At 71.8% G+C, this 225,490-nt stretch carries 203 protein-coding genes, 2 tRNA genes, 1 pseudogene and 1 riboswitch (1 of these 207 cut by a window edge); of the genes and pseudogenes, 83 read left to right on the top strand and 123 right to left on the bottom strand.

All coding sequences use genetic code 11. The features are described from left to right. The 5 genes in view from AB0G52_RS08015 to AB0G52_RS07995 are tightly spaced (at most 15 nt apart) and all read right to left on the bottom strand, a layout consistent with a single transcriptional unit that may run on beyond the window. On the bottom strand, nt 1-280 hold the beginning of the coding sequence (locus AB0G52_RS08015) for a styrene monooxygenase/indole monooxygenase family protein (protein WP_132888834.1). Its footprint begins 977 nt before the window's first position; only the first 280 of its 1,257 coding nucleotides appear in the window; its start codon is at nt 278-280; the stop codon falls past the left edge of the window. Nucleotides 281-295: 15 nt separating this feature from the next. Further along, nucleotides 296-931: an ATP/GTP-binding protein gene (locus tag AB0G52_RS08010; RefSeq protein WP_132888833.1), complete on the bottom strand. Its 636-nt coding sequence runs from the start codon at nt 929-931 to the stop codon at nt 296-298. Continuing rightward, a complete protein-coding gene (locus tag AB0G52_RS08005) occupies nt 912-1,334 on the bottom strand; it encodes a DUF742 domain-containing protein (RefSeq protein ID WP_132888832.1) in 423 nt (140 codons plus the stop codon). Before AB0G52_RS08005 ends, AB0G52_RS08010 begins: the two co-directional genes overlap by 20 nt. Then, the gene (locus AB0G52_RS08000) at nt 1,331-1,834 is read right to left on the bottom strand and encodes a roadblock/LC7 domain-containing protein (RefSeq protein WP_132888831.1); all 504 of its coding nucleotides are present in this window, start codon (nt 1,832-1,834) and stop codon (nt 1,331-1,333) included. Before AB0G52_RS08000 ends, AB0G52_RS08005 begins: the two co-directional genes overlap by 4 nt. Continuing rightward, on the bottom strand, nt 1,831-5,208 hold the full coding sequence (locus AB0G52_RS07995) for a nitrate- and nitrite sensing domain-containing protein (RefSeq protein WP_361334740.1): 3,378 nt from the start codon (nt 5,206-5,208) through the stop codon (nt 1,831-1,833). Before AB0G52_RS07995 ends, AB0G52_RS08000 begins: the two co-directional genes overlap by 4 nt. Before the next feature lie 407 nt (nt 5,209-5,615). Here AB0G52_RS07995 and AB0G52_RS07990 point away from each other — a divergent pair, with 407 nt between their 5' ends. Next, nucleotides 5,616-6,404 (top strand): hypothetical protein, encoded by a 789-nt coding sequence (locus AB0G52_RS07990; protein ID WP_361334737.1) that lies wholly within the window; start codon nt 5,616-5,618, stop codon nt 6,402-6,404. Nucleotides 6,405-6,428: 24 nt separating this feature from the next. Here AB0G52_RS07990 and AB0G52_RS07985 read toward each other — a convergent pair whose 3' ends face one another. Beyond that, the gene (locus AB0G52_RS07985) at nt 6,429-6,845 is read right to left on the bottom strand and encodes a MarR family transcriptional regulator (protein ID WP_361335126.1); all 417 of its coding nucleotides are present in this window, start codon (nt 6,843-6,845) and stop codon (nt 6,429-6,431) included. 355 nt (nt 6,846-7,200) lie between these two features. Here AB0G52_RS07985 and AB0G52_RS07980 point away from each other — a divergent pair, with 355 nt between their 5' ends. Further along, complete coding sequence (locus AB0G52_RS07980) at nt 7,201-8,007, top strand: lysozyme (RefSeq protein ID WP_361334734.1); 807 nt, start codon at nt 7,201-7,203, stop codon at nt 8,005-8,007. A 70-nt stretch (nt 8,008-8,077) separates the two neighbouring features. On the opposite strand, the gene lon is transcribed toward AB0G52_RS07980, so the two are convergent. Next, nucleotides 8,078-10,498, bottom strand: a complete 2,421-nt coding sequence (lon, locus tag AB0G52_RS07975) for an endopeptidase La (protein WP_361334731.1) — start codon at nt 10,496-10,498, stop codon at nt 8,078-8,080. Between the two features lie 172 nt (nt 10,499-10,670). Between lon and AB0G52_RS07970 the strand changes: the two genes are divergently transcribed. Beyond that, nucleotides 10,671-11,474, top strand: coding sequence for a GNAT family N-acetyltransferase (locus AB0G52_RS07970; RefSeq protein ID WP_361334729.1), 804 nt, complete (start codon nt 10,671-10,673; stop codon nt 11,472-11,474). Nucleotides 11,475-11,486: 12 nt separating this feature from the next. Here the strand turns inward: AB0G52_RS07970 and AB0G52_RS07965 are convergent, their stop codons facing one another. Next, nucleotides 11,487-12,284, bottom strand: a complete 798-nt coding sequence (locus AB0G52_RS07965) for a rhomboid-like protein (protein WP_361334726.1) — start codon at nt 12,282-12,284, stop codon at nt 11,487-11,489. A 254-nt stretch (nt 12,285-12,538) separates the two neighbouring features. Between AB0G52_RS07965 and AB0G52_RS07960 the strand changes: the two genes are divergently transcribed. From AB0G52_RS07960 to AB0G52_RS07945, 4 genes are all read left to right on the top strand, one after another. Beyond that, nucleotides 12,539-13,228 carry a spermidine synthase gene (locus AB0G52_RS07960; RefSeq protein ID WP_132888825.1) on the top strand — a complete coding sequence of 230 codons (690 nt, stop codon included), beginning with the start codon at nt 12,539-12,541 and terminating at the stop codon, nt 13,226-13,228. Nucleotides 13,229-13,338: 110 nt separating this feature from the next. After that, nucleotides 13,339-14,079, top strand: a complete 741-nt coding sequence (locus tag AB0G52_RS07955; RefSeq protein WP_132888824.1) for a response regulator transcription factor — start codon at nt 13,339-13,341, stop codon at nt 14,077-14,079. After that, on the top strand, nt 14,076-15,194 hold the full coding sequence (locus tag AB0G52_RS07950) for a HAMP domain-containing sensor histidine kinase (protein WP_207921716.1): 1,119 nt from the start codon (nt 14,076-14,078) through the stop codon (nt 15,192-15,194). The genes AB0G52_RS07955 and AB0G52_RS07950 overlap by 4 nt, the downstream gene beginning before the upstream one ends. 284 nt (nt 15,195-15,478) lie before the next feature. Beyond that, a complete protein-coding gene (locus AB0G52_RS07945) occupies nt 15,479-19,306 on the top strand; it encodes a multifunctional oxoglutarate decarboxylase/oxoglutarate dehydrogenase thiamine pyrophosphate-binding subunit/dihydrolipoyllysine-residue succinyltransferase subunit (protein ID WP_132888823.1) in 3,828 nt (1,275 codons plus the stop codon). Between the two features lie 102 nt (nt 19,307-19,408). Here AB0G52_RS07945 and fxsT read toward each other — a convergent pair whose 3' ends face one another. The 8 genes and pseudogenes from fxsT to AB0G52_RS07905 all read right to left on the bottom strand — a co-directional run. Further along, entirely contained in the window at nt 19,409-22,411 is a 3,003-nt protein-coding gene (gene fxsT / locus AB0G52_RS07940; protein ID WP_361334721.1) for an FxSxx-COOH system tetratricopeptide repeat protein, read from the bottom strand. Nucleotides 22,412-22,538: 127 nt separating this feature from the next. Next, nucleotides 22,539-23,660, bottom strand: a complete 1,122-nt coding sequence (locus tag AB0G52_RS07935) for an HEXXH motif-containing putative peptide modification protein (RefSeq protein WP_361334719.1) — start codon at nt 23,658-23,660, stop codon at nt 22,539-22,541. Nucleotides 23,661-24,292: 632 nt separating this feature from the next. Continuing rightward, complete coding sequence (locus AB0G52_RS07930; protein ID WP_361334716.1) at nt 24,293-25,447, bottom strand: FxsB family cyclophane-forming radical SAM/SPASM peptide maturase; 1,155 nt, start codon at nt 25,445-25,447, stop codon at nt 24,293-24,295. Between the two features lie 186 nt (nt 25,448-25,633). Then, nucleotides 25,634-25,813, bottom strand: coding sequence for an FxSxx-COOH cyclophane-containing RiPP peptide (gene fxsA / locus AB0G52_RS07925; RefSeq protein WP_132888820.1), 180 nt, complete (start codon nt 25,811-25,813; stop codon nt 25,634-25,636). A gap of 29 nt (nt 25,814-25,842) precedes the next feature. Then, the gene (locus AB0G52_RS07920) at nt 25,843-29,424 is read right to left on the bottom strand and encodes an SAV_2336 N-terminal domain-related protein (RefSeq protein WP_361334713.1); all 3,582 of its coding nucleotides are present in this window, start codon (nt 29,422-29,424) and stop codon (nt 25,843-25,845) included. A 7-nt stretch (nt 29,425-29,431) separates the two neighbouring features. Beyond that, the gene (locus AB0G52_RS07915) at nt 29,432-30,454 is read right to left on the bottom strand and encodes a MoxR family ATPase (RefSeq protein WP_132888818.1); all 1,023 of its coding nucleotides are present in this window, start codon (nt 30,452-30,454) and stop codon (nt 29,432-29,434) included. A gap of 112 nt (nt 30,455-30,566) precedes the next feature. Further along, on the bottom strand, nt 30,567-32,957 hold the full coding sequence (locus tag AB0G52_RS07910; RefSeq protein ID WP_361334710.1) for a trypsin-like peptidase domain-containing protein: 2,391 nt from the start codon (nt 32,955-32,957) through the stop codon (nt 30,567-30,569). A gap of 287 nt (nt 32,958-33,244) precedes the next feature. Then, nucleotides 33,245-33,736: pseudogene (locus tag AB0G52_RS07905) on the bottom strand (CU044_2847 family protein); the annotation flags it as partial. A 233-nt stretch (nt 33,737-33,969) separates the two neighbouring features. On the opposite strand from AB0G52_RS07905, the gene AB0G52_RS07900 reads away from it, so the two are divergent. Further along, entirely contained in the window at nt 33,970-34,149 is a 180-nt protein-coding gene (locus tag AB0G52_RS07900; RefSeq protein WP_023586593.1) for a DUF6104 family protein, read from the top strand. Nucleotides 34,150-34,198: 49 nt separating this feature from the next. Here AB0G52_RS07900 and AB0G52_RS07895 read toward each other — a convergent pair whose 3' ends face one another. Continuing rightward, entirely contained in the window at nt 34,199-34,366 is a 168-nt protein-coding gene (locus AB0G52_RS07895) for a hypothetical protein (protein ID WP_165939354.1), read from the bottom strand. 218 nt (nt 34,367-34,584) lie between these two features. Here AB0G52_RS07895 and AB0G52_RS07890 point away from each other — a divergent pair, with 218 nt between their 5' ends. After that, on the top strand, nt 34,585-35,520 hold the full coding sequence (locus AB0G52_RS07890) for a DUF4097 family beta strand repeat-containing protein (RefSeq protein ID WP_361334707.1): 936 nt from the start codon (nt 34,585-34,587) through the stop codon (nt 35,518-35,520). A 1-nt stretch (nt 35,521) separates the two neighbouring features. After that, the gene (locus tag AB0G52_RS07885; protein ID WP_361334704.1) at nt 35,522-36,595 is read left to right on the top strand and encodes a helix-turn-helix transcriptional regulator; all 1,074 of its coding nucleotides are present in this window, start codon (nt 35,522-35,524) and stop codon (nt 36,593-36,595) included. A gap of 24 nt (nt 36,596-36,619) precedes the next feature. Here AB0G52_RS07885 and AB0G52_RS07880 read toward each other — a convergent pair whose 3' ends face one another. Beyond that, entirely contained in the window at nt 36,620-37,585 is a 966-nt protein-coding gene (locus AB0G52_RS07880) for a zinc-binding dehydrogenase (RefSeq protein ID WP_132888815.1), read from the bottom strand. A 215-nt stretch (nt 37,586-37,800) separates the two neighbouring features. Then, nucleotides 37,801-39,024, bottom strand: a complete 1,224-nt coding sequence (locus AB0G52_RS07875; protein ID WP_132888814.1) for an NADP-dependent malic enzyme — start codon at nt 39,022-39,024, stop codon at nt 37,801-37,803. 583 nt (nt 39,025-39,607) lie between these two features. Between AB0G52_RS07875 and AB0G52_RS07870 the strand changes: the two genes are divergently transcribed. From AB0G52_RS07870 to AB0G52_RS07860, 3 genes are read left to right on the top strand one after another with little or no spacing between them, the layout of a single operon-like run. Continuing rightward, nucleotides 39,608-40,573, top strand: a complete 966-nt coding sequence (locus tag AB0G52_RS07870; RefSeq protein WP_132888813.1) for an ABC transporter substrate-binding protein — start codon at nt 39,608-39,610, stop codon at nt 40,571-40,573. A gap of 51 nt (nt 40,574-40,624) precedes the next feature. Continuing rightward, a complete protein-coding gene (locus tag AB0G52_RS07865) occupies nt 40,625-41,554 on the top strand; it encodes an amino acid ABC transporter permease (RefSeq protein WP_132888812.1) in 930 nt (309 codons plus the stop codon). Then, nucleotides 41,551-42,351 carry an amino acid ABC transporter ATP-binding protein gene (locus AB0G52_RS07860; protein ID WP_132888811.1) on the top strand — a complete coding sequence of 267 codons (801 nt, stop codon included), beginning with the start codon at nt 41,551-41,553 and terminating at the stop codon, nt 42,349-42,351. Before AB0G52_RS07865 ends, AB0G52_RS07860 begins: the two co-directional genes overlap by 4 nt. Nucleotides 42,352-42,412: 61 nt before the next feature. Here the strand turns inward: AB0G52_RS07860 and AB0G52_RS07855 are convergent, their stop codons facing one another. Next, nucleotides 42,413-43,174 carry a class I SAM-dependent methyltransferase gene (locus AB0G52_RS07855; RefSeq protein ID WP_132888810.1) on the bottom strand — a complete coding sequence of 254 codons (762 nt, stop codon included), beginning with the start codon at nt 43,172-43,174 and terminating at the stop codon, nt 42,413-42,415. A 100-nt stretch (nt 43,175-43,274) separates the two neighbouring features. Between AB0G52_RS07855 and AB0G52_RS07850 the strand changes: the two genes are divergently transcribed. Then, on the top strand, nt 43,275-43,919 hold the full coding sequence (locus AB0G52_RS07850) for a CGNR zinc finger domain-containing protein (RefSeq protein WP_132888809.1): 645 nt from the start codon (nt 43,275-43,277) through the stop codon (nt 43,917-43,919). On the opposite strand, the gene sodX is transcribed toward AB0G52_RS07850, so the two are convergent. Then, a complete protein-coding gene (sodX, locus tag AB0G52_RS07845) occupies nt 43,811-44,257 on the bottom strand; it encodes a nickel-type superoxide dismutase maturation protease (protein ID WP_132888980.1) in 447 nt (148 codons plus the stop codon). The genes AB0G52_RS07850 and sodX overlap by 109 nt on opposite strands. Before the next feature lie 145 nt (nt 44,258-44,402). On the opposite strand from sodX, the gene sodN reads away from it, so the two are divergent. Continuing rightward, complete coding sequence (gene sodN, locus AB0G52_RS07840; protein WP_132888808.1) at nt 44,403-44,798, top strand: superoxide dismutase, Ni; 396 nt, start codon at nt 44,403-44,405, stop codon at nt 44,796-44,798. A 117-nt stretch (nt 44,799-44,915) separates the two neighbouring features. Here the strand turns inward: sodN and AB0G52_RS07835 are convergent, their stop codons facing one another. From AB0G52_RS07835 to AB0G52_RS07820, 4 genes are all read right to left on the bottom strand, one after another. Next, nucleotides 44,916-45,404 (bottom strand): GNAT family N-acetyltransferase, encoded by a 489-nt coding sequence (locus AB0G52_RS07835; RefSeq protein WP_132888807.1) that lies wholly within the window; start codon nt 45,402-45,404, stop codon nt 44,916-44,918. A 112-nt stretch (nt 45,405-45,516) separates the two neighbouring features. Next, complete coding sequence (gene ppk2, locus AB0G52_RS07830) at nt 45,517-46,431, bottom strand: polyphosphate kinase 2 (protein WP_132888806.1); 915 nt, start codon at nt 46,429-46,431, stop codon at nt 45,517-45,519. A 35-nt stretch (nt 46,432-46,466) separates the two neighbouring features. Continuing rightward, nucleotides 46,467-46,697, bottom strand: coding sequence for a hypothetical protein (locus AB0G52_RS07825; protein ID WP_132888805.1), 231 nt, complete (start codon nt 46,695-46,697; stop codon nt 46,467-46,469). Between the two features lie 14 nt (nt 46,698-46,711). Beyond that, nucleotides 46,712-47,866: an inorganic phosphate transporter gene (locus AB0G52_RS07820; protein ID WP_361334695.1), complete on the bottom strand. Its 1,155-nt coding sequence runs from the start codon at nt 47,864-47,866 to the stop codon at nt 46,712-46,714. A 144-nt stretch (nt 47,867-48,010) separates the two neighbouring features. Here AB0G52_RS07820 and AB0G52_RS07815 point away from each other — a divergent pair, with 144 nt between their 5' ends. The 6 genes from AB0G52_RS07815 to AB0G52_RS07790 all read left to right on the top strand — a co-directional run bounded on the left by AB0G52_RS07815 (nt 48,011) and on the right by AB0G52_RS07790 (nt 51,935). Next, nucleotides 48,011-48,409 carry a helix-turn-helix transcriptional regulator gene (locus AB0G52_RS07815; protein ID WP_358981473.1) on the top strand — a complete coding sequence of 133 codons (399 nt, stop codon included), beginning with the start codon at nt 48,011-48,013 and terminating at the stop codon, nt 48,407-48,409. Between the two features lie 105 nt (nt 48,410-48,514). Beyond that, nucleotides 48,515-48,883 (top strand): hypothetical protein, encoded by a 369-nt coding sequence (locus tag AB0G52_RS07810; RefSeq protein WP_132888802.1) that lies wholly within the window; start codon nt 48,515-48,517, stop codon nt 48,881-48,883. Nucleotide 48,884: 1 nt separating this feature from the next. Continuing rightward, the gene (locus AB0G52_RS07805) at nt 48,885-50,219 is read left to right on the top strand and encodes a tetratricopeptide repeat protein (RefSeq protein ID WP_361334691.1); all 1,335 of its coding nucleotides are present in this window, start codon (nt 48,885-48,887) and stop codon (nt 50,217-50,219) included. Beyond that, nucleotides 50,197-50,679 (top strand): Clp protease N-terminal domain-containing protein, encoded by a 483-nt coding sequence (locus tag AB0G52_RS07800; protein WP_361334688.1) that lies wholly within the window; start codon nt 50,197-50,199, stop codon nt 50,677-50,679. The genes AB0G52_RS07805 and AB0G52_RS07800 overlap by 23 nt, the downstream gene beginning before the upstream one ends. 37 nt (nt 50,680-50,716) lie before the next feature. Beyond that, nucleotides 50,717-51,133: a VOC family protein gene (locus AB0G52_RS07795; RefSeq protein WP_132888799.1), complete on the top strand. Its 417-nt coding sequence runs from the start codon at nt 50,717-50,719 to the stop codon at nt 51,131-51,133. A gap of 19 nt (nt 51,134-51,152) precedes the next feature. Then, complete coding sequence (locus tag AB0G52_RS07790) at nt 51,153-51,935, top strand: VOC family protein (RefSeq protein WP_361334685.1); 783 nt, start codon at nt 51,153-51,155, stop codon at nt 51,933-51,935. Here the strand turns inward: AB0G52_RS07790 and AB0G52_RS07785 are convergent. The 4 genes from AB0G52_RS07785 to AB0G52_RS07770 all read right to left on the bottom strand — a co-directional run bounded on the left by AB0G52_RS07785 (nt 51,901) and on the right by AB0G52_RS07770 (nt 55,304). Continuing rightward, on the bottom strand, nt 51,901-52,233 hold the full coding sequence (locus tag AB0G52_RS07785) for a DUF952 domain-containing protein (RefSeq protein ID WP_361334682.1): 333 nt from the start codon (nt 52,231-52,233) through the stop codon (nt 51,901-51,903). The genes AB0G52_RS07790 and AB0G52_RS07785 overlap by 35 nt on opposite strands. Nucleotides 52,234-52,257: 24 nt before the next feature. Then, nucleotides 52,258-52,518: a hypothetical protein gene (locus AB0G52_RS07780; RefSeq protein WP_361334679.1), complete on the bottom strand. Its 261-nt coding sequence runs from the start codon at nt 52,516-52,518 to the stop codon at nt 52,258-52,260. 165 nt (nt 52,519-52,683) lie between these two features. Next, nucleotides 52,684-53,784 (bottom strand): family 2 encapsulin nanocompartment cargo protein polyprenyl transferase, encoded by a 1,101-nt coding sequence (locus AB0G52_RS07775; RefSeq protein WP_361334676.1) that lies wholly within the window; start codon nt 53,782-53,784, stop codon nt 52,684-52,686. Nucleotides 53,785-53,897: 113 nt separating this feature from the next. Continuing rightward, nucleotides 53,898-55,304 (bottom strand): family 2B encapsulin nanocompartment shell protein, encoded by a 1,407-nt coding sequence (locus AB0G52_RS07770; protein WP_132888794.1) that lies wholly within the window; start codon nt 55,302-55,304, stop codon nt 53,898-53,900. A gap of 296 nt (nt 55,305-55,600) precedes the next feature. Between AB0G52_RS07770 and AB0G52_RS07765 the strand changes: the two genes are divergently transcribed. Continuing rightward, nucleotides 55,601-56,191, top strand: coding sequence for a peptidoglycan recognition family protein (locus AB0G52_RS07765; RefSeq protein WP_361334672.1), 591 nt, complete (start codon nt 55,601-55,603; stop codon nt 56,189-56,191). Nucleotides 56,192-56,268: 77 nt separating this feature from the next. Continuing rightward, complete coding sequence (locus tag AB0G52_RS07760; RefSeq protein ID WP_132888792.1) at nt 56,269-57,150, top strand: pyridoxal-phosphate dependent enzyme; 882 nt, start codon at nt 56,269-56,271, stop codon at nt 57,148-57,150. Nucleotides 57,151-57,185: 35 nt separating this feature from the next. Here AB0G52_RS07760 and AB0G52_RS07755 read toward each other — a convergent pair whose 3' ends face one another. Beyond that, on the bottom strand, nt 57,186-58,781 hold the full coding sequence (locus AB0G52_RS07755) for a Na+/H+ antiporter (protein WP_132888791.1): 1,596 nt from the start codon (nt 58,779-58,781) through the stop codon (nt 57,186-57,188). Nucleotides 58,782-58,842: 61 nt separating this feature from the next. On the opposite strand from AB0G52_RS07755, the gene AB0G52_RS07750 reads away from it, so the two are divergent. From AB0G52_RS07750 to AB0G52_RS07740, 3 genes are all read left to right on the top strand, one after another. Beyond that, the gene (locus tag AB0G52_RS07750; RefSeq protein ID WP_132888790.1) at nt 58,843-59,103 is read left to right on the top strand and encodes a UBP-type zinc finger domain-containing protein; all 261 of its coding nucleotides are present in this window, start codon (nt 58,843-58,845) and stop codon (nt 59,101-59,103) included. 272 nt (nt 59,104-59,375) lie between these two features. Continuing rightward, nucleotides 59,376-59,789, top strand: coding sequence for an anti-sigma regulatory factor (locus AB0G52_RS07745; RefSeq protein WP_004925829.1), 414 nt, complete (start codon nt 59,376-59,378; stop codon nt 59,787-59,789). Continuing rightward, nucleotides 59,786-60,880 carry an RNA polymerase sigma factor SigF gene (locus AB0G52_RS07740; RefSeq protein ID WP_132888789.1) on the top strand — a complete coding sequence of 365 codons (1,095 nt, stop codon included), beginning with the start codon at nt 59,786-59,788 and terminating at the stop codon, nt 60,878-60,880. The genes AB0G52_RS07745 and AB0G52_RS07740 overlap by 4 nt, the downstream gene beginning before the upstream one ends. Before the next feature lie 26 nt (nt 60,881-60,906). Here AB0G52_RS07740 and AB0G52_RS07735 read toward each other — a convergent pair whose 3' ends face one another. Further along, entirely contained in the window at nt 60,907-61,347 is a 441-nt protein-coding gene (locus AB0G52_RS07735; protein WP_132888788.1) for a hypothetical protein, read from the bottom strand. A 118-nt stretch (nt 61,348-61,465) separates the two neighbouring features. On the opposite strand from AB0G52_RS07735, the gene AB0G52_RS07730 reads away from it, so the two are divergent. After that, a complete protein-coding gene (locus tag AB0G52_RS07730) occupies nt 61,466-62,434 on the top strand; it encodes a diacylglycerol kinase family protein (RefSeq protein ID WP_132888787.1) in 969 nt (322 codons plus the stop codon). Between the two features lie 321 nt (nt 62,435-62,755). Continuing rightward, nucleotides 62,756-63,013 (top strand): WhiB family transcriptional regulator, encoded by a 258-nt coding sequence (locus tag AB0G52_RS07725; RefSeq protein ID WP_006142322.1) that lies wholly within the window; start codon nt 62,756-62,758, stop codon nt 63,011-63,013. 166 nt (nt 63,014-63,179) lie between these two features. On the opposite strand, the gene AB0G52_RS07720 is transcribed toward AB0G52_RS07725, so the two are convergent. After that, nucleotides 63,180-64,655: a histidine kinase N-terminal domain-containing protein gene (locus AB0G52_RS07720; RefSeq protein ID WP_132888786.1), complete on the bottom strand. Its 1,476-nt coding sequence runs from the start codon at nt 64,653-64,655 to the stop codon at nt 63,180-63,182. 504 nt (nt 64,656-65,159) lie between these two features. On the opposite strand from AB0G52_RS07720, the gene nagB reads away from it, so the two are divergent. Beyond that, nucleotides 65,160-65,945 (top strand): glucosamine-6-phosphate deaminase, encoded by a 786-nt coding sequence (gene nagB, locus AB0G52_RS07715; protein WP_361334665.1) that lies wholly within the window; start codon nt 65,160-65,162, stop codon nt 65,943-65,945. 79 nt (nt 65,946-66,024) lie between these two features. On the opposite strand, the gene AB0G52_RS07710 is transcribed toward nagB, so the two are convergent. The 4 genes from AB0G52_RS07710 to AB0G52_RS07695 form a co-directional block, all read right to left on the bottom strand. After that, nucleotides 66,025-67,527: a glycoside hydrolase family 3 protein gene (locus AB0G52_RS07710; RefSeq protein ID WP_132888784.1), complete on the bottom strand. Its 1,503-nt coding sequence runs from the start codon at nt 67,525-67,527 to the stop codon at nt 66,025-66,027. A 9-nt stretch (nt 67,528-67,536) separates the two neighbouring features. After that, entirely contained in the window at nt 67,537-68,376 is an 840-nt protein-coding gene (locus AB0G52_RS07705) for a carbohydrate ABC transporter permease (RefSeq protein WP_361334662.1), read from the bottom strand. Continuing rightward, complete coding sequence (locus AB0G52_RS07700) at nt 68,373-69,359, bottom strand: sugar ABC transporter permease (RefSeq protein WP_132888782.1); 987 nt, start codon at nt 69,357-69,359, stop codon at nt 68,373-68,375. The genes AB0G52_RS07705 and AB0G52_RS07700 overlap by 4 nt, the downstream gene beginning before the upstream one ends. Before the next feature lie 178 nt (nt 69,360-69,537). Beyond that, entirely contained in the window at nt 69,538-70,824 is a 1,287-nt protein-coding gene (locus tag AB0G52_RS07695) for an extracellular solute-binding protein (RefSeq protein WP_132888781.1), read from the bottom strand. A gap of 358 nt (nt 70,825-71,182) precedes the next feature. Between AB0G52_RS07695 and AB0G52_RS07690 the strand changes: the two genes are divergently transcribed. From AB0G52_RS07690 to AB0G52_RS07665, 6 genes are all read left to right on the top strand, one after another. Then, a complete protein-coding gene (locus tag AB0G52_RS07690; protein ID WP_132888780.1) occupies nt 71,183-71,947 on the top strand; it encodes a GntR family transcriptional regulator in 765 nt (254 codons plus the stop codon). A gap of 150 nt (nt 71,948-72,097) precedes the next feature. Then, on the top strand, nt 72,098-72,367 hold the full coding sequence (locus AB0G52_RS07685; protein ID WP_132888779.1) for a DUF3311 domain-containing protein: 270 nt from the start codon (nt 72,098-72,100) through the stop codon (nt 72,365-72,367). After that, on the top strand, nt 72,364-73,992 hold the full coding sequence (mctP, locus tag AB0G52_RS07680) for a monocarboxylate uptake permease MctP (protein WP_132888778.1): 1,629 nt from the start codon (nt 72,364-72,366) through the stop codon (nt 73,990-73,992). The genes AB0G52_RS07685 and mctP overlap by 4 nt, the downstream gene beginning before the upstream one ends. 76 nt (nt 73,993-74,068) lie before the next feature. Then, nucleotides 74,069-74,575 carry a GNAT family N-acetyltransferase gene (locus AB0G52_RS07675; protein WP_132888777.1) on the top strand — a complete coding sequence of 169 codons (507 nt, stop codon included), beginning with the start codon at nt 74,069-74,071 and terminating at the stop codon, nt 74,573-74,575. Between the two features lie 77 nt (nt 74,576-74,652). Continuing rightward, nucleotides 74,653-74,731, top strand: a riboswitch (cobalamin riboswitch). A gap of 148 nt (nt 74,732-74,879) precedes the next feature. Further along, nucleotides 74,880-77,243, top strand: coding sequence for a ribonucleoside-diphosphate reductase subunit alpha (locus tag AB0G52_RS07670; RefSeq protein ID WP_132888776.1), 2,364 nt, complete (start codon nt 74,880-74,882; stop codon nt 77,241-77,243). Beyond that, the gene (locus tag AB0G52_RS07665; protein WP_132888775.1) at nt 77,243-78,250 is read left to right on the top strand and encodes a ribonucleotide-diphosphate reductase subunit beta; all 1,008 of its coding nucleotides are present in this window, start codon (nt 77,243-77,245) and stop codon (nt 78,248-78,250) included. The genes AB0G52_RS07670 and AB0G52_RS07665 overlap by 1 nt, the downstream gene beginning before the upstream one ends. Here AB0G52_RS07665 and AB0G52_RS07660 read toward each other — a convergent pair. Continuing rightward, a complete protein-coding gene (locus AB0G52_RS07660) occupies nt 78,163-78,405 on the bottom strand; it encodes a hypothetical protein (RefSeq protein ID WP_207921714.1) in 243 nt (80 codons plus the stop codon). The genes AB0G52_RS07665 and AB0G52_RS07660 overlap by 88 nt on opposite strands. A 93-nt stretch (nt 78,406-78,498) precedes the next feature. Here AB0G52_RS07660 and AB0G52_RS07655 point away from each other — a divergent pair, with 93 nt between their 5' ends. Further along, on the top strand, nt 78,499-79,467 hold the full coding sequence (locus AB0G52_RS07655; RefSeq protein ID WP_132888773.1) for a helix-turn-helix domain-containing protein: 969 nt from the start codon (nt 78,499-78,501) through the stop codon (nt 79,465-79,467). Nucleotides 79,468-79,523: 56 nt separating this feature from the next. Here AB0G52_RS07655 and AB0G52_RS07650 read toward each other — a convergent pair whose 3' ends face one another. The 10 genes from AB0G52_RS07650 to AB0G52_RS07605 form a co-directional block, all read right to left on the bottom strand. Next, the gene (locus AB0G52_RS07650) at nt 79,524-80,903 is read right to left on the bottom strand and encodes a cytochrome P450 (RefSeq protein ID WP_132888772.1); all 1,380 of its coding nucleotides are present in this window, start codon (nt 80,901-80,903) and stop codon (nt 79,524-79,526) included. Then, the gene (gene cyc1, locus AB0G52_RS07645; RefSeq protein WP_361335122.1) at nt 80,900-81,985 is read right to left on the bottom strand and encodes an epi-isozizaene synthase; all 1,086 of its coding nucleotides are present in this window, start codon (nt 81,983-81,985) and stop codon (nt 80,900-80,902) included. Before cyc1 ends, AB0G52_RS07650 begins: the two co-directional genes overlap by 4 nt. A 293-nt stretch (nt 81,986-82,278) precedes the next feature. Next, a complete protein-coding gene (def, locus tag AB0G52_RS07640) occupies nt 82,279-82,929 on the bottom strand; it encodes a peptide deformylase (protein ID WP_132888770.1) in 651 nt (216 codons plus the stop codon). 126 nt (nt 82,930-83,055) lie between these two features. After that, a complete protein-coding gene (locus AB0G52_RS07635; RefSeq protein ID WP_361335119.1) occupies nt 83,056-84,036 on the bottom strand; it encodes a hypothetical protein in 981 nt (326 codons plus the stop codon). A 114-nt stretch (nt 84,037-84,150) separates the two neighbouring features. Further along, nucleotides 84,151-85,356, bottom strand: coding sequence for an HD domain-containing protein (locus AB0G52_RS07630; RefSeq protein WP_361334656.1), 1,206 nt, complete (start codon nt 85,354-85,356; stop codon nt 84,151-84,153). A 167-nt stretch (nt 85,357-85,523) separates the two neighbouring features. Further along, complete coding sequence (locus AB0G52_RS07625; RefSeq protein ID WP_361334653.1) at nt 85,524-86,759, bottom strand: HD-GYP domain-containing protein; 1,236 nt, start codon at nt 86,757-86,759, stop codon at nt 85,524-85,526. 120 nt (nt 86,760-86,879) lie between these two features. Then, complete coding sequence (rsrA, locus tag AB0G52_RS07620) at nt 86,880-87,191, bottom strand: mycothiol system anti-sigma-R factor (protein ID WP_132888768.1); 312 nt, start codon at nt 87,189-87,191, stop codon at nt 86,880-86,882. Then, the gene (gene sigR / locus AB0G52_RS07615) at nt 87,188-87,871 is read right to left on the bottom strand and encodes an RNA polymerase sigma factor SigR (RefSeq protein WP_207921727.1); all 684 of its coding nucleotides are present in this window, start codon (nt 87,869-87,871) and stop codon (nt 87,188-87,190) included. Before sigR ends, rsrA begins: the two co-directional genes overlap by 4 nt. A 256-nt stretch (nt 87,872-88,127) precedes the next feature. Next, a complete protein-coding gene (locus AB0G52_RS07610) occupies nt 88,128-88,760 on the bottom strand; it encodes an alpha/beta family hydrolase (RefSeq protein WP_132888766.1) in 633 nt (210 codons plus the stop codon). Nucleotides 88,761-88,784: 24 nt separating this feature from the next. After that, on the bottom strand, nt 88,785-89,600 hold the full coding sequence (locus AB0G52_RS07605) for an SOS response-associated peptidase (protein ID WP_361334649.1): 816 nt from the start codon (nt 89,598-89,600) through the stop codon (nt 88,785-88,787). Nucleotides 89,601-89,651: 51 nt separating this feature from the next. On the opposite strand from AB0G52_RS07605, the gene AB0G52_RS07600 reads away from it, so the two are divergent. The 4 genes from AB0G52_RS07600 (at nt 89,652) to AB0G52_RS07585 (ending at nt 93,186) form a co-directional block, all read left to right on the top strand. Further along, nucleotides 89,652-90,374 (top strand): M50 family metallopeptidase, encoded by a 723-nt coding sequence (locus tag AB0G52_RS07600; RefSeq protein WP_132888764.1) that lies wholly within the window; start codon nt 89,652-89,654, stop codon nt 90,372-90,374. Between the two features lie 60 nt (nt 90,375-90,434). After that, nucleotides 90,435-91,763 (top strand): 3-phosphoshikimate 1-carboxyvinyltransferase, encoded by a 1,329-nt coding sequence (gene aroA / locus AB0G52_RS07595; protein WP_132888763.1) that lies wholly within the window; start codon nt 90,435-90,437, stop codon nt 91,761-91,763. Between the two features lie 12 nt (nt 91,764-91,775). After that, entirely contained in the window at nt 91,776-92,786 is a 1,011-nt protein-coding gene (gene rsgA / locus AB0G52_RS07590) for a ribosome small subunit-dependent GTPase A (protein ID WP_132888762.1), read from the top strand. Between the two features lie 76 nt (nt 92,787-92,862). Continuing rightward, on the top strand, nt 92,863-93,186 hold the full coding sequence (locus AB0G52_RS07585; RefSeq protein WP_132888761.1) for a multidrug efflux SMR transporter: 324 nt from the start codon (nt 92,863-92,865) through the stop codon (nt 93,184-93,186). Nucleotides 93,187-93,210: 24 nt separating this feature from the next. Here the strand turns inward: AB0G52_RS07585 and AB0G52_RS07580 are convergent, their stop codons facing one another. Further along, nucleotides 93,211-93,816 carry a helix-turn-helix domain-containing protein gene (locus tag AB0G52_RS07580; protein WP_132888760.1) on the bottom strand — a complete coding sequence of 202 codons (606 nt, stop codon included), beginning with the start codon at nt 93,814-93,816 and terminating at the stop codon, nt 93,211-93,213. 241 nt (nt 93,817-94,057) lie between these two features. Between AB0G52_RS07580 and hisN the strand changes: the two genes are divergently transcribed. From hisN to AB0G52_RS07565, 3 genes are all read left to right on the top strand, one after another. Then, nucleotides 94,058-94,858: a histidinol-phosphatase gene (gene hisN / locus AB0G52_RS07575; protein ID WP_132888759.1), complete on the top strand. Its 801-nt coding sequence runs from the start codon at nt 94,058-94,060 to the stop codon at nt 94,856-94,858. 200 nt (nt 94,859-95,058) lie between these two features. Further along, nucleotides 95,059-95,451, top strand: coding sequence for a CBS domain-containing protein (locus AB0G52_RS07570; RefSeq protein ID WP_361334642.1), 393 nt, complete (start codon nt 95,059-95,061; stop codon nt 95,449-95,451). Between the two features lie 106 nt (nt 95,452-95,557). Further along, complete coding sequence (locus tag AB0G52_RS07565) at nt 95,558-95,977, top strand: Fur family transcriptional regulator (RefSeq protein WP_132888757.1); 420 nt, start codon at nt 95,558-95,560, stop codon at nt 95,975-95,977. Nucleotides 95,978-96,113: 136 nt separating this feature from the next. Here AB0G52_RS07565 and AB0G52_RS07560 read toward each other — a convergent pair. The 4 genes from AB0G52_RS07560 to AB0G52_RS07545 form a co-directional block, all read right to left on the bottom strand. Further along, nucleotides 96,114-96,187, bottom strand: a tRNA-Met gene (locus AB0G52_RS07560). Nucleotides 96,188-96,271: 84 nt separating this feature from the next. Further along, nucleotides 96,272-98,113: a tetratricopeptide repeat protein gene (locus AB0G52_RS07555; RefSeq protein ID WP_207921713.1), complete on the bottom strand. Its 1,842-nt coding sequence runs from the start codon at nt 98,111-98,113 to the stop codon at nt 96,272-96,274. Nucleotides 98,114-98,327: 214 nt separating this feature from the next. After that, nucleotides 98,328-98,401 (bottom strand) — tRNA-Met (locus AB0G52_RS07550). 41 nt (nt 98,402-98,442) lie between these two features. Next, the gene (locus tag AB0G52_RS07545) at nt 98,443-101,403 is read right to left on the bottom strand and encodes a UPF0182 family protein (RefSeq protein ID WP_361335115.1); all 2,961 of its coding nucleotides are present in this window, start codon (nt 101,401-101,403) and stop codon (nt 98,443-98,445) included. A 174-nt stretch (nt 101,404-101,577) separates the two neighbouring features. Here AB0G52_RS07545 and AB0G52_RS07540 point away from each other — a divergent pair, with 174 nt between their 5' ends. Next, complete coding sequence (locus AB0G52_RS07540) at nt 101,578-102,120, top strand: PPA1309 family protein (RefSeq protein WP_361334637.1); 543 nt, start codon at nt 101,578-101,580, stop codon at nt 102,118-102,120. Nucleotides 102,121-102,183: 63 nt separating this feature from the next. On the opposite strand, the gene AB0G52_RS07535 is transcribed toward AB0G52_RS07540, so the two are convergent. The 4 genes from AB0G52_RS07535 to AB0G52_RS07520 all read right to left on the bottom strand — a co-directional run bounded on the left by AB0G52_RS07535 (nt 102,184) and on the right by AB0G52_RS07520 (nt 105,357). After that, nucleotides 102,184-103,281, bottom strand: a complete 1,098-nt coding sequence (locus tag AB0G52_RS07535) for a PDZ domain-containing protein (RefSeq protein WP_207921711.1) — start codon at nt 103,279-103,281, stop codon at nt 102,184-102,186. A 71-nt stretch (nt 103,282-103,352) separates the two neighbouring features. Further along, nucleotides 103,353-103,517: a hypothetical protein gene (locus AB0G52_RS07530; RefSeq protein ID WP_165939349.1), complete on the bottom strand. Its 165-nt coding sequence runs from the start codon at nt 103,515-103,517 to the stop codon at nt 103,353-103,355. 116 nt (nt 103,518-103,633) lie between these two features. Next, nucleotides 103,634-104,095: a molybdenum cofactor biosynthesis protein MoaE gene (locus tag AB0G52_RS07525; protein WP_132888754.1), complete on the bottom strand. Its 462-nt coding sequence runs from the start codon at nt 104,093-104,095 to the stop codon at nt 103,634-103,636. 149 nt (nt 104,096-104,244) lie between these two features. Then, nucleotides 104,245-105,357, bottom strand: coding sequence for an SDR family oxidoreductase (locus AB0G52_RS07520; protein WP_132888753.1), 1,113 nt, complete (start codon nt 105,355-105,357; stop codon nt 104,245-104,247). Nucleotides 105,358-105,549: 192 nt separating this feature from the next. Here AB0G52_RS07520 and AB0G52_RS07515 point away from each other — a divergent pair, with 192 nt between their 5' ends. Next, on the top strand, nt 105,550-106,977 hold the full coding sequence (locus AB0G52_RS07515) for a zinc-dependent metalloprotease (RefSeq protein WP_132888752.1): 1,428 nt from the start codon (nt 105,550-105,552) through the stop codon (nt 106,975-106,977). Continuing rightward, the gene (locus tag AB0G52_RS07510; RefSeq protein WP_132888751.1) at nt 106,974-107,495 is read left to right on the top strand and encodes an NUDIX domain-containing protein; all 522 of its coding nucleotides are present in this window, start codon (nt 106,974-106,976) and stop codon (nt 107,493-107,495) included. The genes AB0G52_RS07515 and AB0G52_RS07510 overlap by 4 nt, the downstream gene beginning before the upstream one ends. 73 nt (nt 107,496-107,568) lie before the next feature. Here the strand turns inward: AB0G52_RS07510 and AB0G52_RS07505 are convergent, their stop codons facing one another. The 4 genes from AB0G52_RS07505 to AB0G52_RS07490 all read right to left on the bottom strand — a co-directional run bounded on the left by AB0G52_RS07505 (nt 107,569) and on the right by AB0G52_RS07490 (nt 111,402). Beyond that, entirely contained in the window at nt 107,569-108,324 is a 756-nt protein-coding gene (locus AB0G52_RS07505) for an AIM24 family protein (protein WP_132888750.1), read from the bottom strand. A 17-nt stretch (nt 108,325-108,341) separates the two neighbouring features. Then, entirely contained in the window at nt 108,342-109,022 is a 681-nt protein-coding gene (locus AB0G52_RS07500; RefSeq protein ID WP_132888749.1) for an AIM24 family protein, read from the bottom strand. A gap of 11 nt (nt 109,023-109,033) precedes the next feature. Then, nucleotides 109,034-110,671: a TerD family protein gene (locus AB0G52_RS07495; protein ID WP_132888748.1), complete on the bottom strand. Its 1,638-nt coding sequence runs from the start codon at nt 110,669-110,671 to the stop codon at nt 109,034-109,036. Nucleotides 110,672-110,805: 134 nt separating this feature from the next. Then, a complete protein-coding gene (locus tag AB0G52_RS07490) occupies nt 110,806-111,402 on the bottom strand; it encodes a M48 family metallopeptidase (RefSeq protein ID WP_132888747.1) in 597 nt (198 codons plus the stop codon). Nucleotides 111,403-111,639: 237 nt separating this feature from the next. Between AB0G52_RS07490 and AB0G52_RS07485 the strand changes: the two genes are divergently transcribed. Next, a complete protein-coding gene (locus AB0G52_RS07485) occupies nt 111,640-112,845 on the top strand; it encodes a TOMM precursor leader peptide-binding protein (protein ID WP_132888746.1) in 1,206 nt (401 codons plus the stop codon). Next, nucleotides 112,838-114,202 (top strand): AarF/ABC1/UbiB kinase family protein, encoded by a 1,365-nt coding sequence (locus AB0G52_RS07480; protein ID WP_132888745.1) that lies wholly within the window; start codon nt 112,838-112,840, stop codon nt 114,200-114,202. The genes AB0G52_RS07485 and AB0G52_RS07480 overlap by 8 nt, the downstream gene beginning before the upstream one ends. 37 nt (nt 114,203-114,239) lie before the next feature. Here the strand turns inward: AB0G52_RS07480 and AB0G52_RS07475 are convergent, their stop codons facing one another. The 5 genes from AB0G52_RS07475 to AB0G52_RS07455 all read right to left on the bottom strand — a co-directional run bounded on the left by AB0G52_RS07475 (nt 114,240) and on the right by AB0G52_RS07455 (nt 118,143). Beyond that, nucleotides 114,240-114,455, bottom strand: a complete 216-nt coding sequence (locus tag AB0G52_RS07475) for a hypothetical protein (protein WP_132888744.1) — start codon at nt 114,453-114,455, stop codon at nt 114,240-114,242. Nucleotides 114,456-114,601: 146 nt separating this feature from the next. Next, nucleotides 114,602-114,928: a hypothetical protein gene (locus AB0G52_RS07470; protein ID WP_132888743.1), complete on the bottom strand. Its 327-nt coding sequence runs from the start codon at nt 114,926-114,928 to the stop codon at nt 114,602-114,604. Continuing rightward, nucleotides 114,925-115,293, bottom strand: coding sequence for a WhiB family transcriptional regulator (locus AB0G52_RS07465; protein ID WP_010984500.1), 369 nt, complete (start codon nt 115,291-115,293; stop codon nt 114,925-114,927). The genes AB0G52_RS07470 and AB0G52_RS07465 overlap by 4 nt, the downstream gene beginning before the upstream one ends. A gap of 170 nt (nt 115,294-115,463) precedes the next feature. Continuing rightward, the gene (locus AB0G52_RS07460) at nt 115,464-115,784 is read right to left on the bottom strand and encodes a hypothetical protein (protein ID WP_132888742.1); all 321 of its coding nucleotides are present in this window, start codon (nt 115,782-115,784) and stop codon (nt 115,464-115,466) included. A gap of 163 nt (nt 115,785-115,947) precedes the next feature. Continuing rightward, a complete protein-coding gene (locus AB0G52_RS07455) occupies nt 115,948-118,143 on the bottom strand; it encodes an ATP-dependent DNA helicase UvrD2 (protein WP_361334626.1) in 2,196 nt (731 codons plus the stop codon). Between the two features lie 212 nt (nt 118,144-118,355). Between AB0G52_RS07455 and AB0G52_RS07450 the strand changes: the two genes are divergently transcribed. Next, nucleotides 118,356-118,598, top strand: coding sequence for a mycoredoxin (locus tag AB0G52_RS07450; RefSeq protein WP_046730473.1), 243 nt, complete (start codon nt 118,356-118,358; stop codon nt 118,596-118,598). A gap of 50 nt (nt 118,599-118,648) precedes the next feature. Here the strand turns inward: AB0G52_RS07450 and AB0G52_RS07445 are convergent, their stop codons facing one another. The 6 genes from AB0G52_RS07445 to AB0G52_RS07420 all read right to left on the bottom strand — a co-directional run bounded on the left by AB0G52_RS07445 (nt 118,649) and on the right by AB0G52_RS07420 (nt 129,584). Then, the gene (locus AB0G52_RS07445; RefSeq protein WP_132888740.1) at nt 118,649-119,266 is read right to left on the bottom strand and encodes a class I SAM-dependent methyltransferase; all 618 of its coding nucleotides are present in this window, start codon (nt 119,264-119,266) and stop codon (nt 118,649-118,651) included. A 13-nt stretch (nt 119,267-119,279) separates the two neighbouring features. Then, nucleotides 119,280-120,224 (bottom strand): NAD(+) diphosphatase, encoded by a 945-nt coding sequence (gene nudC / locus AB0G52_RS07440; RefSeq protein ID WP_132888739.1) that lies wholly within the window; start codon nt 120,222-120,224, stop codon nt 119,280-119,282. A 150-nt stretch (nt 120,225-120,374) separates the two neighbouring features. Beyond that, nucleotides 120,375-121,778: a dipeptidase gene (locus AB0G52_RS07435; protein WP_361334622.1), complete on the bottom strand. Its 1,404-nt coding sequence runs from the start codon at nt 121,776-121,778 to the stop codon at nt 120,375-120,377. Nucleotides 121,779-121,788: 10 nt separating this feature from the next. Continuing rightward, a complete protein-coding gene (locus AB0G52_RS07430) occupies nt 121,789-125,394 on the bottom strand; it encodes an ATP-dependent DNA helicase (protein ID WP_361334619.1) in 3,606 nt (1,201 codons plus the stop codon). A 45-nt stretch (nt 125,395-125,439) separates the two neighbouring features. Further along, entirely contained in the window at nt 125,440-128,922 is a 3,483-nt protein-coding gene (locus AB0G52_RS07425) for an ATP-dependent DNA helicase (protein WP_132888736.1), read from the bottom strand. 275 nt (nt 128,923-129,197) lie between these two features. Next, nucleotides 129,198-129,584, bottom strand: a complete 387-nt coding sequence (locus tag AB0G52_RS07420) for an MGMT family protein (protein ID WP_165939348.1) — start codon at nt 129,582-129,584, stop codon at nt 129,198-129,200. Between the two features lie 161 nt (nt 129,585-129,745). Between AB0G52_RS07420 and AB0G52_RS07415 the strand changes: the two genes are divergently transcribed. The 3 genes from AB0G52_RS07415 (at nt 129,746) to AB0G52_RS07405 (ending at nt 135,819) form a co-directional block, all read left to right on the top strand. Then, complete coding sequence (locus AB0G52_RS07415) at nt 129,746-132,484, top strand: lysylphosphatidylglycerol synthase transmembrane domain-containing protein (RefSeq protein WP_132888734.1); 2,739 nt, start codon at nt 129,746-129,748, stop codon at nt 132,482-132,484. A 91-nt stretch (nt 132,485-132,575) separates the two neighbouring features. Beyond that, entirely contained in the window at nt 132,576-134,120 is a 1,545-nt protein-coding gene (locus tag AB0G52_RS07410; RefSeq protein WP_132888733.1) for an alpha/beta hydrolase, read from the top strand. A gap of 160 nt (nt 134,121-134,280) precedes the next feature. Then, complete coding sequence (locus tag AB0G52_RS07405) at nt 134,281-135,819, top strand: alpha/beta hydrolase (RefSeq protein WP_361334614.1); 1,539 nt, start codon at nt 134,281-134,283, stop codon at nt 135,817-135,819. Nucleotides 135,820-135,881: 62 nt separating this feature from the next. Here AB0G52_RS07405 and moeZ read toward each other — a convergent pair whose 3' ends face one another. From moeZ to AB0G52_RS07345, 12 genes are all read right to left on the bottom strand, one after another. Continuing rightward, a complete protein-coding gene (gene moeZ / locus AB0G52_RS07400; protein ID WP_132888731.1) occupies nt 135,882-137,060 on the bottom strand; it encodes an adenylyltransferase/sulfurtransferase MoeZ in 1,179 nt (392 codons plus the stop codon). Between the two features lie 63 nt (nt 137,061-137,123). Continuing rightward, entirely contained in the window at nt 137,124-137,873 is a 750-nt protein-coding gene (locus AB0G52_RS07395) for a spherulation-specific family 4 protein (protein WP_132888730.1), read from the bottom strand. After that, nucleotides 137,861-138,820 (bottom strand): NAD-dependent epimerase/dehydratase family protein, encoded by a 960-nt coding sequence (locus AB0G52_RS07390; protein ID WP_132888729.1) that lies wholly within the window; start codon nt 138,818-138,820, stop codon nt 137,861-137,863. The genes AB0G52_RS07395 and AB0G52_RS07390 overlap by 13 nt, the downstream gene beginning before the upstream one ends. A gap of 169 nt (nt 138,821-138,989) precedes the next feature. Further along, a complete protein-coding gene (locus tag AB0G52_RS07385) occupies nt 138,990-140,318 on the bottom strand; it encodes a hypothetical protein (RefSeq protein WP_361334610.1) in 1,329 nt (442 codons plus the stop codon). Continuing rightward, nucleotides 140,315-142,084 carry a DUF3492 domain-containing protein gene (locus AB0G52_RS07380; protein ID WP_361334607.1) on the bottom strand — a complete coding sequence of 590 codons (1,770 nt, stop codon included), beginning with the start codon at nt 142,082-142,084 and terminating at the stop codon, nt 140,315-140,317. Before AB0G52_RS07380 ends, AB0G52_RS07385 begins: the two co-directional genes overlap by 4 nt. 228 nt (nt 142,085-142,312) lie before the next feature. Then, nucleotides 142,313-143,905 (bottom strand): ABC transporter ATP-binding protein, encoded by a 1,593-nt coding sequence (locus AB0G52_RS07375; protein WP_361334604.1) that lies wholly within the window; start codon nt 143,903-143,905, stop codon nt 142,313-142,315. Continuing rightward, entirely contained in the window at nt 143,902-144,900 is a 999-nt protein-coding gene (locus AB0G52_RS07370; RefSeq protein WP_132888726.1) for an ABC transporter permease, read from the bottom strand. The genes AB0G52_RS07375 and AB0G52_RS07370 overlap by 4 nt, the downstream gene beginning before the upstream one ends. Beyond that, entirely contained in the window at nt 144,897-145,943 is a 1,047-nt protein-coding gene (locus AB0G52_RS07365) for an ABC transporter permease (protein WP_361334601.1), read from the bottom strand. Before AB0G52_RS07365 ends, AB0G52_RS07370 begins: the two co-directional genes overlap by 4 nt. Nucleotides 145,944-145,947: 4 nt before the next feature. Continuing rightward, a complete protein-coding gene (locus tag AB0G52_RS07360; RefSeq protein ID WP_361334598.1) occupies nt 145,948-147,666 on the bottom strand; it encodes an ABC transporter substrate-binding protein in 1,719 nt (572 codons plus the stop codon). A 166-nt stretch (nt 147,667-147,832) separates the two neighbouring features. Then, on the bottom strand, nt 147,833-147,925 hold the full coding sequence (locus tag AB0G52_RS07355) for an Ms4533A family Cys-rich leader peptide (protein ID WP_338059060.1): 93 nt from the start codon (nt 147,923-147,925) through the stop codon (nt 147,833-147,835). 56 nt (nt 147,926-147,981) lie between these two features. After that, a complete protein-coding gene (locus tag AB0G52_RS07350; RefSeq protein WP_361335112.1) occupies nt 147,982-149,130 on the bottom strand; it encodes a DUF3152 domain-containing protein in 1,149 nt (382 codons plus the stop codon). 115 nt (nt 149,131-149,245) lie between these two features. Continuing rightward, a complete protein-coding gene (locus AB0G52_RS07345; protein WP_361334595.1) occupies nt 149,246-150,238 on the bottom strand; it encodes an alpha/beta hydrolase in 993 nt (330 codons plus the stop codon). Between the two features lie 220 nt (nt 150,239-150,458). Between AB0G52_RS07345 and AB0G52_RS07340 the strand changes: the two genes are divergently transcribed. From AB0G52_RS07340 to AB0G52_RS07325, 4 genes are all read left to right on the top strand, one after another. Next, entirely contained in the window at nt 150,459-150,683 is a 225-nt protein-coding gene (locus AB0G52_RS07340; RefSeq protein ID WP_132888722.1) for a hypothetical protein, read from the top strand. 179 nt (nt 150,684-150,862) lie between these two features. After that, complete coding sequence (locus tag AB0G52_RS07335; protein WP_132888721.1) at nt 150,863-151,507, top strand: TetR/AcrR family transcriptional regulator; 645 nt, start codon at nt 150,863-150,865, stop codon at nt 151,505-151,507. Between the two features lie 162 nt (nt 151,508-151,669). After that, a complete protein-coding gene (locus AB0G52_RS07330) occupies nt 151,670-151,897 on the top strand; it encodes a DUF3107 domain-containing protein (RefSeq protein ID WP_207921709.1) in 228 nt (75 codons plus the stop codon). 174 nt (nt 151,898-152,071) lie between these two features. Continuing rightward, a complete protein-coding gene (locus tag AB0G52_RS07325) occupies nt 152,072-152,344 on the top strand; it encodes a hypothetical protein (protein WP_361334590.1) in 273 nt (90 codons plus the stop codon). A 53-nt stretch (nt 152,345-152,397) separates the two neighbouring features. Here the strand turns inward: AB0G52_RS07325 and AB0G52_RS07320 are convergent, their stop codons facing one another. Continuing rightward, nucleotides 152,398-153,144, bottom strand: coding sequence for a ferritin-like fold-containing protein (locus tag AB0G52_RS07320; RefSeq protein WP_132888718.1), 747 nt, complete (start codon nt 153,142-153,144; stop codon nt 152,398-152,400). A gap of 574 nt (nt 153,145-153,718) precedes the next feature. Between AB0G52_RS07320 and AB0G52_RS07315 the strand changes: the two genes are divergently transcribed. Together AB0G52_RS07315 and AB0G52_RS07310 are read left to right on the top strand one after the other, a co-directional pair. Further along, on the top strand, nt 153,719-156,136 hold the full coding sequence (locus AB0G52_RS07315) for a DEAD/DEAH box helicase (protein WP_361334587.1): 2,418 nt from the start codon (nt 153,719-153,721) through the stop codon (nt 156,134-156,136). A 233-nt stretch (nt 156,137-156,369) separates the two neighbouring features. Then, the gene (locus AB0G52_RS07310; protein ID WP_361334584.1) at nt 156,370-157,236 is read left to right on the top strand and encodes an alpha/beta hydrolase; all 867 of its coding nucleotides are present in this window, start codon (nt 156,370-156,372) and stop codon (nt 157,234-157,236) included. Between the two features lie 57 nt (nt 157,237-157,293). Here the strand turns inward: AB0G52_RS07310 and AB0G52_RS07305 are convergent, their stop codons facing one another. After that, nucleotides 157,294-158,196 (bottom strand): NYN domain-containing protein, encoded by a 903-nt coding sequence (locus AB0G52_RS07305; RefSeq protein WP_361335109.1) that lies wholly within the window; start codon nt 158,194-158,196, stop codon nt 157,294-157,296. Nucleotides 158,197-158,356: 160 nt separating this feature from the next. Here AB0G52_RS07305 and AB0G52_RS07300 point away from each other — a divergent pair, with 160 nt between their 5' ends. Then, nucleotides 158,357-158,509, top strand: coding sequence for a hypothetical protein (locus AB0G52_RS07300; protein WP_165939347.1), 153 nt, complete (start codon nt 158,357-158,359; stop codon nt 158,507-158,509). Between the two features lie 136 nt (nt 158,510-158,645). Here the strand turns inward: AB0G52_RS07300 and AB0G52_RS07295 are convergent, their stop codons facing one another. The 3 genes from AB0G52_RS07295 to AB0G52_RS07285 form a co-directional block, all read right to left on the bottom strand. After that, nucleotides 158,646-159,251: a MarC family protein gene (locus AB0G52_RS07295; RefSeq protein ID WP_132888715.1), complete on the bottom strand. Its 606-nt coding sequence runs from the start codon at nt 159,249-159,251 to the stop codon at nt 158,646-158,648. A gap of 91 nt (nt 159,252-159,342) precedes the next feature. Continuing rightward, nucleotides 159,343-160,200: a PHP domain-containing protein gene (locus AB0G52_RS07290; protein ID WP_361334580.1), complete on the bottom strand. Its 858-nt coding sequence runs from the start codon at nt 160,198-160,200 to the stop codon at nt 159,343-159,345. Nucleotides 160,201-160,355: 155 nt separating this feature from the next. Then, nucleotides 160,356-160,997 carry a DUF6758 family protein gene (locus tag AB0G52_RS07285; RefSeq protein WP_132888713.1) on the bottom strand — a complete coding sequence of 214 codons (642 nt, stop codon included), beginning with the start codon at nt 160,995-160,997 and terminating at the stop codon, nt 160,356-160,358. Between the two features lie 158 nt (nt 160,998-161,155). Between AB0G52_RS07285 and AB0G52_RS07280 the strand changes: the two genes are divergently transcribed. Further along, complete coding sequence (locus AB0G52_RS07280) at nt 161,156-162,382, top strand: MFS transporter (protein ID WP_132888712.1); 1,227 nt, start codon at nt 161,156-161,158, stop codon at nt 162,380-162,382. 55 nt (nt 162,383-162,437) lie between these two features. On the opposite strand, the gene AB0G52_RS07275 is transcribed toward AB0G52_RS07280, so the two are convergent. Further along, nucleotides 162,438-163,034 (bottom strand): suppressor of fused domain protein, encoded by a 597-nt coding sequence (locus AB0G52_RS07275; RefSeq protein ID WP_132888711.1) that lies wholly within the window; start codon nt 163,032-163,034, stop codon nt 162,438-162,440. A gap of 488 nt (nt 163,035-163,522) precedes the next feature. On the opposite strand from AB0G52_RS07275, the gene AB0G52_RS07270 reads away from it, so the two are divergent. Together AB0G52_RS07270 and AB0G52_RS07265 are read left to right on the top strand one after the other, a co-directional pair. After that, complete coding sequence (locus AB0G52_RS07270) at nt 163,523-164,653, top strand: magnesium and cobalt transport protein CorA (protein WP_132888710.1); 1,131 nt, start codon at nt 163,523-163,525, stop codon at nt 164,651-164,653. A 10-nt stretch (nt 164,654-164,663) separates the two neighbouring features. Next, nucleotides 164,664-165,185, top strand: coding sequence for a hypothetical protein (locus tag AB0G52_RS07265; RefSeq protein ID WP_361334575.1), 522 nt, complete (start codon nt 164,664-164,666; stop codon nt 165,183-165,185). A gap of 84 nt (nt 165,186-165,269) precedes the next feature. Here the strand turns inward: AB0G52_RS07265 and AB0G52_RS07260 are convergent, their stop codons facing one another. Next, nucleotides 165,270-165,995: a hypothetical protein gene (locus AB0G52_RS07260; RefSeq protein WP_361334572.1), complete on the bottom strand. Its 726-nt coding sequence runs from the start codon at nt 165,993-165,995 to the stop codon at nt 165,270-165,272. A 199-nt stretch (nt 165,996-166,194) separates the two neighbouring features. On the opposite strand from AB0G52_RS07260, the gene AB0G52_RS07255 reads away from it, so the two are divergent. Genes AB0G52_RS07255 through AB0G52_RS07245 form a run of 3 tightly spaced genes read left to right on the top strand, consistent with a single transcriptional unit; the run spans nt 166,195 to nt 169,283 of the window. Beyond that, nucleotides 166,195-167,517, top strand: a complete 1,323-nt coding sequence (locus tag AB0G52_RS07255) for a CBS domain-containing protein (protein WP_132888708.1) — start codon at nt 166,195-166,197, stop codon at nt 167,515-167,517. Beyond that, entirely contained in the window at nt 167,501-168,106 is a 606-nt protein-coding gene (locus tag AB0G52_RS07250; RefSeq protein ID WP_361334568.1) for a DUF1003 domain-containing protein, read from the top strand. The genes AB0G52_RS07255 and AB0G52_RS07250 overlap by 17 nt, the downstream gene beginning before the upstream one ends. Nucleotides 168,107-168,149: 43 nt before the next feature. Then, a complete protein-coding gene (locus tag AB0G52_RS07245) occupies nt 168,150-169,283 on the top strand; it encodes an Mrp/NBP35 family ATP-binding protein (protein WP_132888706.1) in 1,134 nt (377 codons plus the stop codon). 134 nt (nt 169,284-169,417) lie between these two features. On the opposite strand, the gene AB0G52_RS07240 is transcribed toward AB0G52_RS07245, so the two are convergent. The 4 genes from AB0G52_RS07240 to sigE all read right to left on the bottom strand — a co-directional run bounded on the left by AB0G52_RS07240 (nt 169,418) and on the right by sigE (nt 172,633). Continuing rightward, nucleotides 169,418-170,089, bottom strand: a complete 672-nt coding sequence (locus AB0G52_RS07240) for a hypothetical protein (protein WP_361334564.1) — start codon at nt 170,087-170,089, stop codon at nt 169,418-169,420. A gap of 226 nt (nt 170,090-170,315) precedes the next feature. Beyond that, nucleotides 170,316-170,762, bottom strand: coding sequence for a sec-independent translocase (locus AB0G52_RS07235; RefSeq protein ID WP_361334562.1), 447 nt, complete (start codon nt 170,760-170,762; stop codon nt 170,316-170,318). A 204-nt stretch (nt 170,763-170,966) separates the two neighbouring features. After that, nucleotides 170,967-171,920 (bottom strand): zf-HC2 domain-containing protein, encoded by a 954-nt coding sequence (locus AB0G52_RS07230; protein WP_361334559.1) that lies wholly within the window; start codon nt 171,918-171,920, stop codon nt 170,967-170,969. Next, a complete protein-coding gene (sigE, locus tag AB0G52_RS07225) occupies nt 171,917-172,633 on the bottom strand; it encodes an RNA polymerase sigma factor SigE (RefSeq protein WP_132888702.1) in 717 nt (238 codons plus the stop codon). Before sigE ends, AB0G52_RS07230 begins: the two co-directional genes overlap by 4 nt. A 235-nt stretch (nt 172,634-172,868) precedes the next feature. On the opposite strand from sigE, the gene AB0G52_RS07220 reads away from it, so the two are divergent. After that, nucleotides 172,869-173,567 carry an O-methyltransferase gene (locus AB0G52_RS07220; RefSeq protein ID WP_132888701.1) on the top strand — a complete coding sequence of 233 codons (699 nt, stop codon included), beginning with the start codon at nt 172,869-172,871 and terminating at the stop codon, nt 173,565-173,567. An 80-nt stretch (nt 173,568-173,647) separates the two neighbouring features. On the opposite strand, the gene AB0G52_RS07215 is transcribed toward AB0G52_RS07220, so the two are convergent. Continuing rightward, nucleotides 173,648-173,815: a DUF3117 domain-containing protein gene (locus AB0G52_RS07215; RefSeq protein ID WP_069751535.1), complete on the bottom strand. Its 168-nt coding sequence runs from the start codon at nt 173,813-173,815 to the stop codon at nt 173,648-173,650. 380 nt (nt 173,816-174,195) lie between these two features. Between AB0G52_RS07215 and AB0G52_RS07210 the strand changes: the two genes are divergently transcribed. Further along, on the top strand, nt 174,196-174,999 hold the full coding sequence (locus tag AB0G52_RS07210) for an enoyl-CoA hydratase-related protein (RefSeq protein WP_132888700.1): 804 nt from the start codon (nt 174,196-174,198) through the stop codon (nt 174,997-174,999). A gap of 87 nt (nt 175,000-175,086) precedes the next feature. On the opposite strand, the gene AB0G52_RS07205 is transcribed toward AB0G52_RS07210, so the two are convergent. Beyond that, a complete protein-coding gene (locus AB0G52_RS07205; protein ID WP_132888699.1) occupies nt 175,087-175,674 on the bottom strand; it encodes a DNA-3-methyladenine glycosylase I in 588 nt (195 codons plus the stop codon). Then, nucleotides 175,671-176,033, bottom strand: coding sequence for a DivIVA domain-containing protein (locus tag AB0G52_RS07200; RefSeq protein ID WP_132888698.1), 363 nt, complete (start codon nt 176,031-176,033; stop codon nt 175,671-175,673). The genes AB0G52_RS07205 and AB0G52_RS07200 overlap by 4 nt, the downstream gene beginning before the upstream one ends. Before the next feature lie 140 nt (nt 176,034-176,173). On the opposite strand from AB0G52_RS07200, the gene folP reads away from it, so the two are divergent. Continuing rightward, nucleotides 176,174-177,034: a dihydropteroate synthase gene (gene folP / locus AB0G52_RS07195; RefSeq protein WP_132888697.1), complete on the top strand. Its 861-nt coding sequence runs from the start codon at nt 176,174-176,176 to the stop codon at nt 177,032-177,034. A gap of 343 nt (nt 177,035-177,377) precedes the next feature. Here the strand turns inward: folP and AB0G52_RS07190 are convergent, their stop codons facing one another. Next, nucleotides 177,378-178,136: a TIGR00730 family Rossman fold protein gene (locus AB0G52_RS07190; RefSeq protein WP_132888696.1), complete on the bottom strand. Its 759-nt coding sequence runs from the start codon at nt 178,134-178,136 to the stop codon at nt 177,378-177,380. Between the two features lie 122 nt (nt 178,137-178,258). Then, on the bottom strand, nt 178,259-179,338 hold the full coding sequence (gene dapE / locus AB0G52_RS07185) for a succinyl-diaminopimelate desuccinylase (RefSeq protein ID WP_361334553.1): 1,080 nt from the start codon (nt 179,336-179,338) through the stop codon (nt 178,259-178,261). 92 nt (nt 179,339-179,430) lie between these two features. On the opposite strand from dapE, the gene AB0G52_RS07180 reads away from it, so the two are divergent. Continuing rightward, a complete protein-coding gene (locus tag AB0G52_RS07180) occupies nt 179,431-180,429 on the top strand; it encodes a heavy metal transporter (protein ID WP_207921707.1) in 999 nt (332 codons plus the stop codon). 271 nt (nt 180,430-180,700) lie between these two features. Further along, nucleotides 180,701-181,123 (top strand): ATP-binding protein, encoded by a 423-nt coding sequence (locus AB0G52_RS07175; RefSeq protein WP_132888694.1) that lies wholly within the window; start codon nt 180,701-180,703, stop codon nt 181,121-181,123. A 66-nt stretch (nt 181,124-181,189) separates the two neighbouring features. Here the strand turns inward: AB0G52_RS07175 and AB0G52_RS07170 are convergent, their stop codons facing one another. Together AB0G52_RS07170 and fdxA are read right to left on the bottom strand one after the other, a co-directional pair. Next, a complete protein-coding gene (locus AB0G52_RS07170) occupies nt 181,190-182,284 on the bottom strand; it encodes a bifunctional succinyldiaminopimelate transaminase/glutamate-prephenate aminotransferase (protein ID WP_132888693.1) in 1,095 nt (364 codons plus the stop codon). A 118-nt stretch (nt 182,285-182,402) separates the two neighbouring features. Next, nucleotides 182,403-182,729, bottom strand: a complete 327-nt coding sequence (gene fdxA / locus AB0G52_RS07165) for a ferredoxin (RefSeq protein WP_046730523.1) — start codon at nt 182,727-182,729, stop codon at nt 182,403-182,405. A gap of 140 nt (nt 182,730-182,869) precedes the next feature. Between fdxA and AB0G52_RS07160 the strand changes: the two genes are divergently transcribed. Together AB0G52_RS07160 and AB0G52_RS07155 are read left to right on the top strand one after the other, a co-directional pair. Then, complete coding sequence (locus tag AB0G52_RS07160; protein WP_361334548.1) at nt 182,870-183,895, top strand: GNAT family N-acetyltransferase; 1,026 nt, start codon at nt 182,870-182,872, stop codon at nt 183,893-183,895. Nucleotides 183,896-183,953: 58 nt separating this feature from the next. After that, nucleotides 183,954-184,811, top strand: coding sequence for a transglutaminase-like domain-containing protein (locus AB0G52_RS07155; protein ID WP_132888691.1), 858 nt, complete (start codon nt 183,954-183,956; stop codon nt 184,809-184,811). Nucleotides 184,812-184,846: 35 nt separating this feature from the next. Here the strand turns inward: AB0G52_RS07155 and AB0G52_RS07150 are convergent, their stop codons facing one another. The 8 genes from AB0G52_RS07150 to AB0G52_RS07115 all read right to left on the bottom strand — a co-directional run bounded on the left by AB0G52_RS07150 (nt 184,847) and on the right by AB0G52_RS07115 (nt 192,679). Next, nucleotides 184,847-185,461, bottom strand: coding sequence for a response regulator transcription factor (locus AB0G52_RS07150; RefSeq protein ID WP_132888690.1), 615 nt, complete (start codon nt 185,459-185,461; stop codon nt 184,847-184,849). Next, nucleotides 185,458-186,657: a histidine kinase gene (locus tag AB0G52_RS07145; RefSeq protein WP_132888971.1), complete on the bottom strand. Its 1,200-nt coding sequence runs from the start codon at nt 186,655-186,657 to the stop codon at nt 185,458-185,460. Before AB0G52_RS07145 ends, AB0G52_RS07150 begins: the two co-directional genes overlap by 4 nt. Nucleotides 186,658-186,662: 5 nt before the next feature. Continuing rightward, on the bottom strand, nt 186,663-187,403 hold the full coding sequence (locus AB0G52_RS07140) for an ABC transporter permease (RefSeq protein ID WP_132888689.1): 741 nt from the start codon (nt 187,401-187,403) through the stop codon (nt 186,663-186,665). Next, nucleotides 187,400-188,341, bottom strand: a complete 942-nt coding sequence (locus AB0G52_RS07135; RefSeq protein ID WP_132888688.1) for an ABC transporter ATP-binding protein — start codon at nt 188,339-188,341, stop codon at nt 187,400-187,402. The genes AB0G52_RS07140 and AB0G52_RS07135 overlap by 4 nt, the downstream gene beginning before the upstream one ends. Nucleotides 188,342-188,481: 140 nt before the next feature. Then, nucleotides 188,482-190,824: a hypothetical protein gene (locus tag AB0G52_RS07130; RefSeq protein WP_361334543.1), complete on the bottom strand. Its 2,343-nt coding sequence runs from the start codon at nt 190,822-190,824 to the stop codon at nt 188,482-188,484. A 156-nt stretch (nt 190,825-190,980) separates the two neighbouring features. Then, nucleotides 190,981-191,397, bottom strand: a complete 417-nt coding sequence (locus AB0G52_RS07125; protein ID WP_358986896.1) for a DUF6113 family protein — start codon at nt 191,395-191,397, stop codon at nt 190,981-190,983. Beyond that, on the bottom strand, nt 191,394-192,272 hold the full coding sequence (gene mshB / locus AB0G52_RS07120) for an N-acetyl-1-D-myo-inositol-2-amino-2-deoxy-alpha-D-glucopyranoside deacetylase (RefSeq protein WP_361334540.1): 879 nt from the start codon (nt 192,270-192,272) through the stop codon (nt 191,394-191,396). Before mshB ends, AB0G52_RS07125 begins: the two co-directional genes overlap by 4 nt. Nucleotides 192,273-192,484: 212 nt before the next feature. Further along, nucleotides 192,485-192,679, bottom strand: a complete 195-nt coding sequence (locus AB0G52_RS07115) for a hypothetical protein (RefSeq protein ID WP_046733847.1) — start codon at nt 192,677-192,679, stop codon at nt 192,485-192,487. Between the two features lie 190 nt (nt 192,680-192,869). Between AB0G52_RS07115 and AB0G52_RS07110 the strand changes: the two genes are divergently transcribed. Beyond that, nucleotides 192,870-194,996, top strand: a complete 2,127-nt coding sequence (locus AB0G52_RS07110; RefSeq protein WP_132888683.1) for a prolyl oligopeptidase family serine peptidase — start codon at nt 192,870-192,872, stop codon at nt 194,994-194,996. A gap of 149 nt (nt 194,997-195,145) precedes the next feature. Here the strand turns inward: AB0G52_RS07110 and AB0G52_RS07105 are convergent, their stop codons facing one another. Genes AB0G52_RS07105 through AB0G52_RS07085 form a run of 5 tightly spaced genes read right to left on the bottom strand, consistent with a single transcriptional unit; the run spans nt 195,146 to nt 200,696 of the window. After that, complete coding sequence (locus AB0G52_RS07105; RefSeq protein WP_132888682.1) at nt 195,146-196,195, bottom strand: dipeptide ABC transporter ATP-binding protein; 1,050 nt, start codon at nt 196,193-196,195, stop codon at nt 195,146-195,148. Further along, on the bottom strand, nt 196,188-197,162 hold the full coding sequence (locus AB0G52_RS07100; RefSeq protein ID WP_132888970.1) for an ABC transporter ATP-binding protein: 975 nt from the start codon (nt 197,160-197,162) through the stop codon (nt 196,188-196,190). Before AB0G52_RS07100 ends, AB0G52_RS07105 begins: the two co-directional genes overlap by 8 nt. 8 nt (nt 197,163-197,170) lie before the next feature. Next, the gene (locus AB0G52_RS07095; RefSeq protein WP_132888681.1) at nt 197,171-198,151 is read right to left on the bottom strand and encodes an ABC transporter permease; all 981 of its coding nucleotides are present in this window, start codon (nt 198,149-198,151) and stop codon (nt 197,171-197,173) included. Next, nucleotides 198,144-199,067 (bottom strand): ABC transporter permease, encoded by a 924-nt coding sequence (locus tag AB0G52_RS07090; RefSeq protein WP_132888680.1) that lies wholly within the window; start codon nt 199,065-199,067, stop codon nt 198,144-198,146. Before AB0G52_RS07090 ends, AB0G52_RS07095 begins: the two co-directional genes overlap by 8 nt. Before the next feature lie 6 nt (nt 199,068-199,073). Next, nucleotides 199,074-200,696 (bottom strand): ABC transporter substrate-binding protein, encoded by a 1,623-nt coding sequence (locus tag AB0G52_RS07085; protein ID WP_361334533.1) that lies wholly within the window; start codon nt 200,694-200,696, stop codon nt 199,074-199,076. A 247-nt stretch (nt 200,697-200,943) separates the two neighbouring features. Between AB0G52_RS07085 and AB0G52_RS07080 the strand changes: the two genes are divergently transcribed. From AB0G52_RS07080 to AB0G52_RS07060, 5 genes are read left to right on the top strand one after another with little or no spacing between them, the layout of a single operon-like run. Further along, complete coding sequence (locus tag AB0G52_RS07080; RefSeq protein ID WP_361334530.1) at nt 200,944-202,815, top strand: peptide ABC transporter substrate-binding protein; 1,872 nt, start codon at nt 200,944-200,946, stop codon at nt 202,813-202,815. Nucleotides 202,816-202,818: 3 nt separating this feature from the next. After that, nucleotides 202,819-203,895: an ABC transporter permease gene (locus AB0G52_RS07075; protein WP_132888677.1), complete on the top strand. Its 1,077-nt coding sequence runs from the start codon at nt 202,819-202,821 to the stop codon at nt 203,893-203,895. Next, a complete protein-coding gene (locus AB0G52_RS07070) occupies nt 203,892-204,806 on the top strand; it encodes an ABC transporter permease (RefSeq protein WP_361334525.1) in 915 nt (304 codons plus the stop codon). Before AB0G52_RS07075 ends, AB0G52_RS07070 begins: the two co-directional genes overlap by 4 nt. Continuing rightward, entirely contained in the window at nt 204,803-205,801 is a 999-nt protein-coding gene (locus tag AB0G52_RS07065) for an ABC transporter ATP-binding protein (protein ID WP_132888675.1), read from the top strand. The genes AB0G52_RS07070 and AB0G52_RS07065 overlap by 4 nt, the downstream gene beginning before the upstream one ends. Next, a complete protein-coding gene (locus AB0G52_RS07060; RefSeq protein ID WP_132888674.1) occupies nt 205,798-206,796 on the top strand; it encodes an ABC transporter ATP-binding protein in 999 nt (332 codons plus the stop codon). The genes AB0G52_RS07065 and AB0G52_RS07060 overlap by 4 nt, the downstream gene beginning before the upstream one ends. Nucleotides 206,797-206,901: 105 nt before the next feature. Here AB0G52_RS07060 and AB0G52_RS07055 read toward each other — a convergent pair whose 3' ends face one another. The 7 genes from AB0G52_RS07055 to AB0G52_RS07025 all read right to left on the bottom strand — a co-directional run bounded on the left by AB0G52_RS07055 (nt 206,902) and on the right by AB0G52_RS07025 (nt 217,596). After that, entirely contained in the window at nt 206,902-208,050 is a 1,149-nt protein-coding gene (locus AB0G52_RS07055; RefSeq protein WP_132888673.1) for a dipeptide ABC transporter ATP-binding protein, read from the bottom strand. Then, a complete protein-coding gene (locus tag AB0G52_RS07050) occupies nt 208,043-209,104 on the bottom strand; it encodes an ABC transporter ATP-binding protein (RefSeq protein WP_132888672.1) in 1,062 nt (353 codons plus the stop codon). The genes AB0G52_RS07055 and AB0G52_RS07050 overlap by 8 nt, the downstream gene beginning before the upstream one ends. An 11-nt stretch (nt 209,105-209,115) precedes the next feature. Further along, nucleotides 209,116-210,054 carry an ABC transporter permease gene (locus AB0G52_RS07045; protein ID WP_361334519.1) on the bottom strand — a complete coding sequence of 313 codons (939 nt, stop codon included), beginning with the start codon at nt 210,052-210,054 and terminating at the stop codon, nt 209,116-209,118. Further along, nucleotides 210,047-210,973: an ABC transporter permease gene (locus AB0G52_RS07040; protein ID WP_132888670.1), complete on the bottom strand. Its 927-nt coding sequence runs from the start codon at nt 210,971-210,973 to the stop codon at nt 210,047-210,049. The genes AB0G52_RS07045 and AB0G52_RS07040 overlap by 8 nt, the downstream gene beginning before the upstream one ends. Before the next feature lie 149 nt (nt 210,974-211,122). After that, nucleotides 211,123-212,745 carry an ABC transporter substrate-binding protein gene (locus AB0G52_RS07035; protein WP_132888669.1) on the bottom strand — a complete coding sequence of 541 codons (1,623 nt, stop codon included), beginning with the start codon at nt 212,743-212,745 and terminating at the stop codon, nt 211,123-211,125. A 525-nt stretch (nt 212,746-213,270) separates the two neighbouring features. Continuing rightward, complete coding sequence (typA, locus tag AB0G52_RS07030; protein WP_132888969.1) at nt 213,271-215,178, bottom strand: translational GTPase TypA; 1,908 nt, start codon at nt 215,176-215,178, stop codon at nt 213,271-213,273. Between the two features lie 162 nt (nt 215,179-215,340). Further along, complete coding sequence (locus AB0G52_RS07025; protein ID WP_361334515.1) at nt 215,341-217,596, bottom strand: ABC transporter family substrate-binding protein; 2,256 nt, start codon at nt 217,594-217,596, stop codon at nt 215,341-215,343. A gap of 336 nt (nt 217,597-217,932) precedes the next feature. Between AB0G52_RS07025 and AB0G52_RS07020 the strand changes: the two genes are divergently transcribed. Genes AB0G52_RS07020 through AB0G52_RS07005 form a run of 4 tightly spaced genes read left to right on the top strand, consistent with a single transcriptional unit; the run spans nt 217,933 to nt 221,813 of the window. Beyond that, nucleotides 217,933-218,223, top strand: coding sequence for a hypothetical protein (locus AB0G52_RS07020; RefSeq protein WP_132888667.1), 291 nt, complete (start codon nt 217,933-217,935; stop codon nt 218,221-218,223). Nucleotides 218,224-218,271: 48 nt separating this feature from the next. After that, the gene (locus tag AB0G52_RS07015) at nt 218,272-219,093 is read left to right on the top strand and encodes a hypothetical protein (RefSeq protein ID WP_132888666.1); all 822 of its coding nucleotides are present in this window, start codon (nt 218,272-218,274) and stop codon (nt 219,091-219,093) included. Between the two features lie 15 nt (nt 219,094-219,108). Then, nucleotides 219,109-221,040, top strand: coding sequence for a fumarate reductase/succinate dehydrogenase flavoprotein subunit (locus tag AB0G52_RS07010; RefSeq protein WP_361334512.1), 1,932 nt, complete (start codon nt 219,109-219,111; stop codon nt 221,038-221,040). Continuing rightward, on the top strand, nt 221,037-221,813 hold the full coding sequence (locus tag AB0G52_RS07005) for a succinate dehydrogenase/fumarate reductase iron-sulfur subunit (protein ID WP_132888664.1): 777 nt from the start codon (nt 221,037-221,039) through the stop codon (nt 221,811-221,813). The genes AB0G52_RS07010 and AB0G52_RS07005 overlap by 4 nt, the downstream gene beginning before the upstream one ends. Here the strand turns inward: AB0G52_RS07005 and AB0G52_RS07000 are convergent. Continuing rightward, nucleotides 221,788-222,777, bottom strand: coding sequence for a phosphotransferase (locus AB0G52_RS07000; RefSeq protein WP_361334509.1), 990 nt, complete (start codon nt 222,775-222,777; stop codon nt 221,788-221,790). The genes AB0G52_RS07005 and AB0G52_RS07000 overlap by 26 nt on opposite strands. Then, on the bottom strand, nt 222,774-223,916 hold the full coding sequence (locus tag AB0G52_RS06995) for a glycosyl hydrolase family 18 protein (RefSeq protein WP_361334506.1): 1,143 nt from the start codon (nt 223,914-223,916) through the stop codon (nt 222,774-222,776). Before AB0G52_RS06995 ends, AB0G52_RS07000 begins: the two co-directional genes overlap by 4 nt. An 82-nt stretch (nt 223,917-223,998) precedes the next feature. Here AB0G52_RS06995 and AB0G52_RS06990 point away from each other — a divergent pair. Beyond that, nucleotides 223,999-225,490: hypothetical protein (locus AB0G52_RS06990; protein ID WP_361335152.1), on the top strand; the 1,492-nt coding region annotated here is incomplete at its 3' end.

The raw sequence follows: 225,490 nt of genomic DNA, 5'->3' as shown, positions 1-225,490 counted from the left end.
TCGCGCGGGCCGCGGGACCCTCGCCCCAGGAGCCGGGGGCCGCGACCGAGACGCCGAGTCCTTCGATCTTCGGGGCCTGGGACTCCCAGAAGTTCAGCTGGAGATCGCGTTCGTGCTGCAGTGCCGTGTGGAACATGCACTGCGTCGACATGACCCGGCCGGAACGGATCTCGTCCGAGGTCCGGTTCGACATCAGGGTGACCTCGTAGCCGTGCGACTGGAGGCCGAGGGCGAGCTGGAGACCGGACTGACCGGCCCCCACGACGAGTATCTTCCGCATACGGGGACCGTTCTCCTACTCGGGGGTTTCGTCCAGCGCGTGGGCGACCAGGGACAACAGGGTCTCGATCACCGGGACACGACGGCGGGCATCCATGATCATTACAGGTATGCGCGGCGGAATCGTCAATGCCTCGCGCACGTCCTCGGGTTCGAAGCGCTCGCTGCCGTCGAAGTGGTTGACCGCGACGACGTACGGCAGCCCGCAGCTCTCGAAGTAGTCGAGCGCCGGGAAGCAGTCCTTCAGCCGCCGGGTGTCCGCGAGGACGACGGCACCGATCGCGCCCCGCACCAGGTCGTCCCACATGAACCAGAACCGCTGCTGGCCCGGCGTGCCGAACAGGTAGAGCACCAGGTCGTCGTCGAGCGTGATGCGGCCGAAGTCCATGGCCACGGTGGTGGTGAGCTTGCCGGGCGTGGCGGTGAGGTCGTCGGTCTCCTCGCTCGCCTCGGTCATCAGCGCCTCGGTCTGCAGGGGCGTGATCTCCGAGACGGCGGTGACCAGCGTGGTCTTGCCGACGCCGAAACCGCCCGCCACGACTATCTTCGTCGCGATCGGGGCCCGGCTGCGGTCCGTCTGCCACGACCGCACGTGCTCCTCCCCGTCGAGGAGCGGGTTGACGCCGGCGGCGTCAGAGACGGCGTAGTCCACTCAGCACCCTTTCCAGCAGAGCGCGGTCCGGGCGGCCGACGCCGTGACCGGTTCCGGTTCCGTACACACGGATCTTTCCCTGGTCCGCGAGGTCACTGAGCAGGACCCGGACCACGCCGAGCGGCATCTTCAGCAGCGCGGCGATCTCGGCCACCGTACGCATACGGCGGCACAGCTCGACGATGGCCTGCAGCTCCGGCATCACCCGGGTGTTGAGGGAGCCATTCGTCAGTTCCTTGCGCTCCTCCGGGGCCTCCAGGGCCGCCACGAACGTCTCCACGAGGAGGACGTGGCCGAAGCGGGTACGGCCGCCGGTGAGCGAGTAGGGGCGGACGCGGGCGGGTTTGCGGTCGCCGCCGCGGACCGGGAGGTGCTGCCTGTGGTTCTTCGGCGCGCTGCTCATCGGCCGCTCCTCGGCGCGTCGTTCTCCAGTGATTTCCGTAGCTCGCTGCGGAGCTCGGGGGTCAGGACGTGACCGGCGCGGCCGACGAACAGGGCCATGTGATAGGCGACGACGCTCATGTCGCACTCCGCGCTGCCGTGCACGCCGAGCAGCGAGCCGTCGCTGATGGACATCACGAAGAGGCTGCCCTCGTCCATCGCGACCATCGTGTGCTTGACCGGGCCGAAGTCCATCAGCTTCGCGGCGCCGACGGTGAGGCTGCCGATGCCGGAGACGATGGTGGCGAGGTCGGCGGCGGAGCCGCGCGGGCCGGTGCGCCTCTCGCTCTGCGCCTCGCGGGCCGCCTCGTTCCGGCTGGTGTCCGAGGAGAGCAGGAGGAGGCCGTCCGAGGAGACCACGGCGACCGACTGGATACCTGGCACCTCCTCGACGAGGTTGCTCAGCAGCCAGTGCAGGTTGCGTGCCTCACTGCTCAGTCCGAAGGTACTGGGCGCGGTCAACTGCTTGCCTCCTCGACTGTGCCCCCCGTGGCTTCTTCGGATACGGCTGTCGCGCGTCCGGCCGGTGCGTTGCTCGGCACCTGGTTCTGGCCGGTCTGTTCGGCGATCTCCGCCTCGACGTCGCGCCGCCCCGCGTCGGCGCCGCGGCGGAAGCCGCCGAGCCTGCGGCGGAGGGCCTCGGCGTCCACGCCGGTGCCGCGCTGGCGGGGCGGCGGAGCGGGCGCGGTGATCTTGGGGGTGCGCTTGGGGAGGCCCTTGCTGGTGACGGGGTCCTCGGCGTCGGCGAGGGCGTCACCGCCGTCGCCGGGTGCGGGCAGCGGGCGGGCGTGTTCCTCGGATCCCCCGAAGGCGCTCCCACCCGTGCGGGTGCCGTCGCCGGACCCGGGCGTCCCCGGCGGCACGCGCTCACCGTCACCGGCCGCGGTCGACGGCCGACTCCGGACCTCCGCGTCCGCGGGATGCGCCCGCCCCTCACTCCCGGCCCCCCAGGGCAGCCCCGCCGACGGCACGGCGCGCCCCTGTTCCCCGGCCGGCCCGGACCCGGAGTGCTCCCCCGGAGGAACGGCCCCGGCCCGGCCTCCGGACGCGGCGGCCCCCGACTGCTCCCCCACACGCCCCCAGGCCTCGGCGGCAGGGGGCTGCTCCCCGGCTTCGGTCAGCCCGGGACGGGCCGCGGGAGGGTATGCATGGGGCTGGTCGTCGGGCACGCCGATCCGGGACTGCTCTCCCACGGACACGCCTCGCGACCGGCCCCAGGCCTCGGCGGCCCGGGGCCCACCCTCGACGGGCCCGGAGCGGTCCGCCGGAGGGAAGACGTCGGACTGGTCGCCGGACACGTCGGGGCGGGGCTGCTCCGCCGCCGACGCGCCTCGCGGCCGCTCCTCGGATGCATCGACCCGCGGCCGCTCCCCGGCCGGGGCAGACCCGAAGGCGTCCCCCGGAGGAACGGCGCCGGACCGGTCGCCGGGTGCGGCGGGGCGTGGCTGTTCACCGGCGGACACGGTCTCCGGCTGGTCGGCGGGGGTGGTGGGGCGGGGTTCGGGCTCCGTCGGTGCGAGGTCCGGGAGGAGGAGTTCCATCGTCGTCTCGGCGGGCGTCTCCGGCGGCGCCGCCTGCTCGTGCCCGGGGTCCTCGTCGGCCTCGTGGGCGGCCACCGCGTGCTCCGCCAGCGTCACCAGCGGGTCGCCCGACGTGGCGCGGCCGTGCAGGACGTTGGAGTTGGCCTCCGCGTCCGCGCCGGGCAGCGAGAAGGTGCCGGTCGCGGTGGCCGCGGAGGCCGGGGCCACCGCCGCGGGGGGCGCCGCCAGCAGGGACTGGGGCAGGACGACGACCGCCGCCACCCCGCCCTGCTTCTGCTCGCGCAGCTGCACGCGGACGCCGTGCCGGTGGGCCAGCCGGGCCACCACGTAGAGGCCGAGGCCGAGACCGTCCTCGCCCTCCTGGTCGTACGGCGACTCCGGGTCGAACTCGGCGAGGCGGCTGTTGAGGCGGACCATGCGGTCGGCCGCCATGCCGATCCCCTCGTCCTGCACGGAGAGCATGACCTCGCCGCTCTCCAGCAGCCAGCCGGAGATCTCCACGGGGACGTCGGGCGGGGAGGACGCGGTGGCGTTCTCCATCAGCTCGGCGAGGAGGTGGGAGAGGTCGTCGGCGGCGAAACCGGCCACGTGCGCGTGGGGCGGCAGCGCGGCGATACGGACCCGCTCGTAGCGCTCGATCTCGCTGACCGCCGCCCGGACGACGTCGACCAGGGGGATCGACCCGGCGTGCTGCTGGACGTGCTCGGTACCGGCGAGGACCAGGAGGTTCTCACTGTGGCGGCGCATCACGGTGGCGAAGTGGTCGAGCTTGAAGAGGGTCGCCAGGCGGTCCGGGTCGTGCTCGCGCTCCTCCAGGCCCTCGATGACGGCGAGCTGGCGTTCGACCAGGCCGAGGGTGCGCAGCGCGAGGTTGACGAAGGTGCCGCCGATGCTGGTGCGCAGCCGCTCCAGCTGGGCGGCGGAGTCGGCCAGTTCGGCGCGCAGCTCCTCGCGGGCGTCGGCCATCTTCTGGCGCTGGCCGACCAGGTGCTTGCGGTCGGTCTCCAGGGTGGCGATGCGCTCGTAGAGCTCGACGCTGTGCGCGTGCAGGGCGTTGACGGAGCGGACGACCTGGGCGAACTCGTCGTTGCGGCCGGTGAACCGCACCGGTTCCTGGGTGCGCGGGTCCTCCGCCTCGGCGAGCCGCGCCGAGCCGCGGCGCAGCACGGACAGCGGGCGGGTGAGGCTGCGGGCCATGGCCGTGGCGATGCCGACGGCCACCAGCATCAGGGCGCCGACCACCGCGACGCGGATCTCCAGCGCGGTGACGTCGTCGTCGCGGAGCTTCGCGAGGTCCTTGGTGCGGTGGTCGTAGAGGGCGGACTCCACGCCCCGCATCAGCTCGACCCGCGCGGACAGCGCCGCGTCGAGCTTCTTGGAGCTGGTGGCGAGGTCGGCGTCGGAGAGGGTCGGCTGGTCGGTGAGGGCGGCCAGGTACCTGTCGGCGGCGTTGACGTCGTTTCCGGTGACCGTGGAGTCGTAGGACTCGATCGCCGCCGCGGGCGCGGTGTCGTGGAAGTCGGCGAGGGCCGCGTCCGCGCGCAGCCTGGCCTGCTGGGCGGCGGCGGAGAGGGCGTCGCGCTGCTTCTGGTCGGCTGCGGAGGTGGTGGTGCTGGTGACCGGCAGCCCGGTGAGCGGGCTGATCGTGGTCCGGGTGCTGCTCGGGATGCTGAGGGCGGCCAGGAGCAGGCCGCGGGCGGCGGCGGACTGCTGGACGGCGGTGTCGAGCTCGGCGTACGCGTGGGCGCCGGAGCCGGCCCTGGCCGGCGTCTGCTCGGCCAGTTGCTCGGCGAGCCGGTGCAGCTCGGCGATCGTCCGCGAGTACGCGTCGTGCGCCTGCAGGGCGGTGCTCTTCCCGGTGAGCGCGGCGCGTCGGACGGCGGCGATGCCGTCGAGGTCGGTGCGCAGCCAGCCGGGGGTGTCGGTGTCCGCGCGCAGGTCCTCGACCTGGCGGTCGACGCGGGCGCTGCGGTCCTCGGAGGGCGCCTTGGACTTGGCGCGGCCCGCCGCGATGTAGGTGGTGACCTCGTCGCGCTCGTCGGCGAGGGAGTTGGCGAGCGCCAGCGCGTCCTGGGTGCGGCCGGCGAGGGTCACCAGTTCCTGGGAGTCGCTCAGCTGCCCGGAGGCGGTCAGCAGCGCGGGCGCGCCCGCTCCGGCGATGGCGGCGGCCACCACGGCCACGGCCACGATCAGCCGGGTCCGGACGTGCTTGCGGCGGCCGGAGCCGACGGGGACGACGGCGCCCGCTTCGGAGGCCGTCTTCTTGCCTGTGCGCCGAGGCCGCGTCTTCTGCACCGGTGCTCGCATTCCTGAACTCGTGTACCCAAGGGGCCGGGTGGCACCCCGTCATCATCCCGGCATTTCGGTGCCAAGTGGTGCGTGCTCTTGCTCATGTGCACCGATATGTCGGTCCCCGACCCTCCCAGCGCCGGTGGGCGGGGGTCTCGCATCATTCGACCCGCCACCCGAAGGAGTGAACATCGGAGGGGAGTTGGCGGGCAAGTTCCGGTGGACTGTGCGGGGGCCTTTTCCGGCTGGCCGGTTGGACGCGGAGGGCAGGCTTTGGCAGTATTCGCCGACACGCCTTCCCGGAGTGCGCCATTCCAGCCCAAAACAGGCGGCTGACCTGCGAGAGCGTGCCGTTTCCCGGGTTGTTGCCAGCCTCTCGTGAAGCCTGTGAAGGGGTCGTGCAGACTGGCTGAATGCGTACTGAGGTGATGTCGGAACCCGGCTCCGCGGACCGCCCCAACGAGGACTTCGCCGGGGTCTGCCTTCCTGCCTCCGGACAGGGGGGTTGCGCGATCGTCCTGGACGGTGTCACGCCGCCGCGGGACGGCACCGGGTGTCTGCATTCGGTCCCCTGGTTCACGGCGCGACTGGGCGGGGCGCTGACCGAACTGACCGTTTCGCGAAGAGATCTGACGTTGCGGGAGATCCTCGGCGAGGCGATCCGCCGTACGGCCGCCGGGCACGAGGCCACCTGTGACCTTTCTCACCCGCGTACGCCCCAGGCGACGGCCGTCGTGACCCGGTGGTCCGAGGACGCCGTCGAGTACCTCGTCCTGTCCGACTCCGCGCTGCTCCTGCGCTCCCCCGGCGGGGCGCTCACCCCGGTCCTGGACGACCGCCTGGACCGGGTCCCCCGCGCCTTCCTCGCCTCGGCCGCGATCGTCGACGCCAGGGTCCGCAACAAGGAGGGCGGCTTCTTCACGGCCGCCGCCGACCCGGCGGTGGCCGCCCGCGCGGTCACCGGGACCGTGCCGCGCTCCGAGGTGGCCGCCCTGGTCGCGCTCACGGACGGGGCGACCCGCTGGACCGAGACGTTCCGCGAGGGCGACTGGACGGCCCTGTTCGACCTCGTGCGCAAGGAGGGCGCGCGGGCCCTGGTGGAGCGGGTGCGCGAGCTGGAGGCGGCCGACCGGGAGGAACGGGTGTTCCTGGGGCGGAGCAAGACGCACGACGACGCGACGGTGGTCTACGTCGAGCTGTGAGGTCCGCCCGGCGGGGAGTGCCGGCTACTTCTCCATGACGCCGTTCAACTCGTGCAGCAGACGGGCCAGTTCGGCGACCTCGGAGCGCTGCCAGTGGGCGAGCTGGCGGACGTAGCGGCCGCGGCGTGCCTCGCGGACGCGGCCGACCCGGCGCCGGCCCTCCTCGGTGAGGGCGACCAGCCAGGCCCGTCCGTCGGCCGGATCGGGTTCCCTGGCGATCAGGCCGAGCTCCTCCAGGGCGCGCAGCTGACGGGACATGGTGGCCTTGCCGACGCCGATGTAGGCGGCGAGTTCGGTGGCGCGCCGGCCGCCGGTCTCGTCGAGCCGGACCAGCAGCCCGTAGGCGGCGGACTCCAGGTCGGGGTGGACCTCCCGGGCCATCTCGCCCTGGCTGGCGCGGGCGCGCCGCAGCAGCACCGTCAACTCGCGCTCCAGGGCCAGGAACTCCTGGTCCGCGCCGGCCGGCGGCGTCGGCGCCGGCCCGGTGGCAGGGCGGCGCCCCTCGCCCTTGTCGTCCTCGTGCACGTCAGCACCCCTGATCGGTCTCGCATCACTGAAAGCATCACGGAAAGTCCGGGTCACACCCTGTCGTCGCCCCGCTCACCAAGTATTTCGCAGGCGTATACCAGCGGCAGCCTCCGGACCCCCTCTTCCGCCGCCCCGCCGGAACCGGCGGGGGCGCGCGGACGCCGGTGGTCGACCCGTGTGACCTCGGCTCGTGGTCCCTCGTGTCGCACCGGTCGTACCGGTCGGCTCTGGCATACCTGGGATCCCCCTCACCCCACGGAGGCACGGCATGCCCCAGCTCAGACCCGCCCCCGCCCTGCTCACCACGCTCGCCGCCCTGCTGTGCGCGGCGCTCTCCCCCGCCCCCGTCCACGCCGACCCGGCCGTGCCCGCCCGCGGCTCGGCCTACATGGGCACGGGCGTGCTGGCCCACGACGGCCAGAACGGCACGCCCCGAACCGGCCTGGCCACCCAGACCGAGGGTGTCGACGTCGCCAGCTACCAGGGCGACGTCGCCTGGTCGACGCTGCTGGGCAGCGGGGTCCGATGGGCGTACAGCAAGGCGACGGAAGGCACGTACTACACGAACCCGTCCTTCGCCCAGCAGTACAACGGCTCCTACGACGTCGGCATGATCCGCGGCGCCTACCACTTCGCGACCCCGGACACCACGGGCGGCGCCGCCCAGGCCGACTACTTCGTCGACCACGGCGGCGGCTGGTCGAAGGACGGCCGGACCCTGCCCGGCGTCCTCGACATCGAGTGGAACCCGTACGGCGACGCCTGCTACGGCAAGTCCGCGAGCGGGATGGTCGGCTGGATCACCGACTTCCTGAACCGGTACAAGGCGCGCACGGGCCGCAACGCCGTCATCTACACGGCGACGAGCTGGTGGTCCGACTGCACCGGCAACTACGCCGGGTTCGCCGCCGCCAACCCGCTCTGGGTCGCCCGGTACGCCTCCGAGGTGGGCACGCTGCCGGCGGGCTGGTCGTCGTACACGATGTGGCAGTACACGTCGACCGGTCCGACGGTCGGGGACCACGACAAGTTCAACGGGACCCTGGACAGCGTGGTCGCGCTCGCCAACGGCTGACCCTCCCGGAGCGGGCGAGGGCCCGGGCCCCGTTCGGGGACCCGGGCCCTGCCGTGCCCGGCAGCGTCCGTCACGCCGCTGCCGGTACCTCCGGCGTCGCCCCGCTGGTGGCGGGCGCGAGCGCCAGTTCCAGGACCTGCCGGACGTCGGTCACGGCGTGGACGTCGAGCTTGTCCAGCACCTCGGCCGGGACGTCGTCCAGGTCGGCCTCGTTGCGCTTCGGGATGATGACGGTCGTCACCCCGGCGCGGTGCGCGGCGAGCAGCTTCTGCTTCACGCCGCCGATGGGCAGCACCCGGCCGGTCAGCGAGACCTCACCGGTCATCGCCACGTCCGTGCGGACCAGCCGCCCGGAGAGCAGCGACGCCAGCGCCGTGGTCATCGTGACGCCCGCGCTCGGGCCGTCCTTGGGGACGGCGCCCGCCGGGAAGTGGATGTGCACCCCCCGGTCCTTCAGGTCGCCGACCGGCAGCTCCAGTTCGGCGCCGTGCGAGCGCAGGAAGGACAGGGCGATCTGCGCGCTCTCCTTCATCACGTCGCCCAGCTGGCCGGTGAGGGTCAGGCCCGCCGCGCCGGTCTCCGGGTCGGCCAGCGAGGCCTCCACGAAGAGGACGTCGCCGCCCGCTCCGGTGACCGCGAGACCGGTGGCCACACCGGGGACCGCGGTCCGCCGCTCGGCCGGGTCCTGGGCGGACTCGGGCACGTGGTGCGGCCGGCCGATCAGGGCGCGCAGGTCCGCGTCCGTGATCGTGAACGGCAGCTCCCGGTCGCCCAGTTCGTGCTGGGCCGCGACCTTGCGCAGCAGCCGGGCGATCGACCGCTCCAGGGTGCGCACGCCCGCCTCCCGCGTGTACTCGCCGGCGAGCTTGCGCAGCGCGCTCTCGGCCAGGGTCACCTCGTCCGCGTCGAGCCCCGCCCGCTCCAGCTGGCGCGGCAGCAGGTGGTCACGGGCGATGACGACCTTCTCGTCCTCGGTGTAGCCGTCCAGGCGGACCAGCTCCATACGGTCGAGCAGGGCCTCCGGGATGGCCTCCAGGACGTTGGCGGTGGCCAGGAAGACCACGTCGGACAGGTCGAGTTCGACCTCCAGGTAGTGGTCGCGGAAGGTGTGGTTCTGCGCCGGGTCGAGGACCTCCAGCAGCGCCGCCGCCGGGTCGCCCCGGAAGTCGGAGCCGACCTTGTCGATCTCGTCGAGCAGGACGACCGGGTTCATCGAACCGGCCTCCTTGATCGCCCGCACGATCCGGCCGGGCAGGGCGCCGACGTACGTCCGCCGGTGACCGCGGATCTCGGCCTCGTCCCGCACACCGCCGAGGGCGACGCGGACGAACTTGCGGCCCATGGCGTGCGCGACCGATTCACCGAGCGAGGTCTTGCCGACGCCGGGCGGGCCCACGAGCGCCAGCACGGCACCGCCGCGGCGGCCGCCGATGACCCCGAGCCCCCGGTCGGTGCGGCGCTTGCGCACCGCCAGGTACTCGGTGATCCGCTCCTTCACGTCCTCCAGACCGGCGTGCTCGGCGTCCAGGACCGCCTTGGCGCCCTGGATGTCGTACGCGTCCTCGGTCCGTTCGTTCCACGGCAGTTCGAGGACGGTGTCCAGCCAGGTGCGGATCCACGACCCCTCGGGGGACTGGTCGCTGGACCGCTCCAGCTTGTCGACCTCCTTGAGGGCGGCCTCGCGGACCTTCTCCGGGAGGTCGGCGGCCTCCACGCGGGCGCGGTAGTCGTCGGACTCCTCGCCCTCCTTGGCGGAGTCGCCGTTCAGCTCGCGCAGCTCCTTGCGGACGGCCTCCAGCTGACGGCGCAGCAGGAACTCGCGCTGCTGCTTGTCGACGCCCTCCTGGACGTCCTTGGCGATGGTCTCGGCCACCTCCTGCTCGGCCAGGTGGTCGCGCAGCTGCTGGGTGGCGAGCTTGAGCCGGGCGACGGCGTCGACCGTCTCCAGCAGTTCGATCTTCTGCTCGGTGGTCAGGAAGGGCGAGTAACCGGAGTTGTCGGCGAGCGCGGAGACGTCGTCGATGGCCTGCACCCGGTCCACGACCTGCCAGGCGCCGCGCTTGCGCAGCCAGGCGGTGGCGAGGGCCTTGTACTCCTTGACCAGTTCGGTGACGTGACCGGGCACCGGGTCCGGGACGTTCTCGTCGACGCGGGTGCCCTCCACCCACAGGGCGGCACCCGGGCCGGTGGTGCCGGCGCCGATGCGGACCCGGTGGCGGCCGCGGATCAGCGCGCCCGGGTCACCGTCGGCGAGCCGGCCGACCTGCTCCACGGTGCCGAGCACGCCGGTGCCCGGGTAGGAGCCGTCGATCCGCGGCACCAGCAGCACCCTGGGCTTGCCGGGTTCGGTACGGGCGGCGGCCTGCGCCGCTTCCACGGCGGCACGGACATCGGGGTCCTTGAGGTCCAGCGGGACCACCATCCCGGGCAGCACGACTTCGCCGTCGAGCGGCAGCACAGGGAGGGTGAGTGATGCGGACGTCGAAGCCATGATCTCCCCTTCGGCAGTGAACTTGAGCTATGGAGACTCAATGCTCGGGCACCGAGAAATGTTCCCGTGCATATGTTCGCTCTGGGCGATCACGTGATGACCTGGCCGGAGCCGGTCGCGCGGCCGGAAAAACAGTTGATCGGCACGGGCGCATTCCCCGTACGGTCGGCCGGTGACGGACACCGACAGCACGGCGGACCTGCTCGCCGCCTACGACCTCCAGATGCGCGCCGTCCGGCCCACCCCGGCGCCGGGCGTCACGTACGCACACGACGGCCCGGTGCTCCGGGTGGTGGGCCGGCCCCGGGGCTTCGTGACCGGCCCCCGCGACTGGGGCGGACTGCCCGGCCCGGAGCTGGACGCGCTGATCGCCCGGCAGCGGGACTTCTTCGCGGCGCGCGGGGAGTCGGTGGAGTGGAAGGTGTACGGCTACGACACCCCGGCCGACCTCACGGACCGGCTGCGGGCGGCGGGCTTCGTGCCCGAGCCCACGGAGACGGTGGTGATCGCGCCGGCCGGGGAACCGGCCGTGGCGTCCTCCGTGCCGCCCGCCGGGGTGACGCTCCGCCCGGTCACCGACGACGCGGACCTGGACCGGGTCGCCGCCCTGGAGACGCGGGTGTGGGACCAGGACCTGGCCTGGGTCGCCGACCATCTGAGGGGCCTGCTGGCGGCGGACCCCGACGGCACGGAGATCTACGTCGCCGAGGCGGCCGGGGAGATCGTCTCGGCGGCCTGGGTCACCTTCCGGCCGGACACCGATTTCGCCATGCTGCAGGGCGGCTCGACGCTGGCCCACTGGCGCGGCAAGGGCGTCTACCGCGCCCTGGTGTCCCTGCGGGCGGCCCGGGCGACGGCCAGGGGGGCGGCCCACGTCCTGGTGGAGGCGTCGCCGGACAGCGCCCCGATCCTGGCCCGCCTGGGCTTCAGAGCCGTGACGACCACGACCCCCTACGTCTGGACTCCGGCCCGCTGAAGCGCCCGCGGCTCAGACCGGTACGGCACCGGTGCTCGTTCCCTCCCGCTGCCAGCGCCGTACCGTCGGCCACAGTGCCGTGCCGACGGCCAGCGCCAGCAGGTGGCCCCAGTTGGTCATCGGGTCCTCGAAGTCGATCAGGTCGGACAGCAGGGTGGCGGCGACCAGGGCGAGCAGCGGCCAGCGCAGCCAGGGAACGAGCAGACCGCAGAGCGCGCCGAGGCTCGCGGCGACGCCGAAGCTGATGCCGTAGTCGAGGCGGTGCAGCGAGGTCTCGGGGAGGTGGCCCACCAGCACCGCGAGGCCGACCGGCACCTCGGTGCCGAGGGTGGCCAGCACGTGGCCGGTGAGGAAGACGAGGATCGCGCGGGCGCCCCCGATCCGCCGTTCCAGCGCGGTCAGCGCGAGCACGAAGGCGAGGGCGTACGGCGACAGCAGCCCGCCCGCGATCCACAGCGCGCTCGCCAGCAGGACGAAGACCGGGGTGCGCAGCAGATGCGCCACGTCGGTGCTGGAGTCCTGGTAGATCGCGTGCATCGGACCGGAGCCGACGTGACTCGCGAACAGCGAGGTGAGGGCGAGGATCGCCGTGTAGCCGAAGGTGACGGGCGTGCCGGTGGGGGTGGGCAGCAGGCGCACCGGGACGGCGGCGGGCCGCGACGCCGGCGGCAGCACCTCCGCGGCCGGTCCGCGCTGCCGTGGCACACCGTCCAGCAGAACGGCGACCTCGGGGCCCGGCAGCGGTTCGGGCGAGGCGGCCGGAAGGGGCTCGTGCGGGGGCGTCGACGCGGCCCACGCGGTCCGTTCCACGGTGAGGGGCTCCTTCCGTTTCACCCCACCCTTCGCCGTCCCGCGAGCCGCTGTCTATGACCGAGGCCACGCGGCGAACGATTCTCAGGATTTTCTGAAGAACCATGAGGGGCCAGGAGGAACCCTACGAGCCGCATCCGGCCTCCGGCGGGCGCGAAGCGCCGTGCCGCCCCTCGAACGAGTGACCCCCGTGCGACCGACCGGCACCCGTAATTCGCATGGCCGCAAAGCCCTGTTGGGGCAGGATGTCAGTCATGAGCAGCGCAGTCTCCGCGTACGACGGCCGTCCTGTGGTCCTGGACCGGCGCGACGGTCCCTACGGCGAGGTGGTGCTGCGCCGGCACGGCGAGCTGCTGCAGATCATCGCCAACGGCTGCTTCCTGATGGACACCTCCGACGGCCGCTCGGAGCGGCTGCTGGTGGACGCCGCCCGGGCGGCCCTGGACGGGCGGGCGGCGCCGGCGGTGCTGATCGGCGGACTCGGCGTCGGGTTCTCGCTGGCGCACGCCGCGCGGGACCCGTCCTGGGGGCGGATCACCGTGGTGGAGCGGGAGCCCGCGGTCGTCGACTGGCACCGCGACGGACCGCTGTCCGCGCTCTCCGCGCACGCCTTCGCCGATCCGCGCACGGTGATCGTCGAGGACGATCTGGTGGCGTACGTCAATGAGACATGCGACACGTTCGACGCGCTGTGCCTGGACATCGACAACGGACCCGGCTGGACCGTCGACATGGCCAACGAGAGCCTTTACTCACCGGCCGGACTGGCAAGCTGCGCAAGGGTGTTGAGACCGGGCGGGGTACTCGCCGTCTGGTCGGCGCAGCCGTCGGCGGAATTCGAAGAAACCTTGCGGAATGCCGGGTTCACGCAGGTGCGTACCGAAGAGATCCCGGTTGCCCGGGGCGTTCCGGACGTCGTCCACCTTGCCGTCCGCCCTGGATAGCGAGTGCGCCGCCTGTCCCCGTAATGTGCATCCCTGACGCGGATCATTCAAGCGTCAATCGCAGTCATGGGATCACCCCACTGGTTCCGGAAAGCACACAGGGGCGGGCGATGGAGCAGACACACACCTCCCACAACGGCACGGCGACGGCGACCCAGGGCGCCCAGCGCCGTGTTCTGGTCGTCGAGGACGACCAGACGATCGTCGACGCCATCGCGGCCCGCCTGCGCGCCGAGGGATTCCTCGTGCAAACCGCGGGCGACGGCCCGGCCGCCGTCGACACCGCCGAGGCCTGGCAGCCAGACCTGCTGATCCTCGACATCATGCTGCCCGGCTTCGACGGTCTGGAGGTCTGCCGCCGGGTGCAGGCCGCCCGGCCGGTGCCGGTGCTGATGCTCACCGCGCGGGACGACGAGACCGACATGCTGGTCGGCCTCGGGGTCGGCGCCGACGACTACATGACCAAGCCGTTCTCCATGCGGGAACTGGCGGCGCGCGTGCACGTGCTGCTGCGGCGGGTGGAGCGGGCGGCCATCGCCGCCTCCACGCCCCGCTCCGGCATCCTGCGCCTCGGCGAACTGGAGATCGACCACGCGCAGCGCCGGGTGCGGGTGCGCAGCGAGGACGTGCACCTCACGCCGACCGAGTTCGACCTGCTGGTGTGCCTGGCCAACACCCCGCGCGCGGTGCTCTCCCGTGAGCAGCTGCTCGCCGAGGTGTGGGACTGGGCGGACGCCTCGGGCACCCGTACGGTCGACAGCCACATCAAGGCGCTGCGCCGGAAGATCGGCGCCGAGCGGATCCGCACCGTGCACGGTGTGGGGTACGCGCTGGAGACCCCGACGCCATGAGCGGCGGGCCGGCCGGGCCAAGAGGCCACGGGGGATCAGGAGGTCCCTCGGGCCCCGGGGGACAGCCCTGGGGCGGGGTACGCCCGTTCTCGATCAAGACCAAGCTGGGCGCGCTGGTCGTCGTCTCGGTGCTGATCACCACGGGTCTGTCGATGATCGCGGTGTCCACCAAGACGGAGCTCCGCTTCATCACGGTCTTCTCGATGATCGCCACGCTGCTGATAACGCAGTTCGTGGCGCACTCGCTCACCGCGCCGCTGGACGACATGAACACGGTGGCCCGGTCGATCTCGCAGGGCGACTACACGCGCCGGGTGCGCGAGAACCGGCGGGACGAGCTGGGCGACCTGGCCGAGACGATCAACGTCATGGCCGACGAGCTGGAGGCCCAGGACCGCCAGCGCAAGGAACTGGTCGCGAACGTCTCGCACGAGCTGCGCACGCCCATCGCGGGCCTGCGGGCCGTCCTGGAGAACGTCGTGGACGGGATCGCCGAGCCGGACACCGAGACCATGCGCACGGCCCTCAAGCAGACCGAGCGCCTCGGCCGCCTCGTGGAGACCCTGCTGGACCTCTCCCGCCTCGACAACGGCGTCGTACCGCTGCGGCAGCGCCGCTTCGAGGTGTGGCCGTACCTGTCGGGGGTGCTCAAGGAGGCCAACATGGTCGCCGGGGCGCGCGGGCTGGCCTCGAACTCCGGCAGTCACACCCGTACCGACGTGCACCTGCACCTGGACGTGTCGCCGCCGGAGCTGACCGCGCACGCCGATCCGGAGCGCATCCACCAGGTCGTGGCGAATCTCATCGACAACGCGGTCAAGCACAGCCCGCCGCACGGCCGGGTGACGGTGCGGGCGCGGCGCGGGCCGCAGCCGGAGTCGCTGGAGCTGGAAGTGCTCGACGAGGGCCCCGGCATTCCGCGCTCGGAGTGGCACCGCGTCTTCGAGCGCTTCAACCGGGGCGCCGTCCGGCGGCCGCACGGCCCGGGCAGCGACGGCGGTACGGGGCTGGGGCTCGCGATCGCCCGGTGGGCGGTGGATCTGCACGGCGGCGGCATCCGGGTGGCCGAATCCGAGCGTGGTTGCAGGATCATCGTCACTCTTCCGGGGCTTTGATCCGTCCCAAGTTGACGTAAAGTGCGCACCGGAGTCCCAAGATCCACCTGCGGTCCGCGCGACCGTCGGGAACGCGGTGGCCCCGGCCCGGCGGAGCCATGCCCGGTTGAGCCCGGTCGCAGTGGAACCACGCTTGTTTCCCGCCATTTCAAGCCCTGAAACAAGTTTTCCGGTGTGACTTACGCGACGATGACCTTGCTCAGCCTGACCTTCCCGGCCAGGGAGGCGTAGCCTTTATTCCCGCTGTCCATAACCTTGTGAAGCGGAAGAGGGCGGTTGCCGCCGTGTCGCCACAGTCCCCCAGTAACTCGAGCATCTCGACCGACGCAGACCAAGCGGGCAAGAACCCCGCGGCCGCGTTCGGACCGAACGAGTGGCTCGTCGACGAGATCTATCAGCAGTACCTCCAGGACCCGAATTCGGTAGACCGAGCCTGGTGGGACTTCTTCGCCGACTACAAGCCAGGAGCGCCCGCCGCCCCGGCTCCGGCGGGTACCGCGGCCGCGGGGGCCGCGGGCACCACGACACCGGCGCCGGCCCAGCCGGCGGCTCCGGCCGCCCCGGCGCCCACGCAGCCCGCTCCCGCCGCCCAGGCGCCCGCGCCCGCGGCTCCTGCCGCGCCGGCCGCCCCCGCGGCGCCCAAGGCCGCCGCACCCGCCGCGGCCCCGGCTCCCGCGAAGCCCGCCGCCCCGGCCGCCGCCAAGCCGGCCGCCGCGAAGGCCGCGCCCGCCGCCGCCGCGCCCGAGGGTCCCGAACTGGTCACCCTGCGTGGCCCCGCCGCGGCCGTCGCGAAGAACATGAACGCCTCGCTGGAACTGCCGACGGCCACCTCGGTCCGCGCGGTCCCGGTGAAGCTGCTCTTCGACAACCGGATCGTCATCAACAACCACCTGAAGCGCGCCCGGGGCGGGAAGATCTCCTTCACGCACCTGATCGGCTTCGCGATGGTGCAGGCCATCAAGGCCATGCCGTCGATGAACTGGTCGTTCGGCGAGAAGGACGGCAAGCCGACCCTGGTCAAGCCGGCCCACGTCAACCTGGGCCTCGCCATCGACCTGGTGAAGCCCAACGGCGACCGCCAGCTGGTCGTCGCGGCCATCAAGAAGGCCGAGACGCTGAACTTCTTCGAGTTCTGGCAGGCCTACGAGGACATCGTCCGTCGCGCCCGCGACAACAAGCTGACGATGGACGACTTCACCGGCGTCACGGTCTCCCTGACCAACCCCGGCGGCCTCGGCACCGTCCACTCGGTCCCGCGCCTGATGCCCGGTCAGTCGGTCATCATGGGCGTCGGCTCCATGGACTACCCCGCGGAGTTCCAGGGCACCAGCCAGGACACCCTGAACAAGCTCGGCGTCTCGAAGGTCATGACGCTCACGTCGACCTACGACCACCGGGTCATCCAGGGCGCCGCCTCCGGCGAGTTCCTGCGTCAGGTCGCGAACCTCCTCCTCGGCGAGAACGGCTTCTACGACGACATCTTCGAGGCCCTGCGCATCCCCTACGAGCCGGTCCGCTGGCTGCGGGACATCGACGCCTCGCACGACGACGACGTCACCAAGGCCGCCCGCGTCTTCGAGCTGATCCACTCCTACCGGGTCCGCGGCCACGTCATGGCCGACACCGACCCGCTGGAGTACAAGCAGCGCAAGCACCCCGACCTGGACATCACCGAGCACGGCCTCACCCTGTGGGACCTGGAGCGCGACTTCGCGGTCGGCGGCTTCGCCGGCAAGTCGATGATGAAGCTGCGCGACATCCTCGGTGTGCTGCGCGACTCGTACTGCCGCACCACCGGCATCGAGTTCATGCACATCCAGGACCCGAAGCAGCGCAAGTGGATCCAGGACCGCGTGGAGCGCCCGCACTCCAAGATGGAGCGCGAGGAGCAGCTGCGGATCCTGCGCCGCCTGAACGCGGCCGAGGCGTTCGAGACCTTCCTGCAGACGAAGTACGTCGGCCAGAAGCGCTTCTCCCTGGAGGGCGGCGAGTCGGTCATCCCGCTGCTCGACGCGGTCCTGGACTCGGCCGCCGAGTCCCGCCTCGACGAGGTCGTCATCGGCATGGCCCACCGCGGCCGCCTGAACGTCCTCGCCAACATCGTCGGCAAGTCGTACGCGCAGATCTTCCGCGAGTTCGAGGGCAACCTCGACCCGAAGTCGATGCACGGCTCCGGCGACGTGAAGTACCACCTGGGCGCCCAGGGCACCTTCACCGGCCTGGACGGCGAGCAGATCACGGTCTCGCTGGCCGCGAACCCCTCCCACCTGGAGACGGTCGACCCGGTCATCGAGGGCATCGCCCGCGCCAAGCAGGACATCATCAACAAGGGCGGCACGGACTTCACGGTCCTGCCGGTCGCGCTGCACGGCGACGCGGCCTTCGCGGGCCAGGGCGTGGTGGCCGAGACCCTGAACATGTCGCAGCTGCGCGGCTACCGCACCGGCGGCACGGTCCACATTGTCATCAACAACCAGGTCGGCTTCACCGCGGCCCCGGAGTCCTCGCGCTCCTCCATGTACGCCACCGACGTGGCCCGCATGATCGAGGCCCCGATCTTCCACGTGAACGGCGACGACCCGGAGGCCGTGGTCCGCGTCGCGCGGCTCGCCTTCGAGTTCCGCCAGGCGTTCAACAAGGACGTGGTGATCGACCTCATCTGCTACCGCCGCCGCGGTCACAACGAGTCGGACAACCCGGCCTTCACCCAGCCGCTGATGTACGACCTGATCGACAAGAAGCGCTCGGTGCGCAAGCTCTACACCGAGTCCCTGATCGGTCGCGGCGACATCACCCTGGAAGAGGCCGAGCAGGCCCTCCAGGACTACCAGGGCCAGCTGGAGAAGGTCTTCACGGAGGTCCGCGAGGCCACCTCGCAGCCGACCGCCGTCGACGTCCGCGAGCCGCAGGACGGCTTCCCGGTCGCCGTGCCGACGGCGATCTCCGCGGAGGTCGTGAAGCGGATCGCCGAGTCCCAGGTCAACATCCCGGACCACTTCACCGTCCACCCGCGTCTGCTGCCCCAGCTGCAGCGCCGGGCGGCGATGATCGAGGACGGCACCATCGACTGGGGCATGGGCGAGACCCTGGCCATCGGCTCGCTGCTGATGGAGGGCACCCCGGTGCGCCTGTCCGGCCAGGACTCGCAGCGCGGTACCTTCGGCCAGCGCCACGCGGTCCTGATCGACCGTGAGACGGGTCTCGACTACACCCCGCTGCTCTACCTCTCCGAGGACCAGGCGCGCTACAACGTCTACAACTCGCTGCTCTCCGAGTACGCGGTGATGGGCTTCGAGTACGGCTACTCGCTGGCCCGTCCGGACGCGCTGGTGATGTGGGAGGCGCAGTTCGGCGACTTCACCAACGGCGCGCAGTCGGTCATCGACGAGTACATCTCGGCCGCCGAGCAGAAGTGGGGCCAGACGTCCGGCGTCACCCTGCTGCTCCCGCACGGCTACGAGGGCCAGGGCCCGGACCACTCCTCGGCCCGTATCGAGCGCTTCCTGCAGCTCTGCGCCCAGAACAACATGACGGTCGCGATGCCGACCCTCCCGTCGAACTACTTCCACCTCCTGCGGTGGCAGGTGCACAACCCGCACCACAAGCCGCTGGTCGTCTTCACCCCGAAGTCGATGCTGCGCCTCAAGGCGGCGGCCTCGAAGGCGGAGGAGTTCACGAGCGGGCAGTTCCGCCCGGTCATCGGCGACGCCTCGGCGGACGCGAACGCGGTCCGCAAGGTCGTCTTCTGCACCGGCAAGGTCTACTACGACCTGGAGGCCGAGCGGGAGAAGCGCGGTGTCACGGACACGGCGATCATCCGGCTTGAGCGCCTGTACCCGCTGCCGGGTGCCGAGCTCCAGGCCGAGGTCAACAAGTACCCGAACGCCGAGAAGTACCTGTGGGTCCAGGAGGAGCCGGCGAACCAGGGTGCCTGGCCGTTCATCGCCCTCAACCTGATCGACCACCTGGACCTGGCGGTCGGCGCGGACGTCCCGGCCGGCGAGCGCCTGCGCCGCATCTCCCGCCCGCACAGCTCCTCCCCGGCCGTCGGTTCCGCGAAGCGGCACCAGGCGGAGCAGGAGCAGCTGGTCCGCGAGGTGTTCGAGGCGTGAGCCCCCGGCAGGCGTAGGCCCCCGGCAACGCACCAGAAGGGCCCGGTCCCCGTCACGGGGGCCGGGCCCTTCGGCGTCGCAGACCTGGGCCTTCGGCGGGCGTCAGCTCGCCTGGGGTTCGAAGTCCCAGTACGGGCGGTTGCGGGCGCGGGCGGAGATGGTGTGGACGTGCTGCCTGCCCAGGGTGGCCTCCAGGTCGGACAGCGCCTCCTGCTCGACCTTCTCGGCCTGCTGCCGGGAGCGCAGACCGCGCAGGTCGGCCGCGTGGGCGACGCGGGCGGAGAGCGTGAGGGGGTGGGTGCGGCCGAGGGTCTCGGTGGCCCGGGCGACGGTGGTCCTGCTCAGCTCCGCGGCGGACTCCGTCTCGCCGATGAGGTTGCGCAGCGCGGAGGCGTTGACGGCACAGCCGAGCGTGTACGGGTGGTACTCGCCGACGGCCGCGGTCATGCCGGCCAGCGCCTGCTCGATCAGGACGTGGGCGGCCTCGCGTTCACCGACGTTGCGCAGGACCAGCGCCTGGTTCGCTCGGGCGCCGACGGTGAACGGGTGCCCTTCCGCGAGGAGTTGCTCGTAGCGGGCCAGGATGGACTCACTGGTCTCGCGGGCCAGGTCGATGTCGCCGTGCTCACGGTTGAAACAGCTGTGGCTGACGGCGGCGGACAGCGTGCGCAGGTGGTTCTCGCCGAGTTTGCGCTCGTACCCGTCCAGCACCTGGGTGAGGAGCGCCCCGGCCGAGGCGCGCTCTCCGGTCCGCAACTGGCAGAGCGCCAGGTTGAGCTGGGCCCGCAGCGCGTCCGGACTGCCCAGGCCGCCGACGTGGCTGTACTCGCGGACGGTCCGCAGGTTGTTGGACTCGGCCTCCGCGTAGCGGCCCAGCAGCCTGAGGTCGATGGAGTAGGACACCTCGGAGAACAGGGTCATGAGGTGGCGGCCCGTCAGCACCAGGCGGCGGGTCTCCAGGGTCTGCCGGTCGGCCTCCATGGCCTCCTCGTAGCGGCCCATGAGCCGCAGCGTGTACCCCTTGTTGTTCAGGGCGTTGAGGGTCCGGGAGTCCTGCTCGCCGAGGAGTTCCCGGTAGGCCGGGTACAGCCAGTCGTCCAGTTCGAGGGCCTCCTCGTAACGGGCCAGTTCGCGGAGGTCGGCCCCCAGCCCGTTGGCCGCCCGGAGGTACTCCAGGGACCGCTCGCCGCCCCGGCGCAGGTGCTCCATGGCTTCCCGGTCGATCGCCTCGGTGTCCTCGAAGCGGCCCGCCGACCGCAGCAGGTTGGCGTAGTGGTGTGTGGCCTCCCACACCCGCGTGTCCGACTCGCCGAGCAGCTCGCGCCAGGCGTTCACGGTCCGCCTGCCGAGTTTCCAGCCCGAGGTGTACTCCCCCGCCCACCACATGTACCGCAGGCAGTTGAGAACCAGGTTCTGCACCTTGCGGTCCGTGCTGTTGAGGACGTCGGCGTACTTCAGGTGGGGGACGAGTTCCGCGTACGCCTCCCAGTTGCGGGTGTCGGTCGGACGGCCGGGGTCGGCCTCGGCCAGCGCGCGGCGCACCACGTCGATGAACTCCCGCCGGCTCGCCTCCGGCATGTCCTTGCCGACGATCTGGTGGACCATCCGGTGGAGGTACACCGCTTCACCGGGAGAGGGGATCTCCTCCGAGCCGGCCTCGTGGGACTCCAGCCGGACCACGGAGTACTGCCGCAGCTGGTTGATCGCCTTGTTCCACAGCAGCGGGTCGTCGAACAGCCGGGTGAGCTGCTCCGGGAGGTCTTCGGTGGACATCTCCCGCAACAGGCGCACCGGGATGAAGCCCGGCGCGAAGAAGGTGCACAGGCGCAGCAGGTCGACCGACTCGGGAACGGTCTCGCGGAGCTTGTTCAGCAGTATCGCCCACGCGGTCTGGAAGGCCAGCGGGAAGTCCGCCGACACCTTGACGACGTCGGGGTCGACGCCGTCCTCCAGCAGGGCGATGTAGTCCTCGACGGAGAGGTCCGAGTCGTTGAGCCAGCCCGCCGTCTGGTCCAGCAGCAGGGGCAGGTCCTCCAGGGCCTCGGCGAGCTGGTCGGCCTCCTGCTCGGTCAGCCTCGGCGCGCGGCGCCTGACGAAGGCGACCGACTCGTCACGGTCGTAGACGTTCACCTCCAGCAGCTTGCTGTTGTGCTCGCCCCACTCCGGGTTGCGGGAGGTGATGATCACGTGGCCGGGGCCGGTCGGGACCAGGTCCCAGATCTGCTCGGGCTCGTCGGCGCCGTCCAGGATCAGCAGCCAGCGGGAGTACGGGCTGCCCCGGCGCAGCGCGTCGCGGACCGCGCGCAGGCGTTCGCCGTACTCGTCGCCCGTGGCGAGGCCGAGTTTGGTGGAGAGTTCCGCGAGGACGCGGCGGTAGGTGACCCGGCTCTCCGCGTTGACCCACCACACCACGTCGTACTCGGAGCCGAAGCGGTAGACGTACTCCGCGGCCAGCTGGGTCTTGCCCACCCCCGGCATGCCGTGCAGCGTGATCACGCCCGCGCCCGGTTCGCTGCCCTGGAGGAGGTGGTACGCCTCGTTCAGCACCGGTTCCCGGCCCGTGAAACGCGTGTTGCGGCGCGGCACCCCGCCCCAGACCTCCGGCATCGAGGCCGGGAAGCGCGGGCCGCGGCTGCCCTCCGCCGACGGACGGGCCTCGGTGGGCAGGTCGAGCCGGTCCAGCAGGCGGCGCTCCGCCTCGTCGGCGCCCATGTTGGTGAGGTCGACCGGCGCCAGTACGGCGATGGCGGCGGGCACCTGGGTACTGGTGACGGACACCGCGGCGAACTTGCCGGGGTCCGGCGCGACCACCTCGCGCAGCGCCGCGTTCCACTCCTCGAAGGTCCGCGGGCCGAGCTGGAAGTACCGCTCACTGACCAGGATCAGGACGCGGCCCTCGGCGAGCGAGAGCCCGCGCAGCAGGTCCACCAGGGTCTCCTCGGCCGGGGAGTCCCAGCGCACGTAGACGACCCGGACCCCGCGCCGCTCCAGCCTGTCCCCGATCCACGCCGCCCAGGCCCGGTTGAACCCGGCGAAGCTGATCGTGACGGTCTGCCTCGCGGCCCCCCTCCCGGTCGGCCTGACCGGCGTACGAGTTTCAGACATGCGACGGCCTCCACGCGTAGACATAAAATCCTAGAACCTCGGTGCGGCTCTGGGGAGTCGGGCGACCTCGGAACCGAATACCTCAGCCTGTCGATCTTTGCGCAGCGGAGCCTGAGAAGTCGTCATTTCAGCGCGATTCCCCACGGGGCTGACGCTGTGTCCACAGCGCGCGTACCGCCTTCACGTACGCCTGCGCACGCGCCGTGTGCCCCGAGGGCGCCAAATGCGCGGCGAGCCGTTCGTGGGTGGCGGCCATCTCGTCCACGAACCGCCGGCCCGCCGGCGTCAGGTCGGGCGAGGCGACCAGCGCCGGCAGGGCCGCCCCCACCTGGGCGTGGTAGCGCGCGTACTCCGCCCACGCGGACTCGCTGTGCGCCGGTTCCCCGCCGAGCGCCCGGCGCTGGAAGAAGTCCGCGAGGGCGAGGTGCGAGTAGGCGCCCTGGAAGAGCCCGTCGTACGGCCGCGGGTCCGGGCGCCAGGGGGCGAAGTACCGGGCTTCCGGTCCCGCCCGGTGCAGCTCCACCAGCTCGCTGAGCGCCGCCAGTTTGGTGTGCTGGAACTCGTGGACGAGGGTCGCCGCGAAGGCGGCCGGGGTGGCGGGGAGGCTGCTGAGCAGCGCCCCGAACGCCTCCCGCCGGGTTCCGCTGCAACTGCCCCGGCCCGCCGAGCCCGGTGGCATCTCCAGGGGGACCAGGCACCGCAGCAGGGCCAGCGCCTCGGTCAGGCGTCCCTCGCCGCCCGTGCGCAGGGCGGCGGCCGTGCCGGTCCAGCTCTGCAGCCACCGCTTGCGTTCGGCGTCGTCCGGGGCGGCCGGGCCGCTGAGGGCGTACTGGTCGGGTTCGCGGGGCGGGACGCGGTAGGGGTCGAGGTCGTCCAGGGGGACGGGGGCGGCCCCGGGGACCAGGCCGGGGAGCGCGTACGCCGAGGTCCAGGCGAGGGAGCCGGACCAGGCGCCGCTGCCGTGCTCCAGGAAGACGGGGGTCCGGTCGAGCGTCAGCCGGCCCTGGCCGTACGCCACCCGGACCCGGGGGCCGGCCGTGCGCAGGGCACCCAGCGAGGGCAGCACCAGCAGCCCGTCGCGGGCCGTCAGGTCCGTGGTGAAGCCGATCCCGGCACGGGCCGCGGCGACCGCCGCCACGGCACTGAAGTAGTCTAGGTCGCGCGCGAGTTCACGCCGCCGCTCGTCGACGGGGACCCCGCTGCGCGGATCGAGCGCGGCCAGACACCGCCGGGCCCAGGGCCCGAGCAACGGATGACAGAGCCTGACCCGAGCCACCGAGCCGTGAACCCCGGCCGCCCCGGAAGCCCCCTCCCCTCCCCACAAGCCCGACGCGGCGCCCCCCGCCGGGACACGGGGTGCAACAGCCCTCGCCGACGAACCGGAAGCAGCAGCCCCGGCCGACGAAACACCCCCTAGACCGGCCCCGGCGGCCCCGTTCCGGGCGGACGAACCGGGCGCGGCGACCCATCCCGCGGTCCCGGAAACCCCAGCGCCCGCCGACGCACCGGGCGCAGCACCCCCCACACCGGCCCCGGGAACACCGGCCCCCGCCGACGCACCGGGCGCGGCGGTACCCTTCCGAGCCCCGGGGACGGCGGTTCCCTCCCCAGGTCCGGGGACGGCGGGCCCCGGCGAGGGGCCGGGTGCGGTGGCCGGCGTGGTGCGGTCGGCCTCGGTCAGCAGGGCCCAGTCGGCCCGTAGGCGTGCCTTCGCCGCCGGTGGGCACAGGGCGGGGTCCGCTGCCTGCACCGCGTCCAGTACGGCGCGCAGCAGGAGCAGCCGCCGGGTGTCCTGGTCCCGGATCAGCAGGGCGAGCGTGTCGGCGCCGCCCTCCGTGCGCCCGAGTTCGGCGAGGACCGGTTCCGGGACCTCCGGAAACATCACGGGGTGCCCCCTTCGCGAGAGGCCGGGGCGGGCACCGCGTCCACGGTGAGCCGGCCGGACACGTGTCGGATGAGTCGCTGCAGGTCGGCGCAGTACACGGAGGGGTTGCGGAAGCCGTGTCCGGCCCGGTAGCGGTGGGCGTAGTGCCCGCCGCCGCACACGGTCAGCAGCGGGCAGGCCCGGCAGTCGTCGGCGAGGGCCGCCGCGCCCGTCTGCCGGGCGGCGACCCCCGGGTGGCGTGCCGCGTCGTCGAAGGCGTGCCGGAAGACGTCCAGGCCGGTCCGGGCGGCGCCCTCGTACGCCGACTTCAGCGAGTCGACCTGTTCGATCGACCCGTCGGTCTCCACCACGAGCGCGTCGAAGGGGGCCAGCCCCAGGGACTCGGTCGCCGCGGGCAGGCCGAGCAGCAGGGCGAGGCACTCCTCGAACAGCCGGACCCGGGTCTCCCGGTGCCCCGCGGACCACCAGCGGTCGAAGACGGCGCAGAGCCAGTCGCCGTACCGGACCTCCCCCCAGTGCGGCGGCGGCGCCGACCAGTTGCCGTGCGGCAGGAGCAGGTCCAGGGCGGGCGGCCGGAGTTCGAGGAGGGAGTCGTACGTCTCCACCGGGTCGAGGGTGGGGTCGACGACGGTCAGGACGCCCGCGTACGACGCCGGGAAACGTTCGGCGACCAGGAGGGCCCCGCGGGCCGCGGCGGGCCAGGACGGCCGCCCGGCGTGGTCGACGCGACGCGCGTTGTGCTCGGCGCGGCCGCCGTCGAGGCTGATGCCGATCCGGATGCCGTGCCGGGCCAGGACGGTGAGACGGTCCTCGGTGAGGAGGGTGGCGTTGGTCTGGACGGTGGGCAGGACCACGCAGCCGGCGGGCAGCCGCGTGCGTACGGCCTCGGTGAAGCGGGCGAGGGTACCGGCGCCCGCCAGCAGCGGCTCGCCGCCGTGCAGGACCAGGGAGACCGCGGTCAGACCGTGGGTGCGCGCGTGTTCGGCGATGCGGTCGGCGGTGCGCTCCAGGACGGCGGGCGCGGCGGCCGCAGGGCGGGTGCGCCAGGTGCGGTCCGGGCCCTCGTAGAGGTAGCAGTAGGTGCAGGCCAGGTTGCAGCGGCCGTGCACCTTGACGATGAACTGGCGGAAGGGGTGACCGGTCGTGGACACTCCAGCACCCCCATGCCGTACGCCGTTCCCGCCGTATCAGGCCGCTTTCCCGGTCGGAGACCGGACGCAAACCCGTTGCGATCGAAATCGCCTTTTTCTGATTACATTTGACCGAACGCGACCGACCGGTACTGCGGCAGATGCCTCACAACCAGCGCAAGCAGCGTAATGAGCGCAAGGTCCGCTTCACATCGCGTTGTTGAAGCCCCAGAGCATCTCGCTGGGCCGTGCCGTCCGCTCCCGCAGCGCGTCCAGCACTTCGCGCAGGACCGGATGCTCGACGGTCCTCAGCTCCTCCAGGTCCAGCCCGAGCAGATCCGGCAACGGCTCACCGGCCGCCGGCGACGCCTCGTCCCGTTCACTCATGTCCCCGTTCCCTCCACTCGGTTGCGCGTTCAGTCCAGCTCGGCCAGCCGCTCGGCGGTGTCCCGAGCCGTCGGCGTCCCCGTGGGCAGCGTGCCCTCGGGCAGCCGTGCCCACTCCGCGCGGGCGGCGCGGTAGGCCTCGCGGGCGGCCCGTGGGCGCGCGGCCGCCTCGTAGGACATACCCCGCCAGTGGTGGGCCTGAGCCCCCAGCTCCACCGCTTCCTGACGGCCCCGCTCGGTACGGGCCGCGGCCTCCGCCTCCCGGGCCGACTCGGCGGCGAGCCGGAACGCGTCCACGGCCTCGTCGAGCCGGGCCGGACGGCCGAGGCTGCGGTAGGCCTCGTACTGCGTCTGCCCCAGGTCGAGCCGGCAGCGTGCGGCCAGCAGCGGATCGTCCGCGGCGGCCGCCGCGTGCGCCGCCAGCCCGAAGAGGTGCTCCGCCTCCCGCAGGTCCACGCGGTCGCCGCGCTGCCGGTAGCGCAGGATCAGGGCGCGGCCCAGCAGCAGCAGCCGGTGCCCGGTGTCGCGGTGGCCGGCCGGGGTCTCCCGGCGGCAGTCCCGCAGGACGCGGATCGCCTGGGACAACGGCGCCCACGCCCGGTCGCCGCCCTCCGAGGCCGCCCGCCGCAGCAGGGCCTCGCCCCACTCGGCCAGGACCTGGGAGTAGCCGGGGTCGTCCCGCGGCATGTCCGCCGCCGCGCTCGCGAACGCGTCCGCCGCCTCCCGGAGTTCACGCGGGTCGCCGGTCTCGGCGTGGCGGGCGACCCGGATGCGCCCGGCCCGCAGGTGCAGGGCGGCCCGCTGACCGCGCCTGCGGGTGACCGCGAGGCTCTCGTCGACCCGGTCCTGGGCCTCGTCGAGGGCGCCGCCCGCGCGCAGCAGGGCGTCCACCAGGTCCAGCCGCACCCGGACCCGGTCCGGGGCCCCGGGGGCGGACTCCAGGGCGTCGCGCAGCGAACGGGAGGCCTGTTCGGCGTAGCCGCGGGCCTGTTCGGGGTCGGAGGTGGCGTCGGACAGGCGCAGCAGGACCCGGCCGTGGGCCAGCGGCAGTTCGGGCGGCCGGTGCCTGCGGTCCGGCCAGGCGTCGGCGAACGCCTCCAGCATGCCGACCGCGCCCTGGAGCAGCGCGCTGTCCCCGCCCAGCCGCCACTGCGCCTCCAGCGCGCCGACCCGTTCCAGCGTCAGCCGCAGCGCCTCCTGCTGGTCGAGGTCGGGGGCGCCGCAGGCCACCGCGTACTCCCGGTCGGCGCGGCGCAGCAGGTCGAGGGCGCCGGCCCGGTCGCCGCGGCGCCTGCGGTCGGTGGCGGCGGCCCCCAGCACCCGGGCCAGCACCGCGCGTTCGCGGCGCGCGTGCGGATGCGCCACGGCCCGCTCCGCGGCCTCCTCGGCCTCGCGCAGCAGGTCGGCGCCGCCCTGCACCTCCCACAGCCGCAGGGTGCAGACGGCGTACTGCGCCCACAGCTCCGGGTCCGCCCCCGGCGGTTGCTCGTGCTCGGTGGCGCCGCGCAGCAGCTGCACGGCGTCGATGAGGTCCTGCACCATGCCCTCGGTGTCGAACCGGACGAGCAGCGCGCGGGCCCGGCCGACGGCCTGGTGCGTGGGGCGTTCCCCCGGTCGTAGGGCGGTGTCGCGGCCGCCGAAGAGACGGAACTGCTCGGGCAGCGGCATGAAGCGTTCGAGCACCCGGGCGGCGACCTCCGCGAAGGGCTGCGGAACCAGGGTGGCGTCCCCGTGGTCGCCGTTGCGGGCCGGGTAACCGGTGCCCGGCGGGGGGTACGGGCGCCCGGAGCCGCCGTCGCCGAGCTGGGCGAGGGCGAGGGCCGGGAAGTTGGGGCCGCCCTTGCCGAAGCGCTGCTCGATGTACTCGGAACAGTGCTTGAGGACGAGCAGCGCCTCGTCGCGGCCGAGGGTGGACAGCAGCGCCTCCTGCACCTCGGGCTCCGTCTCGTACCACTGGGTGCCGTCCGGGCCGTGGTCCTCGCGGGCGCGGGTGACCAGGCCGCCGAGCAGCACCTCGGCGAGTTCCGAGGGGCCGGAGTCGGGCAGCATGGTGCGCTGGACGAGCTGCATCACCGGGAGGCAGAGCGGGGCCGCGGCCAGGTAGACGGCGAGGCGGCCGGCGCTCGGGGAGGCCGTCGACCGGAACCTGCTGACCCGCTCGATCGCCGACAGGGCGCGCCCGGGACGGGTCGACGGGGCGGGCGGCTGGTCCGCGCGGACCCAGCCGACGGCGCCCGCCACCGGCCCGGCGCCGATCCCGGCGAGGAGCCTCGCCCACGCCCCGAGCGCCACCGGCTCGGGCGGCAGCACCGGCACGGGTACTGCACCGCGGGGACCGCTCGCGGCGCTCCCGGCCGGGGTGCGCACCCGGAGCGCGGTGGCGCCGCCCAGCGTCTCGCCACGGCTCAGCTCCCCGTAGGTGACCGGGAGCCGGGTGCGGCTCCACATCCGCTGCGGCAGCGGCTGGAGCACGGCGACCGGGGCCTGCCGGGACAGGTGGTGCAGCAGCCGGTGGGCGCGGCCGCTGCGCCACAGCGGGCCGGCGCAGTCGCTGACCAGGACGGTGATACGGCGGCCCGTCGGGTCGCTGAGGCGGTCGGCGGTGTGCAGCGGGGCGGCGTGCGCGTCGGCGCTGCGGCCGAGGGTGGCCTCGCCGTCGGGGCCGGTGTGCAGATGGCTGACCTGGATGTCGGCGAAGGCGCCCAACTGACTGAACACCTGTACCAGTTCGTCGAACATGCGGTCCCAGACCCGCATCGACGGCGAGGCCTCCAGGACCAGTTGGAGGCGGGCGTCCCCCCGGGTCACCGCGCGGTACACGGGCAGGACCAGGCCGCCCGCGCGGGCGCTCTGTTCGGCGGTCCCCGTCTCGTCCAGTTCGGTGCGCAGCGGCGGAGCAGCACTGCGGTAGGCCTGCAACGGCCGCAGGGCGCGCTGGAGTTCGAGTGGCGCGGGCAGTGCGGGCGCCGCCGGCACGCCGACCGGCAGCCCGGTGATCCGCCCGACGGCCGCGCCGCGCGGGACGCCGTGCTGCTGCGGCACCGGGTACAGGGCCGCCCGGCGCTCGGCCCCGCCCTCCCCGACGACGGCCAACGGCGGTCGGACCGGCCGGTCCCCGCCCCCTGCGGACGGCACGTCCCCCGGCGGTGCCTTCGGCGGCACGACGGCCCCCACGGCCGGTCCCGGCCGGGCACCGGAATCCGGCGCACCGTCCGCCGCCCCGGTCCCGGACCGCGCGTACCGGGCCAGCCACAGGGCATCGCTCAGCCCCTCGGCATCCGGATCGAGCCCGACCTCCCGCAACCGCCGCACGAACTCGACCAACGGATCACCGTCGCCCCCAGGGTCACGCCCCGGCTCGACCGGGACCTGCCCCGAGCCGCCCACCCCGCCCTGCCCCGCCCCGGCCGGGACGGCGTCTGGGACGGAGGACGCGCGGTCCTGGGCGAGTGCAGTCCGGCCGGGGGCGGACCCACCACGGCCCGGGTCGGGTGAGTCATGGCCAGGGGCGGGCGGGGCGTGGTCCGGGGTGGGTGGTGCGTGGTTTGTGGCGGGCGGGGCGTGGTCCGGGTCGGGTGGGACGGGGCCGTTTCGCGGTGCTGCGTCCGGCATCAGCGGCTCACCTCGGGCGGTCGAGTCGCTGGATGAGCAGGTCGGCGAGGCGGTCACGGCTGGGCGGGGCGGCCGCGTCGGTGAGATAGATCGCGTTCAGCAGCTGGTCGGTGGCGAGGAGCTCACTGCGGGAACGCTCGAGGAACCGGTTGATCAGGTCGTCGCCCGCGCGTGCCGCCTCGTCGCCGAGGTGGGCGCGGACGAACGTGGCGAGCCGGTTGTGGTCGGGGCGGTCCAGCTGGAGGTGGATGCAGCGGCGCATCAGCGGCGCCGGGAAGTCCCGTTCGCCGTTGCTGGTCAGGACCACGAACGGGAAGGCGCGGCAGCGCACCCGGCCGTCCCGGACCCGCACCTTGGTGCCGTCGGCGGTGAGCACCTCCGCCTCGCCGTCCGGCAGCCGGTCGGCGATCCGCTGGAGCTCGGGTATCTCGAACTCCCCTTCCTCCAGTACGTTCAGGAGGTCGTTGGGCAGGTCGATGTCGCTCTTGTCGAGTTCGTCGATCAGCAGCACGCGAGGCGTGTCGGAGGGGAGCAGGGCGGTGCCCAGCGGGCCGAGGCGGATGTAACTCCCGATCGCCTCGACGGCGCCCGGGGTGCCGCCCGCCGCGCCGTACCCGCCCTGCGCGGCGATCTGGACGTCCTGGAGCCGGGCGATGGCGTCGTAGTGGTAGAGGCCGTCGCGCAGCGCGGAGCGGCTGACGATGGACCAGCGCAGCACGTCCCCCAGGCCCAGTTCGTACGCGACGGAGTGCGCGAGTGTGCTCTTGCCCGCCCCCGGGCTGCCGGTGACGAGCAGTGGACGGCGCAGGTAGAGCGCCGCGTTGATCATCTCCAGTTCCTCGGCGCCGGGCCGGTGCAGCTCGGCCAGGTGCCGGTGCGCACCGAGCCTGCGGTCCCGCGAGCCGTCGCCGCCGTCCGCCGCGTCCCGGCCGGAGAAGTCCCGCCAGGGGGGCGGCGGGGGCAGCCTGTTCATGCCGTCGTGGGGTTCCCCGGCGCCTCGGTAGATGAGCCACTCACTGGATTCGGTCATGTCCGGTCCTCGTCGTCACTCGTCCGTCCCGTACCCACGGCAGCCGTCGAACGTGCTTCACGTTATCGACCCTCAGCACAGCCCGTAAGGGCCTCACACCGGGCGCGCGCGTTCACGGCGCCTCCAGCAGGTCCCCCGCACCGGGCAGGGGGTGGTGCGGATCGTCGTACAGGAGAGCGATGTCCTTGGCCCAGAACGCCTCCGTGAGCCCCTCGCGCACCTGTTTGCGCAGGCCGTGCACCAGGTCGGGCAGCGCCCAGGCGCCGTCCGCGTCGTCGACGGTCATCCGGGCGCCCCGGTGGAACTCCCCGCACACGGAGTCCGTACGGCGGGTCCAGCGCCGCCACAGCACCACCCCGTACCCGGCCCGGACGATCCGGCCGAGGGCGGTGGCGTCGTCCGGATAGCGCAGGTCGCCCTGGCGGCACAGCACCGGGACGGTGCCGGGCGCGAGGGCGCGCAGCACCGCGACCTCCGACACCGGGCGGCGCACCGCGTCGTCGCAGTCGAGTATCTCGGCCCTGGCCCGGGTCACGGCCCGCTCGCCCTCCGGGTGCGCGGGGTGCCAGCGGGCCCGGCGGTCGGCAGCCTCGTCGACGCCGGGGAACCCGGCCCCGTAGCCGTGCGGTGCACCGCCCTGGAGTTCGCCGCCGCCGAGTTCACCGCCGTCGAGTTCGTCACTCCGGAGTTCGCCGCCCTGGAGATCGCCGCCCTGGAGATCGTCGCCCTGGAGATCGTCGCCCTGGAGATCGTCGTACCAGCCGTCCTCGCCGGTCAGTTGGTCGCGGTCCTTGCAGCGGACCACCACCGGCCGCTCGGCGCCGAGCGGCTCCGCGCCCGGCCGCAGCCGCCATTCGTCCACCGGCAGGTCGAGCAGCAGGTGCGGCAGGGCCGCGTGCAGCGGGACGGGCCGGCCGGGTTCGTCACAGCGCCGGAAGGCCTCGGCGAGCGGCCCGGCGACCTGCGCGGCGAGGTCGGCCAGCGGGGCGCCCTGCCCGTCGTCCAGCCGGGTCACCTCGCCGTCCGGCCGGAGCACCGCGACCGACCAGTCGCAACGGTCGCGGTTCCAGGCCAGGTGCTCCACTTCGAGCAGGACGGACTGGTCGAGCCCGATGTCACGGGGATGCGCCCGCCCCTCCCCGGCCATCGGGTCCCCGGCCCGGTGCGTCACCAGCTCGCCGGTCCGGTGCGCCAGGGCCGCCTCGGCCGCCGCCTCCCCGGCCCGGTGGTCGGCGCGGTCGCGGCCCGGGCGTACGCGCTGCCGGTCACCGAGGTGCTGGGCGCGCCTGCGGGCGAGTTCGCTGCGGTAGTCGCTGTCCAGGCGGGTCGCGGCCTGCCTGATCCACTCCCACAGGGCCTGTTCGGCGGCGAGCACGAAGGGCGTGACGGGACGCTCGGCGGTCATCACACGCATCGCGTACTCGGTGACCAGCCGGAGCGCGCCGTCGTGGCGCACGTTCTCGTAGAGCGCGCCGAGGCCGTCGCGCCAGCCGCGCGGTGCGGGCGAGAAGGTCGGCAGCCGGAAGCCGGGCAGCGAGTGGAGGATGTCGAGGAGTCCCCGGGTGCTGTCCGGTGGCGGCAGGTCGGCGAGCCGGCCGAGCAGTTCGACCCGCTCGTGCGGGCTCAGCGTGCGGCCCGGACGGGCGCCGAGTTCGGCCTGGAGGTCGGTCCAGGTGGGGCGCCCCGAGTCGCTGGGCTGCTGCCGGTCGCGGTGGTGGCGGTCGTGGGCGTGGCAGACGGCCTGGTAGAGGTCGTGCTGGTAGGGGTCGTGGTGACGCAGGCCGTGCCGGTACAGGTCGTGCGGCCGGGCGTTCGGCGCCGCCACCGGGAGGGTGCGCAGCCGTTCGATGCCGATCGACGTGCCGCCCGGCCCGTGGTCCGAACGCGACTTGAGCACGCCGACGACCTCGCCGCGCACCGGGTCGATCACGGGACCGCCGGAGACGCCGAGCGGCAGTTCGTTCGCGCCCAGGCGCATCTGGGCGCCCGCCGACCAGCCGCCGATGGTGCCGTGCACGGTCAGGAAGCCGTCCAGGGGCTGCGGGCGGCCCTGGAAGGGGGCCCAGCCGGCGTAGAAGACCCGGCCCTCGGTGTAGTGCGGCATCGGCCGCTCGGAGACGTACACGCACGCGTGGTCCACCGGCTCGCGCAACCGGACCAGGGCCAGGTCGGGGGCGGGCCAGCTGCCCTGGACGGGGCCCTCGACCTGCTCCGGGAGGGTGGCCGCGACCTTGCCGGGTACGGCGCGCGGCTCGTCGTAGGGGCCGGTCTGATAGATCACGGTGACCTCGCCCCCCTCTCCGCCGTGGATCACATGAGCGCAGGTCAGCACCCAGTTGGGTGCGACGAAGAAGCCGCTGCCGAGGAACGCCCCCGACTCCTCCGGGGCATACCCGACGCCCGTGCGGTGGATGCGTACGGTGGCCGCCGTGACGAGTTCACGCAGCGCATGGTGGGCCGGATCCCAGCCGCCGGATGCGCCCCCGTCGTACCCGTCCGTCATGCCGCGCCCCCCGGACCGGCCCCTTGGACGCCCCCGTGCACCAAGCCGCCACGGGACGCGCCCGCGCGGGGCCGTGAGCGGCCGCGGGCGACATCACCGCCCCCGCCACCAGGCCCCGCCGTTCCGTCATCGTCCCGCCCGTCGGTTCCTACCGGACCACCCCAGGCCCGCATATCCGGCCCCACCGGACCACCACCACCCCGCCCGCCCCGATCCCCCGGACCCGCGCCGGACGCCCCCTCCGGACCGGACGGCCCCCCACCGGGCCGACCCTCCGGACCCACCGAACCACCACCGGGCCGACCCCCCGGACCAGCCGACCCACCACCAGACCCACCCCCCGGACCAGCCGACCCACCACCAGACCCACCCCCCGGACCAGCCGACCCACCACCGGGCCGACCGCCCGGATGCCGACCGCCCGGATCAGGTGGGCCGTCTCCCTTCCAGGTGAGGGTCACGGTGATGGCGGCCTTCGCCTCCCCGTCGGCGAGCAGTCCCACCACCTTCCCGGCCTTCGCGGTCAGCTCGATCCCGAACTCGACGCTCACCTCGTCGGGCCGCACGGCGCGCAGCGGCTCGGCGAGCGACCGCGCGACCCCGTTGACCAGCGCGCCGAGGCTCTCGACACTCGCCTCGACGCGTTCGGTCAGCCCGGTGTCCGTGAACGACAACTCCCCCGACGGCACCTCCAGTTCCGCGGCCCCCGAGATCCGCGCCCACACGGGTGTGCCGTCCGGCAACCGCACCCGCGCGATCCGCGTGACGTCCTGCTCCATACCGCTCCCCCGCTCCCCCGTATCCCCGAGCCCCGTGTGCTCCCTACGCCGTACCGTTCGTGGTTTCCCGCCCTCTCCGCACGGGAAGACACCGCCGTTCCCATCCCACGGGGAAAGAGTCCTTCCCCCGGAAGGGGAGCCCTACCCTTCGCCGACGGCACGCCTTCGCCCTCCGCCTAGGCTGATAGGTGCCCATCACCGGGCATCCACACAGGCATGCAGGAGAGCGACCCATGTACTTCACCGACCGAGGCATCGAGGAACTGGAGAAGCGGCGCGGCGAGGAAGAGGTCACCTTCGAGTGGCTCGCGGAACAACTCCGCACGTTCGTCGACCTGAATCCCGATTTCGAGGTCCCGGTGGAACGCCTGGCGACCTGGCTGGCCCGCCTGGACGACGAGGACGAGGAGTAGGACGGGGGCAGGGCGAGGAGCAGGACGAGGGTGAAGCGCCCCGGGCCGGTCAGTCCCGGGGCAGCAACGTCTCGTACGACAGCTCCAGCACCCCGTGCACCACCAGCACCACCCCCGCCGCGATCCACGGCACATTGCGCCGCCGGGCACCCCAGATGACGGTCGGCAGCCCCACGCACACCTCACCCCACGCCACGCCGGACCGGTCCATCGGCATGCCCTCACGCTAAGCGTTTCGTCCCCACTTCGCCCGTTGTGTCACCTACGCCTTCGCGCCCGCCGTCAACTCCGCGGCCGGCCCCTCCTGCGAAAGAGCGCCTTGACTTCGCACGGCCACGATATATCGTGTTTCTGGAAGACGCGATATGGCGCGAACTGCCAGCCGGCACCCGCGTCCACATCCAGCCGCATGCCCGGCCGAGGGAGGTCCGCACCATGTCCGAGTGGTCCGTCGCTGAACCCAGGAAGCTCACCTTCGACACCCCCGTGAGCGATCTGCATGTCCGCGTCGTCAACGGAACGGTCAACGTCGTGGGCGCGGACGAGGGTTCCGCCCGACTGGAGATCTCCGAGATCGAGGGACCGCCCCTGATCGTCACGCACCAGGACGGCACGCTGACCGTGGCCTACGAGGACCTGCCCTGGAAGGGCTTCCTCAAGTGGCTCGACCGCAAGGGCTGGCGCCGCCGCGCCGTCGTCTCGCTGACCGTCCCGGCGGACACCCACGTGGAGGTGGGCGTGGTCGGAGCCGCCGCGGTCGTCTCGGGGATCAGCGGCACCTCGGTGGTGAAGGGCGTCACCGGCGACACCACCCTGGTCGGCCTCTCCGGCGAGGTCCGCGCGGACACCGTCTCCGGCAATCTGGAGGCCCAGGCGGTCACCGGCGACCTGCGGTTCAACTCCGTCTCCGGCGACCTGACCGTGGTCGAGGGGTCCGGCTCCGCCGTACGCGCCGAGTCGGTGAGCGGCTCCATGATCATCGACCTGGATCCGGACGGCCCCACCGACGTCAGACTGACCAGCGTCTCCGGCGAGATCGCCATCCGGCTGCCGCACCCGGCCGACGCCGAGGTGGAGGCCAACACCGCGAGCGGCACGATCTCCAACGCCTTCGACGGACTGCGCGTGCACGGCCAGTGGGGCGCCCACAAGATCACCGGCCGCCTCGGCGCGGGCAACGGCAAGCTCCGCGCCACCACGGTCTCCGGCTCCATCGCCCTGCTGCGCCGGCCGCCCAAGGAGGACGAGGACGAGAAGTCGGCCTGGGAGGCCACGCCCCCCACGGAACCGACCCCGGCCGCCCCCTCCGCCCCGGCCGGCGGCACGACTGACGGCACGACTGACGGTACGACCGACAAGAAGGTGCTCTGACATGCCCCCCGTCTTCGCCCACGGCCGCCTCCGCCTCTACCTGCTCAAGCTGCTGGACGAGGCTCCGCGCCACGGCTACGAGGTGATCCGGCTGCTGGAGGAGCGCTTCCAGGGCCTGTACGCCCCGTCGGCCGGCACCGTGTACCCCCGCCTGGCCAAGCTGGAGGCGGAGGGCCTGGTCACCCACACCACCGAGGGCGGCCGCAAGGTCTACGCCATCACGGACGCCGGCCGTGCGGAACTGGCGGACCGGAGCGGCGAGTTGGCCGACCTGGAGCTCGAGATCCGCGAGTCGGTGGCCGAGTTGGCCGCCGAGATAAGGGCCGATGTGCGCGGCGCTGCCGGTGACCTGCGCCGCGAGGTGCGCGCGGCCGCCTCCGAGGCCCGGCGCGGCAGCGGCGGCACGAGCGCCGGTGAGTCCACCGACCTGGGGGACAAGGAGTCGTGGCGGGCCGCGAAGGAGGAGATGCGCCGCGTCAAGCAGGAGTGGAAGGAGCAGGCCCGCCGCGCGAAGGACGAGAGCCGCCGGGCCCGTGACGAGGCCCAGCGGGCCCGCCGGCAGGCCCAGGAGGCCCAGACGCACGCCCGCGCCCAGGCCCAGGAGGAGATGCAGCGCATCGCCCGCAGAGTGCAGGAGCACGTCCAGGACCACTTCGCGCGCGGTGACTGGCCGACGGGCGTCCGCGAGGGACTGAGCGAACTCGTCAAGGAGTTCGGGGAGTTCGGGAAGGACTACGGCAAGGGGTTCGGCAAGGACTTCGGTTTCGGCCGCCCCGAGCAGGAGGCGGGGACGGGACCGGACCTGCGCAAGCCGGCCCAGGCACCGTCGCCGGAGTACTCGGACACACCGGAGGACTTCCCCGCGGAGTACGTCCCGTCGTGGGCGCACGGCGACGAGACCGACACCGGTGACCCGGCCCGTGACCTCGACCGGCTCCTGGACCGCTTCCGCGACGACATCCGGGACGCGGCCCGCGACCACGGCGTCACCCCCGAACAGCTCCGCGACGCCCGCGGCCAGCTGTCGACGGCGGCGGCACGCATCGGGGCGCTGCTGCGCACCCCGAAGCGCTGACGGAGGAGCCGGTGCGGCCGCCGTTCACTGGTTCGTGAGGACGATCTTCCCGAACACGTCGCCGGAGGCCAGCCGCTCGAAGCCCTCACGGGCACGGTCGAGCGGCAGCAGTTCGTCGATGACGGGGCGCACACCGGTGGTGGCGCAGAAGGCCAGCAGGTCCTCCAGTTCGTCCTTGGTGCCCATGGTCGAGCCGACGACCTTCAGTTCCAGGAAGAAGATCCGGGTCAGCTCGGCGTGCGAGGGGCGGTCGCCGCTGGTGGCGCCGGAGATGACGAGGGTGCCACCGGGGCGCAGCGACTTCACCGAGTGGGACCAGGTGGCGGCGCCGACGGTCTCGATGACGGCGTCCACCCGCTGCGGCAGCCGGGCGCCCGGCTCCACCGCCTCGACGGCACCGAGCTCCAGGGCCCGCTTACGCTTGGCCTCGTCGCGGCTGGTGGCGAAGACCCGCAGTCCGGCGGCCCTGCCGAGGACGATGGCGGCCGTGGCGACCCCACCGCCGGCGCCCTGCACCAGCACGGAGTCGCCGGGCCGTACGCCGGCGTTGGTGAAGAGCATCCGGTACGCCGTCAGCCAGGCGGTCGGCAGGCACGCGGCCTCCGCGAAGGACAGCTCCCTGGGCTTGGGCAGAATGTTCCAGGTGGGCACGGCGACCTGTTCGGCGAAGGTGCCCTGGTAGCGCTCGGTGAGGATGGACCGGGGCTCGTTCGGGCCGACCCCGTGACCGCTCTGCCCGATCACGGAGTGCAGGACGACCTCGTTGCCGTCCTGGTCGACGCCCGCGGCGTCGCACCCGAGGATCATCGGCAGCCGGTCCTCCGGGAGGCCGACGCCGCGCAGGGACCAGAGGTCGTGGTGGTTGAGGGAGGCGGCCCGCACATCGACGGTACTCCAGCCGGGCCGGGCGGTCGGGGCGGGACGGTCCCCCAACTCGAGGCCGGAGAGCGGCTGGTCGCGGTCGATTCGGGCGGCGTAGACGGCGAACATAGGCCCGACGATAGGTTCCCGGCGCCGGGCGCGAAACCGGGGGCCGCTGTGACACATCCCCTCTTGCACTCCGGCCGGGGCGCTGGGAACCGCGCGCTCGGCGCCCACCCACCGGGGCGGCGGCCACCGGCACAGCGGTCACCTCGTGAACACCCGATCGGGTGGGCGGGTGGGCAGAAGAACGGCCTCGCCCGGGCAGAGCGAGGCCATTCAGGTCAGCGGCGCGCGACCCCCTCGGCCCGCGCGGCGGCCGCCACCGCCGCGGTCACCGCGGGTGCGACGCGCTCGTCGAAGGGAGACGGAATGACGTAGTCGGCGGCCAGATCGTCGCCGACCACCGCCGCCAGCGCCTCCGCCGCCGCGATCTTCATCCCCTCGGTGATCCGGGAGGCCCGCACCTGGAGGGCACCGGCGAAGATCCCGGGGAACGCCAGCACGTTGTTGATCTGGTTCGGGAAGTCCGACCGTCCGGTGGCCACGACCGCCGCGTACTTGTGGGCGACGTCGGGGTGGACCTCGGGGTTCGGGTTGGCCATGGCGAAGACGAAGGAGCCCTCCGCCATGGAGGCGACGGCCTCCTCGGAGACCGTGCCGCCGGAGACGCCGATGAAGACGTCCGCGCCGGCCAGCGCGTCCTCGAGGGTGCCCTTGAGCCCGGCCTTGTTGGTGAACCCGGCGACCTGGCGCTTGACGTCGGTGAGGTCGTCGCGGTCGGCCGAGATGATGCCCTTGCGGTCGGCGAGGGCGACGTCGCCGATACCGGCCTCGACCAGCATCTTGGCGATGGCGACCCCGGCCGCGCCGGCGCCCGAGATCACCGCCCGCAGCTGCCCGATCTCCCGCCGGCTGAGCCGGGCCGCGTTCCGCAGCGCCGCCAGCGTGACCACGGCGGTGCCGTGCTGGTCGTCGTGGAAGACCGGGATGTCCAGCCGCTCCTGGAGCCTGCGCTCGATCTCGAAGCACCGCGGTGCCGAGATGTCCTCCAGGTTGACTCCGCCGAAGGAGGGGGCCAGCCGGACGACGGTCTCCACGATCTCGTCGACGCCCGTGCAGTCGAGGGCGATCGGGACCGCGTCCACGCCGCCGAACTGCTTGAAGAGGATCGCCTTGCCCTCCATCACGGGAAGGGAGGCCTCGGGACCGATGTCCCCGAGGCCGAGCACGGCCGTGCCGTCGGTGACGACGGCGACGACGGACGACTTCCAGGTGTAGTCGTTGACCAGCTCGGGCTGTTCCGCGATCGCGGTGCACACGCGCGCGACTCCGGGCGTGTACGCGAGGGAAAGGTCGTCCTTGTCACGGAGCGGCACGGTGGCCTGCACAGCCATCTTGCCGCCGCGGTGCAGCGCGAACGCCGGATCGAAGGAATCGAGGGGCTCAGCCCCGCCGTCCTGGTCCGTCGTGCTGTCGCTGCGAGGATTGACGATCTCCGCTGCCACTTGTCTTACCCCTTAGGTATGCATGGTTTGAGGGTCGGCCACTCCCGGTGAGGGGGTGGGCGGGCACCGCGCAGAGCCCGATCACTGATACGTACGAGGTGGCACGTACGAGCACCTGCGCGACGGGCGCGCCGCACACGCGCCCTGAGCCCCGGATGAGGGGTGTAATGACCCTTCTTACCGGACGGGCGGCACCCGCGACGAGTCGAATAGGTGCAAGGTCACATCACGGATGTCGTAGACAGTCGACAGATGAGCGGCCGGAAGGCCGCGAGATGGCGCCCGACCACAGCGTGAGATGAACCGGAGATGAACCGAAGATCTTCCGGTCGGAGCGTCGAAATCCCGCAGATGCGCGAGGGCGAGGGCCGCAGAGATGCAGCCTGACGCGGTTCGGGGTTCACCCGTTATCCGATTTTGACATCGTCGCACACCTGCATGGAGCAATCCCAATGGCAGGATGCCGTAAACCCACGAGGTCGCGACACCCGAAGGTGTGTGTTTCCGTCGACCCATCGGCTTATCGACATATCAGACACATCGGTATATCGGCTTGTTCAAACCACCGCCGGAGGAACCCACCATGACCGCACGCTCCACCCGTCGTACCACCGTCGCGCGCTCCAGGACCGCAGCGTTCGGTGCGATCGCGGTCGCAGGCACTCTGTTGCTCACCGGCTGCGGCGACCACACGGACAAGGGCAGCGACAACGGCTCGTCCTCCTCGGCGGGCTCCTCGGCTCCGCTCGCGGGCAAGCTGCCCGCGGACATCCGCAAGGCCGGTGTGATCAAGGTCGGCTCCGACATCGCCTACCCGCCGGTCGAGTACATGCAGAACGGCAAGGCCGTCGGTGTCGATCCGGACATCGCGGACGCGCTCGGCAAGCAGCTGGGCGTGCAGTTCCAGTTCCAGAACGGCAAGTTCGACCAGCTCATCGTGGGTCTCCAGGCCAAGCGCTTCAACGTGATCATGTCCGCGATGAACGACACCAAGGACCGCCAGAACGGCATCGACTCCGACAACGGCAAGAAGGTCGGCAACGGCGTCGACTTCGTCGACTACTTCACCGCCGGTACCTCGATCCTGGTCCAGAAGGGCAACCCGAAGGGCATCAAGTCCCTCGACGACCTGTGCGGCAAGGTGGTGGCCCTGCAGAAGGGCACCACGTCCGAGGGCATCGCCAAGGCGCAGAGCACGAAGTGTACGAAGGACGGCAAGAAGGCCATCGACCTGCAGACCTTCGACACCGACCCGGAGGCGCTGCTCCGCCTGAAGCAGGGCGCCTCCGTCGCCGACCTGAACGACTTCCCGGTCGCCGCCTACAACGCCAAGACCTCCGGCGGCGGCAAGGACTTCGAGGTCGTCGGCGACCAGATCGAGGCCGGCCCGTACGGCATCGCGGTCAGCAAGGAGAACACCCAGCTGCGCGACGCGCTGCAGGCCGCGGTGAACGCCATCATCAAGAACGGCGACTACCAGAAGATCCTCGCCAAGTGGAACGTCACCCAGGGCGCGGTCACCGAGGGCAAGGTCAACGGCGGCTCCTGAACGGCCTCGGGCACGACTGAGGGCCGACAAGGTCTATGAAGGGCTGTCACTGTGACTGACACGGTCGACAAGACTCCGGCGCCCTCGGTGCCGCCGGAGCAGATCAAGGCGATCCCGGTACGCCACTACGGCCGCTGGGTGGCCGCCGCGGTGGTCATCGCCATCCTGGTGCTGGTCGGCGTCGCGTTCTCCAACGCGAACATCAACTACGGCATCGTCCCGGACTACCTCACCGACGGGACGATCCTGTCGGGCGCCTGGCACACCCTGTACATCTCGGTGCTCGCCATGGTGCTCGGCCTGGTCCTGGGCGTGATCCTGGCGATCATGCGGATGTCGTCGAACCCGGTCACCAGCACGGTGGCCTGGTTCTACGTCTGGTTCTTCCGGGGCACGCCGGTCCTGGTCCAGCTGCTGCTCTGGTACAATATCGCACTCGTGTTCCCCATCCTGAACCTGGGGTTCTACAAGAACGAGATGAACCAGGTCATGACGCCGTTCCTGGCGGCGCTGCTGGGCCTCGGCCTGAACGAGGCCGCGTACATGTCGGAGATCGTCCGGGCCGGCATCCAGTCCGTCGACGAGGGCCAGACGGAGGCCTCGCACGCCCTGGGCATGACCCGCGGGCAGACGCTGCGCCGGGTGATCCTGCCGCAGGCCATGCGGGTGATCGTGCCGCCGACCGGCAACGAGTTCATCAACATGCTGAAGACCTCGTCGCTGGCGTACGTGGTCCAGTTCAACGAGCTGATCAAACGGGCCACGGACATCTCCAGCACCTCGCTGGCGGTGGTCGAGATGTACTTCGTGGCGTCCATCTGGTACCTGATGCTGACCACGGTCTTCAGCATCGTGCAGTACTACATCGAGCGCCGTTACGCCCGCGGCTCCTCGCGCAGTCTCCCGCCGACCCCGTTGCAGCGCCTGCGGAGGAACCTGTCCCAGTGGACTTCGCTGCGTCGCCCGGAGGTGGCCCGATGAGCTCTCTCGCCAAGGACATCACCCCGCCGAGCAGCGGCGCCCCGATGGTGAAGGCGGAGGGGGTGCACAAGTCGTTCGGGCTCGCGCACATCCTCAAGGGCATCGACCTGGAGGTGCTGCCGCGTGAAGTGTTCTGCCTGATCGGCCCGTCCGGTTCCGGCAAGAGCACGTTCCTGCGGTGCATCAACCATCTGGAGAAGATCAGCGCCGGCCGGCTGTACGTCGACGGCCAGCTGGTGGGCTACCGCCAGCACGGCGACAAGCTCTACGAGCTGAAGGAGAAGGAGGTCGCGGCGCAGCGGCGGGAGATCGGCATGGTCTTCCAGCGCTTCAACCTCTTCCCGCACATGACGGCCCTGGAGAACGTCATGGAGGCGCCGGTCCAGGTCAAGGGCGAGACCAAGGCCGTGGCCCGGGAACGCGCCCAGCGCCTGCTCGACCGGGTCGGCCTCGGCGACCGCACCGGGCACTACCCGGCGCAGCTCTCCGGCGGCCAGCAGCAGCGGGTCGCGATCGCCCGCGCGCTCGCCATGCAGCCGAAGCTGATGTTGTTCGACGAGCCGACCTCGGCGCTCGACCCGGAGCTGGTCGGCGAGGTCCTGGACGTGATGCGGGACCTGGCCGAGGACGGCATGACGATGATCGTCGTCACCCACGAGATGGGCTTCGCCCGCGAGGTGGGCGACAGCCTGGTCTTCATGGACGACGGTGTGGTGGTCGAGTCGGGCCACCCGCGCGACGTCCTGACCAACCCCCAGCACGACCGGACGAAGTCTTTCCTGTCGAAGGTGCTGTAGCGGTACGACGCCGAAGGGGCGGTACGGGATCCCGTACCGCCCCTTCGGCTCGCCGCCGCCGCTACTTGAGGGCCAGCAGCAGCGTGTCCGAGGGCGAGCACCACACCGGCCTGGCCTCCGCGAACCCCTTCTCGCGCAGCACGCGCGCGTGCCACTGCGCCGAGGGCGTGTCGCCTTCGGCGTGCTCGCCGTAGATCTCGAACCGCCGTGCGGTCGGCCCGGCCAGTACCGGGTCCTGCGCCGCCAGTTGCCACCACTCGGCCCAGTCCAGTGCCCCCGCCGCCCTGGCCTGTTCCATGCGCAGGTGCCGCCTCGCCCGTTCCGCCGCGTTGATCCGGGGCGTGCTGTCGTCGATCATGTGGTCCGCGTTCATGAAGACACCGCCGTCGCGGACGAGTCCCGCGACCTGACCGTAGAGGGCCGCGAGGGGTTCCGTGTGCAGCCAGTGCAGGGCCGTGGCGGTCAGCACGGCGTCGTACGAGTCGTACGGCAGCCGCGTGACCCACTGCGGGTCCTTGAGGTCGGCGGTGACGAGCGTGACCCGGTCGTCGCCCGCGAAGGTGCCCTCGGCGATGGCCAGCAGGGCCGGGTCGAGGTCGACCCCGGTGCTCACCGCGTCGGGGAGGCGGGCCAGCAGCCGGGCGGTGATGCTGCCGGTGCCGCACGCCAGGTCGAGGACGCGGGGTGCGGTGCCGACGAGCGCCTCGACCATGTCGAGCATGATCCGGAACCGTTCCTCACGGTCCGGCATGTACCACTCCTGCTGCCGGTCCCAGCTGCCCTGCCAGGCTCCCCAGTCGGCCCCGGTTCTGATGTCGCTCATGGCAACCCTCCACCGTCCACGTCCCGTAATACCCTGGAAGCACGACCGGCCATTACCCGACCGCACCACCGACCATAGAGCGCCCTCGTAAGGACTACAAGTGGAACTGGCCTATTACTCGGATTACGCCGTCCGGCTCGTCAACAGTGAGGAGCCGGGCCGGGGCAAGGACGCCCTGACGTCGGTCGAGGCCGTCCGTGACCTCTTCGGCGGCAACCAGCAGCAGGCCGCCCGGCGCGCCACCGACGCCGACCTCACGCGCTTCCGCTCGGTACGGACCCGGCTGCGCGCGATCTTCGAGGCGGCCGACAAGGGCGAGGAGACCCTCGCGGTCGACCTGCTCAACTCACTGCTGCTGGAGTTCCCGGTCAGCCCGCAGATCTCCGGGCACGACCACCGGGACGAGGACGGCCGCCCGCTGTGGCACATGCACCTGGCCGACCATCCCTCGAACGCCACCGCCGGCTACGCGGCGATCGCGGCGATGGGCCTGGCCTTCCACCTCACCGAGTACGGCGTCGACCGCCTCGGCCTGTGCGAGGCGGCGCCGTGCCGCAACGCCTACCTCGACACGTCCACCAACCGCTCCCGGCGCTACTGCTCGGACCGCTGCGCGACCCGCGCCAACGTGGCCGCCTACCGGGCCCGCAAACGCCAGGAGGCGGAACGGCCCGAACGGTCCGACGACAGCACCGGCCTCGCGGCCGAGAGCGCCCAGCGCACCACCGCCAGCGGCGAGCGCTGACCGGGCCGCAGCGGCCGCCAGCGGAACAGCACCCGGCCGAGGATCAACTCCTCCGGCACCGTTCCGTAGTCCGTGCTGTCCCCGCCCGCGTACGCGTTGTCCCCGAGCACCCACCAGCCGCCCTCGCGCAGTTCCACGGCGCGCTTGACGACCAGCAGGTCCTGCTGGAAGGGGTGACGCAGGACGACGACGTCACCGGCCCGTACCCGGGCCCCGTACCGCACCAGGAGCTGGTCCCCCTGGTACAGCGTGGGGACCATCGACGGGCCGGTCACCTCGGCCAGCCCGAAGGGCGCGGCACCCCTCCCCCGCTCGGTCTCCTGCGACAGCTCCGGCATCCCCGGCACCTCCCCGGTCCGTTCCTCCACCAGTCTCAGTCTGACCCTGGACTTTTGTCCTAAGCCCACGGGGGCACTCGCGAAATCACGCTGCCCAGGGAGTAATGTCCCACCTGAGAAGACGATCACGAGGAAGGAATGCTCCATGCTTTCCCGCCTGTTTGCCCCCAAGGTCAAGGTCAGCGCGCACTGCGACCTGCCCTGCGGCGTGTACGACCCGGCCCAGGCCCGCATCGAGGCGGAGTCGGTGAAGGCCGTGCAGGAGAAGATGGCCGCCAACGACGACCCGCACTTCCAGGCACGCGCCACCTTCATCAAGGAACAGCGTGCCGAGCTCGCCAAGCACCACGTCTCGGTGCTGTGGAGCGACTACTTCAAGCCCCCGCACTTCGAGAAGTACCCCGAGCTGCACCAGCTCGTGAACGACACCCTGAAGGCCCTCTCCGCGGCCAAGGCCTCCACGGACCCGGCCACCGGCCAGAAGGCTCTGGACTACATCGCCCAGATCGACAAGATCTTCTGGGAGACCAAGAAGGCCTGACCCCGCGCCTTTTCGGTTGCGAAGGTCTGGTCCTGCCGCACCCGGCCCGTCGGCCCGCCGTCCACGGCGGGCCGGGGGTCCGGGTGCGGTCCTGTCCCCCCGGCCGCGCGGCGCCCGCTACGCGGTGTCCGCGGCGGACGCCAGCGCGCTGAGTCCCTCGCCGGTCAGGCGGCAGATGCGCCACTCGTCCAGGAAGTCCGCGCCGAGGGACTTGTAGAAGCCGATCGCCGGGTCGTTCCAGTCCAGCACCCACCACTCGAAGCGCTCGAAACCGCTGCGCAGGCAGAGCCCGGCGAGGGCGGCGAGCAGGGCCCTGCCGTGGCCTCCGCCGCGCGCGTGCGGTCGTACGTACAGGTCCTCCAGATGCATGCCGCGGGTGCCGGTCCAGGTGGAGAAGCGCGGGAACCACAGGGCGTAGCCCACCACAGCGCCGGTGGTGTCGTCCTCGGCGATCAGCGCGTGGGCCGCGGGGTGGGGGCCGAACAGCGCCTCGCGGAGCTGCTCCTCGGTGGCGCGGGCCTGCTCGGCGGCCCGTTCGTAGTCGGCGAGTTCACGGATCATCGCGCGGATCGCGGCGACGTCGTCCTCGGTGGCGGCACGGATCATGCGGCCGATCCTCGGTGGTCGCACCGGGGCGTGTCCACCGCGTTCCGCCATGCGAAAGGGCCGGCCGGAATCCGGCCGGCCCCCTGCGCTCCGGTGCCCCTGTGTCCCGGTGCTAGTGCATGCCGTCCTGGTCGGGCTGATCGTCCTCGCCGGCCTCCAGGAGGCCGGCCGCCGCACCCACTATCCGGGGGTCGGGGCTGCCGACGACCTCCTCGTCCTTGTCGGCGTAGTCGAAGCGGGCCAGCACGCTGCGCATCGCCTCGACCCGGGCCCGCTTCTTGTCGTTGCTCTTGACCACGGTCCAGGGCGCGTACTCCGTGTCCGTCTCACGGAACATGGCCACCTTGGCGGCCGTGTAGTCGTCCCAGCGGTCCAGTGAGGCCAGGTCCATCGGGCTGAGCTTCCACTGCCGAACCGGGTCGACCTGGCGGATGGTGAAACGGGTCCGCTGCTCGCCCTGCGAGACCGAGAACCAGAACTTCACCAGGTCCACCCCGTCGTCCACCAGCATCCGCTCGAACAGCGGCGCCTGGCGCATGAAGCGCCGGTACTGGTCGTCGGAGCAGAAGCCCATGACCCGCTCGACACCGGCCCGGTTGTACCAGGAGCGGTCGAACATCACGATCTCGCCGGCGGTGGGGAGGTGTTCGACGTAGCGCTGGAAGTACCACTGGCCGCTCTCGCGTTCCGTGGGCTTCTCCAGGGCAACCACGCGCGCACCACGGGGGTTCAGGTGCTCCGTGAAGCGCTTGATGGTGCCGCCCTTGCCGGCCGCGTCCCGGCCCTCGAAGACGATGACGATCCGGCGCCCCGTCTCCTTGATCCAGCTCTGCAGCTTCAGCAGCTCGATCTGCTGCAGCCGCTTGTGCCACTCGTACTCCTTGCGCTCCATGCGCTGCGCGTACGGGTAGTTCTCCCGCCAGGTGTCGATCGGGGATCCGTCCGGGCGGATGAGTACGGGGTCGTCCGGGTCGCTGTAGTCGACCTTCAGGTCGGCCAGGTCGGACAGCAGGTCCGGCGTCGTCATCCAGTCCTCCTCAGCGGTTTCGGGACGATGGGGGGTCAGTGGAACTGCGGCACGATCAGGTAGATGCCGTACGCCACCACCGCCGCGCAGGCGAGGAAGCACAGCCCTGCCTGGGCGGCGCCCGCGGTGCTGGTGCCGCCCTGTTCCCGGGCCCCTTCGTAGCGGGCGAGGCCGAGGACACCGAGGGCGAAAACAACCACTACCGCGAATGTAACTCCGATGCTCACCGCGGTGACCTGGCCGAGTGCGGTCCAGTCGATACTCATGGGAACTCCCTGACTCAGGCGGCGGTGCCGACCTTGGACGGCGGCGCGGTGCGGAGGGCGACCTCGTGTCCGTCGTTGACGTTCTTGGCGTCGATCGGGTTGCGGCGCGACAGCATGACGATGCCCGCCGCGAGCGCCGCGCCGACCAGTGCGACCACGACCGTGCCGAAGTTGCCGCCGTGCTTGACCGCGAGCGCGGAGATGCCGCCGACCAGTGCGGCGCAGGGCAGCGTGATCACCCAGGCGGCCACCATGCGGCCCGCGACGCCCCAGCGGACCTCCGCCAGCCGCCGGCCGAGGCCCGCGCCGAGGATGGAGCCGGAGGCGACCTGGGTGGTGGACAGGGCGAAGCCCATGTGGGCGGAGGTCAGGATGACGGCCGTGGAGGCGGTCTCCGCCGCGAAGCCCTGCGGGGACTGGATCTCGGTCAGGCCCTTGCCCATGGTGCGGATGATGCGCCAGCCGCCGATGTAGGTGCCCAGACCGATGGCGAGACCGGCGGTGGCGATCACCCAGACCGGCGGTCCCGCGCCGTCCGGCAGCGCGCCCACGGAGATCAGGGTCAGGGTGATGATGCCCATGGTCTTCTGGGCGTCGTTGGTGCCGTGCGCGAGCGAGACCAGGGAGGCCGAACCGATCTGCCCGAGCCGGAAGCCCTTGGTCACGGAGCCCGCGCGGCCGCGGGCGGTGAGTTTGTAGGCGCAGTACGTCGCGATCAGCGCGGCGGCACCGGCCACGACGGGGGAGGCGAAGGCAGGGATGATGATCTTCTCGACCACCTTGTCGAAGTTCACGGCCCCCGTGCCGGCGCCGACCGCCACCGCGCCGATCAGGCCGCCGAACAGGGCGTGCGAGGAACTGGACGGCAGCCCCAGCAGCCAGGTCAGCAGATTCCACAGGATCGCGCCCACCAGTCCCGCGAAGACCATGGCGGGAGTCACCTTGGCGTCGTTCACGATGCCGCCGGAGATCGTCTTCGCGACCTCCGTCGACAGGAACGCTCCGACCAGGTTCAGCGCACCGCTGATCAGAACCGCGGTCTTCGGCTTGAGCGCGCCGGTCGCGATGGACGTGGCCATCGCGTTCGCCGTGTCGTGGAACCCGTTGGTGAAGTCGAACGCAAGAGCGGTGACGATCACGACCGCTACGAGGAACGTGATGTGGTCCATTTCTATATGCAAACAAGCCATGACCAATTGCGCGAGAACTGGAGGGAAACGATCGTCCAAGAACACATTCGGTCCGTGTGGAGGGTGTGCGTGCCATGCTGAGGCGACGGCGGCGACGGCTTCGAACGACCGGAGGCGGGTGCGATGACCCTGGAAGACCTGCGGCGGCTGCGCCGGGCGCGCGACCGCATGGACCGCGAGTTCGCCGAGCCGCTCGACATGGCCGAACTGGCCCGCACCGCCGTCATGTCGCCCGGACACTTCCAGCGCAGCTTCCGCAAGGCCTTCGGCGAGACGCCGTACAGCTACCTCATGACCCGCCGGGTCGAGCGGGCCAAGGCGCTGCTGCGCCGCGGCGACCTGACCGTGACGGAGGTGTGCATGGCGGTCGGCTGCACGTCCCTCGGGTCCTTCAGCTCGCGCTTCACCGAACTGGTCGGGGAGACGCCGAGCGCGTACCGGGCGCGGGACCACGAGGAGAGCACGGTGATCCCGTCCTGCGTTGCCCGTACGTTCACCCGTCCGCGCCGCCGGCCGTACTGATCGCGGTCCGTCCACAGGCCCGGTCGGGGCCCGCTCCCCCGCCGTACACTGGCGGTCGTCGTCAACTCTGTTGCCCGTCAAGGTCGTAGAGCACCCGGGGGAACCGTGGCAACCGCACTGATCTCCGTCCTGAGTCCCGATCCGGTGCCGGACGCCGAGTCCCTGACCGACTGGCTCAGGGGCGAGCCGGCGCTGGCCGGCCGGGTCCGGCCGACCGGGGGCGCCCCGGCCGAGGGGCACCTGGGCGTCCCCCTGGACACGGTGTCCGTGCTGCTGGGCGCGGGCGGCCCGCTGACCGTGCTCGCCTCCTGCCTGCGGGCCTGGATCACCCAGCCGCGCCGCAGCGACGTGAAGCTGGCCATCAGGCGCGAGGACGGCCCCGCGATCGAGATCGACGCCCGGCGCGTCGACAGCGGGGAACTGGCGGAGCTGCTGCGGCAGGTCCTGGACGGCCAGCAGGATCCGCGGGCATGACATGCGGCTTCCCGACCGCCGGCGGTCCCGGATCGTCCTGATCGGCGCGAGCCGTTACTCCGACCCGGCCCTGCCCGATCTGCCGGCCGTGGCCAGGACCGTCACCGACCTCCGCGACCTGCTCACCGACCCCGACCGGGGGCTCGTCCCCGACAGCAACTGCACGGTGCTGCTCGACGAGGGCGACCTGCGTACGGTCGGCGACCGGCTGCGCTCGGCCGTCGCCGGGGCCGAGGACCTGCTGCTGGTCTTCTATGCCGGTCACGGCCTGGTCGCGGGCCGCCGCCACACCCTGTACCTGGCACTCTCCGACAGCCGCTGGGCGGCCCCCGAGTTCAACTCCCTGGAGTACGACAAACTCCGCGACGCCGTCCTCGACTCCCCCGCCGCCGCCAAGGTCGTCGTCCTCGACTGCTGCTTCTCCGGCCGGGCCCTCGGCGACTCGCTCGCCGGGAGCGGCGGGGCCGCGCCGGTCGAGGGGCTGGAGGTGGCCGGCACCTACGTCCTCACCTCCGCCCAGCGCGACCAGGTCGCCCTCGCCCTCCCCGACGAGGAACACACGGCGTTCTCCGGGCGGTTGATACGACTGCTGCGCGAGGGGGTCCCCGGCGGACCCGAGCTGCTCACGGTCGACGACCTCTACCGCCGGCTGCGGGCCGTCATGTCCGCCGAGGGCCTGCCCACCCCGCTCAACCGGAGCGCCGGCACCGCGCACTCCCTGGCCCTCGGCGTGAACCGCGCGTTCGCCGCGACCGCGGGCCCCGAGCTGCGCGGACGGCACGCGCGCGCCGTCGAGCAGGGCAAGGCCGGGGACTGGGCGGGGGCGGCCGGGCAGCTCCGGAGCACCGTCGAGGAACAGACCCGGATCCTGGGCGCCGAGCACCCCGACACCCTGCGCGGCCGTCAGTCCCACGCGCACAGCCTGGGCGGCGCGGGCAGCCCGGCCGAGGCGGCCGAGCTGCTGCGCGGGCTCCTCACCGACCAGCTGCGCCTGCTCGGCCCGGACCACGAGGACACCCTGCGCACCCGCCAGTTCCTCGCCGTCAACCTCGGCGAGGCGGGGCACCGCGAACAGGCGGCGGAGCTGCTCCGGGCACTGCTCGCCGACCGGGGACGGGTCCTCGGCCCGGACCATCCGCACACCCTGCGCACCCGGCATCTCCTGGCCCGCAACCTGTCGTTGAGCGGTGCCCGCGAGGAGGCCCGGGCGCTGCTCCGGGAGGTCGTCTCGGTACGGGAGCGGGTGCTGGGGGCGGACCATCCGCACACCCGCAGGGCGCGGACCGACCTGGCGGACCTGGCGGAGGTGGACGGTGGGGTACGAGAGGTTCGGTGAACGGGCACGGGACGTCGTCGGCACCGCGGCCGACCGGGCACGGCGGCTGCGGCACTGGTACGTGGAACCGGGGCACGTCCTGCTGGCGCTGCTCGACACCGACGAGCCGGAGGCCGTACGGGTGCTGGGCGCGGCAGCCGAGGACCTGCGCGCCGGGGTGATCGACGCCCTCGGCAGGGGCACCGTGGAGCCGGGCGACCATCTGCCGCTGAGCGGCGGGACCGGCGCCCTGCTGGCGGGGGCGTCGCAGGAGGCCGACCGGCTGGGCCATCGGACCGTGGAGCCCTTCCACCTCCTGCTCGCCCTGCTGTCCACCGCGGACACCGTGATCATGGACGTCCTCGCGGCCCACCGGACCGCTCCCCGGCACGTCCCGCGGCCGGCTCCCGACGCCGGGGCCACCGGCGATCCACCGGCCCCGGGCCCCGCCCACGACCCCTACGTGTGGGCCATGAGCTGATCCGGCGCCCTGTCCGGGGGGCGCCTAGCCTGACCCCATGAACGTAAAACTCGCGCAGTGTTTCATCGCCGTCGACGACCACGACAAGGCGCTGGCCTTCTACCGTGACGTCCTCGGCCTGGAGGTCCACAACGACGTGGAGTTCGAGGGGATGCGGTGGGTGACCGTCGGCTCGCCGCAGCAGCCGGGCGTGGAGATCGTGCTGGAGCCGCCCGGCGCCAACCCCGACGCCTCCCCCGCCGACCGGCAGGCCATGGCCGAACTGCTCGCCAAGGGCATGCTGCGCGGGGTGATCTTCTCCACCAGCGACTGCGACGCGCTCTACGAGCGGGTGCGGGAGTACGGCGGTGACGTGATCCAGGAGCCGACGGACCAGCACTGGGGGGTACGGGACTGCGCGTTCCGCGACCCGGCGGGCAACCTGCTGCGCTTCACGGAGCGCCGCGAGAAGTAGGGCCTCTACGATCCCGCCCATGACCATCCGCTGGATCTACGCCTTCGTCGACCGCCCCGCCGAGCGCCTCGCCGCCGCCCAGGCCTTCTGGACGGCGGTCACGGACACGCGGCTGTCGGCGCCGCGCGGCGGTGACGACGAGTTCACCACCCTGTTGCCGGCCACCGGCGCGGACGCCTGCGTCAAGGTCCAGCAGGTGGCCACCGGTCCCGGCGGTGTCCACCTGGACCTCTGCTCGCAGGACGTGCCGAATCTGGTGCGCCGGGCCCTGGACCTCGGCGCCGAGCAGGTCGCCGAGCACGAGGGGTGGGCCGTGCTGCGGTCGCCCGCCGGGCAGTTGTGGTGCGCGGTGCCCTGGCACGGCGAGTCGGTACGGCCACCGGTGGTGGCGGGGAGCCGGCTCGACCAGGTCAGCCTGGACATCCCGCCGTCCTGGTACGAGACCGAGGCCGCGTTCTGGGCGGAGCTGACCGGCTGGGAGTCGCTGACCGGCTCGCTGCCGGAGTTCCGGGTGCTCAGGCCGCCGGCCGGGCTGCCGTTGCGGATCCTGCTCCAGCGGCTGGACGCCGAACAGCCCGCCGCCGCCCACCTCGACCTGGCCTGCGCCGACATCACGGCGACCCGGGCCCGGCACGAGGAACTCGGGGCCGTGCACGTGGCCGACGGGCGGCACTGGACGGTGCTGCGGGACCCGGCGGGCGGTGTCTACTGCCTGACCGGTCGCGACCCCGAGACCGGCGGACTGCCGACTGTCGCGTCCAGGGCCGTCACGCCCACGGGCGCACCTCCACCACGGCCGTGACCGGAATCGGACCGTAGACGTGCGGGAACTCCTCGCCGCCCGGTTTCACCGCCTCCCACCGCACCGGGACGCCGACCCGCGCCGGGTCCACGGCCAGCACCACCAGCTCGTCCGGGCCGTCGTAGGAGCCGTACAGGAAGGCCGCCACCCGCGGGAGCTGGTCCTCGGTGGAGCAGTGGATGAAGCCCTCCTCCTGGAGGGTGCGGCCGCGGGTGGAGATCTCGAAGGTGCCCCGCGCGCGGGCCTCCTCCCACAGCGAGCGTTCGGTGATGTGCAGGATGTTGGGCAGTCCGGTCATGCGCTCACGCTACGGTGCCGGCCCTCACGGCGCGGACTCCGGTGGGGCGGACTCCGGGGGTGAGGAGGGGGGTGGTGAGGAGGGCGGACGCCGGGACCGGGACGGCGGGTGCTGCGAAGGGGACCGCTCCCGCGCGCGGGGCGTGCCCGCGTATGCGGCGCATTCGGGATTGCGGCAGGCCCCGGGACCCCAGACCGGCACCCACGCGCCCAGCGTCTTGTGCCGCCGCACGACACTCTCCACGGCCTGCCCGCAGACGGGACAGACCTGCTCCCGGCCGTCCATGTGCCCAGCGTAGGCGGGGGCCGGGTAGGGCGCTCGGCGGTCGGCGGTCGGTGCGCACATCGGCGGGCCCCGCACACCGTGGGGATGTGCGGGACCCGTCGGACCGGAGTCCCCGGGTGTCCGCGCGGGGTCAGGAGCCGCACGGTCCCGGGGACTCCGGGGTCTTCATCTGCTGCGCCGGGTCACGAACTCGGCGAGCGCGAGCAGGCCGCCGGCCGGCTCGGGGTCGGGCACGGCACGCGCGAGTTCCTGCATCGCGCGGGCCATCCGGTCGGCCGCCTCGGCCTGCGCCCAGTCCCGGCCGCCCGCCCGCTCCACGGCCCGTGCGATCCGCGTGATCTCGTCCGCGTCCGTCCGCGCGTGCGGTGCCGCGTACAGCTCGGCGAGTTCACCGGCGGCCGGACCGCCGGAGGTGAGGGCCGCGACGACCGGCAGGGACTTCTTGCGGGCCGCCAGGTCGGCACCGGCCGGCTTGCCGGTGCGCTGTGGATCACCCCATATCCCGATGATGTCGTCGATCAGCTGGAAGGCGAGGCCGGCCTGGCGGCCGAACCCGTCCAGCGCGTTGACCTCCGCCTCTCCCGCCCCCGCGTACAGCGCGCCCACGGCGCAGGCGCAGCCGAGCAGCGCCCCGGTCTTGGCCTCGGCCATGCCGAGCACCTCTTCGAGGGTGACCTCGTCGGGTGCCCGGTGCTCCATCGCGGTGTCCGCGTGCTGTCCGGCGCACAGTTCGAGCACGCACTGCGCGAGACGGGCGGCGGCCGCTCCGGACGCCGGGTGCGGATCCTGCGCGAGCAGCCTCAGGGCCACGGCGTGGAGGGCGTCCCCGGCGAGGATCGCGTCGGTGTCGCCGAACACGGTCCAGACGGTGGGCCGGTGCCTGCGGGAGGTGTCCCGGTCCATGACGTCGTCGTGCAGCAGCGTGAAGTTGTGCACCAGCTCCACGGCGGCCGCCGCCCCGACGGCGGCCTCGCGCGCCCGCGGGCCGCCGAGCGCTTCGGCGGCGGCGAGGACCAGCGCGGGCCGGATGGCCTTGCCCGCGTTGCCCGTGGCCGGGGTGCCGTCCACGTGCTCCCAGCCGAAGTGGTAGCGCGCGATCCGCCGCATCGGGACGGGCAACGAGTCGACGGCAGCCCGCAGTTCGGGGTCGACCGACGCCCTGGCGCGCTCCATTATGGCCGCCGCCTCGGCCCCGTCGAGCGCCTCGGGTCCGGTCGGCGGAACCGCTGTGGGACCCTGCTGCCTTTCCGTCACGGACTCGGGCATGGCCTCCCTCTCACGGGGTGCGCGTACGGTGGCGTCCTCGCCCCGGCTCGGCGCGTACCCCGAGGGTGTACCCGCCCCGGAGGGCGGGGACACGGCCGCCACGTGCGGAAACGTCACCTCCACCGGCCGATCTCGACGTTCTCCAGCACACCGAGGGCGTCCGGGACCAGGACCGCCGCCGAGTAGTAGGCGGTGACCAGGTAGTTGATGATGGCCTGCTCGTTGATGCCCATGAAGCGGACGGACAGGCTCGGCTCGATCTCGTCGGGGATCCCGGACTGCCGCAGCCCGATGACGCCCTGCTCCGACTCGCCCGTACGCATGGCGATGATCGAGGTGGTCCGGGTCTCGGTGACCGGGATCTTGTTGCACGGGTAGATCGGGACCCCGCGCCAGGTCGGGATGCGGTTGCCGCCGATGTCGACGGTCTCCGGGACCAGTCCGCGCTTGTTGAGCTCACGCCCGAAGGCCGAGATGGCACGCGGGTGGGCGAGGAAGAGCTTGGTGCCCCGGCGGCGGCTGAGCAGTTCGTCCATGTCGTCGGGGCTGGGCACACCGTCGTGGGGCTGCAGCCGCTGGTCGTACTGGCAGTTGCTGAGCAGGCCGAACTCCCGGTTGTTGATGAGCTCGTGCTCCTGGCGCTCCTTCAACGCCTCGACGGTGAGCCGCAACTGGTGCTCGGTCTGGTTCATCGGCTGGTTGTAGAGGTCGGCCACCCGGGTGTGGATGCGCAGCACCGTCTGGGCGATGCTCAGTTCGTACTCCCGCGGCCGGGCCTCGTAGTCGACGAAGGTGTGCGGGATGTCGGGTTCGCCGCTGTGGCCTGCCGCGAGGGCGACCTCCTTCTCGCCGTACTTGTTGGTGCGCTGCTCGGGGATCGTGCGCAGGTGCTGAAGGTGCTCGCGCAGTGAGTCGGCGCGCTCGGCGACCTGCTCGAAGTCCTGCCGGGACAGGATCAGCACGGTGCAGGCCGTGTCCGCGCGGGCGGTGTACTCCCAGATGGCGTCCGGGTCGATCAGCCCCTGCTCGCCGAAGTGAGCGCCGTCGGCGAGGACCCCGAGCACCGCGTCGTCGCCGTAGGGGCCGGTGCCCACCTTCTCCACGCGGCCGTGGGCGAGCAGGTACACCTCGTCCGCCCGGCTGCCGAACGAGGCGATGACCTCGCCCGGGCCGAAGTCCCGCTGCCGGCACCGCTGGGCCAGCTCCCCCAGCACCTCCTGGTCCTCGTACGCCCGCAGGATGGGCAGCTCGCCCAGCTCCGCCGGGATGACCTCGACACGGTCGCCGGTCTTCAGGAAGGTGATACGGCCGTCCCCGACCGTGTAGGTGAGCCGTCGGTTCACCCGGTACGTGCCGCCCTGCACATCGACCCAGGGCAGTGACCGCAGCAGCCAGCGGGAGCTGATCTCCTGCATCTGTGGCGCGGACTTGGTCGTGGTGGCCAGGTTCCGCGCTGCCGCCGTGTCCAGAGACTGCTGCGGCTTGCCCTGATCCGTGCGGACCTCTTCGCCTACCGACATAAGGAAATGCCCTCCCATACCTGCGCGGACGCCGAACTGCCCACGCATCGGTCTCATCGGCCACCCTGCCATCACTGAATGTGCCCGTGCCATTACCCGAAAGAGCGGGAATAGATCATCGGACTACTGGGCACGCCGACGCTTCATCCCGCTGAGCACGCCGTGATATGCCGACTTGTCCGGATCGGCTCGCACGCGATCCGAACAGGTTCGGGGCGACTACCCCGGAAAGCACGCCTTCTGTAGAAATTGTCGGAGTTTCACCGCACACCCCCATGAAGACCCAGGAGGCGGTCGTGGCCCCACCCCTGTCCGCTGATGCTTTCCTCGACGCGTTGCGGGAGGAGGGCGTCAGGGTCGTCGAGGTCGGCGACTGGCGGGAGCACAACCGCAACCACAAGGGCCCCTGGGGTCCCGTCCACGGCGTGATGATCCACCACACGGCGACCGCCGGCGCCGAGCGCACCGTCCGGCTCTGCCGCGACGGCCGTCCCGACCTGCCCGGCCCGCTGTGCCACGGTGTCGTCACCAAGGACGGTGCGGTCCATCTGGTCGGCCACGGCCGCGCCGACCACGCCGGACTCGGCGACGACGAGGTACTGCGCGCCGTGATCGCCGAGAAGGCCCTCCCCCTGGACCGGGAGGCGAACACCGACGGCAACCGGCACTTCTACGGCTTCGAGTGCGAGAACCTCGGCGACGGCGGGGATCCCTGGCCCCCGGCCCAGCTGGAGGCGGTCGAGAAGGTGGCCGCGGCGGTGTGCCGGCGGCACGGGTGGTCGGAGCGGTCGGTGATCGGGCACGCCGAGTGGCAGCCGGGCAAGGTGGATCCGCGTGGCTTCTCGATGGCCTGGCTGCGCGAGCGCGTGCGGGACCGTCTGAAGTGACCGCGCGCGCAGCCCCGCGCCGCGGCCCCCGGCAGCCACCCTGCCGGTCGTCCGGGCGTCCGGGCGACAATGACGACGTGACCAGCGCCGACATACTCAAGCCGCGGCTGCCGTCCCCTCTCCAGGAGGTGGCCGACGACCGTTTCGCCCGGCACGGCGTCCGGCTGCTCCTCAAGCGGGACGACCTGATCCACCCGGACCTGGTCGGCAACAAGTGGCGCAAGCTGGTCCCGAACATCGAGGCGGCGGCCGGCCGGCCGATCGTCACCTTCGGTGGCGCGTACTCCAACCACCTGCGGGCGACGGCCGCCGCGGGCCGCCTGCTCGGCTTCCCGACGGTGGGGGTGGTGCGCGGCGGTGAACTGGCCGACCGGCCCCTGAACCCCTCCCTCGCACGGTGCGCGGCCGACGGTATGCGGCTGCACTTCGTCGACAGGTCGACGTATCGACGGAAGACCGAGCCGGAGGTGCTGGCCGGTCTGCTGCGGGCGGCGGAGGCGGAGACCGCGTACGTCGTACCGGAGGGCGGCAGCAACGCGGCGGCGGTACGAGGCTGCCGTGCCCTCGGCGAGGAGCTGCGCGGGCGGGCCGACGTGGTCGCGGTCGCCTGCGGCACCGGCGGCACGCTGGCCGGGCTGGCCGCGGGCCTCGGCGCCGGGCAGCGGGCGTTGGGCGTGCCGGTGCTCAAGGGCGGTTTCCTCGGCGGGGAGACGGCACGACTGCAGGTGGCGGCGTTCGGGTCGCGGTCGGGTGACTGGTCGCTGGACGAGCGGTTCCACTGCGGGGGGTACGGGCGCACCACACCGGAACTCGACGCCTTCGCGACGGACTTCGAGGCCAGGCACGGGATGCGGGTCGAGCGGCTGTATGTGGCCAAGTTGCTGTTCGGGCTCGCCGCGCTGGCGGCGGAGGGGGCGTTCGCGCGGGGGACGCGGGTGGCGGCGGTCGTCACGGCGTGACCGGCGCCGCCGCCGGGCAGGGCGCCCGCGGCGGCTCAGCCCGCCTCCCGGTAGGCCGCCGCCTCCTCCAGGTCCAGCCGGCGCAGCAGGGTGCGCAGCATCTCGTCGTCGATGTAGCGGTGGTCGCGGAGGCGGACGAACACGTCGCGTTCGGAGCTGATCATCTCGCGGGAGAGGCGGCGGTAGGTGTCGTCGACCGTCTCGCCGGTGACGGGGTTGGTCTGGCCGAGGCGCTCCCAGACGGCGTTGCGGCGGCGCTCCAGGACGATGCGGAGACGGTCGGCGAGCGGCGGCGGGAGCTGGTTGCGGTCGTCGGTGAGCAGTTCGTCGAGGCGGGCCTCAGCCGCGCGGGAGGCCTGCGCCTGGGCGTTGGCCTCGGCGAGGGTCTCGGCCTGCGGGTCGCGGCCGGGGAAGCGCAGCCGGCGGATCAGCGGCGGCAGGGTCAGCCCCTGCACCACCAGGGTGCCGATCACGGTGGTGAAGGTCAGGAAGAGGACCAGGTTGCGGTGCGGGAAGGCACCGCCGCCGTGCACCCTGTCAGGGATCGAGAAGGCGATGGCGAGCGAGACCACTCCGCGCATCCCGGCCCAGGACGTCACCATCGCGCCCTTCCAGGTGGGGTTGGACTCGCGTTCCCTGATCCGCGCGGAGAAGATCCGCGGCAGGAAGGTCGCCGGGTAGCACCAGGCGAAGCGGGCGGCCACGACGACCAGGAAGACGGCCACGGCGTACCAGACGGCCTCGGCGCCCTCGTACTGGCCGAGGCCCCGCAGGACGATCGGGAGTTGCAGGCCGATCAGCGCGAAGACCGCCGATTCCAGGATGAACGCGACCATCTTCCAGACCGCCTCCTCCTGGAGGCGGGTGGCGAAGTCGACTTCCCAGGCGCGGTGTCCGAGGTAGAGGGCGACCACCACGACGGCGAGGACACCGGAGGCGTGCAGCTGCTCCGCGACGCCGTAGGCCACGAACGGGATGAGCAGCGAGAGCGTGTTCTGGAGCAGCGGCTCCTTCAGGCGGGTGCGCAGCCAGTGCAGCGGCGCCATGAGGAGCAGGCCGACGCCGACGCCGCCGACCGCCGCGAGCAGGAACTCCTCGATGCCCCCGGCCCAGGTCGCGCCCGCGCCGACGGCGGCGCCGAGGGCGACCTTGTACGCGGTGATCGCGGTGGCGTCGTTGAGCAGGGACTCGCCCTGGAGGATCGTCGTGATCCGGGACGGGAGCCCCACCCGGCGGGCCACCGCGGTCGCCGCCACCGCGTCCGGCGGGGCCACCACCGCGCCCAGCACCAGCGCCGCGGGCAGCGTCATGCCGGGCACGAGCAGGTACACCGCCCAGCCGACCACGACGGTGGCGAAGAGGACGTATCCGACCGAGAGCAGCGCGACCGGTCTCATCTGGGCCCGCAGGTCGAGGTAGGAGCTGTCGGACGCCGAGGTGTACAGGAGCGGGGGCAGCAGGAGCGGGAGGACGACCTCCGGGTCGAGGGTGTAGTCCGGGACGCCGGGGATGTACGACACCGCCAGACCGACCGCGACCAGGAGCAGCGGTGCGGGCACGGGGGTCCGCCGGGCGGCCGCCGCGATCACGGTGCTCCCCGCCACCAGCAACAGCAGTGGCATCACGTCCATGATCCTCGCCCACCCTCATTTTCCGCGCGGTCACCCGCACGCCCGTCGTAATCTGGCAATCATGAAACAGTGCACGCATGCCGGCGCGCTGCCGCACCCTGAACCCGACCCCCTGAACGAGACCTGTCCCGAGTGTCTCGCGAAGGGCTGGCACCCGGTCCAGCTGCGGATCTGTCTGACCTGTGGCCACGTGGCGTGCTGCGACTCGTCACCGGGAAGACACGCGACGGGACACCACGAGACCTCCGGCCACCCGGTGATGCGGACGTTCGAGCCCGGTGAGGACTGGCGCTGGTGCTTCGTCGACCACGTCCTCGTGTGACACTGCACTACGGCCGCTGAACACGGCCGTGCCGACGGTTCGACGGTTCGGCGCCGGGGTACGTCAACCCGGCGCGCGCTCTTCCCAATTGGGCAAGGCGGACCCCTAGACACGGAGCGTATCCGCAGGTTTACTGTGAGTGACGCCAGGGGTCGGGGTCCCGGGAACAGAAAAGTTCGGAGCGCGGTAGCGTCACCGCTGAACCACGTAGTGCGTTACCCCCGGGGGGCGACCCTCGGCCCCGAGAAGCTTGTACCACCATGGAGGTGAGGGTGTCCCAGATCGCAGGCGAGCCCGCGACCCAGGACTTCGTGGAAGTCCGGCTGCCGGCTGCGGGTGCCTACCTGTCGGTGCTGCGCACGGCCACGGCCGGTCTCGCCGCCCGCTTGGACTTCACCCTGGACGAGATCGAGGACCTGCGCATCGCGGTGGACGAGGCCTGCGCGATCCTGCTCCAGCAGGCCGTTCCCGGCTCGGTGCTCAGCTGTGTCTTCCGCCTCGTCGACGACTCGCTGGAGGTCACGGTCTCCGCCCCGACCACGGACGGGCACGCCCCTTCGCGCGACACTTTCGCCTGGACCGTGCTCTCGGCCCTGGCGGGCAAGGTCTCGTCGGCCGTCGACGAGGACAAGACCGTGTCGATCAGCCTCTACAAACAGCGCGGCGCGGGACCCGGGCCGGCGTGAGGAACGGGGACGGGCCGGTGCGGGACGAAGAGCGCGGCACACGGGGGCTGTCGGCCGGGGGCGAAGGCCCCGAGGCCGCTTCCCGCCGCATGGCTGACGGCATCGACGGCATCCCTGAGCAGGCCAGGCCGCATCCGGAGGACCCCTCCGTGCGGCCCGGTCCGGACGGTGCCGTGCAGAGCGCGCCCCCGGAAGGGCGGAACGGGGTCGCGGCCCCGGACCGGGCCGGGGCGAAGGCTCGCGGAAGGGCGACGGGCGGGACGATGAGCGAGCACGAGCGAAACGCCGACGACGAGGCGCTGGCCGCGGAGGTGGTGCAGGCATCCCCGCACGAACCTCAGGACCGCAGCGGTGCCCGCGCCAAGTTCGTCGAGCTGCGCGCGCTCAAGGAGGGCAGCGCCGAGTACGCGGAGCTGCGCAACCAGCTGGTCCGGATGCACCTGCCGCTCGTGGAGCACCTGGCGCGCCGGTTCCGCAACCGCGGCGAGCCGCTGGACGACCTGACCCAGGTCGCCACCATCGGTCTGATCAAGTCGGTCGACCGGTTCGACCCGGACCGGGGTGTGGAGTTCTCCACGTACGCCACCCCGACCGTGGTCGGCGAGATCAAGCGCCACTTCCGCGACAAGGGCTGGGCGGTCCGGGTACCGCGCCGTCTCCAGGAGCTGCGCCTCGCGCTCACGACCGCCACAGCGGAGCTGTCCCAGCAGCACGGCCGCTCCCCCACGGTCCACGAGCTGGCCGAGAAGCTGGCGATCTCGGAGGAGGAGGTCCTGGAGGGCCTGGAGTCGGCCAACGCCTACTCCACACTCTCCCTGGACGTCCCCGACACCGACGACGAGTCCCCGGCGGTCGCCGACACCCTCGGCGCGGAGGACGAGGCGCTGGAGGGCGTCGAGTACCGGGAGTCGCTCAAGCCCCTCCTGGAAGACCTCCCGCCGCGGGAGAAGCGGATCCTTCTCCTCCGCTTCTTCGGCAACATGACCCAGTCACAGATCGCCCAGGAGGTCGGCATCTCCCAGATGCACGTCTCCCGGCTGCTGGCGCGGACCCTGGCCCAGCTGCGGGAGAAGCTGCTGGTGGAGGAGTAGGCCGCGCCGCCCCCGTGGCGCCCGGTTCAGCTACTGCGCCCGGGTCCCTTGATGCCGAGGGCCTGGGTGGTGGCGGAGTTCACCAGCAGCACCAGGGCGGCCACGGCCACCACGGCCAGGGCGATCCCCACCGGAATCGCCACGCTGTCGGCCTGCAGCAGGTTGTAGGCCACCGGCAGCGCCATGATCTGCGTGATCACCGCCGGGCCCCGGCTCCAGCTTTTGCGCAGCAACAGCCCGCGCGCGGCCAGCAACGGCAGCAGCGCCAGCACGATGACGGTGACACCTCCGGTGACCGCCTGGCCCCGGTCGTCCGGTGATCCGGTTACCCCGAGCACGAGCATCCACACCCCGCCGGCCACCAGCGCGAGCCCTTCGAGCCCTGCCAGCGCAGCGGCGTACGTCAGCCGCCGCGGACGGGGGCCGTCGGTTCCGTCGGCCTTCACGGCCGTAGACGCATCGCTCACCCCAGAAGGGTAGCCCGCGGTCCGGACAGGCCCGAGTGTCGAGGCTCACGCGCCTTTCTCTTACCCGATCCTCAACTCGGTCTGGGCCCGGTACTTTCCAGTAGGTACGCTGCAATCCATGCGTGCACTTCTCGTGGTCAATCCGGCAGCAACCACCACAAGCGCACGTAGGCGCGATGTCCTGATCCACGCGCTGGCGAGCGAGGTGAAGCTGGAGGCGGTCACCACCGAGTACCGCGGTCACGCCCGTGACCTGGCCCGGCAGGCGGCGGACAGCGACGACATCGACCTCGTCGTGGCACTCGGCGGCGACGGCACGGTCAACGAGGTGGTCAACGGCCTGCTGCACGGCGGCCCCGACCCGGACCGGCTGCCCGGTCTCGCCGTGGTTCCCGGCGGCTCCACCAACGTCTTCGCCCGCGCCCTGGGTCTGCCCAACGACCCGGTCGAGGCCACCGGCGACCTGCTGGACGCGCTCCGCGAGAAGCGTGAGCGCCTGGTCGGCCTGGGACTGACCGCCGGCACCCCGGGCACCGAGGACGAGGCGGTCCCGGCCCGCTGGTTCACCTTCAACGCGGGGCTGGGCTTCGACGCCGGCGTGGTCGGCCGGGTCGAGCAGCAGCGCGAACGCGGCAAGAAGTCGACGCACGCGCTGTACGTACGGCAGGTGGTCCGCCAGTTCCTCGGCGAGCAGCACCGCCGGCACGGTCCGATCACGCTGGAGAGGCCCGGGACGGACCCGGTCAGGGATCTGGTCGTGGCGATAGTCTCGAACACCTCGCCCTGGACGTATCTCGGCAATCGCCCGATGTACACGTCACCTAAGGCCTCGTTCGATAAAGGCATCGACGTCCTCGGTCTCACCCGCCTGTCGTCGGCCGCGGCCGTCCGGTATGGCACACAGTTGCTCACTTCGTCCCCCGAGCGCGGACCCCAGGGCAGGCATGCGGTGTCGCTGCACGATCTGGACCAGTTCACCTTGCATTCGAAGGTCCCCCTCCCCCTCCAGATGGACGGCGACCACCTAGGACTGCGTACCAGCGTGACGTTCACAGGCGTACGCCGCGCACTGCGTGTGATTGTGTGAGCGGAACGGGCCAAAGTCCTTTCACTCGAACGTTTAGGCCAGGGTCCACCCCATGGAAGTACGGCTGTGACCCAGTCGACACCGAGGAATCAAAAAAAACTTTCCGGAAGGGGTTGTATCCGCCGCTGAGGTTTGCGAGGCTCTACGTGGCGGTCGGGACGGCCCGCAACACCGGCGTCCACTGATCACCGGAATCCCCCTTCAACTCACAGGACCCCCTGCCAGGGAACCTGGCGGTCGGCCCTTCACTTGTTGAGGGATTCGTGAAAGCGTTCACATTCACAAGCAACGTGCATGTAATACCAAGGAGAGGTAGCAGCCATGGACTGGCGTCACAACGCCGTTTGCCGCGAGGAAGACCCCGAGCTCTTCTTCCCCATCGGCAACACTGGTCCTGCGCTGCTGCAGATCGAGGAAGCCAAGGCCGTCTGCCGTCGCTGTCCTGTGATGGACCAGTGTCTGCAGTGGGCGCTCGAGTCCGGCCAGGACTCCGGCGTCTGGGGTGGTCTCAGCGAGGACGAGCGTCGCGCGATGAAGCGCCGTGCCGCCCGCAACCGGGCCCGTCAGGCCTCCGCCTGACCCTACCCACCCCGCTAGCCTGAGCTTGGCGGCGCGTACAGCGAGTACGCATCTCCCGCCCCCGAGCCGCAGCGCGCAGTACCCCCGATGCGCTCAAGAGCAGCAACGAGCGAACAGCCCCGGATCCACCAGATCCGGGGCTCTTTGCTGTCCACCCCGAACCGGCCTACTTCTGCGCCCGCACCGGCACGTCCAGAATCACACGGGTCCCCCGCTCCGGCGCCGGCACCATGTCGAAGGTGCCGCCCAACTCGCCCTCCACCAGCGTGCGGACGATCTGCAGGCCGAGGTTGCCCGAGCGGTGCGGGTCGAAGCCCTCGGGCAGGCCGACGCCGTCGTCCTGGACGGTGACCAGCAGACGGGCCTCCTTGGTGGTGCCGCCGCGCACCGCCGTCACCTCGACCGTGCCGGTGTCGCCCTCGCGGAAGCCGTGTTCCAGGGCGTTCTGCAGGATTTCGGTGAGAACCATCGACAGCGGGGTGGCGACCTCGGCGTCGAGTATCCCGAAGCGGCCGGTGCGACGGCCGGTGACCTTGCCCGGCGAGATCTCGGCGACCATCGCCAGCACCCGGTCGGCGATCTCGTCGAACTCCACCCGCTCATCCAGGTTCTGAGACAGCGTCTCATGCACGATGGCGATCGAGCCGACCCGCCGCACGGCCTCCTCCAGGGCCTCCCGGCCGCGCTCCGACTCGATGCGCCGGGCCTGGAGGCGCAGCAGGGCGGCGACCGTCTGGAGGTTGTTCTTCACCCGGTGGTGGATCTCCCGGATGGTGGCGTCCTTGGTGATCAGTTCCCGTTCGCGGCGCCGCAGTTCCGTGACGTCCCGGAGCAGCACCAGTGAACCGATGCGGGTGCCCTTGGGCTTGAGGGGGATCGCCCGGAACTGGATCACCCCGTCGTCGGACTCGATCTCGAACTCGCGCGGTGCCCAGCCGCTGGCGACCTTGGCGAGCGCCTCGTCCACCGGCCCCTTGGTCGGGGCGAGTTCGGCCGTGGTCTGGCCCAGGTGGTGGCCGAGCAGGTCGGAGGCGAGGCCGAGGCGGTGGTAGGCGGAGAGCGCGTTCGGGGAGGCGTACTGGACGACCCCGTCCGCGTCCACCCGGATCAGGCCGTCGCCGACGCGCGGGGAGGCGTCCATGTCGACCTGCTGGTTGGCGAAGGGAAACGATCCGGCAGCGATCATCTGCGCCAGGTCCGAGGCGCTCTGGAGGTAGGTCAGCTCCAGGCGGCTCGGGGTGCGCACGGTCAGCAGGTTGGTGTTGCGGGCGATCACCCCGAGCACCCGGCCCTCGCGCCGCACCGGGATGGACTCGACCCGTACGGGGACCTCTTCACGCCACTCCGGATCGCCCTCGCGGACGATGCGCCCCTCGTCCAGGGCGATGTCCAGCATGGGCCGCCGGCCACGCGGGACCAAGTGGCCGACCATGTCGTCCTGGTAGGAGGTGGGGCCGGTGTTGGGGCGCATCTGCGCCACCGAGACGTAACGGGTGCCGTCCCGGGTGGGCACCCAGAGGACCAGGTCGGCGAAGGAGAGGTCGGAGAGCAGCTGCCACTCCGAGACCAGCAGGTGGAGCCACTCGAGGTCGGAGTCGCCGAGGGCGGTGTGCTGGCGGACCAGTTCGTTCATGGAGGGCACGTCTGCGAGCGTACCCGCCGGTCTGTTCGTGGCCTAAAAACACCCGCGGGCCGCGGCGCCTGAGAGGGACCCTCAACCCTCCCGGCACCGCAGCCCGGAGCAGCAACGGCCGTGGGGTGTGCGGTCCCGGTCGGCCGAAGGTGAGGAGCCGGGGCAGTCAGGGCAGAGAGCGCCGGTTCCTCGGTCCGTCCTCCTGTGCGGGGAAGACGGAAGCGGTGTGGCTGTGCGCTGCGACCGCGTCGACGCGCCGCACGTCCAGCCCTCGTACGCAATTGTGGACTAGACCACCCCGTGTGTCCATGCGTTGGAGACTGTTCACAGTTGATCCGACCGCAGCCTAGCCCGCCGGAGTCGGTCGTGGGGACGGATGGCCGGGACAAGTTTTCCCGTGGGCGTCCGACCCGCTGCGACAGGGGCTGGTTCTGTAAGATTAGTCCCATTAGATTGGTCTAAACCACAGAGACGTGGAGACCCCTCAGGACCCTTTCAGAACGGCAGGCCAGCGTGGAAGTTGTCATCGTTCCGGACGCCGCGGCGGGTGGCGAGCTGATCGCCGAGGCCATGGCGCAGTTGCTGCGGCGCAGGCCCGACGCGTTGCTCGGGGTGGCCACCGGCTCGACGCCGCTGCCCGTCTACCAGGCCCTCACGGCGAAGGTGCGGGCCGGTGCGGTCGACACGTCCCGGGCGCGGATAGCCCAGCTCGACGAGTACGTGGGGCTGCCGGCCGATCACCCGGAGTCGTACCGCTCGGTGCTGCGGCGTGAGGTGCTGGAGCCGCTCGGGATCCCGATGGAGGCGTTCCTGGGGCCCGACGGCACCGCCGCGGACGTGCGGGCCGCCTGCGCGGCGTACGACGCGGCGCTGGCGCAGGCCGGCGGGGTGGACCTGCAGCTCCTCGGGATCGGCACCGACGGGCACATCGGGTTCAACGAGCCGTGCTCCTCGCTGGCCTCCCGCACCCGGATCAAGACGCTCACCGAGCAGACCCGCCTCGACAACGCCCGGTTCTTCGACGGGGACGTCGAGCAGGTGCCGCACCACGTGATCACCCAGGGCATCGGGACGATCCTGGAGGCACGGCACCTGGTGCTGCTCGCCGTCGGAGAGGGCAAGGCCGACGCGGTCGCGGCGACCGTGGAGGGGCCGCTGGCCGCGGTGTGTCCCGCGTCGGCGCTGCAGCTGCATCCGCATGCCACCGTCGTGGTCGACGAGGGCGCCGCGTCCAAGCTGAAGCACGCGGACTACTTCCGGTACACCTTTGACAACAAGCCGTCGTGGCAGGGGATCTAGCGGTCGTGCGTCATGTGCGGGGGCGTGGGGGCTGGGCGCGCCACGCGGCGGAGCCGCACATCGATACAGCCCCGCGCCCCTAAAGGGGCGCTATCGCCTCCGCTGCCGCTGTGCCGCAGACTCTTGCCGCTCCGTGGGTGGCTATGTGGAGGGCGCCCCTCGGGGGGGCCTGGGGGACGCCCATCTCCACCACGATCGTGTCCGGGCGGGCGCTGAGCAGGACGTCCAGGGCGCGGCCCATCCACGGGTGGCGGTGTTCGTCGCGGACCACGGCGACGATCCGGCGGTCCCCCGCCGCCGCCAGGGCCTGCTCGCCCGCGTCCTCGCCGGTGAAGGCGCCGGTCTCGGTGCCGGGCAGCAGGCGGGTCAGTTCGGCGGCCACGCCCCAGGGGGTCTCCGTGCCCACCGCGATGTTCGCCACCGGGGCGAAGGAGGCGACGAAGGGGGCCGCGGTCAGCGGGGTGCCGGAGTCGACGCGCGTCACCTGCAGCGCGCGGCGGGCCGCGACGAGGCCGATGTCGGTGAGCGCGGGGTCCGCGGGCGCCGGTTTCGTCGTCGCCGTCCAGTGGGCCAGGGACCGGACCCGCCGCGCCGCGTCGGCCAGGCGTTCCTCGGGCAGTTCCCCGGAGCGGACCGCGGCGACCAGGGCGTCACACAGCCTGCGCACCGTCGCCTCGTCCGAGAGGCCGCCGCCCACGCAGATCGCGTCGGCGCCCGCGGCGATGGCCAGGACGCTGCCGTGTTCGATGCCGTAGGTCGCGGAGATGGCCTGCATCTCCATGCCGTCGGTGACGATCAGGCCCTCGTAGCCGAGTTCGCCGCGCAGCAGGTCGGTGAGGATGGTGCGGGACAGCGTCGCCGGGCGGGCCGGGTCCAGGGCGGGGACCAGGATGTGCGCGCTCATCACGGCACGGGTGCCGGCCGCGATGGCCGCGCGGAACGGGACCAGTTCGCGGGCGTCGAGGACGTCGGCGGTCGCGTCGATGCGGGGCATGGCGTGGTGGGAGTCGACGGCGGTGTCGCCGTGGCCCGGGAAGTGCTTGGTGCAGGCCGCGACCCCGGCCGCCTGGAGGCCGGTGACGTAGGCGGCCGTGTGGCGGGCGACCAGGTCCTGGTCGGCGCCGAAGGAGCGGACGCCGATCACGGGGTTGGCCGGGTCGGAGTTGACGTCGGCGGACGGGGCCCAGTCGAGGTTCACCCCGCAGGCGGCCAGGCGGCGGCCCAGTTCGAGGGCGACCTGGCGGGTCAGCTCCGGGTCGTCGACGGCGCCCAGGGCGTGGTTGCCGGGGAAGGAGGAGCCGGTGTGCACCTCCAGGCGGGTGACGTCACCGGCCTCCTCGTCGATGGCCACCAGGACGTCGTCCCGTTCGGCCCGCAACCGGGCGGTGAGCGCGGTGAGCTGTTCGGCCGACACGATGTTGCGCCCGAACAGGCCCACGGAGGCGAGGCCCTCGCCGAGCCGGCGCAGCAGCCAGTCGGGGGCGGTGGTGCCGGTGAAGCCGGGCTGCAGGACGGTCAGCGCGTCGCGGGTGACGCCGTCCTTCGAGTTGGACGCAGCCGTACCGCTGGCGAAAGTCGTCATCGGATGGGGTTATCCCTTCACGGCGCCCGCGGTGAGGCCCGCGGCCATCTTGCGCTGGACGAGGAGGAAGAGGACGACGATCGGCACGGCCATCATGGTGGAGCCGGCCATCATCGGGGCGTATTCGGTGCCGTGCTTGGTGGTGAAGTTGGCGAGCCAGACGGTCGCGGTCTGGTGCTCCTGGCTGAGCAGCATCAGGGCGTACAGGTACTCGTTCCAGGCCTGGATGAAGGCGTAGACCGAGGTGGCGACCATGCCGGGGGCGAGGAGAGGGAAGACCACGCGGACGAAGGCGCCGGTGCGGGAGCAGCCGTCGACCATGGCGGCCTCCTCCAGCTCCTTCGGGATGTTGACGATGAAGCCGCGCAGGGTCCACACCGTGAACGGCAGGATGAAGGTCAGGTAGGTGATGATCAGGCCGCTGAGCTTGTCGTACTGGTCCAGGTCGTTGAGGAGCAGGAAGACCGGGATGATCATGGCGACCAGCGGGACCATCTGGACCGCGAGGATGCCGACGATCACGACCTTGCGGCCGCGGAAGGCGAACCGGGAGATGGCGAGGGCGGCGAGCAGGCCGATGACCATGCCGATCGCGACGACGGAGAGCGAGACGACGAGGCTGCGGCCCACCGGTCCCCAGAAGTCGGCGATGTCCAGCGCGCGGCGGAAGTTGGCCAGGGTGATGCCGGTGGGCAGCAGGCTCGGGTCCGGGTCGATGGCGTCCTTCGCGGGTTTGAACGCCGTGTTGAGCATCCAGTAGACGGGGAAGCCGGCGGCGACGAAGACGAGGAGGCCGAGGATGTTCCAGCCCCAGCGGGACCCCTTGCGGGGCGTGGCGACGGTGCTCATTCGACCTCTCCGATCTTCAGCATCTGGCGCATGTACACGGCGACGACACCGAGCAGGAGGAGCACGGTGAGCAGGGCGATCGCGGAGCCCTGTCCGTAGTCGTTGACCACGAAGGCGCGGTCGTAGGAATAGGTCGTCAGCAGCTGGAACTCGGGTTCGGGGTGGCCGCCGCGCATCACGAACACCTGCGGGAAGACGCCCATGTCCCAGATGACCGAGAGCGTCGTGAGCATCACGATGATCGGTTTGAGGACGGGCAGGGTGACGTAGCGGAAGACGCCCCAGGCGCCGGCGCCGTCGAGGCGGGCCGCCTCCTCCAGTTCCTTGGGGACCTGGGTGAGGCCGGCGCTCAGCGTGATGACCACGAAGGGCACCGCGCCCCAGACGACCAGCAGCATGATCACGGCCAGTCCCTGGGGACCGCTGGCGAACCAGTTGTGGCCGATCATCTGCACGCCCGGCAGCTTGCTGAGCAGGGCGTTGAGGATGCCGTAGTCCGAGTCGAAGAGCCACTTGAAGAGCGTGGTGGCGACGATGACCGGCATCCCCCAGCTGGCGACGAGCACGATGTTGACCAGGGTCTTCACCCAGCCGGAGACCTTTTGCAGCAGCAGGGCGATGAGCATGCCGACGACCATGGTGAACACCACGCAGCCGACCGCGAAGACGATCGTGCGCAGCACGACCTGCCAGAACTCGGTGTCGCCGAGGACCTCGGAGAAGTTCCCGAAGCCGACCCACTCGGCGGGCTTGAACCCCCACAGCTGGGACTGTCCGAACTCCTGGAAGGAGAGCGTGACCAGCCGGTAGAAGGGGTAGCCGAGGACGAGCGCGAGAATGGCGAGACAGGGCGCCAGCAGCAGCCAGGGGACGGCGGGCCCGCCGGAACGCCGGTTCGCGCCGGGTCTGACCGGGGTACTGGGCGGTGGCGCCTGCCGCCGCTGCGGCACTGTGGCAGGGGTGGTCGTATCAGCCGCACTCATCGCGCGCTCCTCAAGCAGTTTCGAGAGAGGCCCGCAGCAACACGCCCCCAAGGGGCGCGGGGAACTGCGCGACCAGCCACGACGCACCGGCACCGACCCGTCGACCCGTCGCGGCACTTCCTGGTGTCACCTGCCGGGCCGGACCTGGCCCCCCGTCGCCCAGGCCCGGCCGCGTCACCTACTTGGTGTTGATGACCTTGTCGATCGCGGCGTCCGCGGCCTTGGCGGCGGCCTCCACCGACTGCTTGCCGGTCCCGATGTTCTGCAGCATGTTCTGCAGGACCTGGGCCTTCTCGACCTGTCCCCAGCCCGGCGCCATCGGCACGAACCAGTTGGACGCGGCCGCCTCGGCGGGCACCGCGGTCGCCGGGTCGTTCTTCAGCGTCGCGAGGTCGGTCTTGTTGTTGGGCAGGTTGCCCTTGGCCATCAGGCCCTTCTGGCCGGCGGGACCGGTGAACGCGTTGATCCACTCAGCGGCCACGCCCTGGGCCTTGGACTTCACCGGGATGGCGAGGTCGGAGCCGCCCAGGAAGACCGGCATGTTCTTGCCGGACGGGCCGGGCATCACGAAGTTGACGAGGTTGTTCTTCAGCTTGCCGCCGGTCTTGTCGTTCTTCGGGTCGGCAGCGGTGGCGCCCTCCCAGGCCGCGCCGAAGATCATCGCCGACTTGCCCTGGCCGTAGACGATGTACCGGTCGGACTCGTCCTTGGTCTTGTCACCGTGCATGTACTTGTCGATGACGTTCTTGAACTCGCCGAGGCCCTTGAGGGACTCCGGGGAGGAGAGGTTGCCCTTCCACTGGCCGCCGGACTGCACGGCGATGGAGCCGCCCGCGTCGTAGACGAAGGACATGGCCGCGTACCAGTCGCGGGTGGGCTGGTACCAGGCGCTGAACTTGTCGCCCTCCTTCTGCTGGATCTTGTCCAGGTCGGAGGTCAGTTCGGCGTAGGTCTTCGGGGTGGTCTTGACGCCGGCCGAGGCGGCGATGTCCTTGCGCCAGTTGGCGACCCGGCCACCGGCGTAGTAGGGCACGCCGTAGGTCTTGCCGTCGTAGGTCACCGAGGCCTTGAGGCCGTCCAGCCACTGGCCGGAGTTGCTGAACTGGGCGGTGTCGACGGGGGCGAAGGCGCCCTTGACCATGTAGCCGAGCATCTCGGTGTTGCCCATCTCGACCACGTCGGGGGCCTTGTCCGTGGCGAGGACGGCGTCCAGCTTGGTGTTCTTGTCGGGCCAGCCGTAGTACTCGTGCTTGATCTTGATGCCGGGGTGCTTCTTCTGTACGGCGGCGTCGGCGGCCTTCACCAGCTCCGGCCAGTTGTTCTGCGCGTCCACCGTGAGCCAGACGGTCAGTTCCTTGGCGTCCGAGCCCTGGGACTTGTCGTCGCCCTTGTTGTCACTGCCACACGCCGCTACGGAGAAGACCATGCCCGCGATACCCATCGCGGCTATCAGCTTGCGCTTCACGCCACCCTCCTCAGGGATGCCACAAACCCCCCTGCCTCCCCGCGCGAGCGTTGGGCCGGGACCTGGACCAATGGTGTAGACCAGTGCGGGAAGCTTGGCCCAGACCACCAGGCCTGTCAAGGGTGGTCGAATGGGCTCCCACCAGCCGTTATGCGACCTACATATGCAAGAACCTTTAAGTAAGAAGCCTCGAAAATCCGCGGCGCGGACGAGACAATTCCGGTAGACCACTCGGGTGGTGGACTAGACCAGAAGGGCCCGCGACGGTATACAGAGGGGATCACGCAGCGTGCAGGGCGAATCCCGGTACGCTGCCGTGCCACGAGGCGAGCCGCATCAGGAGCCGGGAAGGCGGAGCATGAGCACCGACGTCAGCAGTGCGGAGAACGAGAGCGGGACAGCCGTCCGTACCGCGCGCGTGCCCAAGTACTACCGCCTGAAGAAGCACCTCCTCGACATCACCGAGACCCAGGCACCCGGCACCCCGGTCCCGCCCGAGCGCACCCTGGCCGCCGAGTTCGACACCTCCCGCACCACCGTCCGCCAGGCCCTCCAGGAGCTGGTCGTCGAGGGCCGCCTCGAACGCATCCAGGGCAAGGGCACCTTCGTCGCCAAGCCGAAGGTCTCCCAGGCGCTCCAGCTCACCTCGTACACCGAGGACATGCGCGCCCAGGGTCTGGAACCGACCTCGCAGCTGCTGGACATCGGCTACATCACGGCCGACGACCGGCTGGCCGGCCTGCTCGACATAAGCGCGGGCGGCCGGGTGCTGCGCATCGAGCGGCTGCGCATGGCCAACGGCGAGCCGATGGCGATCGAGACCACGCATCTGAGCGCGAAGCGCTTCCCGGCCCTGCGCCGCTCCCTCGTCAAGTACACGTCCCTGTACACCGCCCTCGCCGAGGTGTACGACGTCCGTCTCGCGGAGGCCGAGGAGACCATCGAGACCTCGCTGGCTACCCCGCGCGAGGCAGGCCTGCTCGGCACGGACGTCGGCCTGCCGATGCTGATGCTCTCCCGGCACTCCCTCGACCGCGAGGGCCAGCCGGTGGAGTGGGTGCGGTCGGTCTACCGCGGCGACCGCTACAAGTTCGTGGCCCGCCTCAAGCGCCCGCAGGACTGACCGGCGCCCCCCCTTCACCGGACCGGCCGCCACGACCCTTCACGGAATCGACATACCCGGAGGCCGGACGGCTACTTCCGCTCCGGTGACGCCGTGACCTAGATTGCCTGCGCATTACACAGGCGAACGGTGAGGGGACGGAGCCGCGGTATGTCGGATGTACCTGAAGTGAGGCAGCCGGTGGTGACACCTGTACGCGTGGTCATCGCCGTCTGTCTCGTCGCGCCCTTCGTGGCGATGCTGTGGGTGGGCTCCTATGCCAGGACAGACCCGACGTTCATCGGGATCCCGTTCTTCTACTGGTACCAGATGCTGTGGGTGCTGATCTCCACCGCGCTCACCATGACCGCGTACCAGCTGTGGCAGCGTGACCAGCGCGCCCGCACGGCCGGCCACACGAGCGGGGGTGCACAGCGGTGAAGGACGGTGTGAACGGCGTCGCGCTCGGCGTCTTCGTCTTCTTCTTCCTGGCCGTCACGGCCATGGGATTCCTGGCCGCGCGCTGGCGCAAGGCCGAGAACGAGCACAGTCTCGACGAATGGGGCCTGGGCGGCCGCTCGTTCGGGACCTGGGTCACCTGGTTCCTGCTGGGCGGCGACCTCTACACGGCGTACACCTTCGTCGCCGTACCCGCGGCGGTCTACGCGGCGGGCGCGGCCGGCTTCTTCGCCGTGCCGTACACGATCCTGGTCTACCCGCTGATCTTCACGTTCCTGCCGCGCCTGTGGTCGGTCTCCCACAAGCACGGGTACGTGACGACCTCGGACTTCGTGCGCGGCCGGTTCGGCTCCAAGGGCCTCTCGCTGGCCGTCGCGCTGACCGGCATCCTGGCGACGATGCCGTACATCGCGCTGCAGCTCGTCGGCATCCAGGCGGTGCTCGACGTGATGGGCGTCGGCGGCAGCGACGGCACCAACTGGTTCGTCAAGGACCTGCCGTTGCTCATCGCCTTCGGTGTGCTGGCGGCCTACACCTACTCCTCCGGCCTGCGCGCCCCCGCGCTCATCGCGTTCGTGAAGGACGGGCTGATCTACCTCGTCATCGCGGTGGCGATCATCTACATCCCGATCAAGCTGGGCGGCTTCGACGACATCTTCGCCAAGGCGGGCCACGCGTTCGCCCAGACCAACCCGGCGACCGGCAAGCCGCGCGGCGTGCTGGCACCGCCGGAGGCGGGCCAGTGGACGTACGCCACGCTGGCGTTGGGCTCCGCGCTCGCCCTGTTCATGTACCCGCACTCGATCACCGCGACGCTCTCCTCCAAGAGCCGTGACGTGATCCGCCGCAACACCACGATCCTGCCGCTGTACTCCCTGATGCTGGGCCTGCTGGCGCTGCTCGGCTTCATGGCCGTCGCGGCCGGCGTCAAGGTCACCAACGGCCAGCTGGCGATCCCGCAGCTGTTCGAGGACATGTTCCCGGACTGGTTCGCGGGCGTGGCCTTCGCGGCGATCGGCATCGGCGCCCTGGTCCCGGCGGCCATCATGTCCATCGCGGCCGCGAACCTGTTCACGCGCAACATCTACCGGGACTTCATCAAGCCGGACGCCACGCCGAAGCAGGAGGCCCAGGTCTCCAAGCTGGTGTCCCTGCTGGTGAAGGTGGGCGCGCTGGTCTTCGTCCTCACCATGGACAAGACGGTCGCCATCAACTTCCAGCTGCTGGGCGGCATCTGGATCCTGCAGACCTTCCCGGCGCTGGTGGGCGGCCTGTTCACCCGCTGGTTCCACCGCTGGGCCCTGCTCGCGGGCTGGGCGGTCGGCATGGTCTACGGCACCGCCGCGGCGTACGGTGTCGCCTCCCCCACCCAGAAGCACTTCGGCGGCTCGGCCAAGGAGATCCCGGGCATCGGCGAGATCGGCTACATCGGCCTCACGGCGTTCGTGCTGAACGTGGTGGTGACGGTGGTCCTGACCTTCGCCCTGCGGGCCCTGAAGGCCCCGGAGGGCATCGACGAGACGAAGGCGGAGGACTACACGGCGGACGCGGGCGACCCGGGCGTGGAGGTCGAACTCCCCCCGGCCGTCGCGGGAAGCGCCCACTAGAGCGCCGCGCGTACAGCCCGCAGCGGGCCGCCGAGGGCACCACCCCGGCGGCCCGCTGTCGTCCATACTCCCCCGCATGGACCTCGTCATCCGGCAAGCGCTACCCACCGAACACGAACCCCTCGGCGACATCACCGCCCGGGCCTATCTCCGGGACGGTCTCCTCGACTACGGCGAGGACGACCCGTACCTGCCCGTGCTGAAGGACGTGGCCGGGCGGGCCGCGGCCGCGGAGGTGCTGGTCGCCGTGCGGGGCGAGCGCCTTCTCGGCGGCGTCACCTTCGTCCCCGGGCCCGGGCCGGTCGCCGACCTCGCCCGCCCCGGCGAGACCGAGATCAGGGCGCTCGCGGTCGCGCACGAAGCCCGCGGCCAGGGCGCCGGCGAGGCCCTCGTCCGCGCCTGCCTGGAGCGGGCGCGGGCCACGGAGGGCTGCACGGCCGTCGTCCTGTCGAGCCAGCGGAGCATGCACACCGCCCACCGGCTCTACGAACGCCTCGGCTTCGTCCGGACACCGGACCGGGACTGGAATCCCGTGCCGCACCTGGACGACGTCACTCTCCTCACCTACGAGTTGACGCTCTGACACCGACGCGACACAACATCTGGGGGTGCCGTGACGACCCGGCACTAGATGTATGCTCATGCTCGCTGTCGCCGCAGGGGAATCCGGTGCGAATCCGGAACTGTCCCGCAACGGTGTACTTGTGCGCATCCGCGCACGAGAGTCAGTCCGAGGACCTGCCGACAGCACGCCCGGCCAACCCGGTCAGGGCGTTTCGACGTCCGGGCCTCGTGGAGTGGGCCAGGGTCTCCGACGCGCGCCCGCGCGCGCTCGCGCTGCCCGCTGCCCTCCGCCAGGCCCCGTGCCGAGCGAGGGAGAGCCCCACGTGACCATCGCGCCAGCCGAACCGGCTTCAGCGACCACGACCGTCCCGGAGACCGACGGTCCCGGAACGGCCCTGCTGCGGATCCTGACCGAGCTGACCGCCGACCTGCCGGACACCGACCCGGGCCGGGTCGCCGCCGCCGCGCTGCGCGGCCGGTCCGCGCGGGCCGACGAGTCGGAGTTGCGCGAGCTGGCCACCGAGGCCGCCGCCGGTCTGATCTCCGAGGATCCCGCCTACTCGCGGCTGGCGGCCCGACTGCTCACCGTCTCCATCCGGGCCGAGGCCGCCTCGCAGGGCGTGACGTCCTTCACCGAGTCCGTCGCGGTGGGGCACCGCGAGGGCCTCATCGCCGACCGCACCGCGGAGTTCGCGCGGCTGCACGCGGCGCGGCTGGACGCGCTGGTGGACCCCGCCGCCGACGACCGCTTCGGGTACTTCGGCCTGCGCACCCTGCACAGCCGCTACCTGCTCCGGCACCCGATCACGCGCAAGGTCATCGAGACCCCCCAGCACTTCATGCTCCGGGTCGCCGCGGGACTGGCTGAGGACAACACCTCCCGCGCCCTGGACGAGGTCGCCGCGCTCTACGGGCTCATGAGCCGCCTCGACTACCTCCCGTCCTCCCCCACCCTCTTCAACTCCGGCACCCGGCACCCCCAGATGTCGTCCTGCTACCTCCTCGACTCCCCCAAGGACGAGCTGGACTCCATCTACGACCGCTACCACCAGGTCGCCCGGCTCTCCAAGCACGCCGGCGGCATCGGGCTGTCGTACTCCCGCATCCGCAGCCGCGGTTCGCTGATCCGCGGCACCAACGGGCACTCCAACGGCATCGTGCCGTTCCTGAAGACCCTGGACGCCTCGGTCGCCGCCGTGAACCAGGGCGGCCGGCGCAAGGGCGCGGCCGCGGTCTACCTGGAGACCTGGCACTCCGACATCGAGGAGTTCCTGGAACTGCGGGACAACACCGGTGAGGACGCCCGCCGTACGCACAACCTCAACCTCGCCCACTGGGTCCCGGACGAGTTCATGCGCCGGGTGAACGCCGACGAGCCGTGGTCCCTGTTCTCCCCCGCCGACGTGCCGGAGCTGGTGGACCTGTGGGGCGCGGAGTTCGACGCCGCCTACCGCAGGGCCGAGGCCGCCGGACTCGCGCAGCGGACCATCCCGGCCCGTGACCTGTACGGCCGGATGATGCGCACCCTCGCGCAGACCGGCAACGGCTGGATGACCTTCAAGGACGCGGCCAACCGCACCGCCAACCAGACGGCGACCCCCGGCCACGTCGTGCACTCCTCCAACCTCTGCACGGAGATCCTGGAGGTCACGGACGACGGCGAGACGGCGGTCTGCAACCTGGGGTCCGTGAACCTCGGGGCGTTCGTCGACCCGGCGACCGGTGACATCGACTGGGAGCGGCTGGACGGGACGGTCCGCACCGCGGTGACCTTCCTGGACCGGGTCGTCGACATCAACTTCTACCCGACCGAGCAGGCGGGCCGGTCCAACGCCCGGTGGCGGCCGGTGGGCCTGGGCGCCATGGGTCTCCAGGACGTCTTCTTCAAGCTGCGGCTGCCCTTCGACTCCCCCGAGGCCAAGGCCCTGTCCACCCGGATCGCCGAGCGGATCATGCTCGCCGCGTACGAGGCCTCCGCCGACCTGGCCGAGCGCAACGGACCGCTGCCCGCCTGGGAGAAGACCCGCACCGCGCGGGGCGTGCTGCACCCCGACCACTACGGCGTCGAGTTCACCTGGCCGGAGCGCTGGGCGGCGCTGCGCGCGCGGATCGCCGAGACCGGGATGCGCAACAGCCTGCTCCTGGCCATCGCGCCCACCGCGACCATCGCCTCGATCGCGGGGGTCTACGAATGCATCGAGCCGCAGGTCTCGAACCTGTTCAAGCGCGAGACGCTGTCCGGTGAGTTCCTCCAGGTCAACTCGTACCTGGTGCGGGAGCTGAAGGACCTGGGTGTCTGGGACGCCCGGACCCGGGAGGCGCTGCGCGAGGCGAACGGCTCGGTGCAGGGCTTCGCCTGGATCCCCGAGGAGGTACGACGCCTGTACCGCACGGCGTGGGAGATCCCGCAGCGCGGCCTGATCGACATGGCCGCCGCCCGCACCCCGTACCTGGACCAGGCCCAGTCCCTGAACCTGTTCCTGGAGACGCCGACCATCGGCAAGCTCTCCTCGATGTACGCGTACGCCTGGAAGTCCGGGCTGAAGACGACGTACTACCTGCGGTCGCGCCCGGCGACCCGGATCGCCCGCGCCGCCCGGGCCGCCGTGCCCGTCCAGCAGGCGGCCCCCGAAGACGCCGTCGCCTGCTCCCTGGAAAACCCCGAGTCCTGCGAGGCCTGCCAGTGATGTCCAGCAAGAACCTTCTCGACCCCGGCTTCGAGCTCACGCTCCGCCCGATGCGCTACCCGGACTTCTACGAGCGCTACCGGGACGCCATCAAGAACACCTGGACGGTGGAGGAGGTCGACCTCCACTCGGACGTCGCCGACCTCGCGAAGCTCAGCCCGTCCGAGCAGCACCTCATCGGCCGGCTGGTCGCCTTCTTCGCGACCGGCGACTCGATCGTGGCGAACAACCTGGTGCTGACGCTGTACAAGCACATCAACTCCCCCGAGGCGCGGCTCTACCTGAGCCGGCAGCTGTTCGAGGAGGCCGTGCACGTCCAGTTCTACCTGACGCTCCTCGACACCTACCTGCCCGATCCGGAGGACCGCGCGGCGGCCTTCGCGGCGGTCGAGAACATCCCCTCGATCCGGGAGAAGGCGGAGTTCTGCTTCCGGTGGATGGACTCGGTGGAGAACCTGGACCGGCTGGAGTCCCAGGCCGACCGCCGGCGCTTCCTGCTCAACCTGATCTGCTTCGCCGCGTGCATCGAGGGCCTGTTCTTCTACGGCGCCTTCGCGTACGTCTACTGGTTCCGCAGCCGGGGCCTGCTGCACGGTCTCGCCACGGGCACCAACTGGGTGTTCCGCGACGAGACGATGCACATGAGCTTCGCGTTCGACGTGGTCGACACGGTCCGCAAGGAGGAGCCGGAGCTCTTCGACGACGAACTGCGGCAGCAGGTCACCGACATGCTGCGGGAGGCCGTCGAGGCGGAGCTGCAGTTCGCGCGTGACCTGTGCGGTGACGGCCTGCCGGGCATGAACACCGACTCGATGCGCCAGTACCTGGAGTGCGTCGCCGACCAGCGCCTCGGCCGCCTCGGCTTCGCCCCGGTGTACGGGTCGGAGAACCCGTTCTCCTTCATGGAGCTGCAGGGCGTTCAGGAGCTGACGAACTTCTTCGAGCGGCGTCCGTCCGCGTACCAGGTGGCGGTGGAGGGCACCGTCGACCTGGACGAGGACTTCTGAGGCCGCCGCGCCCCGCGGTCCTCGTGGGCCTCCCTGATCTGCCGGTCGACGCGCCTGTCGCGCAGGACGCCGAGCACGGACGGGAGGGCCATGAGGACCAGGATGCCGAGGACCAGGAGCATTCCGACGAGACCTTCGATCTGGTTTCCGTTCATGGACACCACTGTCGCGCCGGACACTCCTTACCGTGAGTGGCAGCACTGCCAGGCACCCTCGAATTACTGCCAGCGGCCCGGCACACTGGCAGCATGCTGAGGAACGTGGCGGCGGTGCTCCTGGACGGCGTGCATCCCTTCGAGCTCGGGGTGGTCTGCGAGGTCTTCGGCCTCGACCGCTCCGACGAGGGACTGCCGGTGTACGACTTCGCGGTGGTCTCCGCCGAGGGCCCGGCGCTCGGCACCCATGTCCCCGGTCTCACCGTCAGCACGCCGTACGGCCTGGACCGGCTGGAGGAGGCCGATCTGATCGCGGTCCCGGCCTCCGACACCAACGTCACCCGGGACTACCCGCCCGAGCTGCTCGACGCGCTGCGCCGGGCGGTGGACCGGGGTGCCCGGGTGCTCAGCGTCTGCTCGGGTGTCTTCGTGCTGGGCGCCGCCGGGCTGCTGGACGGGCGCCGGTGCGCCGTGCACTGGCGGCACGCGGAGCTGCTGGGCCGCCGGTATCCGCGCACCCGGGTCGAGCCGGACGTGCTGTACGTCGACGAGGACCCGGTGATCACCTCGGCGGGTACGGCCGCCGGCATCGACGCCTGTCTGCACCTCGTCCGCAAGGAGCAGGGTCCCGAGATCGCCGGGAAGATCGCCCGGCGGATGGTGGTGCCGCCGCACCGGGACGGCGGGCAGGCCCAGTTCATCGAGCGCCCGCTGCCGCAGGGCCCGTGTGACACGGTCGGCGGAGTGCTGGCCTGGATGACGGAGCACCTCGACGAGGAGGTCACCGTCGAACAGCTCGCCGCCCGCGCCCTGATGGCCCCGCGGACCTTCGCCCGCCGCTTCCAGCAGGAGACCGGCACCACGCCGTACCGCTGGATCCTGCGGCAACGGGTGCTGCTGGCACAGGAGTTGCTGGAAGGCACGGACGAGACGATGGACGCCATCGCGGGCCGCACCGGCTTCGGTACCGCGGCCGCGCTGCGCCACCAGTTCGTGAAGTCGCTGGGCACCACTCCGAACGCCTACCGGCGCGCCTTCCGGGGCCCGGAGGCCGCCGCCTGATACCGGCGCCCGCCCGGGGGCGCGCCGGTATCAGGAGCCGGCCGGGAGCCGGCGGGTCACCAGGGCACCGGCGTGAGCAGCAGGCGCTGGGGACGCAGGGTGATGCCCACCCGGGTGGCGTCGTCCGACCCGGGCACCTGTTCGAAGCGGTACTTCGCGCACAACGCCGCCGTGATCAGCGTCAGTTGGGCCATGGAGAAGTGGTCGCTCGGGCACTTGCGGTTGCCGACGCTGAAGGGGCTCATGGCGTACTTCGGCACCTCCTTGGCCCGCTCCGGCAGCCAGCGGTCCGGGTCGAAGTCGAGGTGCGCGGGGTACGAGTGCGCGTCGCGCTGGACGGCGTAGGGGCTGTAGACGATGTCGGCCCCGGCCGGAATGCGATAGCCGCCGAGCTCGGTGTCGGTCGTGGCCCGCCGCGTCAATATCCATACGGCGGGCCGCAAACGCATGGCCTCGACGACGACATTGTTGGTGTGGGTGAGCCGGCGGACATGCGCAAAACCGACCGGTTGACCGCCCGTCACGGATTGCACCTCGGCCCGGACCTTCTCGGCGTGTTCCGGGTGTTCGGCGAGCACCTGGAGCAGCCACATGATCGTGGAGGCGACCGTTTCACTTCCGGGAGTGAGTATCGCGACGACCTGGTCGTGGATCTCCTGTTCCCCGATGGGCTCGCCATTCTCGTCCTTCGCTTCGAGCAGTGCCGTCAGCAAATCGTCCGGCTTTTGACCAGATGCCCGGCGCTCGGTGACGATCTCGTCGACGAGGAGATGCAAATCGGCCAGGGCCCGGTTGAATTCCCGGTTGGCAGGCAGCGGCAACCGGTACAGCGGGCCGAGCGGGACGACCATCCGCCGGTACATACCGCGGAAGACGCTCGCGAGGTCGACGCTGAGGCGCTCGGCGCGCTCGTCCATGTACTCGCCGCGCAGCAGGCAGCGGGCGGCGATGCGGACGGCGACCCGGAACGACTCCGAGGTGCAGTCGACGGTGTCGCCGGGCCGCCAGCGCTCGGTCAGGGCGTGCGCCTCCTCCTCCATGACCGGCCCGTAGTGCGGGATCGCGGAGAGGTTGAACGCGGGCTGGATCGTGCGCCGCTGGCGCCGGTGGCGGGGTCCGTTGGCGGTGGCCACACCCTCCTTGCCGAGGAGTCCCTCCAGGGACTCCCACAGGGGCCCGGCGATGATGAAGTCGGAGCTGAGGGCCAGGGCGCCGGTGAGCGCCGGGGTGGTGACGGCGTACACCTCCTTGGGGCCCAGCCTCAGGCGCACCATGTCGCCGTGCTCGCGCAGCCGGGACATGAAGGCCAGCGGGTCGCGGACCAGCTTCCAGCCGTGTCCGAGCAACGGCACACCGCCGCCGGCCAGGGGCGGTTCACGCAGTTCACTCGCTTCCGGGGCCCCGGGGGTCGCGGGCTTCACGGACTCGACGGTCATTTCTCACCTGCCGCTTCGTTGCTGACGTACGGGGGCGTGGACCGGTCGTCCCAGCTGTCGACCGTGTAACGGCCGGACTCGTGGTGGAACCAGTAGACGGCGCTGAACCAGTTCCGCATATTGGCGACACAGGCCAGGACCGCGGCACCGAGCTCCTTTCCGTGGACGGTGCCGTCGTCGAGCTGTCCGGCGAAACGCAGTGCGTCCCGCTCGGCGGTCAGAAATTCGCGAACGCATTCCTCCACGCGTCGCCTGACTTCTTCGATCGCCTGCTCCAGAGTCATTTCCTCATGGGTGACGAGGCTGATTCCGAGATTGTGCACCTCCGCGCCCGCCATTTCCTTCGGCAGCGAGCAGAGGTCGTTGTACCAGGCGGCGAATTCCTGGCTCAGCAGCGCCGGCCGACGGTATGCCGGGTTTTTGCGCACGGCGTCCGGGAGTTCGAGTCCCGCGCTCGGCTCCAGCAGGTCCGTCCATATCCAGTGGGCGAAGGTGTGGCGCCGTAGCGCGAGGTATTCCTCGACCCCGGGGACGTGACCCGTGGTGCGGTTGCGGAACTCGCGGTCGTAGGCCTCGATCACGTCGTGGAAGTGCCGGGCGAACCGCTCGTTCCAGCTGGTGGACAGAAACGAGTAGAGCCGCGCGACGCTGTCCGCAAACCCGGCGACCAGGGTGTCCGGATGGTGCAGATGGTGCAGTGGGGCGTCGAGGGCCGCGTGCAGCCGGAACCGCAGCCGCCGCCAGTCGTGCGACCGGCCGTGCACCACGTCACGGTCGTGCCGGTCGTCCCAGACGAAGAACCAGGCGCTGTAGTCGCATATCGCCTGGATGACCTCCTCGGACGCGCCCAGGTAGTACCCCGCCATGAGGTCGGTGTAGCAAAGGCCGTCGGCATATTCCTGCACCTTGTCCGCCGGCATCAGCCGTTTTTCCAGCAGCCAGAGGCGGGTCTTCTCCTGGAGCCGCGGCCAATACGGATGCAGTTGCCGGGGAAACTCGGCCTCGATCACCGGGAGGGCGAGTTGGGGTGGAACCGCGACCACCGTCGGCGTCGATGTGGTGCTGCGTGGGAAAGCGTGCACGAACAAACCCCTCTCAGCCGAGCCAGGAGCGCACGCCCCTCCCGCTGTGCCAGGCGTGCGCCGTTGCGTATCCCCGCACTTCCATTCAGCACCACAACTGACCGCTCTGGGAACGGATTTGCTTCACTCACTACCCCCCGGTGCCGAGAATCTCCCCTTGTGTGACTGAATAGGGTTCGCTAGACACGCACAAAGGATCGAAGCTGCCAAGGATGGCCGAGCGAGTCCGACCGGACATGACGAACGCCTGGTCGGAACAGTCCCGACCAGGCGTCACCACCACACCTGCGGTCTCAGTCGTTGGCGACCACGGGGTAGCGTGGCTCGTTCTCGGCCATCTGCCGCAGCGCGTCCTTGCGCTCTCGCTTGGAGAGCCGGTCGATGTACAGGTATCCGTACAGGTGGTCGGTCTCGTGCTGCAAACACCGTGCGAAGTAGCCGGTGCCGCGCACCTTGATCGGGTTGCCCTTCTCGTCCTGCCCGGTGACCTCGGCGTAGTCGGGCCGGGCGAGCGGCGCGTACGCGGTGGGCACCGACAGGCAGCCCTCGTTGCTGTCGTCGAGCCGCCGCTTCTCGGCCGGGAGGTCGACGAGCTTCGGGTTGCACACCACGCCGACGTGCCGGACGCCCTCGTCGTCCTGGCAGTCGTAGACGAAGACCTTCAGGTCGACGCCGATCTGGTTGGCGGCGAGACCCACGCCCTCCGCGGTCCGCTGGCTCGCGAACATGTCGGCGACCAGCTGGTCCAGCTCCTCGCCGAACTCGGTGACGTCCTTGCACTCCTTGTGCAGCACCGGGTTCCCGACGACGGTGATGGGCCGCGAGGTCCCCCGCGCACGCCAGGCGTTCTCGCGCTCCTCGGTCCCCTCGGTGTCGACGACGAACCCGTCGTCGTCCACCGGGAGCACACCCACGTGCTGGTGATCGGTGTCCTGCTGCGCCATGACGGACGTAAGCCTTCCTAGGTAAAACGGGGGTGGTGTAGCTGATACAGGGTACGTGGAGGCGCCCCGTCAGGGGCGCGGGGAACTGCGCGAGCAACCCTCACTCCCCGCAGCGCCCCACGGGCCTCAGCACACCTCTTCCAAATCCCGCCAGTCCCTCGAGTCAGGGCTGTCCGCGACCCACCCGTCCAGCAGCCCCCGCACCAGCGCGGCCGGCGCGGCCACCCCGCACTCCCGCTCCGGCACCCACAACTGCCCGTCCGTCCGGTGCCCCAGCGGCCCGGGGTGCCCCGGCTCGCTGTGGTCGTGGGGATCGAGGTGCACCCCGTCGCCCTCGTCCGACGGCATCCGCGACTCGGAGCACATCCGGCACAGCAGCCGCACGGACGAGGACCAGTCCTCCGCCGCGAACCCGGCGTCCCCCGCCAGTTGCTCCAGCGCGTCCCGGTCGGCCTCCGTCGCCGCCTCCAGCAGCACCACCCACGTCGGCACCGGTGACGGCGCCCACAGCTCGATCTCGTCGAACACGGGGTACGCGTGCCCCGTGGCCGTGGTCCGTTCCCCGTGCGGCACCCCGTCGTGCAGGACGACCTCGCCCCAGCGCCGCCCGGACGAGGGAAGCGGAATGGACTGCACCTCGATCCGGGCGGGGTCCAGTCGCCGTCCCCACACCACCTCGGCCTCCCCTTCCGGGGACAGCCGTACCGCGGCACTGCCCAGGTCCATCCCGGACGGCTCACCGGACGCGGTGGCGCCTCCCGGCACCCGCAGCCCGTACGCCTGCCAGGCCCGCCGCGCCAGCGGCCAGTCCTGCAGCGCGGTCGCCGCGATGCCCACGTTCCACCAGTCCGGCGCCCCCGCCTCGCGGTCCAGCAGCGCCACCGCCCGCAGGCCGGCCGCCCGTGCCTGTTCCCAGTCGTGCCGGAACTTGTGCAGCAGGGCGAGGTTGAACCAGGACTCGGACAGCCAGGGTTCCAGGTCGGCGGCGCGTGTCAGCAGCTCGCCCGCGTCCTCGTACCGGCCGTCGCCGATCAGCGTGAACGCGCGGTCGGTGGCCTGCCGCCAGGAGGCGGAGGGCCGGTGCCGTCCCTTGCCGAAGATCCTCACGATTCCCGCCTGCCAGTTCCAGTTCCGCACAGTGGGCTGGCTTGTGCCCCCGGACATCACCCTCTCCCTCGCATCCAACCACGTACGACGGGAGAGCCGCTCATTACCCATGGGTTACCCAGCCGCGCGCAGGGTCAGACAGTCTCGGGCGAGCACGCGGGCCAGGGCTTCCACGACCTCGGGAGCGTAGTCCCCCGCGGTGGCCAGGCGTAACTCCTCCAGCGCGGTCAGCTGCCCGCCGGGCCCGGAATCCCGGGACTTCTCCTCGTACGCGTTGACGACCCGCACGATCCGCGCCGCGAGCGGCTGCTCCCGGGAGGGGTCGGCCTGCCGCTCCACGACCACGGCGACGGCCGCGGCCACCCCGGTCTGCCGGACGACCGCGCCGCCGAGCAGGGCTATCCGCCGCTGCTCCGCCGCCGGCAGCACGGCGGTGGCCCCGGCCGGGACCGGGTCGACGAGACTCAGCTGACCGATGTCGTGCATCAGGGCCGCGTACTCCAGCACGGTGAGCTCCGCTCGGGACAGCCCCAGGTCCCGCCCGACGGCCTCGCTGAGCGCGGCGACCCGGCGGGCGTGCCCGGCCGGGGTGTACCCAGCGACCTCGGTGGCGCGGGCGAGGGAGGCGATGGTCTGCCGGTAGGTGGCCCGGACGGCCTCGTAGCGGCGCAGGGACAGCTGGGTGAGAACCAGGGGCAGGCAGAAGACGGGCAGCGCCCACAGCCCCACCACCGCCACGGCGAGCGCCATCACGGCGCCGGTGGCGCAGACGGCGGACCCGATGCCGAGCAGGCCGCGCAGTTCGTCCCGCAGCAGCGGGCCGAACGGCCACCCGGTGCGGGAGTGCGCCTGCGCGGCGGCGAGCACGGCGTCGCACAGGGCGGTGAGCACGAGCAGCGCGACCAGCAGCAGGGCGTACACCGGTCCGCCCCACTGCTCCAACCCGCCCCTGGTGTCGAGGGGTTGGAAGCAGACGGCGGCGAAGCCGACGGTGAGGACGCGCCGGGTGAGGTGGTCGGGGGTGGGGCGGCGGCCGCTGGCGATGTGGGGCACGTTGCCGAGCAGGGCGGCCGTGCCCACGACGGCGACGGCCTGGAGGGCGCCGTCGTGGGCGCCGAGCAGCGCGTAGGCGAGCCCGCCGGCCGCCCCGAGGGGGGCCGCCTCCCGTACGTCGGCGCCGGACCGGCGGGCCGTCTCCCCGACGACGACGAGCAGGCCGAAGGCGAGGGCGGCGACACGGTCGTCGAGCCCCTCCCACAGCGTGCCGGCGACACAGCCGAGCCCGAGCGCCAGCGCGGCCGACCGGAAGGACCACAGCACGGCGGCGGACCGGAGCCCCGCCCTGCACACGCACCGCTTCGACCGCCCCCCGGCCCGCCCACGCACCGAACCGACGGCGGCCCGGTCTGCGGCCCGATCACACGGCGAAGTGGCCGGGGGCCGGGCGTGGTGGGGGGTCGGGATGTCGGGGGGTGGGTCGGTGGGGGTCATGGGGTGGGCCGCCCGGCTTCCTGGCGGTCGGTGCTCGGTGGGGTGGGGAGGGGGATCCCGGGCGGGAGCGGGCCGGCGGTCACCGTGGGATGCCAGCCGTCCCTGGCCAGCGCCCGCGTCAGGGCGTCGACCACGCGTGCGTCGAAGTGGCGGCCGGCGCACCGCCGTAACTCCGCCACCGCGACCGGCACCGGCCGGGCCCGGCTGTAGGACCGGGTGGAGGTCATCGCGTCGAACGCGTCGGCCACCGCCACCACCCGCGCGCACTCGGGGATCTGCCCGCCGGCCAGCCCGTAGGGGTAGCCGCTGCCGTCGATGCGCTCGTGGTGGTGCAGGATCGCCGCGCGGGCCTCGCCCAGGAAGGAGATGCCGCGCACCATCTCGTGGCCGTACTCGGGGTGGAGCTCGATGATCCGCCGCTCCTCCGGCGTCAGCGGTCCGTCCTTGCGGAGCAGCCGCGTGGGGACGCCGAGCTTCCCGACGTCGTGCAGGATCCCGGCGAAGCGCAGCACCTCCACCCGCTCCTCCGGCATGCCCAGTTCGCGGGCGATCATCACGGAGGCCTCGCCGACCCGCTCGCTGTGCCCGCGGGTGTACCCGTCCTTGATGTCGACGGCCTGCACGAGCGCGCGGATGGTGGCCTGATGGGCGGCCCGCTCCCGGTCGTACTGGGCGAACACCCACCAGGACACGCACATCGGCAGCAGCACGAGCAGCGCGGCGACCGGGCCGTACGGACTGCGCCACAGCACGGCCATCATCAGCCCGGCCAGCCCGTGCACCCCGATCGGCGCGAGGGAGCGGGAGAACAGGCCGCGCCAGGCCCGGCGGGCGGGAACCCTGTCCGCGAGCGCGCGGAGACCGCCGTCGAGGAGCGCGAGCACCCCGCAGAACGCCAGGACCGCCGCGGCGCACGGCAGCAGCGCGTACGGGAAGTCGCAGCCCGCCACCGTGTCCCCGCCGCCCAGCACCCGGTGCACCAGCCCGGCGGCCCACACGGCGAGCGCCAGTTCGGCGGCCCGCCAGATCCGGCGCAGCGCCTGCGGCCGGTGCGCGGCCGGCGAGAGCAGCGCCCCGGGCAGCGGCACGAGGGCGGCGGCCGGCGGGGGCAGCAGGAAGGCTCCGGCGAGCAGCACGGGGTAGAAGGTCCCGCCGAGCCGCTGTCGTACGAGGCGTTCGCAGGCCGTGTACAGCACGGCCAGCAGGACGACAGCCCAGCAGGGTGTACCCATCACGCCCCTCCCCGACCGTGCCTGCCCAGGCTTCGGAGCCTAGGGCGACGGCCGGAGGGTACGGGAGGTCATGACCGGAGGATTAGCACATTCGGGTGACAAACCACCCGGGGAGAACGCTCAGCTCTCCTGAGGGGTGGCGGGGGCGACCGCCACGTCGCTCTCCGGGACGGTCTGGCCCGAACGGATCAGGTCCAGCCGCCCCAGCACCTTGGCCCGCAGGTCGCTCGGCACGTCGTCATGTCCGCAGCACCGCTTGACCAGCTTCTTCACGGCCTGCTCCAGCCCGTACTTCTCCAGGCAGGGCGAGCACTCGTCGAAGTGCTGCTTGAACTTGACGCGATCGACGTCCGGCATCTCACTGTCGAGGAACTCGTAGAGATGATCGAGTACCTCACTGCAGTCCGTCTCGTGCGGCTCTCCGCAGCTCATGAGCCCGAGCCTTTCGCTTCGTTCGACTCTCCGGCGCCCGCCGGGACGAGCCCGCGCTCACGCGCGTAGTCCTCCAGCATGCCGCGCAGTTGACGGCGGCCCCGGTGCAGCCGGGACATCACCGTACCGATGGGTGTCCCCATGATGTCGGCGATCTCCTTGTACGCAAAGCCCTCGACGTCGGCGAGATAGACGGCGATGCGGAATTCCTCGGGGATCGCCTGCAGCGCTTCCTTCACGTCCGAGTCGGGCAGGTGGTCGAGCGCCTGCGACTCCGCGGAGCGCAAGCCCGTCGACATGTGCGACTCGGCACGGGCGAGCTGCCAGTCCTCGATCTCCTCGGCCGCGGAGCGCTGGGGTTCGCGCTGCTTCTTGCGGTACGAGTTGATGAACGTGTTGGTCAGAATGCGGTACAGCCACGCCTTGAGGTTGGTGCCCTCACGGAACTGGTGGAAGGACGCGTACGCCTTGGCGTAGGTCTCCTGCACCAGGTCCTCGGCGTCGGCCGGGTTGCGCGTCATGCGCAGCGCGGCGGAATACATCTGGTCGAGGAATTCGAGCGCGTCCCGTTCGAAGCGCGCGGTGCGCTCCGCGGTCGACTCCGCGCCCACGCCCCGGCCCTCGGGCAGCTCCGCCTGGCCGTTGTCGGTCCCTGCGTCGGTACCGGTGACCGGACCCACCTCCTCAAGTTCCCGGGCAGGACCAAAACCGATCCCACTCGACTCGGAGGATAGAACACGACCCGTGCCTGCCGCCGCTCGAATAGGAGCGGTCTTGGCCGCGTGCAGCACCGTCCAGTCCAGGTCAGCGCTGCGCTCACGGCGCGGGCAGATGGTCGAACCCATGCGGCGGACTTCCTCTCCTTCGGCATCGGCACTGGTGTCCCAGCACTTCTGTCCGCCACAACAGTGCTCCGTCACGCAACATTCCCGGCCGTCACCCGAGGGCCGGGATCCATGCGGCGACCGCGTCCGTGATGATGGTCACTGCCCTGTCCTGCCCGATGTCCGCCCTCTTGGGCACCGCGAAGCCGTGGTCGGCGCCCGGCACCTCGACCAGTTCGTAGTCCCCCTCGGGGAACTCGGCCGGCTTGCCGAACGGGTCGTTGCCGCCCTGGACGACGAGCGTGGGCACCCCGGCCCCCAGCAGTTCCGCGGCGCGTGACTTCTCCGGCCGGCCTGGCGGGTGCAGCGGGAAGCTCAGGGCGAGGACTCCGGCCGCGCCCAGCTCCGTGGCCGTACGGCAGGCGACCCGGGCGCCCGCGCTGCGGCCGCCGGAGACCACCGGCAGCCCGGGTGCCGCGAGCGCGGGCCACACGCCCCGCCAGCCCGTGTCGAGCGTCTTCGGCGCGGGCGCGACCTTCCGGCCGGCGACCCGCCAGGGCTGCTCGACCAGCGCCACCGTCACGCCGTGCGCCGGGAGCGCGGCGGCGATCGCCCGCAGGTCCCGGGCCTCGATGCCACCGCCGGCCCCGTGGCCGACGGCCAGCACGAGGCGCGCCCGCTCCGCCTCGTACCAGGTGAGGCGGGCGTCCCCCGCCTCCGTAGCGACGATCTTCGATGTGGTCACGGCAGAAAGGCTAGAGGCAGGTGGCTAGAAGAGGGTGCCCTCTTCGGGGCCCGCCAGTTCCTTCAGCAGTTCCGGTCCGTTGTTGCGGACGTTGCTGACGGCCGTGGCGACCGGGTAGGCCCGCATCAGGCCCTCCGGTGGCGGGGCCAGCAGCGGCCGCAGGTCGTCGACGTCGGTGCGCGCCGGGTCGAGCCAGGCGTCCCACCGGTCCGGCGTCAGCATCAGCGGCATCCGGGGGTGGATGTCCGCCAGCGCCCGGGGGCCTTCCGCCGGGGCCACCGCGAGCGGCGCGGTCTCCGCCTCCGTCGTGATCACCGAGCACGTCGCCCACCAGGCCAGCGGATGGTCGTCGGGCAGCGTCCGGTCGCGCCAGAACTCGTACAGGCCCGCCATGGCGAACACGGACCCGTCGGCCGGGAGCACGAAGTACGGCTGCTTGCGCGGCCGCTTCTTCTTCCCCTCGACCTCCAGGTCGCGCTCCTCTTTGGCGGTGACCCACTCGTAGTAGCCGTCGGCGGGCACGATGCAGCGGCGGGCGGCGAAGGCGCGGCGGTACGACGGCTTCTCGTGCACGGTCTCGGCCCGCGCGTTGATCATCCGGGCGGCGCCCTCGGGGGACTTGGCCCAGGACGGCACGAGCCCCCACTTGAGCCTGCGCAGCTGTCGAACCGGGCGGCGGTCGTCGGCGTCTTTCAACGGACGGTCGAGGACGGCGTAGACCTCCTTGGTCGGCGCCACGTTGTAGTCGGGCTCCAGGGTCTCCTCGGGCTCCCACTTCTCGACTTCAAAGATTCCTGCGAGATCCTCGGGCCCACGACTGGATGCATACCGTCCGCACATACGTGCAACACTGCCAGACTTCACCTGCCCGTAGGGAGTAACCACCCGACCATGGAGAGCTCCGCCGCCCTCGCGCTGCCCGACCTCTGGGACCGTCTCACGGGCACCCAGTCCGACCCCGACCTGTGGGTGGTGCTCGCGACACTGGTCGCCGCGCTCGCGGTGGTCGTCCCGCACACCCTGTGGCGGATATCCCGCAACGCCGTCACCATCGCCCACGAGGGCGGGCACGGCCTGGTCGCCCTGCTCACCGGCCGCCAGCTCACCGGCATCAGACTGCACTCCGACACCAGCGGACTCACGCTCAGCCGGGGCAAGCCGCACGGCATCGGCATGATCCTCACGGCGGCCGCGGGCTACACCGCGCCCCCGCTCCTGGGGCTGGGCGGCGCGGCCCTGCTGGGCTCAGGCCGCATCACGCTGCTCCTCTGGGCCGCCACGGCCCTGCTCCTCGTCATGCTGGTGATGATCCGCAACGCCTACGGCGTCCTCACGGTGTTCCTGACCGGCGGCACCTTCCTGCTGGTGTCCTGGCTGGCGGGCCCCCAGGTGCAGGCGGCGTTCGCGTACGCGGTGGTGTGGTTCCTGCTCCTCGGGGGCGTGCGTCCGGCGTTCGAACTCCAGTCGAAGCGCTCCCGGGGCGGGGCGGGCGACTCGGACGCGGACCAGTTGTCCCGCCTCACCCATCTCCCGGCGGCCGTCTGGCTGTTCCTGTTCCACACGGTGTCGCTGTGCTCACTGATCGGCGGCGGCAGGTGGCTGCTGCACCTCTGACCGGCCCGCACGGCGCCGCACCCGAGGGCTCCACGGGCGGCCGCACACTAAAGTGACCCCATGGCCGCAAACCCCACCGCACCAACCGCCCTCTGGCCCGCCCCCCACGCGCGCGGAGCCGTCGACGCGACGGTTCACGTGCCGGGGTCCAAGTCGGTCACCAACCGCGCCCTCGTCCTCGCCGCCCTCGCCTCCGAACCCGGCTGGCTGCGCCGTCCGCTCCGGTCCCGCGACACCCTGCTGATGGCCGGCGCGCTGCGCGCGATGGGCGTCGGCATCGAGGAGGGCGTGGGCCCGGACGGCTCCGGTGAGGCCTGGCGCGTGATCCCCGCGGGGCTGCGCGGCCCCGCCACCGTCGACGTCGGCAACGCGGGCACGGTGATGCGCTTCCTGCCGCCCGTCGCCACCCTCGCCACCGGCGACATCCGCTTCGACGGCGACCCGCGCTCCTACGAGCGTCCCCTGCACGGCGTGATCGACGCCCTGCGCGCCCTCGGCGCCCGGATCGACGACGACGGCCGTGGCGCGCTCCCGCTGACCGTGCACGGCAGCGGCGCCCTGGACGGTGGTCCGGTGTCGGTCGACGCCTCGTCCTCCTCCCAGTTCGTGTCGGCCCTGCTGCTCTCGGGACCGTGTTTCAACCAGGGCGTGGAGGTCCGCCACACCGGTGCGAGCCTGCCCTCCCTCCCCCACATCCGGATGACCGTCGACATGCTGCGCGCGGTCGGCGCCCAGGTGGACACCCCGGAGTCGGGGGGCGAGCCGAACGTCTGGCGGGTCACGCCGGGCGCCCTGCTCGGCCGTGACCTGACCGTCGAGCCGGACCTCTCCAACGCCCAGCCGTTCCTGGCCGCCGCCCTGGTGACGGGCGGCAGGGTGCTGATCCCGGACTGGCCGTCCCGGACGACCCAGCCGGGCGACCGGCTGCGGGAGATCTTCACCGAGATGGGTGGTTCCTGCGAACTGACCGAGTACGGCCTGGAGTTCACCGGCTCGGGCCGGATCCACGGCATCGACGTCGACCTGGGCGACGTCGGCGAGCTCACCCCCGGCATCGCGGCGGTCGCCGCCCTCGCGGACTCGCCGTCCACGCTGCGCGGGGTCGCCCACCTCCGGATGCACGAGACGGACCGGCTGGCGGCACTCACCAAGGAGATCAACGAGCTGGGCGGCGACGTCACCGAGACCGCCGACGGCCTGCACATCCGTCCGCGCCCGCTGCACGGCGGGACCTTCCACACCTACGAGGACCACCGCATGGCCACCGCCGGTGCGATCATCGGCCTGGCCGTGGACGGCGTGGAGATCGAGAACGTGGCGACGACCGCGAAGACCCTGCCGGACTTCCCCGACCTGTGGGCCGGGATGCTCGGGAGCGGTGGGGCGTAGGGGCGTACGACCATGCGCCGCTACGGCAAGCACACCGACGAGGACGACATCCGCTCCCGTCCCAACCGCAAGGGCAACCGGCCGCGGACCAACATCCGTCCCAAGCACGAGGACGCGGCCGAGGGCATGGTCCTCACCGTCGACCGGGGCCGGCTGACCTGCCTGGTCGAGGACCGTACGATCCTGGCGATGAAGGCCCGTGAGCTGGGCCGCAAGGCCGCGGTGGTCGGCGACCGGGTGGCGCTGGTCGGCGACCTGTCCGGCAGGAAGGACACGCTGGCCCGGATCGTGCGCATCGAGGACCGCTCCTCCGTGCTGCGCCGGACCGCCGACGACGACGACCCGTTCGAGCGGGTGGTCGTCGCCAACGCCGACCAGCTGGCGATCGTCACCGCCCTGGCCGACCCGGAGCCCCGCCCCCGGCTCATCGACCGCTGCCTGGTCGCGGCCTACGACGGCGGTCTCACCCCCCTGCTGGTCATGACCAAGTCGGACCTGGCCCCGCCGGACAAGCTCCTGGAGCTGTACGGCGACCTGGAGATCCCGTACGTGGTCACGAGCCGCCGGGAGCTGGAGACGGGAGACGCGGCCCAGCGGGTCCAGGAACACCTCGACGGCAAGATCACGGCGTTCGTCGGACATTCGGGCGTCGGCAAGACGACCCTGGTCAACGCGCTGGTCCCGGTGGACCGCCGGCGTACGACGGGACATGTGAACGCGGTGACGGGCCGCGGCCGTCACACCACGACGTCCGCGCTGGCACTGCCCCTGGCCGACGACGGGGGCTGGGTCATCGACACCCCGGGCGTCCGGTCCTTCGGGCTCGCGCACATCGACCCGTCCCGGGTGATCCACGCGTTCCCCGACCTGGAGCCCGGCACGGTCGACTGCCCGCGCGCGTGCAGTCACGACGAGCCGGACTGCGCGCTGGACGAGTGGGTGGCCGAGGGCCACGCGGACCCCGCCCGCCTCTACTCGCTGCGCCGGCTGCTGGCCACGCGGGAGCGCACGGAGGGCGACTGACCACCGGGGTGTTTGTCCTGACCCGAGTTCGGTAAGTGCATAATCGCACCGAGCCGGACGTACGGGAGGACAGCACATGGCGTGGCTGCTGGTGATCGTCGCCGGAGTCCTGGAGACCGGCTTCGCCGTGTGCCTCAAGCTCTCCCACGGTTTCACCCGGCTGTGGCCGACGATCGCCTTCGCGTCCTTCGCCCTCGGCAGTTTCGGCCTGCTGACCCTCTCCCTGAAGAAGCTGGACGTGGGCCCGGCGTACGCGGTCTGGACGGGCATCGGCGCGGCGGGCACCGCCATCTACGGCATGGTCTTCCTGGGCGACCTGGTCTCGGTCCTGAAGATCGTCTCGATCAGCCTGGTGATCGCGGGCGTCATCGGCCTCCAGCTGTCGGGCTCCGCGCACTGAAGCGCCCGGCCCGTACCCCGTCCCTCAGACCGCCTGCCGCACCAGCACCCCTCGCACCAGCTCCGCCACCCCGCCGTCCCCGGGCGGCGCGGCCACACACGACAACGCGAGCCGGACGACGAGCTCGCACGACCGCGCCAGCTCCCGGTCTCCCTGCTCCGCCGCCGGCCCGGCGAGCACCGCCACCGCCCGGTCCCGCACGATCCGCACGAACTCCCCGGGTGACGGCAGCGGCCCGTCCGCGCGCCGCTGCGCCGGCACCGCGGACGACGACGGCACCGCGGAGAGCGTGGGCACCGGCAACCGCTCGCTCCAGCACCCCGTGAGCATCGCCCGCACCAGCACGCTCTCCCGGGCCGCCACCGCCGTCCACTCGGCCGTCGCCGTCAGGCGCTCCGGCATCCCGGTATGGCTGCCCAGCGCCCGCTCGACCCCCGCGAGATATCCGTCGGCCTCCCTGCGCACCAGCGCTCTGGCCAGGCCTTCCTTGCTGCCGAACTCGTTGTACAGCGTCTGGCGGGACACCCCGGCCGCCGCGGCCACGTCGACCATCCGAACGGCGGTCCACGGCCGGCGCGTCAGCGCGGCGTACGCGGCGTCCAGAAGGGATTCCCGGGCTGCAGGCATCATCGCCTCCCTGGGGCGAGCGACTCTGGGCCCAGATTTGACGCGGACGAATCCACTGTCAAGGGTTCGCGGGGGCACCGGGGGGGCGCCCTTCGGCCAACACGCGCGGGCGCACCGGGGTCCCCCGTCCGATCACCGCACGCTGCTCACCCGGCCGCTGAGCGGCGGCGCCACGGCGGCCCCCGAGATCCTCGGGCATCCCCCTGGTAGCCCCGCGCCCGCCCCGGCCGATAGCGTTCGTCGCATGCCGGACTACCTCGATGACCTGCGCCTCGCCCATGTACTCGCGGACGCGGCCGACGCCGCCACCATGGACCGCTTCAAGGCTCTCGACCTCAAGGTCGAGACCAAGCCGGACATGACCCCGGTGAGCGAGGCCGACAAGGCCGCTGAGGAGCTGATCCGCGGCCAGTTGCAGCGCGCCCGCCCGCGCGACGCGATCCTCGGCGAGGAGTACGGCGTCGAGGGCACCGGTCCCCGCCGCTGGGTCGTCGACCCGATCGACGGCACCAAGAACTACGTCCGCGGGGTGCCCGTCTGGGCGACCCTGATCTCCCTGACGGAGGCGGCCGAGGGCGGCTACCAGCCGGTCGTCGGCGTGGTGTCCGCGCCCGCGCTGGGCCGCCGCTGGTGGGCCGCGAAGGGCCACGGCGCCTTCACCGGCCGGAGCCTGTCCTCGGCGACCCGGCTGCACGTCTCCAGGGTCTCGAAACTGTCCGACGCCTCCTTCGCGTACTCCTCGCTGAGCGGCTGGGAGGAGCGGGGCCGGCTGAACGGCTTCCTGGACCTGACCCGCGAGGTGTGGCGCACGCGCGCGTACGGCGACTTCTGGCCGTACATGATGGTCGCCGAGGGGTCCGTGGACATCTGCGCGGAGCCGGAGCTGTCCCTGTGGGACATGGCCGCCAACGCGATCGTCGTGACGGAGGCCGGCGGCACCTTCACCGGCCTGGACGGCCGCCCCGGCCCGCACAGCGGCAACGCGGCGGCCTCCAACGGGCTGCTCCACGACGAGCTGCTGTCCTACCTCTCGGAGCGTTACTGAAACGGTCCTGTGGGGCGTGACGGGAGAACCTGAGGCAGAAGGGAGCGACCCTCCCCCTCACATATGAGCGCACACGCCCTCAATTGACTACGCGCACCCCCTTGTTGACTCCGGCTTTACCTGCCACCCTGAGAGCACCCCCACTTGTGAACTTGTGAATCGCCGAACTGTCGGCGGTTCCCTAGGAGGTGGCACCCTTCATGCTCGTCCGTGACGCCATGAGCACGGTGGTTCTCACCGTCGGCCCAGCCCACACCCTCCGCCAGGCAGCCGTCCTGATGTCCGCGCGCCGCGTGGGCGCGGCGATCGTCCACGACCCGGACGCCGGCGGCATCGGGATCCTCACCGAGCGCGACATCCTCAACTCCGTCGGCCTCGGCCAGGACCCGGACCGGGAGCCCATCCACGCCCACACCACCAACGACGTCGTGTTCGCCACCCCGACCTGGTCCCTGGAGGAGGCGGCCCGGGCGATGGCGGACGGCGGCTTCCGCCATCTGATCGTCCTCGACGGTGCCGAGCCGGCCGGGATCGTCTCGGTCCGCGACATCATCCGCTGCTGGGCCGGCACCCGCGCGCCGCAGCCCGTCTAGGCCCGGCCCGAACCGGAAACGATGAATTGGACTCGATCCAATTCCGAATCTGGTCCAAAGTCACACCTATTCGGAGAATGGTCGGTCGACTGTTAGGCTGGTTTCCATGAGTGACCTTCTGGAACGGCTGCGTGGACGCGGGTGGCGGATGACCGCGCAGCGACGCGTCGTGGCCGAGGTTCTCGACGGCGACCACGTCCACCTGACGGCCGACGAGGTCCATTCCAGGGCCGTCGCCAAACTTCCCGAGATCTCCCGGGCGACCGTCTACAACACGCTGGGCGAGCTGGTCTCGCTCGGCGAGGTCACCGAGGTCTCGACGGACAAGCGCGCCAAGCGGTACGACCCGAACGCGCACCGGCCGCACCACCACCTGGTGTGCTCCCGGTGCGGCTCGATCCGCGACGTCCACCCGACCGGCGACCCGCTGGCCGACCTCCCCAGCTCGGAGCGGTTCGGCTTCACGGTCTCCGACGTCGAGGTGACCTACCGCGGACTCTGCCCGGACTGCGCGACAGCCGCCTGACACCACGCCCCCCGAAGGCCCCGGCCGCTCACCACGAGCACCGGGGCCTTCGCGTCGCACCGGTACACGGGGATCCTGAACCGGAGAAAAACCGAGGGCCGGAATCCGTTTCCGGATTCCGGCCCTCGGCCTTCAGTAGCGGGGACAGGATTTGAACCTGCGACCTCTGGGTTATGAGCCCAGCGAGCTACCGAGCTGCTCCACCCCGCGTCGATGAATGGAACACTACGTGAGGGAGACGGGAAGAAGCAAATCCATTCCCGCAAGCCCGGCTGACCTGCGAAAAGGGCTGGCTCACGCGGACAGCTCCTCCCGCAGGGCGTCCCGCAGCCGCCCCGCCCGTTCGCTCACCTCGGCCGGCCCCAGCGCCACCGCGCGGTCGGCCCAGCGCTGCCCCTCGGCCAGCTCGCCCCGACGCGCGTAGACCAGGGCCAGCCGCAGCGCCGCCCGTCCGTGACCGGCGTCCGCGGCCCGCTCCCACCACACCGCGGCCTCCGGCTCGCTGCCCTCGCGGGCCAGCAGCAGGCCCAGGTTGAACGCCCCGTTCCGGGAACCGGCCTCGGCCGCCGTCCGGTACCACCGCGCCGCCTCCACCACGTCCCCGCGCGCCGCGGCCAGCATGCCGACCCGTACCTGGGCCCGCCGGTGCCCCTGCGAGGCGGCCCGCTCGTACCACTCCTCGCACTCCGTCTTCACGTGCAGCGACGACTCCCCGAGCTCGTGCTCGGACACCGCCGGGCGGCGCGCGTCGAGTACCGCGGCCAGCCGGTAGGCGGCCTCGGCGCTGCCGCCGCCCGCCGCACACCGCAGGTGCCGTTCGGCGGCGGCCTCGTCGCCCTCGCGGAGCCGGGCGATGCCCACCTGGAGGGCCGCCTCGGTGTGCCCGGCGGCGGCCGCCTGCTCGTAGCAGCGCAGCGCGACCCGGTCCTCGCCCCGCCCGGCGTACAGGATGCCGAGGTTGAAGGCGGCGTCCACACTGCCCGCCTCCGCGGCCTTGGAGAACCACGGCAGGGCGCCGGAGGTGTCGCCGCCCTGGAGCAGCAGGATGGCGAGCGCGTTCGCGGCCTCGCGGTGCCCGGCGTACGCGGCCCGCCGGTACCACTGCTCGGCCTGCGCGGTCCGCCCCTGCTCGGCGCAGAGCAGCCCGAGGTTGTACGCCCCGTTGTCGTCACCGGCGTCCATCGCCGCCCGGTACCAGCGCTCGGCGGTCTGGGTCTCGCCGCGCTCGGCGTGCAGCGCGCCGAGCGCGTTCGCCGCGTTGCCGTCGCCGTCCTGGGCGGCCCGCAGCCACCAGATGGCCGCGTTCTCGGTGTCCCCGGCGTCCCGCAGCAGGAAGCCCAGCGCACAGGCGGCCCGCGCCTCGCCGTCCTTGGCGGCGGTCAGGTACCAGCGTCCGGCCTCCTTGAGCTCGCCGCGCTTCTCCAGGATCGCGCCGAGGTGCAGCGCGGCCCGCCGGTGCCCGCGCGCGGCGGCCTGGCGGTACCACTGCTCGGCCTCCGCGGCCTCCTCGGCACCGGCCGCGGCCTGCGGGCCGACACCGTTGTCGCCCCCAGGGCCGTCCTCGTCCACCGCCGTCCTGCGGTCGAGCGCCCGCGCCAGCCGGTACGCCGCCTCCCGGTGCCCGCGCTCGGCGGCGGCCCGCATCCACCTCCCGGCGGCCGCGTCCCCCCGGTGCTCCAGCAGGTCCGCGAGTGCGTAGGCGCCGAGCGCGTGCCCCTGCTCGGCGGACTGGCGCAGCCAGTACTCGGCGGCGGGTTCGTCCCCGCGCTCACGGTGGTGGCGGCCCAGCGCGTGGGCGGCGGCCGCGGATCCGGCGACGGCGGCGATCCGCCACCAGCCGGCCGCCTCGTCCGGGTAACCGCGCTGGTGCAGCAGGACCCCGAGATTGTTGGCGGCGGCGCGGTCGCCCGCGGCGGTGGCGGCACGCAGTTGGGGCTCGGCTCCGTCGAGGTCGCCGCGGCGCAGCAGCATGGCGCCGAGGACGCTCATCGCCTCGACGTCACCGCCCTCGGCCTGGAGTCGGCGGCGTGCCTCCTCAGCGGCCTCGGCGGCCTCGTCGCGGGTCGGCTCCTCGCCCGAAGGCTGCACAAATCGCCCTGTCTCGAACAGAGTTGCCTTGTCCCCCATAACGTCCATCGTCGCACCACCTGCAACCTGGGTACACCACGTATACCGCAGACCGTGAGGTCACTTCAGCGTTTTGTCGACATGCCCACAGAACGACAAGTCAAACACATCTCACCCAACTCCCCACGGCGGCACGGCGTCTCATCGACCTGTACATGCGTTCGTCGCCGGCCGGACACCACGAAGGCCCGGATCCCAAGAGGATCCGGGCCTTCGATTGCAGTAGCGGGGACAGGATTTGAACCTGCGACCTCTGGGTTATGAGCCCAGCGAGCTACCGAGCTGCTCCACCCCGCGCCGTTGCCTGTCAACAGTACCACGGCGCGGGGCGGACTTGATCATCCACTCGGACTGCTGCCGGGACTGCTGCCGGAACCGGGGCTGCCGCTCGGACTCGCGGCGGGGCTCGGGCTGCTGCTCGGGGTGGTGCCACCGCCCTTGCCGTTCGCCTTCGTCTGCGCGTCCTCGGCCCGCTTCAGCGCGTCGCGCAGATCGTCCTGGGCCTTGCCGTACGCGGTCCAGTCGCCCTTCTTCAGGGCCTCCTGGCCCGCCTCGAAGGCCTTCTGGGCGTCGTCGAGCGCGGCTTGGACCGTCGGGTTCCCGGACGTCGGCGGTGTGGTCGTCCCGGTGTCCGAGGAACCCGTGCCCGAACCGTCCGAGCCGAACACCTTGTTGAGCGCCTCGTCCAGGGTGTCCTCGAAGGCGGTCCGGCCCTCGAAGGTGACCAACACCTTCCGCAGCAACGGGTACTTGACGCCGGCGCCGCGTACGTAGACCGGCTCCGCGTACAGCAGCCCGCCGTCCAGTGGCACGGTCAGCAGATTGCCGTACTCGACCTCGGAGTCGCCGCCCTTGAGGAGTTTGATCGCGGCGGCGATGTCCTGTTCGGAGTTGAACTTGCTCTGGACCTGTTTGGGTCCGTCGACGGTCGTACCGGTCGGCAGTTTCAGGATTCTGATCTTGCCGTAGTCCTGCGAGCCGGCCTCGGAGTCGACCGACATGAAGGCGCTGAGGTTGTTCCGCCCGTTGGGGGTGAACGTCGTCGACAGGGAGAACGCCTGCCCGCTCTGGTCCGGCATCTTCATGCTCAGGTAGTACGGCGGCACCGCGTTGCCCGACTTGTTGGTCGGGTCGTCGGGCACCTGCCACACCTCGCTGCCGGTCAGGAAGGTCTGGGCGTCCGTCACGTGGTAGCGGGTGAGCAGTTCGCGCTGGACCTTGAACAGGTCCTGCGGGTACCGGAGATGGTCCAGCAGGTCCTTCGAGATGGCGCTCTTCGGCTGCACCGTGCCGGGGAAGGCCTTCATCCAGGTCTTCAGCACCGGGTCCGCGGTGTCCCACTGGTAGAGCTTGACCGCGCCGGTGTACGCGTCGACGGTCGCCTTCACCGAGTTGCGGATGTAGTTGACCTGGTTCTGCTGGGCGACCACCGCGCGCGAGTTGTTGGCCGCGGTCAGCGAGTCGGCGGTGGTGTCACCGAGCGTCGTACGGGAGGCGTACGGGTAGCCGTTCGACGTGGTGTAGGCGTCGACGATCCACTGGATGCGGTGGTCCACGACGGCCGGATAGGCGTCGCCGTCGATGGTCAGCCAGGGCGCGACCGCCTCGACACGCTCCTTGGGCGTGCGGTTGTACAGGATCCGCGAACCCTCCCCGATCGCACCGGAGTAGAGGATCTGCGGCTCGTTGAACGCCACCGCGTAAGCGGCCCGGTTGATGGGGCTGGAGAGACTGACCCCGCTCCTGCCCGCGTAGCTGGTGGTCTTCTCACCGCTGTCGTCGGAGTAGTCGATCTCCTTCTGGGGACCGCCGACGATCGAGTACGTGGTCGTCTTCTCGCCGTAGTAGATCCGCTGCTGGTACGTGCCGAGGTCGCCGGTGGACGGCAGGTCGGACTCGGTGAAGACCGGCTGCCCCTGGCCGTCGGCCTCGGTGCCCTTGGCGGCGACCACTCCGTAGCCGTGGGTGTAGCGGAAGTGGTCGTTGATCCAGTTGTTCTTGGGAATGCCGTCGAGGTTCAGCTCGCGCAGACCGATGACGGTGTCCTGGACCTTCCCGTCCTTGGTGTAGCGGTCCACGTCCAGATTGGTGGGGAACGCGTAGTAGTTCCACATCTGCTGGGCCTGCTGGAACGTCGGCGAGACGATGTTCGGGTCCATGATCCGGATGCTCGCCGTCGAGTCGACGTCGTCCCGGAGCCTGGTCTTGTCCGTGGTGGTGCTCTTGCCCGTGTACTCGGTGACCTTCGTGTCGTCGATGCCGTAGGCCTCGCGGGTCGCCTTGAGGTTCTTCTGGACGTACGGGGCTTCCTTGGCCTGCTCGTTGGGCTGGACCTGGAACTTCTGGACGATCGCCGGGTAGAGGCCGCCGATGAGGATCGCGGACAGGACCATCAGACCGAAGCCGATCACGGGCAGCTGCCAGGTCCGCCGCCACAGCGTGGCGAAGAACAGCAGCGCGCAGATCACGGCGATGCAGAACAGGATGGTCTTGGCCGGCAGGTAGGCGTTCGCGTCGACGTACCTGAGGCCCGTCCAGTTGCCGGTGGCCTTGAAGTCGCTGGACTTGACGGCCAGTCCGTACCGGTCCAGCCAGTACGCGACCGCCTTGAGCGCGACGAAGATGCCGAGCAGCACCGAGAGGTGACCGGTCGCGGCACCGGTGGCGCGGGCGCCGGGGCTGGTGACGCGCAGCCCGCCGTACAGGTAGTGGGTGAGCGCGGCGGCGATCAGGGAGAGGATCGCGGTGGCGAAGCCGAAGCCCAGCAGGAACCGGTACCAGGGCAGGTCGAAGGCGTAGAAGGAGACGTCGAGGTGGAACTGCGGGTCGCTCTGGTGGAAGGGCACGCCGTTGACCCACATCAGCCAGGTGCGCCACTGCCCGGCCGCGGACGCGCCGGCGATCAGCCCGACCAGCGCGGTGACCGCCAGCAGCAGCCACCTCTTGTACGGCGCGATGCCCATCCGGTAGCGGTCGAGGCTCTGCTGCTCCGTCGACATGGCGCTCAGCGGCGGCCGCAGCCGGTGCGCGAGCCAGACGTTGAAGCCCACCGCGGCGGCCATCAGGAGACCGAAGACGAAGAACAGCCCGATCTTGGTCCACAGGGTGGTGGTGAACACCGAGGAGTAGTGCACCGACCGGTACCAGAGCCAGTTCGTCCAGAAGCCCGCGAACATGCTGAACGCCATGCCGAGCACGGCGAGGACGCCCAGGGTCAGGAGCAGGGTCCGGACGCGCCGGGACGGACGTCCCGCCGCTCTGATCCGTGGCCCCGTCGGGCCTCCGCCGCGGTCCGGCATCTGGAAAGCCAAGGTGCGCACCTCGAAGTCGCTGTTGAGTCTGCTTCTTGCCGTCAGGCCCTGGGGTTCGTGGGCCTTCCGTGGTCCCCCGTGATCGCGAGGCCACACCTATGCAACTTACTCACGGTTTACTCGGTTCCCGATTCCGGCCATGAACGAGGCAGGATTGTGACCATGTCCAACACTCCCATGGCAGGGAACCCGCTCACCCGGGCCGTACTCGAGATCGACGAGTACGCCTCCGGCCTCGGCTGGGACCAGCCCGCCCGCCTCTTCGCCCTCGTCGACACCGTCCGGCTGCGCTCGCAGGAACCGGCACTCGCCGCCCAGCTCGGTCTGGAGGACGAGTCGGCGACCGCCGGTCTCACCCCGATCGAGCAGGACGAAGTGCCAACGGACAAGGCACTGGACGAGTTCCTGGGCACCATCGCCTGGCCGGACGCGGTGGTCGGCTGCGCGCTCACCGTGGAGCGCCTGATGCTGCCGCCGTCCGCCGAGTCCCAGGTGCCGGAGGGCATGAGCGGGGCCAAGCTGACCCAGTGGGTGGCGAACCACCCCGACCGTCAGGAGGTCCGGATGACCGTCGCCGTCCTGCGCGACGGCAGCCGGGAATCGGCCGTGCGGCTGCGCGAGAAGGACTCGCCGACGGAGGTCCTCACCGGCCCCGACCTGATCCCAGGCCTGGCGGAAGCTCTGAAGGCGACGTTCGAGGACTGAGGCCCTCGCCCGCGGCTGCCCGCGGTGCCCCCTTCCGGAGGGCACCGCGGGCAGCCGTGTCTCTCAGCCCTTGGTGGTGCACTTCGGCAGGGCGCCGGTGTCTCCGTCGCGGATGTCCTTGAGGGCGCCGAGGGCGTCGTCCATGGTCTTGACCTTGACCAGGGTGAGCCCGCTCGGGGTGTCCTTGGCGGCCTCGGCGCAGTTGTCGGCCGGGGTCAGGAAGTACTGCGCGCCCTTGCTGCGGGCCCCGATGGTCTTCATGGAGATGCCGCCGATCGGGCCGACCGTGCCGTCGTCGTCGATCGTGCCGGTGCCGGCGACGAACTTGCCGCCGGTGAGGCTGCCCGGGGTCAGCTTGTCGTAGATGCCGAGCGAGAACATGAGTCCGGCGCTGGGGCCGCCGACGTCGGCGAGCTTGATGTCGATGGAGAACGGGAAGGTGTGGTCGGTCCCCGCGGAGATCCCGACGATGGCGCGCTTCTGACCGGTGTCGTCGGAGGTGGTCGTGGTGACGGTGACCTTCTCGGTGGTGGTGGCCGTCTTGTTCGCCTTCTCGGCGGCGGCCTGCTCCTTGGCCGGTACGACGGTGAAGACGACGTCCTGGCCGGGCTTGTGCCGGGTGACCAGCTTGGCGACGTCGGAGGGCTGCTTGACCGCGGTGCCGTCGACGGCCTTGATCACATCACCGGCGTGCAGCCTGCCCTCGGCCGGAGAGCCCTTGAGGACCGTGGAGACGATCACCCAGGACCGCACCGGGATGCCGAGCTCCTTCAGGGCGGCGACCTTGGCGCTCTCCTGGGACTGGCTGAACTCCTCGGCGTTCTCCTGGGTGGACTGCTGTTCCGTCTTGCCGTCCGGGTAGAGCGTGTCGTGGGGCACGACCTTGCTGTCGTGCGAGAGCCAGCCGTAGACCGCCTCGACCAGGTTCATCTTGTAGTCGGCGCTGGTGACCCGGACCGTGGTCATGTTCAGGTGCCCGGAGGTGGGATAGGTCTTGTGCCCGGAGACCTGCAGCACCGGCTCGCCGTCGTGGTCCCCGAGCGTGTTCACGGTCGGGCCGGGGGACATCTCCGAGTAGGGCACGTTGATGAGCACTCCCGCGCACAGGAGCGCGATCAGCATCAGGGTGGAGGCGAGCATCGTCGCGGTGCGGCGTGGCATGGAAAGACAGTACGGGACGCGTCTGTCAGCGCACCGTCAGGGCCGTCCGTCGCACACGCCCCGGCGGGGTCTCAGCGGCCGGAGTGGGACCGCTCCATGGCCTCGCGGAACCGGGCGTACCCGTCGAGCTCGGGGCCGTCGCTGCGCACCTTTCTCGTCCGGTTGGCCCAGCCGCCCCACAGCGCGGCACCGACCGCCGCCACCAGCGGAATCAGCAACCAGACGAGCGCCGCCATGCCGACCTCCTACCCCACGACCGTCCGCGACTGACTGATCAACAGATTAATCACCCGCACTGACAACGCTCACGCGAGGGGTACGGTTACGCAACCGGAGTGTCGGCGTGGGTCCTTCAGCAGGCCCCGACCCATTCCTCCGTCCCGTCGGAGAACTTCTGGTGCTTCCAGATGGGCACCTCGTGCTTGAGGTCGTCGATCAGCTTCCGGCAGGCTTCGAATGCCTCCCCCCGGTGCGGACACGACACACCGACGACCACGGCGAGATCACCCACCCGCAGGTCCCCCACCCGGTGCACGGCGGCCAGCGCCCGCACCGGATACTCGGCGACGACCTTCTCGGCGATCCGCCGCATCTCGCTCTCGGCGCTGGGGTGGCACGAATACCCGAGCGCGTCGACGTCGGCGCCCCCGTCGTGGTTCCGCACGGTCCCCACGAACAGCGCGACCCCGCCGGCCGCGTCGTCCCCGAGGGCCGCGAAGACCTCGTCCACGGAGAGCGCGCTCTCGCGGATCGCGATCAGCCGGACGGGATCGTCGCCACCCAGCTCACCGGGATGATCATTCACAGCAGCCATGCCTCCATGGTGCCGCACGCCCGCGAGCGCACGGAATACGATCAACACCCGTCACGGGCGCGTGGCCGTTCGGAGACTTCTACAGCACCGCTCTCCCGGTAGCACCGTATTTTCCGCCGGCTGCCCTCCCGGCGCGGGGACGGAGGGCGTCAGATGCGCCGCCGGGCCTTCCGGGCGCGCCGCACCACGGCCGCCGCACCCAGCAACGCGACCGTGGCACCCGCGGCACCGGCGGCCGTCGCGTCCTTGCGCCCGAGCCGCCGCCCGACGACGGTGTGCCGCCCGGCCACCTCCTCCAGCAGCTCGGCGAGCACCTCCTCGTTCGTCCACCCGGGACGCCACCCGGCGTCGTGCAGCCGGCTCCCGCTGACCACCCACGGATACATCGTGTAGGCGAGGTCCCCGGCCGGTGACGGCGTCAGCCCGATCCGGTGCAGCCGGGCCGCGGCGCCGAGCGCGACCGCCGACGGCAGTTCCATCCGCCGGATCCCGCTCAGCTCCTCGACCTCCTCCTGCTCCAGCCACCCGTCGCAGCCGACGGCGAGTTCCCCGTCGACCTTCTCCAGGACGGCGTACTCCAGGGCGCTGCACAGATCCTCGACGTGGCAGAACTGCCAGGCGGGCCGGGAACCGGCGACGACAAGGAGGCGCGGCGACTCGAAATACCTGGTCAGAGCCGTGTCGGTGCCACCGACGAGCACCGCGGGGCGTACCACGGTGACATTGAGGCCGGGATGCGCGCGCGGCGCCCGGCGCGCGAGCCGCTCGATCTCCAGCAGGTCGCCCACGCCCGTGGCCTCGGCGGTCGCCCGCAGCTCCGCGTCCTCGGACAACGGCAACTCGTTCTCCGGAAGCGCTCCGTAGACCATCGCGGAGGTGCACAGCACCACACGGTGCACCCCGGCCGCGGCCGCCGCCGTCAGCACGGTCTGCGTGCCGCGCACGTTGTAGGCCGTACGCGCCGCCGGGTCCGTCTCCAGATCCAGGTCGAGCGCGAGGTGCACCACCACGTCGGCCCCGCGCAGCTTGTCCGCGATGGCCGGATCCCGCACGTCGAGGATGTGCCACTGGGCGTCCGCGCACTCCCCGCGCCGCTCGTCGATGGCGATGACCTGCTTGATCTCCTCGGACGCGGCCAGCAGCTCGGTGAGCAGCGCGCCGACCCCGGTCGCGGCACCGGTGACGGCGACGACGGGCCCGCGCATGACGGGAGGGGTTGACGGGTTTCGCGCTGCGCGAACCTGCGGATCTGGGGAACTCACCGGGCGTCTCCAGCGGTTGTCTTCAGTACGGGCGCGAGTGACGCGTACGTACCAGGTGGCATCCATCCTGCCGCAGGCCGACTGTCGGCGAAGCACCGAGGCCCGATCGGGCCGGGGTGTCTACGCTGGGTGGTGTTGTCGGGCAGCCGCGCCGCCGGAGAGAACCGGTGGCCTTACCAGCCGAGGATTCCCGTGAGTGACACCCCATTCGGTTTCGGCCTTCCGCCGGAGGAGCCGGAAGACGGCGACGAGGGCAAGAAGAAGGACCAGCAGAGCGGTGGTGGGCAGGGACCGGCCAACCCGTTCGGTTTCGGTACGCCCGGCGCCGGCGGCTTCGGCGGCCCCGGCGCCGACAATCCGTTCGCTGCCATGTTCGGCTCGCTGAACCCCACCGACCTGGGCGCGGCCTTCCAGCAGCTGGGCCAGATGCTCTCCTACGAGGGCGGCCCGGTGAACTGGGACATGGCCAAGCAGATCGCCCGCCAGACGGTCTCCCAGGGGACGTCGGACGGCGTCAAGGACGCGAGCGTCGGTCCCGCCGACCGCACCGCCGTGGCGGAGGCCGTGCGGCTGGCCGACCTGTGGCTGGACGACGCGACGTCGCTGCCGTCCGGGTCGGGCTCGGCGGTGGCGTGGTCACGCGCGGAGTGGGTCGAGGCGACGCTGCCCGCCTGGCAGGAGCTGGTCGACCCGGTCGCCGAGCGGGTCGGCGCCGCGATGGGCGACGTCCTGCCGGAGGAGATGCAGGCCATGGCGGGCCCGCTGATCGGCATGATGCGTTCGATGGGCGGCGCGATGTTCGGCACCCAGATCGGGCAGGCCGTCGGGGTGCTCGCGGGTGAGGTCGTAGGGTCGACCGACATCGGCCTGCCGCTGAACCCGCCGGGCAAGGCCGCCCTGCTGCCGGTGAACATCGAGGCGTTCGGCAAGGACCTCGGTGTGCCCAAGGAGGAGGTGCGGCTGTACCTCGCGCTGCGCGAGGCGGCCCACCAGCGCCTGTTCGCGCATGTGCCGTGGCTGCGCTCGCACCTGTTCGGCGCAGTCGACGGTTACGCGCGCGGGATCAAGGTCGACACGGCCAAGCTGGAGGACGTGGTCGGCCAGTTCGACCCGCAGAACCCGGAGCAGCTGCAGGACGCCCTTCAGCAGGGCATGTTCCAGCCGGAGGACACCCCCGAGCAGAAGGCCGCCCTGGCCCGTCTGGAGACGGCTCTGGCGCTCGTCGAGGGCTGGGTCGACGCGGTGGTCCACGCGGCCGCGAAGCCGCGCCTGTCGTCCGCGGACGCGCTGCGCGAGACGCTGCGCCGGCGCCGTGCCACGGGCGGTCCCGCCGAGCAGACCTTCGCCACGCTGATCGGCCTGGAGCTGCGCCCGCGCCGGCTGCGCGACGCCTCCCGGCTGTGGGCCTCGCTCACGGACGCCCGCGGTGTCGACGGGCGGGACGCGCTGTGGGCGCACCCGGACATGCTGCCGACGGCGTCCGACCTGGACGACCCGGACGGCTTCGTGCACCGCGAGCAGCTGGACTTCTCGGAGCTGGACAAGATGCTCGGCGAGGCGGCGGAGAAGCCCGACCTGCGCAAGAAGGACGACCGGGCAGAGGGCGACGACACCGAGTGAGCCTGTACGACGACGCGGTCCTCGTGCTCAAGGGGTACGAGGGCCAGGAAGAGCTGCGCCAGAGCTATCTGGATCATCTCGCCGCCCATCCGGACGGCCTGTGGAAGGCCTGTCACGCGGGCCATGTGACGGCGAGCGCGCTGGTGATCGACCCCGAGCACGGCCGGGTGCTGCTGACCCTGCACAGGAAGCTGGGGATGTGGCTGCAGATGGGCGGCCACTGCGAGCCCGGCGACGCCACGCTCGCGGAGGCGGCCCTGCGGGAGGCGGCGGAGGAGTCCGGGATCTCCGGCCTGACACTGCTGCCGGGCGGACCGGTGCGGCTGGACCGGCACCCGATCCCCGCGCCGTGCCACTGGCACTTCGACGTCCAGTACGCGGCCCTCGCTCCGCGCGGCGCGGCCCACGCGATCAGCGACGAGTCCCTCGACCTGCGCTGGTTCGCCTATGCCGAGGTTCCGGAGGTCGCCGACGACTCGGTCGTGCAGCTGCTGGCAGGAACCCGCGCGCGGCTCTGACGGGCAAGGGGCGCTGACGGGTAAGGGGCGCTCGCGATGGCGGGCGCCCCTTACTTCGGCATGCCGACGGGGGTCAGCTCCAGACGTTGCCCTGGTTCATCCCGCGCGCTCCCTGCTGGCCCATACCGAACTGGGCGGCGAGTCCCTGGCCGATCTGGGCGTTCTGCGGCGGCAGCAGCTCACTCGGCTGGACCAACGCGAAGCCACTTCCCATGAAGCTCAGCTCCCAGCCCTCGCCGGTGCTGCCGCGGCGCCGCCAGACGCCCGAGGAATGCGTCTGGGCCTGCATCTGGACCCGCAGTCCGGTGGACCAGGCCACGATGGCGTCGGCGTCGCAGTTGACGTACTTGTCGGGCGTGACCTGCATCAGCAGCGGGGCACCTGAGGTCATCAGGGCGACCTTGCCGCGCCCGGTGATGTTCAGCTGGTACTTCCCGGACCCGGAGATGCCGTAGAGGCTGTCGACGGCGACGACCTCGTGGTGCAGCGAGGAGTCCATGGCGAGGACGTAGCCGCTGTCCACGGTCAGTCCGTCCGGCTCGACGTCCAGGACGTGGACGTGCTGGGCGAGGTTGGCGAAGTAGACCGTGCCCTGCCCGTGGCAGCGCATCAGGTCCAGGCCCTCGCCGGTGTACGCACGCGCGCGTGCCTGCTGGTTGTTCGTGTACTCGGCGTCGAACTCGACGAGTCCCTGGTAGGCGACCATCGTGCCCTTGCGGGCGAGGACGTCGTCGTGGCCCTCCAGGACGACCCGCAGCATCTGCTTGTTCTGCAGGCTGTAGCGGTCCCGGGCCTGGGAGTCGTTGAAGGCGAAAAGCGGGCTCTGCATGGTTTCCTGACTCCCCCTCAGCCCCGGAACCGGAGGCGGTCGGTGCTGTCCTCGCTGGGCTGGACGACGACGATGCCCTGGCCGGAGAAGGCCATCTGGAAGGCCTCGCCGCTGCCCCGGCCGATCAGCGATTGCGCCTTGAAGCTGCGCTTGCCCTTCACCTTGAGGTTCGGGGACCAGGCGACCAGGGCGTCCGGGTCGACGTACGTCTCGTCCTCGCCGCCGCCGCAGTCGACGACGACGGGCTTGCCCCGGGAGGTCAGCGCGACCCAGCCCTGTCCGGAGATCCTGGTGTTCCACAGGCCCTGCCCGGCGAACTTCGCCAGCCCCTTCACCCGCTCCACGCCCCAGGTGAGGTGGGCGTCGAACGCGAGCAGGTTGGTGGCGTTGACGGAGATGCCGTCGCCGTTGAGGTTGATGACGACGACGTTCGCGCCGTAGTCGGCGAGGTAGAGCAGGCCGTCCCCGGAACACTTCATCAGCGGGGCGCCCTCGCCGGTGACCCAGTCACGGGCGATCTGGCGCACGGCCGGCGGGTTGGGCTCGTACTGGACGAAGCCCTCGTAGGCGACCATCGACCCCACGCGCGCGAGGAGGTCGTTCCCGGTCTGCATGGCGACCTTGAGCATGTGGTCGCCGTGGTTCTCCATACGGGCGGTGACGGGTGCGGGGGCGTAGCCCGCGAGCGGCTGGTTCATGACGGGCTCCCTCAGACCTCGTACGGCTGGACGACGATGAAGTTGCCGGGCGCACCCCGGAACTGCAGGTTGACGCTCTCACCGGTGTCGCCCGGGTAGGCGTTGCGGCGCATCCGGACCTGGCTGGAGACGATCACCTGGGAGGCCGCCGACCAGGCGACCACCGCGTTGCAGTCGGCGAACGTCGTCGGGGTCACCGGCAGCACGACGGGCGTGCCGTGGGTCTTGACGACGATCGTGCCGGTGCCCTGGAACTGCATCGTGAACAGCGCGCCGCCGGGAATGCCGTGTCCCTCGATGCGGCGGACCTCGTACTGGAGGCTCTCGTCGAAGGCGAGGACGCTCTCGGCGGAGACGCAGATCGCGTCGCCCTGGAGCTCGATCGGGTGCAGATGGGCGGAGTTCTCGGCGAAGAACACCTGTCCCTGGCCGGTGCAGCGCATCAGCTGCATCTCCTGGCCGGTGGCGTTGCCCACGATCCGGCCGGCGAATCCGGCGCCCTTGTAGCTGAAGTCGACCTTGCCCTGGTACAGGACCATGCTGCCCTGCCGGGCCAGCACCGGCTGGCCGCCCATGCCGAGGTCGGCGCGGATGAGCTTGCTGTTCTGCGGGGTCCAGCGCTGCCCGGTGGGCGTCTCCTTGAACTTCTGGAGTGCGGCGCCCACCCCGGCACCGCCCTGGGGAGAGCCCTGCGGGACCCCGTAGGCCTGTTGCCCGGGGACCTGCCCGAACGGCGGCTGCTGACCGTAGCCGGGCGGCGGGGGCGGGGCCTGACCGTAGCCGGGCGGCGGGGCGGGTGCCTGCGGGGGTGCCGGGGGCTGGCCGTAGCCGGGCGGTGGCACGGGCGCGCCCGGGGCGGGCGGCTGGCCGTAGGGCGACGGTGCCGGGGAGGGGGGCGGCACGGTGCCGGGCGGGGTCATCGGCGCGATGAGGGTGGGCGCGGCGTGCACGTTCGGGGCGGACGCGGGGGCGGGGGCCGGGGGCGGGGTGAAGCCCTGGGGCGCGGGGGCCGGGGTGGGGGCCGGGGATGCGGGGGCGGGCGGGGCGGCGAACGCGGGCGGCGCGAAGCCCGGCGCGGACGCCTGCGGCTGCTGCGGCGTCGGCGCGGCGGGCGCCTCCTCCTCCAGCACCTCGCCGCCGAAGTTCTTCAGCAACGCCTCGAGACCGCCGTCGAACCCCTGGCCGACGGCGGCGAAGCGCCACACGTCCTTCAGGTAGAAGTCACCGAGCATCACGGCGCGTTCGGTGGAGAACTCCGAGCCGGTGAAGGAGTACCTGGCCACCTCCTCACCGCCCGCGACGATACGGAGGTACCCGGGGGCGATCTGCGACATCTGCCCGGCGCCGTCGATGGTCGCCGTGAACGACAGCTTCTGGATCTGCTGCGGGATCCTGTCCAGGGTGATCCGGAAGGACTCCGTGTCGCCCGCCTGCGCGCCGAGCAGCTGGATGGACTCCTCGGGGGACTTCGGCTGGTTGAAGAAGACGAAGTAGCGGTCGTCCGAGAGCCGTTCGTCGGCGTCGAGGCCGAAGCAGCTGATGTCGAACGTCAGACCGGGCCCGGAGATCTGCACCCCTACGTACAGGTCCGTGCCGGCCGTGAGGTCACTGATCCTGGCCTTGTGGCCGCGTTGGAATTCCCTGGCCATGCGTTACGACCGTCCCCCATCCCGAATGCGAGTGCGTCGCGCCAGGCTAACGGCTAACTCGGACATCGGACGAAGTCGGTACAGACCCGGTACACAACCGCGCTCGGCGGCCCGGGGGGCACCGCCGGGGCGCGTCACTCGTCACGCACGCCGGGCACCGGCGGCAGCCGGTCGGCGGCGACCACCCCTTCGAGGTAGCCCCGGGCCCGCTCGGTGCGCGGGTACGCCTCGAGGAGCCGCCAGAAGCGGGGGCCGTGCCCGGGCACCAGCAGATGTGCCAGCTCATGGCAGAGCACGTAGTCGACGACGTACTCGGGCATGCCCTGGAGCCGGTGCGAGAGGCGGATACTGCCCTCGGCCGGGGTGCAGGAACCCCAGCGGGTGTTCTGGTTGGTGACCCAGCGCACCGACGCGGGACGGGCCCGGCCGTCGAAGTACTGGTCCGACAGCCGCTGGGCGCGCTCGGCCAGTTCGGCGTCGCCCAGCACCCGCCTGCTCTCCTGGGCGGCGAGTTTGTTGAGCATGACGGTCACCCAGCGCTTCTCCTCCGCCTCGGACATCCGGGCGGGGATCAGCACGACGGTGCGATCGCCCTCGCGGTACGCGGAAACGGTCCGGCGGCGCCGGGCACTCCTGCGCACCTCGATCGCGCTCACCCCCGGGCCGCCGGGCGGCTGGCTCGTCGTGCTGCGCTGTGGCTTTCCGGCGCGGTGCAGTGGGTCGGCGGGCACGCCCCGACGTTACCCGCTGCACACGCGGGAAGTCCCGGGTCCGGGACGGTTCGGCTCCGATCCCCCACCATGCGTCTGATTTGTACGACGAATACCCACCGCCTGTGGACAACTTTCGGCGCCCGCCGGGCGGGCCGGGCATGCTGGCACTCGTCGGCGGAGCGTGACCGGCTGTGCCGACGGACGGGGATGTTCCATGACCATGCGACGACCATTCGGCAGCTACGGGGGCCTGTCATGCATCCGTTGGTGAAGCCCGCGCTCCGGCGCGGCTGGCGCGACCTCAACACCGTGCAGTTCGGAATGACTCCGGCGCACGCCATGACCCTCGGGCCGATGGACCTGGCGACCGGGAGCTTCCTGGACCTGCTCGACGGGGCCCGGGGCCTCGCCCTGCTGCGCGCGGAAGCGCGTCGCATGGACCTGCCGGACGGACATGTCGACGCACTGGTGGAGCGGCTGTCGCGGGCCGGACTCGTCGACGACGCGCGCGGGGGCGGGCCCGCGGCGCAGGCGCTGCGGGAGAAGAAGGAGGTGCTGGACCGGCTGGGTCCGGATCTGGCGTCGCTCTCCCTGACCACCGCGGAGCCGGGCGGCGCGATCGGCAGGCTGGCGGCCCGGCGGGCGCTGCGGGTACAGGTCCGTGGCGCGGGCCGGGTGGGTGTCACGCTGGCCGCGCTGCTGTCGGGCGCGGGCGTCGGCGAGGTCGACGTGCGGGACGTGGGCCGCGTCCAGCCGTGGGACGTGGCGCCCGGCGGGCTGCCCGCGGACTCGGTCGGTGACCGGCGCACCGAGGCCGCCCGCGCAGTGGTGCGCCGGGCGGCCCCGGACCGGCCGCCGCGCCGCCGGGGTCCGGGCGCGGAGGAGCCCGGGCTGGCACTGGTGATCATCGCCCCGCGCGACGACGTCCTGGTGCACGCCCCCTGCGCCCGCGCCGCCGAGCCGCTGATGGCCTCGGGGACGCCCCACCTCTACACCGGTGTGGCGGAGGGGACGGGCAGCGTCGGCCCGCTCGTCCTGCCCGGCGGGACCGGCTGCGCCCGTTGTCTGCACGAGCACCGCACGGACCGGGACCCGGCCTGGCCTCGGCTGGTCGCCCAGTGGGGTTCCGGGCAGGCCAGACGGGTGGGGGCCTGTGATCTGACACTGGCGGCGGCCGTGGCCGGGCTGGCCGCCGCGCACGCCCTGGCCTTCCTCGACGGCGAGTCGCCGTCCGGTACTGGGGTGCGCTGGGAGGCGTCCTTGCCGGCTCTGCACTGGCACGCGCGGCCCGTGTGGCCGCACCCCTCGTGCCCGTGCGGAGCGGCGGAGAAAGCTGAGGGGGAACACCCCTCAACCAACGGCACCGGGCACGAGACAATGGGGGTGCAACGGCCGTCGGCGGAGCGACGACAAGCGGCAGACGCGGCGCGGCCGACTGGGACTTGGAGGGCGCATGTCTGATCTTCCCCGCAAGGCGGTCACCCGGACCGCCAAGCTCGCCGCGCTCCCGCTCGGCTTCGCCGGCCGCGCGACCTGGGGTCTGGGCAAGCGCATCGTCGGCGAGTCGGCGGAGATCGTCGGCCGCGAGCTGCAACAGCGCACGGCGGAGCAACTCTTCAAGGTGCTGGGAGAGTTGAAGGGCGGGGCGATGAAGTTCGGACAGGCCCTGTCCGTCTTCGAGTCCGCCCTGCCGGAGGAGGTCGCGGGCCCCTACCGGGCGGCCCTCACCAAACTCCAGGACGCCGCGCCCCCGATGCCGACCCGCACCGTGCACTCGGTGCTCGCCGAGCGGCTCGGGGAGGACTGGCGGGAGCTGTTCCTGGAGTTCGAGGACAAGCCCGCGGCGGCTGCCTCGATCGGCCAGGTGCACCGGGCGGTGTGGCACGACGGCCGGGTGGTCGCGGTGAAGGTGCAGTACCCGGGAGCCGGTGAGGCCCTCCTGTCCGACCTGGGGCAACTGAGTCGTTTCGCCCGGCTCCTGGGTCCCCTGATCCCCGGCATGGACATCAAGCCGCTGATCGCCGAGCTGCGCGACCGGGTCTCCGAGGAGCTGGACTACGCCCTGGAGGCACAGGCCCAGGCGGCACACGCCGAGGAGTTCGAGGACGATCCCGACGTGGTCGTCCCCGCGGTGGTGCACCAGTGCGACCAGGTGCTGGTCACGGAGTGGATCGACGGGACACCGCTCTCCGAGGTCATCTCCGGCGGCACCCAGGAGCAGCGTGACCGGGCCGGTCAGCTGCTGGCCCGCTTCCTGTTCTCGGGCCCGGCCCGCACCGGCCTGCTGCACGCCGACCCGCACCCGGGCAACTTCCGCCTGCTGCCGGGTGGGCCGGGGGACGAGGAGGAGTGGCGCCTCGGAGTGCTGGACTTCGGCACGGTCGACCGCCTCGTGGGCGGGCTGCCCACCCCGATCGGCGACTCCCTGCGGATGACGCTGGACGGTGACGCCGAGGCGGTCTACGAGCTGCTGCGCAGGGAGGGGTTCGTCAGGGAGTCCATAGAGCTGGACCCGGATGCCGTCCTGGACTACCTGCTGCCGATCATCGAACCGGCCCAGGTCGACGAGTTCACGTTCACCCGCACCTGGATGCGCAGCCAGGCCGCCCGTATCGCCGACCCCCGCAACCCCGCCTACCAGCTGGGCAAACAGCTCAATCTGCCGCCTGCCTACCTCCTGATCCACCGGGTGACGCTGAGCACCATCGGCGTACTGTGCCAGCTCGGCGCGACGGTACGGCTGCGGGACGAACTGGAGGCCTGGCTGCCGGGGTTCGTGCCCGAGGAGACCGAGGCGGTCGAGGAAGCCGAGGCGTAGCCAGGAGGGGGTCCGTTCCGGGCCGGGTAGCCGGTGGTCACCACCAGGACGAGTCGAGCCGGCCCTCGATCGCTGCGAGGTTCTCCCTGGAGCAGGTGTCGCAGAAGAACCGGCGGACGCCGTCCTCCACGGAACAGGTCCAGGTGGTGGGCTGGAGGCCGTCGGCGACCGGGATGCCGCAGCGGGCGCACCCGGGTGGGTGGCGCTCCACGGTGGAGCCGCCGTGATCACTGCCTCCGCGAAGACTTGTCACCCGGCGACGATAACCCCGCCGTGCGCCGATCCCTGGGTAACGCACCGGGCAACGCACTGCGGGGGCCGGTCCGTTCGGCCGGACCGGCCCCCGCGGGAAAGCTTTCGCCCCCTCGGCCGGGGAGCCACCGCTTCAGGTGTTCGGGATCACTGCATCACGGCGATGGCGAGCGCACGCCGGGCACGCCGCGAGGCGCGCTCCGCCCTGCGCTGCATCCGGCGAGCGGTCGCCAGGCGCACGGCCTGGCGTTCCCGCTCGGCCTCCTGCAGTCGCTCGCGCATATGCGCACGAGCCAAGGCTTCTGGGATGAGTTGCATCTCTCGGGTCCTGTTCTGACGCGAGCCGGTGGCAGCACCGGCAGTGGTGAAGTCTGGGGTCGCGGAGCCTGCGGGCTCGCTGGTGGACGGCTTCATCGGGGCCTGCTTCTTGGGGTCGTGCGTGAGGGGGCGATCGATCGTTCCGAGGATGTTCATGCCGTGACCGGGTTCTTGCGCGGGCGGCCACGCGGCCGCTTGCGGGCGACGACGACACCCTGGACGAACAGCTCTCCACCCCAGACGCCCCAGGGCTCACGCCGCTCCTTGGCACCGGCGAGGCAGGCCTCGATCAGCGGGCAGGTGCGGCAGAGGGACTTGGCGTACTCGACGTCCGCCGGCGACTCGGCGAAGAAGACCTCCGGGTCGTAGGAGCGGCAGGGGACGGGCACGCCGAGGTTCTCGATGGCGTCGTCGAGCGCGGTGAGCGCAGTGAGGGGGATCAAGGTGGAGTCCTCCGTGAGGCCGGGCGGGGGGATCGTTTCGGAAGGCGGTACGGACGGGGCGTGCGCTTCGAGTTGCACGGATGTTCTTCCTCGTCTGGTCGTTCCGGTCGGTGGACCGGTTGGCGGCTGGTACCGGGTTCTGCTCTAGCCCCGAGGCCCCTTCGCCCCGCTCTCCCCGTTCGGGGAAAACAGAAGGGCCGCGGATCCCGGATGGGGTTCCGCGGCCCTGAAGGCGCCGGCCTGATCGATCAGGCTGGATCACTCCAGGGTTCTGGCCCACGGAAGGCCCACATCAGGTGGTGCTGCGTCGTCTGCTTCCGGTCTTCGGCACCGGCTGCCGTAAAGGCATAGGCCTTGGCCCGTGCCACTACTGCTTCCAGTGCCTCGGTCGGTCGCTCGTTGCCCTCACGGACGGGAAGACCCGCGAGAGAGACAACAGAGGACGCCGGACGCACGGCGGAGATGCCGGACAGACCGGTGCCCAGGTTCGAGACGCCGAGCATGCACACGGAGACGGCCGAGAGATCGGTCATTTTGGCCGCGCTGATGGTGGTCTTGATGCTGATCACTGGACTCGCCTCCTCTCGGCGTCTAGGGGACTGGGGTGAACCAGCCCACTCGGATATGCAAGTACAACACGGAACCGGGCCTTCGAGAAGGCCGCCGCTTCCGTGCTTAGAACCTATGGGGATTGCTGGCGCATGCGCAAACTATTTTTTCGACGAGTTCGCGTCAGTCGTCGCCGTCCGCTCCGCCAGGCTGCCGACCTGCGCAGATGGCCAGAACATCGGCACCGTAACGGTGGAGCTTGCGCGTGCCGACGCCCGGGATGCGCGCCAGTTCGCGATCGTCCTCGGGAGCGCTCTCCGCGATGGCCATCAGCGTCCGGTCGGTGAAGACGCAGAACGCGGGCTGGCCGCTGAGCCGCGCCTGGTCCGCGCGCCAGTCACGGAGCCGTTCGTAGAGGCCCTCGTCCATGTCGGACGGGCAGTCGTCGCAGCGCATCAGTTTCATCTCGCCCGCGTCGGTCAGCGTGCGTCCGCAGACCCGGCAGCGGGCCGGGGTGCGCCGGCTACGCCGGGGTGCGGCGACGGGGCCGCCGCCGAAGCCGCGTTCGACTCCCCCGCCGCCGGTGCCCGTGCCGCGGCCGACGGTGGCGGTGGAGCCCGGACGCAGGCCGTCGAGGAAGTGGCTGGGCCTGCGGTTGGGTCTCCCGCCGGGGGTGCGGGAGAGGGACCAGGAGAGATGGAGCCGTTCCCTGGCTCGGGTCACGCCGACGTAGAGGAGACGGCGTTCCTCCTCGATCTGCTCGTCGGTCTTCGCATAGGTGATCGGCATCATGCCCTCGGCGACACCGACCAGGAAGACGACGTCCCACTCCAGGCCCTTCGCCGAGTGCAGGGAGGCGAGCGTGACGCCCTGGACGGTCGGGGCGTGCTGGGCGCCCGCACGCTCGTCGAGTTCGGCCACGAAGTCGGCGAGGGTGGCGGCGGGCCGGGCGGCGGTGACGTCGTGGGCGAGGTTGACCAGGGCGGCCAGCGACTCCCAGCGCTCCCTGACGGCGCCGGAGCCGGCCGGCGGCTCGGTGGTCCAGCCCTCGCCGGAGAGGACCGCCCGCACCTGGGAGGGCAGGTCCACGGCGGCGTCGAGCAGCGCGTCGTTGCCGCCGAAACGGGCCGCGGCGCGCAGGGCGGCACCCGCCTTGCGCACCTCGGGCCGGTCGAAGAACCGCTCGGCACCGCGCAGCTGGTAGGACACCCCGGCGTCGGCGAGGGCCTGCTCGTAGATCTCGGACTGGGAGTTCGTCCGGAACAGGACGGCGATCTCGGCGGCCGGGACGCCGGCGGCCATGAGCTCCCTGATGCGGCGGGCCGTGCCCTCCGCCTCGGCGGGTTCGTCGGCGTACTCGGTGTAGACGGGCTCGGGTCCCGCGGGGCGCTGGGAGACCAGCTCCAGCCGGTGGTCGGCGGCCCGGCCACTGGCCTGGGCCAGCAGACCGTTGGCGAGGTGGACCACCTGAGGGGTGGAGCGGTAGTCGCGGACCAGCTTGACGACGGTGGCCCCGGGGTGGCGGGTGCGGAAGTCGAGCAGATGGTCGGGGGTTGCTCCTGTGAACGAGTAGATGGTCTGGCTGGCGTCGCCGACGACGCACAGGCTCTCGCGCTCACCCAGCCACAGCTCCAGCAGGCGCTGCTGGAGGGGGCTGACGTCCTGGTACTCGTCGACGACGAAGTGCTGGTACTGGGCGCGCACCTGCTCCGCGATGTCCTGCCGGTCCTGCAGGATGCCGACCGTCAGCAGCAGCACGTCCTCGAAGTCGATGACCGCGCGGTCGCGCTTGAGGTCCTCGTAGACGGAGTAGAGCTGGGCGATCTCGGCCGGGTCGCGCGGGGTCTCCCGGCCGGCCTTCTGGGCGGCGAGCGGGTAGTCGGCGGGGACGGTCTGGGTGACCTTGGACCACTCGATCTCGGCGGTCACGTCGCGCAGCTCGCCCCGGTCGAGTCGGATGCGGCAGGCGGCGGCCGCGTCGGCGACGAGCTGGACCTTGCGGTCGACGAGCCGGGGCAGCGAGCCACCGATCGCTTTCGGCCAGAAGAACTGGAGCTGGCGCAGCGCGGCGGAGTGGAAGGTGCGGGCCTGCACCCCCTGCGCGCCGAGCTGGCGCAGCCGGCCGCGCATCTCCCCGGCGGCGCGGTTGGTGAAGGTGACGGCGAGCACGCTGGACGGCTGGAGGATGCCGGCCCGCACCCCGTAGGCGATCCGGTGGGTGATCGCCCGCGTCTTGCCGGTGCCGGCTCCGGCCAGCACGCACACCGGACCGTGCAGGGCGGTCGCGACCTCGCGCTGCTCGGGGTCGAGCCCTTCGAGCACCGCGTCGGCAGAGTCCGGTACCGGCGGGAAGAGGGAGGAGTGCGTTGCTGCTGTCACACAGCCATGCTGCCAGGTCCCCCGAGACGGCCGTGCCGGTTGTCCACAGGCAGCCACCCGCAGTCGTACTGATGCGACGGGCGCCGTGCCGGGCCGGTGCTGCGGGAAGGAAATGGCGGGTGGAAGGGACGGGGGGAAGGGAATGGCGGGTGGGTCGCGTACGTTCCTTCTCTGGACGACCTTCCCGAGCTGCCAGAAGGAGCGCGAGCGAGATGCAGGGCACTGTGACGATGTACAGCACGACGTGGTGCGGTTACTGCCGTCGGCTGAAGAGCCAGATGGACCGCGAGGGCATCGCGTACACCGAGATCAACATCGAGCAGGACCCGGAGTCGGCCGCGTTCGTCGAGAAGGCGAATGGCGGAAACCAGACGGTGCCGACCGTGCTCTTCGGCGACGGTTCCACGCTGACGAACCCTTCGCTGGCCCAGGTGAAGCAGAAGATCGGCGCGTAGCTCTTCCGGCAAGGCGGCCCCTGACCCGGTCAGGGGCCGCCTTCGCGTGTTCAGGTCGGCTTGTCCCATGTCAGGGTGTAGCGCCACAGCAGCCGGCGCCGGTACCGGCGGCCCGGCAGCAGGTGGGCGGTGGCCCGCCGGACCTCCCGCCAGTTCATGATCGGATCTGCGACGGGCAGGCCGGCCGGGCTCCGCTGACCGCCGTGCCGACGCGCGGCCAGCAGGTTCACGGGGACCGCGCATGCGCTGATCAGCCGGTCCAGGAGGGTGCGGTCGTGCGCCAGTCCCACGACGACCAGTCGGCCGCCGGGGGCGAGCAGCCGCACCAGCCGGTCGATCGCGTCGTCGAAGGGGTCGTGGTGGATGACGGCGACCGCGCTGACGAAGTCGTAGCCGCCCTCGTCGAGGAGGGAGCCGTCGCGGTAGTCGCCCTCCAGGAAGGTGACGTTCCGGGCCTCCCGCTTGCCGGCCAGCCGGATCATCTCCGCCGACCGGTCCACGCCGGTCACCGACTCCACCCTGCTCGCCAGTCGGGCGGCCAGCAGACCGTCGCCGCAGCCGACGTCCAGGGCGGTGCGGCAGCCGGCCGGTACCGCGTCCAGCACCACGGGGTGGTAGTGGACGTTGTGGTCCCAGTAGGTGTCGGTCGTGATCGTGTCGGTCGTCATCGCGTCCGCCGGCTCAGACGAAGCTCCTCGTCGGCAGTGGCTTGCCGTACCACATCTCGATCAGGCGGGCCGCGATGGAGATGCCGTAGGGCGGCAGGACCTCGCCGGAGTCGAAGGCGGCGCCCAGTTCGTCGCGGGAGAACCAGCGGGCCTCATGGATCTCGTCACCGTCCACGTCGATCTGAGTGGAGGTGGCGCGGGCCATGAAGCCGAGCATGAGGCTGGACGGGAACGGCCAGGGCTGGCTGGCGACGTACTCGACCGGGCCGACGGTGACCCCGACCTCCTCGAAGACCTCACGGCGCACCGCCTGCTCGATGGACTCGCCGGGCTCGACGAAACCGGCGAGCGTGGAGAAGCGGCCCTCGGGCCAGTGGACCTGGCGGCCGAGCAGGAGGCGGTCGTCCTCGTCGGTGACTGCCATGATCACGGCGGGGTCGGTGCGCGGGTAGTGCTCGGCGCCGCAGGCGGGGCAGCGGCGGATGTGGCCGGCGGCGGCGATGGCCGTGCGCTCGCCGCAGCGGGAGCAGAAGCGGTGGGTGCGCTGCCAGTTCTCCAGGCCGACCGCGTGCACCATCAGGCCCGTGTCGCGCGGCGAGAGCAGCAGCCCGGCCTCGCGCAGTCCCGCGGGGCGCGCGGACTGGTCGATGCGGCCGGGCAGCGCGTCCTTCTGCAGGGCGAAGTAGCTGACGCCGTCCTCGTCGGTGCCCAGGAAGTAGCGGTGGGCCTCGGTGAGGGGTGCTTCGAAGGAGGGGGTCATGACGAGTTCGGTGCGGCCGTCGGGCGTCTCGTCGATGAGGACCTGACCGCCGGAGACCACGAAGCAGCGGGTGTCGGGGTGGCTCCACGCCGCCGCGAGCCAGGCCTCGTCGAGCCGGTGGTGGGCGGCGCGGTCGATGCCGCTCGGGGCGGTGAGCGAGATGGGTCGGTCGGCGGTGTGGTCGGTCCAGGTGGTCACGGGTGCTTCCAACTCCCCCAGTGCAACGGATGTCTCAGCGGGTGGTTCAGCGGTACGAAGGGCGGGAGCGAACCGGATCGGGCGGGGCCGGGCGGGGCGGCCCTTCCAGTGTGCCCCGCGCGTGGTGCCGCCCCGGCCGGCGTCGGCGGCTCAGGGGTCACGGCGCCAGTTCTCCGCGAGGTCGTCCCAGAGGTAGGCGCTGGTCTCGACGCCCTTGAGGAGGAGGTCCAGCTCGACCTTCTCGTTCGGGGCGTGCCAGCCGTCGGAGGGGACGGAGATGCCCAGGAAGAGAACGGGCGCGCCGAGGACGTCCTGGAGGTCCGCCGCCGGCCCCGAGCCACCCGAACGGGTGAACCGGACCGGTCCCTCGAAGGCCCTTTCCATGGCTCGGGCCAGTGACTGGAGCCCGGGGTGGTCGAGGGGGGTCAGACAGGGGCGGGTGGCCGGCAGGAAGGTGGTCTCGGCCCGGACACCGGCAGGGATCCGCTCCTCGACCCAGGCGCGGACGATCTTCTCGATGTGGTCCGGGTCCTGTCCCGCGACCAGCCGGAACGACAGCTTCAGCAGGGCTGAGGACGGCACGATCGTCTTGCTCCCGGCGCCCTGGTAGCCACCGCCGATGCCGTTGACCTCGGCGGTGGGGCGGGCCCAGACGCGCTCCAGGGTGGTGTAGCCGGCCTCGCCCTCGGTGGCGTACGAGTGCGCCTCGCGCAGCCAGCTCTGCTCGTCGAAGGGGAGCTCGGCCCACAACTGCCGCTCGCGGTCGCTCAGCTCCACGACGCCGTCGTAGAAGCCGGGGATCGCCACCCGCGCGTGCTCGTCGTGCAGGGCGGCGACCAGGCGGGCGGCGACGGTGGCCGGGTTGGGCACGGCGCCGCCGAAGGCTCCGGAGTGGATGTCCTGGTCGGGGCCGTGCAGGACGATCTGGCACTCGGCGAGGCCGCGCATGCCGGTGCACACCGTGGGGGTGTCCTCGGACCACATGCCGGTGTCGGAGACGATCACGGCGTCGGCCGCGAGCCGCTCCGCGTGCTCCTCGACGAGGGCGCGGAAGTGCGGGGAGCCGGATTCCTCCTCGCCCTCGATCAGGAGTTTGAGGTTGACCGCGGGGGCGGTGCGGCCGGTGGCGGCGAGGTGGGCACGGACGCCGAGTGTGTGGAAGAACACCTGGCCCTTGTCGTCGGCCGCCCCGCGCGCGTAGAGGCGGTTCTCCCGGACGACCGGCTCGAAGGGCTCGCTGTCCCAGCCGTCCTCGCGGGCCGCGGGCTGTACGTCGTGATGGCCGTAGACGAGGACGGTGGGCGCTTCGGGGTCGCCCGCGGGCCACTCGGCGAAGACGGCGGGGGCGCCCGGTGTCGGCCATACCTCGGCGGTCGGGAAGCCGGTCTCCGTCAGTTTGGCGGCGAGCCAGTCGGCACTGCGACGCACATCGGGGCCGTGTTCGGGCTGGGCCGACACGGAGGGGATGCGCAGCCATTCTGCGAGGTCGTCGAGGAAGGCGGCGCGGTGCTGCTCGATGTACGTACGGACGGCGCTGTCCGGGGTCTGGCTCATGGTCACGAGCCTATCGGCCCGGACGGACATCCTCGGCGGGCTGTTCGTCACACTCAGCCTGTCCGACGATCAGCTTTTCCAGGGCGGCGCGGTCCGGCAGCTCCTGCGGCCGTTCGACCTCGCCGGTGCGCACGTGCACGAACGCGACCGCCACCGACTCGGGCGGCACACCTTGCTGCTCCGCCCACCCGATGCGGTAGATCGCCAGCTGCAACGGGTCGGCGGGCCGGGTGCGGCTCGTCTTCCAGTCCACGATCTCGTACGACACCTGGTCGCCGCTGCCGGTCCGGTAGACGGCGTCGATCCGGCCCCGTACGACCCGGCCTGCGAGGGCGAGCTGGAAGGGGGCTTCCACCCGGTAGGGCGTGCGGTGGGCGTACTCGGTGCGTTCGAAGGCCTCCTTCAGGGCTTCGAGGTCGCGTTCGTCGGCGATCTCGGCGTCGCCGCCGGGCAGTTCGTCGGGCTCCAGCATGGGCAGCGTGAGCTCTTCGAAACGCGCCTCGACCCAGGCGTGGAACCGGGTGCCCCGGCGTGCGGCCGGTTGCGGAGGGCGTGGCATGGGGCGCGCGAGTTCCTGTGCGAGCCCGTCCGGGTCCTCGGCCAGCCGCATCAGCTGGGTGGCGGAGAGCGCGGCAGGCAGGGGCACGTCGGTGACGCTCCGGCGGGCGCGCAGCAGCTCACCGGCGAGCGCGTCGAGGTCACGGTCCCAGGAGGCGACGGCGCGGGCCTCCTCGGGGGTGAGGCGGGTGAGGGGGGTACGGCCGGGCTCGGGGGCGCGCGGGGGTGCCTGCTCGGCGGAGGTGGCCTGGTGGGGGACCGTGGGGCGGTCGGTGCTCAGGGAGTCCCCGTCGGCGGAGGTCCTCTCGGGGCCGGGCGAGGCACCGCCCGGGAAGTCCTCGTAGGGGTCCGGCTCGCCGTCATAGGGGGCGGGCTCGCCGTCGTAGAGGTCAGGTTCGTCCTCGTAGGGGTCCGGCAGGTCCTCGTAGGGGTCCGGCAGGTCCTCGTAGGGGTGCGGCTCGTCGTCCTCAGGAGGTGGGGGCCAGTCGGGGTCCTCGTGGGTGGCGGGGTCGTGGCCGGCGGGCCGGCCGCCGTCGGTTCCGGCCGTCGTGAGGGTGTCCAGGTGGGCGAGCACGGTCTCGGCGGCCGCGCGGCGGCGGGCCAGGGCACCCTCGTCCAGGGGCAGCGGCCACACCTGGTCGGCGCTCTGCGTGTGCAGCGCCGGGTTCTCCTCGTCCTCCTCGGGCTCGTCCGCCCAGGCCTCGGTCTCGCCGTACCCGGCGGCGCAGTGGTCGTACAGGGCCTGGAGGAAGCCGGAGGGGCCGCGCGGTTTCTTCTGGCTGGGGCCCCACCAGTGGCCGGAGCCGATGAGCAGGGAGCGGGGGCGGGTGAAGGTGACGTAGCCGAGGCGGAGTTCCTCGGTGTGCTGGTGATCCTTCATGGCCTCGTGGAAGGCCTTCATGCCCCGCGAGTCCCAGCTCTCCACGTCGGGCAGGGTGGCGCGGTCGCCGCGCAGGGCGTGCGGGAGCACCTTGGCCTGGGCGGTCCACTTCTCCCGGCCCTGACTGCTCGGGAAGGTGCCCTGCACCAGTCCGGGGACGGCGACGACGTCCCACTCCAGGCCTTTGGACTTGTGCGCGGTGAGCACCTTGACGGTGTTCTCACCGCCGGGCAGGGCGTTGTCCAGGCCCTTCTCGTACTGGGCGGCGGTGCGCAGGAAGCCGAGGAAGGCGAGCAGGGTCGCCTCCTGGTCGCCGGCCGCGAAGGAGGCGGCGACGTCCAGGAAGTTGGACAGGGTCTCGCGGCGGCGGGCGGCGAGCGCGTGCGGTGACGCGGACAGCTCGACCTCCAGGCCGGTGACCGCCAGGACGCGGTGCAGGACGTCCATCAGCGGATCGGACAGGGCGCGGCGCAGCTCGCGCAGTTCCGCGGCGAGCCGGGCGAAGCGCACGCGCGCGTCCGGCGAGAACGGCAGCCCGTCGTCCTCCTGCCCCGTCCGCCCGGTGTCGATCGGCAGCTCAAGGAAGGTGTCCAGGGCGTCCGCGAGCGATATCACCTCGGCGGGGTCGACCCCTTCGACCGCCTCGGCGAGCCGGCGGTCCGGGTCGTCCGCGTCGCCCACGCGCGCGTGCGCCACCAGCAGCCGGGCGCGGCGGCCGAGGAGGGCGAGGTCGCGGGGCCCGATGCGCCAGCGCGGGCCGGTCAGCAGGCGGACCAGGGAGGCGTTGGCCCCGGGGTCCTGGAGCACTTCGCAGACGGCGACCAGGTCGGCCACCTCGGGCAGGTGCAGCAGTCCGGAGAGGCCGACCACCTCGACGGGGACGTCGCGCGCCACGAGGGCGCCCTGGATCTGGGCGAAGTCGGTCGCCGTACGGCACAGCACCGCGATCTCGCCGGGCGCGGTGCCCGTGCGGACGAGATGGGCGACCGAGTCGGCGATCCAGTCCATCTCCTCGGCGTGGGTGCGCAGCAGGGCGCAGCGGACCGAACCGTCGCGTTCGGCGCCGGGGGCCGGGCGCAGGGCCTCCACGCCCGTGTGCAGGGCGCGCAGGGGTTCGGCGAGGCCGTTGGCGAGGTCCAGGAGACGGCCGCCGCTGCGGCGGTTCTCGCTGAGCGCCTGGCGGGTGGCGGGACGGCCGTCGGCGTGCGCGAAATGCTCGGGGAAGTCGTCCAGGTTGGCGACGGAGGCGCCGCGCCAGCCGTAGATGGCCTGGCAGGGGTCGCCGACCGCGGTCACGGGATGGCCGGTGCCGCCGCCGAACAGTCCTGCCAGCAGGACGCGCTGGGCGACCGAGGTGTCCTGGTACTCGTCGAGGAGGACGACCCGGAACTCGTCGCGCAGCAGCCGGCCCACCTCGGGGATCCGGGCGAGCGAGGCGGACAGCGCGATCTGGTCGCCGAAGTCGAGCAGGTCACGCTCGCGCTTGGCGGCCCGGTACCGCAGGACGAGTCCGGCCAGCTCACGGCGCGCGGCGGCCGCCTCGGGCACCTTGCGCAGGTCGGCGTTGCCGAGTTTGACCCCGGTCAGGGTGTGCAGGAGTCCGGCGTCCCAGGTGCGCAGGGCCTCGGGGTCCACGAGGTGTTCGGAGAGTTCGGAGTCGAGGGTGAGCAGGTCGCTGACCAGGTCGGCGAAGGAGCGGGTGAGGGCCGGGTAGGGGCCCGGGGCCTCGCGCAGTACCCGCGCGGCGAGCTGGTAGCGGGTGGCGTCGGCGAGCAGCCGCGAGGTGGGTTCGAGGCCGATGCGCAGACCGTGGTCGGTCAGCAGGCGGCCCGCGAAGGCGTGGTACGTCGAGATGACCGGCTCGCCGGGCGGGTTGTCCGGGTCGATGACGTCGGGGTCGGTGACCCCGGCCCGGACGAGTGCCTTGCGGACGCGTTCGGCGAGTTCGCCGGCCGCCTTGTTGGTGAAGGTGAGGCCGAGGACCTGTTCGGGGGCGACCTGGCCGGTGCCGACCAGCCAGACGACGCGGGCCGCCATCACCGTCGTCTTGCCCGACCCGGCTCCCGCGACGATCACCTGCGGGGCGGGCGGCGCGGTGATGCAGGCCGTCTGCTCCGGGGTGAAGGGGATGCCGAGGAGCTCTTTGAGCTGCTCGGGGTCGGTGATACGTGCGGGCACAAGGAAAGAGGCTAGCGGCGGCCACTGACAAACGGGACGGAGTGCTCACTCCACCACGTGGCGCCCCTCGGGCCGGGCGCTGCACGAGGCCCGGAAGGCGCAGTGGGTGCAGTGCTGGCCGGTGGTCGGGGTGAACCGTTCGTCGAGGACCTTGCCCGCCGCGGTGGCCAGCAGTTCGCCGACCCACTCCCCCTCCAGCGGGTCCTGTGCCTGCACCTTGGGCAGCGTCTCACCGCCGTCGCGCCGGGCGGCACCCTGCCGGAGGTGGACCAGTTCGGCGCCGCCCGGCTCGGGCCGGGCGCCGTCGAAGGCCTCGTCGACGGCTCCCTCGCGGACCGCGAGCTGGTAGACGGCGAGCTGGGGGTGCCGGGCCACCTCGGCCGAGCTGGGCGCCTGCTTGCCCGTCTTGAAGTCGACGACGTAGGCGCGGCCCTCGCCGTCCGTCTCCACGCGGTCCATCTGGCCGCGGATGCGCACCTGGTAGTCGCCCGCGGCCAGGGTGACGTCGAAGTCCTGCTCGCTGGCGACCGGGGTGCGTCCGGCGCGGTCCAGGACGTGCCACTTCAGGAAGCGTTCGAGCGCCACGCGTGCGTTGTCCTTCTCCTGGGCGGACTTCCAGGGCGCGTCGAAGGCGAGCGCGTTCCACACCGATTCCAGGCGCTCCATGAGAACGGCCAGGTCCGCGGGGGTGCGGCCGGAGGCGACCTCGTCGGCGAGGACGTGCACGACGTTGCCGAAGCCCTGGGCGGTGGTGGCGGGCGCGTCGGCCTTCACCTCGCGGCCGAGGAACCACTGCAGGCTGCAGGTGTTGGCGAGCTGGTCGAGGGCGCTGCCGGAGAGGACCACGGGCTGGTCGCGGTCGCGCAGCGGCACCTTGCTCTCGGTCGGCTCGAACATGCCCCACCAGCGGTAGGGGTGCGCGGCGGGCACCAGAGGGCGGCCGTCCTCGTCGGCGAGCGCGGCCAGCCTGGCCAGGCGGTGGGCGGCCGCCTCGCGCAGGGCGTCGGACGCGCGCGGGTCGACCGTGGTCGCGCGCAGTTCGGCGACCAGGGCGGCCACGGCGAGCGGGCGGCGCGGCCGTCCGGTGACGTCCTGGGGTTCGACGCCCAGCTCGGTGAGGAAACGGGAGGGCTGGTCGCCGTCGTCCGCGGGTGCTTTCACGGCGGTGACGACGAGACGCTCCCGCGCGCGCGTGGCGGCGACGTAGAACAGCCGGCGTTCCTCGGCGAGCAGCGCGCCCGGGGTGAGGGGGTCGGCGAGTCCGTCGCGGCCGATGCGGTCGGCTTCCAGGAGGGAGCCGCGGCGGCGCAGGTCGGGCCAGAGCCCCTCCTGCACGCCGGCCACGACGACCAGCCGCCATTCCAGTCCCTTGGCGCGGTGCGCGGTCATCAGGCGGACGGCGTCGGGCCGTACCGCGCGGCCGGCCAGGGTGTCGGCGGCGATGTCCTCGGCCTCGATCTCCGCCAGGAAGTTCAGCGCGCCCCGGCCGCCGCTGCGCTCCTCCGCGCGGGCGGCGGTGGCGAACAGGGCGCACACGGCGTCCAGGTCACGGTCGGCGTTGCGGCCGGCCGCGCCGCCGCGCCGGGCGGTGCGCTCCAGGCGCGAGGGCCAGGGCGTGCCGTTCCACAGGTCCCACAGCGCCTCCTCGGCCGTACCGCCGCCCGCGAGACGCTCCCGGGCCTTCCTGAGCAGCCCGCCGAGCCGCTGCGCACCGCGCGCGTACCCGGGGTCGTGGACGGCGAGGCGCTCGGGCTCGGCGAGTGCCCGCGCGAGCAGTTCGTCCGACGGCGGCGGGAGCGCGTTGCCGGACGCCCGTTCCTCGTCGCGCAGGGCCCGGCCGAGGCGTCGCAGGTCTGCCGCGTCCATGCCGGCGAGGGGTGAGGTGAGCAGGGTGAGCGCGGTCTCGGTGCCGAGCCAGCAGGGGGTCTCCGCGGCGCCGTCGTCCGCGTCGGAGCCCGCGTCCGGGCTCGCGTCCGGGCTCACGACCGCGTCCGGGGCCGCGGCCGTGTCCCCGTCCGGGCCCGCGACCGTCCCCGCAGCCGGTCCCCCAGCCCGTCCCGCAGCCGGTTCAGCGGCAGGTTCCGCGGCGGGGTCCGCGACCGAATGCGAGGCCACGCCGGCCCCGACGCGGGCCGCCTCCGCCTCGGCCACCGCTCGCAGCGCCGTCAGCAGGGGCGCCACCGCCGGTTCGTGGCGCAACGGGACGTCGTCGCCGTCGATGTCCAGGGGGACGCCTGCCGCGGTGAGGGCGCGGCGGACCGTCGGGAGGGTGCTGGACCCGGCGCGCACCAGGACGGCCATGTCGCTCCAGCGGACGCCGTCCTCCAGGTGCGCCCGCCGGAGGATGTCGGCGATGTTGTCCAGTTCGGTACCGGGTGTCGGGTACGTGTAGACCTCGACGTGTCCGCCGTCGCGCGCGGGGGCCGGTTCCCGGTGGGCGCGCACCTTGTCGGCGGGCAGCCGGGTGAGCGGCATCCGCTGGGTGAGCAGCCGGGTGGCGGCCAGCAGGCCGGCGCCGGCCCTGCGGGACGTCCGCAGCACCTCCGTCGGCGCTGGGCGGCCGTCCACGCGCGGGAAGACGTGCGGAAACTCCAGGATGCCGTTCACGTCGGCGCCCCGGAACGTGTAGATCGACTGGTCCGGGTCGCCGAACGCGACGAGGGTGCGTCCGCCGCCGGCCAGGGCCCGCAGCAGGCGCACCTGGGCCGGGTCGGTGTCCTGGTACTCGTCGACGTACACGGCGTCGTAGCGGCCGGCGAGGTCCAGGGCCACCTCCGGGCGGTGGGCGAGCAGTACCGCCCGGTGGACGAGTTCGGCGTAGTCGAGGACGCCCTGGAGGTCGAGGACGTCGAGGTACTCGGCGAGGAAGGCGGCCGCGGCCCGCCAGTCGGGGCGGCCGATGCGGCGGGCGAAGGCGTCCAGGGCGGCCGGGTCCAGTCCCAGTTCACGGCTGCGGGCGAGGACCGCGCGGACCTCGTCGGCGAAGCCCCGGGTGGTCAGGCACGCGCGCAGCTCGTCCGGCCAGCGCACGGGGTCGAGCCCGAGCCGCTCCAGTTCGGCCTCGCCGGCCAGCAGCTCGCGGACGGTGACGTCCTGTTCGGGGCCGGACAGCAGCCGTAGCGGGTTCACGAACAGGCCGCTGTCCTGGTGGGCGCGGACCAGGGCGTAGCAGTACGAGTGGAAGGTGGTCGCCCGGGGCGCGCGGGCCGCGCCCACGCGCAGGGCCATCCGGTCGCGCAGTTCGACGGCGGCCTTCCTGCTGAACGTCAGCACCAGGATCCGCTCGGGATCCGCGCCGCGGGCGATCCGCGCGGCGACGGACTCCACCAGGGTGGTGGTCTTCCCGGTGCCGGGGCCGGCGAGGACGAGCAACGGGCCGAAGTCGTGGTCAACCACGGCGCGCTGTGCGGCGTCCAGACGAGGGGGGTGCACATCGGCCGGCGGGGTACGGACCAGTCGGTAAGCGCCACGGCTCCCCTGGCGCACCTGGGGGTGCGGCAGGCGCCTGGTGGAGGAAGAGGAGCTCACGTGGTTCGCCGGTCCTGGTGGGTGTGCTGGTTGGCTCGCGGTCGCGCGGGCGCGGTGGTGGGCGCGGGGTGAGCGGGACACGCGCAGCCGACGCTACGCCGGCGCACCGGACGGAAGCAGGGCTTCCGATTCTTCCCGGCGGCCCCGTGCGCCCCGGGCGTCGCCCGCGGCACACGTACCCCGCATCCCACGAACGTACGTCATGCCACGCGCGTCCCCCATGTCCCCCGTACGGGCCACGGGCTCCCCACGGGGACCCCGGATGGCGGAAGCTGTCAGGTGTGAGCCCCCGCGTCCGCGCCGCCGTCCCACCGCGCCCGCCTCATGTCGAGCCGCGGCAGATGGCCCTCCGCGGCCCTGCTCGCCGCCCTCAGCGGAGTGCCTTCGTCGCGGTAGTGGTCCAGGGCGCTCAGCTCGTGCCCGGGCAGCAGGACCCCGTCGGAGCGCACCACGCGCCACCACGGGACGGCGCTGCCGTAGAGGGACATCACCCGGCCCACCTGACGCGGGCCCCCCTCCTCCAGCCACTCCGCGACATCGCCGTACGTCATCACGTGCCCGGGCGGGATCCGCTCGGCGACCTCCAGGACCCGCTCGGCGTACTCGGGCAATTCGTCCGCGTACCCCTCTCGGGTGGCCTCGGGAAGGCTCTGCTCGCTCATTCGCCCCATCCTGCCGCACCCCACCGACAACCGGCGCGGTCCGCGGCCGGGCTCCGCCTCGCCCCGCGGCGGCGCTTGGGGCAGACTGTGCGCCCCCGCATGTGCACCCTGATGCCTTCGTGTGTCGGTGGGGCATGCCACCATCGTGCGGGCGGTGACTGGTGATACGAGATCAAGAAGAGACGACCAAGCAGCAGGGCGTGCACCCCGACGGCGCGGCGGGCACCCCTGACGCCGGCGTGCGCCCGGACGCCGGGGAACCCGCCCCCGCACGCCCGGAGACGGTCGCCGACACCGACGCCGACGAGGCGGAACACGTGCCCGACGAGACACACGCCGACGAGGTGGAGGGCGACGAACCGCTGCTCCCCGCGCGCGTGCACCGCCCCTCCGACCTCATGCGTCTCATGGTCGGGGTGCTGGCCGTCGTCGTGCTGCTCGGCATCGCCGCCTTCGCGCACGGCACCACCTCCGGGCTCGAACAGGACATCAACAAGGGCACCGGCCAGGCTCCGGACCTGCTGATCAGGTTCGCGGGGCTGGCCTCCAGCATCGCGATCCTCCTGGTGCCGGTCGCGTTCGCGATCGAGCGGCTGATCAAGCGGGACGGGCTGCGGATCGCCGACGGCGTGCTCGCGGCGGTCCTCGCCCACGGAGTGACACTCGCCACGGACCTGTGGGTCGCCCGGGCCGCCCCGGGCTCGATCCAGGAGGCGCTCACCCAGCCCTCCCCCGGTGACGTCCACGCGCTGACCGATCCGGTGCACGGCTACCTCGCGCCCGTCATCGCCTACATGACGGCCGTCGGCATGTCCCGGCGGCCGAGATGGCGCTCGGTCCTGTGGATCGTGCTGCTGCTCGACGCTTTCTCCATGCTGGTCACCGGCTACACCACACCGTTCTCGATCATCCTCACGGTCCTGATCGGCTGGACCGTCGCCTACGGCACGCTGTACGCGGTCGGCTCGCCCAACGTCCGCCCCACCGGACGGACCCTGCTGGCGGGCCTGCGGCACGTCGGCTTCCACCCGGTCGGCGCGGCCCGCGAGGAGGTCCTGGAGTCCGAGAACGGCGACCGGGGCAGGCGCTACTTCGTCACCCTGGAGGACGGCCCGCCGCTGGACGTCACGGTCGTCGACCGGGAACAGCAGGCCCAGGGCTTCTTCTACCGCGCGTGGCGCAACATCACGCTGCGCGGCTTCGCCACCCGCTCCAGCCTGCAGTCGCTGCGCCAGGCCCTGGAACAGGAGGCCCTGCTGGCGTACGCGGCGATCGCGGCCGGCGCCAACGCCCCCAAGCTGATCGCCACCTCGGAGCTCGGCCCGGACGCCGTGATGCTGGTCTACGAGCACACCGGCGGCCGTACCCTCGACTCGCTGGCCGACGAGGAGATCACCGACGAGCTGCTGCGCCACACCTGGCATCAGGTGCAGGCCCTGCAGTCGCGCCGGATCGCGCACCGCAGGCTCGCGGGTGACGCCATCCTGGTGGATCGTTCCGGCAAGGTGATCCTCACCGACCTGCGCGGCGGCGAGATCGCGGCCGGTGACCTGTTGCTGCGCATGGACGTCGCCCAGCTGGTCACCACGCTCGGCCTGCGGGTCGGCGCCGAGCGGGCGGTGGCCTCGGCGGTCGGCGTCCTCGGGCCGGACGCCGTGGCCGACTGTCTGCCGATGCTCCAGCCGATCGCGCTCACCCGCTCCACGCGCGCGACGCTGCGCCGACTGGCCAGGGAGCGCGCCCAGCGGGAGCGCGACGCGGTCCTGGAGGCGTCCCGGCAGGCCAAGCAGGCCCGCGCGGACGAGGCCGAAAAGCCCGACAAGAAGACGGTGCGCGCCGAGCAGCGGGCCGAGAAGCGGGCGCTGGACGACGCGCTGGAGGAGGCCCGCGAGGAGGACCTGCTCACCCAGATCCGGTACGAGGTGCTGCGGATCAGGCCGCAGGCACCGGTCGAGCCCGCCCGCCTGGAGCGGGTGCGGCCGCGCACCCTGATCAGCTTCATGGCCGGTGCGATCGGCGCGTACTACCTGCTCACGCAGCTCACCCACATCGAGTTCAACACGCTGTTCGCGCAGGCCCAGTGGGGCTGGGTGATCGCCGCGGTGGCGTTCTCCGCGCTCAGCTACGTCGCCGCCGCCATGGCCCTGCTCGGGTTCGTGCCCGAACGGGTGCCGTTCGTACGGGCCGTGGCGGCGCAGGTCGCCGGTTCCTTCGTGAAGATCGTGGCGCCCGCCGCCGTCGGCGGCGTCGCCCTCAACACGCGCTTCCTGCAGCGGGCCGGCGTACGCCCCGGGGGCGCGGTGGCGAGCGTCGGTGCCTCCCAGCTGTTCGGGCTCGGCTGCCACATCCTGATGCTGCTGTCCTTCGGCTATCTGACCGGCACCGAGAAGACCCCCTCCCTGTCGCCGTCCCGCACCGTCATCGCGGGCCTGCTGACGGTCGCGGTCCTGGTCCTGGTGGTGACGTCGGTGCCCTTCATGCGGAAGTTCGTCGTCACGCGCGTACGGTCGCTGTTCGCGGGTGTCGTGCCGCGCATGCTGGACGTGCTCCAGCGGCCGCAGAAGCTCGTCACCGGCATCGGCGGCATGCTGCTGCTGACCGCCTGCTTCGTGATGTGCCTGGACGCCTCCATCCGCGCGTTCGGCGACCAGTCGACCTCACTGAGCATCGCCAGCGTCGCCGTGGTCTTCCTCGCCGGAAACGCGCTCGGCTCCGCGGCGCCCACCCCGGGCGGCGTCGGCGCGGTCGAGGCGACGCTGACCGTCGGCCTGATCGCCGTCGGCCTCCCCAAGGAGGTCGCGGCCCCCGCCGTCCTGCTGTTCCGGCTGCTGACCCTGTGGCTGCCGGTCCTGCCGGGGTGGCTGGCCTTCAACCAGCTCACGCGCAAGGGCGCGCTCTAGGAGCCGCCCCGTACGGTCCGCACCCCGCGCGTCGTACCTCGTACGGCTCGCGCCCCGCGCGCGTGGTCGGGCGCGACCCCAGGATGGAGGTATGCCGAAGCCCATCCGGATCCGTCTCGCCGCCCTGACCACCGTCCTGGTGCTGGCCTTCGCACCGACCGGGTGCAGCGGCAGCGGATCCGGGGACGGGGACCTGACGGCACAGAAACTGGACTGGAAGGCGTGCCCGGCCCCCGACGAGGCCGAGGGCGGCGGCGGCGCGCCGTCTCCGCTGCCGGGCGGCGCCACCTGGCAGTGCGCCACCATGAAGGCGCCGCTGGACTGGTCGAAGCCGAAGGGCGGCACCATCGGGCTCGCGCTGATCCGGGCCAGGGCCAGCGGCGACCCGAGCAGCCGGATCGGCTCCCTGATCTTCAACTTCGGCGGGCCGGGCGGCAGCGGTGTGACCACCCTGCCGGCGTTCGGCGAGGACTACGCGGCCCTGCGCACCCGCTACGACCTCGTCAGCTTCGACCCACGCGGGGTCGGCCGCAGCGACCCCGTCGAGTGCGAGAACGACGCCCAGCTCGACGACTACTTCCAGCAGGACGCGACGCCCGACACCAGCGCCGAACGCGCCCAACTGATCAAACGTACCCAGCAGTTCAACGCCGCCTGCGAGAAGAACTCCGCAACCATCCTGCCGCACGTGAGCACCACCGACGCCGCCCGTGACATGGACCTCATGCGCCAGGTCCTGGGTGACCGGCAGCTGCACTACTTCGGCATCTCGTACGGCACCGAACTCGGCGGTGTCTACGCCCACCTGTTCCCGAAGAACGTCGGCCGCGCCGTCCTGGACGCCGTCGTCGACCCCACCCAGAACCCGGAACAGAGCTCGCTCGGGCAGGCCAAGGGCTTCCAGCTCGCGCTCGACAACTTCGCCGAGGACTGCACCTCGAAGAAGACCCCGTGCCCGATCGGCGACACCCCGCAGGACGTGAAGAACCGTATCGCCAGACTCCTCGCCGACCTCGACCGCAAACCGATCCCCGGCATCCTCCCCCGCATGCTGACCCAGACCGCCGCCACCAACGGCATCGCCCAGTCCCTGTACTCGAAGGACTTCTGGGAGTACCTCACCGAAGGCCTGGAGGACGCCTACGACGGTGACGGCAAGGTCCTGATGCTGCTGTCCGACTCGATGAACGGCCGGAGCGAGAACGGCGAGTACAGCAACATCACGGCGGCCAACATCGCCATCAACTGCGCCGACGAGAAGCCCCGGTACACCGCCGACTACGTCCAGCAGAAGCTGCCCGAGTTCCGTGCCGCCTCCCCGCTGTTCGGCGACTACCTCGCCTGGGGCATGGTCAGCTGCACCGACTGGGCGGTGCCGGGCGCCGCCGACCACCCCGACGTGAGCGCGCCCGGATCGGCGCCGATCCTGGTCGTGGGCAACACCGGGGATCCGGCCACGCCGTACGAGGGTGCGAAGAAGATGGTCGAGGCGCTCGGCAAGGGGGTCGGGGTCGAGCTGACGTACAAGGGGCAGGGGCACGGGGCCTACGACAGCAAGAACCGGTGCGTGCAGTCGGCGGTGAACGGCTATCTGCTGGAGGGGACGGTGCCGAAGGCAGGGGCCGTGTGTGCGTGAGGCGGTCGCTGCGCCGTCGCGGCTGAGCGTGCCCAGGCAGCGAAACAGCTGGTCAGAGGGTTATCCACAGGCGAATTCGGACGTCGTGCGTTCCGCCTACCATGGCCTGACCGCCTTCCGCGACGAACCTGCGGAGGGCCTGTGTGGGGGGTGTGAGCACATGTCGCGATCTGTACGGTGGGCGGCCGTCGTGGCCGCCGGGCTGATGCTGACCGGGTGCGGCGGTGGATCGCCCGGCGGGGACGGGGACCAAGGCAATGCGCGGCCCGGGCAGCCGGCGTCCGCCTCCGCCGCCCTGCCCGCCTCCCTCACCTCCCAGAAGCTCGACTGGTCCCGCTGCGCGGGCACGTCGGACTCCGCGGCACCGGGGGACGAGTGGCGGTGTGCGACGCTCCGGGCGCCGCTGGACTGGGCGAAGCCGGGCGGGCGGACCATCGGGCTGGCGCTGATCCGGTCGAAGGCGAGCGGAAAGCCGGACAAGCGGATCGGTTCCCTGCTGTTCAACTTCGGCGGACCGGGCGCCTCCGGCGTCTCGACGATGCCGTACTTCGCCTCCACCGTCTCGGCGCTGCGGGAGCGGTACGACCTGGTGAGCTGGGATCCGCGCGGGGTGGGCGCCAGCGAGGGCATCCGGTGCCGCGACGACAAGGCCGTCCAGTCCGCCGAATCGGTCGACGCGACGCCGGACACCGCCGCCGAGGAGAAGGCGTACTTCCAGGACGCCGTCGACTTCGGCAAGGGCTGCCGGAAGGCCGCCGGCAAGCTGATCGCGCACGTCTCGACCACCGACACCGCCCGCGACATGGACCTGATGCGCCAGGTGCTCGGCGACACGAAGCTGCACTACTTCGGCATCTCGTACGGCACCGAACTCGGCGGTGTCTACGCCCACCTGTTCCCCCGGCAGGTGGGGCGCCTGGTCCTGGACGCGGTGGTCGACCCGACCGCGGACTCGGTCGGGCACGCGAAGAACCAGACGCGCGGCTTCCAGCGGGCCCTGGACGACTATCTGACATCGACCGGCCCGGACCCGAAGCAGGGTTCGCAGAAGATCGTGGACCTGTTGAAGGCGCTCGACGCGAAGCCGCTGCCGACGTCCTCCGGGCGGAAGCTGACGCAGACCCTCGCGGTGACCGGCATCGTCCTGCCGCTGTACAGCAAGGACAGCTGGCCGACCCTGACCAGCGCGCTCAGGGCGGCCGAGGAGGGGGACGGTGGGCAGTTGCTGGCACTCGCCGACCAGTACGACGACCGTGACTCCGCGGGGCACTACGGCGCGACCACCCAGGCGCAACGGGTCATATCGTGCCTCGACGACAGGCAGCGGCCGACGCTCGCCGAGACGAGGAAACTGCTGCCCGAGTTCGAGAAGATCTCTCCGGTCTTCGGGGACTACCTGGGCTGGGACACGGCCGGCTGGTGCCACGACTGGCCGGTGGCCGGGCAGTACGACACCCCGGAGGTGAGCGCACCGGGCGCGGCCCCGATCCTGCTGGTCGGCAACACCGGGGACCCGGCGACCCCGTACGAGGGCGCCCGGCGGATGGCCGACGAACTGGGCAGGGGCGTCGGTGTCGAGCTGACCTGGAAGGGCGAGGGCCATGGCGCCTACGGCAGTGGCAGCGACTGCGTGGACGCGACCGTGAACGCCTATCTCGTGGACGGCACGGTCCCCAAGGACGGCACGGTCTGCTCATGACGAAGGCGGGGGCTCGGGGCACCTGCCGTGCCCCGAGCCCCCGCCCGTCGCGGAGTCCGTGCTCAGTAGACGGGCTTCGCCGGCTCGATCTGGTTGACCCAGCCGATCACGCCGCCGCCCACGTGGACGGCGTCGGAGAAGCCCGCGGACTTCAGGACCGCGAGGACCTCCGCACTGCGGACGCCCGTCTTGCAGTGCAGGACGATCTTCTTGTCCTGCGGCAGGCTCTCCAGGGCGGTGCCCATGAGGAACTCGTTCTTCGGGATCAGCTTGGCGCCCGGGATGGAGACGATCTCGTACTCGTTCGGCTCGCGGACGTCGATGATCTCGATGTTCTCGCCGTCGTCGATCCACTCCTTGAGCTGCTTGGGAGTGATCGTCGAGCCGGCGGCCGCCTGCTGGGCCTCCTCGGAGACGACGCCGCAGAAGGCCTCGTAGTCGATGAGCTCGGTGACGGTCGGGTTCTCGCCGCAGACCGCGCAGTCCGGGTCCTTGCGGACCTTGACCTGGCGGTACTGCATCTCCAGGGCGTCGTAGATCATCAGACGGCCGACGAGGGGCTCACCGGTGCCGGTGAGGACCTTGATGGCCTCGGTGACCTGGATGGAACCGATGGACGCGCACAGCACGCCCAGGACGCCGCCCTCGGCGCAGGAGGGGACCATGCCCGGGGGCGGGGGCTCCGGGTAGAGGCAGCGGTAGCAGGGGCCGTGCTCGGACCAGAAGACCGAGGCCTGGCCGTCGAAGCGGTAGATGGAGCCCCACACGTACGGCTTGTTCAGCAGCACGCAGGCGTCGTTGACCAGGTAGCGGGTCGCGAAGTTGTCCGTGCCGTCGACGATCAGGTCGTACTGGCTGAAGATCTCCATCACGTTCTCGGCCTCGAGCCGCTCTTCGTGAAGGATCACGTTCACGTACGGGTTGATACCGAGGACGGAGTCACGGGCGGACTCGGCCTTGGAACGACCGATGTCGGACTGGCTGTGGATGATCTGACGCTGCAGGTTCGACTCGTCGACCTCGTCGAACTCCACGATGCCGAGGGTGCCGACGCCCGCGGCGGCCAGGTACATCAGCGCCGGCGAGCCCAGGCCGCCGGCGCCCACACAGAGCACCTTGGCGTTCTTCAGCCGCTTCTGCCCGTCCATCCCGACGTCCGGGATGATCAGGTGGCGGGAGTACCTGCGGACCTCGTCTACGGTGAGCTCAGAGGCTGGCTCAACCAGGGGTGGCAGCGACACGGGGGCTCCGTTGGTCGGTCAATCACTACGGTTGTTCTCCCTGTAACACTGCCACGGCCTTCTTCATTCCGAGACACCTGTTCCGATCCGCGAGACGATCTCGTCCCAGTAGCCGGGCATCGCCTCCCAGGGGTCCGCCCGCCCGCCGCGGTCGGTCCGGTCGGTGAGGTAGATCGTGGCGGCGCCCTGCCAGCGGGCGATGCGCAGCGCCTCGTCCAGGTGGCCGAGGGGGACACCGTGGACGAAGTGGCAGAAGCGGTCGGGCGGGTAGTCCGCGGTCCACTCGGCCACCTGCGACCAGCGGTAGTCGCGCCAGGGACCGGCGAAGGTCACGAGCTGGTCGGCGTTCTCCGCGTAGCCCGGGTGGGGGTGGGTGCCGTGGCCGAGGACGACGTGGGGGCCGTCGCCGACGTCGCGGAGCGCGGCGACGGTGCGGCGGACCTCGGGGAGCGCGGCGCGCTCGGTGGGGCAGCGGTCGAGCAGGAAGCCGTCGACGCGGTACCAGTCGCGAAAGCGGTGGGCCTCGGTGATCAGGTCGCCGCGAGGGCGGGCGCCGTAGGTGGCGTCCAGGTGGCCGAGGACGCGGACGCCCGCGTTGTGGAGCCGGCCGGTCGCTTCCAGGCAGTGCGGGTCGGGACGGCTGCCGGGGCCGTTCGCCACGTCGAGGACGACCCAGTGCAGGGGCGTGCCGGGGCGGGTGAGTTCGGCCCACTGGGTGGGCGCGAGGAGGGGGTGGGCGTAACCGGGGACGCCGACCGCGGTGCGGACGCCGGTGGTCGCGGCGTCCGCCCGTGTGCTGGTCAGATGCGGCATGCCGCCTCCATCCAGATGTCCGCGAGGGATTCCTCCAGGTTGATGCGGGGCCGCCAGCCGAGCCGGTCGCGGGCGCAGCGCACGTCTGCCTGCTGCCAGCTGCCGCAGCCGTCCGGGTACGGGTACGCGACCGGGGCGGCGTTGTCGGGGTCCATGCGGGGGTGCCCGATGGCGCCGCGCAGCGGGCCGGGGGGACCGTCGAGTTCGTGCAGGGCGCCGCCGTATCCGGCGACCCGGGCGAGGACACCGGCGGCGTCGCGGAGCCGGACGGCGCGGCCGGAGCCGATGTTGATGACGCCCTGGGCGGCGGAGAGCGAGGCCGCGTGGACGGCGCGGGCGACGTCACGGACGTCGACGAAGTCGCGCTGGGCGCCGAGGCCGCCGAGTTTGAGTTCGCCGTCGCCGGACTGCATGGCGCGGCGCATCGCCTCCGCGAGCCTGCCGAGCGGGGAGCCGGCCGGGGTGCCGGGTCCGGCGGGCGAGAAGACGCGCAGGACGACCGCGTCGAGTCCGGAGCCGAGGACCAGTTCGGTCGCGGCGAGTTTGCTGACGCCGTACGGGCCACCGGGGCGGGGCACGGCGTCCTCGGCCGTGGAGGAGCCGGGCTGGCTCGGGCCGTACTCGGCGCTGCACCCGACCTGCACCAGGCGGGCGCCGCAGCCGCTGCGGCGCAGGGCCTCGCAGACGGTGGCGACGGCGACGGTGTTGTGCCGGGTGAGTTCCCGGGCGCCGCCGCGGGTGGCGCCCGCGCAGTTCACGATGACGCCCGGGTGGACGGCGTCGAGGAAGCGGGTGAGGGCGCCGGGGCTGCCGGTGGCGAGGTCGAACCGGACGTCGGCGTCGTCGCCGCGGCCCAGCGCGGTGAGCTGGACGGCCGGGTCGGCGAGCAGCCGGTCGGCGACGAAGCGGCCGAGGTATCCGTTGGCTCCGATCAGCAGGACCCTCATCGTGCGGCTCCCGGGGTGTGCGCTCCGGCGACTCCGGTGGTTCCGGACGCTCCGGGTCCGGGTCGGGAGATGGTCATCTGGTGGTCTCCTTCTGGGGGTGCGGTTGCCTCGGGCGAGGCGCCGGGCGCCGGCCGCCGGGACGGCGCGGCGTGGCCCGGGAAGAGGTGGCTCACTCGGGGTCTCCCGTCGGCGCGTGGGCCGCGTGGGCCGAGGCCCGGGTGAGGGTGCGCGTGGCCGTGCACAGCAGCGCGAGGGCGGCGGCGCCGCAGCCGAGGGCCTGGACACCGCCCGGGCCCCAGGCGCCGGCCAGGGCGTCGACGGGCGCTGCCAGGACGGCGCAGCCGGGCAGCCTGCCGACGAGGGCCAGGGACACGGCCGCCGCTTCCGTGCCGACGGCGGCGGCGAGTGCGCGGCGGGCGTCCCGTGGGGCGTTGTGGACGGCCAGGAGGCGGGCGGCCAGCAGGAGGGCGCCGAGGGTGAGCGCCGCCGGATAGCCGGCGGATTCACCCAGGGTGGTGCCGCACAGTGCGAGCAGGGCGGTGAGGGCGCCGAGGAAGAGGGCGAACGTGCCGAGCAGCAAGGGCCGCGCGGCCGCCGTGAACTCGTCCAGGCCACGGCTGCCGGTGAGGCGGCGGCGGGCGCCGGTGGTGAAGAGGTGGGTGCTCCAGGCCGCCGGGGCGGTGGCCAGGGCGAGCGCGAGGACGGGGGCGGCGGTGACCGGCCAGGGGCCGTGGGCGGCGCCGGTCGGCGGGCCGTCGGGGCCGCCGTCCAGGACGGCGCGCAGCAGGCCGTCGCCGAGCAGGGCGTAGCCGAGGAGCCAGCACGTCCACGCGCGCGTGCCGGCCGCGGCGCCCCGGGCGGGCGTGCGGGACGGCACCGCCAGCGGGCCGCGCCGCAGGGCCAGGTGGACGGCCAGGGCGACGGCGAGGACACCGGCGGCTGCCACCAGGAGACGCGGGCGGCCCTCGGTGAGCCGTGCCACGGTGACGGCCGCGGCGCCGATGGTGCCCGGGAGGAGCGTGAGCAGCGCCCAGTCGGCGCGTACGCGGGGCGCGGGCGCCGGTTCGGGGGGCGGGCGGTGGCCTTCGCCGCGGGGCACGCGCGCGTAGAGCTCCTCGGCGAGCGAGAAGACGTCACGGTGCCGGAAGCGGGCGGCGGTCCGGTCGGTGACCCCGTGCGCTTCGAGACCGGCGGCGATCTCCAGCGGGTCGACGGCCCGCTCGCACAGGGCGCGGTGCCGGTGCAGCAGCGCCTTCACGGGGTCGGCGGCGCCCCGCCGCGGGGTGGCGCCGCGGCCGCCCGCGGTGTCCCGGGCGGCGGCACCTGCGGCCGGTTCCGGCAGTCCGCTCCCGGGCAGGGCGGCGGCACCCGGGACGTCGGCGGCACCCAGGAGCCACTCCCCCGACCGTGCGTCCCACGCGTCGGCCCGGCTCGGCCGTCCCGGCCGGTCCAGTTCGCCCAGGCCGCCGCTCGGTGCGCCGCCCTCGCCGCCGTTCACAGCGCCCCCTCGGTCGCCGCCGGCCCAGGGGCCGGTACCGGGGCGGGCCACGGTGTGGTGCCCGGTGCCCGGCCGGGGCCGCCCCGGTGGACGGCACGGGCCGTGGGGCGGGTCCAGCGGCCCGGCACATGGGCTTCGGCCGGGACGGCGAACGGCAGCGGCTTTCCCGCTTCGTCGAGGACGACCCGGCGGACCGGGCAGTGCGAGACGATCTCCAGGTAGAGGGTGTGGAACGCCGCGATGTTCTGCTCGACGGTGAACAGTTCGAGTGCCCGAGCGCGCGCGGCGGCTCCGAGGCGCTCACGGCGCTCGGGGTCGCGCAGAAGCGCCACGCACGCCTCCGCGAGCGCCCGCGGATTGCGCGGTGGTACGACGAGACCGGTGCCGCCGATGACCTCGACCACGGCGCCCACGTCGGTGGACACGGTCGGGCGGCCGCAGAGCATCGCCTCGACGAGCCCGGCCGGGAAGCCCTCGACCACGCTGGAGAGAACGACGACCGCGCCGGACGCGTAGGCGTCGGCGAGGGTGGGCGCGTCGGGGCCGCCGATCTCCTCGAAGGAGACCGGGTTGTCGCCGACGGCGTGCACGCCCTCGGCCTCGTCGGGGAACAGCTGGGCGGCGAGCGCCCTGCAGTGGCCGAGGTAGGCCGCGCCTTCCGACCCCACGGGGGCGCCCAGCACCCGCAGTCGCGCCCTGGGTTCCTCCCTGCGGACCTCCGCGAAGGCGTGCAGCAGCGACACCAGGTCCTTGGACGGTTCGACACCGCCGACCCAGACGAGCGTGCCCGGGTCGGCGCGGTCGGGGGCCTCGCCGACCTCGGTGAAGCGGGAGGCCTCCATGCCGGGATGGACGGTACGGATCCGGGACCGGTCGGCGCCGCAGCGCTCCTGCCAGCGGCGGGCGTGCGCATTGCCGGGGGTGATGATCGCCGCGCGGCCGTAGACCTCGGCGGCGAACCGGCCGTGGAAGGCGGCGAGCAGGGTGCGCACGGCCGGGGTGACGGTGTCCGGGCCGGCGGCCAGGTAGTGCGCGCGCAGGTGCACGCCGTACTCGGTGACCAGCAGCGGGACACCCGAGAAGTGCCCGGCGAGCAGGCCGGGCAGGGCGGCGGGACCGGCGGCGGTGGCATGGCAGAGGTCGGCCGCGCCCAGGGCGTCGTCGCCGTACCAGTCGAGGGAGAGGGGGCGCAGGGCGCGTTCGAGGTGGGCGGCGACGGTCAGCAGGTCGGGCACCCGCGCCTCGCGCGCGAGGCTGTGCGCGCCGGGGGTACGGCAGGCGCGCTCCAGCGCGCGTACGGCGGTGTCGGAGCGGAGGGCGCCGGGCAGTCCGCCTTCGTCGCGGGCGAGTTCGGCGAGCCCGTAGAGCGCGCTGCCGAAACGGTCCGCCAGATGACCGGGCGCGGCGCCTGGGTCGTCCGCACGTCCGGCGCCGCGCAGGGCCGCCGGGGGATCCGCGCCCTGCACGCCGGCGGGACCGGCGCTCAGTACCTCCGCGAGTTGCCCGTAGCTCTCGGCGAAGCGCCGGCGTGCGCGTCTGCCGTACGCCTTGCCGTCCTGCTCGGCGGTCCACAGGGGGGCCGTACGCACCCGGCTGACGTGCGGTGGCAGCTCAAGGCGGCCCTCGTCCTCCTGGCGGCGGCTGCGACGGAGGGCGTAGACGTCGAACTCGTGCTGCCCGAGCCCGCGCACGAGCCGGTCGCACCAGAGTCCGGCGTCACCGCCCACATACGGGTAACCACCCTCCGTAACCAGTCCGATGCGCACGCGTGCACCCCCGATCGATCTCCCGTGTGGGGAGCCGCCGACGCGTCGACGGCTCGCAGCGGGACGAACGTATGCGGACAAGGCGGTGGCGCGACGGACGGTTGTCCATCGCGCCACCAAAAGGGGTGAACGGTCGTAACTTTCGCGCGCGGACCGCGTTCTGTCGCGCTAAGAGATGGTGCGACAGCCCGGCGTCACCTCACCGTGCCCTGGGGAGCAGCGGAAACGTCACGCCGACGCCAGTTCCCGGCGGGCGGCCCGGCGCCGGGCCGCGGCCTCGGGGTCGAGGGCGGGTACGGCGGCGAGGAGTTGCCGGGTGTACGGGTCCTTGGGGCTGTCGTACACCTCGTCGGCGGGCCCGGTCTCCACGATCCGGCCGCGGCGCATGACCGCGACCCGGTCGCTGACCTGGCGGACGACGGCGAGGTCGTGGGCGACGAAGACGAGCGCCAGCCCGAGCTCGCGCTGGAGTTCGCCGAGCAGGGCGACGACCTGGGCCTGGGTGGTGACGTCCAGCGCGGAGACCGGCTCGTCGCAGACGATGACGCGCGGGTCGGCCGCGAGCGCCCGCGCGATGCCCACGCGCTGGCGCTGGCCACCGCTGAACTCGTGCGGGTAACGGTCGTAGTGCGCGCCTTCTAGCCCCACGCGCTCCAGCAGTTCGACCACCCGATCCCGGATGCGCCCCTCGTCCCGGTCGCCGCGGGCGCGGAGCGGGTCGGCTATCGACTCGCCCACGCTGCGGCGCGGATTGAGCGAGGAGACCGGGTCCTGGAAGACCATCTGGAGCGCCGGGTCGACGCCCACGCGCGCGTGCCCGTCGTAGCGGACCTCGCCCGCCGTCGGCTCCAGCAGTCCGACCAGCATCCGGCCGAGCGTCGTCTTGCCGCTGCCGCTCTCGCCGACGACGCCGAGGGTCTCGCCGCGGCGGACGGTCAGCGACACGTCGTCCACGGCCGTGAACGCCCGCTTGCCGCGCCCGAACTCCCGCCGCAGGCCCGTCGCCTCCAGGACCACCTCGCCGGGCGCCTCGGAGGGCGTACGCGCCGCGTCCACCCGTGGGACGGCGGAGAGCAGTTCACGCGTGTACGGCTGGGTGGGGGCCCCGAGCACACCGGTGACCGGTCCCTGTTCGACCACCCGGCCGTGCCGCATGACGAGCACCTGGTCGACGCTCTCGGCGGCGACGCCCACGTCGTGCGTGACGAGCAGCAGGCCCATGCCGGTCTCCTCGCGCAACGTGTGCAGCAGGTCGAGGATCTGGGCCTGGACGGTCACGTCGAGAGCCGTGGTCGGCTCGTCGGCGATCAGCAGGTCGGGTTCGCAGGCGAGCGCCATGGCGATCAGCGCGCGCTGGCGCATGCCGCCGCTGAACTCGTGCGGGCGGGACCTGGACCGGCGCGGGGCGTCCGGGATGCCGACCCGGTCGAGGACCTCCACGGCACGCGCGCGTGCGGCTCGCCGTGACACGCGCGCGTGCACGCGGTACACCTCGGCGATCTGGTCGCCTGTCGCGTAGTACGGGTCCAGGGAGGACAGCGGGTCCTGGAAGACCATCGCCGCCTTCGCGCCGCGCAGCCGCCGCAGTTCGGCGTCGGAGGCGGCCTGTACGTCGACGCCGGCGACCTCGATCGAGCCGCCGACCCGCGCGCCCGTGCCGTGGTGCAGGCCGAGCAGGGCCGAGGCGACCGTGGACTTGCCGGAGCCGGACTCGCCGACCAGCGCGAGGGCGGCGCCCGGCGCCAGGGTGAACGAGAGCCCGTCCACGGCCCGCAGGTCCCCGAACTCCACGGTCAGATCAGTGACTCGGACCAGACTCACGTCAGTACCACCCGTCGGTCGGCCAGCGCGTACAGCACGTCCGCGACGGCGTTGGCGAGGACCACGAAGAAGCCGATGACCAGAACCATGCCGACGACCACGGGCAGGTCGACCACGGTGACCGCGTGGACGAGTTCCTGGCCGATGCCGGGGAGACCGAAGAGGCTCTCGATGAGCACGGCTCCGCCGACCGCGCTGCCGACGTCGTTGGCGTTCAGGGCGATGATCGGCGCGAGCGCGCCGCGCAGCGCGTGGCGGCCGACGATCGCCCGCTCGCCGACGCCGTAGGCCCGGAAGGTGCGGATGTGGTCCTCGGCGAGGGTCTCCAGCATCGACGCCCGGGTCAGCCGGGCGAAGTAGGCCGCTTCGGCGACCGCGAGGGTCACCCAGGGCAGCAGCAGGTTCCAGGCCCACTGCTCGGGGTCGTCGGAGAAGGAGACGTACTCCGGGAACGGCAGCAGCTCCAGTTGCCCGCAGACCACGATCATCAGGACGAGGCCGATGACGAAGACCGGCGTGGAGATTCCGGCCAGGGTGAGGCCGGTGAGGGCGCGCTCGGTGAGCCGGCCGCGCCGCCAGACGGAGAGGATGCCGGTGCCGACGCCCAGCAGCAGCCAGAGCACCATCGCGCCGATCACCAGCGACAGGCTGACCGGCAGCTTGGTGAGGATGATCTGCATGACCTGCTGGTCGCTCTGGTAGGAGAGCCCGAGGCAGGGGGCCGCACAGTGCGCGACGGAGGTACCGGTGGAGTAGTCCTGGCCGGCGACGATGCCCTGGAGGAAGTGCCAGTAGCGCACGTACAGCGGGTCGTCGAGCCGGAGTTGCTGGGCGACCTGGTGCACCTGTTCCGGCGAGCAGCGGGGGCCGCAGGTGATCTGGGCGACGTTGCCGGGGGTGACGTAGAAGACGACGTAGACGATGACCGAGATGGCCAGCAGGGTGATGACCGCGCCCACGGTACGGCGCAGCGCGAATCCGGCGAAGCCCTTCATGACCGGCCCTCCTCGGCGGCGTCGGCGGCGTCCGGCTGCGGCGTGCGCGGCCCGGTCTTCGCCTTCGTCTCCTGCTTGCGGCCGGTTCCGACGCGCAGCCGGGAGGCCGAGCGCGGGTCGAGGGCGGTGCGGACGCCGTCGCCGAACACGGTGAGCGCGAGCACGGTGACGAAGAGGGCGCCCGCGGGCAGCAGCAGGTACTGCGGGGCCGCCTGGTACCAGACGTTGGCGGAGGTGAGCATCTGGCCCCAGGAAGGGGTCGGGGGCTTCACCCCGACGCCCAGGAAGGACAGCGCGGCCTCGATGGAGATGTTGGCCGGCACCATGAGGGCGGCGTACGTGATGACGGGCGCGGCGAGGCCGGGCAGCAGTTCCCGCCGGGCGATCCGCCAGGTGCTCCAGCCGCTGAGCCGTGCGGCGGCCACGTAGTCCAGGTTCTTCAGGGAGAGCGTCGCGGCGCGCGCGATCTTGCCGATGGTGCCCCAGGCGACGAAGCCGATGATGAGGGAGACCAGGACCGGCCTGGGGAAGCTGCTGGGCACGACGGCCAGCAGGGCCAGGGCCATGATGATCAGCGGCATGGCGACGATGATGTCGGTGATCCGGCTCAACAGTTGATCAACCCATCGGTTGCCGAGTCCGGCCGTGACACCGACGACGACACCGAGGAGGACCTGCACGGTGGTCGCCGCCAGGGCGACGCCGAGGGAGACCCGTGCGCCGTAGACGAGCCGCGCGAACAGGTCCCGGCCGGTCCCCGGTTCGACGCCGAGCCAGTGGTCGGCGCCGACGCCGCCGAGGGAGCCGATGGGCACGCCCCCGCGCGCGGAGTCCACCAGGGCGGGGTGGTAGGTGGTGGGGTCCTGGCCCTCCAGGCCGGTGAGCAGCGGCGCGGCGAGCGCGACCAGGACGAGCAGCGCGACGATCCCCGCCGCGACCATGGCGGCCCGCTGCGCGCGCAGCCGCCGCCAGAACCGACGGGCCCCCGAAGCCCCCGAGGCGAGCGCCTCGGGGGCCTGGGGGGCGACAAGTACCTCGCTCACGTCGCTACTTCACCGCGACCTGGGAGATGTCCAGGACACCGGTCCAGTCGCTGATCACGACGTTCCTGATGTCCTTGCCGACCAGCCGCTTGTAGACGGGGTGGAACAGCGGGACGGTCAGCGCCTGTGCGCCGATCTTCTTGTCGAGCGCGCCCCACCTCTGGGCAGCGGCGTCAAGATCGGTCAACTTGTTGATCGCGTCAATCTCGGCATTGACCGACGCGTCGTCGAGCAGACCGGAGTTGAAGTTCGCACCGTCCTTGACGATCTGCCGGCCGTCGAAGATCGGAGCGAGGAAGGGGCCGCCGGAGGGCCAGTCGGCACCCCAGGCGGAGAGGAAGAAGCCGGGCTCGGTCTTCACGCTGTGGACGGTGTCCGAGTAGTTGTTGTCCTCCAGGCCCTGGAGCTTGACGGTGATGCCGGCCTTCTTGAGGGCGTCCTGGACGGCGGTCGCGATCTCGGGGCTGGTCTTGAAGTTCTGGGCGTTGTCGTGGGTGAGCGTGACCGTGAGCCCGTTCGGGTAGCCCGCCTCCTTCAGCAGTTCCTTCGCCTTGGCCGCGTTGCCGGTGGCACCGGCCGGGAAGAGGTCGTACGGCGTGTAGCCGAAGGACTTCTGGTTCGGCAGGAAGGTGGTCGCGGGTTCGGCGAGCGCACTGCCGCCCGCGGCGTTGACCACAGAGGACCGGTCGACGGCGTAGGAGATCGCCTGGCGCACCTTGGCGTTGTCGAACGGCTTCACCGTCGGGTTGAACGCGATGTAGTTGGTGTAGCCGAAGTGGCCGGTGCCGACCCGCGCGGCCAGTTCCTTGTCGCCGGTCACCTTGGCGAGTTCGGCCGGACCGAGGTTGGTGTCCGTGGTGACGGCCGCCGCGTCCGCGCCCTGGGACGCCGACAGCCGCTGGTTGATCACGGAGGAGTCGAGCCCGGAGCGGACGTCGATCTTGTCCGGGTAGGCCTTGCGCTGGTCGTCGACGGAGGCCGACCAGTACGTGTTCCGTTCCAGCACCAGGTGCTCGCCGTCGTTGTCGTTCTCGACGACCTTGTACGGGCCTGAGGAGACCGGGTGCTCCTCGTACTTCGTGCCGGTGTCCTTGACCTTCGGGACGGGCGCGAACTGCGTCTGCGTGGCCAGGTAGGGGAACTCGCCCTCGGGCTTGTTCAGGTGGAAGACGATCGTGCGGCTGTCCGGCGTCTCGATCGCCGACAGCCCCTTCTTGTCCTTGTACGGCCCCTGGTAGTCGGCCGCGCCGACCAGCCAGTCCCGCAGGTAGGGCGCGCCGCCGGAGAGCTCGGGGGCGAAGGAGCGCTCGATGCCGTACTTGATGTCGGCGGACGTGATCGCGGTGCCGTCCTCGTACTTGAGGCCCGCCTTGAGGGTGTACGTCCACACGGTCGCGTCCTTGCTGGGACGGCCGGTGTCGGTGGCCAGGTCGGGGACGACCTTGGCGCCGGCGGCGCCGTTCGCGCGGTTGCGGGTGGTGAGCGTGCGGAAGACCAGGGAGGGCACGTTGCCGCCGCCGGAGGTGTACAGGCGGGCCGGGTCGAAGTCCGACTGCGGGTCGGAGTTCAGCACGGTCAGCGTGCCGCCCTTGTGCGGCGCGGAGTCGCCGGCTGAGCCCTTGGCATCGTTGTCCTTCGGCCCGCAGGCGGCGGCACCCGCTGCCACGACCAGGCTGACGGTTGCCACGGCCGCACGGCGCGCTCTGGCGGACGGTTGACGCATCGGAATGACGACCTCTCGGAAGGCGTGTCTCAATTGACGAGACAGATTGACGAGGAGTGAGACGAAAGCGGACAGACGTCTGCCCGGGCGTCAGGTCGTCGAAAGAGCCGTGACCCAGGTCACGGCGGCACAGGAGAATCGCGACACGAACGCCGGAGGGCGACGGTCAGCGACAGTGGATGTCGGCCACGCAGAGCGCGGTCACGCCGATGAGCGCCAGCTCGATGGCGGCGCGCGAAGAGGCGTGGGGGGACGACATGCCCAAAAATATGAAGGAACTTTTTGCGCATGTCAATGTGATGTATGCGCCACCTGTCAACTCCTGGGATAGGGCCAGGGGTTGGGCAGGCAGTGGATTCCGTCGTGGTCGAGGAACTTGGTCTGCTGCTGCATGACCGGCGCCGGCTCGCCGTCCTTGTCGCACGTCACGTGGCCGTAGCCGAGCCGGTGGCCCACCTCGTGGTTGATCAGCATCTGCCGGTAGGCGTGGATCTTGTCGCCGTACGTCCTGCTGCCCTGTGCCCACCGGTACGCGTTGATCATCACTCGCTGGGTGGACGCCGAGTCGCAGGACACGTTGTCCTCGGTCGTGTCGAGGCCCGACTTGGCACACCACGTGGCGGTGGTGCCGGGACTGGCCAACGTGATCACGAAGTCGGGCCTGCCGGAGGAGACGCGCTCGAAGGTGCGGGCGCCGTCGTGGGCCCAGCTGCGGTCGTCGTTGAGCGTCTTCTGCACGGCGTCCGCGAACAGTTTCCCGTCCAGGCCCAGCCCCTGCTCCACGTCGACGCGGTAGGTGTACTTCCGGCCCTTGCCGGGCGCTTTCGCGCCGCCGGGCACGGCGGTGAACTTCCCGGAGCCGGCCAGCTCGGCGCTGAGCGGGTACTTGGTGTCCATCGCCTGCGCGTACGACAGGACGACCGGGCTCGGCGCGGCGGACGCGGACGGCGCGGTCCGGTCGTCGCCGCGCGACGCGGCTCCGTCGACGGCCCGCGCGTCGGCGCCCGACCCGGCCCGCGCGGCGCGGTCCCGGCCGTCGGCCACCTGTCCGGCGACGATCACCGCGAGCACGGTGGTGACGGCGGCGGCCGCGATGCCGGTGAAGGTACGGCCCTTGCCGCCCCTGGACTGCGCGGGTCCCCCGGTGGGCGGCGCCTCGCCGTCGTCGCCGTACGGCTCGGCGGCGAGCGGCGAGCCATGCGGACCGGAGAACCGCGGATACGTTTCCGCACGCTGCGTGCCGATGCCGGAGCGGGGCGTGAAGACGTCGACGTCCCCGTCGAAGGCGTCGACATGGTCCTGCCGGGGCCCGCCGGAAAAACCCCGCCGCTGCCGCGGTATCGACACCCCGCCTGGCCGGCCCGCGCCCGCCTCCCGCGGCCGGGACTGCCCGTCACGGACCTGGGGAACACCGGCCGCCGGGGTACCGCGAGCCGCGCTGACGTCGACCGGGGCGCCGTCCATCGGGGTGCCGTCAGCCGGGATGCCGTCGGCGGAACGCACCGCGCCCACGCCTGCCGTGCCCGCGGCGTCGCCCCGGGGTGCCGGGCCGCGACGGCTGTGGCGTCCCACCCGTCCCTCAGCTCCCCGTGCCCGGAGCGGGGGTGCCGCCGCCGGACCTCTCGGCGTCCGCCAGCAGCTCCCGGAACGCCCCGGCCACCACCCCCGGGTACTCCATCATCGCCACGTGCCCGGCGTCCGGCATGGACAGCAGGCGGGAGTTGCGGAAGCTGCGCGCGGCCCGCTGGGCCATGCGGTAGCCGACGAGCTGGTCGCGGGCGCCGTAGATCAGCAGCGTGGGGGCGAGGACGCGCTCGGCCTGGCGCCACAGCCCGTGCTGGCCGCCCAGGGTGTACGCGTTGACGATCCCGCGCGCGGACCGCGCCATCGCGTCCCAGAAGTACGGCAGCCGCAGCCGCCGCTCCAGCTCCTCCACCGCGTACTCGAACGCCTCGGGCGTCACCCGGCCCGGATCGCCGTAACAGAGGGACAGGACGCCCCGCACGCGCTGCTCGGCGGTCCACCTGCCGGTCGTACGGGTGAGGAGCCCGGCGATGCCGGGCAGGCCGATCAGGATCGTCGGCACGGCGGTGCGCTGCACCCGCAGCTCGGGCAGCGCCGGCGAGACCAGGGTGAGCGTGCGGACGAGGTCGGGGCGGACGGCGGCGATCCGGGTCGAGACCGCGCCGCCGAGCGAGTTGCCGAAGAGGTGGACCGGGCCGCGGCCGGCCGCGTCGAGATAACGGATGACCGCGCGCGCGTGCCCGGTGACGGAGTAGTCGCCGTCGTCCGGCGGCGGAGAGTTGCCGAAGCCCGGGAGGTCGACCGCCTCGCCGTCCACGTCGCCTTCGAGCCGCTGCATCAGCTCCGACCAGTTCTGCGAGGAACCGCCGAGTCCGTGGACGTACAGCGCGGGCGGCAGGCCCTCGCGCGCGGGGGGCCGGGAACGGATCGACAGGGTCACGCCGGGCAGTCCCACCGACCGCAGCCGCTCGCCCTCGGCGACTCTGACGGCCTTTGCCTTCGGGAGCACGCTGGTAGGCGGTACGGACGGCAGCTCGGTCGACGACATGGGCCAATGTTACGAGACGATCACACAGTGGTTCGTGTGTTCGCCGTCACAGAGCCACCGGGCGTGCCGTACGGCGGCGCGGGTGCACGGCACCGGACACGCGCAGCGAACGGCCCCGGTGACATAGCGTCCGCATCCGGTGTCTCCTACGCTCGTAAACAGGGCACCCGTTTGTGGCCCCCTGCTCAGCCAGGGACGTTCGAAGGAAGGGAGCCCCACCATGGCCTATGACCCGACCGACCCCGACGCGCTCGAAGATCTGGAGGCGGAGGACACCCCCGAGATCGACGTCGAGGCCCCGGAGGGCGACGCAGCCGAGCAGCACACGGACCTCGCACCGTCCCACGACGATCCGCTCACCGCGGTGGACCCGGACCGCGCCAACGAGGCCGATCTGGTCGAGCAGACACGTGTGGTCTCGCACGACGAGGACGACTACCGCTGACGCACCCGGTCTCCGGCGGCCCCACCTGCTCTGTCCGTATTTCCCGGTGCATTTCCCGGTGCGGCTTTCGCCGCCGTCCGGTACGTGAAATTCTGCGCTCGCACCGCGCACATCACGGTTACCGAAAAGTACGATGGCCGGGCGGCGCGATCCGCAAGTGGACGACTTTGGGAGGCGGCGTGACAGCCATCGAGCAGACAGAGGCGGCACGCCCGCGGGGCACTCGCCTGCCGCGCCGTGCCCGACGGAACCAGCTGCTGGGCGCCGCCCAGGAGGTTTTCGTCGCGCAGGGGTACCACGCGGCCGCGATGGACGACATCGCCGAACGCGCCGGTGTCAGCAAGCCCGTTCTCTACCAGCACTTCCCGGGCAAGCTCGACCTGTACCTGGCGCTGCTGGACCAGCACTGCGACGCCCTGATCCAGGCGGTACGCGGCGCGCTGGCGTCGACCACCGACAACAAGCAGCGCGTCCGCGCCACCATGGACGCCTATTTCGCGTACGTCGAGGACGACGGCGGTGCCTTCCGGCTGGTCTTCGAGTCCGACCTGACCAACGAGCCCGCGGTGCGTGAGCGCGTCGACAAGGTGACGACCGAGTGCGCCGAGGCGATCTGCGACGTGATCGCCGAGGACACCGGCCTGTCGCGCGCGGAGTCGATGCTGCTGGCTTCCGGCCTCGGCGGTCTCGCCCAGGTGGTGGCGCGCTCCTGGCTGCACAGCGACCGCAGCGTCCCGCGCGACCAGGCGGTTCAGCTGCTGGCCTCGCTGGCCTGGCGGGGCATCGCCGGCTTCCCGCTGCACGGCATGGATTCCCACCACTGACGGGGTCGGCGCCCGCGGGCGGGCCGCTCGCGCCGCATTCCCGTTCGGTGTTCGCTCCTGGCGTGCACAGCCCGCAGCGTGTACGTCCCCTCACCGGGCTAATGTGTGCAGCGTACGGCGCGTAAGGTCGCGCACTTCACTGACCGTCGGAGGGACATAGCCGTGGAGGTCAAGATCGGCGTGCAGCACGCGCCTCGCGAGATCGTTCTGGAGAGCGGTCTGAACGCCGAAGAGGTCGAACGCCTCGTCGCCGACGCGCTGTCGGGCAAGTCGCAGGTGCTGTCCCTGGAGGACGAGCGCGGCCGCAAGGTCCTGGTCCCGACGGACCGCCTCGCGTACGTCGAGCTGGGTGAACCGACCGTGCGCAAGGTCGGATTCAGCGCGCTCTAGTCGCAGCACGACGCAGGGGCCCGGCGGACACCCGTCCGCCGGGCCCCTGCGTCGTGTTCGTCCTCCACATGCGGCCCACACGTCACCCACAGGGGAGGATTGCATTCCGCAGGTCACGGGTATGACGGGCTACGACCGCGAAGCACCGGCCGGCCGTGGGAGGGACCCCCCGTGATGTTCCTGGAAGTCCTTGGATCCGCCCTGCTCGGCCTGGCCCTGGCGTGGGCCGCGAACAGCCGCCTGTCCCACCGTCTTCCGGCCCGCCCGCTGGTGTTCTCCACGGGTGTCGCGGGGGCCCTGTTCGGGGACTTCGTCACCCACAGCGCGCTGGGCCCCGGCACGGCCTTCGTGAGCCTCGTGGGAGCGGCGGTCGTCTCGGCGGCGTCCCTCTCCCTGCTGCTGCGCCCCACGGGCCGCCGGCTGCGCCGACGATCGATCCCGGCGTAGCGCCCGACGCCGAGCACCCTGACCGCGCTGTACCGGGACCCCCGCGACGGGCGTCAGGCGGCCAGGCCCAGCGCGGCCATCCGCTTGGTGTGCGCCTCGGTGATCCGCGAGAACATCCGCCCCACCTCGGCGAGATCGAAGCCGTCGGCGACCCCGCCCACCAACATGGTCGACAACGCGTCCCGGTCGGCGACGACGCGCTGCGACTGCGACAGCGCCTCCCCCATCAACCGCCGTGCCCACAGCGCCAGTCGGCCCCCCACCCGGGGATCGGCGTCGATGGCGGCCCGTACCTTCTCCACCGCGAACCCGGCGTGCCCCGTGTCGTCGAGCACGGCCAGCACCAGCTCGCGCGTGTCGGTGTCCAGCCGGGCGGCGACCTCCCGGTAGAAGTCACTGGCGATCGAGTCGCCGACGTACGCCTTCACCAGGCCCTCCAGCCAGTCCGACGGCGCCGTCTGCCGGTGGAAGCCGTCGAGGGCCGCGACGAACGGGTCCATGGCCTGCGTCGCGTCCTCGCCGATCTCCGTCAGCCGGTTCCGCAGCCGCTCGAAGTGGTGGAACTCGGCCGACGCCATCTTCGCCAGCTCGGCCTTGTCGGCCAGCGTGGGCGCCAGCTTGGCGTCCTCCGCGAGGCGCTCGAACGCCGCGAGCTCGCCGTACGCGAGCGCGCCGAGCAGGTCCACGACCGCGGCTCGGTACTGCGGGTCGGCGGCCGCCTGCCCCCAGTCCTGGGCGGCGACACCGGTCGGTTCGGCGGAGGCGGTCTCAGGCTTGTCAGAGCTCGTCATGAAGCGCACAATAGCCCGCTCGCCGCCTCGGGGAAGCGCTGGGGGAAATCCCCGAGAGGTCCCCGGGCGACCCCTCACCCGTCCCGGAAAGTCGTGGAAGTCCTGGGGGAAGCTCCAGGTCAGCCACCGCGAGTACCACGACGTGACCAAATCGGCCATCGCATGTGCACGATTCCGGGGTATGGTGGTAATGCGCCTGCTGGTACGCCGTCTGTTTCAGACGTGCCTCGACAGGCCGCACGTATGAGGATGCCCGGTCGGTGGCCCGATCGGCTCCGAACCGACAGCCCTCCCGGCGCGTACGGCACATCGCGTACGTCGGCCGGAGGGAGACACCCTCAGCGGTACGAGCGCTAGAGCGTCGGCAGAGGTCCCGTGCACTACGGCGTGCCCCCCACAGCCCGTCCGTAAGGCAGCCGACGTCCCCGGCACGGTCCGTCAAAGACCCCCGCGCTCGCCTCGTGCCGCGCCACACAGAAGAGGCAGCACCCTGACTACGACGTTTCGAGAACTCGGGATCCTCCCCGAGACCGCCGAGGCCCTGGAAGCCGTCGGCATCGTCAACCCCTTCCCCATCCAGGAGATGACACTCCCGGTCGCCCTGTCCGGCACCGATGTCATCGGCCAGGCCAAGACCGGCACCGGCAAGACCCTCGGCTTCGGTCTGCCGCTCCTGGAGCGCGTGACCGTCCCCGCCGACGTGGAGGCCGGCCGCGCCGCCCCCGAGGCCCTCACCAACGCGCCGCAGGCGCTCGTGGTCGTCCCCACCCGCGAGCTGTGCACCCAGGTCACCAACGACCTGCTGACGGCCGGCAAGGTCCGCAACGTACGCGTTCTCGCCATCTACGGCGGCCGCGCCTACGAGCCGCAGGTCGAGGCCCTGAAGAAGGGCGTCGACGTCGTCGTCGGCACGCCGGGCCGTCTCCTCGACCTCGCGGGCCAGCGCAAGCTCGACCTCAAGCACATCAAGTCGCTCGTCCTCGACGAGGCCGACGAGATGCTCGACCTGGGCTTCCTGCCGGACGTCGAGAAGATCATCGACATGCTTCCGGCGAAGCGCCAGACCATGCTGTTCTCGGCCACCATGCCGGGCGCGGTCATCGGCCTCGCGCGCCGGTACATGAGCCAGCCCACCCACATCCGCGCCACCGCGCCGGACGACGAGGGCGCGACCGTCGCGAACATCGCGCAGTTCGTCTACCGCGCGCACTCCATGGACAAGCCGGAGATGATCGCGCGCATACTGCAGGCCGAGGGCCGCGGGCTCGCGATGATCTTCTGCCGCACCAAGCGCACCGCCGCCGACATCGCCGAGCAGCTCCAGCGCCGCGGTTTCGCCTCCGGCGCCGTCCACGGCGACCTCGGCCAGGGCGCCCGCGAGCAGGCGCTGCGCGCCTTCCGCAACGGCAAGGTGGACGTCCTCGTCTGCACCGACGTCGCCGCGCGCGGCATCGACGTCGAGGGCGTCACCCACGTCATCAACTACCAGTCCCCCGAGGACGAGAAGACGTACCTGCACCGGGTCGGCCGTACCGGCCGCGCGGGTGCGTCGGGTACGGCGATCACGTTCGTCGACTGGGACGACATCCCGCGCTGGCAGCTCATCAACAAGGCGCTGGACCTGAAGTTCCCCGACCCGGTGGAGACGTACTCGACCTCCCCGCACTTCTTCGAGGACCTCAAGATCCCCGCGGGCACCAAGGGTGTCCTGCCGCGCTCGGAGCGCACCCGCGCCGGGCTCGACGCGGAGGAGCTTGAGGACCTCGGCGAGACCGGCGGCCGCGGTGGCCGCGGTCGCGGTGGCCGGGGCGGTCGCAACGAGTCCCACGCGGAATCCCGTACCGAGGAGCGCGAGCGTCCGGCCCGTACTCCGCGCCGCCGTCGTCGCACGCGCGGCGGTTCGGCCATGGAACCGGCGTCCGGTACGACGGCCACGTCGCCGGCCGCCGAGGCCGCGGCCCCCGCCGCCGAGGAGGCCCCGGCCACCCGGACCCCGCCCCGCCGTCGCCGTACCCGCGGCGGGGCCTCGCAGGAGCCGGTGGCGGCCGCCGCGCCGGTGACCGTGACGCCCGAGGCCGTCCTGGAGACGGTGGAGGCCGTGCCGGAGCAGGCCGCGCCGGAGAAGCCGCGCCGCCGCACCCGCCGCTCCGCCGAGACCGCGCCGCAGGCGGAGGTCACTCCGGTGACCGCCCCGGTGGCCGAGGTCCCCAAGGCCGCCGCGGAGGTCGCGGTGGACACCGCCGAGACCACCGAGGCCAAGCCGCGCCGCACCCGCAAGGCGGCAGCCGCCGCCCCGGAGACCGCCGAGACCGCGCAGGCGGCACCGGAGGCCCCGGTCACCCCGGCCCGCCGCCGCACCCGCAAGACCGCCGCGCCGGTCGAGCAGGCCGAGCAGGTCACGACCGTTCCCGAGCCCGAGGCCACCGAGGAGCCGAAGCCGCGCCGCACCCGCAAGGCGACGGCCGCCGCGGAGGTCGCGGTGGACACCGCCGAGACCACCGAGGCCAAGCCGCGCCGCACCCGCAAGGCGGCAGCCGCCGCCCCGGTCGCCGCCGACGAGGCTGCGGAGGAGGCCAAGCCGCGCCGGCGCACGACGCGCAAGGCCGCCGAGGCCACGGTCGACACGCCGGAGGCCACGGTCGACACGGCGGACGCCGCCGAGGCCAAGCCGCGCCGCACCCGGAAGACGGCAGCCGCCGCCCCGGAGACCGCCGTGGCGGACGCCGAGGCCGCGCCGAAGCCGCGCCGGACCCGCAAGACGGCAGCCGCCCCGGAGACCGCTGCGGACACCGCGGAAGCCACCGCGGCCAAGCCGCGCCGGACCCGCAAGACGGCCGCCGCCACCGCGGAGATCCCGGCGCAGGCCAGCGGCGAGCCGGAGGCCAAGCCCAGGAGCCGGACCACCCGCAAGGCGGCCGAGTCCGCGGAGGCGGCCGGCGCCGAGGCGAAGCCGAAGGTCCGCCGGACCCGGAAGGCGACCGCCGCGGCTCCCGAGGCCTGAGCCGACCGAGCCACCACGACGGCCCGGCCCACCCCGTGTGGGCCGGGCCGTCGGCGTCCGCGCCCCGGGCCGGGCGCCGGCCCAGGACGGCGGGCACTTCGAAAACCGCCCACCACGACGCTGACGGCGCCCTGCACACAGCGCCCCTGACAACATGCACCCCCGCCACCCGACCGGCCGGATTCACCCACCGTCCCCCGGTGCGTCGCACACCGCCCGTTACCCTCTCCCCCATGAGCAGGCCTTCTTCCTTCGTCCCGCCCGCCGGTGCTCGTGTGTACGCGCTCACCACCGCGCGCGGTGAGTTCGCCGTCGTCGACGCGCCCGTGGCGGCCGGGGTGGAGCCGCGGGGGACCGCGCTGCTGCTGCCCGGGTTCACCGGCAGCAAGGAGGACTTCAACCTCCTGCACCCGGCTCTGGGCGCCCACGGGTACCGGACCGTCGCGGTGGACGGCCGTGGGCAGTTCGAGTCCGACGGACCGCATGACGACGAATCGGCCTACGCCCAGGAGGAGTTGGCGCGGGACGTGCTGGCGCAGGCGGCAGCCGTCGGCGACGGGCGGCCGGTGCACCTGCTGGGCCACTCCCTGGGCGGCCAGATCGCCCGGGCGGCCGTGCTGCTCGACCCCACGCCGTTCCGGTCGCTGACGCTCATGGCCTCGGGCCCGGCTCAGATCTCCCCCTCCCAGCAGCAGCGCGTGAAGCTGCTGCGGGACGCCCTCGCCGTGATGTCGATGGCCGAGGTGTGGGAGGCGATGCAGGCCCTGGAGGCGCCGGAGGAACTGGACGAGGGGCCGGTGGACCGCGAGGACCTGCGGCGCCGCTGGCTGCACAACAAGCCGGCTCAACTCCTCGCCACCGGCCGCCAGTTGTGCACCGAGCCGGACCGCGTCGCCGAACTCGCCGCCGTCGCGCTGCCGTACCACGTCCTGTCGGGTGCGCGGGACGACACCTGGCCGGTGCCCCTGCTGGACGAGATGGCGCAGCGGCTGGGCGCCCGCCGCACGGTCGTCGACGGCGCGGAGCACTCCCCCAACACCGACCGCCCGGCACCCACCGCCGAGGCGATCGCCGCCTTCTGGGAGAGCACCGAAGGCTAGGGCGAGTCGCGAAAGGCCTCGCGCACGCCGGACGCGCGTCCCTGGTGCCGCTCGTCCTCAGTACTGCGTCTGGAGGTGCTCCCAGAAGCCGTCGCGCAGGGCGCGGCGCAGGTCGGACTGGCCGCGCAGCGAGTACTGGAGGAGGCTCTCGGCCTCGACCAGCAGGTCCTGGTCGACGGACCCGGGCAGGTAGGGGTGGCCGGGGAGCAGCTCTACCAGCGCCTCACGCCCCCGCGCGGACAGCCACTTGGCGGCGATCTGCGCACCGACGAAGCGGACGTCCTCGCGGCTGGGTCTGGTGGCGCCGGCGTCGTAGGCCGGGGCGGCACGCCGGGAGACGTACGGCTTGAAGAACTGGAGGTCGAGGGTGCGCTGGCTGTCGACCTCCCAGAGCAGCGGTTCGGCCTGGTTGCGGCCTTCGGGGGCCTCGATGCCCCAGAGGTGGACACGGGCGCCGTACCCCTGCGCGGCCTCGACCGCGGAGACCAGGTCCTCGTCGCCGCCGAGCAGGGCCGCGTCGCTGATCGCGCGGTGCCGGGCGAGTGACTCCAGGTCCGAGCGGATCAGGGAGTCGACACCCTTCTGCTGGTTGTTGGCGTTGAGGTTGCCGAGGCGGACCTTGACGTCGGGGAGCTCGGCGATGGCCTGCTGCTCGGCGGTGTGGATGCGGCGGCGGGCGCCGTCGTACCAGTAGACGCGCAGCAGCCTGCTGTCCGCGAAGATCTGGCGCGCCTTGTCGATGAGCGCCTCGATGAGCCCTTCGGCGTCGAGGTCGAAGGCCCGGCGGTCCTCCGTCCCGGCGACGAGCCGGCCCGTGGCCGCGTAGAGGTAGCCCGCGTCGACGAAGATCGCGTGCGTCGAGGGCGTCTTGGCCACTTCGGCGAGCATGCGGGTGAGCAGCTCGTTCGTGCGGTCGATACGGGCCTGAAGGGCGGAGAGGTCGTCGTTCATCACCTCCATTGTCCCGGCGGTCACGCTGCGAACACAACCGGTCCCGGTCAGTCTCGTGGATACTGGTACCGGTCAGTAATTAGACGTTCGAAAAATTTCTTTAGCGTAGGGAATGTTTGTAACACGCAAGTCGTTGGATAGGACGGAACAGCGGACGAAGGGAGAGGCCATGCGCTTCGAAATCATGCGACTCGACGAGGTCGACGGCACCACCGTGGACAGCACTGTCGTGGACGCCGCCTCCGTCAACAGGATCGTGCAGCAGGCCGCCGCCATCGGGCAGCGCCTGTGGATCCGACCGGCCGAGAACCAGACGTCGTAACGTATACGAGAGACGAGCCACACCGACACGCGGAACACCGCAGAGTCTTCGGAGCCCCCGCACGGCACACACGCCGTGCGGGGGCTCCGCGCTTGCCGGGGCTCCGCGCCTGCCGGGGCTCCGTATCCGCCGGGGCTCAGGCGCCCTTGATCACCTGGGTGACGCCGTTGATGATCTGCTGCACGGCGATCGCGGACAGCATCATGCCGGCGAGGCGTGTCACCAGGACCACGCCGCCGTCCTTGATGACGCGGATGATCAGCAGCGAGTAGCGCATCACCAGCCACAGCACGACGTGGATGGCGAGGATCGCGGCCCACACGGACACCTGCGAGGCGACGCCGTGGGCCTTCTGCACGGCGAGGATGACCGAGACGATCGCGCCGGGCCCGGCCAGCAGCGGCATGCCCAGCGGCACGAGCGCCACGTTGACGTCCTTGGTCTGCTTCGGCTCGTCGTTCTTGCCGGTGAGCAGGTCGAGGGCGATGAGCAGGAGCAGCAGCCCGCCCGCGATCATCAGCGCGGGCACGGAGACGTGGAGGTAGTCCAGGATCTGGTGGCCCAGGAGGCCGAAGACGGTGATGACACCGCCCGCCACGCACACCGCCTGGAAGGCCATCCGCCGCTGCACCTTGCCGGGCCGGCCGGCGGTGAGGGCGAGGAAGATCGGGGTGATCCCGGGGGGATCCATGATGACGAAAAGGGTCAGGAAGAGGGAGCCGAACACGGCGAGGTCGAACATGGGTGAGCTACAGGCCTTGCTGAAGAAGCTTGCGGAGAAGCTTGGGGAGGAAGTTCGGGAAGGGGGAGACCGGACGTGGGAGGGCCGGCCCTCAGGCCCCGCCGGTCCCCGGGACCGGGAACGCGCCCGTCGACCGGCGCGTGATCTCGCCGTACACCTCGGGGTCGGTCGTGTACGCGCCGAGCGCGACCGTCTTGCGGCTGCCGTGGTAGTCCGAGGACCCGGTGACCAGCAGGTCCAGCTCCGCCGCGAGACCCCGAAGCCGCGCCCGGGTGGCCTCGTCGTGGTCCATGTGGTCGACCTCGATGCCGTCGAGACCGGCCGCGGCCAGCGCGGCGATCGTCGGCTCGGGCACCGTGCGCCCGCGCTTGGCGGCTGCCGGATGCGCGAACACGCACACCCCACCGGCGCCCTTGACCAGCCGGATCGCCTCGAAGGGGTCGGTCTCGTGCTTCTCCACGAAGGCGCGGCCGCCGTCGGCCAGCCACTCCTCGGTGAAGGCGTCGCTCACGGTCGGTACGACACCGAGCTCGACGAGCGCGGAGGCGACGTGCGGCCGCCCCACGGAGCCGCCCTGGGCGATCCGCTCGACCTGCTCCCAGGTCACCGGCACGTCCAGCGCGTTCAGCTTGGCGATCATGGCCTGGGCGCGCGGCACCCGGTCGTCCCGGACCAGCTCGCGCTCGGCGAGCAGCGCCGGCTCCTCGGGGTCGAAGAGGTAGGCCAGCATGTGCAGGGAGACGCCGTCGACACGGCAGGACAGCTCGGCCCCGGTGACGAGGGTGAGTCCCTCGGGCAGCGCGGCGACGGCCTCGGCGTACCCGCGGGTGGTGTCGTGATCGGTCAGCGCGACGGCGTCGAGCCCGGCGGCCGCGGCGTTGCGCACCAGCTCGGCGGGGGTGTCCGTACCGTCGGACGCGGTGGAGTGGCAGTGCAGATCGATGCGCACGACACGGACTCCAGCGGGGCGGTACGGAGGGGGACGCGTCAAGGATAGCGGCCGGAAGAGGGGGTCCTGTCACACCCGAAAGCGGGGGGCACTCCGTACACCCGGCGCCGAGACGCGCAGCCGGGCACCCCGAGCAGGCGAGGAACCGTCCAGCCCTACGGCTCCAGCAGCCTGGGGGACAGCGCCCCGCAGGGCACGATGTCCACCTCGGCCCCGGCGTCCCGCAGATCCGTCAGCACCAGCTCGTCGTACATCAGCAGCCCGGTCTGCTCGGGCCACACCACGGCCCACAGCCACAGCCCCCGGGCCTCTCCCGCGAAGACGGCCCGGTCGTCGGGCGCCCCGGTGACGTGCCACAACGGCGCGGGCCGCCCCGCGGCCAGCACCTTCGCCTGCGGCGGCTTCTCCACGCTCATGTACGGCCCGGGATCCGGCCCGTCGATGCCCGCGTACCGGGCGCCGAGGCCGACGCCCAGCTCCTCGGCGACCAGGATCATCTCCCCTATCCCGCCGAGCGGCGCGGGCCCGGAGCACGCGACGGCGGTCGCCCGGCCGCCGCCGCGGTCGTCCCCGGCGCAGGCCACACCCGTGAACAGCCAGCCGACCGGCAGCGGCCAGGGCATCCACACCGGCACCTGGGTGCGGTGCACCACCACGTCGAGCGCCTCGACGCTGGGCGGGAGCACGGGCTGCACCGGGTACACGGTCCCGTGCACATCGCACTGCCAGGTGTCGGCGAAGAGTCCGGGAGCCCTGACCCGGCCACCACACTTCGGGCAACTGGGTTCGCCCCTCATAGGGCCCCACGGTCCTACCCGGATTCCCCCACGTCAAGGACGATCACCCGTCCGGCCTGACCGTTCACCGGACGAAACTACGTGCATCTTGCATTTATTAGCTGACCTAACTTAGTATGTGTAAACACCAACCAAATCCGAGCGAGCGGAGGAAGCGCATGGCCGACCCATTCGACGCGGGAGCAGGCGGCATCCTGCGGCAGCCGAAGGCCGTGTGGGCGACGGCGGGCGCGTCCGTGGTCGCCTTCATGGGCATCGGACTCGTCGACCCGATCCTGCCGTCCATAGCCAAGGGCCTGGACGCCACGCCCGGCCAGGTCTCCCTGCTCTTCACCTCGTACTTCCTGATCACCGCCGTGGCGATGCTGCTCACCGGCTTCGTCTCCAGCCGGATCGGCGGGCGCCGGACGCTGCTGCTCGGCCTCGCGTTCGTGGTGGTCTTCGCGGGCCTGGCCGGCACCTCGGACACCGTCGGCCAGCTGGTGGGCTTCCGGGCCGGCTGGGGCCTCGGCAACGCCCTGTTCGTCTCCACCGCCCTCGCGGTCATCGTCGGCGCGGCGGCCGGCGGCAGCGCCGCCGCGATCCTGCTCTACGAGTCCGCCCTCGGCCTCGGCATGGCCTGCGGCCCGCTGCTGGGCGCGGTGCTCGGCAACCTCAGCTGGCGCTACCCGTTCTTCGGCACCGCCACCCTGATGGCGGTCGGCTTCCTGTGCATCACCGCGTTCCTGAAGGAGCAGCCGAAGCCGGCCCGCAAGACGTCGATCCTCGACCCGCTCAAGGCACTGGGGCACGGCGGCCTCGCCTCCGCCGCGGCGTCGGCGTTCTTCTACAACTACACGTTCTTCACCGTGCTGGCCTTCACCCCGTTCGTGCTGAACATGACCCCGTACCGCTCGGGTGCGGTGTTCTTCGCCTGGGGTGTGCTGCTCGCGCTGTTCTCGGTGCTCGTGGCGCCGCGCCTGCAGGAGCGGTTCGGCTCCCTGAAGGTGCTCGGCGGCTCGCTGGTGCTGCTCGCCGCGGACGTCCTCGTGCTCGGCTACGGCGGCCACACCGCCGCGATCGTCTGCACCATCCTGTCCGGCGCGTTCATCGGCGTGAACAACACCGTGTACACCGAACTGGCCCTCGGCGTGTCGGACGCGCCGCGCCCGGTGGCGAGCGCGGGCTACAACTTCGTCCGCTGGTTCGCGGCGGCCGCCGCGCCCTACTTCGCGCCGAAGATCGAGGAGTGGACCGACATCCACGTCCCGTTCCTGGTGGCGGCGGTCACCGCCGTGCTGGGCGCCGCCGTGGTGCTGGTACGACGCAAGGCGCTCGCCCACGACGCCGAGGAACTGGAGGCGCGGCACGTCAGCGAGGACAGCGTCACGGTGTTCGCCGACTGACGTCCTCGGGACCGCGTTTCGTGAGCTTGCTCACCGAGCGCGGCCGGCTGACGGGTCAGTCCAACGGGACGGATCTCCGGGCAGGGTCCCGGAGGTCCGTCCCGTTCGCGAGCCAGCGCTCCTGGAGCGGCTGGGCGCCGTGCACCCGCTTCCAGGCGGCCTCGTTCGGCGTCATCGGCAGCAGCGGCAGGAACCGTACGGGATCGAGCGGCCCGTCCAGCTCCAGATCCTCGACGAGACCGCCCGGCTCGCCGACCAGGACGGAGGTGAAGGGGGCGCCCGGCCACAGCGGCCCGCCCACGTCGAGGGACGCGCCGGGGGCCACGACCAGGCCCTCCACCTGCGGGGAAGCGGCGAGGACGGCGAGCGCGCGGAGCACCTTGTCGGTCTCGGCACGGCCGGCCCGGACCGACAGCACCAGTTCGGCGCGGGGCCCCTTGACGGGGTCCGCGACCATCGCCGTGGGGTCGGTCATGGGGTGCGCGGACATGCCGAGCGTGGCGTAGCGGACGACGTTCTCACCCTGGAGGTCCTCGTGGAAACGGAGCACCTCGATGCGGTCCGTACCGAGGAAGGTGACCGCCGCGCGCGCGTCCGGTTCGCCCAGTGCGGTGGTCAACCGGGCTTCGACCAGAGGAAGAACATCAGCCATGTCGTGAGCATAGAACTCGTCAGCACCGGGCAAAGCGGCGCCTTGACACCAAGGGCTGCTGCTAGTCTGGCCGCGGTGGTTCGGGGCAGCACGCAGAGCGTCGCGGTCAGACCCCGACGCCGACAGGACTCCCTTACGAGGGACCGGCTGGAGGAGGTGGGGCTGTCATGGATCGAAGTCACCCGTGCAGTACCACTCGCTCTTCCGGCCTCTGAAATCTCGTCTCTGGCTGGCTACCGCCTTTTCGTGCGCGTCGTCGTTCGGAAGAGCACTTCGTCTCCGCTTGCCTGATCCCGCTGACCGATCCCTTCCGGATCTGTCGGGATCTGTTCGTCTGATCCGAATCAGTAGCGAAGTCGCCACCGCAACGGTGCGGTGCTCCCCGCTTTGTGGACGCGCCAAACATCCGCAGTCAGGACGTCCTCATTCCGGGTGGTTCCACCCGTTCTCCGGTGATCTTTCGCTGCCTGTCGCGAAGGAGCCTGCCCATGTCGATGATCCGCGACCTGCGCGCCGTGGTCCGTCCGTCCCGCCCCTCGCTGCGCAAGAGCCTGCGGCCGGACAACGGGGCGTACGACACCACCCGCGACCCCGGTACGCCCTCGGCCGTCGTCGACTGCGCGGTGTACCGCGACGGCGCCCGCGTGGAGACGGCGACGCCGCTGACCCCGCACGAGGCGATGCGGCTGGTACGCCGGGACGGCGGCTTCGTGTGGATCGGCCTGCACGAGCCGACGGAGGCCGAATTCGCCGGCATCGCGAGCGAGTTCGGGCTGCACCCGCTGGCCGTGGAGGACGCGGTCCAGGCCCACCAGCGCCCCAAGCTGGAGCGGTACGACGACTCCCTCTTCACGGTCTTCAAGACCATCCACTACGTCGAGCACGACCAGCTCACCGCCAACAGCGAGGTCGTGGAGACCGGCGAGGTCATGTGCTTCACCGGCCGGGACTTCTTCATCACCGTCCGGCACGGCGGCCAGGGCTCGCTGCGGGCGCTGCGGCACCGGCTCCAGGACGATCCCGAGCTGCTCGCCAGGGGCCCCTCGGCCGTGCTGCACGCCATCGCCGACCACGTCGTCGACGGCTACGTGGCGGTCGCCGACGCCGTGCAGGACGACATCGACGAGGTGGAGACCGAGGTCTTCACGCCGGGCCGCAAGGGCGGGGTGTCCCGGGGTGTCGACTCCGCGCGGATCTACCAACTCAAGCGCGAGGTACTGGAGTTCAAGCGTGCGGTGTCGCCGCTGCTACGCCCGATGCAGCTGCTGAGCGAACGCCCGATGCGGCTCGTCGACCCCGACATCCAGAAGTACTTCCGGGACGTCGCCGACCACCTCGCCCGCGTCCAGGAGCAGGTCGTCGGCTTCGACGAACTCCTCAACTCCATCCTCCAGGCCAACCTCGCGCAGGCGTCCGTGGCCCAGAACGAGGACATGCGGAAGATCACGGCATGGGCCGCGATCATCGCCGTACCGACCATGGTGTGCGGGGTGTACGGCATGAACTTCAAGTACATGCCGGAGCTGCACTGGAAGTACGGCTACCCGGTGATCATGGGCATCACGGTCTGCATCTGCCTGGGGATCCACCGGACGCTGAAGCGCAACGGCTGGCTCTAGGGTGGGCGCCATGACAAGTGAGCTGCTCGACCAGGCCCTCGTCGAGGAGGCCACCAAGAAGTCCGGCCTCATCTGGGTGCGGGCCGCCGGGACACCGGCCGCACGGGCGATGTGGCACACGTGGGCCGACGGGAGCGTGTTCCTGGTCGGCGACGGGACCGAGCAGCCGCTGACCGGGCTGGCCGACGGCGGGTCGGCGGAGGTCACCGTCCGCAGCAAGGACAAGGGCGGCCGGCTGGTCGCCTGGACGGCGGCGGTCGCGGAACTGCCCGCCGGCTCCCCCGAGTGGGACACCGCCGTCGCCGAGCTCAAGGGCAAGCGCCTCAACGCCCCCGACGGCGAGGCCATGACGGACCGCTGGGCGCGCGAGTGCCGGGTGCTGCGCCTGCGGCCGACGGGGACGCTGTCGCCCCTGCCCGCGGACAGCCTGGCCGAAGCGCCCGTGCCCTCCCCCGCGACGACCCGGCGCCCGGTCCCGGCGGGCCTGCCGCGCCTGCTGGGCAGACGGCGAAAGCGCGAACGGTCCGCGTGACCGCGGCGGCCGGGCAAGCAGCGGCCGGCCGACGGGGGTTCGGCACCGGAGACCACCGTCGCGGCGGGATCCGGCCCCCGTCCCCTACGACGTCGGCAACTGCTTCCCGTAGTCCACCGTCTCACCCTTCTCCGGTTCGGCCACGCTGAAGTCCTTACCCCAGTCGGAGAAGGTGAGGGTGCCCGCGCCGCCGCCGCGCTGCAGGCGAAGGGGGTACGGCTTGCCTTCGAGGGAGACGTCGAGCGTGCCACCGGAACCGCTGTCACCGGTGATGCGGATCGTGCGGGTACCCGACTGCTCGTGGTGGCCGTCGGTCGCGAGAGAACCGTGCAGGGTCAGCAGGCCCGAGAGGAGGACGTCCTTGTCCGTGAAGCCGCTGAACTTCCTGTACGCGGGATCCGTCCGGGGCACCTTCACGTACTTGCCGTCGAGCTTGGAGGCGGCGGCCGTGTCACTGCCGTCGGCGTGGTTCCAGAACCCCGCGTCGGCCTGCAGATACAGCGTGTCGTGCACCCGCAGCAACTGGAACGTCGTCCCCTTCGACGTGACCGAACCGGTCCCGCCGTCCTCGTTCAGACGCATGTCCAGCTGGTACGTGCGCCCGCTGGTGACCACCGTCCCCGCCATCCGCACCGTCGCCACCGAGGCCGCCGCCGCCCGCGTCCTCGACTGGATCGCGCCCGGCGACAGCTTGCCGACCCCGTTCGTCCCCGCGTCCGGATCCTCGCTGCATCCCGTCAGGACGGCCAGGGCGCACAGCGCGGTCACCAGCGCGGCGCGGCGGGTACGGCCCGGAGCAATCGCGGTCACGGACGGGGCCACCTCTCAGACGGGTCCGGCACGGCGTACCGCAGCGTACCGGTGCTCCGCCGGCCCGGCGGAGCCAGTCCGTCCGGACCGCCCACCAGGGCGTATCCGATCGGTACGGGCTAGCCTGAAGCCCATCAGGCGGGCCCGAACGGCAGGAAACTCATCCATCGGCACCTCACCAGGCAAAGGAAGCGAAGCCATGGCAGCCGGCGCTCCCCGCATCTTCGTCTCGCACCTCGCCGGTGTCGCCGTCTTCGACCCCAACGGCGACCAGGTGGGGCGCGTCAGGGACCTGGTCGTCATGCTGCGCGTCAGCCGCAAACCCCCGCGCCTGCTCGGCCTGGTCGTCGAACTCTCCACCCGGCGCCGCATCTTCCTGCCCATGACCAGGGTGACGGGCATCGAGTCCGGCCAGGTCATCACCACCGGCGTGCTCAACGTGCGCCGTTTCGAACAGCGCCCCACCGAACGCCTGGTCTTCGGTGAACTCCTCGACCGCCGCGTCCGGCTGACCGAGACCGGCGAGGACGTCACCGTCCTGGACCTGGGAGTGACGCAGCGGCCGGCCCGGCGGGAGTGGGAGGTCGACCGGGTCTTCGTCCGCAAGGGACGCAAGAGCACCTTCCGGCGGGCCAGGGGCGAGACGCTGACCGTCGACTGGTCACAGGTCACCGGCTTCGCGCTGGAGGAGCACGGGCAGGGCGCCGAGAGCCTGCTCGCCACCTTCGAGCAGCTGCGCCCCGCCGACCTGGCCAACGTGCTGCACCACCTCTCCGCCAAGCGTCGCGCCGAGGTGGCCGCCGCCCTCGACGACGACCGCCTCGCCGACGTCCTCGAGGAACTTCCCGAGGACGACCAGATCGAGATCCTCGGCAAGCTGAAGGAGGAGCGGGCGGCGGACGTCCTGGAGGCCATGGACCCCGACGACGCGGCCGACCTGCTCGCCGAACTCCCCGAACAGGACAAGGAACGGCTGCTGAGCCTGATGCAGCCGGCGGACGCGGCCGAGATGCGGCGCCTGATGTCCTACGAGGAGCACACGGCGGGCGGTCTGATGACCACCGAGCCCATCGTGCTGCGGCCGGACGCCACCGTCGCCGACGCCCTCGCCCGGGTCCGCAACCCCGACCTCTCCCCCGCCCTCGCCGCCCAGGTCTACGTCTGCCGGCCGCCCGACGACACCCCGACCGGCAAGTACCTGGGCACCGTCCACTTCCAGCGGCTGCTGCGCGACCCCCCGTACACCCTGGTCAGTTCGCTGGTCATCGACGACGACCTGCAGCCCCTCGACCCGGACGCCACCCTCCCGATCATCGCCGGGTTCTTCGCCACCTACGACATGGTCGCGGCGCCCGTGGTGGACGACACCGGGTCGCTGCTCGGCGCGGTGACCGTGGACGACGTACTGGACCACATGCTGCCGGAGGACTGGCGGGAGACCGAGTTCCATCTGGCCGAGGAGGAGCAGGCGCCGCAGGACGAGGCGCACAAGGGGGTGGGGGGCCATGGCGCCCGAGCGTGAGAGCGGCCGCGAGCGGACACCGGCCGGCGCCACCGCGGCCGGCAGGCCGCGCGCGACCTACCGGCTGGACCAGCCGCGTCCGCCGCGGCGCAGGCTGCTGCCGGAGTGGGACCCGGAGGCCTTCGGCCGCCTGTCCGAGCGCATCGCCCGGTTCCTGGGCACCGGACGGTTCATCGTCTGGATGACGTTCGTGATCATCGCGTGGGTGCTGTGGAACGTCGCGGCGCCCGGCAGGCTCCGGTTCGACGAGTACCCGTTCATCTTCCTGACCCTGGCCCTGTCCCTGCAGGCCTCCTACGCCGCCCCGCTGATCCTGCTCGCGCAGAACCGGCAGGACGACCGCGACCGGGTCAACCTCGAACAGGACCGCAAGCAGAACGAGCGGTCCATCGCCGACACCGAGTACCTGACCCGGGAGATCGCCGCCCTGCGGATGGGCCTGGGCGAAGTGGCGACCCGGGACTGGATCCGCTCCGAGCTGCAGGACCTGCTCAAGGAGATGGACGAACGGCGGGACGGGCACCACCACCACGAAGGTGCCGTATTCCCGGCAGAACGGTCGACGGGGCGTGACGTAGACGACCGGTGAGGGGCGTTATAGGGGCGCTGCGCCTCGCCGTACCATCGTCTGTATGGCTAGCGAAGACGCGGTGCGCGAGGCACTGGCGACGGTGAACGACCCGGAGATCAACCGACCCATCACCGAGCTGGGGATGGTCAAATCGGTGGAGATCGGTGAGGACGGCGCGGTCGCGGTCACCGTGTACCTGACGGTCTCCGGCTGCCCCATGCGCGACACGATCACCCAGCGGGTCACCGAGGCGGTCTCCCGGGTCGACGGTGTCAGCCGCGTCGACGTCACCCTGGACGTGATGAGCGACGAGCAGCGCAAGGAGCTGGCGTCCGCCCTGCGCGGCGGCCAGACCGAGCGCGAGGTCCCCTTCGCCAAGCCCGGCAACCTCACCCGGGTCTACGCGGTCGCCTCCGGCAAGGGCGGCGTCGGCAAGTCGTCGGTGACGGTGAACCTGGCGGCGGCGATGGCGGCCGACGGCCTGAAGGTCGGGGTCGTCGACGCCGACATCTACGGCCACTCCGTCCCGCGCATGCTCGGCGCCGACGGCCGCCCCACCCAGGTCGAGAACATGATCATGCCGCCGTCGGCGAACGGCGTGAAGGTCATCTCCATCGGCATGTTCACCCCGGGCAACGCGCCGGTGGTCTGGCGCGGCCCGATGCTGCACCGCGCGCTCCAGCAGTTCCTCGCGGACGTCTACTGGGGCGACCTCGACGTCCTCCTGCTGGACCTGCCGCCGGGCACCGGTGACATCGCCATCTCGGTCGCCCAGCTGGTCCCGAACGCCGAGATCCTGGTCGTGACGACGCCTCAGCAGGCGGCGGCCGAGGTCGCCGAGCGGGCCGGCTCCATCGCCGTACAGACCCACCAGAAGATCGTGGGCGTGGTCGAGAACATGTCCGGGCTGCCCTGCCCGCACTGCGGCGAGATGGTCGACGTCTTCGGCACGGGCGGCGGCCAGCTGGTGGCGGACGGCCTCACCCGCACGACGGGCGCCACGGTCCCGGTCCTCGGCAACATCCCGATCGACGTCCGGCTCCGCGAGGGCGGCGACGAGGGCAAGCCGGTCGTCCTGACGGACCCCGACTCCCCGGCGGGCGCGGCCCTGCGCGGCATCGCAGGCAAGCTCGGCGGCCGCCAGCGCGGCCTCTCGGGCATGTCCCTGGGCATCACGCCGCGCAACAAGTTCTAGGGAGCCACCGCTTCAGCGCCCCGCAAGGGGCGCGGGGAACTGCGCGAGCAACCACCACGCACCCGCAGTCGCACGACGACCGCAACCCCTGCGGCGAAGGGGCGCCACGAACCACCGGCGGCGCCCCTCCCCCCTCACACGTACTCGGCGATGTCCTTGATCACGGCGAACCCCAGCCCGTAGGCCGACATCCCCCGCCCGTACGCCCCGAGATGCACCCCCGCCTCGGTCGACCCGGCGAGCACCCACCCGAACTCCGACTCCCGGTAGTGGAACGGCGTGGGCACCCCGTCCACCGGCAGCGACAGCGTCGACCACTCCGGCCCGCTCAACTCGTCGGCCAGCTCCCACGCCGTCTCGGTCTGCTGCTCCAGCCAGTCGTCCCGCAGGCTGTGGTCCATCTGCCCCGGCCAGGTGAAGGACAGCAGCCCGACACCCGCCAGCCACGCGGCCGACGACACGGACGTGGCCTCGAGGAGCCCGGTTCCGTCGGCACTGCGCCGGGACGGACTCGCCGCGACGGTCACCACGACCGCGAACTTCTCCCGCGGCTCACCGACGGACGCGGCCAGATGCTCGTTGCGCACCGACGGCTCGTCCCCGTGCCCGATCGACCCGTGCTCCACCGCGCCGTCGGCCGCCGTACCCACCTGCATCAGCCAGCGGGGCCCCGTGAACGCCTCGTCGAGGCCGTACCAGGGGAAGGGCGCCTCCAGGTAGCCGTCCACCGTGCGGCGGGCGGAGAGGGACTGCTGTCCGCCCTCGGCGGCCGGCGCCTGCCCGTCCACCTGACTTGTCGTCTCCATCTGCCCGGACGCCTCCTAGCTCTCGTCGGCCCGCGGCGGCCCGCCCCCCTTCGGGCGCACTCGTCCGGTCCGCACAACAACTCGGCAGCATATCGACACCCCTGCAACCAGCGGCGAAACCGCCCGGCGGGTGGGTCGCGCGGGCACCGGGATCAAGCCGTGAGCGGCGCGTGCGCGCTATGAGACGCGTCACGTGCGCCGCCCGCGTCCGGGTGTCCGGTCCTGGTCAGGTGGCGTCCGCGTCGAACGGCGGACGCTCGTCCCTGCCCAGGTCCTCGGGCTTCTTCGTCATGTCGATCCGGCCGCCCGCCGAAGAGCCGCTGCCCGAGGGCAGAGCGGACGAGCCGGTGTCGCGGCTGTTCACCGCGTCCGTGACCTCGGCCATCTCCTTCTTCAGGTCGAAGCCGTTGCGGATCTCCTTCAGCCCCAGCTCGTCGCTGTCCAGGTGCTTGCGGATGAAGGTCTTGGGGTTCAGGTCCTCCAGCTCGAAGTCCTTGAACTCCGGGCCGAGTTCCTGCCGGATGTCTTCCTTGGCGCTCTCCGAGAACTCCCGGATCTTGCGGAGGGTCCGCGTGACGTCCTGAATGACTTTCGGGAGCTTGTCCGGACCGAAGACGAGCACGGCGATCACGATGATGGTCACCAGCTCGAGTGGTCCTATGTCATTGAACACCTGAAGCTCCTTGCGATGTCCTCGGTCCTCGGCCCTCCGGTCGCTGTTGCGTGTGTTCCGTGGTCCGGGCCGGGTCCACGGTACCCGGCGGACCTGTCCGACCGGTACCGTCCCGAGGTGTCCGGCTCCGTGTGTACGACCGGTTTTCCGGGTTGTTTGCCTACCAGGGGCACGAAGGGTGCCCCCGGGGACGTCACCAGGCGGTCAGTGGGCCGCGTGGGAGGAGGGGGAGGGAGCGGAGGTCGTGTCGGGGGCGGGTGCGGCGAGCAGGGCGGTGCCGGTCGCCTCGGGGCTGGCGGTCCACGAGGTGAGAGCGAACGGCGAGGCGGCGGTCAGCGGTCGTATCAGCGGGGAGACCGCGGCCGCGCCGGCCATCACCGGTGCGGTCAGTTCGCGCAGGGCCTGCTGTGCGGCGGCCGGGGAGGGCACGCCGGGCAGCAGCGGTGCGGAGACCGAGGTGGGCGCGGCGGTGGCGTCGCCGAGCAGGGGCCCGGAGGACAGCAGGGGGCCGGTCGCGCGGCGGCGCTGCGAGTCGGCGGTACCGGCCGTGCCCGTGCCCGCGGTGCCGGCCGGGGCCACGTTGCCACCGCCGGCGGAGCGGGCGTCGGCGGCCGGGGAGCCGGGCAGGCCCGCGGTGACACCGCCGAGAGCGACGGCGGCCAGCGAGACCGCGCCGGCGGCGACGAACGCGAACCGCACGCCGAACGACGCGGGGCGGTCGTGGTCGGGACGGCCGACGGCGTGGACGCGGAAGCCCCGGTCGGCGTTCGCCGCCGGGTCGTGCGGGCGGGCGGGGACGTAGCCGAACTCGAAGCGGTCGTCCCGGCTCACGCCGAAGACCCCGCCGTCGGTCCGGCGCCCCGCCGGGCCCCCGACGCCGAACGGTGAGCCGCCGTCGCCGTCGCCTCCGCCGGGCAGCCCCTGCAGGCGCGCCAGGAAGCTCTCCGAGGGCGGCGGCGGTGCCGCCTCTGCGAAGACGTTCTTCAGGGCGCGCTGGGCGTCCGCCTCGGCCTTGCATCTGGCGCAGGTCGCCAGATGGGCCAGGACGCGTTCACGCGTCTCATGGCCGAGCTCTCCGTCCACCAGGGCGGAGAGCCGGTCTCCCAGATGCTGCTCCGCCAGCTGTCGCCCGGCGGGTTTCGGTCGTGATCCACTCACGCGGTCGCGCCCCCTCCTCCCAGTGCGGGAACCCGGGGCACGAAGGAGCGGCGCTCGGTCTTGCGGGCCTGCGGCGAGCGGTGCGCGAGGGCCTTGCGCAGCTGGGAGCGGCCCCGGTGGATCCGGGAGCGGACGGTGCCGAGCTTGACGCCGAGGGTCGCGGCGATCTCCTCGTAGGACAGGCCCTCGATGTCGCACAGGACGACGGCGGCCCGGAACTCGGGCGCGAGGGTGTCCAGGGCCTGCTGGACGTCAGCGTCGAAGTGCGCGTCGTTGAAGGCCTGCGAGGGGGTGGGCTCGCGGCTGGGCAGGCGCTCGGCCGCGTCCTCGCCGAGGGCGTCGAAGCGGATGCGCTGCTTGCGCCGGACCATGTCGAGGAACAGGTTGGTCGTGATGCGGTGCAGCCAGCCCTCGAAGGTGCCGGGCGAGTAGGTGGACAAGGAGCGGAAGACGCGGACGAAGACCTCCTGGGTGAGGTCCTCGGCGTCGTGCTGGTTGCCGGTGAGGCGGTAGGCCAGGCGGTAGACGCGGCCGCTGTGCGTGCTGACGATCTCCTCCCACGTGGGCGGAGTCCATGCCTGCCCGTCCGCGTCGGTCGAGAAGGTCGCGGTACGGTCCTCGCCCATGGCGAGCGCGTCGGCGTGGCTGGGGTCAGCAGCGGTGTCGTTCACGGATTTCGGCCTGCCCGCCGACCCGAGGAAGCGCTTCAGCACTCCGCCCCGGTCCTCAGGCGCGGCCGCACCTCCCCTGTCGGCTCTGGTGGTGTCCAGTGGAGCCCCTACCATAGCCACCTCGCCCGTTAGCACCGGATAAGCGGTTTTACGAGAATTTGATCCGCGCTGGCGAGGCCTGTCCTGCCGCACCAGCGGGTGACCGGCCGCCGTCACGCCGTCGTGATCCATTCGTGTCTCCCCGCCCTGTCTTCCATCCCTCTAAACGCCTGGTCCCATCAGCAGGTTCCCGGCGCCAACGGATACAGTCACGCCCAGGCAACCACGGGGACAGGAGAGGGTCATTACCGGCAACCGGCAGACGAGCTGGGCGTTCGCCGACGCCTTTGTCGCCGAGGACGAAGCGCTGCGCTGGGCCCGGGACCGGGCCCGCGAGGCAGGGCTGCGCTCGGTGTCGCCCGGCACGGGCGCCGCGCTGCGCATGCTCGCCGCTTCCGTGGACGCCAAGGCGGTCGCCGAGATCGGCACGGGTTGCGGGGTGTCCGGGATGCACCTGCTGCACGGCATGCGGCCGGACGGCGTGCTGACCACCGTGGATCCAGAGCCGGAGCACCAGCAGTTCGCCCGGCAGGCCTTTCGCGCCTGCGGCTTCGCCAGCAACCGGGCCCGGTTCATCCCCGGCCGCGCCCTCGACGTGCTCCCCCGCCTCGCGGACGCCGGCTACGACCTGGTCTTCTGCGACGGCGACCGGCAGGAGTACTCCGACTATCTCGCTGAATCGTTGCGCCTTCTGCGCCCCGGCGGCCTGGTGGTGTTCGAGGGCGTCTTCGCCAACGGCCGTACCGTCGACTCCGGCCCGCAGCCCACCGAGGTGCTGCGGCTGCGGGAGCTGCTGCGCACGGTCCGGGAGACCCAGGAGCTGGTGCCGTCGTTGCTGCCGGTGGGCGACGGACTGCTGTGCGCGGTCAAGCGGTAGCGTCCGAAGGGCCGGGGTACGACGACGCCCCGGCACCGCTTACGATGCCGGGGCGCCCGAAAGGGTATGGTCGCTGACGCTCAGCCGACGACGTTCTTGAGGGCGTCGGCGAGCGCCGCGGCCTCGTCAGGGGTCAGCTCGACGACGAGCCGACCGCCGCCTTCGAGCGGAACGCGCATGACGATGCCCCGCCCCTCCTTGGTCACCTCGAGCGGGCCATCACCCGTCCGCGGCTTCATGGCCGCCATGCTCGTTCCCCTTCCTGACAACAGCTCATCGTCTACCGACGGCCCTGGAGGGCACGCGTGATCCTGGCGGGCACACGCGACACCGGCATCGAACACATTGCTTCCAAGCCATTATCCCGCATCTCAGGACCCGATGACCAACATCAGTCGGCATCGCTTGGGCAACGCGCGCGAGCAAAACCACTCAATTCGGCGATGTGGCTGCGATACTTCGCCGCCGGGTGTCCTTACGCCGACCGAGTCGGCTCCGGTTTTCTTTGACGCAGGTCACACGTCGGGTCCGGGACCCGGACGGCGATCTCCGCCATGCTGTCCTTCGGACCTCGACGTACCGAGCGGTACGTCAGCCGCGAGGACGCAGACGACGGAGGGGACGCACCATGACCGACACCGTGCTCTACGAGGTGACCGACGGGCTCGCGACGATCACGCTGAACCGCCCCGAGGCGATGAACGCGCTGAACATCGCGACGAAGGTCGCCCTTCGGGAGGCCGTGCAGGAGGCGGCGGCCGACACCGGCGTCCGGGCGGTCCTGCTGACCGCCGCCGGGGACCGGGCGTTCTGCGTGGGCCAGGACCTCAAGGAGCACATCACGCTGCTCGCGTCCGACCGGGAGACGGGGGCGGGGCAGACGATGACGACGGTGCGGGAGCACTACAACCCCGTCGTGCGGGCGCTGGCCGGGGCGCCGAAGCCGGTCGTCGCCGCCGTGAACGGGGTCGCCGCGGGGGCCGGGTTCGGGTTCGCGCTCGCCGCGGACTACCGGGTGGTCGCCGACACGGCCGCGTTCAACACGTCGTTCGCGGGGGTGGCGCTGACCGCGGACTCCGGGGTGTCCTGGACGCTGCCGCGGGTGGTGGGGCCGGGGCGGGCCGCCGATCTGCTGCTCTTCCCCCGGAGCATCAGTGCGCAGGAGGCGTACGACCTGGGCATCGCGAACAGGGTCGTGCCGTCGGCGGAGCTGCGGGCCGAGGCGGAGAAGGTCGCGCGGAAGCTGGCGGAGGGGCCGACGGTGGCGTACGCGGCGCTGAAGGAGGCGGTGGCGTTCGGGCTCACGCACTCCTTGGACGAGACGCTGGACAAGGAGGACGAGCTGCAGACCCGGGCCGGGGCCTCCGAGGACCATGGGATCGCCGTGCAGGCGTTCGTGAACAAGGAGAAGCCCAAGTACTTGGGACGGTGAGAGAAGAGGCGGGGTGCACCGTCGCGGACTGCGGGTGCGGGGGGGCTGAGCGCGCAGTTCCCCGCGCCCCTTGCGGAGCGCTGACTCTTACGGCATCTTCCGGGCCGAGCAGGTTTCCAGGTGGTCGTTGACCAGGCCGCAGGCCTGCATCAGGGCGTAGGCCGTCGTCGGGCCGATGAAGCGCAGCCCGCGCTTCTTCAGGGCCTTCGACAGGGCCGTCGATTCCGGGGTGACCGCCTGGACGTCGGCGAGGGTCGTCGGGGCCGGGTACGTTCCCGGCGCCGGGGCGTGCGACCAGATCAGTTCGTCCAGCTCGCCCGGTGCCCACTCCGCCAGGACCCGGGCGTTGGCCATCGTCGCGTCGATCTTGAGTCTGTTGCGGATGATGCCGGGGTCGGCGAGGAGGCGCGCGCGGTCCTCGTCGGTGAAGGCGGCCACCTTGTCGATCTGGAAGCCGGCGAACGCGGCACGGAAGCCGGGGCGGCGGCGCAGGATCGTGATCCAGGACAGGCCCGACTGGAAGGCCTCCAGGCTGAGGCGTTCGTAGAGGGCGTCGTCGCCGTGGACCGGGCGCCCCCACTCCTCGTCGTGGTACGCCACGTAGTCCGCGGTGGACAGGGCCCACGGGCAGCGCAGCCTGCCGTCCGGGCCGGCCAGGGCGGCTCCGGCGGTCACGACCGGTCCTCCGGCTCCGGCTTGTCCAGGGAGGTGCTGCCCGGGGTGCGCGGCGCGGCCTGGGCTCCGGCCAGCGCGGTCTCCAGGTCGGCGATCCGGGCGTCGCGCTCCGCGAGTTCGGCGCCGAGGCGGCTGAGCGCGTCGTCGACGTCGGCCATGCGGTAGCCGCGCGGGGCGAGCGGGAAGCGGAGGCTCTCCACGTCCGCGCGGTGCACCGGGCGGTCCGGGGGCAGCGGATCCTGCAGGCGCTCGGGCGCCACCTCGGGCAACGGTCCGCTCTCGCCGCCGCCGACCACGGAGAGCGTGACCGCGGCGACCACGACCGCCAGCGCGACGACCAGGAACAGGAACATAACCATCGCGGTGGCCCCCAGGCTCGATGAAGCGGCTCGATGAAGCTCGGTGTCGAATGTGTCTGGGTCCGATCGTGCCATGCGACGCTGACAGTTAGGGTCGCAGGCGGCCGTACCGAGGGACTCACTACGAGAGGTCACAGGGGATGCTCAGGCTGGGCAGGCGGGAATTCGGGCCGAACGAGCCGGTGATCATGGCCATCGTGAACCGGACTCCGGACTCCTTCTACGACCAGGGGGCGACCTTCCGTGACGAGCCGGCCCTCGCGCGCGTGGAGCAGGCGGTCGCCGAGGGGGCCGCGATCATCGACGTCGGCGGGGTGAAGGCGGGGCCCGGCGAGGAGGTCACCGCCGAGGAGGAGGCACGGCGGACCGTCGGGTTCGTCGCGGAGGTGCGCAGGCGCTTCCCGGACGTCGTGATCAGCGTGGACACCTGGCGGGCGTCGGTCGGGGAGGCCGTCTGCGAAGCCGGGGCGGATCTGCTGAACGACGCGTGGGGCGGGGTCGACCCGGGGCTGGCGGAGGTCGCGGCGCGATACCGGGTGGGGCTGGTGTGCACGCACGCGGGCGGGGCCGAGCCGCGCACCCGGCCGCACCGGGTGACGTACGACGACGTGGTCGCCGACATCCTGCGGGTGACCCTGGGACTGGCCGAGCGGGCCGTCGCGCTGGGCGTGCCCCGGGAGTCCGTGATGATCGACCCGGGGCACGACTTCGGCAAGAACACCCGGCACAGCCTGGAGGCGACACGGCGGCTCGGGGAGCTGGTCGCGACGGGCTGGCCGGTGCTGGTCTCGCTGTCCAACAAGGACTTCGTGGGCGAGACGCTGGACCGGCCGGTCAAGGAGCGGGTGATCGGCACGCTGGCCACGACGGCGGTGTCGGCGTGGCTGGGGGCACAGGTGTACCGGGTGCACGAGGTGGCGGAGACGCGGCAGGTCCTCGACATGGTGGCCTCGATCGCCGGCCACCGCCCTCCGGCGGTGGCCAGACGGGGGCTGGCATAGCCCGGACGAGGGCCGCCGCAGACCAGGCGAGACCTGACACAGGCCAGCCCCGACCGACGCTTCGCCCCCCGGCCCCCGACCGCCCGCCCGATCGAGGCCGACCGGCCCGCCCGGCGAGCCGGATAGGCGGAAGCCGAGGGGGGCCCGGACCGGCGACCCCGTCGCGGGCCCAGTACTCGACTCGGCCGACCGAGAAGCAGGCCGGGCCGCCCGCACCGGCAGGCCGGATGGGCGGAAGCCGCAGTACCCCCGACCGGCGACCCCTCCTGGACCCAGCACTCGAACCCGTCGCGGGCCCGCCACTCGGCTTGGCCGTCCGAGAAGCGGGCCGACGGCGTGGGGTTTATCGGGCCGCTTCCTTTGAGACCAGGGCCACCGCTTCCGAGACGTCGTCGGTGACGTGGAACAGGAGCAGGTCCTTCTCCGCCGCCTTGCCCTGGGCGACCAGGGTGTTGGTGAGCCAGTCGACCAGGCCGCCCCAGTAGGCGCTGCCGAACAGCACGATCGGGAAGCGGGTGACCTTCTGGGTCTGGACGAGGGTGAGCGCCTCGAAGAGCTCGTCGAGGGTGCCGAGGCCGCCGGGCAGGACCACGAAACCCTGCGCGTACTTGACGAACATCATCTTCCGCACGAAGAAGTAGCGGAAGTTGAGGCCGATGTCGACGTAGGGGTTGAGCCCCTGCTCGAAGGGCAGCTCGATGCCGAGGCCGACGGAGACGCCGCCCGCTTCGAGGGCGCCCTTGTTGGCCGCCTCCATCGCACCCGGGCCGCCGCCGGTGATCACGGCCCAGCCGGCCTCGACCAGACCGCGGCCGAGCCGCACCCCCGCGTCGTACTCGGGCGACTCCACCGGCGTCCGCGCGGAGCCGAACACGCTGATCGCGGGCGGGAGTTCGGCGAGCGTGCCGAAGCCCTCGATGAACTCCGACTGGATGCGCAGCACCCGCCAGGGGTCGGTGTGGACCCAGTCGGAGGGGCCTCCGGCGTCCAGCAGCCGCTGGTCCGTGGTGCTCGCGGTCACCTGGCCGCGCCGTCGGAGGACCGGTCCCAGGCGCTGCTCGTCCGGCGGCACCTTCTTCCCCTCGGGGTTCCCGGTAGGCATATATGCGCTCCCTCCGCTTGCAGGTGTACCTGCTTCAGCGTAGATCCACGCGGGTTACATGCGCGGGACGTCGGCGTGTCCGGTGTGGAGCGCCCCTGTGCCGGTCGGCCCCTCGGCCCGTCTCAGCGCGTCAGCCAGGCGCGCAGCCGCTCCTCGCCGGCCAGGATCTTCCCGGTTTCCACCCGTTCGTCCCGCTTGTGCGCCAAGTGCGGGTTGCCGGGGCCGTAGTTGACCGCCGGAACGCCGAGGGCCGAGAAACGGGAGACGTCGGTCCAGCCGTACTTGGGCATCGGGGTGCCGCCGACCGCCTCGATGAAGGCCGCCGCGGCCGGGTGGGAGAGGCCGGGCAGCGCGCCGGGGCTGTGGTCGTCGACCACGAACTCCTCGACCCCGCAGTCCGCGAACACCTCGCGGACGTGCTCGATCGCCTGGTCCTGCGACCGGTCCGGCGCGTACCGGAAGTTGACGGTCACCACGCACTCGTCGGGGATGACGTTGCCCGCCACCCCGCCCGAGATGCCGACCGCGTTGAGGCCCTCGCGGTACTCCAGGCCGTCGATGACGGGGTGGCGGGGCTCGTACGAGGCGAGGCGGGCCAGGATCGGGGCGGCCGCGTGGATCGCGTTGGAGCCCATCCAGGAGCGCGCCGAGTGCGCGCGCTCCCCCTTCGTCCTCAGCAGCACGCGCAGGGTGCCCTGGCAGCCGCCCTCGACCTCGCCGTCGGAGGGTTCGAGGAGGACCGCGAAGTCGCCCGCCAGCCACTCGGGGTGGGCCTCGGCGACGTGCTTGAGGCCGTTGAGGTCGGCGGCGACCTCCTCGTTGTCGTAGAAGACGAAGGTCAGGTCGCGGTTGGGGGCCGGGACGGTGGCCGCGATGCGCAGCTGGACCGCGACGCCCGACTTCATGTCACAGGTGCCGCAGCCCCACAGCACGCCGTCCTCGTCGAGGCGGGAGGGGACGTTGCCGGCGATCGGGACCGTGTCGATGTGGCCGGCCAGGATCACCCGTTCCGAACGGCCCAGGTCCGTCCGCGCGACCACGTTGTTGCCGTACCGGTCGACCGTCAGGTGCGGCAGCGCGCGCAGCGCGCTCTCGATCGCGTCCGCCAGCGGCTTCTCGGTACCGCTCTCCGAACGGAAGTCGACGAGCCGCGCGGTGAGCGCGGCGGCGTCCAGCGTGAGGTCAAGCGAGGTGTCGGCCATGGCCTCGACCCTAGCGCGCACCACCCTGAGGGCTGTTTCACAGGTTCCGGTACCTGGGGTGGGTCGCTCGTACTCTCCAGTATGTTGTACGCGTGTCAGAGCCGTCCCCCATCCGCCCCAAGCGTCGCGGCCGTGTCCTGCGTTTCGTCTCGGGCTTGCTCATCCTGTGCGCCGTCGGCGCCTACCTCGTGGTCCAGTACGTCACCGGAGGCGGCGGCGCCGAGGGCTGCAAGGTCGTCTCGGGCCGCAGCGACGGTACGTCGTACGAGTTCACGCCCGAGCAGGCGGTCAACGCGGCGACGATCGCCGCCGTCGGCACCGGGCGCGGCATGCCCGAGCGCGCCGTGGCCATCGCCCTGGCCACCTCGATCCAGGAGTCGGGGCTGCGCAACATCCAGCACGGCGACCTCGATTCGCTGGGCCTGTTCCAGCAGCGCCCCTCGCAGGGCTGGGGCACCAAGGACCAGATCCTGGACCCGGCGTACGCGGCGGGCATGTTCTACGCCCACCTGGCCAAGGTGCCGGACTACCAGACCCTGCCGCTGACGGTGGCCGCGCAGCGCGTGCAGCGCAGCGGCTACCCGGAGGCGTACGCCAAGCACGAGACCGACGCCTCGCTGCTCGCGGCGGCGCTGACCGGGCAGGCGGCGGCCACACTGACCTGCGACGGGCGTCCGGCGGCCACCGTGGACACGGCGGCGACGGGCCCGGACGCGGTACGGAGCGCGCTGGTGCGGGACTTCGGACGGGACGCGGTGGAGGAGGCCGGCGCGGAGGTGGGCGGGACGTCCGCGAAGTCGCCGACTCCGACGCCGAGCGTGACCGCCACGGCGCACGGGCGGACGGTGACCGTGCCGGTGCCCGAGGGGAAGAAGAAGGACAGGTCGGGGCGGACCGAGAGCGAGCGCGGCTGGCAGCTGGCGCACTGGGCGGTCGCCAACGCCTCGGCGCTGCACATCCAGCGGGTGTCGTACGCCGGCCGGGAGTGGGCCGCGGGCAGCACCGACAGCCAGTGGCGGTCGACCTCCTCGCAGGGGGCGGGCGGCGCGGAGAAGTCCGCGGGGGCGGTCCGGATCGTGACCGGGCAGTAGTTCGGGACCTCACTCCGGCGGGTCAGCCGGGACGGGACGCGTACGTGGTGTGCCCACGTTTCCGCGCGGCCGCCCACGCGCGCGTGAAATCCCTTGGGAACGGCGGGCCGTAAGGATTCTGCGGGGCCGCGCCCTCGGCTCTCTTTGCCCGTTTTTATCCACACCCGATAATGCGACGCGTTATCAATTCTTTACCGAGGGCCTCCGCAACCTTCGCGGGCTTCGAGCGGTAGTCACGGCGATCACGTTCCCTCCCGTCGAATGGAGCATCATGTCCCTCCCTCTGACCCGCCGGATCGCCCGTGCCGCGCTGCTCGTCGCAGCGGGAGCGGCTGCCGGGGTCGGTGCGGCCGGCTCCGCCGGCGCGGCCCAGACGCTGCCGGCCACCACCCCGAACCTGGGCGGTCTGACCGCCCTGGACGGGGCGAGTGCCGCCCACACCGCCGACGGTGCGGCGCAGCACGTCACCGGGATCCTCGGCCACACCGGCGGCGCGGCGGTCCAGTCGGCGGTGCCGGCCGCGGGCCGGACCGGTGGCAAGGCCGTCAACACGGCGGCGCCGGTGGTACAGCGCGCCGCGGGTGACGCGGCCGGGTCCGCCGGGGGGCTGCTGGGCAGCACGGCGGCCACCGCGACGAAGGGCGGGCTGCCGGCGGGCGGGCTGCCCGTCAAGGGCCTGCCGCTGGGCGGCTGACGCCGTAGTGCCGGTGAGCCGAGAAGGGGCCTGGGGTTCTCCCTGGGCCCCTTCTCGGCTCACCGGTCAGGAAAGGCGCTCCACGGCCGCTCGTACGCGTTCGTCCGTCGCGGTCAGGGCCACGCGGACGAAGTTCTCGCCCGCCTCGCCGTAGAAGTCGCCCGGGGCCACCAGGATGCCCAGGTCCGCCAGGTGGGCGACGGTCCCCCAGCAGGACTCGTCCCGCGTCGCCCACAGGTAGAGGCTCGCCTCGCTGTGTTCGATGCGGAAGCCGTGGGCGAGCAGGGCCTCCCGCAGGGCCGTACGGCGGGCCGCGTACCGCTCGCGCTGCTCCTGGACGTGGGTGTCGTCGGAGAGGGCCGCCACCACCGCCGCCTGGGTCGGGGCCGAGGTCATCATGCCGCCGTGCTTGCGGATCTCAAGGAGGGGGCCGAGGACCGCCGGGTCGCCCGCCAGGAAGGCCGCGCGGTAGCCCGCGAGGTTGGAGCGCTTGGAGAGGGAGTGCACGGCCACGATGCCGTCGTACGAGCCGCCGTTGACGTCCGGGTGCAGGACGGAGACCGGGTCGGCCTCCCAGCCCAGCTCCAGGTAGCACTCGTCGGAGAAGACCAGGATGCCGTGAGCGCGGGCCCAGGCGACGATCTCCGTGAGCTCCTGCCGGGGCAGCACCCGGCCGGTCGGGTTGGACGGGGAGTTGAGCCAGAGCAGCTTCAGTCCGGCCGGGTCCAGGTCGCGCGGGTCGTCGTAGACCTCGTGGCCGGCGCGGGCGAGACGGGCGCCGACCTCGTAGGTGGGGTAGGCGAGGCGCGGGTACGCCACCCGGTCGCCGGGGCCGAGGCCCAGCTGGGTGGGGAGCCAGGCGACCAGTTCCTTGGAGCCGACGATCGGCAGGACGTGGCGGTGGGTGACGTCGCGGGCGCCGAGGCGGCGGCCGACCCAGCCGGTGATCGCGTCGCGCAGCGCCGGGGTGCCCCACACCGTGGGGTAGCCGGGCGAGTCGGCCGCGTCGATCAGGGCCTTCTGGATCAGGTCGGGGACCGGGTCCACCGGGGTGCCGACCGACAGGTCGACGATGCCGTCCGGGTGTGCCGCTGCCGTCTTCTTGTACGGCTCCAGCTTGTCCCAGGGGAAGGTGGGCAGACGGTCGGAGACTGCGGACACGGTGACTTGCTCGCTTTCTTCGGTACGGCAAACGCCTCGGTCCCGTACGGCGCCGATCGACGTGATCAGGCCGTACGGGACCGAGGCGGCACGGTGTTGCGGCGGGCCGCCGGTGCGGTTACTCGGCTTCGGCCTGCGGCGGCAGCGCGGCGATGAAGGGGTGGTCGCGCTCGATCAGGCCCAGCTTGCTGGCGCCGCCCGGCGAGCCGAGGTCGTCGAAGAACTCGACGTTGGCCTTGTAGTAGTCCTTCCACTCCTCCGGAGTGTCGTCCTCGTAGAAGATCGCCTCGACCGGGCAGACCGGTTCACAGGCACCGCAGTCGACGCATTCGTCCGGGTGGATGTACAAGGACCGCTGGCCCTCGTAGATGCAGTCGACCGGGCACTCCTCGATGCACGCCTTGTCCTTCACGTCGACACAAGGCTGCGCGATGACGTAGGTCACGCTGTCGTTCCTCCTCGATTGGGCGCTGGCGGGCCTCCGTAGGCTCCGCCGCCTGGCGCGCGGGAGCGCGGCGTCGTCGATGCCCGCCCCTAGTATCTCCGTTCTGGGGCATGATCCGAACAGGAGGGGTGAACTGACCAGTGGAAATCTCTGCCGCAGGACGCTTCGAGGTCCGTATCACCGCTGCTGACGTGGGCAAACGTGTCTCCGTGCGGCGTTTGACCGGACATGGGGACACCCCGGAGAAGTTCACCGACACGGTGGGTGTTCTCACATCATGGGACGACGACGGCGTGCTGACGATCACACGGCGGGCCGGTGAGGTCGTCCGGATGGCCCAGTCCTCGCTGGTGGCGGCCAAGGTGGTGCCGGCCGCTCCGGCGCGCCGCCGGGGACCGGCGGCGACCTATGGGGAACTGGCGCGGGTCGCGGCGCGCGGCTGGCGGCCGGTGGAGAGCGAGTGGCTCGGCGAGTGGGAGCTGCGGGCCGCCGCGGGGTACACCCGGCGGGCCAACAGCGTGCTGCCGCTCGGCGATCCCGGGCTGCCGCTGGACGCCGCGCTGGACGCCGTGCGGCGGTGGTACGGCGCGCGGGGGCTGCCCGCGTACATACAGACCGCGACCGGCGGGGAGGGCACGCAGGAAGTGCTCTGCGCGGAGCTGGAGCGGCGCGGGTGGGCGCGTGAGGTGAGCGCCGAGCTGTGGACCGGCGGGCTGGCGCCGGTGGCGGACCGGGCGGCGGGGGCCGCGGTGGTGCTCTCCCGCGCGGCCGACGCGGCATGGCTGGCCCGGTACCAGCGCAAGGGCGTGAGCGAGGTCGCGCTGAAGGTGCTGGGCGCGGGTCCTTCGGTGTGGTTCGCGACCGTGCCCGGCGAGGCCGCGGCGGACGCGCCCGCGGCCATCGGGCGGTGCGTGGTGGACGGGCGCTGGGCCGGGTTCGCCGCGGTGGAGGTGGATCCCCGGCTGCGACGGCGGGGGCTGGCCACCGAGGTCATGGCCGCGCTCGCCCGGCGGGCGCTGGAGGAGGGCGCGTCGGCGGCCTGGTTGCAGGTGGAGACGGAGAACGCGGGGGCACGGACGCTGTACACCCGCCTCGGCTTCACGGCACACCACACGTACCACCACTACCGGGAGCCGGAACCGGGGCCGGGGCCGGAGGGGCGCTGAGGCGCGGACGGGGCATCTCAGGACGGTACGGATCATTCCGGAAGGGCACGAAACAGCTATGCGTCCCCCTCATCCCCCACCCCCTTCGTCGGAGCGGGCCGCCGAGGTGCGGCGGCGGTTCGCCGAGGAGGCGCGGTCCGAGCGGCCCGATCTGGCGACGCTGTGCCTGCTGCTGGGCGCGGTGGCCGACGGCGGGCTGGACGAGGCCGGGATCGACGCGGCGCAGATGGAACTGGACCGGCTGGCGGGGCAGCTGCCGTACCGGCCGGGCGGCCCGCTCGCCTGGGCCACGGCGGCGCAGCGGGTGCTGGGTGAGCGGTTCGGCTTCCACGGCACCGCCGGGGACTACCAGCGGCTGGAGTCCTCGCTGCTGCACGAGGTGCTGCGGCGGCGGCGCGGGCTGCCCATCCTGCTGTCCGTGGTGTGGCTGGAGGTGACGCGCCGGGCCGGGGCGCCGGTGTACGGGGTCGCACTGCCGGGGCACTTCGTGGTCGGCTTCGGGGCCGCGGAGGAACGGGTGCTGGCCGATCCGTTCGACGGGGGGCGGGTGCTGAGCGGGGCGGACGCGGAGCTGCTGGTGGCGGGGGCGGCGGGGGTGCCGCTGGAGCCGGCGATGCTGGAACCCGCGGACCCCCTGGACGTCGTACGGCGCATCCTCAACAACGTGCGGTCCTGGGCGGCGGCCCGTCCGGAGCGGTCGGACGTGGGTCTGTGGTCGGTGGACCTGTCACTGCTGCTGCCGTCGCATCCGGCGCGACTGCGGTACGAGCGGGCGCGGTTGCTGGTGGAGCGGGGCGATTTCACCGACGGGGCCGAGGAGATGGAGCGGTACGCGGAGCTGATCGAGGTGGTCGACGAGGGGGCGGCGGAGAAGGTGCGCGGGGAGGCACGGGCCGCGCGGGCCCGCCTCAACTGAGGGCGACCGGCCGTCTGTTCACGCGACGGGAAGGGTCACAGCCAGCCCTTCTCCCGCGCGATCCGTACCGCTTCCGCCCTGTTGCGGACGGCGAGCTTCTGGATGGCCGTCGAGAGGTAGTTGCGCACCGTCCCCTGGGAGAGGTGCAGGGCCGTCGCGAGTTCCGCGTTCGTGGAGCCGTCGGCCGCCGCCCGCAGGACCTCTCGTTCGCGGTCGGTCAGCGGGTTGGCACCCTCCGCCAGGGCCGCCGCCGCGAGGGTGGGGTCGATGACGCGTTCACCGGCCAGGACCTTGCGGACGGCCTCGGCCAGCTGGGCGGCGGGGGCGTCCTTGACCAGGAACGCGTCGGCGCCCGCCTCCATCGCGCTGCGCAGGTAGCCGGGGCGGCCGAAGGTGGTGAGGACGACCAGCCGGACGGCCGGGAGCGCCTTGTGGAGCTGCGCCGCGGCCTCGATGCCCGTACAGCCCGGCATCTCTATGTCGAGCAGCGCCACGTCGATGTCGTTCGCCCGGGCCGCCGCCAGCACCTCGTCGCCGCGGGCGACCTGCGCCACGACCTCGATGTCGTCCTCGAGGCCCAGCAGGGCGGCCAGCGCCTCGCGGACCATCGACTGGTCCTCGGCGAGGAGGACCTTGATCGTGCTGCTCATGCACCGGATCCTACGGCCACGCCGGCGGGCAGCGGCACCCTGGCGATCAGCCGGAAACCGTGTTTGGTGCGGCCCGCCTCCAGGGTGCCGCCCACCTTCTCCAGCCGCTCGGTGAGCCCGGTGAGGCCGTTGCCGGGGCCCTTGCCCGAGCCGCCCGAACCGTTGTCCTCGACGGCGAGTTCGAGGACCGGCCCGTCCAGGGTCTGGCGGCGCAGCAGCTCCACCGTGCAGGCGCTCGCGCCGCTGTGCCGTACGACGTTGGTGATGGCCTCGCGCAGGGCCCAGGCGAGGGCCGCCTCGCCGTCCTCGGGCACTCCGCCGAGGTCGGGGTCGGCCGGCACCTCCGCGGTGACCGCGGCGGCGGTCAGCGCCACCTGGGCGCCCGCGAGTTCGGCGGCGAGCCGGGGCCGCCGGTAGCCGGTGACCGCCTCGCGGACGTCCACCAGGGCCTGCCTGCTGACCTTTTCGATGTCGGCGACCTGCTGGGCCGCCTTCTCGGGGTGCCCGGGGAGCATCCGGCCCGCCAGCTCGCTCTTCAGCGTGATCAGCGAGAGCGAGTGGCCGAGCAGGTCGTGCAGGTCCCTGGCAAGCCGCAACCGCTCCTCGTTCGCCGCCAGTTGGGCGACGGTGGCGCGGGCCTTGCGCAACTCGATCGTGGTGGCGACCAGTTGCCGTACGCCGGTCATGGAGTAGCCGACCAGGAGGACCACCAGGAACAGGCCCCAGGCGTCGTCCAGGGCGTGGGCGTGCCAGCCCGCCAGCATCATGGCGGCGGTGGTGGCCGGGACCGTCCAGTACGCGATCCGCAGCGGGAAGGTGACTCCGCACATCACGGAGACGTACACGAACAGGCCGAGCCAGGAGCCGCCGAGGCCGAAGGCGAGGACGACCGCGAGCGTCCACTCCACGGCGACCGCGGCGGCGACGACACCGCCGCGGAACGGCCGGCCCATCTGGCGGAAGACGATGGTCAGGTAGATCCCGACGAAGGCCGCCAGGCCCGCCCAGCCGGCCGCCGTGGCCCCGGTGGTGTGGTGGCCGGAGGTCAGGTCGTCCACCGGGGAGCCCAGGAACACCAGCCACGGCAGCACCCAGACCAGCTTGCGCACCGCCTCGGCGCGGTTGCGCGGCGGCTGGCCGATCCGCACCAGCCGGTCCGCCCGCACTTCGTCCTCGGACCGCAGGTCTTCCGTCATCGTGCTCACGCCTTCAGCGTGTCCTTCCGGTACAGCCAGGCCGCGCCGCCGACGAAGAGGGCGAAGAAGACGACGAGGATGGCGATGTCCTGGGCCTTGGGGGCCTGGCTCTGCTCGATGGCCCGCCCGAGTGCAGCGTACGCGTGCGTGGGCAGCCACTTCGCGATGTCCTGGAGCCAGGTCGGGAACAGGGAGGACGGCCACCACAGGCCGCCGAGGATCGACAGGCCGAAGTAGGTGATCATCGTGATGGGGCGGACCGCGTCGCCGCTCGCCAGGTATCCGATGGCGACGCCCAGCGCGGCGAAGACCAGGCTGCCGGCCCAGATCGCGCCGGTGAGGGCGAGCCACTGCCAGGCGTCGAGGCGTACGTGCTTCACGGCCGCGGCGACCAGGAAGACGACCACGATGGAGGGCAGGCTCACCACGGCGGCGCTCGCGGTCTTGGCGAAGACGTAGCCACGTCCGGGCAGGGTGGTCAGCCGCAGCTGCCGCACCCAGCCGCTCTCGCGCTCCTTGGCGATGCGTTCGCTGTTGCCCATCAGGACGGCGGTCAGGGCGCCGAAGGAGGCCATGGAGACCATGACGTACGCGGCGACGGACAGCCCGGAGTTGTCGACGGACTTGCTCGTGCCGCCCTGGCTGGCGACCAGCAGGAAGAGGATGGAGGGGTAGATCACCGAGAAGAACAGGAACTTGCGGTTGCGCAGGGCGCGCGCGAGCTCCAGCTTGATCAGGGCGTTCATGACTGCGTGACCTCCTTGGCCTCCTCGGCCTCCGTGATGGCGACGAACGCCTGCTCCAGGCCGAGCCCGGCGACTTCGAGGTTGCGGGGGTAGACGCCGAGGCCGTAGAGGGCGTGGACGGTGGCGTCGGCGTCGGACGACTGCATGCGGATCGTCTGGCCGCTTATGTCGACCGCGGTGAGGAAGGGCAGCGCCCGCAGCGGGGCCTCGTCGATCTCGCCCTCCAGATCGAAGGAGATCCTCCGCGCGCCGGCCTTGGCCTTGATCTCGGCGGCGGTCCCGTCGGCCAGCAGGCGCCCGCGGTGCAGCACCAGCACCCGGTCGGCGATGGCGTCGGCCTCTTCGAGGTAGTGCGTGGCGAACAGCACGGTACGGCCCTGGTCGGCCTGCTCGCGCATGGTCGCCCAGAACGCCTGGCGGGCCGAGACGTCCATGCCGGTGGTGGGCTCGTCCAGGACGATCAGGTCGCTGTCGCCCGCGGTGGCGAGGGCGAAGCGGACGCGCTGGGCCTGGCCGCCGGAGAGCTTGTTGACCTTGCGGTCGGCGATCCCCGAGACACCCGCGCGGGCGAGGACGTCGGTGACCTTGTGGGGCTTGGGGTGCAGGTCGCAGGCCAGCTTCACCAGCTCGCGGACGGTGACCTCGTCCATCAGGCCGCCGCTCTGCAGCATCGCGCCCACCCGTCCGGCGACGATGGCCTCACGCGGGCTCATGCCGAAGACGCTGACCGTGCCGGCGTCGGCGTGCTTGAGGCCGAGCAGCAGGTCGAGCGTGGTCGACTTGCCGGCGCCGTTGGGCCCGAGCAGGGCCACGGTCTCCCCCGGGTGCAGCCGCAGCGAGAGTCCGTCGACGGCCCGCACGTCCCCGTAGGTCTTGCTCACTTGGTCGAATCCGACGACCGGGGTCCCGGTGGCCGTCGTCGCCGCTGTCGTTGTCATGCCTCCATGCTGACGGCGAGCCCCTGCTCCGGGTCAGTGCCGACCGTCCGGAGAGCCGCATGACAGATGTCACGAGCGGGGCGTGACACACACAGAGGGGGCGCCCGCCGTGTGCCGGGCGCCCCCTCTCGGACCTGACGTCAGCTCGGGTTCGTCTGGATGACGCCGATACGCTCTGCCGCGGTCTTTCCGACCAGCGCCTTGCGGAGCGCGGAGGCGACGTCCTGCGGGGTGACGGCCGTCTTCTGGCCGGTTCCCCGGGTGATCAGCACGCCGTTGAACGTGTTGCCGTACGCCGTCTTGAGGGCCTCCAGGTTGTACGTCTCCACCAGCTTCCCGTCGACGGCCTTGAATCCGAGGATCTTCGGGAGGGACAGGGAGCCGAACTGGATGCTGTGCGCAGCGTCGGTCTGGATGGTGACCCGCGCCGACATCGCCGGTTCCGCGAATGCCTTCATCTCGCGGTCGACCTCCGCGTTGGAGACCGTCGGCTGCTGGGTGGTGGTCGGCACGTTCACCGTGGTGGCGGTGTCGGTCTCCACCATCGTCTTGTACGCCTGCTTGACCGTCTCGGCGGAGGCGGCCGCGTCGATGCCCTTGCCCGCCTTGCCGTAGACGGCGACGGCCTTGCCGGACTTGAACTCGATCGTGCCCTGGACGACGGAGCCGGAGCTGCCGCCGAGGTCCTTGAGGGCGGCCTGGAGCTTCTCCTCGTCCACCGGCATGGCGGGGTCGACGACCCGCTTCTGGCCGAACAGGGCGCCGATCACGGAGACCGGGTTGTAGTCGCTCTTGGCGGCCGCGTCGACGGTCTTCTGGAAGTCGAACTGGAGGCCCGCCTGGTCCGGGGGCAGCGAGACCGTCTTCCCGTCGACCGACAGCTTCAGCGGCTTGTTGACGCGGCTGCCGAAGGCGTCGTCCAGCTTCTTGACCGCGTCGTCGCGGGTGCCGCCGCCGATGTCGACGCCGAGCACGGTGGTGCCCTTGGGGACGTCGGAGTGGTTCATGAGGAGCCCGGCGCCGTAGACACCGAGGCCCGCGACCACCACGACACCGCCGAGCAGCGGCAGCTTGCCGCGCTTCTTCTTGGCCTTCGCCTTGCCCTTGGACTCGGCCGGGGGCGGCGAGACCGGCTCGGGCAGCTTCGGCGGCGTGTGCGACTGCGGTCCGGTGGTGCCGGGGGCGCCCGGCGCGAACGGGGAGTTGGGGCCCGACGGTACGACCGGGATGCCGCTGGTGACGGTGTGCCCGGAGACGTTGTCCGCCGGGGTGCCGTAGCCGGGCGTGCCCGGTCCGGGGGCGGGCTTCTGCGGGGTGAGGATCGCGGTGTCGTCGCTCAGACCGCCGCCGGGGACGGCGAGTCCGGGACCGGCGGGGGCGGTGCGCGCGCCGGGTCCGGCCTGGGCGCCGCGGCCGACGGGGGGCTGAGCGCCACGGCCGGCCGGGCCGGGTGCGGTGCGGCCGGTGGGCCGGCCCGGGGCACCGCCCGGACCCGCAGGGTTGCCCGGGGCGCCGAAGGACTCGCCGCCGCTGACCGGCGGGACGAAGGGGCCGTCGCCGGTGACCGGTCCGCCGGTGGGGCCCGCGGGGCCCTGCGGGCCGCCGGATCCGCCGGGCAGACCGGGCCCGTTGAAGCCGTTGGGGCCGCCGGGACCGGCCGGGCCGCCACCGGGGGTGCCGGGACCGCCCTGGGCGCCGTTCTGGCCGGCGTTGTCGGAGAAGTACGGCAGGTCGTCGCGGCGTGCCTCGCCGCCCTCCTTGGCGCCGCCCCGCGAGCCACCGAGCGGGCCCGCGGCGAGCGCCTCCGTCACGTCGAAGGAGCCGGTGCCGCCGCCGTGTCCGGGAGCCACCGGGCCGCCGGTGGCGCCCGCGGGCAGACCGGAACCGTTGGTCGAGCCGGACCTGGTGCCGCCGGGTGCGCTCATGGAGCCGACGACGCCGCCGGGACGGCCGCCGTTGGCACGCGCGCCGCCCGAAGGGCCCTGGGCACCCGGGGCGCCGGGCGCGGCCGGCGGGTTGGGCGCGGCGGCGGGCGAACTACCGGTCGTCCCGGTCCCGTTGCCTGCGGGCCCGCGCTGACCGCCCTTGGCGGGGCCGGACTTGCGTGGCGCGAACCAGTCGCTGTTCGCGGCGCCCGGGGCGGGCCCCGCTTCCGCGGCGGGCGGCTCGACCGTGCCGGTGGACGCGGCGGCGCCGGTCGGCAGCGCGTGGGTGCCGGTCTCCTCGCTCGGGACGGCGTCGGTGTCCGTGACGGGCGTACGGACGACCACGGGCGGAATCGGCCGGGAGCCGGGGATGTTGATCCGGATCCGGGTCGTCAGCGTGGTCTCGGTCTTGCGTTCCTCCGGCTGCGCGGCCGAACGGCCCGCACCCGCGGCGTCGTCGGAAGCCATGGGGGTCCCGTACGGCGGCGTGCCCGAGGGGTATGCGGCTCCGCCGCGCCCGTTGGGCCCGGAGGACGGAGTGTCAGTTTCACGACTCAAGGCAGGTTCTCCCGGTTGGCTCCACCGCCCGTGGCGACCTTTCTCGGGCGGCTCGGCGGCGCGCACCACCATACTGGCCACTTCTGACGCTTATCCCACGACCGCTGGGGAAACCCACACCGGACTCGCACGCGCGCCCCACGGCGAAGTGGTACGTCACTTGCCAAGTCGGGCGCCGTCCGCGTGAGGTTGCCGCCCCAAACCCAATGTGGCGCAGATCACAGCCAACGCCATGCCGCCGAGCAGGAAGAGGTACGAGCCGCCGCCTGCGCCGAACAGGAAGTCGCCCTCGGGCCGGCCTGCGGTGAGGAAGATGACGGCGACGACCCAGCCGAACGCGGGCGCCACGGCCCCGGAACGGCTGCCGGTGGCCCGCGACCCGCCGAGGAAGAGCCCGGCGGCACCGGCCAGGGCGAGCAGCAGCCCGCCGGGGAACCAGCCGGCCTGCACGAGGGTCCCGGCCAGGCCGACCAGGGCGCCGAGCACGACCAGGGCGAACAGGGCCGCGACGCGTCCGGCGGAGGGCCGCTGCAACGGTTGCGCGAGCATCGAGCCACGTCCGGCGGAGCTCATGGGGCCACCTCCGTCGCCGCGTCGAGGCCGGCGAAGAGGTCGGTCTCGGGGGTGGCGGCCGGCGTCCCGGCCACCAACTCGTAGTACTCCGTGGTGAACACGGGCTGCGCCAGCTCGTTGGAGAGCGCGAAATAGGGCACGGCGCCGGGTGCCACCTCGATCTGGGTGGCGTGGGCGGCCATCGCGGCGGTCTTCGCGGTGGCGTACGCGGTGCCGTCGATCGCGGTGGTGACCCGGTGGTCGTCGACCACGCCCGGCACGTCCCCGACGGCGGCGGGCTTGTCGAAGGGCAGCGCCGGCAGGTCCTCGTGGAGCCGGGTGAAGGCCGCCTCGGCGACGGTGCGCGGGACGCGGTTCCAGTAGACCTTGGGGATGCGGTGGCCGGCCTCGGCGGCGAGCTCGACGGCCCGCATGGTGACGCGGTGGGCCTGGATGTGGTCCGGGTGGCCGTAGCCGCCGTGGTCGTCGTAGGTGACGACGACCTGGGGGCGGACCTCCAGGATGACCTCGACCAGGTGGGCGGCGGCCTCGTCGACGTCGGCCTGCCAGAAGCAGCCGGGCGCGTCGTTGTCGGGCAGGCCCATCATCCCGGAGTCGTGGTAGCGGCCGGCGCCGCCGAGCAGCCGGAAGTCGTCGACGCCGAGCTCGCGCATGGCGGCGGTGAGCTCGCCCCATCGGTGCTGGCCCAGCGCCGGGCCGGTCAGATGCCGCAGCTCGGGCGGGATGACCTCGCCGCCCTCACCGAGGGTGCAGGTGACCAGCGTCACGTGGACGCCCTGGTCCGCGTAGCGGGCCATGGTGGCGCCGTTGTTGATCGACTCGTCGTCCGGGTGCGCGTGCACGAGGAGCAGCCGTCGGGCAGGGACTTCCGTCATGCCCCAACCCTACGAGGCACCCCCCGCCCCCGGGCCACCTCCCCGCCCGACTGTCACCCTTCCTCGTCCAGCAGCGCGCGACGGCCGGGGTGAGAAGCTCGAGAGCGTCACCTGGAGGAGCCGGTTCGGCAGGGTCCCCGGACGTCGGCGTCCCGGTTTCGCGCTCGCCGCAAGTGGTACCCGGGAGCCGGCCCTAGGCGCGGTCGCGTCCCTCAGAACTTGATGCTGCCGATCATGCTGGCGACGTTCGTCGTCAGGTCGCTGATCGTCGGGGCGACGGTCGAGGAGGCGAGATAGAAACCGAGCAGCATGCACACCACGGCATGACCGCCCTTCAGACCCGACTTCTTGATCAGCAAGAAGACGATGATCGCCAGCAGCACCACCGCCGAAATCGAGAGTGCCACGGCGGCTCACCTCCAAAGATCCCAGGGACGCGGGGGGTTCGGACTATGGGGGTTGTAGATCGGTACAGCAATTCCACGCTCACGCCAGCAGGTTCATACCCACCCAGCGGTAGTGATCATAACTATGCGTGCTCGCGCATCGCTCGGCGCACGGCCGCACAAGGGGGCGCATGGCCAATATGGTCAGGGCATGACGACCGAGGCTGTCTCATTCCCCCGCCGGCACGCCCGCACCCAGCGTTTCACGCTCGGTGCGCCACGCGCGTTCTCCGTGGCCCCCGACGGTTCCCGCGTGGCCTTCCTGCGCTCCGGCTCCGGTACGGACCGCGCCAACTCCCTGTGGGTCCTCGACGTGGCGAGCGGCGAGGAGCACCTCGCGGCGGACCCGCGGGCGCTGCTCGGCGGCGCCGAGGAGCACCTGTCGCCGCAGGAGCGCGCCCGCCGCGAACGCAGCCGTGAGGGCGGTGCCGGCATCGTCGGCTACGCCGCCGACGCGGCCCTGGAGTTGGCGTCTTTCGCCTTGTCAGGGCGGCTTTTCACGGCCGAGCTCAGGGCCGGTACGACACGCGAACTCACCGTCCCCGGGCCGGTGATCGACCCCCGCCCGTCCCCCGACGGCCGCCAGGTCGCGTACGTCGCGCAGGGTGCCCTGCGGGTGGTGGGCGCCGAGGGCGGGGACGACCGGGCGCTCGCGGAGCCGGAGTCGGATCAGGTCACTTACGGATTGGCCGAGTTCGTCGCGGCCGAGGAGATGGGGCGTTCGCGCGGCTTCTGGTGGTCGCCCGGGTCGGACCGGCTGCTCGTGGCGCGGGTGGACGACACGCCGGTGCAGCGGTGGTGGATCGCCGACCCCGCTCACCCCGAGCGTGACCCACACCACGTCGCGTACCCCGCGGCGGGGACGGCGAACGCGGACGTACGGCTGTTTCTGTACGGCCTCGACGGGGAGCGCACGGAGGTCTCGTGGGACCGGGCACGCTATCCGTACCTGGCGCATGTGCACTGGTCAGACGCAGGTGCACCGCTGCTGCTCGTACAGGCGCGCGACCAGCGCAGTCAGCTGTTCCTCGCCGTGGACCCGGGGTCGGGGGCGACCCGGATGGTGCACGCCGACGAAGATCCAACATGGCTTGAACTTTTCGCCGGAGTGCCCTGCTGGAGCCCCTCGGGTCGGCTCGTCAGGATTGCCGACGAGGGCGGCGCCCGGGTCCTCGCGGTGGGCGAACGGCCGCTCACCGGAGCCCAGTTGCACATCCGTGCGGTACTGGACGTGACCAGCGACGACGTGCTGGTCACGGCGTCCGCCGGCGAGGAGGCCGAGTCCCCCGAGATCGGCGAGGTGCACGTCTACCGGGTCAGCGAGCTCGGCGTGGAGCGCGTGTCGCAGGAGCCAGGCGTGCACACGGCGGTTCGCGCCGGGGGCGTGACCGTACTGGTCTCCGCCACGCTGGACCGCCCCGGCGCCCGTGTCCAGGTACTGCGCGACGGCAAGCATCTGGCGTCCATCGCCTCGTACGCCGAAGATCCCGGTTTGTCCCCGCGCGTGACGCTCACCCAGGGGGGCGCACGGCGAATTCCGTGCGCCGTGCTTATGCCACGGGACTACCACGGGGACACTCCCCTTCCGGTGCTGCTCGACCCGTACGGAGGCCCGCACGGTCAGCGGGTGGTCGCCGCGCACAACGCCCACCTCACCTCGCAGTGGTTCGCCGACCAGGGCTTCGCGGTGCTCGTCGCCGACGGCCGGGGCACCCCGGGCCGCTCCCCCGCCTGGGAGAAGTCCATCAAGGACGACGTGGCCGCGATCGTCCTCCAGGACCAGGTCGACGCGCTCCAGGCGCTCGCCGCGGACTTCCCCCTCGACCTCACCAGGGTCGCGATCCGCGGCTGGTCGTTCGGCGGCTACCTCGCCGCCCTCGCGGCCCTGCGCCGCCCGGACGTCTTCCACGCGGCGGTGGTCGGCGCCCCGGTGACCGACCTGCGCCTGTACGACACCCACTACCAGGAGCGCTACCTCGGTGACCCCGGCGAGCAGCCGGAGGTGTACCGCCGCAACTCGGTCATCGACGACGAGGGCCTGACCGAGGCGGCCGAACCGTACCGCCCGATGATGATCGTGCACGGTCTCGCCGACGACAACGTGGTGGTGGCGCACTCGCTGCGGCTGTCCTCGGCACTGCTCGCGGCGGGCCGCCCGCACGAGGTGCTGCCCCTGTCGGGCGTCACGCACATGACCCCGCAGGAACAGGTGGCGGAGAACCTGCTGCTGCTCCAGCTGGACTTCCTGAAGCGGACGCTGGGGCTGGGGCAGGGGTAGTACGGCAACGGGCCGGGACGACATGGCGCGTCCCGGCCCGTTCACGGCACCCGCACGGCCGTACGCTGTTCAGCGTGCCGCGTCCGTATATCGGGACCGGGTCGGCCAAGTTGCCTGCGTGTTAACGCGATTGACCCGTGTTCGACCCGTTATGCACCCCCGTTGACAAGATCGTCCGGTGGCACCACCCGCTTCTCCTCGGCGAAGTGGCAGGCCGAGTCGTGCGCCGCCGGCCCCGACGCGAACCGGAACGCGGCGGGCACGGCGAGCGCCGGCACCTCCCGCGCGCACCGCTCCTGCGCCTTCCAGCACCGCGTGCGGAACCGGCATCCCGAGGGCACGTTGGTCGGCGACGGCACGTCCCCGCTCAGGATGATCCGCTCCCGGTGCTCCCGCGCCTCGGGGTCCGGTACCGGCACCGCGGAGAGCAGCGCCTGGGTGTAGGGGTGGGTGGGGTGGTCGTAGATCTCCTCGTCCCTGCCGGTCTCCACGATCCGCCCGAGGTACATCACCGCGACCCGGTCCGAGATGTGCCGCACGATCGACAGGTCGTGGGCGATGAAGACGTACGACAGGTCGAAGTCCTTCTGGAGCCGGTCGAGCAGGTTGATCACCTGGGCCTGGACCGAGACGTCCAGCGCGGAGACCGGCTCGTCGGCGACGATCACCTCGGGGCGCAGCGCCAGCCCCCGGGCGATGCCGATGCGCTGCCGCTGGCCGCCGGAGAACTGGTGCGGGTAGCGGTTGATGTACTCCGGGTTGAGTCCGACCACGTCCAGGAGTTCCTGGACGCGTCTGCGCCGGTCGCCCCTGGGGGCCGCCTCGGGGTGGATCTCGTAGGGCTCGCCGATGATGTCGCCGACGGTCATCCGGGGGTTGAGCGAGGTGTACGGATCCTGGAAGACCATCTGGATGTTGCGGCGGACCGCCTTCAGGGCCCGCCCGCTCAGCCTGGTGACGTCCTCGCCCTTGTACGTGATCGACCCGGCCGTCGGCCGCTCGAGGTGGACGAGCATCCTGGCGAGGGTCGACTTGCCGCAGCCCGACTCCCCGACGATCCCGAGCGTCTCTCCCCTGTCGAGCACGAAGTCGACACCGTCGACGGCCTTGACCGCACCGACCTGCTTCTTGAAGAGGATGCCCTGGGTCAACGGGTAGTGCTTGACCAGTCCGCGCACTTCGATGATCGGCTCAACCATCGACGCATTCCCTCCAGAAGTGACAGGCGCTCCCCCGGTGCCGGTCCACCTCGTACAGCGGCGGTTCGTCGGTGCGGCACACGTCCTGGGCCATGGGGCAGCGCGGGTGGAAGGCGCACCCCGGAGGGATGTCCATGAGGTTGGGCGGCAGGCCCTTGATGGCGTAGAGCTCCTGGCCCTTCTGGTCCAGGCGCGGGATGGAGTCGAGCAGTCCCCGGGTGTACGGGTGGGCCGGCGCCTTGTAGAGGTCGTGCACGGGCGCGGACTCGACGATCCGTCCCGCGTACATGACGGCGATGCGGTCGGCGACGTCCGCGACCACGCCCAGGTCGTGGGTGATGAGGATCAGCCCCATCCGGTACTCGCGCTGCAACTCCGCGAGCAGGTCCATGACCTGGGCCTGCACGGTGACGTCCAGGGCGGTCGTCGGCTCGTCGGCGATGATCAGGTCCGGTTCCAGGGCCAGCGCCATGGCGATCATGATGCGCTGGCGCATGCCGCCGGAGAACTGGTGCGGATAGTCCCGCACCCGCTGGGCGGCGGCCGGGATCCGCACCCGGTCCATCAGCTCGACGGCCCTGGCCCGCGCGTCCTTCTTCGACATCCCCCGGTGCACGACGAACATCTCGCCGAGCTGGTCGCCCACGCTCAGCACGGGGTTCAGCGCCGACAGCGCGTCCTGGAAGATCATCGCCATCCCGGCCCCCCGGATCCGCCGCCTCTCCTCCTCCTTCAGCTTCAGCAGGTCCCGCCCCTGGAAGAGGATCTCGCCGCCGCTGATCCGCCCCGGCGGCATGTCGAGGATCCCCATCACGGCCTGGGCGGTCACCGACTTCCCGGACCCGGACTCGCCGAGCACGGCCAGCGTCTCGCCCGCGCCGACGGCGTACGAGACCCCGTTGACCGCCTTCGCGACCCCGTCCCTGGTCCGGAACTCCACGTGCAGGTCCCGCACTTCGAGCAGCACGGCGGCGCTCACCTCAGCTTCGGGTCGAGGGCGTCGCGCACCGCGTCGCCGAGCATGATGAAGGCCAGGACGGTGATCGCGAGGGCCCCGGAGGGCCACAGCAGCGCGTGCGGCGCGTTGCGGACGTACGGGGAGGCGGCGGAGATGTCGATGCCCCAGGAGACGCTCGGCGGCTTCAGGCCGACGCCGAGGTACGACAGGGTCGCCTCCAGCGCGATGTACGTACCGAGCGCGATGGTCGCGACCACGATCACGGGTGCCACGGCGTTGGGCGCGATGTGCCGCAGCAGGATGCGCGCGGGGGAGGCGCCGAGGGCGCGCGCGGCCTGCACGTAGTCGTTCTGCTTCGCGGTGATCACCGAGCCGCGGGCGATCCGGCAGACCTGCGGCCAGCCGAGCAGCACCATGAAGCCGATGACCGGCCAGACCGTGTTGCTGGTCACCACGGACAGCAGGACGAGACCGCCGAGGACGACCGGGATCGCGAAGAAGACGTCGGTGAGCCGGGACAGGACCGCGTCCCAGCCCCCGCCGAAGAACCCGGCGAGCCCGCCGAGCACCGACCCGAGCAGCGCGACCCCGAGCGTGGCGCACACGCCCACCGTGACGGACGTACGGGCCCCGTAGACGGTCCGTGTGTAGACGTTGCAGCCCTGTCCGTCGTAGCCGAAGGGGGCGCCCGGCTGGGAGCCCTCCTGGGCCTTGGCGAGGTCGCACTGGAGGGGGCTGCCGGAGGCGATCAGGGACGGCCACAGGGAGATGACGACCAGGAAGAGGATGACGAGGGCGGAGACGACGAAGACCGGGTTGCGGCGCAGGTCCCGCCAGGCGTCGGACCACAGCGAGCGGGGCCGGGCCGCCGGGCCGGTGCCGAGCGGGCCGCCCGGAGTCCGCTCCAGCGTCTGGGCCTCGGTCGTCGCGAGGTCCATCGCTCCGCCCATGCCCGTCCCCGCGATGGCCCGGTCCTGTTCGAACGGCTGCTCAGGCATAGCGGATCCTCGGGTCGAGTACGGCGTAGAGGAGGTCCACGAGGAGGTTGGCCACCAGGAACACCAGGACGAGGACGGTCACGAAGCCGACCACCGTCTGGGTGTTCTGCCGCAGGATCCCCTGGTAGAGCTGGTAGCCGACGCCGTGGATGTTGAAGATCCGCTCGGTGACGATGGCGCCGCCCATCAGCGCGCCGATGTCGGTGCCGATGAAGGTGACGACGGGGATGAGGGAGTTGCGCAGCAGGTGCCGGGAGACGACCCGGCGCCGGGGCAGGCCCTTGGCGACGGCCGTACGGACGTAGTCGCTGCGCCGGTTCTCGGCGATGGAGGTCCGGGTCAGCCGGGTGACGTAGGCGAGGGACACGGAGGCGAGGACGAGACCGGGCACGATCAGCTCGCCGAAGCCGGCGTCCGGGGAGACGGAGGGCCGGATCCAGCCCCACTCCACGCCGAGCAGGAGCTGGAGCAGCAGGCCGGTGACGAAGGTCGGTACGGAGATCACGACCAGGGTGGCGAGGAGCACGCCGGTGTCGACGGGCCGGCCGCGGCGCAGCCCGGTGAGCACGCCCAGCGTGATGCCGATGACGATCTCGAAGAGGACGGCCACGACCGTCAGCCGGACGGTGACGGGGAACGCGGTGGCCATCAGCTCGGTGACCGGCTGCCCGTTGAACGCCGTGCCGAAGTCACCGGTGAAGACGTTCCCCATGTAGGTGAGGTATTGCTGCCACACCGGCTTGTCGAGTCCGAACTCCCTCTTCAGCTGGGCGGCGGTCGCCGGGTCGCAGGCGCGCTCGCCGCACAGTCCGGCGATCGGGTCGCCCATGACGTTGACCATGAGGAAGATCAGCAGCGTGGCCCCGACGAACACCGGGACCATCTGGAGCAGCCGCCGGACCACGTAGCGCCCCATGCCGGGTCAGCTGACCTTGATCTCGTTGTAGACGGGGACGCTGAACGGGTTGAGCGCGACGTTCGACAGCCGGTCCGAGTAGCCGGCGCTGCCGTTCTGGTACCAGAGCGGGATGGCGGCCATGTTGTCCCGGACGACCCCCTCGGCCTGCTGGAAGGCGGCGACGGCCTTGGCGGTGTCGGTCTCGGCGTTCGCCCGGTCGACGAGCCTGTCGAAGTCCTTGTTGGACCACTTGCCGTCGTTGGAGGAGGCGTTGGTGTAGTAGAGCGGCTGGAGGAAGTCCTGGATGAGCGGGTAGTCCATCTGCCAGCCCGCGCGGAACGGGCCGGTCATCTTGTGCTGACCGATCTGGTTGCGGAAGTCGGCGAAGGTGCCGACCGGGTTCCCGACGCACGCCTTGTCGTTGCCGAGCGCGTTGTTGATGGAGTTGCACACGGCGTCCACCCACATCCTGTGCGAGCCGGTGTCGGCGTTGTACGTGATCTTGACCTGGCCGCCCGGCAGCCCGCCACCCTCCTGGATCAGCTTCTTGGCCTGGGCCGGGTCGTAGTCGCAGGCGCTCCCGCACAGCCCCGCCTTGAAGCCGCCCGCGGCGCCGAGCACCGGCGAGGTCCAGTCGGTGGCGGGGGTGCGGGTGCCGTGGAAGATGGTGTCGGTGATCTGCTTGCGGTTGATGGCCATGGACAGGCCGGTGCGGACCTTCTCCGCGCCGCTCTTGTTCCAGGCGCCGTCGTAGTACGGGAAGGCGAGGGTCTGGATGATGCCGGCCGGGGTGTTGATGTACCGGCCGGCGAGGTCGGCCTTGACGTTCTTCAGCTGTGTGGCGGGCACGTCGTCGACGAGGTCGAGGTTGCCGGCGATCAGGTCGGTGTAGGCGGTGTCGCTGTCGGTGTAGACCTTGAGGGTCACGCCGTCGTTCCGCGCCTTGTCGTCCCCCGGGTACAGGGCCCACTTCCGCAGGTTCATCTGCGAGCCCTTGGTGTACGACTCGATGGCGTACGGCCCGTCGCCGACCGGCTGCTTCAGCCAGCCGGCGTGGTCGGTGAAGAAGGCCCGGGGCAGCGGCGCGAAGGCCGCGTAGCCGAGGGTGTCGGGGAAGCTGGAGAACTTCTGGCCGAGCTTGACGGTGAACGTCCTGTCGTCGACGACCTTCAGTCCGGAGAGGGTGTCGGCGCTCTGCGAACCGCTGTCCGGGTGGACCTTGTCGTAGCCCTGGATGTAGCCGAAGAAGTAGGCGTTCTTCTGGTTGTTCTTCAGGCTCGCCCCGTAGTTCCAGGCGTCGACGAAGGACTTGGCGGTGACCTTCTCGCCGTTGGAGAAGGTCCAGCCGTCCTTGAGGGTGATCGTGAAGTTCTGCGAGTCGCTCGTGTCGATCTTCTCGGCGAGCATGTTCTGGGCCTTGCCGGTCTTCGGGTCGTACTTCTTCAGCCCCCGGAAGATCATGTCGAGGACCTTGCCGCCCTGGACCTCGTTGGTGTTGGCGGGCTCCAGGGGGTTCTGGGGGTCGCCCCAGGAGGAGCTCAGCACGCCGCTCTGGCCGCCGCCACCGCCGCCGCCCCCGCAGGCCGTGGCGGTCAGCGCCACCACCACCGCGCAGACCGCCCCGCGGACGTGCGTCGCTGAACGCATGGCGTGCCTCCTCCGTGCAGGGTGGTCTCCTACCGCGACCCCTTACCGGTCAATATCGTCAGAAACTGCACATACCGCATATTCGCTTCGCCCATCCGCAGCAGGACCCACCCGAAGGGGTGGCGCGCTTTTTCCGCAGGCCACACCAGCCCCACGCGCCGTTGACGCACCCTTGGGACCGCTGATAGACACACCCGGACTCCGAACGAGCCGTAACTGTGCGAGCGATGACGCGAGGTCACCCCCCATGAGCCCACGAGCCCAGTACCGCGCAAGGCGTTCACACCCGATAACCCCCCGCCTGCGTGCGCCCCGGTCGGTGGCGGCCGCCGGCGCCCTGGCCCTGACCTTCTCGGCGGTGCTCGCGACCCCGCTCGACCCGTTACCCCAGCAGGCGTCGGCCGCCACCGGCGACAAGGTGCTCACCGTCGCGGTCGCCCAGAGCGTCGACTCGCTGAGCCCCTTCCTGGCCACGCGGCTGCTCAGCACCAGCCTCCAGCGGCTGATGTACGAGTACCTCACCGACTACGACCCCGGGGACGCGCACCCGGTACCCGGTCTGGCCACCAAGTGGTCCGCGTCCGCCGACAAGCTCACCTGGACCTACACGATCCGCTCCGACGCGAAGTGGTCGGACGGGCAGCGGGTGACCGCCGAGGACGCGGCGTGGACGTTCGACAAGCTGATGACGGACCCGGCGGCCGCCACCGCGAACGGCAACTTCGTCACCAACTTCCGCAAGGTGACGGCGCCGAGCCCCACCGAACTGGTCATCACGCTGAAGAAGCCGCAGGCCACGATGACCGCGCTGGACGTGCCGATCGTGCCCGAGCACATCTGGAAGAACGTCGCGGACTTCTCGAAGTTCAACAACGACAGCGGTTTCCCCGTCGTGGGCGACGGGCCGTTCGTCCTCACCGGCTACCGCGCCGACAGCTACGTCCGGCTCAGGGCCAACAAGGACTTCTGGCGCGGCGCCCCCAGGTTCGACGAGCTGGTCTTCCGGTACTACAAGGACCAGGACGCCGCCGTGGCCGCCCTGCGCAAGGGCGAGGTCTCCTTCGTCGCGGGCGCACCGGCCCTGACCCCCGCCCAGGCGTCCTCGCTCCAGGGCCTCAAGGACATCCACGTCAACGACGCCCCGGGCCGCCGCTTCTACGCCCTCGCCGTCAACCCCGGCGCCCGCGCGAAGAACGGCCAGAGGTTCGGCGACGGCGACCCCTCCCTGCTCGACGCGCGGGTGCGGCACGCGCTGTTCATGGCCGTCGACCGGAAGACCGTCGTCGACAAGGTGTTCCAGGGGCACGCGGCCGAGGGCCAGGGCTACGTCCCGCCGCGTTTCACCTCGTACTTCTGGAAGCCGTCCGCGCGCCAGGAGCTCGCCTACGACCCCGCGGCGGCCGCCCGCCTCCTCGACCAGGCCGGCTACCGGAGGAACGCCGACGGCAAACGGGTCGGCAAGGACGGCAGACCGCTGAACTACCGCGTCCTGTGCCACGCCACCGACCCCAACGACAAGGCCGTGGGTCAGTACCTCAGGGAGTGGTGGGCCAAGCTCGGCATCGGCATGACCCTCGACTGCCTGGACAACGTCACCGACCCCTGGCTCGCCGGCCGGTTCGACCTCGCCTTCGACGGCTGGTCCGTCAACCCCGACCCGGACTACGTGCTGTCCATCGACACCTGCGGCGCCCTGCCCGCCACCCCGAAGGACACCGGACCGACCGACGACTTCGTCTGCGACCGGACGTACGACGGCCTGTACGCCCGGCAGCTCGCCGAGTACGACCCCGCCCGACGGGCCGCCCTGATCCGGCAGATGGAGTCACGGCTGTACGACCTGGGGTACATCAACGTCATGGCGTACCCGAACGCCGTCGAGGCCTACCGCACCGACCAGATCAAGTCGATCGAGACGATGCCCAGGGCCGCCGGCAACATCTACGGACAGGACGGCTACTGGAGTTGGTGGTCGGCGGTGCCGGCCGACTCCACGGGCTCCTCGCACGGCGGCTCGACCGGGATCGTGGCCGGGGTCGTCGCGGGGGTGGTGGTCCTCGCCGGGGCCGGGGTGTTCCTCGCGAGGCGCCGCCGCGCCACGGCGGACGACCGCGAGTAGCCCGTGCAGCCGACCGCTCCCGACGCGCCGTCCACGCCGTCCGGGCCGGGCGCCGGACCGGTTCCGGCCGGTCCGGCGCCGCGCGGACCGCGGGCGCGCACGACCGCCGCGTACCTGCGCTACGGCGCGGGCAAGGCGGGCGGCGCCGTGGTGTCGCTGCTCGCCGTCCTCGTCACCGGTTTCTTCCTCTTCCGGCTCATCCCCGGCGACCCGGTCCGGACCATGACGGGCGGCCGGCCGATCTCGGCCGCCCAACTCAGCCAGTACCGCAAGGAGTTCGGCCTCGACCTGCCGTTGTGGGAGCAGTTCACGGACTACTGCCGCAAGGCGCTCACCGGTGACCTGGGCACCTCGTACCAGTTCCACACCCCGGTGGTCGACAAGATCGGCGAGGCGCTGCCGAACACCCTGCTGCTGACCGGCACCGCCTTCGTGATCTACACCGCGCTCGGTGTGTTCCTCGGCACCCGCGCGGCCTGGCGGCACGGCCGGCTCGGCGACCGGCTCCACACCGGTCTGGCGCTGACCCTGTACTCCGTCCCCTCGTTCTGGCTGGGCCTGCTGGCCGTCATCGTGTTCGGGGTGGGCCTCGGACCCGTTCCCGGGCTCTTCCCGACGGGCGGCATGGAGTCGGGCGGCACGCAGGGCTTCGCCCACGTGCTGGACGTCGCCCACCATCTCGTGCTGCCGGTGCTCACCCTGGTCGCGGTCGAGTACGGGCAGACGCTGCTGGTCACCCGCTCGGCGCTGCTGGCCGAGATGGGCGGCGACTACCTCACCACCGCCCGCGCCAAGGGGCTGCGGGACGACCTGGTGCGCCGCAGGCACGCGGTTCCGAACGCGCTGCTGCCCACGGTCACCCTGGTCTTCGTCAACCTCGGCCGGACCGTCGCGGGCGTCATCCTGGTCGAGACCGTCTTCTCCTGGCCCGGCCTCGGCGGCCTCTTCTACCAGGCACTGAGCGTGCCCGACCTGCCCCTGGTGCAGGGGCTGTTCCTCTTCTTCGCCTCGGCGGTGATCATCATGAACACGCTGGCCGACCTCCTCTACCCGCTGCTCGACCCCCGGGTGGGCCGATGACGGCCGACACCACAGCCGCCGGTGGCTCCCGCGCGCTGGTCCGGCAGCGTCGGCGCCGCTCCGTCGTACGGTTCGTCCGGCGGTACCGGACCCGTCGCGCCGGGCTGGCCGGACTGGCCGCGCTCGTCCTGTTCGCCCTGGTGGCGCTGACCGCGCCGCTGACCGTGGGGTCCGGCGTGACCGGCGTGACCGACGCGCCGGGCAGTCCGCTGCAGCCGCCGAGCGGCGCGTTCCCGCTGGGCACCGACCGGTTCGGACGTGACCTGCTGGGCCTGGTCGTCTGGGGCTCGCGGGTCTCGCTCCTGGTCGGGCTGCTGGCCGCGGTGCTGTCGGTCGTCATCGGCACGGCCGTCGGCATCACCGCCGGGCACTTCCGCGGGGCGTACGCGACGGTGCTGATGCGGATCACGGACTGGTTCCTGGTGATGCCCGCCCTGGTCCTCGCCGTCGCGCTGGCCACCGTGATGTCCCGGTCGCTGGGCACGGTGGTCCTCGCCATCGGGGTCACCTCCTGGCCGACGACGGCCCGCCTGGTGCGCGCCCAGACACTCGCGGTGGAGTCCCGCCCGTACATCGAACGGGCCAGGGCGCTGGGCGGCGGTCACTGGCACGTCATGACCCGGCACGTGCTGCCGAACGTGCTGCCGCTGATCCTCGCCCAGACCACGCTGATGATCTCCTCGTCCATCCTGGCCGAGGCGACGCTGGCCTTCCTCGGCCTCGGTGACCCGACGGTCGTCTCCTGGGGCGGGCTGTTGCAGGACGCGCGGGAGGCGGGCGCGGTCAGCGCCGGGGACTGGTGGTACCTGATCCCGCCGGGCCTCGCGATCGCGGCGGTCGCGCTGGCGTTCACGCTGTGCGGACGCGCGGTGGAGTCCGTCCTCGACCCCAGGCTGGAGGTGGCCCGTTGACCCTGCTGGAGATCCGGGACCTGAAGGTGACCTACCCCGGCGGAGCGGCCGCGGTACGGGGCGTGGACCTCTCGCTGGCGGCGGGCCGCAAGCTCGGCATCGCGGGCGAGTCGGGCTGCGGGAAGTCGTCGCTGGCGCTCGCGCTGCTCAGGCTGCTGCCGGCCGGGACGCGGGTCTCCGGGCAGGTCCTGCTGGACGGGGAGGACGTGCTGACCATGCGCTGGGGGCGGCTGCGGGCGGTGCGCTGGGCGGGCGCCTCGATCGTCTTCCAGGGGGCGATGCACTCGCTCAACCCGGTGCACCGGGTCGGCGACCAGATCGCCGAGCCGGTCCTGCTGCACAGCGGGGCCACGGCGGCCGCGGCCCGGCGGCGGGCCGGGGAACTGCTGGAGCACGTGGGCCTGCCGGCGTCCCGGGCGGCCGCGTACCCGCACGAGCTGTCCGGCGGGCAGCGCCAGCGGGTGATGATCGCCATGGCGCTGGCCTGCGACCCGCGGCTGATCGTCGCCGACGAGCCGACCACCGCCCTGGACGTGATGGTCCAGGCGCAGATTCTGCGGCTCGTCCAGCAGCTGGTGGCGGAGCAGGACGTGGGCCTGATCATGATCAGCCACGACCTGGCGGTGCTCGCCGACACCTGCGACCGGCTCACGGTGATGTACGCGGGCCGCGTCGTCGAGGAGGGTCCCGCCCGCCGGGTGTACGAGGACGCCCGGCACCCGTACGCGAAGGCGCTGTCGGCGGCGTTCCCACGGATCGGCGACCCCGCCTCCCGCTTCGCACCGCACGGGCTGGCCGGGGACCCGCCCGACCCGTCCGCGCCGCCGGCCGGCTGCGCGTTCCATCCGCGCTGTCCGGTGGCGCTGGACGTGTGCGCCACGCGGGACCAGGTGCTGCGGGACGCCGGGCCGGAGCGCCGGGCCGCCTGTGTGCACGTGGGGGCGGCGGTGCCCGGACCGGCCGCCGCGGCCGAGGACACGAGGAGCGCTCCATGACGACGACACCGCCGCCACCGCCGCTGCTCAGCGCCCAGGGGCTGCACGTGGTCTTCCCCGGACGGCGCGGAGACCCCGGGGCGCGGGCCGTGGACGGCGTCGAACTGGACATCCGGCCGGGCGAGATCGTCGCGCTGGTCGGCGAGTCGGGCTGCGGCAAGACGACGCTGGCCCGCTCGCTGCTCGGCCTGGTGAAGCCGTCCGGCGGCCGGATCGTCTTCGCCGGGAAGCCCCTGGAGTACTCCGCGCGGGCGCTGAAGGCGTACCGCGCACGGGTCCAACTGGTGCTGCAGGATCCGACCGGCTCGCTGAATCCCCGGCACACGGTGTACGACGCGGTGGCCGAGGGACTGCGGATCCACGGCCGTACGGGCGACGAGCGGGCGGCGGTCGCCGAGGCCCTCGCGCACGCGGGACTGCGGCCGCCGGAACGCTTCTTCCTGCGCTACCCGCACGAGCTGTCCGGGGGGCAGCGCCAGCGCGTGGTGATCGCGGGCGCGTTGGTCCTCGCACCCGAACTGATCGTCGCCGACGAGCCGGTGGCCTCCCTCGACTCCTCCGTGCGCGGCGAGATCCTGGCCCTGCTGCTGCGGCTGCGCGCCGAACTGGGCCTGGCCGCCCTGGTGGTCACCCACGACCTGGGTCTGGCCTGGAACATCGCCGACCGGGTCGCGGTGATGTACCTGGGCCGGATCGTGGAGACCGGGGACGTCGAACAGGTCCTGACGACTCCCCGGCACCCGTACACCCAGGCGCTGTTGTCGGTGCTGCCGGAGGCGCCGGGCGAGCCCGTGGTGCTGTCCGGGGAGCCCCCCGACCCCTCCCGCATCCCGCCGGGCTGCCGCTTCCACGCCCGCTGCCAGATCCTGGCGAGCGGCGCGGCGGACCGCGCGGGCGTCGCGGACGCCTGCCGCGGCGAGGACCCGGAGGTGCTGCCCGGCACGGGCGACCACCGGGCGGCCTGCCACTGGGCACGGGCCGGGATCGGGGCGTGAGGCCGTACCGTCCCGTCCGTACCCCGGCGTGATCCCTGCCCGGAACACGCCGGTTCCCGGCATCCCTCCTGGGATACCGGGAACCGTGACGCCGGTGCCGGGGGGTCAGGCCGCGTGGACGACGTCCTTCTCCTCGGCGAAGTGGCAGGCCGACTCGTGGGCCGCCGGGGAGTCCACGCCCTTGAAGCGCTCGGGGATGGCGAGCAGCGGGACCTCCTCGGCGCACTTGTCCTGCGCCTTCCAGCACCGGGTGCGGAAGCGGCAGCCGGACGGCGGGTTGGCCGGGGACGGCACGTCGCCGGTCAGGATGATCCGCTCGCGCTGCTCACGGTCCTGCGGGTCCGGCACGGGCACGGCCGACAGCAGCGCCTGGGTGTAGGGGTGCGTCGGGTGCTCGTAGATCTGCTCGTCGGAGCCGATCTCGGCGATCTTGCCGAGGTACATGACCCCGACCCGGTCCGAGATGTGCCGGACGATCGACAGGTCGTGCGCGATGAAGATGTAGGAGAGGTTGAACTCGTCCTGCAGCTTCTCCATCAGGTTGATGACCTGTGCCTGGACGGACACGTCCAGCGCGGACACCGGCTCGTCGCAGATGATGATCTCCGGGTTGAGCGCCAGGCCGCGCGCGATGCCGATACGCTGGCGCTGGCCGCCGGAGAACTGGTGCGGGTACCGGTTGATGTACTCGGGGTTCAGGCCGACGACGTCCAGCAGCTCCTTGACCCGCTTGCGCCGGTCGCCCTTGGGCGCCACCTCGGGGTGGATGTCGAAGGGCTCGCCGATGATGTCGCCGACCGTCATCCGGGGGTTGAGCGAGGTGTACGGGTCCTGGAAGATCATCTGGATGTTCCGGCGGACCGCCTTGAGCGCCCTGCCGGAGAGCCTGGTGATGTCCTGGCCCTTGTAGAAGATCTCGCCGGCCGTCGCCTGCTCCAGGTTCATCAGGAGCTTGGCCACCGTCGACTTGCCGCAGCCGGACTCGCCCACGACTCCCAGGGTCTCGCCCTGGTAGAGGTCGAAGGTGACGCCGTCGACGGCCTTCACCGCGCCGATCTGCCGCTTGAAGACGATGCCCTGGGTCAGCGGGAAGTGCTTGACCAGGTTGCGTACCTGGAGGATCGGTTCGCCCCGGTCCACCGGGGCGTCCAGGGCGGCCACCGCCTCGGCCTCGGAGTGGACGTCCGTGACCTCCACGTCGGAGACGTTGGGCGTCGCGTCCGCCGGCTCGCCGGCCTTGGTCGACTCAGCCACTGATCGTCTCCTTCCAGAAGTGGCACGCACTGGCGCGGCCCGGCAGTTCCGTGCCGTCCGGCTCGGTCACCGGGACCAGCAGCGGACGGTCCGTGCGGCAGATGTCCTGCGCCCTGTCACAGCGCGGGTTGAAGGCACAGCCGCTGGGCACCTTGAGCAGGTTGGGCGGCAGCCCCTTGATGGCGTAGAGCTCCTGGCCCTTCTGGTCCAGGCGCGGGATCGAGTCCAGCAGGCCCCGGGTGTAGGGGTGCGCGGGCCGCTTGTACAGCTCGTGCACCGGTGCGGTCTCCACGATCCGGCCCGCGTACATCACGGCGATCTTGTCGGCCACGTCCGCCACGACGCCGAGGTCGTGGGTGATGAGGATCAGGCCCATCTGGTACTCGCGCTGGAGCTCCGCGAGCAGGTCCATGACCTGGGCCTGGACGGTCACGTCGAGGGCCGTGGTCGGCTCGTCGGCGATGATCAGGTCCGGTTCCAGGGCGAGCGCCATCGCGATCATGATGCGCTGGCGCATACCGCCGGAGAACTGGTGCGGGTAGTCGTTCACCCGGGCCGCGGCGGCCGGGATCTTCACCCGGTCCATCAGCTCGATCGCCTTGGCCTTGGCGTCCTTCTTGGACATGCCCTGGTGGACGCGGAACATCTCGCCGAGCTGGTAGCCCACGGAGAGCACCGGGTTCAGCGAGGAGAGGGCGTCCTGGAAGATCATCGCGATCCGGGCGCCGCGCAGCTTGCGCCGCTCCTCGTCGGACATGGTGAGCATGTCCTGGCCGTAGAAGCGGATCTCCCCCTGGGGGATGCGGGCCGGCGGCATGTCGAGGATACCCATGATCGCCTGTGCGGTCACGGACTTCCCGGAGCCGGACTCGCCGAGCACGGCGAGCGTCTCCCCGGAGTTCACGGAGTAGTTGACGCCGTTGACGGCGCGGACCACGCCCTCGCGGGTCTGGAACTCGACGTGCAGGTCACGCACTTCGAGCAGGGGGCCGGTGCGCTCGGGGTCGCCGGGGCGCGGGGCCGGGACGGCGTCCGTCGGGTCGATGATGGTCACGTACGCCTCCCTCAGCGCATCTTGGGGTCGAAGGCGTCGCGGACCACGTCGCCGAGCACGATGAACGCCAGCACGGTGATGCTCAGGGCACCTGCCGGGAACAGCAGCGCGTGCGGGCTGGTCAGGAACCGGTCCTGGGCGTCGCTGATCATCACGCCCCAGGAGATGTTCGGGTACTGGATGCCGATGCCCAGGTAGGACAGGGCGGCCTCGGCGGCGATGTAGACGCCCAGGTTCATGGTGGTGATGACGATGACGGGGGCGAGCGTGTTCGGCAGGATGTGCCGGAAGGCGATCCGTCCCGAGTCCGCGCCCAGCGCCCTGGCCGCCATCACGTAGTCGTTGTACTTGTTGCCGATGACCTCGCCGCGCATGATCCGGAAGACCTGCGGCCAGCCGAGGATCGCCATGATGAACGACACCGACCACACGTCGCCGCCGCCCCAGATCGACATGATCAGCAGACCGCCGACGATGAGCGGCAGGGCGGAGAACACCTCGGTGACGCGGGACAGCAGCGCGTCGACCCAGCCGCCGACCAGGCCGGACAGCATGCCCAGCAGGCCGCCGATCAGCGTGGTGACCAGGGTGGTGACCACGCCGACGACGATCGAGTTGCGGGTGCCGTACACGGTACGCGTGTAGATGTCGCAGCCCTGGACGTCGTAGCCGAAGAGGTGCCCGGAGGACGGCCCGTTCATGGAGTTCTGGAGCTGGCAGAAGCCGTCCGAGAACGGGGAACGGCCCGTGAACAGGCTGGGCGCGATCGCCAGGGCGAGCAGGCACACGATGATGAAGGCCGTCACCAGGAACATGGGCCGCTTGCGCAGGTCCGCCCAGCCGTCCTTGAGCAGGCTCGCCTGCCGGGCCGCGGCCTTCTCCTCGGCCTCGATCTCCTTGGCGATGGCGGCCTCGTCGGTGGTGGGCCTCTCTATCGTCTTCTCACTCATAGCGAATCCTCGGGTCGAGCACGGCGTACAGCAGGTCTACGAGGAGGTTGGCGACCAGGTAGATCAGGACGAGCAGGGTCACCAGACCGACCACGACCGGCCGTTCCCGCAGATACACGGACTGGGCCAGCTGACCGCCGATACCGGGCAGGTTGAACACGCGCTCGGTGATGATGGCACCGCCCATGAGGGCGCCCAGGTCGAAGCCGAGGAAGGTGACCACCGGGATCAGTGAGTTGCGCAGCGAGTGCACACCGATGACCCGCCACCGCGGCAGGCCCTTGGCCACCGCGGTCCGGACGTAGTCCGCGCGGTTGGACTCGGTCATGCTGGTGCGCACCAGGCGGGCGATGTAGGCCATGGAGGTCGAGGCGAGCACGATGGCCGGGAGGATGTAGCTCTGGGGCCAGCCCTTCTCGATGCCGGCGACCGGTGTGGCCTTGAGGTTCACACCGAACTCCAGCTGGAGCACGCTGCCGAGCACGAAGACGGGGATCGAGATCAGGACGAGCGTCGAGATCAGCACGACGTTGTCGATGAACTTGCCCCGCTTCAGGGCGGAGAAGATGCCGGCGAGGATGCCGATGACCGCCTCGATGGCGAACGCCGTCAGACCCAGCTTCAGGGTGACGGGGAACCGCTGGGAGACGATGTCCGAGATGGCACGTCCGTTGTACGTCTCACCGAGGTCGCCGGTGAACACGCCGCTGATGTAGTGCCAGTACTGCTGGTAGAGCGGCTCGTTGAGGTGGTAGTGCGCGCGAATGATCGCCGCGATGTTGGGGTCGGCGCGCTTGTCGCCGGCCAGTGCCTGGATCGGGTCGCCGGGCAGAGCGAAGACCAGGCAGAAGATGATGAACGTGACGCCTATCACCACAGGGATCACCTGCAGGAGGCGGCGCACGACGTATCGGCCCATGGGTACTCCAGAGGGGGGTGCTCGACCCGACCGCGACCGGAGGGATCGGCACGGTCGGACGGGAGACGGCAGCAGGAGTGAGCAGGGGAAGGTCTCTCCTCCCCCTGCTCACCCCGTACCGCTCTGTGTCAGAACTGCTCAGAACCAGGTCAGTTGAGCTTGACCGTGTCCCACAGGATCTGGTGACCGGCGATCTTCATCGACTTGATCTTGTCGCTGAAGCCCGTGTTCAGGGTGTAGAAGTACACCGGGATGTACGGCAGGTCCTTGAGGAGGACGTCGTCGGCCTGCTGGTACTTCTTGATGGCGTCCTCGTGCGTCGGGGCCTGGTCGCCCTGGACGAGCAGCTTCTCGAAGTCCTCGTTGACGTAGCCGGAGTAGTTCGAGCCGTTGGCGATGGCGTCCTTGGAGAAGACCGGACGGAGGTAGTCCTCCATGTCCGGGTAGTCCATGCTCCAGGCCATCCGGAACGCGCCCTGGTACTTCTTGGCGTCCAGGTCGTTGAGGATCGTCTGGAACTGCTCGAACGGCTTGGCCGTCACCTTGACACCGAGGGCCTGCTGGATCTGGTTCGAGACGGCCTCGACCCACTCCTTGTGGCCGCCGTCCGCGTTGTAGCCGATCTCCAGCGTGTTGCCCGGCAGGCCGCCGCTCTGCTTGTAGAGCTCCTTGGCCTTGGTCGGGTTGTAGGTGCACGCGTCGCCGCAGGCGCCCTTGCGGTAGCCGTCGATGATCGGGCTGATGTAGTCGTCCGCCGGCGTACGGGAGCCGAGGAAGACCTTGTCCGCGATCGTCTTGCGGTCGATCGACATGGAGATGGCCTTGCGGAGGTTCGCGTTCTGGAAGGCCTTGTTGTACTTGATCGGGAAGCCGATGTAACCGACGGCCGAGTCGGGCTCGTCGATGTAACGGCCCGCGAGGTCCTTGTGGTACGTCGGGAGACCCGAGGTGGGGATCGTCAGCAGGGTGTCGAGGTTGCCCGCGACGACGTCCTTGTAGGCGGTGTCCAGGTCCGAGTAGATCTTGAAGTTCACGCCCTTGACCTCGATCTTCGAGGCGTCCGGGTACTTGGCGTACTTCGTGACGTCGATCTCTTCGTTGTGCTTGAACTTGCCCTTCATCTCGAAGGGGCCGTTGCCGATCGGAGCCTCGCCGAAGCCCTTCGGGTCCTTGAAGAACGCCTTGGGCAGCGGGACGAACGCGGTGAAGGACAGCTGGGACGGGAACGCCGAGAACGGACCGTTCAGCGTGACCTGGAGGGTGTTGTCGTCGACGACCTTCAGACCGGACAGCTTGTCGGTCTTGGGCTTCTTGCCCTCGCCCGGGTTCAGGTCCGCGTAGCCCGCGATGTGGCTGAACAGCGGGTTGGTCTGCTGCGCGTTGGTCTGGTTCGCGCCGTAGTTCCACGCGTCCGCGAAGGACTGGGCGGTGACCTTCTCGCCGTTGTGGAACGTGTAGCCGGACTTGAGCTTGATCGTCCAGACCTTGTTGTCCTTGGTCTCGATCGACTCGGCCATGGCGTTGACGACCTTGTTGTCGGCGTCAAGCTTGGTCAGACCCGTGAAGAGGGCGTTGATGACCTGGCCGCCCTCGGTCTCGTACGTGTTCGTGGGAACCAGGCTGTTCTGCGGTTCGCCGATCTCCACCGAGACCACGCCGTTGCCCTTGCCCTTGCCCGAGCTGGTGTCGTCCCCGCCGCCACCACAGGCCGTCGCGCCCAGCGCCACAACGGCAGCTATCGCAACCCACTTGGCGCTCTTGGCACCACGCATGGGGCTCCTCCTCATGAGTCCATTGATTCACCGCGGAGGGGAGCACACGACACTTCGCCGTCACCGGCGCCTGAAATCGTGAGGTGCACTCCCCGCGCTCGCAAGTCGACGCCGCGTCCAGCGCATGACCCGTTGATCCGAGCTCTACGCGCCTAACTATCTGCCATCCGCCATGGCCGAACCACACTCGCAAGGTCTCGGTTCGATCACACCTTCGCCGTACATCTTCCAAAATCCGGACAAAGGGTCAGCAGAAAGATCCCTGCGAAACGGACTTGTTACACATCTATCGGTCGCGAATGTTCGTATACCGAACGCGAGTGGGATGAAAATCCAGTTGCAGAATCCCGGCGGCTGCGGCATGGGCGCAGGGGGGAGCACTCGCTGTGAGAAAGCCTAGTGCCGCGCGGGGCGCCGTTCGCGGTTCCAGGGGCAGAACGAGGGTTTTCCCTACCCTCGGACCCAGCGAAAGAGCCGGGCACCCCGCGGTGCGGGGTGCCCGGCTCTGCCGTGGGCCGGCCGGCGTCAGCCGTGCTTGGCGCGGCTGGCGGCGCGGGCCCGCTCGCGGGCGTCCAGGTTCACCTTGCGGATGCGGACGGCCTCCGGGGTCACCTCGACGCACTCGTCGTCGCGGCAGAACTCCAGCGACTGCTCCAGGGAGAGCTTGCGCGGCGGCACGATCGCCTCGAACGTGTCGGCCGAGGAGGACCGCATGTTCGTGAGCTTCTTCTCCTTGGTGATGTTGACGTCCATGTCGTCGGAGCGGGAGTTCTCACCGACGATCATGCCCTCGTACACCTCGGTGCCGGGCTCCACGAACAGCACACCGCGCTCCTGGAGGTTCGTCATCGCGAACGCGGTGACGGCGCCGGCGCGGTCGGCGACCAGGGAGCCGTTGTTACGGGTCTGCAGGGGGCCGAACCAGGGCTCGTGGCCCTCGTGGATGGAGTGGCCGATGCCCGTGCCGCGGGTCTGCGTGAGGAACTCGGTACGGAAGCCGATGAGACCGCGGGAGGGCACCACGAACTCCATGCGGACCCAGCCGGAGCCGTGGTTGGACATGTTGTCCATCCGGCCCTTGCGGACGCCCATGAGCTGCGTGACCGCGCCCATGTGCTCCTCGGGCACGTCGATCGTCATGCGCTCGACGGGCTCGTACGTCTTGCCGTCGACCTGCTTGGTGACGACCTGCGGCTTGCCGATGGTCAGCTCGAAGCCCTCACGGCGCATCTGCTCGACCAGGATGGCGAGCGCCAGCTCACCGCGGCCCTGGACCTCCCAGGCGTCCGGACGGTCGGTGTCGAGCACGCGCAGCGAGACGTTGCCGATCAGCTCGCGGTCGAGGCGGTCCTTGACCTGACGGGCGGTCACCTTGCGGTCCTTGACCGCCGCCTTGTTGTCGGCGCCCTTGCCGGTGCCGCCCCGGCCGACCAGCGGCGAGGTGTTCGTACCGATGACCATCGAGATCGCCGGCTCGTCGACCGTGATCAGCGGCAGCGGGATCGGGTTCTCGGGGTCGGCGAGGGTCTCGCCGATCATGATGTCCGCGATACCGGCGACGGCGCAGATGTCACCGGGGCCCGCCACCTCGGCGGGCTTGCGGGTGAGCGCCTCGGTCATCAGCAGCTCGGTGATGCGCACGTTGGACATCGTGCCGTCACGCTTGATCCAGGTGACGGTCTGGCCCTTGCGCAGCTCGCCCTGCTCGACGCGGAGCAGCGCGATACGGCCGAGGAAGTTGTCGGCGTCCAGGTTGGTGACGTGCGCCTGGAGGGGGGCCGTCTCGTCGTACTGGGGGGCCGGGACGTGCGACAGGATGGTGGAGAAGAAGGGCTCCAGGTTGTCGCTGTCCTGCGGGACGGTGCCGTCCTCGGGCTTGGTCAGCGAGGCCACGCCGTCCCGCGCGCACGCGTAGACGATCGGGAACTCGATCTGGTCCTCGTCGGCGTCCAGGTCCAGGAAGAGGTCGTAGGTCTCGTTGACGACCTCGTCGATCCGGGAGTCCGGGCGGTCCGTCTTGTTGATGCACAGGATGACGGGCAGGCGCTGCTGGAGGGCCTTGCGCAGCACGAAGCGGGTCTGCGGCAGCGGGCCCTCGGAGGCGTCGACGAGCAGCACCACCGCGTCCACCATCGACAGACCGCGCTCGACCTCGCCACCGAAGTCGGCGTGGCCCGGGGTGTCGATGATGTTGATGGTGATGACGTCGCCGCCATCCTTGGGGTGGTACTTCACGGCCGTGTTCTTGGCCAGGATCGTGATGCCCTTCTCACGCTCCAGGTCGTTCGAGTCCATCATGCGGTCGTCGAGCGACTCGGCGGCATGCGCCGCGAAGGCACCGGCCTGCTTCAGCATGGCGTCGACGAGGGTCGTCTTGCCGTGGTCGACGTGGGCGACGATGGCGACGTTGCGGATGTCGTGACGCGTTGCGATCACAGCCATGGTGCGGCGTACTCCCGGGGTGTTGAGAAGGCCCTCTGCGTACGTCCGTGTGACGCGGGCCTGCCGGGCTTGACACGCCACGGCCTCACCCCATGTTACGTGTCGTTTGTAACCGGGGCTCGCTGGGCCGCCGGAAAGGCCGATCCCGCCGCCCTATCCCCTGGTCGGACTCGCCGACACCTTCGCCCCCTTCTTCAGGAATCCCATGTCCTGGTACACCGGCGTGCGGAACCCGAAGGCCCCCACGTTCACCAGCCCCTTCCGGGCGCCCACGATCTGCGGCCGCTGGTACAGCGGCAGTGATCCCGCCGAGGCCCAGATCCGGGAGTCCGCCTTGCGCAGCAGACCGTCCGCCTCGTCCTCGTCCAGCGTCCCGAGCGCCTGGTCGAAGAGCTGGTCCACCTGGTCGGTGCCCACTCGCGTGTAGTTCTGCTCGACGTTCAGCGACCCGTCGGCCGCCACCACGGGCTTCGCGTAGATCGGCCGCGCGTCCGTCGCCGGGTACGGGGACGCCGGCCACGAGTACAGCGCGAGGTCGTACTGCCCGGCCGCGATGTGGTCCTTGAAGTAGCTGTCGTCGGGGACCTTCTTGATCTCGGTGAGGATGCCCACCTTGTCCAGCATCTTCGAGATCTGGTCGGCGACCGCCTGGAGCGTCCCCGAACCCGGTCCGGAGGGCAGCACGAACCGCAGCGAGAGCGCCTGCCCGTCCTTGGCCAGCGGCCCGGCCGGCGCACCGGCGCCCCTGGGCGCGGCGGTGCCCTTCGGCGCGTACGCCCCCGGCGCCCCGTGCGCGTGGTCCTTCTGGTGGTCGCGGGTGTCCTTGCCGTCGGGACCCTTGTCGTCCTCCCCGACGATGTACTGCCCGTCCCGGCCGCCGTCGGACTTGTCCTCCGGGTCGCCGTCGCCCTTCTCGCCCTTGTCCCCCTTGTCCCCCTTGTCGCCCTTCTCGCCCTTCTCGCCCTCCGCGCCGGCCGCCTTGCCCGCCGCCTTGATCGGTCCGCCGGCCACCCAGCCGGCGTCGGCGAGCAGCGCCTGCGCCTCGTGGGTGTCGACATCGCCGAGCGCGCCGCTGCTGTCGGTGTAGACGGCCTGCCCGGAGAGGCCGAGGTGGCTGCCGACCGGCACCGCGGGCAGCCCCAGCGGGCCGAGGACCAGCTTGGCGAGGGCCTTGCGGTCGAGCGCGCGGGCGACGGCCCGCCGGACCCGCTCGTCGGCGAGGGGACCCTCGGAGCCGTTCAGGGCGAGCTGGGTGTAGGCGGGCTCCAGCGACTTGCGGACGTCGAAGGCCCGCAGTTCCTGCTGCTGCTCCAGCCACTTCGCGATGCTCTTGCGGAGCTTCTGCGGCCCCTTGGGCAGCTTCTCCTCGTCCATGCCGAGGGCGAGCGCCCAGGAGCGCAGCTTCTTGGCGGAGGTCCTGCCCGCGCCCTGCAACGGCGTGCCGGTGCCCTTGTCGCGCCCGGCGATGATGATCCGCTCGGCCTCGGATGCGTCGATGTCCGCGACGTCGACCGTGCCGTCGGCGAGCGCCGAGGCCCGCTTGTCGCGGGGGACGGCGTGCAGGTCGATCTCGTCGAGCTTGGCCGGGCGGCCCCACCAGCGCGGGCTGCGGGTGAGGACCACGTCCTTCTTGGCGGGGTCGACCTTGTCGACCTTGAAGGGCCCGGCCGTGACGGACAGCTTGCGGCGGGCGCCGTCGTTGAAGGTGTCCGGGGTGCCCATGACGTCCTTCGGGTACAGCGGCGAGAACAGCGACCGCCAGTCGGCGTACGGCCGGTCGAAGGTGACCCGGACCTCCAGGTCGTTGGCGCCGCGCTCGATCTGGGCGATGCGGTCGTACCCGGCGTTGCGTGCGGTCCAGTAGGCGGAGTCCTTGCCGGACAGGGCGCGCCACTGGGCGGCGAAGTCGGCGGCGCCGATCTCCCGGCCGTCGCTCCAGACGGCCTGCTGGTTGAGCTTGTAGAGGACCACCTGGCGCGGCTCGGTCTCGATGACCTTCGCGGACTCCAGGTAGTCGGGGTTGCGGACGGGCCTGCCGGTGGCGTCGACGGTGAACATCGACGGCAGGACGGCCTGGGCGACCCGGGTGGTGCCGGCGTCGGCGTCGGCCTGGAAGGTGTTGAGGGTCTCCGGTACGGCGTCCACGGCCATCTTGAGCGTGCCGCCCTCGGCGACCGCGTCCCGGGCGACCGCCGCGATGTCCGGTCCGGCGAGCGGCTTGCTGCCCTCGTCGTCGGAGCCGCAGCCGGCGAGCAGGGGGACGGCGAGGGCGCCGGCGGTGAGGAAGGCGATGCTCCGTCGGAGGCGCCGCGATGTGCCGCCGTCGTTCGGCTGCGGCGCCGTTGTGGTTGCTCGCGCAGTTCCTCGCGCCCCTGACGGGGCGCTGTGGCCGACGCCGTGGTGAGACATCTCTGCTTACCTCCGGGAGGCCCCCGTGAACAGGGGTGCGTTCTGTTCACATTTGGGGGTATTTTGGAGTTGATCACATGTACGTCAGTTGTACGGACCCCACTGAAAGGGACGGGGTCCCCCGGCCGGGGACGACACGGCGGCGGGGACTGTCAAAGCCCACCCGTGCGGCGCAACGCCCCGGCGCACACAGAGCGCGTGCGGGCGTGCGACGGAGGCCTGCAATCCGCCAATCGCTGCACATGGCTTCACATCGGCAGGTGTGACGCGCAACACTCGCAGGCGCATGAACGTCGCCGCCTTGGACCACCGAGTCCGTGGAAGTGAGGTCACGTCATGTCCGTGCACGACGACCTGACGTCGGTCCAGCGTTGCCTGGAGGACCTGACCCGGTCCGTCGGCCGCCTGGAGCAGCAGCTCGGGAGCGGCGGACTGGAGATGCGCCGCGTCCGCGCCGACGCCGACCACCTGCGCGAGAGCGTGGCCCTGCTGCGGGAGGCCGCCCACACCGGCACCCCCGGCAAGCGCCCCGAGCTCGTCACCATCTCCGACGACCCGTACGACATCAACCTGTGGACGGACACGGACGACGAGGGTCTCGGCGCCCGCGACCGGCGCGCACCGTAGGAGCGCCGCCCGCAGGTCCCCGACCCCCGAACCGACCGGAGTCATCCGTTGGCCACTGGTACGGAACCCCATCCGAACAGCGGCGGCGTACGCACCCGTACGCGCGCCGCGATCTCCGCCCCGCACCTGCGGACCGACCGCTGGTGGCTGGCGCCCGCCGTCACCGCGGCCGGTCTGTTCGCGTTCGTCGTCTACTCGACCTGGCGCGCGTTCGCCAACGCCCACTACTACGCGGCACCGTACGTCTCGCCGTTCTACTCGCCGTGCCTGGCCGAGAACTGCAAGAACATGCCGTCGGGCCCGAACGCCGACCTCTTCGGCAGCTGGTGGGCGGTCTCCCCGGCGATCATCATCCTGATCTTCCCGCTGGGCTTCCGGCTGACCTGCTACTACTACCGCAAGGCCTACTACCGCAGCTTCTGGGCGTCCCCGCCGGCCTGCGCGGTGGCCGAGCCGCACGCCAAGTACACCGGTGAGACCCGCTTCCCGCTGATCCTGCAGAACGTCCACCGGTACTTCTTCTACGCCGCCCTGCTCGTCGCGTGCGTGCTGACCTACGACACGGTGCTGTCCTTCCGCGACCCGCACGAGCGCTGGGGCCACATGGGCCTGGGCACCCTGGTCTTCCTGGTCAACATCACGCTGATCTGGCTGTACACGCTGTCCTGCCACTCCTGCCGGCACATCGTCGGCGGCAAGCTCAAGCACTTCTCCAAGCACCCCGTGCGCTACAAGGCATGGCAGTTCGTGGGCCGGCTCAACGCCCGGCACATGCTGCTCGCCTGGGCGTCGTTGGTGAGCGTGGCGCTCGCCGACTTCTACGTCTACCTGCTCGCGTCCGGTGCCTTCGACGATCCGCGATTCTTCTAGGGACGGGGGCCTGTGATGGCGGCGGTGGAGCGGCAGCAGTGGGACGTGGTGGTCGTCGGCGCCGGCGGCGCGGGCCTGCGCGCCGCGATCGAGGCGCGCGAGCGGGGCGCCCGTACGGCGGTGATCTGCAAGTCGCTGTTCGGCAAGGCGCACACGGTGATGGCCGAGGGCGGTATCGCGGCGGCCATGGCCAACGTCAACGAGCACGACAACTGGCAGGTCCACTTCCGCGACACCATGCGGGGCGGCAAGTTCCTCAACCAGTGGCGGATGGCCGAGCTGCACGCCAAGGAGGCCCCGGACCGGGTCTGGGAGCTGGAGACCTGGGGCGCCCTCTTCGACCGCACGAAGGACGGGAAGATCTCCCAGCGCAACTTCGGCGGCCACGAGTACCCGCGCCTCGCCCACGTCGGCGACCGCACCGGCCTCGAACTGATCCGCACCCTCCAGCAGAAGATCGTCTCGCTCCAGCAGGAGGACAAGAGGGAGACCGGCGACTACGAGTCCCGGCTGAAGGTGTTCCAGGAGTGCACGGTCACGAGGATCCTCAAGGACGGCTCACGGGTCAGCGGGGTCTTCGGGTACGAGCGGGAGACCGGCCGTTTCTTCGTCCTCGAGGCGCCCGCGGTGGTGATCGCGACCGGGGGCATCGGCAAGTCCTTCAAGGTGACGTCGAACTCGTGGGAGTACACCGGCGACGGGCACGCGCTCGCCCTGCTGGCCGGGGCGCCGCTGCTGAACATGGAGTTCGTGCAGTTCCACCCGACGGGCATGGTCTGGCCGCCGTCGGTGAAGGGGATCCTGGTCACCGAGTCGGTGCGCGGTGACGGCGGGGTGCTCAGGAACTCCGAGGGCAAGCGGTTCATGTTCGACTACGTCCCGGACGTCTTCAAGGAGAAGTACGCCGAGTCCGAGGAGGAGGGCGACCGCTGGTACGAGGACCCCGACAACAACCGGCGTCCTCCGGAACTGCTCCCCCGCGACGAGGTGGCCCGGGCCATCAACTCCGAGGTGAAGGCGGGCCGTGGCTCCCCGCACGGCGGAGTCTTCCTGGACGTGTCGACGCGCATGCCGGCCGAGGTGATCCGGCGCCGGCTGCCGTCCATGTACCACCAGTTCAAGGAGCTGGCGGACGTGGACATCACCGCGGAGGCCATGGAGGTCGGGCCGACCTGCCACTACGTGATGGGCGGGGTCGCGGTGGACTCCGACACCGCCGCCGCGCGCGGGGTACCGGGGCTGTTCGCTGCCGGTGAGGTGGCCGGCGGGATGCACGGCTCCAACCGGCTCGGCGGCAACTCGCTGTCCGACCTGCTGGTGTTCGGCCGCCGGGCGGGCTGGCACGCGGCCGACTACGCGGCGGACCTCGGCACCCGGCCGGCGGTGGACGACGAGCAGGTCGACGCCGCGGCCGCGGAGGCGCTGCGCCCGTTCTCCGCGGAGAGCGAGGAACCCGGCGCGGGCCCGCCGGAGAACCCGTACACCCTCCACCAGGAGCTCCAGCAGTCCATGAACGACCTGGTCGGCATCATCCGCCGGGAGGGCGAGATGGAGCAGGCCCTGGAGCGGCTCGCCGGGCTGCGGGTCCGGGCCCGCCGGGCCGGGGTGGAGGGCCACCGCCAGTTCAACCCGGGCTGGCATCTCGCGCTGGACCTCAGGAACATGCTGCTGGTCAGCGAGTGCGTGGCGCGGGCGGCGCTGGAGCGCACCGAGTCGCGCGGCGGCCACACCCGCGAGGACCACCCGACCATGGACCGCAGGTGGCGCCCCGTGAACCTGCTGTGCCGGCTGGCCGATCCCACGGGCGGGCTCGCGGCCACCGATCCGGTGCGCGGCCAGATCGCCCTCACCCGTGAGAGCACCGATCCCATCCGTCCTGACCTGCTGGCCCTCTTCGAGAAGGAGGAGCTGGTCAAGTACCTCGCCGAAGAGGAGCTGTACGAATGAGCGGCTACACGGCCCACTTCAGAGTGTGGCGGGGTGACGTCGAGGGCGGCGGCCTGACGGATTTCGAGGTCGACGTGAACGAGGGCGAGGTGGTCCTCGACATCATCCACCGGCTGCAGGCCACCCAGGCGCCCGACCTGGCCGTCCGCTGGAACTGCAAGGCGGGCAAGTGCGGTTCCTGCTCGGCGGAGATCAACGGCCGGCCGCGGCTGATGTGCATGACCCGGATGTCCGTCTTCACGCAGGACGAGACCATCACGGTCACCCCGCTGCGCGCCTTCCCGGTGATCCGGGACCTCGTCACGGACGTCGGCTTCAACTACCAGAAGGCCAGGGAGGTCCCGGCGTTCGTGCCGCCCGCCGGGGTCGGGCCCGGCGAGTACCGGATGTTCCAGGAGGACGTGGACCGGTCGCAGGAGTTCCGCAAGTGCATCGAGTGCTTCCTGTGCCAGGACACCTGCCACGTGGTGCGCGACCACGAGGAGAACAAGACGGCGTTCGCGGGCCCGCGCTTCCTGATGCGGGTGGCCGAACTGGACATGCACCCCCTCGACGCGGCCGACGCGGCCGGCCTGGACCGCAAGCGCACGGCCCAGGACGAACACGGCCTCGGCTACTGCAACATCACGAAGTGCTGCACGGAGGTGTGCCCGGAGGGCATCCACATCACCGACAACGCGCTGATCCCCCTGAAGGAGCGGGCCGTGGACCGCAAGTACGACCCGCTGGTGTGGCTCGGCTCGAAGATCAGAAGGCGCCCGGCAGGAGGCTGAGGGCCTGTCCCAGGTTGGACTCGGCGATCTCCCGCATCTGCTCGCGCTCCGGGAAGTCGCCGTCGAGCAGCCGGAGCGGTCCGGCCACGAGGTTCAGGTGCATCGCCAGCCGGTACAGCCGCAGCCGGTCCTCGTCGAGTTCGGCGGTGCGCAGCACGTCGTAGGCCGCACCGAAGCGCAGTTGCAGGAAGACGTGCTCCCATTCGGCGTCGAAGTACATCAGTCCCTCGATGTCGATGAGCGCGGGATCGCCCTCCTCGGTGACCAGGACGTGGTCGGGGCCGAGTTCGCCGTGCACGAGGGAGGCGTGGTCGCGGGGCTCGACCGCGTCGTAGAGCTCGCGGATCCGCTCGGTCAGCGCCCCGCGGGCCGCGCGTACCCGGGGGTCGCGCTCGGCCAGCTCGGCGATGTCGCGCACGGCCCGGTCGGCGACGACCTGCTCGCAGGAGACGCCGAGCGGCTTGCCGCCCTCCTCCACGAGGGCGGCCTTGCCGTATCCGGCGGCGGTGCACTCGCGGAGCACGCCGAGGGTCCCCGCGAGCCGGGCGAGCGGCACCCGGGCCGCGCCCGGGTCGCTGCGCAGCAGCAGCTCCAGGCTGCCGCCGCGGACGTCCTCGACGACCGCCGCGTACGACGGCAGGTACTCGGCCTCCTCGTCGGCGAAGAGCAGGCGCGGGGTGCGCACGCCGAGTTCGGTCAGCCGGTCGTGGGCGGACAGGAAGAGGCCGAGTCCCGAGGCGTGCGCGAAGGGGTCGCGGATGTCGGCGTCGGCGGGACCCCAGTAGTCCTCCTCCGGGGACCAGACGTAGGCGATCGCGGAGCGGCCGTTGTCGAGGGCGAGCCGGTAGACGCCCTTCTTGGATCCGCCGCGCAGCCGGGTGACGGCGGCGGGAACCTTGCCGAGGGCCTCGCGGGCGAGCGGTGCGAGGTCGTCACGGGTGAGGTGGGCACGAGCGGTTGTCATGGCGTACGGACCCAGTCCTTCCGATAGGAGGTCCAGTCATCCTCGGTGGCGGCGAAGTCGACGTAGAGGGCGACGCCGAAGTTAGCGCGATCCGGGGCCGTGCGTGACAGTCCCAGCCGAACCCCGCGCACGGCCGCCGGCACGGTCTCGGCGCCCGCCCAGTGGCCGAAACGGTTCTCCCGGTAGAAGGGCAGGCCCATCAGAAGGTCGGTCCCGGCCGGGGTGGCCTCCAGCGCGAGGCTGGTCTGCTGGGCGACATAGCCTCCGTACAGGCTCTCCAGCGGTTGCATGGTGTCGTACGACATCACGGCGATCTGGTCGACCCGGCGGGCGACCTGGCCGAAGTATTCCTGTGACCACCATTTCGGATGGCCGGTGAGAGTACCCCAGAAAGAGTGAAAGGCGGGCAGCGGATCGATCTGGTGTGCGGCGACGGACAGCAGCGGGGTCACGGGGCGCAGGGCGTCGAGCAGAGCGAGGTAGTTCCGGTCGCCGGAGTGCAGGGGTTCCAGGTCGAAGTGGACCCCGTCGAACCCGGCGGCGACGATGTCCCGGGCGGAGGCGACGACGGCGGCCCGCGTCTCCTTCTTCTCCAGGTGCATGGCGTACGGCTTCTCCGGCGCGAGTTCGTCGCCGAGCCAGGCCTGCACCCGCACGCCGGGCAGTTTTCGATGCACGGCCGTTATCAGCCAACGGGCCTCGGGGTAGGCCGATGTGGGCAGCGTGCCGTTGTGTTCCAGTGGTCCGGCATGGACGTAGAGGTCGCGGATGCCGGTGCCGGCGAGCCGGGCGGCGAGGGCGGTGACGTCGGCGTCGTCCTTGCGCCCGTCGACCCAGGCGTGTCCGAGCCAGAGGGCGTCCCTGTCCCGGGTGCGGGTGCCCGGCTGCGGGTCGCCGGTGTAGTTGACGCGGAGGGCGGTCTCGGCGATGAGGAGGGGGACGAGCAGCACCAGGACGACGACGAGCCCGGCCCGCCTGGCCCGGCGACCCCAGGGGCCCCTCTCGGACCCCCCGACCCCACACGCCGTACCGCCCGGCTCCGGGCCTGACGCCGGGACCGGCTGCGGCTCCGGTTCGGACGCGGGTCGCGGTGCCGGCTGGGGCTCTGGGGTCGGCTCCTTCTCGGCGTGGTGTGCCATCTTGCGTCCCCCTCGTCTCGCCCTCCCCCGTGCGTCCCCGTCCCGGTCGCGGTGGCGACCGGCTGCCCATACCCTCCGAAATGTGACGTCCTTGATCCGGGGTCGGCCGAGGCATGCCACCGGGCACATAGGTGTGCGGGTGGGGCACGCGGTGCTGGGCGGGGTGGCCGGGGCGGTCTGGCTGGTGTTGCCGGTGATGACGAGCGTGGCTCAGGACCCGGTTCCCGCAGGCGGCGGGACGGTCGCCGCGGCCTCGGCGGACGGGGGCGGGGCGTCGGGCACCGACTACGTCCTCCCGCTGGTCGCCGTCGCGGCGGCCGGAGCGCTGGGCGGCTACGGCTACGTACGGCGGGTACGACGGGCCCGCTCGCGCACCACCCCGGGGATCGTCTCCCCCCTCCCGCCGGCGCCGTCGCCCGTCGACCTCGAACGGCAGGCCCGCGCCTCCCTCGTGCTCGCCGACGACTGCGTCCGCGCCAGCCGGGAGGCACTCGACCAGGTCGACGCGGACGAGGCCGTCGTACGGGCCCTGCGCTCCGCCCGGACCGAGCTGTCGGCCGCGTTCGCGATATGGCAGCGGTACGAGGAGGGGGTGCCGGAGGACCCCGGCGGCCGGCGCCAGGCGCTGGTGGGGGTGATCGGGCGGTGCGCGGAGGCCGGACGCCAACTGGACGCGCAGGCGGCCGGGTTCGACGCCGCGTGGGACCGGGGGGACCCGCTGGCGGCGGCCGAGGGGCGGTTCCGGGAGCTGGCCGCGCGGACGGGCGGCGGGCAGCGGGCGCTGGCGGAGGCGGCTGAGCGGTACGGGGCGGCCGCCGTCGACCCGGTCCGCGGCGGTGTCGAACAGGCCAAGGACCGGCTGGTGTTCGCGACCGGGCGGCTCAACCAGGCCCGTCAGGACGTGGATTCCGGCAACGGCGACGGGTACCGGCGCGGGCTGCGGGCGGCCGAGGGTGCCGTGGCGCAGGCGGGCGTGCTGCTGGACGCGGTGACCCGGCTGGTGGCGGAGCTGCGGACGGCGGCGGAGCTGCTGCCGGCCGCCCTGACCGGCGGGGAGGCGGAGCTGGCGGGGTTGCGGGGGGCCGCCCTGCCGGCCCGGCTGGCCCATGCCGACGCGGTGCTGGCCGCCGTGCGGGAGGAGCTGACGGGAGGGCCGTACGACCCGCTGGACGCCCTGCGCCGGGTGGTACGGGCGCTGGAGGGGACGGGGGGCGGGCGGGCCGGGGTGATCGCGGCGGGGGCGGAGCTGGTGGCGCGCAGTGCGCTGGGGGTGGCGGACGACTTCGTCGGGGTGCACCGGGGGGCGGTGGGGGTGGGGGCGCGGGCGCTGCTGGCGGAGGCGGGGTCGGCGGCGCCGGCGGACGCGGACCGGCTGGCGCGGCGGGCGCTGGAGTCGGCCGGGCGGGACGTACGGGCGCACGGGAACCCGTTCGCCGGGCAGGGCGCCCACGAGAGCGGGCTGGCGGGGGTGGTGCTCGGGCCGTCGGGCGCGCAGGGCAAGGACAGCCTCGCCATCCCGGTCGGCAAGGACGGCGCCAAGGCGACGCTCACGGTCTGGGAGGACTTCCGCTGCC

This window comes from Streptomyces sp. NPDC021562 (assembly GCF_040640875.1).
Classification (GTDB): domain Bacteria; phylum Actinomycetota; class Actinomycetes; order Streptomycetales; family Streptomycetaceae; genus Streptomyces.
This window is presented reverse-complemented; position numbering and strand designations above follow the sequence as displayed.

What these genes read in the sequence shown, in the direction of transcription:
- AB0G52_RS07265 (WP_361334575.1), top strand. Translation starts at nt 164,664, where the DNA reads ATGACAAGTGAGCTGCTCGACCAGGCCCTCGTCGAGGAGGCCACCAAG.
- AB0G52_RS07950 (WP_207921716.1), top strand. Translation starts at nt 14,076, where the DNA reads ATGAGCGGCGGGCCGGCCGGGCCAAGAGGCCACGGGGGATCAGGAGGT.
- AB0G52_RS07535 (WP_207921711.1), bottom strand. Translation starts at nt 103,281, where the DNA reads ATGCCACGCCGCACCGCGACGATGCTCGCCTCCACCCTGATGCTGATC.
- AB0G52_RS07785 (WP_361334682.1), bottom strand. Translation starts at nt 52,233, where the DNA reads ATGACCGGACTGCCCAACATCCTGCACATCACCGAACGCTCGCTGTGG.
- folP (WP_132888697.1), top strand. Translation starts at nt 176,174, where the DNA reads ATGCTCAGGCTGGGCAGGCGGGAATTCGGGCCGAACGAGCCGGTGATC.
- AB0G52_RS07885 (WP_361334704.1), top strand. Translation starts at nt 35,522, where the DNA reads ATGCCCCCCGTCTTCGCCCACGGCCGCCTCCGCCTCTACCTGCTCAAG.
- AB0G52_RS07310 (WP_361334584.1), top strand. Translation starts at nt 156,370, where the DNA reads ATGAGCAGGCCTTCTTCCTTCGTCCCGCCCGCCGGTGCTCGTGTGTAC.
- dapE (WP_361334553.1), bottom strand. Translation starts at nt 179,338, where the DNA reads ATGGCCGACACCTCGCTTGACCTCACGCTGGACGCCGCCGCGCTCACC.
- AB0G52_RS07315 (WP_361334587.1), top strand. Translation starts at nt 153,719, where the DNA reads ATGACACTCCCGGTCGCCCTGTCCGGCACCGATGTCATCGGCCAGGCC.
- AB0G52_RS07445 (WP_132888740.1), bottom strand. Translation starts at nt 119,266, where the DNA reads ATGACGACCGACACGATCACGACCGACACCTACTGGGACCACAACGTC.
- AB0G52_RS07580 (WP_132888760.1), bottom strand. Translation starts at nt 93,816, where the DNA reads ATGATGCCTGCAGCCCGGGAATCCCTTCTGGACGCCGCGTACGCCGCG.
- AB0G52_RS07435 (WP_361334622.1), bottom strand. Translation starts at nt 121,778, where the DNA reads ATGAGCCAGACCCCGGACAGCGCCGTCCGTACGTACATCGAGCAGCAC.
- AB0G52_RS07300 (WP_165939347.1), top strand. Translation starts at nt 158,357, where the DNA reads ATGCGCTTCGAAATCATGCGACTCGACGAGGTCGACGGCACCACCGTG.
- AB0G52_RS07790 (WP_361334685.1), top strand. Translation starts at nt 51,153, where the DNA reads ATGACCATCCGCTGGATCTACGCCTTCGTCGACCGCCCCGCCGAGCGC.
- AB0G52_RS07525 (WP_132888754.1), bottom strand. Translation starts at nt 104,095, where the DNA reads ATGGCTGCTGTGAATGATCATCCCGGTGAGCTGGGTGGCGACGATCCC.
- sodN (WP_132888808.1), top strand. Translation starts at nt 44,403, where the DNA reads ATGCTTTCCCGCCTGTTTGCCCCCAAGGTCAAGGTCAGCGCGCACTGC.
- AB0G52_RS07820 (WP_361334695.1), bottom strand. Translation starts at nt 47,866, where the DNA reads ATGGACCACATCACGTTCCTCGTAGCGGTCGTGATCGTCACCGCTCTT.
- AB0G52_RS07650 (WP_132888772.1), bottom strand. Translation starts at nt 80,903, where the DNA reads ATGACCGTCGAGTCCGTGAAGCCCGCGACCCCCGGGGCCCCGGAAGCG.
- AB0G52_RS07210 (WP_132888700.1), top strand. Translation starts at nt 174,196, where the DNA reads ATGACCGACACCGTGCTCTACGAGGTGACCGACGGGCTCGCGACGATC.
- AB0G52_RS07495 (WP_132888748.1), bottom strand. Translation starts at nt 110,671, where the DNA reads ATGGCCAGGGAATTCCAACGCGGCCACAAGGCCAGGATCAGTGACCTC.
- AB0G52_RS07250 (WP_361334568.1), top strand. Translation starts at nt 167,501, where the DNA reads ATGGCGCCCGAGCGTGAGAGCGGCCGCGAGCGGACACCGGCCGGCGCC.
- AB0G52_RS07040 (WP_132888670.1), bottom strand. Translation starts at nt 210,973, where the DNA reads ATGGGCCGATACGTCGTGCGCCGCCTCCTGCAGGTGATCCCTGTGGTG.
- hisN (WP_132888759.1), top strand. Translation starts at nt 94,058, where the DNA reads ATGCCGGACTACCTCGATGACCTGCGCCTCGCCCATGTACTCGCGGAC.
- AB0G52_RS07285 (WP_132888713.1), bottom strand. Translation starts at nt 160,997, where the DNA reads ATGAGGGGCGAACCCAGTTGCCCGAAGTGTGGTGGCCGGGTCAGGGCT.
- AB0G52_RS07570 (WP_361334642.1), top strand. Translation starts at nt 95,059, where the DNA reads ATGCTCGTCCGTGACGCCATGAGCACGGTGGTTCTCACCGTCGGCCCA.
- sodX (WP_132888980.1), bottom strand. Translation starts at nt 44,257, where the DNA reads ATGCCGGAGCTGTCGCAGGAGACCGAGCGGGGGAGGGGTGCCGCGCCC.
- AB0G52_RS07685 (WP_132888779.1), top strand. Translation starts at nt 72,098, where the DNA reads ATGTCGGATGTACCTGAAGTGAGGCAGCCGGTGGTGACACCTGTACGC.
- def (WP_132888770.1), bottom strand. Translation starts at nt 82,929, where the DNA reads ATGGCGCAGCAGGACACCGATCACCAGCACGTGGGTGTGCTCCCGGTG.
- AB0G52_RS07215 (WP_069751535.1), bottom strand. Translation starts at nt 173,815, where the DNA reads ATGGCGGCCATGAAGCCGCGGACGGGTGATGGCCCGCTCGAGGTGACC.
- AB0G52_RS07305 (WP_361335109.1), bottom strand. Translation starts at nt 158,196, where the DNA reads ATGGAGGTGATGAACGACGACCTCTCCGCCCTTCAGGCCCGTATCGAC.
- AB0G52_RS07910 (WP_361334710.1), bottom strand. Translation starts at nt 32,957, where the DNA reads ATGACGGACGGGTACGACGGGGGCGCATCCGGCGGCTGGGATCCGGCC.
- rsgA (WP_132888762.1), top strand. Translation starts at nt 91,776, where the DNA reads ATGCGCCGCTACGGCAAGCACACCGACGAGGACGACATCCGCTCCCGT.
- AB0G52_RS07835 (WP_132888807.1), bottom strand. Translation starts at nt 45,404, where the DNA reads ATGATCCGTGCCGCCACCGAGGACGACGTCGCCGCGATCCGCGCGATG.
- AB0G52_RS07010 (WP_361334512.1), top strand. Translation starts at nt 219,109, where the DNA reads ATGGCGGCGGTGGAGCGGCAGCAGTGGGACGTGGTGGTCGTCGGCGCC.
- AB0G52_RS07020 (WP_132888667.1), top strand. Translation starts at nt 217,933, where the DNA reads ATGTCCGTGCACGACGACCTGACGTCGGTCCAGCGTTGCCTGGAGGAC.
- AB0G52_RS07540 (WP_361334637.1), top strand. Translation starts at nt 101,578, where the DNA reads ATGTCCAACACTCCCATGGCAGGGAACCCGCTCACCCGGGCCGTACTC.
- AB0G52_RS07095 (WP_132888681.1), bottom strand. Translation starts at nt 198,151, where the DNA reads ATGCCTGAGCAGCCGTTCGAACAGGACCGGGCCATCGCGGGGACGGGC.
- AB0G52_RS07485 (WP_132888746.1), top strand. Translation starts at nt 111,640, where the DNA reads ATGCATCCGTTGGTGAAGCCCGCGCTCCGGCGCGGCTGGCGCGACCTC.
- AB0G52_RS07190 (WP_132888696.1), bottom strand. Translation starts at nt 178,136, where the DNA reads ATGCCTACCGGGAACCCCGAGGGGAAGAAGGTGCCGCCGGACGAGCAG.
- AB0G52_RS06995 (WP_361334506.1), bottom strand. Translation starts at nt 223,916, where the DNA reads ATGGCACACCACGCCGAGAAGGAGCCGACCCCAGAGCCCCAGCCGGCA.
- AB0G52_RS07480 (WP_132888745.1), top strand. Translation starts at nt 112,838, where the DNA reads ATGTCTGATCTTCCCCGCAAGGCGGTCACCCGGACCGCCAAGCTCGCC.
- AB0G52_RS07125 (WP_358986896.1), bottom strand. Translation starts at nt 191,397, where the DNA reads ATGAGCTCCGCCGGACGTGGCTCGATGCTCGCGCAACCGTTGCAGCGG.
- AB0G52_RS07295 (WP_132888715.1), bottom strand. Translation starts at nt 159,251, where the DNA reads ATGTTCGACCTCGCCGTGTTCGGCTCCCTCTTCCTGACCCTTTTCGTC.
- AB0G52_RS07755 (WP_132888791.1), bottom strand. Translation starts at nt 58,781, where the DNA reads ATGGACGTGATGCCACTGCTGTTGCTGGTGGCGGGGAGCACCGTGATC.
- aroA (WP_132888763.1), top strand. Translation starts at nt 90,435, where the DNA reads ATGGCCGCAAACCCCACCGCACCAACCGCCCTCTGGCCCGCCCCCCAC.
- AB0G52_RS07770 (WP_132888794.1), bottom strand. Translation starts at nt 55,304, where the DNA reads ATGTCGGTAGGCGAAGAGGTCCGCACGGATCAGGGCAAGCCGCAGCAG.
- AB0G52_RS07960 (WP_132888825.1), top strand. Translation starts at nt 12,539, where the DNA reads ATGAGCAGCGCAGTCTCCGCGTACGACGGCCGTCCTGTGGTCCTGGAC.
- AB0G52_RS07545 (WP_361335115.1), bottom strand. Translation starts at nt 101,403, where the DNA reads ATGCCGGACCGCGGCGGAGGCCCGACGGGGCCACGGATCAGAGCGGCG.
- AB0G52_RS07730 (WP_132888787.1), top strand. Translation starts at nt 61,466, where the DNA reads ATGCGTGCACTTCTCGTGGTCAATCCGGCAGCAACCACCACAAGCGCA.
- AB0G52_RS07915 (WP_132888818.1), bottom strand. Translation starts at nt 30,454, where the DNA reads ATGACCGAATCCAGTGAGTGGCTCATCTACCGAGGCGCCGGGGAACCC.
- AB0G52_RS07815 (WP_358981473.1), top strand. Translation starts at nt 48,011, where the DNA reads ATGACCCTGGAAGACCTGCGGCGGCTGCGCCGGGCGCGCGACCGCATG.
- AB0G52_RS07155 (WP_132888691.1), top strand. Translation starts at nt 183,954, where the DNA reads ATGCGTCCCCCTCATCCCCCACCCCCTTCGTCGGAGCGGGCCGCCGAG.
- AB0G52_RS07565 (WP_132888757.1), top strand. Translation starts at nt 95,558, where the DNA reads ATGAGTGACCTTCTGGAACGGCTGCGTGGACGCGGGTGGCGGATGACC.
- AB0G52_RS07665 (WP_132888775.1), top strand. Translation starts at nt 77,243, where the DNA reads ATGTCCAGCAAGAACCTTCTCGACCCCGGCTTCGAGCTCACGCTCCGC.
- AB0G52_RS07690 (WP_132888780.1), top strand. Translation starts at nt 71,183, where the DNA reads ATGAGCACCGACGTCAGCAGTGCGGAGAACGAGAGCGGGACAGCCGTC.
- AB0G52_RS07325 (WP_361334590.1), top strand. Translation starts at nt 152,072, where the DNA reads ATGTTCCTGGAAGTCCTTGGATCCGCCCTGCTCGGCCTGGCCCTGGCG.
- AB0G52_RS07980 (WP_361334734.1), top strand. Translation starts at nt 7,201, where the DNA reads ATGCCCCAGCTCAGACCCGCCCCCGCCCTGCTCACCACGCTCGCCGCC.
- AB0G52_RS07245 (WP_132888706.1), top strand. Translation starts at nt 168,150, where the DNA reads ATGGCTAGCGAAGACGCGGTGCGCGAGGCACTGGCGACGGTGAACGAC.
- AB0G52_RS07370 (WP_132888726.1), bottom strand. Translation starts at nt 144,900, where the DNA reads ATGAAGGGCTTCGCCGGATTCGCGCTGCGCCGTACCGTGGGCGCGGTC.
- AB0G52_RS07275 (WP_132888711.1), bottom strand. Translation starts at nt 163,034, where the DNA reads ATGGCTGATGTTCTTCCTCTGGTCGAAGCCCGGTTGACCACCGCACTG.
- AB0G52_RS07500 (WP_132888749.1), bottom strand. Translation starts at nt 109,022, where the DNA reads ATGAACCAGCCGCTCGCGGGCTACGCCCCCGCACCCGTCACCGCCCGT.
- AB0G52_RS07150 (WP_132888690.1), bottom strand. Translation starts at nt 185,461, where the DNA reads ATGAGCAGCACGATCAAGGTCCTCCTCGCCGAGGACCAGTCGATGGTC.
- AB0G52_RS07145 (WP_132888971.1), bottom strand. Translation starts at nt 186,657, where the DNA reads ATGACGGAAGACCTGCGGTCCGAGGACGAAGTGCGGGCGGACCGGCTG.
- AB0G52_RS07855 (WP_132888810.1), bottom strand. Translation starts at nt 43,174, where the DNA reads ATGAGCGACATCAGAACCGGGGCCGACTGGGGAGCCTGGCAGGGCAGC.
- AB0G52_RS07085 (WP_361334533.1), bottom strand. Translation starts at nt 200,696, where the DNA reads ATGCGTTCAGCGACGCACGTCCGCGGGGCGGTCTGCGCGGTGGTGGTG.
- AB0G52_RS07860 (WP_132888811.1), top strand. Translation starts at nt 41,551, where the DNA reads ATGAGCTCTCTCGCCAAGGACATCACCCCGCCGAGCAGCGGCGCCCCG.
- AB0G52_RS07270 (WP_132888710.1), top strand. Translation starts at nt 163,523, where the DNA reads ATGTCGATGATCCGCGACCTGCGCGCCGTGGTCCGTCCGTCCCGCCCC.
- AB0G52_RS07825 (WP_132888805.1), bottom strand. Translation starts at nt 46,697, where the DNA reads ATGAGTATCGACTGGACCGCACTCGGCCAGGTCACCGCGGTGAGCATC.
- AB0G52_RS07405 (WP_361334614.1), top strand. Translation starts at nt 134,281, where the DNA reads ATGTCGCGATCTGTACGGTGGGCGGCCGTCGTGGCCGCCGGGCTGATG.
- AB0G52_RS07600 (WP_132888764.1), top strand. Translation starts at nt 89,652, where the DNA reads ATGGAGAGCTCCGCCGCCCTCGCGCTGCCCGACCTCTGGGACCGTCTC.
- AB0G52_RS07585 (WP_132888761.1), top strand. Translation starts at nt 92,863, where the DNA reads ATGGCGTGGCTGCTGGTGATCGTCGCCGGAGTCCTGGAGACCGGCTTC.
- AB0G52_RS07140 (WP_132888689.1), bottom strand. Translation starts at nt 187,403, where the DNA reads ATGAACGCCCTGATCAAGCTGGAGCTCGCGCGCGCCCTGCGCAACCGC.
- AB0G52_RS07070 (WP_361334525.1), top strand. Translation starts at nt 203,892, where the DNA reads ATGACGGCCGACACCACAGCCGCCGGTGGCTCCCGCGCGCTGGTCCGG.
- AB0G52_RS07035 (WP_132888669.1), bottom strand. Translation starts at nt 212,745, where the DNA reads ATGCGTGGTGCCAAGAGCGCCAAGTGGGTTGCGATAGCTGCCGTTGTG.
- AB0G52_RS07675 (WP_132888777.1), top strand. Translation starts at nt 74,069, where the DNA reads ATGGACCTCGTCATCCGGCAAGCGCTACCCACCGAACACGAACCCCTC.
- AB0G52_RS07530 (WP_165939349.1), bottom strand. Translation starts at nt 103,517, where the DNA reads ATGGCGGCGCTCGTCTGGTTGCTGATTCCGCTGGTGGCGGCGGTCGGT.
- AB0G52_RS07025 (WP_361334515.1), bottom strand. Translation starts at nt 217,596, where the DNA reads ATGTCTCACCACGGCGTCGGCCACAGCGCCCCGTCAGGGGCGCGAGGA.
- AB0G52_RS07700 (WP_132888782.1), bottom strand. Translation starts at nt 69,359, where the DNA reads ATGAGTGCGGCTGATACGACCACCCCTGCCACAGTGCCGCAGCGGCGG.
- AB0G52_RS08005 (WP_132888832.1), bottom strand. Translation starts at nt 1,334, where the DNA reads ATGAGCAGCGCGCCGAAGAACCACAGGCAGCACCTCCCGGTCCGCGGC.
- AB0G52_RS07360 (WP_361334598.1), bottom strand. Translation starts at nt 147,666, where the DNA reads ATGCGTCAACCGTCCGCCAGAGCGCGCCGTGCGGCCGTGGCAACCGTC.
- AB0G52_RS07240 (WP_361334564.1), bottom strand. Translation starts at nt 170,089, where the DNA reads ATGGAGACGACAAGTCAGGTGGACGGGCAGGCGCCGGCCGCCGAGGGC.
- AB0G52_RS07775 (WP_361334676.1), bottom strand. Translation starts at nt 53,784, where the DNA reads ATGCCCGAGTCCGTGACGGAAAGGCAGCAGGGTCCCACAGCGGTTCCG.
- AB0G52_RS07705 (WP_361334662.1), bottom strand. Translation starts at nt 68,376, where the DNA reads ATGAGCACCGTCGCCACGCCCCGCAAGGGGTCCCGCTGGGGCTGGAAC.
- AB0G52_RS07060 (WP_132888674.1), top strand. Translation starts at nt 205,798, where the DNA reads ATGACGACGACACCGCCGCCACCGCCGCTGCTCAGCGCCCAGGGGCTG.
- AB0G52_RS07450 (WP_046730473.1), top strand. Translation starts at nt 118,356, where the DNA reads ATGCAGGGCACTGTGACGATGTACAGCACGACGTGGTGCGGTTACTGC.
- AB0G52_RS07605 (WP_361334649.1), bottom strand. Translation starts at nt 89,600, where the DNA reads ATGTGCGGACGGTATGCATCCAGTCGTGGGCCCGAGGATCTCGCAGGA.
- AB0G52_RS07200 (WP_132888698.1), bottom strand. Translation starts at nt 176,033, where the DNA reads ATGGTTATGTTCCTGTTCCTGGTCGTCGCGCTGGCGGTCGTGGTCGCC.
- AB0G52_RS07505 (WP_132888750.1), bottom strand. Translation starts at nt 108,324, where the DNA reads ATGCAGAGCCCGCTTTTCGCCTTCAACGACTCCCAGGCCCGGGACCGC.
- AB0G52_RS07110 (WP_132888683.1), top strand. Translation starts at nt 192,870, where the DNA reads ATGACGACCGAGGCTGTCTCATTCCCCCGCCGGCACGCCCGCACCCAG.
- AB0G52_RS07135 (WP_132888688.1), bottom strand. Translation starts at nt 188,341, where the DNA reads ATGACAACGACAGCGGCGACGACGGCCACCGGGACCCCGGTCGTCGGA.
- AB0G52_RS07080 (WP_361334530.1), top strand. Translation starts at nt 200,944, where the DNA reads ATGAGCCCACGAGCCCAGTACCGCGCAAGGCGTTCACACCCGATAACC.
- AB0G52_RS07890 (WP_361334707.1), top strand. Translation starts at nt 34,585, where the DNA reads ATGTCCGAGTGGTCCGTCGCTGAACCCAGGAAGCTCACCTTCGACACC.
- AB0G52_RS07795 (WP_132888799.1), top strand. Translation starts at nt 50,717, where the DNA reads ATGAACGTAAAACTCGCGCAGTGTTTCATCGCCGTCGACGACCACGAC.
- AB0G52_RS07780 (WP_361334679.1), bottom strand. Translation starts at nt 52,518, where the DNA reads ATGGACGGCCGGGAGCAGGTCTGTCCCGTCTGCGGGCAGGCCGTGGAG.
- AB0G52_RS07390 (WP_132888729.1), bottom strand. Translation starts at nt 138,820, where the DNA reads ATGAGGGTCCTGCTGATCGGAGCCAACGGATACCTCGGCCGCTTCGTC.
- AB0G52_RS07725 (WP_006142322.1), top strand. Translation starts at nt 62,756, where the DNA reads ATGGACTGGCGTCACAACGCCGTTTGCCGCGAGGAAGACCCCGAGCTC.
- AB0G52_RS07870 (WP_132888813.1), top strand. Translation starts at nt 39,608, where the DNA reads ATGACCGCACGCTCCACCCGTCGTACCACCGTCGCGCGCTCCAGGACC.
- AB0G52_RS07350 (WP_361335112.1), bottom strand. Translation starts at nt 149,130, where the DNA reads ATGGACGGCGCCCCGGTCGACGTCAGCGCGGCTCGCGGTACCCCGGCG.
- fxsA (WP_132888820.1), bottom strand. Translation starts at nt 25,813, where the DNA reads ATGAGTGAACGGGACGAGGCGTCGCCGGCGGCCGGTGAGCCGTTGCCG.
- rsrA (WP_132888768.1), bottom strand. Translation starts at nt 87,191, where the DNA reads ATGAGCTGCGGAGAGCCGCACGAGACGGACTGCAGTGAGGTACTCGAT.
- AB0G52_RS07660 (WP_207921714.1), bottom strand. Translation starts at nt 78,405, where the DNA reads ATGAACGGAAACCAGATCGAAGGTCTCGTCGGAATGCTCCTGGTCCTC.
- AB0G52_RS07920 (WP_361334713.1), bottom strand. Translation starts at nt 29,424, where the DNA reads ATGCCGGACGCAGCACCGCGAAACGGCCCCGTCCCACCCGACCCGGAC.
- AB0G52_RS07625 (WP_361334653.1), bottom strand. Translation starts at nt 86,759, where the DNA reads ATGGGTACACCCTGCTGGGCTGTCGTCCTGCTGGCCGTGCTGTACACG.
- ppk2 (WP_132888806.1), bottom strand. Translation starts at nt 46,431, where the DNA reads ATGACGACGCCGGACCTGCTGTCCGACCTGGCCGACCTGAAGGTCGAC.
- AB0G52_RS07710 (WP_132888784.1), bottom strand. Translation starts at nt 67,527, where the DNA reads ATGACGACTTTCGCCAGCGGTACGGCTGCGTCCAACTCGAAGGACGGC.
- AB0G52_RS07005 (WP_132888664.1), top strand. Translation starts at nt 221,037, where the DNA reads ATGAGCGGCTACACGGCCCACTTCAGAGTGTGGCGGGGTGACGTCGAG.
- fxsT (WP_361334721.1), bottom strand. Translation starts at nt 22,411, where the DNA reads ATGTCTGAAACTCGTACGCCGGTCAGGCCGACCGGGAGGGGGGCCGCG.
- AB0G52_RS07470 (WP_132888743.1), bottom strand. Translation starts at nt 114,928, where the DNA reads ATGAACATCCTCGGAACGATCGATCGCCCCCTCACGCACGACCCCAAG.
- AB0G52_RS07175 (WP_132888694.1), top strand. Translation starts at nt 180,701, where the DNA reads ATGTCCCTCCCTCTGACCCGCCGGATCGCCCGTGCCGCGCTGCTCGTC.
- AB0G52_RS07895 (WP_165939354.1), bottom strand. Translation starts at nt 34,366, where the DNA reads ATGCCGATGGACCGGTCCGGCGTGGCGTGGGGTGAGGTGTGCGTGGGG.
- AB0G52_RS07990 (WP_361334737.1), top strand. Translation starts at nt 5,616, where the DNA reads ATGCGTACTGAGGTGATGTCGGAACCCGGCTCCGCGGACCGCCCCAAC.
- AB0G52_RS07655 (WP_132888773.1), top strand. Translation starts at nt 78,499, where the DNA reads ATGCTGAGGAACGTGGCGGCGGTGCTCCTGGACGGCGTGCATCCCTTC.
- AB0G52_RS07340 (WP_132888722.1), top strand. Translation starts at nt 150,459, where the DNA reads ATGGCCTATGACCCGACCGACCCCGACGCGCTCGAAGATCTGGAGGCG.
- AB0G52_RS07410 (WP_132888733.1), top strand. Translation starts at nt 132,576, where the DNA reads ATGCCGAAGCCCATCCGGATCCGTCTCGCCGCCCTGACCACCGTCCTG.
- AB0G52_RS07255 (WP_132888708.1), top strand. Translation starts at nt 166,195, where the DNA reads ATGGCAGCCGGCGCTCCCCGCATCTTCGTCTCGCACCTCGCCGGTGTC.
- AB0G52_RS07555 (WP_207921713.1), bottom strand. Translation starts at nt 98,113, where the DNA reads ATGGACGTTATGGGGGACAAGGCAACTCTGTTCGAGACAGGGCGATTT.
- AB0G52_RS07805 (WP_361334691.1), top strand. Translation starts at nt 48,885, where the DNA reads ATGCGGCTTCCCGACCGCCGGCGGTCCCGGATCGTCCTGATCGGCGCG.
- AB0G52_RS07750 (WP_132888790.1), top strand. Translation starts at nt 58,843, where the DNA reads ATGAAACAGTGCACGCATGCCGGCGCGCTGCCGCACCCTGAACCCGAC.
- AB0G52_RS07000 (WP_361334509.1), bottom strand. Translation starts at nt 222,777, where the DNA reads ATGACAACCGCTCGTGCCCACCTCACCCGTGACGACCTCGCACCGCTC.
- AB0G52_RS07345 (WP_361334595.1), bottom strand. Translation starts at nt 150,238, where the DNA reads ATGTCGTCGACCGAGCTGCCGTCCGTACCGCCTACCAGCGTGCTCCCG.
- AB0G52_RS07420 (WP_165939348.1), bottom strand. Translation starts at nt 129,584, where the DNA reads ATGAGCGAGCAGAGCCTTCCCGAGGCCACCCGAGAGGGGTACGCGGAC.
- AB0G52_RS07900 (WP_023586593.1), top strand. Translation starts at nt 33,970, where the DNA reads ATGTACTTCACCGACCGAGGCATCGAGGAACTGGAGAAGCGGCGCGGC.
- mshB (WP_361334540.1), bottom strand. Translation starts at nt 192,272, where the DNA reads ATGACGGAAGTCCCTGCCCGACGGCTGCTCCTCGTGCACGCGCACCCG.
- lon (WP_361334731.1), bottom strand. Translation starts at nt 10,498, where the DNA reads ATGGCTTCGACGTCCGCATCACTCACCCTCCCTGTGCTGCCGCTCGAC.
- AB0G52_RS07280 (WP_132888712.1), top strand. Translation starts at nt 161,156, where the DNA reads ATGGCCGACCCATTCGACGCGGGAGCAGGCGGCATCCTGCGGCAGCCG.
- AB0G52_RS07355 (WP_338059060.1), bottom strand. Translation starts at nt 147,925, where the DNA reads ATGTCGTCCCCCCACGCCTCTTCGCGCGCCGCCATCGAGCTGGCGCTC.
- AB0G52_RS07090 (WP_132888680.1), bottom strand. Translation starts at nt 199,067, where the DNA reads ATGGGGCGCTACGTGGTCCGGCGGCTGCTCCAGATGGTCCCGGTGTTC.
- AB0G52_RS07395 (WP_132888730.1), bottom strand. Translation starts at nt 137,873, where the DNA reads ATGCCGCATCTGACCAGCACACGGGCGGACGCCGCGACCACCGGCGTC.
- AB0G52_RS07105 (WP_132888682.1), bottom strand. Translation starts at nt 196,195, where the DNA reads ATGGTTGAGCCGATCATCGAAGTGCGCGGACTGGTCAAGCACTACCCG.
- AB0G52_RS07880 (WP_132888815.1), bottom strand. Translation starts at nt 37,585, where the DNA reads ATGTTCGCCGTCTACGCCGCCCGAATCGACCGCGACCAGCCGCTCTCC.
- AB0G52_RS07045 (WP_361334519.1), bottom strand. Translation starts at nt 210,054, where the DNA reads ATGAGTGAGAAGACGATAGAGAGGCCCACCACCGACGAGGCCGCCATC.
- AB0G52_RS07955 (WP_132888824.1), top strand. Translation starts at nt 13,339, where the DNA reads ATGGAGCAGACACACACCTCCCACAACGGCACGGCGACGGCGACCCAG.